The organism is Phytopseudomonas daroniae, from assembly GCF_004327275.1.
GTDB lineage: Bacteria > Pseudomonadota > Gammaproteobacteria > Pseudomonadales > Pseudomonadaceae > Aquipseudomonas > Aquipseudomonas daroniae.
In genome coordinates, this window is the sequence record NZ_QJUJ01000013.1 from 1 (window position 1) to 166,869 (window position 166,869).

Below are 166,869 nucleotides of genomic sequence, written 5' to 3' on the forward strand. Positions count from 1 at the left end.
ACAATCGTCCAACCGCCGAGGTAGAACCGTAGGGTGGACAACGCTTTTTTTGTCCACCATCCCAGCACCACCATGGTGGATGGATAAAGCGACATCCACCCTACGCAGCTGATCAAGCGAAGCGGCGCTTTGCCGGGGGCAATGGCGGGCACCAGCCAACACAATCGCCCAGCCGCCGAGGTAGAACCGTAGGGTGGACAACGCTTTTTTTGTCCACCATCCCAACACCGCCATGGTGGATGGATAAAGCGACATCCACCCTACGAAGCGGCACTTTGTCCGGGGCAATGGCAGGCACCAGCCAACACAATCGTCCAACCGCCGAGGTAGAACCGTAGGGTGGACAACGCTTTTTTTGTCCACCATCCCAGCACCACCATGGTGGATGGATAAAGCGACATCCACCCTACGCAGCTGATCAAGCGAAGCGGCGTGTCATTCGTTGGGAATGATGGAGATCTTGCCGTTCTTCTCGATGATGGCGAACTTGATCTGCTCCACGCGCTCCAGGCCCTGTTTCTCACGTGCCGATTCAAGGATGTCTTCGACCCTCATATGAGCCGCCCTCAGCCGCCCCTCCAGAGGCCGGCCATGCTCAACGACGATCACGGGCGAGCCCTCGAGCCAAAGATCCAGGCGCGGCCATCGCCACTTGATGCGCGACAGCGCGACGTCAATGGTCAGCAGGGTCACAATCACCAGCAGCGCATTGGTCACTGAAAAATCGTCGCCAAGCAATGCCTGCTGAGTCGCTTCGCCGATGATCAGCAACAGCACGAAATCGAATAGCGTCAACTCGCTAAGCGAGCGCCTGCCGGAGAATTTGAACAGGATCATCAGGGCGAAGTAGATCGCCGCCGCTCGCAATACCGCGTCCATCGTGTTGACCTCAGGGGTAGATGAATTGGCGAAGCGAAACCGTCTCACCGGCAATGCCGACTCTGGAGCGGAACATCCCGACGCCCTCGGCGCGCAATGACAAATAGAGACGCGCATGGCCTGTCGCGTCCGGCTGCACGGTGAATGACAGGCCATCGTGCAGGGATTCGCTGGTCAACGGCTGCGGGTAGAGACTTTCCAGAGTCGTGTTGTCGAACTGCTCCCCGGTGAGGGTGATCTGCACCGGCGCGTCACCGGCATGGTGGGCTTCGATCACCATCGAGGTGGTGGCGCCGTTACGTAAAAAACGCTCGTAATGCACCTGCAGATCGTTGCCTGGACTTGCGCCCACGGTGTCGCTGAGCAGCCCGTTGGAAAATACGCCAAGCAGGGTCAGCAGCACGATCGCTGGCAACAGCAGGCAACCCAGCTGTTCGATGAACCAGAAACATTGCTGAACCCGTATGTTCTCTTCTACGGGAACACGACGGCTTTGTGCCTCATCCGGATCGAGCTGCGAGCGGCTCATGCCAATGACCTCCTCGGGCCTGTACTTGAGTGACCGCCCCGCCAAGCGCTCGGTTCGAACAATCGGACACCCGAGCGAACAGGCATCTCATGGGAAGTACCTGTTTGCGCGGCGCGACACCTACTTGTTAGCGGTCAGTAGCTGGTCATCAGGTTACGGTAATCCGGATGTGGCGGGAGCGGACGTAGGATGGGTGAAACCCATCGGTATATTGATGGGTTTCACCCATCCTACGAGCTTGTTAGCGATCAGTAGCAGGTCATCAGGTTGCGGTAATCCGGGGTGTGGCGTTAGCGGACGTAGGGTGGATCGGGGCGCGTAGCTGACGCTCTTTTCATCCACCATTGCGATTGCAGAGCGGTGGACGGATCGGGCCGCGTAGGTAAAGCGTCGTCCCCCCGAACTGATCAAGCGAAACGGCACTTTGTCCGGGGCAATGGCGGGCACCAGCCAACACAATCGCCCAACCGCCGAGGTAGAACCGTAGGGTGGACAACGCTTTTTTTGTCCACCATCCCAGCACTGCCATGGTGGATGGATAAAGCGACATCCACCCTACGCCTAAGTCAGCGAAAAGCGCCGAGCAACTGAGCGATCACTTCAGTTTCCACGTCGGCATCCCTGGCATCTTTCTGAAACACCGCGCAACTCGCCGTACCACTGCTCGTGGCGCAACGGTAAACCGCAATCACACTGCCCGGCCCAACGCCGGTGTGACCGCTGAGAACGATGCCGCCCTCGATATCGCCCTGCATCAAACCCAGGGCATAACCTGGAACTGTCCATGGGCGCCCTGGAATCGGGCCACCCAGCACGCGTCGCGCTTGCATATCCTTCAACAGCGCTGCGGGCAGCAGGCTTCCACCCAGCAGCCGATCGAGCAGCAAGGCCGCGTCCGACAATCTGCCAATCAGCAGGCCGTGGTAGACCCAACCGGGATGGTAAGTTGCAGCACTGCCCATATCGACATCACGCAGGTCTGCGGGTGTCTTCACCAATCGAACGAGCGGCACGCCAAGTGGCTGCAGCACGCGCTGCCGTATGGCGTTTTCGAGGGCGGTGCCACTGAGTTGCTCTATCAGCCGAGTGACGTACAGATAGCCAACATTGGAATAACCCCAGCCAACGCCCGGCTGGTAACGCAGCCTTGCTGCATCGAGGCGCTCCAGCATGTCGTCGGCCGGCCAGGGCTTATCGCCACGGGCAACGGCGGCATGGTAGTCGGCAAGCTCGGAATAATCCGCCAGGCCGCTTTCATGCCTCAGCAGTTGGCGCAGGGTGAAAGGGCCGCCAAGCACGACATCGTCAAGCGACACCAGCCCATCACGCACCAGGGTCAGGGCAGTCGCAGCCAGCACGGTCTTGGTGAAACTCCACCAGGGTACGAGTGGTTCCTGGCGGTCAGCAGCCGAGAGCTGGCCATTCACCACGAACGAGCGTGCAAATGTCGACATCCGAGTCACCTCTGATAAATCCAAAGTACGCAAAAGAGTCAGGCAGGCATCCGCATCAACCCTCGACCTGACTCCACTGCTTGCTCAGGCGCTTGTCCGACACCGCCATCTTCGTTCCCAACTGCTGGGCGAACAGGGAGACGCGGTATTCCTCGAGCATCCAGCGGTAGAGCACCAGGTTGGCGTCGCGCTTGCCTTCCTGCAGGTGTTTGCCGAGGCGTGCCTGGTACTGTTCCCAGTAGCCGGCCAGCTCGCCACTCCACACGCGGTCACGCTGCAGTTGTGCGGCGATCTTGTCGAAGCGTTGTTCGATAGCCTTGAGGTAGCGCGGGACTTCCTTGAGCCATTCGGCGGGCGTTTCGCGGACGAAACCGGGATAGACCAGGTTGCCCAGCTGCGCCTTGATGTCGTTGAGGGCCACCGCCTGGGCCAGGTCGATCTTGCCCTTGAAGCGCTTCTGCAGGCCGTGCCACAGCTTGAGGATTTCCAGGGTCAAGCGGGCCAGCCGTTCGGCGTGATCGGCCCAGGCACCACGTTTTTTCTCCGCCAGGGCGGCCAGCGCAGCGCCGTCACGGGGCAGCGACTGCTCGCCTTCGAGAATGCAGCTGTCGAGGCTGGCCAGGAGGATGTCCTCGACCAGCGCATCGACCCGCCCCAGGTCGCGGTGCAGCAGGCCCAGTTCGGTCAGGCCCGGCAATTTGCCACGCAGGAACTTGGCTGGCTCGGCCAGCTGTTGCAGCAACAAGCGCTGCAGGGCACGACGGTGCTGGAACTCGGCTTCGGCCTGGGTCGGGAAGCGCCCTTCCTTGACCACGCCAGCCTCTTCCACCAGGGCCGGGAACACGGTCATGGAAAGTCCGGCAACCTTCTGCTGAGTCTTCTCGGCGACCTGAGCGAAGCCCTTGGCCTCCACCGGTTTCTGCACCTTGTCGGCCTGCGGGATGGCCAGTGCGGCCTGGCTGGCCTCGGCGAAGCGCGCCATCAGCTCGGCCAGATCACGGCCTTCGCCCAGGAATTTGCCGTGGGTATCGACCACCTCGATGTTCATCTTCAGGTGATGTTCGAGCTGGCGGGTCGCTTCGATCCACGCTTCGTCATTGATGCGCACGCCGGTCATGCGCTGCAGCTCACGGCCCAGGCTTTCCGGCAGGCTGCCCTGGCCGAAGGTGAGTTTGCTCAGGGCCGCGCCGACGAAGTCCGGCACCGGCACGAAGTTCTTGCGCAGCGCCTTGGGCAGGCCGCGCACCAGATCGATGGCCTTGGCCTCGATCAGCCCCGGCACCAGCCACTCCAGGCGCTCGCCCGGCAGTTGCGGCAACAGCGGTGCCGGCACGCGCAGGGTCACGCCATCTCGCGGGTGATTGGGCTCGAAGTGATAGCTCAGCGGCAACTGCAATTCGCCGACGTGCAGGGTATCGGGATACTGGGCGGCGGTGACTTCCAGCGCCTCGCGGGCCAGCACGTCTTCCTCGCGCATCATCAGCAGCTGCGGCTCGATGGCGCTCTCGCGCTTGTACCAGCTCTCGAAGGTCGCGGTCTGATAGATGTCCTGGGGAATGCGCGCCTCGTAATAGGCGAACAGGGTTTCCTCGTCGGCGAGGATGTCGCGGCGGCGCGCCTTGGCTTCCAGTTCGTCGAGCTTTTCCAGCAGCAGACGGTTGGCATTCAGGCACTTGGTACGGCTGTTGATTTCGCCACGCACCAGCCCTTCACGGATAAACAGCTCACGCGACGCCTGCGGGTCGATGGGCCCGTAATGCACGGGGCGGCGACCAACCACGATCAGGCCGTACAGGGTGACCTGCTCAAAAGCCACCACCTGGCCGCGCTTCTTCTCCCAGTGCGGCTCGAAGTGGTTCTTCTTGATCAGGTGACCGGCCAGGGGCTCGATCCAGTCCGGCTCGATCTTGGCGACCTGGCGGGCGAACAGCTTGGTGGTCTCGACCAGTTCCGCGGCCATGATCCAGTTGGGTTTCTTGCGGCCGATCACCGACGACGGATGTACCCAGAAACGCCGCTGACGGGCACCGAGGAAGTCGCCCTCCTCGGCCTTCTGGCCGATCTGGCTGAGCAGGCCGCTGAGGATCGCCTTGTGCACGGCGGCGTAACTCTTGGCGCGCTGCGCGGCTTCGCTGGCCTCGGCCTGCTCGCGGAGGATCACGTTGACCTTGGTGTCGGTGGTGGGCTGCAGCTCGCTCTTGTAGGAGCCCGCTTGCGGGCGATCAACAAGCCGGGAGTCAGGATCGCCCGCAAGCGGGCTCCTACGGGAAGCGTTATCGCCCAGTTGCAGATCCCTGGCCAGCAGCACCAGTTGGCGATGGGAATCACGCCACTCGCGCAGGCGCATGTAGTTGAGGAAGTTCTTCTTGCACCAGCTGCGCAGCGGGTTGGAGCCGAGCTCCTGGCGTTTTTCCTCGAAACCGCGCCAGAGGTTGATCAACGCGGCGAAATCCGAATCGACATCCTTCCACTGCGCATGGGCCTGGTCGGCGGCCTGCTGGCGATCCATGGGTCGCTCGCGCGGATCCTGCACCGACAGCGCGCTGGCGACGATCAACAGCTCCTGCAGGCTGCCCAGCTTGGCGGCCTCCAGCACCATGCGGCCGAGGCGCGGGTCGATGGGCAGGCGCGCCAGCTGACGCCCCAGCGGAGTCAGTTGCCCTTCGCGGTTGACCGCCGAGAGCTCCTGCAAGAGGTTGAAACCATTGCTGATGGCCTTGCCATCCGGCGGCTCGATAAAGGGGAAATCCTCGATGCTGCCCAGGCGCAGGTGCAGCATCTGCAGGATCACCGCCGCCAGGTTGGTACGCAGAATTTCCGGATCGGTGAATTCGGGCCGCCCGAGGAAATCCTCCTCGCTGTACAGGCGCACGCAGATGCCCGGCTCGACCCGCCCGCAACGGCCCTTGCGCTGGTTGGCGCTGGCCTGGGAAACGGCCTCGATGGGCAAGCGCTGCACCTTGGCGCGGTAGCTGTAACGACTGATCCGCGCCGTGCCGCTGTCGATCACGTAGCGAATACCCGGCACCGTCAGCGAGGTTTCGGCGACGTTGGTGGCCAGCACGATCTTGCGCCCGGCCATGGGCGCGAAGATCTTCTGCTGCTCGGCCGGCGTCAGCCGCGCGTACAGCGGCAGCACCTCGGTAAAGCGCAGGTTGGCCTTGCGCAGCACTTCCGCGGCATCGCGAATCTCGCGTTCGCCAGGCAGGAAAATCAGCACGTCGCCCGGGCGCTTGCCCTCGGCATTCTCATGGGCGGCAATCTCGTCCAGCGCGGCGAGAATGCCCTGATCGACGGTGAGATCGTCGAGCAGACGCTCGCCCTCCTCGTCCACCTCGGCGGCCAGCGGCCGGTACCAGGTTTCCACCGGATAGGTACGGCCGGAGACTTCGACGATGGGTGCATCATTAAAATGCTTGCTGAAGCGTTCCAGATCGATGGTCGCCGAGGTGATGATCACCTTGAGGTCAGGCCGACGCGGCAGCAGAGTCTTCAGGTAACCAAGCAGGAAGTCGATGTTGAGGCTGCGTTCGTGAGCCTCGTCGACGATCAGCGTGTCGTACTTTTCCAGGTAACGATCATGCTGGGTTTCGGCGAGCAGAATGCCGTCGGTCATCAGCTTGATCAGCGAACTGTCCTTGCTCTGATCCTCGAAGCGCACCTGATAGCCGACCAGCTCGCCCAGCGGCGTGCCGATCTCCTCGGCGACCCGCGTCGCCACACTGCGCGCAGCCAGGCGCCGCGGCTGGGTATGGCCGATCAGGCCGTGCTGGCCACGTCCGATCTCCAGGCAGATCTTCGGCAACTGGGTGGTCTTCCCCGAACCGGTCTCGCCGGCGATCACCAGCACCTGGTGCTTGGCCAGCGCGGCCTTGATCTCGTCGCGCTTGGCAGCGATCGGCAGCGCATCGTCGTAACGCATCACCGGCACGCTCAAACGCCGCGCCTCGACCTTCGCGCAGGACGCCTGGAAGCGCTCCAGCCATTGCGCCTGTTTGGCTTCGTCGGGCTTCTTCTGCAACTCGTGCAACTGCCGACGCAGACGATGGCGATCGGCGATCATGGCGTGGTCGAGGTTGTTCTGCAGGGCAGCGAAATCGAAGGGGACGTCGGTCATCAGGCTCGGGGGGTCGCGGAAAAAGGTGGGATTGTCGCAGATTCCACGCCAAGGCGTGCAGGATGGGGCCGTCGATAGACGGCGTCTGGCGACCCCGTCGGCAGCAACCCTCGGATTGCATGCCGACGGGCGGTTGACTCTCTCATTGACATATCGGTAAATCTCGATACTATCAGGCTCATGGAATTGATCGAAATATTCAAAGCCCTCTCAAACCGTACGCGCCTTGAAATCCTCAAGGGGTTGAAGAATCCGGTGAAGAACTTCCCTCCACAGGATGAAGGGGACGTTCATACGGTGGGCGTCTGCGTCAGTAGCATTCAAGAAGGCGTCGGCCTGTCGCAGTCGACGGTGTCCGATTACCTTGCGACGCTGCAACGAGTGGGCCTGGTCGAAGTCCGGCGCATCGGGCAGTGGACCTACTACAAGCGCAATGAAGCAAACATCAGTGCTCTTGCCGAGATCATAGGTAAGGAGCTGTAATTTTTTACCCTTAAATATCGACAAATCCCGATATCCGATTTTGTCGAAGCGAGGACTCACAATGAACTGAGATCATAGGAAAAACCCGTAAATTTTTTTGCCTTTTTATATCGAAAAATACCGATATCCCTTTTTACCGAAACGAGGATCTACTAATGAAAGCGATGATACTTAAATCATTTGGCGGGCCGGAATCGTTCGAGTTGCGCGACGTGCCCAAACCAGTGCCGGGTGCGGGACAAGTCCTGGTGCGGGTACACGCAACCTCCATCAACCCCTTGGATTATCAGGTTCGACGTGGCGACTATGCCGACCTGGTGCCACTGCCGGCCATTACCGGACACGACGTATCGGGCGTTGTCGAAGCAGTTGGGCCGGGTGTGACGACCTTCGCTCCGGGAGACGAAGTCTGGTACACCCCGCAAATATTCGACGGGCCAGGAAGTTATGCCGAGTACCACGTTGCGGCCGAAAGCATTATCGGGAAGAAGCCGCCATCACTGAGCCATCTTGAGGCGGCAAGTCTGACCCTGGTTGGCGGGACGGTGTGGGAAGCACTGACCGTGCGAGCGGCGCTCAGAGTGGGGGAAAGCATTCTGATCCACGGCGGCGCGGGAGGCGTCGGTCATGTCGCGATCCAGGTGGCAAAAGCCATTGGAGCGCGGGTCTTCACGACCGTGCGCGAAGCCAACTTTGAGTTCGCACGCAGCATGGGTGCCGATGTGCTCATCGACTACGAGAAAGAGGATTACGTCGACGCCATCCTGCGGGAAACCGGTGGCCACGGCGTCGATGTGGTGTTCGACACCATCGGCGGCAACACATTGTCGCGTAGCGCCGACGCACTCGCACAACTTGGCCGCGTGGTCTCGATTGTGGACATTGCCCAGCCACAAAACCTCGTGCAGGCCTGGGGTAAGAACGCCAGTTATCACTTCGTTTTCACCAGGCAGAACCGCGGCAAGCTCGATGAGCTGAGCGCATTGGTAGAGCGCGGTCAGCTGCGCCCACACGTTGGCGCGGTCTATTCGCTTGCCGACCTTGCGCTCGCCCATGCCCGGCTGGAGAGCCCCAACAACGGCCTCCAGGGAAAAATCGCGATTGCAGTCGAGCCATCGCCCATCTCGTAAGTGCGTACTTTTAACGGTTCAAGTCATTTTGGAGAAACACCATGATTTATGAGATCGCTCTGCTCCCCGTTCACAAAGAACGCACTGAAGCGTTCAGACGTGCATTCGCCGAAGTTGCGCCTTTGCTCACCCGCGCAAAGGGTTACGGCGGCCACATGCTAGCGCAAGGGATTGAAACCCCCGAGCAATTCAACCTGATAGTGCGCTGGGCTTCACTCGAGGATCACACGCCGGGCTTCGAAGCGAGTGAAGACCATCGGATATTCATGCTGGGCCTGGAGGAATATTTTTCGGAAGAACCGAAGGTCTACCATATCGAGGGGGCGGCTTTTACTACTGGAGAGCATGATGATCAGAACAGCGCCTTTGGCATGGTAATGCCAGAATAATATCCCCCGGTTGTTAACAGTAGGTCGAAATACGCACGGTTTGACACTCTCAGTCTGCTCGGCGTGTCCACGACGACCATGCACCAAACCAGTCTTCGCGAGGGGCAGCTATTGGCCGTATCGCTGCCGACCGCGGGGCTGCTTTCGGCCAAAAGCGGACTGTTGTAGTCACGCATATTTTCTGGGCGGGTTCTCTTAACTATCCAATAAAAGCACTCGGCTATCTAGAGCCTTACTGCAAAAAAACAGAAAGTAGGGGGGGGGGGAATCTAATCACCTGCATCCATATGCGCCTTCAGATCTTTGGCGATCATTTGTACTTGGCTTCCAACATGCATGGCGACATCTAAAGCAAAATGGACGCTTTCCTTGATATCTTCCGTAGCACCAGCTTTGTACAGGAAATTTAATGCATATTTAAACCGTTCCTCATGCGATGGATGCGACTCGCTAGGTGTGGGTGGCTCATCGATTAATATGGACTTTACTTGCTCGCAAATGCGTAGTGCGTAGAACAAAAGTAGAGGGCCAATTAGCTGAAATGCAAAGGAGTTACCATTGCGAACGCCATACGCAGTTGAGATCGCAAGTCCAACGGCATCACATTCGAGTTCGTGTGTCTTGGAGTCTTGTTCTGGAGAAATGCCGGACGCATCAGGATAGGCTTCGTGAGCTAGGAAGTGGCCAATCTCATGTCCGATCGCAAATATCTCCATCGCACTGACCAACATGACGCGAGGGCCAAAAAGTTCGCGCGGCTGCTCCACTCGACCAAATCCCAGCACTGAATTGAAGAGTGCATAGCGCAGCGCAAGTCGTGCTGCGTCGACGAGGATGTGACCCTCTCGCAGCTTTTGAATTACAGCCTCGGAAGAGGAGCGCTCTTCAGTCGGTAGTTCACTGATCTCAGCGATAGCTGAGGAAAATATCTTCGACCAGTAGTTGCAGAAGGCAGATGTTCCTTGCCCAGCGAAGATAAGGTGCTCACCTGATGATGGCAATGCTGTAGGCGAAGGATCAAGCCCAGGAGAATTAACAAACTTAACCGGATTTTTGAGAGCTATTCCGTTTGCCTCACAGATTTCAAGTGCTTCTTTGACAAGTGGTTCGAAGATTTGCTTAGCAAAGAAATCATCGTACTCACCTTGGTCCTCGTGTGCTAACAGGGCCTCTGCGAGCACTTGCAACCTTTCTCCAGGCTTTTCGCTGAACGATAAGTAGCTTTCAGCAATCTTGAACCGATTCGTGTCAAACCAGGCCTTCTGTCCTTGCCAAAAGCTCTCTGCCCCTCAGACACGAGTTGGCGCTGGAAGTATTCGATATAACGCTGAAGCTCTATATGATCCATGCGGGAATTTTAGTTTCTATCTTTCAACTGATATGTTTTGTCTAAGTAGCTCTTCGCCGACGTTTGGTTTGGGTCGGGAGCAGCCCTATTGAATGGCCACTTCTGGCCTAAAGTAACCTGTCGCCGGCGCCCACTAGGCACGCCGACCCAAGATCAATCAACTCAGAATGGGGTATCCGGATCAGAATCATCCGTCCCTAACGAGAATGGCTTGGGGGCCTGCGCGACCACAGCCATCACCGCAGATGCAGGAGTGCTCAATGACTCGATGGCATCGTCATTACCAGGCGCACCAGCAACAATGATAAATGCGTCTGCTCCGACTGCAGCATCGCCAACATTGCCTATCAAGTCTTCATCTTCCGGTTCATCCTCAACTGGATCTAAATCGATAAAATTCCGGCCCATCATCATTTTATAATGAGGCATATGATCCATAACCTTGAAGACTTTGAAGAAAACTCTCATGTAGTTGTGCGCCATGCCATCGCTTATCGCGACATACAGCTCATCTGGCGAATAGTGAGACCCATCGTTCACCCAGCTGATCAAGGATTGGCACTGAACCTTCTCCTGCCCTTCGAACTTCCCAATGATGACACTCGTATCTATACCTCCCAAAATCTTGAAGTAATTTTCCAGGATTCTGCGCATGGTGTTTTGAATAGTAAGTGCGGGCAATGGATTTCTCGTCAACTCTGCCCACAAAAGCTGGTAGGAGGTTTTAATTGGGTTGTTCTCAAACCCTTCAATTCTCGAGAAATAATCGGGCTTTCGCACTATCCAGAATGTCTCATCCTTAATAGGGTCATCACCATTTCGCTGAGGATTAAAGGTGATTTCTTTATGGAAGTGCACATTATGGGTCAGGACAAATACCTGCTTGATGTTATTCGCCCTCTGACGAACCTCGTGAAAGAGTTTTTTGATCAAGCTACTCACGATGAACAGTACATCGCTATCCAAGCTTGAAACCGGGTCATCAATGACGACAATTCGATCAGTACTGATGCCCGAGGTTGTGATGCTTCCCCTGAGCAAGTGATAGAAGTACAGGAAGGTAACGAAGGTCTTTTCGCCTTCACTGAGCGTTGCCTTAGCATCAGTTCCATCGCTTCTGATCAGGCGATATGAATTGTCGGTACACGCAGTGTCCAGGGAGAAACTTCGAAACCCGAAATCTTTAAGGATTTTGTTGATCGCAATGACAGTAGGCCTCACACTTGTCAGCGAGGTTTCAATTTTTGCAACTTCTGCGTCAGCCATGGATATATCTAACGTTGCCTTATCCAGGCTTGCGCTGATGCCAGCAATTGCTTTGCTGATACGATCAATATCGTTGGTATAATCAGCAAGAGTGTCTTTAAGCTCAACATCAAGAAGATACCGCCACACCGAACCTGTTAACTTCTTCTGCTCAACGGAGAAGCCCGAAACTAGGCGATTATGCTCAGAGACCTTGAGGTTGGCTGAATTGATCAGCTCAGAGATTCTCAGCGAGATGTCAGCAAGACCTTCCAACGCCACATCAATACTGGGGCTGGCCACTTTTTGGCCAATGCGCTCACTATTGACTAATATAATTGCATTCAAGGCCTGCAATTCAACTTCGAGCTTCTCTTTATCTAAATGAGTGCAGTCCGTGGACAAGAGTGTCTGAGCCTGGGCTAACAGACCATCTGCTACCGACTTATAAGTATCGCGAAACTGCGATAGAGCTTTAGTATCAGCCTCGAATGTTTCATCGAAGTAATCTTCAAGGCTTTTCTCAAAATCATGTGGCAGCTTTTGCTGGCAGAAAGGGCAATCATCGTCGGTATGGCCCAAGTACTTCATACCTTGCCTAATCCAGTCACTGTTCCCCAAGTGCTGGATCATCGCAGATACATTGACATCCTCTTTACCGACCACTTTCTTGCTGAGTACAGGGTTTTGCTCAAACGTGACCAAGCGAGATAGGTCAAGACCAGGGACAGCATTCATGGGCGATGGTGCATCACCATAAAGAACGTCTGCGCGTTTGCGCAGGTCTTCAATATCAACCAGCTGCGAGGTATTATCTTTGCTCTCCTGCAAGACCCTGTTCTTGAAGGCCTCCTTGTTATTTCTCAGGCCTGTAAAAGCTCCTTGAAACTCATTGTCGTGCTTCTGTTTTTGCTCCCAACACCTCGTTACCAGTTTTGCTTCCAAGGCGTTTTTTTCGCCGATCTTCCCGCTGACGCCGTCGGGGCCTTTCAGGTTTTCTTGCGCTCTGGTTTTGACCTGCTCGTGACCGCGTCTTTCCTTCTGAAGCTCTTCTAAACGATCAAGCTGCGCCTTCTCGGTTTGTCCCAGCGTGAACACACCCTTGAACTGCTTCGAATCAGTGAAATTCGCAGCGATAAAGTCGTTGTTGTAGACCATGGCTGGGATTGGATTGCCCTTTGCCCACGTGACCCTGGAGGCAGCTGATAGTGCTGGGTTGTTTATCAGCCTGCTGATGGTTGTCTTGCCGGCTCCGTTTGCACCGTAGAAGTAGTTCACGGCCTTCAGGTTTTGAATCTTTTCGGGAGTTACGGGGCTGTAGGTGGCGACGCCGGAAAGGGTGATTGATTCAATCATGTCTCGCATCCGTGGAGAGGGGGAATTAGGGAACAAGCCAAGGGGTGGCCCTAGATATGACGCATGCCCCCCGAATCTAGAGCAGGAAATGGCATTTTGCCATCCCAGCATAGACCACTACACCAGCTTGTGAAGTCGGTAGCACTCGAGAATTACCATTGCGAGCCCGGAGTAGTGATCTACCCCTGTTTGTTCATCGCTCTAGGGAGTGGTTAAGCGCGCCCTACTACCTCGACTACAGCTAGCCACTGTGCATCTCCTCAAGTTGCGCATCATCGAAAAGGGAACAGATTTATTTTTCTATGGTTGTCCGCTTCTGGCCGCTAGCAGCCCCTCGGCAACACCCCAGCCCCTCAAACCTTGCCCATTCCCTCCCCCCACGCTAAAGTCCTCCCGTCACGGTAAATCCCGTGACCGGGTGTAGGAACCCGATCCCACGAAGGCGCGGTAGCGCCATAGCCGAGAGCAGGCGCTTTTTTTATGCCTGCTGTTTTCTCGCGCATTTATGGCGGGCCGTGTGAGGCAGGCCTCGGCCTGGCCGGCGTCCTTCGTGGCCGGTATTCCTACCCTTGCACGGTCCGCCACCCAAACCCGTAGGAAGGTTGGTTGGCGGCTCCTTAAATTCACGAAGGAGCATAAGGAAAATGCACTATCCCCCTTTTACCCAAGGGCACCGCCCTGGGCTACCGACTGTCGTGTCGACTTCCCTCCTGGAGGTGCCGCATGAGCCGTCCTGAATCCGTCGTTGTCCCCCTCCCGACGCCGCCGAACCCGTTGCAGAGCCATGTGGCCGATGAGTGCTGGGTTCAGGCTGCATTCGAGTATCGGGCGGCGCTGCTGGCCAAGCTGCTCAGGCGTATGCCGCAGCAGGAGCTGGCGGATACCACCAGTGCACTGCTCAGCGAGCTGATCGTGCTTTACCGCCAGGCCATCAACCAGGCGCACGGGAGGGCCGAGCATGATTGAGCGGCAGTGTTACTTCACTCATCTGCCGGCACATGATGGGCAACCAGCCGCGGCCTGCGGCTGGGGCGAGAACCGCCAGGCGAGCCTCACCCATGGCGCGCAGCAGACACAGACCCGGCTGGTCGATGCCGACAGTGGCTGGCTGTGGGCCAACCTGCTGATCGAGCGCCAGCCGTTCCCGCCGGGTGCTCAGCGCCATGCCTTCGAGCTGGGCCTTCTCAGCCGCATTCACCAGCGCCGGTGTTCGCCCTTGGGTGGCGGGCATCTGGCACGGCCCACGGAGTCGCGGTTGTAGGCAGGCAAGCGGTGGGCTGCGTTACGCGGCCCGCCGCTCGGTATCACGGCTGCGCTGGCACACACCGACAGACGCTGTGCCAGATTCCTGCGGGCAGCACGCGCCCTGCTCTCGCCAGCGTCACACCACCGCAGCCGCAACCGCCCTGGAACGCCACGCAAACCCCAACACCATCAACAGCCCCAGCGCCGCCATCGCCGCCCCCGCCAGTGAAATCGCCGGGTAGCCCAACCCCGCGTTGATCACCGCGCCGCCCAGCGCCGCGCCAATCGCATTGCCGAAGTTGAAGGCGCCGATATTCACCGCCGAGGCCAGGTTGGGCGCGTCCTTGGCGGCTTCCATTACGCGCATCTGCAACGGCGGCACCAGGGCGAAGCTGGCGATACCCCAGATCAGGATGGCCACGGCGGCTGGCAGCGGCCAGCGCATCAGTACGGTGAACGCCAGCAAGACGATAATCAGCACGCTCAGCGAAACGATCAGGGTGCGGTCTATCGAGCGATCGGCGGCCTTGCCGCCCCACATGTTGCCCAGCGTGAGGCCCACGCCGTACAGCACCAGCATGGCGGTGATGAAGGCGGTGGACGCATGGGTCTCGCTGCTGAGGATCGGCGCGATATAGGTGAATACGGTGAACATCGCACTCGAGCCAACCACGGTCAGGGCCAACGCCCCCAGCACCGGGCCACGGCCCAGCGCGCGAATTTCGGCCATTACACCGACGCTTTTCGGCGCCGGCAGGTTGGGCAAGGCGAACCACAACGCGGCCATGGCCACCACGCCGAGGCCGGTAATACCCCAGAATGCGGTGCGCCAACCGAGCACTTCACCAAACCAGGCAGCCAGCGGTACACCGCCGATGGTCGCCAGGGTCAGGCCCATGAACATGGCCGCCACCGCCCCGGCACGTTTTTCCGGGGCGACCACGCTGGCGGCGACGATGGAGCCGACGCCAAAGAACGCGCCGTGGTTCAGTGAGGTCACCACCCTGGCGAACATAAGGCTGTAGTAATCGGTCGCCAGGGCCGACATCAGGTTACCCAGGGTGAAAATCGCCATGAGGCCGATCAGCAGATAGCGCCGGGGAATCCTGCCGGTGGTCAGGGTCATCAGCGGCGCGCCGAGCAGTACGCCCAGGGCGTAAGCACTGACCAACAGGCCTGCGGCGGGAATGGAAACGCCGAGATCCGCAGCGATGCCCGGCAACATGCCCATGGGGGCGAACTCGGTAACGCCGATGCCAAAGGCACCAATGGCGAGTGCTACAAGGGGTGGATTGATACGCATGGAAGGCTCCTTATCTATGCCGCGAATGATAGGATCCAGCCTTTTCAGGCGGTAGATAGCTTTTCTGGAAAGCACCTTTGCGTACGGAGCACAAATGGACGTCAACGGCAGGTCAGGTGAAATGGGCGTATTCACCACGGTGGCGCAGGAAGGCAGCCTGTCGGCCGCCGCGCGGGCACTGGGGCTGACACCCTCGGCGGTCAGCCGGATCATCGCGCGTACCGAACAACGTCTCGGCACCCGCCTGCTGTTGCGCACCACCCGGGCGATCACCTTCACCGCCGAGGGCGAGGCTTACCTGCGCGGCGCCCGGCGTATCCTGGCCGACATGGCCGAGGTCGAAGAAGCCATCGCCGACCAGGGCGTACCCAGGGGCCGATTGCGGGTAAGCGCCGCCCTCGGCCATGGGCGGCTGGCCATCGTTCCCCTGGTGGCCGCCTTCAGCGCCCGTTACCCGAACATCGTCGTCGATCTCACCCTCGGCGACGAAGTGGTCGACATTCTCGGCGGCCAGGCCGACGTGGCGGTACGCTTCGGCCATCTGCCCGACAGCCCGCTGACCGCACGCAAGATCGGCGACACCGGCCAGGTAGTGGTGGCTTCGCCCGAATACCTGCAACGCCATGGCACACCCCAGGAACCGGAAGACCTACTAAGGCACAACTGCTTGCGCTTCAACTTCCGCCGTGCCGAACCCAATTGGCCGTTCATCCGCGACGACAAAGAGTTTTCCCTGAAGGTCAGCGGCAATATCGAATGCAGCAGTGGTGAGGCACTGGCACAACTCGCACGGGTAGGTGCCGGCATCGCGCGTATCGGCGAATTCAGCGTGGCAGAGGATCTGCAGCGCGGCGACCTGGTGCCGCTGCTGCAAGCCTGGAACCCCGGCGACCGGGAACCGATTCATGCAGTGTTCGTTGGCGGTTCGGCAATGCCGGCGCGGGTACGGGTGTTCGTGGATTTTCTGATCGAGCATCACCGGCTGTAAGCGCCAGTTGAAGACCCTCGAAGTTGGCAGGCCCCTGTAGATCAGCGGCAACAGGGCAATAGCAGCCGTTATCAACGTGGACGACGCTTCACCTACGCGGCCCGACCCGTCCACCATTCGGCAATCGCGACGGTGGACAAGAAAAGCGTTGTCCACCCTACGACCTAGCCCAGATAACGCCCTGCCCGCTCAGTGATTCACGCAGAGCAGAAACAGCAGATACAGCCCGAATCCCACGACCGGCAGCAAATGCCACAGGTTGGACAACCAAGGCGCCGAGTTCAGGTAGCCGACGATCAGCAGGCCCGCGGTGAATATCGAGATGGCCGGTAGCAGCAACATCAGGCTCGACAGCAGGCGATCCTGGAACGGCGTCAGCTCGCTGTGGTTGGCGAGAGCAGCACCGGAAAACACAACGAGCAGGCCCTGCAGGCCTGCGAAAAACAACTGGCCAATCACTCCAATGATCAATGCCGTGAGAGACATGGGCTCGCTTCCTTTCATTCACCCGGTTGTAGATTGGCCAGCAGCTTGCCGGTGAGTGCATGCAACTGCTGTTTTTCCTCGTCACTGAGGGCAGCCAGAAGGCGTTGCAGGTTATCAACGTGGGCACTGAGCATGCTGTCGATCAGTTCATACCCCACCGGCGTCAGCGCCACCAGGATGCCGCGGCGGTCGGTCGGGTGCCTGCGTCGCTCGATCAGTCCGGCTTTTTCCAGGCGGTCGATACGGCTGGTCATGCCGCCCGAGGAAATCATCGCGCTCTCATACAACGCCGTGGGCATCAGCGCGTAGGGCTCGCCTGAACGGCGCAAGGTAGCGAGCAGGTCGAATTCACCGGCCTGCAGGCCGTGCGCGGCGAAGAACGGCAGCAGGTGATCGCGGCTGATGACATGGGACAGTTCGCCCAGGCGACCGATCACCGCCATGGCGAATCCGTCCAGATCCGGGCGTTGCTGTTGCCACTGCTCGGTGGCCAGTTGTGCACGATCCCGCATGCCGCCCTCGATTTATCTTGCCATCAAGATACTTATCAAAAAGAATGTTGCCATCTTAGCGTATTCATCGGATGAGGCCAGCCATGTCACCTGCCAATTCACGCCCGCTCCTGGCGCTTCTGCTGTTGCTCGGCATCGGTGCCCTGATGGGGTTGACCAGCAATCTGGTGAAACTGGCTGCCAGCACGGGCTGGTCACCCGTGGCCTATCTGCTGTGGAGCCTGCTCGGCGGCGGCCTGCTGTTGCTCCTGTTCACCCGCATCCGCGGCGAAACGCCCGGCCTGGCGCCCCGTCTGCAACGCTACTATCTGGTCTCCGGCCTGCTCGGCATCGCCCTGCCCAATGGCCTGTTGTTCAGCGCCATCCCCCATGTCGGTGCCGGCTTCGCTTCCCTGTGCCTGGCGTTTCCGCCGCTGATCACCTACCTGCTGGCCCTGGCCTTGCGCATGGAGCCCATGAGCCGCGTGCGCCTGCTCGGTATCTGCATCGGCCTGGGCGGCAGCCTGCTGCTGGCGCTGGACAAGCTGCACAGCGGCGACAGCCCGCTGCCGTGGGTCATCGCCGCGCTGGCCGTGCCGCTGTTCCTGGCCCTGGGCAATATCTACCGTTCGCGCTGCTGGCCACCCGGTGCCAGCCCGCTGTCGCTGGCCCCCGGCATGCTGCTGGGTGGCGCCCTGCTCCTGCTGCCTCTGGCACTGTTCGAGGTAAGGCTCGCCCCCACCCTGGACAGCGGGCTGGCGATCGCCCTGCTGCTGGCGCAGATGGCCCTGTTCGCCATCGTCTACGCCCTGTATTTCGTGCTGCAGAAACTGGCTGGCGCGGTGTTCCTCAGCCAGATCGGCTCGGTGGCGGCGATGCTCGGTGCGGCCATGGCCATCGGCCTGCTGGACGAGCGCGGCAGCCTGGCGATGCTGCTGGCGGCGCTGTGCATCGTCGGCGGCGTGCTGCTGGTCGCCTGGCGTGGCGCGCAGGAGAACACGCGATGAAACATCAGCCCCTGCTGTTGGTCGCCATCGTCCTGCTCGGCCTGAACCTGCGCCCGGTGCTGGCGGCGGTCGGCCCGCTGCTCGACCGCATCCAGCTCGACACCGGCCTGGGTCATGTCGGCGCCAGCCTGCTGACCAGCCTGCCCATCGTGATCATGGGCCTGGGCGTCCTGGCTGCCGGTGTGTTGCGCCAGTACACCGACGACCTGCGGCTGAGCTGGCTGGCCATGGCCGTAGCCACCCTGGCGCTGATGGCCATGGCCGCGCGTTTCAAGCCGGGCAGCGGGCACTTTCACACGCGAACCGGCTGATGCCCTCAGGCGCGGCGCTCACGCAGGTAGGCGATGACCGCCGCTTCATCGCCGGCGAACTCGATTCGCTCGGCCTTGCTGTCGCGCTGATAGGCGTACATCGGGTCGTAGTACTCACGCAGCAGACCTTCGATCCAACCACGGTGCAGCTCTACCGTACCGCTGCGCCGCTGCTCGTCCAGGGCAGCCTGCATGATGGCCAGCAGGCGCTGATGGCGCTCACCGCCCAGGCGTTTGTGGATATTGTTCAGGCTCTGCAGCAGCCGCTCGGCGAACAGTCCGAAGCCGCTGTCTTCACCCTGCACGCCGATGAACTCGGCGCACAGATTGACCACGTAGTCGCGCAGGATCCGTTCGACACGGTTGTCGAAACTGTCCTCCAGCCAGACCAGCGGATAGCGCTGCATACCCTGGTACAGCGCCAGCGGCACGTTGCAGCTACCGACGATACGCCCCTCGTCTTCCACCACGAACTGCTCGATGCCCGCCGCACGCTTCTTGAGGATGTCGATGGCCAGGCTGTTCTCGAAGTCGATCTGTGCCGGCTGGCCGGTGGCGCGTTTGCCAAAGCTGGAGCCGCGATGATTGGCATGGCCTTCCAGATCCAGGGCATTGGGCAGTTGCGCCAGCACATCGGTCTTGCCGGTACCGGTCATGCCGCCGACGACCACGAACCGACACTGCTCCACCGCCTGTTCGAGGGTCTCCAGCAGGAAGGTACGCATGGCCTTGTAGCCACCGACCACCCGCGGGTAGTCGATGCCGGCCTCCTTGAGCCATTGCTGGACGATCTGCGAACGCAACCCGCCGCGGAAGCAGTACAGATAGCCCTGGGGATTGGCCTCGGCGAAGGCCACCCAGGCTTCGACCCGTTGCGCCTTGGTCTGGCCGCCGACCAGTTGGTGGCCCAGCTCGATGGCGGCTGCCTGGCCGTGCTGCTTGTAGCAGGTGCCGACTTTCTGCCGCTCCAGGTCGTTCATCAGCGGCAAGTTGACGACGCCAGGGAAGGCACCTTTGACGAACTCCACCGGTGCACGGGTATCCATCATCGGTACATCGGTGAGAAACAGCTCGCGGTAGTTGTGGGCGTCGTCGCGCATCAGAACACCTCTACCGCGTGACGCTGTCGTTCGACCAGCACACCGATGGGCGCCAGTTCCAGCCCCAGTTCGGCGGCGAGCGCAAGGAACTCGGCCTCGCCCTGCTCGCTGACGGCGATCAACAGACCGCCGCTGGTCTGCGGATCACAGAGCAGGTCGCGCTGCTCGTCACTGAGCGCCTCGATGCGCTCGCCGTAGCTGTCGAAATTGCGCAGCGTGCCACCCGGTACGCAACCCTCGGCGAGGTAGTGCTCGACGCCCGGCAGGCGCGGCACGGCGGCATAGTCCAGGCGCGCGCTGAGCCGCGCGCCGTCGGCCATTTCCACCAGGTGCCCGAGCAGGCCAAAGCCGGTGACGTCGGTCATCGCCGTGACCCCACCGAGTTTGCCGAAGCGGCTGCCCGGCTTGTTCAGGGTGCACATCCAGTCACGGGCCAGGCCGACGTCTTCGGCACGCAGCCTGGCTTTTTTCTCAGCGGTGGTGAGAATGCCGATACCCAGCGGCTTGGTCAGGTACAGCGTGTCGCCGACCTGGGCGGTGTCATTGCGTTTCATGTGTTTCTTCTGCACCACGCCGGTTACCGCCAGGCCGAAGATCGGCTCCGGCGCGTCGATGGAATGCCCGCCGGCCAGCGGAATACCGGCGGCATCGCAGACTGCGCGGCCACCCCGAATCACCTCGCGTGCGACTTCCGGCGGCAACAGATTGACCGGCCAGCCGAGAATGGCGATGGCCATCAGCGGGTCGCCGCCCATGGCGTAGATGTCGCTGATCGCATTAGTAGCCGCGATGCGACCGAAGTCGAAGGGGTCGTCGACGATGGGCATGAAGAAGTCGGTGGTCGAGACCACGCCGCGCTCCTCGTCGAGGGCGTACACGGCGGCATCGTCCCGGGAGGCATTGCCCACCCAGAGATTCGGGTCGAGATTCTGTGCGCCGCTGCCTGCGAGGATTACCTCCAGCACCTTGGGGGAAATCTTGCAGCCGCAACCGGCACCATGGCTGTACTGGGTCAGGCGGATCGGCTCACTCATGGCAATGCTCTCGGCAACTGGGAAACAGGGCGCGGATTCTAGCAAAGCTGGTCTTTCTCGCGGCGCCTCCTATAATCGCCGCGCTCTCTAACGAATCCTTTGCAGCGCCTGTCTTGGCGCTGCTATCCGTTTTTTCCGCTATTGAACCGGAGAACTCCCATGCTCAAGCGCACCCTGGCGCTCGCCGCCGGCCTCGCCCTGTCGGTTTCCGCCCTGACTGCCCACGCCGCCGAAACCCTGCGCGTGTCGGCCATTCCCGACGAGGCGCCGACCGAACTGCTGCGCAAGTTCAAGCCGCTGGGTGCCTACCTTGAGCAGCAATTGGGCATGAAGGTCGAGTTCGTCCCGGTGGCGGACTACCCGGCAGTGGTCGAGGCGCTGGCCACCGATCGCCTCGACATGGCCTGGCTGGGCGGTTTCACCTTCGTGCAAGTGCATCTGAAGACGGGCAACGCCATTCCCCTGGTGCAGCGCGAACAGGATGCCGAGTTCACCAGCACGTTCATCACCGCCGACCCGAACGTGAAGTCGCTGGCCGACCTGAAGGGCAAGACCTTCGCCTTCGGCTCGGTGTCGTCCACCTCGGGCAGCCTGATGCCGCGCTACTTCATGCTGCAGGACGGTATCAAGCCGGAAACCTTCTTCAGCCGCGTGGCCTACTCCGGTGCCCATGACGCCACCGCCGCCTGGGTGCAGGCTGGCAAGGTCGATGCCGGCGTGCTCAACGCCAGCGTATGGGACAAGCTGGTCAACACCGGCAAGGTCGATACCGACAAGGTCAAGGTGTTCGCCACCACACCGACTTACTTCGATTACAACTGGACGGTACGCGGCACCCTCGACCCGGCGCTGGCCGAGAAGATCAAGCAGGCCTTCCTGACCCTCGACCCGGCCAATCCGGAGCACAAGGCGATCCTCGATCTGCAGGCGGCGAGCCGCTTCATCGACACCAAGCCCGAGAACTACAAGGGCATCGAAGAGGCTGCCCGTGCTGCCGACCTGCTGAAATGACCCTGCGCCTGTCCGGCATCGGCCTCAGGCACGGCAACGGCGTTCAGGCACTCGAGGATCTGCACCTGAGCATCGCTCGCGGCGAGCGGGTGGCGATCATCGGCCCGTCCGGCGCCGGCAAGTCGAGCCTGCTCAATCTGCTGGCCACGGCGCTGGCACCGAGCACTGGCGAGCTTGAGGTGCTTGGTGAAAGCCCCTGGCAACTGTCGAGCCGCCAACGTCAGCGGCTGCGCGCGCGCATCGGCCTGATTCATCAGGCGCCGCCGCTGCCTGCGCGGCAGCGGGTGATCACTGCGGTGCTGGCCGGCAAGCTCGGCCAGTGGAGCCTGGGCAAGAGCCTGCTGAACCTGCTGCACCCACTGGACATTCCCGGCGCACGCGCCGAGCTGGCGCAGCTGGATCTGGCCGACAAGCTGTTCGCCCGCTGCGGCCAGTTGTCTGGCGGTCAGTTGCAACGGGTCGGCATTGCCCGGGCCCTGTATCAGGCGCCAGAGCTGCTGCTCGCCGACGAACCGGTCTCGGCGATGGATCCGCGCCTGGCCGAGCACACGCTGTCGCTACTCTGCCGCCATGCAGAGGCCAATCAGGTGACCTTGGTCGCCAGCCTGCATACGGTGGAACTTGCCCTGGCGCATTTCCCGCGCATCATCGGCATCCGCGATGGGCAGGTCGTCTTCGACCTGAACGCCAGCGAAGTCGACCGGCAGCGCCTGGATGCCTTGTATGCCAACGAGCAACTGAGCCCGGCACCCCACAGCGAGGCGTCCGCCAGCCTTTGGGCACCGCGATGCTGAGAAGCGACCGGCGCGATCCCGCGGCCGCTCCACGTCTGCTCCTGAGCCTGCTGGCCCTTGCCCTGCTATGGCCGGGTATCCGGCTGGCCGAGCTGGATCTGACGGTACTGCTGCAGCCGGACAGCAGCCAGTCGATGGGCAGCTTCCTCAAGGACTTCTGGCCGCCGGCTCAGGATGCCGACTTCCTTGCCCTGCTGCTGGACGCCACCCTGCAGACCCTGGCCATCGCCACCGCGGGCATGGCCCTGGCTTTGCTGCTGGCGGTGCCGGCAAGCCTGCTGGCCAGCCGCGCGCTGTCCTTGTCGGCGGCGTCCCGCGGCGGGCGCCCCAGCCTGCTCGGTCAATGTCTGCGCTGGCCGGTGCGCGGGTTGCTGATCATCCTGCGCAGCGTGCCGGAAATCGTCTGGGCACTGCTGTTCGTGCGTGCCGTCGGCCTCGGCCCTACCGCGGGCGTGCTGGCCATCGCCATCACCTACGCGGGGATGCTCGGCAAGGTCTATGCGGAAATCTTCGAATCGGTGGATCAACGTCCGGTGCACGCCCTGCTGCAATCGGGCAGCGGACGCCTGGCGGCATTCGCCTACGGTGTGTTGCCCAATGCGGCGGCGGAACTGACCTCTTACACGGTGTACCGCTGGGAATGCGCGGTACGCGCCTCGGTGGTGATGGGTTTCGTCGGCGCTGGAGGCCTGGGTCAACAGATCGACCTGTCCATGCGCATGTTCGCCGGTGCCGAGGTAGCGAGCATGTTACTGACCTTCCTGGTGCTGGTGCTACTGGCCGACCAGCTCAGCCGCCTGCTGCGCGGGAGGTTCGCATGAAGCGCCTGGGTAACGGCTTGCTGGTGCTGGCTATCACCGCCGCGGTGATCGGCTCCTTCCTTTACCTCGGCCTGGATCTGCTCAGCCTGGTCAGCGGTGACAGCCTCGGGCAGATGGGCAGCTACGCGCTGCGCTTCATGAGCCCGGATTTCAGCAGCGAGCACCTGCAGGCCACTGCTCGGGGTGCCATGGAAACCCTGGCCATGTCGGCGCTGGGCACCCTGCTCGCCGCCCTGCTGGGCCTGTTCCTCGCCCTGCCTGCGGCTGGTCGCCTGGGCTGGCCGCTGCAAAGCGTCACGCGTTTGCTGCTCAATGCCCTACGCGCCATCCCCGAGCTGGTCTGGGCGGTGCTGATGGTACTGGCCGCCGGCCTCGGCCCCAACGCCGGCACCCTGGCCCTGGCACTGCACACCGCCGGAGTGCTTGGCCGGCTGTTCGCCGAAGCGCTGGAAAACACACCACAGGAGCCGGCCGCGGCCATTCGCTTGCAGGGTGGCGGAGCGTGGATGGCCTTCTGTTACGGCACCCTGCCTTCCCTGTGGCCACAGCTGCTGGCCTACACCCTCTATCGCTGGGAAAACAATATCCGCATGGCGGCGATCATGGGCTTCGTCGGTGCAGGCGGGTTGGGCCAGATGCTGTACGTGAGCCTCAGCCTGTTTCAGGAAGCCCAGGCCAGCACGGTAATCCTTGCCATGTTGCTGCTGGTGCTCGCGGTGGATGCCTTCAGCGGCTGGACGCGGCAGCGCTGGGTGCGCAATTAATCCCGGACAGGCTTCGCCTGCTGGCGAGAAGATCAAACGGCACATCGCGCCTCCGTCAGGGCTCGATCGACCCTGCCAGCCGCCACCCAGGGCTCTGTACAGCGCCACCAGGGCCAGCGAGGTGGCCTGGCTGCTGTCCACCAGTTCCTCCTCGTTGACCAGCAAGGCGTGCTGCACCGATAGCACGTTGAGGTAGTCCACCGTGCCCTGGGCGTATTGCTGCTCTTCACGGCTTTGCGCCACGGCCTCTTGCAGATGATCGTGACGGCGTTGCTGGACCTGGTAGGCGGCCATGGCGTCGTCCACTTCATGCCAGGCGCCGAGTACGGTGCGCTGGTAAGCGCGTACCAACGAACCGCGGTACTGAAGTGCAATGAAAAAGGCCCTGCAGTGCAGGGCCTCCGGTACAGCATGCGGCGGGCTATTTGCTGCCGAGCTTCTTCAACTCTTCGTCACGCAGCTCGCGGCGCAGGATCTTGCCGACATTGGTGGTCGGCAGGCTCTCGCGGAACTCGACCTGCTTGGGCCGCTTGTAGCCGGTGAGGTTGTCGTGCATGTGCTGCAGGACTTGCTCCTTGGTCAGGGTCATGCCCGGCTTGACCACCACGAACACCTTGATCGACTCCCCGGAGCGCTCGTCCGGCACACCGATGGCGGCGCACTGCAGCACGCCCGGCAGGGTCACCAGCACGTCTTCCAGCTCGTTCGGGTAGACGTTGAAGCCGGACACCAGAATCATGTCCTTCTTGCGGTCGACGATACGAATGTAGCCATCTGGCTGGATGATGCCGATGTCGCCGGTCTTGAACCAGCCGTTGGCATCGATCACTTCGTCGGTGGCTTCCTGGCGCTGCCAGTAGCCCTTCATCACCTGCGGGCCCTTGATGCACAGCTCGCCGGTTTCGCCCAGCGCCAGGTCGTTGCCCTGGTCGTCGATCACTTTGAACTCAGTGGACGGCACCGGAATACCGATGGTGCCCATCTGGATATTGGTGATGGGGTTGACCGAGGCCACGGGGCTGGTTTCCGTCAGGCCGTAGCCTTCGCAGATGGCGCAGCCGGTCACCTGTTTCCAGCGCTCGGCCGCCGCTTGCTGCAGCGCCATGCCACCGGACAGGGTGACCTTGAGCTTGGAAAAATCGAGCTTCTGGAAGCCGTCGTTGTTGCTCAGCGCCACGAACAGGGTATTGAGGCCAACGAAACCACTGAACTGGAACTTGGACAGATCCTTGACCATGGTCGGCAGATCACGCGGATTGGTGATCAGCACGTTGTGGTTGCCGCAGTGCATCATCGCCATGCAGTGAAAGGTGAAGGCGTAGATGTGGTACAGCGGCAAAGGTGCGACCAGGATCTCGCTGCCTTCGTTGAGGTTGGAACCCATCAACTCGCGGCATTGCAGCATGTTGGCGATCAGGTTGCGGTGGGTCAGCATCGCGCCCTTGGCCACACCGGTGGTACCGCCGGTGTATTGCAGCACGGCGACCTCGTGAGCAGCGGGGCTGGCCTCGCTCACCGCCTTGCCACGGCCTTGGCTCAGGGCATCGGTGAGTTTGATGGCGGCTGGCAGGTTGTAGGCCGGCACCATCTTCTTCACATACTTGACCACGGCGTTGACCAGCAGGCGCTTGAGCGGCGACAGCATGTCGCCGACCTCGGTGACGATCACCGTCGTCACGCCGGTCTTGGGCACCACCTGCTCGGCCAGGTGGGCCATGTTGGCCAGGCAGACCAGCGCCTTGGCACCGGAATCCTTGAACTGGTGTTCCATTTCCCGGGCGGTGTACAGCGGGTTGGTGTTGACCACCACCAGCCCGGCACGCAGAGCACCGAAAACCACCACCGGATATTGCAGAACGTTGGGCAGTTGCACGGCGATGCGGTCGCCGGGCTGCAGATCCGTGTGCTGCTGCAGGTAGGCAGCGAAATGACCGGACAGCTCGAACAGCTGACCGTAGGTGAGGGTCTTGCCCAGATTGGTGAACGCGGGCTTGTCGGCGAACCGCTGGCAGGACTGCTTCAGCACCGCCTGAACGTTGGGGTACTGGTCGGGATCGATCTCGGCCGCGATCCCCTCGGGATACTTGTCCGTCCAGAAGTTTTCGGTCATGGACACCCACTCCTAAGCAACAGCTTGTCTTCACCGCGTATGCGGTTGTTTGTTGTATGTATGCCTACTGTTCGGCCCCTATGAGGCGAAAGCGGGCCGAGAGTAGCAGAGTTGCCAGATACCGACCAGAGCTCGAAACGGCCAGCCAGTATCGAAAGTGACCAAAAAAAATTAATAGTCACAAAGCTTTTTCAACCGCGATTGATCTGCAGAAGTCATCGGACGGCAGGCAAGGCCCATGATAGACGCCTGCAACTTTTTCTGCCGGGCGAGATTGGCAATAGAGAGAAGGGATCGAAAGAGCTATAGAGCAGCGACGACGGCGGCTACGTCCAACCTCGGTCGAGTAGCGTGGGTCGAGCGCAGTCGTAGGATGGGTGAAACCCATCAATTGCCGATGGGTTTCACCTACGCGGCCCGACCCATCCTACGGACTAGAAGCGCGATCCGCGGGACAGCTTGAGCCGCGCAGGCGCCACTCGACGGCGAGTGAGGGGTTGGCAACCATCCGGCCGGCGCCTCTAACTTGCCGCTTGAAGCTTGCGGCTTGTAGCTCTAATCACGCAGCTCACGCCGCAGGATCTTGCCTACCGGTGTCATTGGCAACGAATCCCGGAAGACGATGTGCCGCGGTACCTTGTAGCCCGTGAAGTTGTCCTTGCAGTAAGCCTTCAGCTCTTCGGCCGTGAGGCTGCTGTCGCGCTTGACCACGAACAGCTTGACCGCCTCCCCGGACTTTTCATCGGGTACGCCGATGGCCGCGCAACTGGCCACCTTGCTATGGGCCATCACCACATCCTCGATCTCATTGGGGTACACGTTGAAGCCGGAGACGATGATCATGTCCTTCTTGCGGTCGACGATGTGCACGAAGCCATCCTCGTCGATCACCGCGATATCGCCGGACTTGAACCAGCCTTCGGCATCCAGCACCTCGGCGGTGGCGTCCGCTCGATTCCAGTAGCCCTTCATCACCTGCGGGCCTTTGATGCATAGCTCGCCCCGCTCGCCCAGCGGCAGTTCGTTGCCGTCGTCATCGATGATCTTGAAGGCGGTTGCCGGCACCGGAATGCCCACAGTGCCCAGCCGCGCATACTCGCCGTAGGGGTTGGCGCTGGCTATCGGCGAGGTCTCGGTGAGGCCGTAGCCTTCGACCACCGTACAACCCGTCAGGCTCTGCCAGCGTTCGGCAGTGGCCTTGACCAGGGCGGTGCCGCCCGAATTGGTGACCTTGAGGTGGCTGAAGTCGAGTTTCCTGAAGTCCGGATGATCCATCAACGCCACGAACAGAGTGTTGAGCCCCAACAGCGCGGAGAACTCCCATTTACCCAGTTCCTTGATGAAACCGGGAATATCGCGCGGGTTGGTGATCAGCACGTTGTGGTTGCCGTTGACCATCATGCACATGCAATTCACGGTGAAGGCATAGATGTGATAGAGCGGCAGCGGCGCGATCATCACCTCCTGGCCGCGCTTCATCAGCGGGACGCCGTCAGGGCCGTGCTGGGACATGCAGGCGTCGGCCTGCAGCATGTTGGCGATCAGGTTGCCGTGGGTGAGCATGGTGCCCTTGGCTACGCCGGTGGTGCCGCCGGTGTATTGCAGCACGGCAATATCGTCCTGCACGGCGGTGACCGGCCGGGCCGACAGGCTGGCGCCTTCGCGCAGCACCTGCTTGAACGACAGCGCCTGGGGCAGATGGTAGTCGGGCACCATCTTCTTGACCTTCTTCACCAGGGTATTGACCAGCCAGCCCTTGAGCGTGGGCAGCATGTCACCCATGCGCGCTTCGATCAGGTAGTCGATATCGCTGTCGGGCAGCACTTCCTGCACCAGCTTGCCGAACATGTTCAGGTACACCAGCGCGCGCACCCCGGCGTCCTTGAACTGGTGACGCATCTCGCGGGCGGTATACAGCGGGTTGGTGTTGACCACGATCAGGCCGGCGCGCAGCGCACCGAACACCGCGATGGGGTACTGCAGTACGTTGGGCATCTGCACGGCGATGCGGTCGCCGGGTTTGAGATCGGTGTGCTGCTGCAGGTAGGCGGCGAACGCGCCGGAAAGCTCATCCAGCTCTCCGTAGCTCAGCGTTCTGCCCAGGTTGCTGAAGGCGGGCCGATCCGCAAAGGTCTTGCAGGAGCGTTCGAACACTTCGACCACCGACTGGTAGGCGCTCATGTCGATATCGTTGGGCACGCCAGCGGCGCGTTTGTCGTTCCAGAAATCAGGTTGCATTGTTGTTGTCCTCATTTCCCTGAATATCCGTTGAGCCTCAAGGCTCCAGTGAACTTAGCAGCCGACCACCTGCTCGCAAACCTACAATCAATACCGTGAATTTCAGCCCCTGCGCGGTCTACAATGCGCGGCATACGCAGGCTCAAGGAATTGCCATGCAGCACCGCACCTTTTGGCTCGACAGCAGTGATGACGTCCCCCTGTACGTCAACCACTGGCATGCCGAGCGCGCCCCCAGGGCGGTGCTGATGCTCGCTCACGGCATGGCCGAGCACAGCGGCCGCTACGCCCGCCTGGCCGAAGCCTTGGTAGCGGCTGGTTTCGACCTCTACGCTCACGATCAACGCGGCCATGGGCAGACGGCGCAGCACGGCAGCCTTGGCCATTACGCTGATCGGGATGGTTGGGCACGGGTGGTAGGCGATCTCTCGACGCTCAATCACCACATCCGTCAGCAATGGCCACAGGCACCGATCTTTCTGTTCGGCCACAGCATGGGTAGCTTCATCACCATGGCCTACCTGATGCGCCACAGCAGCAGCGTGCAGGGCGCGGTTCTGTCCGGCTCCAACTATCAGCCATTGCGGGTTTACCAGGCTGCCACGCTGATCGCCCGCTTCGAGCGCTGGCGCCAGGGTGCGAATGGCCGCAGTGGGCTGATCGACTGGCTGTCGTTCGGCACCTTCAACAAGGCCTTCAAACCTGCCCGTACCGCTTTCGACTGGCTCAGCCGTGACGCGACAGAGGTCGACCGCTACATCGCCGACCCACTGTGCGGATTTCGCTGCAGCAACCAGTTATGGCTCGATTTGCTCGAAGGCCTGCAACAGATCACCCCGACCGCCCACCTGAAGCAGATCGATCCGTACTTGCCCGTGCTGATCATCGGGGGCGACCATGACCCGGTGAGCCAGGGCCAGCGCCTGCAACACCTGGCCGACGCCCTGAACCGCTCAGGGCATACCCGCACGACACTCAAACGTTACCCCCAGGCCCGCCACGAACTGCTCAACGAGCTGAACCGTGACGAGGTCACCCGCGACCTGATCGACTGGCTGGAACAGGCACTGGAGCAGCCCCGCCAGCGACCATCACTTCCTCAGGAACCCAATCCATGACACAAAGCAGCAACACGCCCTACGACAGTCTCGAAGTCGGCCAGACCGCCACCTACAGCAAAACCGTGGAAGAACGCGACATCCTGCTGTTCGCCGCCGTCTCCGGCGACCATAACCCGGTGCATCTGGACGCCGAGTATGCGGCCACCACCATGTTCCGCGAGCGCATTGCCCACGGCATGTTCAGCGGCGCGCTGATCAGTGCGGCGGTGGCCTGCACCCTCCCCGGCCCAGGCACCATCTACGTGGGCCAGCAGATGAGCTTCCAGAAACCGGTCAAACTCGGTGACACGCTCACCGTACGCCTGGAAATCCTCGAGAAACTGCCGAAATTCCGCGTGCGCATCGCCACCCGTGTGTTCAACCAGAACGACGAGCTGGTGGTAGACGGCGAAGCGGAAATCATCGCGCCGCGCAAGGCGCTGACTGTCGAACTGGCTACCCTGCCGCCGATCAGCATCGGCTGATGCCCTCGCGAGCGCAGGCCTCCAGGTCTGCGCCCCTCTCCCCTGACTCCCCCTGGAGCACCCCATGTCCCTGTCCATGTACAACATCTCGATTCCGGTCTTCACTCGCCAGTTGAACAATCTGTCGACCATCCTCGGCATCGCTGCGGCCAACGCCGAAACCCGCAAGATCGAGCAGAGCGTCTTTCTCAACGCACGTCTGGCAGCGGACATGTTCCCGCTCAGCCGCCAGGTGCAGATCGCTTGCGATACCGCGAAAACCGGCGCCGCCCTGCTGGCAGGCATCGAAGCACCGAGCTACGCCGATGACGAGACCAGCATCGCCGAATTGCAGGCGCGCATCGCCAAGACCCTGAGCTTCCTGCAGGGCATCAGCACCGCGCAGCTCGATGGCAGTGAAGATCGCACCGTGACGCTCAAGCGTCGTGACAAGGAAACCCACTTCCTGGGGCTGGCCTTTCTGCTCGATCACGTATTGCCGAACTTCTATTTCCACCTGACGACCACCTACGCCATCCTGCGCCACAATGGTGTCGGGATCGGCAAGCGCGACTTCCTCGGCACCCGCTGAGAACCTGCTCGAGATTTTTGTAAGGGCATTGATGGACTGCTGCTGGCCGTCCCACCCGTAGGGTGGATCGGGGCGCGTAGCTGACGCTCTTTTCATCCGCCACTCTAGTCCGCCATGGTGGACAAAAAGAGCGTTGTCCACCCTACGTCCGCTCCCGCCACCTTGCAGGCAAAAACGTCTTGAGTCGCCCGTGACCTGTTGGTGCATGCCCAGAAGGCATCGCACCAAGACAGGTCAAATCTGGTTATCTTCAACAAAGATAATCGGCAGAAGCGCTGAAAATCCGCATTTCATTGTGCGCATTGCACAACCCGCACTGTACGACCTGCCAAACCCATCACTTGGCACGTCACCTGCTATAGCCATGCCTTCCCTCACCCCCGTGGAGCTAGGCCATGACGCATCCCACCACCGACAGCGACTACCCCCTGAGCGAGGTTCCGGCAGGCGCCCGCAAGGGTCTGTTCTCCACCTCGATCATGTTGTTCTCCTTCACTTTCTTCACCGCCACCATGTTCGCGGGCGGCAAGATCGGCATGGCCTTCGACTTCACCACCCTGATCTGGGCGGCCGTCATCGGCAACCTGCTGCTCGGCCTGTATGCCGCGGTACTGGGTTTGATCGCCTGCCGCAGCGGCCTGAACTCGGTGCTGATGGGTCGTTTCTGCTTTGGCGAGGCCGGCAGCAAGCTGTCAGACATACTGCTGGGCTTTACCCAGATCGGCTGGTACGCCTGGGGCACGGCGACCGTCGCCATCGTGCTGGTGAAAATCCTCGGCCTGCCGGAAGGCCTGACCACTGCGCTGATGGTGCTGTTCGGCTTCGCTTTCTGCATCACCGCGTTCATCGGCTACAAGGGCCTGGACATCCTTTCGCGGATTTCCGTACCGGCCATGCTCGCCCTGCTGATCTGCTCGCTGTGGATCGCCACCGACGACATTGGCGGCCTCAGCGCGCTGCTGGCCATCGAACCGACCCAGAGCATGACCCTCAGCGTCGCCATCACCATGGTCTTCGGTACCTTCGTCAGCGGCGCCACCCAGGCCACCAACTGGACACGCTTCGCCCGCACCGGCCGTATCGCGATGATCGCCAGCATGGTCGGATTCTTTCTCGGTAACGGCCTGATGATCGTTGCCGGTGCCTATGGCGCTATCGTCTACCAACAGCCGGATGTCGTCGAAGTGCTGGTGCTGCAGGGCCTGTCCATGGCGGCGGTGATTATGCTGTTCCTCAACCTGTGGACGACTCAGGACAACACCATCTACAACTTCGCCGCAGCCGGCTGCAACCTGCTGCGCACCGGGCGCCGCAAGACGGTCACCGTGGTTGGCGCCGGCATCGGCACCCTGCTGGCCATCGGCGGCATGTACGAGCTGCTGATCCCCTTCCTGATCCTGCTCGGCTCGATCATCCCGCCGATTGGCGGGGTGATCATGGCGGACTACTTCTACGGTCATAAGGGCCGCTACCCGCTGCTCGCCGACACGCGCCTGCCCGCCTTCAACTGGGTCGGCCTGGGTGCCTATACCGTCGGTGCGCTGTGCGCCTACTTCTCGCCCTGGGTCGCGCCCCTGGTCGGTATCGCCGTCGCTGGACTGGTGTACGTCAGCCTGTTCGAAGCGAAGAAAGTGTTCGCCGCTCGCGGCCTGGTCGCCGACGCATGAGCCTGAGCGTCGCCGATGTACTGGCCCTGCCCGGCCTGCATGACCTGCGCCTGCGCGCGGGTCAGGCGGCGCTGGGCAACCCGGTGCGCTGGCCATACGTGGCCGAGAATGCAGATATCGCCGATTGGGTGATGGGTGGCGAACTGGTCTTCGTCACCGGGATCAACCACCCCCGTGATGAAGCCAACCTGCTGCTTCTGGTGCGCCAGGCGGTCGAACGCGCCACTGCCGGCCTGGTGATTCTCACCGGTGCCGAGTACATCCAGAGCATCCCGGCAACGGTGCTGGCCGAAGCGGAGCGCCTCGGCCTGCCGCTGCTGGAGCAGCCCTATCAGTTGAAGATGGTGGTGGTGACCCAGGCCATCGGTACCGCCCTGGTACAGCAACAGATGCTCGGCAGTTCGCGCCAGCATGTGCTGGAGCAGTTGCTGGAAGGCGATTACCAGTCGCTCGACATCCTCCTGCAGCGTGCCGCCAGCCTCGACCTGCCCCTCGACGTACCGCGCCAGATCGCTCTGCTGCGCCTGCAGAACAGCGAGCGACTGTTCGACGGTGAGGCGGCCAACAGCGGCGAACGCCTGCTGCGCGACAACCGTCAGTGCCTGCAGCAACGCCTCGAACAGTGCCTGCAGCAACTCGGCGACGCCCTGCCGCTGATCAGCCAGGGCGAGCACTGGATCGCCCTGCTGCCGTGCACGAACAATCAGGACGAACAACGCAACCGCCGGCTGCTGATGGCGCTACTCGGCGAACTGGACGAGCGTCTGCAGCCCCAGCGCCTGGTGCTCGGTCTCAGTACCGGCAATCATTATCCGGAGCGCCTGGCCCGCGCCCTGGGCCAGGCCCGCCAGGCGCTGGTTGCCGCACAGGCCTTTCCCGAGCGGCTGGGGCTGTGCAGCTTCAACGAACTGGGAGTGATCGAACTGCTCGCCGCCATCCGTGATCGCAGCCTGCTCGAACGTTTCGTCGAACGCACGCTGGGCCCGTTGATCGGCGATGACTCGCGTCATGAACCAGTGCTCATGCCCACCCTGGAAGCCTGGTTCTTTGAGAACGCCAACCTGGCCCTGGCCGCGCAACGCCTGGGCGTGCACCGCAATACCCTGAGCTACCGTGTACAGCGTATCGAAGCGCTGACCGGCTGCTCCTTCGATGATCCTCACGACCGGCTCAATATCAGCATTGCCCTGCTGATCCGCCGCCTGTCGTCTCATAGCCTGCCAAGGAGTACCCCATGAACATCGTCAACGCCCGCCTGCGTGGCCGCGAAGGCCTTTACCGTATCGTCCTGGACGGCCCGAAGATCGCCGCCATCGCTGCACAGCCGGACACCCTCAGCGCCAGCACAGGTGATCTGGACGCCGCCGGCAACCTGGTGGTGCCGCCCTTCGTCGAGCCGCACATCCACCTCGACGCCACGCTGACCGCCGGCGAGCCGGCCTGGAACATGAGTGGCACGCTGTTCGAAGGCATCGAACGCTGGGCCGAGCGCAAGGCTCTGGTTACCCACGAGGACACCAAGACCCGTGCCCGCAAGACCATCGACATGCTGGTCGACCACGGTATCCAGCACGTGCGTACCCATGTCGACATCACCGACCCGACCCTGGCCGCGCTGAAGGCGATGCTCGAAGTCCGTGAAGAAACCCGCCACCTGATCGACCTGCAGATCGTCGCCTTTCCCCAGGAGGGCATCGAGTCCTACGCCAATGGTCGCGCGCTCATGGAGCGGGCCGTGGAACTGGGCGCCGATGTGGTCGGCGGCATTCCGCACTTCGAGAACACCCGCGATCAGGGCGTCAGCTCGATCAAGTTCCTGATGGATCTGGCCGAACGCAGCGGCTGCCTGGTCGACGTGCACTGCGATGAAACCGATGACCCGCAGTCGCGCTTTCTCGAAGTGCTGGCCGAAGAAGCCCGCGTACGCGGCATGGGCGAACGCGTCACCGCCAGCCATACCGTGGCCATGGGTTCCTACGACAACGCATATTGTTCGAAGCTGTTCCGTTTGCTGAAGATGTCGAAGATCAACTTCGTCTCCTGCCCCACCGAGAGCATCCACCTGCAGGGGCGCTTCGACAGCTACCCGAAACGCCGCGGCCTGACCCGTGTGGCGGAAATCGATCGTGCCGGCATGAACATCTGCTTCGGCCAGGATTCCATCGTCGATCCGTGGTACCCGCTGGGTAACGGCAACATCCTGCGCATCCTCGAAGCCGGCCTGCATATCTGCCACATGCTCGGCTACAGCGACCTGCAACGCAGCCTGGATCTGATCACCGACAACAGCGCACGCACCCTCAACCTGGGCGAACGTTATGGCCTGGAAGTGAACCGCCCGGCCAATCTGTTGATTCTCTCGGCGCCCGACGACTACGAGATGATCCGCACCCAGGGTTACGCGCTGGTATCGGTTCGTCACGGCGAAGTGCTGATGCGCAGAACCCCGGCGAGCGTGCAGCGCGGCTGATCGGCCTGCAGTTCACACCGGGAGCCCGCGTCTGCCTGCCGGCAGCTAGCGAACGACAATCGCCAGATACCACATTTGTAGGAGCCCCGCCCCGGGGCGAATCGTGGGCACATCGCGATATCGGTGTTGCCTGAGCCATTCGCCGCAAGGCCGCGGCTCCTGCAGATTGAACGGCCTTGAACGCTTTACTCCACCCGTACGCTGGCGGTCATGCCGGCGCTCAGTTGAACGTTTTCCGGCACTGCATCGAGCTTGATGCGCACCGGAATACGCTGGGCCAGGCGTACCCAGTTGAAGGTCGGCTCGACATTGGCCAGCAATTGGCCGTCCGGGCTGGCGTTGCGGTCGGTGATGCCGCGGCTGATGCTTTCCACCTCGCCACGAATCTCCTGCTCGCCACCCATCAGCCAGACCTCGACCGGTGCGCCGACCTGAATACGCGGCAGCTTGGTCTCCTCGAAATACGCCTGCACGTAGAACGATCCGGTATCGACCAGCGCCATCACCGACTGGCCGGCCGTCACGTAGTTGCCCTGGGCCAACACCAGGTTGGTGACCTGGCCATCACGCGGCGCCCGCACTTCGCTGCGCGCCAGGTTGAGCTGGGCGATACGCAGGTCGGCCTGGGCCTCGCGGAATTCGCTGCGCGCCATCTCGGCGCTGATCTGTGCATTCTCGCGCAGCTCGGCGCTGATAGCCTGCGAGCCAAGGCGGGCACGCCGGGAGGCTTCGTGCTCGCGCAGGCTGAGTTGCTGCTTGCGGATGTCCACCACGGCCTGGGCCTTTTCCACCGCGGCCTGGTAACGGTCGCGGTCGATGGTCATCAGCAGGTCGCCAGCCTCCACCTGCTGGTTATCGCGCACCTTGAGCTCGACCACCCAGCCCGATACGTCCGGCGCGATGGTCACCACGTCGGCCCGCACCCGGGCGTCGCGGGTCCAGGGCGAATACATGTAGTGCTGCCAGATCCAGGAGCCGGCGAGAATCGCCGCAACCACCATGGCCAGGGTAATGCCGACGCGAATCGTCGAACGCATGTTCTATCTCCTCAACGTGCCAGCACGGCAATCACCACCGCCAGAACACAGACATACAGGGCGCAATCGAACAAGGCTTCGTGCCAGATCCAACGTGCCAATCCAACGCGCTGCAGCCCCAGGCGCAATACGCCGGTCAGCAGCAGCGCCAATACCGCGTAGGCCGCCATGGGGCTCAGCAATACGCCGCCCAGCGACCACTCATGCAAGCCCATGGGCCTCTCCTCTCAGGTGGCACCAATGGCGCCAACCGGTTTGCAATTGCAACAGTGCAGCCTCGGCCAGACGCCGGTCGACACTGGGCGCACCGACGCGCAGGGCGTCCTGCAAGTCAGCCACCGGGCCATTCAAATCGTCCTCGCGGCCAGGCGCAGGACCGCGCTCCAGCACTTCGTCCAGACGCCGCAGGAAACGTCGCTGAGAACGGGCCAGATCGGTATCGGCATTGGCCAGGCAGGCCCGCAGGTGCAACAGCTCATCGCCCAGATCGAGGCCGGCAACGCCGTCGTCCCAGCGGCTGCGCGCCTGATCCGGACGTGCCGGATAATGGCGGGCGAGTTGCAACAAACGATCCGCCATACGCCCACCGAACCAGTTTTCCGCACGGCTCAGTTCCCGCCGGGTCAGTCGGCCGAGATCCACCAGAATCGCATGCATCAACCGGCGGCCATGCCACACCGGATTGCGCAGCACCACCAGGCGGAACGCCAACACGGCGAAGCCGACCCCCATGAGCATGCCCGGCGCTTCGTTGAGAAAGAATTCGACGTTGTAGCCAACCCCTGGGGCGGGCAGACAGAGCACGATGAAATGCAGGCAGAAGGAGGTCGAGGTGGCGGCCAGCGGCGGTTTGGCCATACCCAGCACGCCAAAGAACAGCGGTACGCCCAGCACCATGCAGAGCATGACGAAACCGTCGATCTGCGGCATCAGTATCTGCCCGACGAAGAACGCCACCGGCAGCGCATAGAAAATGCCGCGCAGGAACATCATGCCGATCTGTGGCGCCGCCTCGAGTCGGGCGAACAGGCTGCAGACCACGCAGGCCAGCAGCAGCGCGCCGGTGGCGTGCGTCCAGGCCGTGGCCAGCCAGAAAGTGGCCAGGGTCAGGAACGCCAGGGCGCTGCGAGCACCGTACACCAGTGCACTCTGCCAATCGTAATGCCAGGACAGCGCTCGCGGCGCGTCGGCCGGCGCCCTGCCCTGCTCGACCGCGAGCAAAGCCCGGCTCGCATCCTCGATACGCAGCAGCAACACCGCCATGCGCTCCAGGCACAGCTGCTGACCGCTATTCAGCTCATCGTCCCGAGCAGCCTGGCGCAGACGCTCGATCAGCTCCGGCAGATCACCCTGATCCTCCTGTAATCGCTCATCCACCTCCTGCAACCAGGGAGCAACGGCTTCGGCCTCGCTGCTGCTCAGCTGCCGCCACTGCCGCGCCACACCGCGGGCCAGACGCAACACGCCGAGCAGATCGCGGCTAAGGACGCGCAGCGCAATGGCGCGCTGGCGGCCCCGCTCACCCTCGAACCAGGCGTGCTCGCGCTGGGCATCCACGGCGACGATGCGGGCCAGCGCTTCCAGCAACCCCTGACGTGCTTCGACCTCACCGGTCAGCGCCTGGCGCGCCGCCTTGACGCCGGTCTGCCAGGCAGCCCTGGCCTGTTGCGCCAACTGCCGCTCTACCCGTTGCGGCCAGAGCAAGGCACTGCTGAGCGTGGCACAGACGATACCCAGGCATATCTCGGTAGAACGGGCGATGGCCTCGTCGAAGATCACCAAGGGTTTGCCAATGGCCGGCAGACCAATGATCGCCACGGTGTAGCCGGCCAGTACGAAAGAGTACGACCAGGCGCTACGCAGCATGGTCGAGGCCGCCGTACACAGCGCCAGCCACAAGGCGAACGCCAGCAGGAACAACAGGGGCGTCTGGGCGAACAGCGCCATCATCACCACGGCCATAAAGGTGCCGATCAGCGTACCGAGCAGGCGCGCCAGGCCCTTCTGCACCACCATGCCGGAAAGCGGCTGGGCGACGATAAAGGCCGTCATCAGAGCCCATTGCGGCTGTTCCAAACCCAGACGCAGCGCGAGCCAAAGTGCCAGACCACCGCCGAGCAGGGTCTTGGTGGCGAACTGGATGGCTTGGGAGCTTGGCGCAACGAACGCCAGCAGGGAATCACGCACGATGGTTACCTAAAAGAATCTCAGCTCTGAACATAGCTGTAGCGAAACGATTCCGCCTCCATGCGGAGTGCCAATTATTAGCTAGCTAACTATATGCTGTCCAGAGGGCTTTTCCGCACTCACACCTTGCCTGCGTCAAAAAATGGCCGGGAGCCATTTTTGACGTCGCCTGCGACGGCCCGAAGGGTGGCCCGCCAGGGATGGCAGGCCACAAAAAGCGCGGACGAAAAAAAGGGCGACCGAAGTCGCCCCAATGCCTTGCGTGCTCGTGAATCCGGTTTTCAGTGCGGCTTTTTCTTGCGCGCATCTCTCCAGATGAAATAAGCGAACCCGGTGCAGAACAGCAGCATCAGCCCCACGGTGCCGATACCGGCTAGAACCACCACATCGACGAACATGCTGCCTCCTGCATCCGTTGTTCGGGTATGGCGCTACGTTAGCAGCGCCGCGCCGGGCGCCATTGATCCAGATCAAGTACCACCCGCGGCCAATAGCGAACAGCCGGCAGGAAGTGACCTGGATCAACGGAAAAGGACTGGAAGTCGAAGCGCGCATCCACGGACGGGATGCGCAGAGGGTGTCACGGCAGCAAGGCGAGCGATAGCAGCGTGACGCGGCGAAACCTGTCAGCGCTTCTTCGGTTTGCTCTTGGACTTCTTCTTGCCCTTGGGCATCGGCAAGGCCTGTTCGAAGGCATTGCGCATTTCCTCGAGTTTCTTGTCGCGCAGGTCATGAATGCGCTTGTCGCGCTCGGCGTTGAAGTCGATCAGTTTCACATCGTTGCTCATAGCGGCGCCCGGATCAGACGAAACGTAAGGTTCAGGCGCGGCGCACAAGGCTTGCGCGTTTTCGCCACCTGATGCTGCCAATGATGCTGTGTCTGGCCGCCCATGACCAGTAGCGAGCCGTGCTCCAGCATAAGCGAATGTTCGATGCGGCTATGGCCCTTGCGCCGCAGATCGAAGCGTCGCGCCCCACCCAGGCTCAGAGAGACCACTAGCGGGGCATCTCCCAGTTCCCGCTCGTCATCGCTGTGCCAGCCCATGGAATCCTGGCCGTCGCGGTAATAGTTGAGCAGCGCGCCATTGAGTGGCCGCCCCAGCGCATTGACCACGCGCTGGCGAATCTCGACGAGCAGCGGCGTCCAGGGCAAGGGTTGATGAGTCATGCCGGAATAGCGATAGCTCGCCTCGGCATCACCGTACCAGGCAAGTAGCCGGGGCACCGGATGGCGACGGCCGAACAGCATCACTTCGGGTTGTTGCCAGGGTGTTTCGCTGACCAGTTGCTCAAGCCAGCGATCCGCCGTGGCGTTGTCGAGCCAGGCGGGCAGATAAGTGAGGTCAGCACCGGGCAGGCTCAAATCAGAAGCATCGAACAAACCGGCCTGGCCAGGGGCAGCGGAATCGGTGGTGCTCACACTTCGACATCCACCCACAGCCCCTGGCGGGGCAGTTGCTCGATGGCTGGCTCATCAACCTCGGCCACATCGCCCTCTGCCAGTTCGGCCGGCGTGTAACCGCGACGCCGACGGCGACGCTGCTCCTCGCGCAAGCGCTCCTCGACCTCCTGCGGATGACGTTTATCCAGGCTCACCCCACTCTCCTGGGCAGCCTCGGACACCGGCGTGACCGGAGGGACATCGGGCCTGGGCTTGACTACGTCCTGCTGGGCAGTGACCGGAACCAGACTGTGAGGGATGGGTGGCAACATGGATCGATGCTCCGTCTGAGCCGGTAATTGAACAGGCTCCTGAAGGCTTGTCGGCCTCGAAACGAGCGACTTTAGCCTCGCCTCGCTACACTTACGACCGGGCATCCGTCAGTAAGTGCCAAATCGGGCGTCATGCACCTTTGGCTGAGGCCCGGCGTTCCGTTACCATAGCCGGCTTTTTCACAGGGGAGACAGGCATGGCGGAGTATCAACCGGGGCAACGCTGGATCAGCGACAGCGAAGCGGAACTGGGCTTGGGAACCATCCTCATGCAGGACGGCCGCATGCTCACCGTGCTCTACCCGGCCACGGGCGAAACCCGCCAGTACGCGACCCGCAATGCGCCGCTGACCCGCGTGCGTTTTTCCCCGGGCGACGAGATCACCCATTTCGAAGGCTGGAAGCTGACCGTACGCGAAGTCGACGATGTCGATGGCCTGCTGGTCTACCACGGCCTCGACGCGCAGAACCACAACGTTACCCTGCCGGAAACCCAGCTTTCCAACTTCATCCAGTTCCGCCTCGCCAGCGACCGCCTGTTCGCCGGGCAGATCGACCCGCTGCCCTGGTTCTCGCTGCGCTACCGCACGCTGGAATTCACCAGCCGCCAGGTGCAATCCTCGCTGTGGGGCCTGGGCGGCGTGCGTGCGCAACCCATCGCCCACCAGTTGCACATCGCCCGTGAAGTCGCCGACCGCATCGCGCCACGCGTGCTGCTGGCCGACGAAGTGGGTCTGGGCAAGACCATCGAGGCCGGCCTGGTGATCCATCGCCAACTGCTTTCCGGGCGCGCCAACCGCGTACTGATCCTGGTACCGGAAAACCTGCAGCACCAGTGGCTGGTGGAAATGCGCCGGCGCTTCAACCTGGAAGTGGCGCTGTTCGACGCCGAACGCTTCATCGAAAGCGATGCCAGCAATCCGTTCGAAGACGCGCAACTGGCACTGGTCGCTCTCGAATGGCTGTGTGAGGACGAAAAGGCCCAGGACGCCCTGTTCGCCGCCGGCTGGGATCTGATGGTGGTCGACGAAGCCCACCACCTGGTCTGGCACCCGGAAAACGCCAGCCGCGAATACAGCCTGGTCGAACAACTGGCCGAAGTGATTCCTGGCGTACTGCTGCTCACCGCTACTCCCGAACAGCTTGGCCAGGACAGTCACTTCGCGCGCCTGCGCCTGCTCGACCCGAACCGCTTCCATGACCTGGCGGCGTTCCGCGCCGAAAGTGCCAACTACCAGCCGGTCGCCGAGGCCGTGCAGGAGCTGCTCGACAAGGGTCGCCTGTCCGCCGAAGCGCACAAGACCATCCAGGGCTTCCTGGGAGCCGAGGGCGAGGCCCTGCTCGCTGCGGTCGCTGACGGCGATAGCGAAGCCAGCGCCCGCCTGACCCGCGAGCTGCTCGACCGCCACGGCACCGGCCGCCTGCTGTTCCGCAACACCCGCGCCGCGGTGCAGGGTTTCCCCGAGCGTGAACTGCACGCCTATGCGCTGCCGAGCCCCGACGAGTACATGGAGCTGCCGCTGGGCGAGCATGCCGAGCTGTACCCGGAAGTCAGCTACCAGGGCCAGTCCGACATCGAGGAAGAGCAGCGCTGGTGGCGCTTCGACCCGCGTGTCGAATGGCTGATCGATACCTTGAAGATGCTCAAGAAATTCAAGGTGCTGGTCATCTGCGCCCACGCCGAAACCGCCATGGATCTGGAAGATGCCCTGCGCGTGCGCTCCGGCATCCCGGCCACGGTGTTCCACGAAGGCATGAGCATCCTCGAGCGCGACCGCGCCGCCGCCTACTTCGCCGACGAAGAATTCGGCGCCCAGGTGCTGATCTGTTCGGAAATCGGCAGTGAAGGCCGCAACTTCCAGTTCGCTCATCATCTGGTGCTGTTCGATCTGCCGGCGCATCCGGATCTGCTCGAGCAGCGCATCGGTCGCCTCGACCGTATCGGCCAGAAGCACAAGATTCAGCTACACGTGCCGTACATGGAAAACAGCCCGCAGGAGCGTCTGTTCCAGTGGTATCACCAGGCGCTGAACGCCTTCCTGGCCACCTGCCCGACCGGCAACGCCCTGCAGCACCAGTTCGGTAGCCGCCTGCTGCCGATGCTGGAAAACGCCGACGACGGTCAGTGGCAAACACTGATCGACGAAGCCACCGCCGAGCGCCAGCGCCTGGAAAGCGAACTGCACGCCGGTCGCGACCGTCTGCTGGAGCTCAACTCAGGCGGTGCCGGTGAAGGCGAAGCGCTGGTCGAGGCGATCCTTGAGCAGGACGACCAATTCGCCCTGCCGATGTACATGGAGCAATTGTTCGACGCCTTCGGCATCGACAGCGAGGATCACTCGGACAACGCCCTGATCCTGCGCCCCAGCGAGAAGATGCTCGATGCCAGCTTCCCGCTCGGCGATGACGAAGGCGTGACCATCACCTACGACCGCGACCTGGCGCTGTCGCGCGAAGACATGCAGTTCCTCACCTGGGAACACCCCATGGTGCAGGGCGGCATGGATCTGGTGCGCTCCGGCTCGATGGGCAACACCTCGGTGGCGCTGATCAAGAACAAGGCTCTCAAGCCCGGCACCGTGCTGCTGGAGCTGCTCTACGTCAGTGAAGTGGTCGCGCCGCGCAGTCTGCAACTGGGCCGCTACCTGCCGCCGGCCGCACTGCGCTGCCTGCTCGATGGCAATGGCAACGATCTGGCCAGCAAGGTTTCCTTCGAAACCCTCAACGATCAGCTGGAAAGCGTGCCACGGGCCAGCGCCAACAAGTTCGTGCAGGCCCAGCGCGACGCGCTCAACCCGCAGATCGCCGCCGGTGAAGCGAAGATCCTGCCACGCCATGTCGAGCGAGTGGGCGAAGCCAAACGTCGTCTGGCCGCCGAGCTGGACGAAGAACTCGCGCGCCTGACCGCGCTGCAGGCGGTCAACCCGAGCGTGCGTGACAGCGAGCTGGTCGCCTTGCGTGAGCAACGCGAACAGGGCCTGGCGATGCTCGACAAAGCCGCCCTGCGCCTGGAAGCCATCCGAGTGCTGGTCGCCGGCTGAAAGCCCTCCCGCCCGCTCTGCGCAGAGAGTGAGGCGGCAGGTTTACAGCGGGAGCGGACGCAGGGTGGACAACGCTCTTTTTGTCCACCATTGCGATCGCGAGTGGTGGACGGGTCGGGCCGCGTAGGCAAGCGTCGGCTACGCGCCCCGATCCACCCTACGGCTCGCTTTTGCTTCTGGCTTGAAGCTTGAAGCTTATGGCTGCTCCTAAACCATCTGCAACCGCTGCTTGCGCCCCGGCGCAGGATAGGCGCTGTCGATCATCTGCAAATCGGCCTCGCTGAGCTGCAATTCGGCCGCTGCTGCATTCTCCGCCAGGTGCCGCGGGTCGCCCGCCTTGGGAATCACCAACACACCCGGCTGCCGCAATGCCCAGGCCAGCGCGACCTGCGCCGCACTCACCCCATGCCCTTCAGCGACCTGGCGCAACGCCCGGTTGGCCAGTAATGCACCGCCCTGCCCCAACGGACAATAAGCCATCAACGGCATGCCCTGGCGCTGTTGCCAGGGCAACAGGTCGAACTCCACGCCGCGCTCTTGCGGGTTGTAGAGCACCTGATTGGTGGCGCAGCCCGGTTGGCCGAGCTCTTCCAGGTCGTCCAGATCGAAGTTGGATACGCCCCAGCGGCCGATCTTGCCCTGCTCGCGCAAGCGCTCGAAGGCCTCGACCGTTTCCTCCAGCGGGTATTGCCCACGCCAGTGCAGCAGGTACAGATCGAGATGATCGGTGCCCAGGCGCTTCAGGCTGCGCTCGCAAGCAGCCGCAACCCCGGCGCGGCTGGCGTTGTGCGGGTAGACCTTGCTGACCAGAAATACCTGATCACGCCTGCCAGCGATGGCCTCACCGACCACCTCCTCCGCACCACCCTCGCCATACATCTCGGCACTATCGATCAGGCGCAGACCGCGCTCGATACCTTCACGTAGCGCCGCCACCTCCGCACGCCGCTGACTGGGCTTCTCGCCCATACGCCAAGTTCCCTGGCCGATCACCGGGACTCGAACGCCGGCCAATTCAAGTGTTCGCATCATGGATTCCTCCTGCCGATTGCATCCTGACCCGCTCGCTACGCATGGGTTCAGCCTTTGCGCCATCAGATCACGCCCCCGCCGTAGAGCGTCTACAGCGGGATCCCCGTTCATGTCCCGACACGAGTTTTTTGCTCGCTGGGCAGAGCACGACGCCGCTTAACGACTACGCTAGAGATAAAGGACAAGCCAGGGCCACTTCACGATGGGCGCACTATGGCGATCCGATTCAGCACCGCCTGTCAGCGTGCACAAAGCCGCTACCGCGGTGCATCTCGAACCTCGACGGCCCTCCCATCGCGTGCGCTGGGCAGTTGGCGTCATCCTGATGTTCCTGCTGGTAATCGGCTCAGCGCTGCTGATCGTTGAGCTACGCACCGCCTACTTCCAGTCCACCGAACTGAGCCGCTATGCCGCCCAACTGACTTATCAGGTCGAAAACGGCCCCAGCGACGCCATTGTCTACCCAGGAGCTGGCCCTTTCGATCGGCGCCTGGGCTACAGCCGCCTGCCAATCTTCATCGAGCGCCTGCAAGGCAGAGGTTTCGAAGTACTGCAGCAGAGCCACTTTTCCCCAGCCTTGATGGATTACAGCGGGCGCGGCTTCTTCACGCCCTTCGCCGAAAAGACCCAGACCGGGGTCAACATCGAGGACTGCCGCGGCACCCCGTTCTACACGGTACGCAATCCCCGTCAGCGTTACCCCAGCTTCGGCGCCATTCCGCCGCTGGTGGTCGGCAGCCTGCTGTTCATCGAGGATCGCAAACTGCTGGCCAGCGAGCCTGCCGAAGCCAATCCGGCAGTGGACTGGCCGCGATTCAGCAAAGCCGCGCTGTCCCAGGTTGGCAAGTATGTCGGCATGCAGGATCAGTCTGCCGGCGGCAGTACACTGGCCACGCAACTGGAGAAATACCGGCACTCGCCGGACGGCATCACCCATGCGCCAGCGGAGAAACTGCGGCAGATGGTATCGGCAAGCGTGCGCGCCTATCAGGGCGGCCCGCAGACACTCGAAGCCCGGCAGAACGTCGTGCGCGACTACCTCAACAGCGTACCGCTGTCGGCAGCGCCAGGGCACGGCGAGGTGCACGGCCTGGCTGACGGTCTGCGCATCTGGTACGGCGCCGATTTCAGCACCACCAACCGTCTGCTCGACCCACAGCGCTCTGCCGATGCCAGCCTGGCTGAACGGGGCTTGGCGCTGCGCCAGGTGCTGTCGCTGATGATCGCCCAGCGTCGGCCTTCGTATTACCTGTCCCAGGGTCGCGACGAGCTGGCCGAGCTGACCGATAGCCACCTGCGTTTGCTGGCCAGTGGCGGCGTACTGGATAACGAATTGCGCGATGCAGCCCTGGCACAACAGGTGACCTACCGCGACTGGCAGGCTGATCCCAACCTGCAACGCGTCGACAGTGACAAAGGCATCAGTATGGCCCGGGCACGGCTGGCCGGCCTGCTCAACCTGTCCTACTACGAGCTCGATCGTCTCGATCTGGACGCGCGCTCCAGCCTCAATTCGGATCTGCAGCAGCAGGTCAGCCACTACCTCGAACAACTCGCCGACCCGGCATTCGCCGAAACCGTCGGCCTGTTCGGCGACCGCCTGCTTTCACCGAGCAAGACCGCCGACGTACGCTACAGCTTCACCCTGTTCGAACGCACGCCCAACGGTAACCAGGTAAGGGTGCAAACCGACAACACCCATCAGCCGTTCGACATCAACGAAGGCAGCAAACTGGAGCTGGGCTCTACGGCCAAGTTACGGGTCATGGCTACCTACCTGGAGATGATCGCCGAACTGCACCAACGCCATGCCGGACAGACGCCCGCCCAGTTACGTGCCGTGGAGGTCGCCGACCTGGATCTGCTCAGCCGCTGGGCCATCGATTATCTGCTGCGCAACCCAGGCGCCGACCTCACCGGCATGCTCGACGCGGCGCTGGAGCGGCGCTATTCGGCCAGCCCTGCAGAACGCTTCTTTACTGGCGGCGGCCTGCACACCTTCGGCAACTTCCGTCGCGAGGACAACGGCCGGCGCCCGACCCTGCGTGAATCCCTGCGCGAATCGATCAACCTGCCGTTCATCCGCCTGATGCGCGATCTGGTGCGTTACAGCACCTACCAGGCACCGGGCAACAGCGCCGAGCTGCTCAAGGACGACAAGGATCCACGACGGCAGGAGTACCTGAGCCGCTTCGCCGACCGCGAGGGCACCACCTTTCTGCTGCGTTTCTGGCGCAAGTACCAGGGCCAGTCCGCCCAGGAACGCCTGGACACCTTTATCGGCGGCCTGCGTCTCACCGATACACGCCTGGCCGCCGTGCACCGCTACCTGATGCCGGATGTCGATCAGGCCACTTTCGGCAGTTTCATCAAGGCTCACCTGCCGGGTAACCCGCCGAGCGACAAACGCATCGGCGATCTCTACATGCGCTACGGGCCGGGGGCTTTCAGCCTGCCGGATCAGGGCTATATCGCTCGGGTGCACCCGCTCGAACTGTGGCTGCTCGCCTACCTGATCGATCATCCTCAGGCTCGCTTCGACGACGCCGTGGCAGCTAGCCGCGACGAGCGCCAGGAGGTCTACGGCTGGCTGTTCAAGAGCCGACACAAGAGCGCCAGGGACAGCCGTATCCGCATCATGCTGGAAGTCGAAGCCTTCCTCGACATCCACCAGCGCTGGCAGAACCTGGGCTATCCCTTCGAGTACCTGGTGCCCTCCCTGGCCACTGCCATCGGCAGCTCCGGCGACCGCCCGGCTGCGCTGGCCGAGCTGATCGGCATCATCCAGAACGATGGGCTGCGCCTGCCAACCGTGCGCATCGACAGCCTGCACTTCGCCGCCGATACGCCCTACGAAACACGGCTGGGTCACGTCCTGGAGCCTGGCCGACGGGTAATGGCTCCAGAAGTCGCTGCTGCGTTGCGTGGGGTACTTTCCCAGGTGGTGGATGGCGGTACGGCGCGGCGCCTGCAAGGCACCTTCACCCTGACCGATGGCAGCCCGCTGATCCTCGGAGGCAAGACCGGCACCGGCGACAACCGTTTGACCAGCGTGGGCCGCGGCGGTCAGGTGATCAGCTCACGGGTACAGAATCGCACGGCCACCTTCGTGTTCTTTCTCGGCCCGGATCACTTCGGCACCCTCACCGCCTTCGTACCGGGTCGCGCCGCGGAGAACTTCCGTTTCACGTCGGCGCTGCCCGTGCAGGTGCTCAAGGGCATGCAGCCGATTCTCGCCCCCTACCTGCAAACCGCCGCCCGCACCCTGTGCGCGCCACCACCACAGCAGCAGACGGCGCACGCTAGAGGAAGGCCGCCTAATCCGTGGGAGGGGCTTTAGCCGAGAGATCTACGCCTGGCCAGTCGTAGGGTGGATGACGCTTTTTTCATCCACCATTGCGATCCCATGATGGTGGACGGGTGAAGCGTCGTCCACCCTACCAACGGCCACTTTTGCCTTGTTCGCGTCTTTCGCTATCGCCAACGAAACCTAGCGCTTCTGCTTCAAATACAACGCCTCGACCTTCTCTCGCGCCCAGGGCGTCTTGCGCAGGAAGGTGAGGCTCGACTTGATGCTCGGGTCGCTCTTGAAGCAGCGGATATCGATGCGCTGGGCCAGGCCGTCCCAACCCAACTGCTCGACCAGTTCGGCAAGAATGGCCTGCAATGTGATGCCGTGCAGCGGATCTTTGGACGTACTCATATCGGGCTCCTGATTCCTGGCCCGCCAGCTTACCAGCAGGCAGCAACGAAAAGGCCCGGACGAGAGTCCGGGCCTTTGCTTGAACAAGCTACAGAAACGCGATCAGAGATGCGCGTCCTGGTACTCCTTCTCGGCCTCGTCGAAACGCTTGACCATAGTCGGCGAAGCCGGGCGACCGATCTTGCTGAAGATGAAAATGGCCAGGGTAGCGAAGATGAACCCCGGAATGATCTCGTAGAGACCCAGACCAACGAAGTTCTTCCACAGCACCACGGTCACTGCACCGACCACCATACCGGCCAGCGCGCCATTGCGGGTCATGCCTTTCCATATCAGGGAAAGGATCACCACCGGGCCGAAGGCGGCACCAAAACCGGCCCAGGCGTAGGAAACCAGGCCCAGAACCTTGCTTTCCGGATTCGACGCGATGGCTATAGCGACTACCGCAATCAGCAACACCATGCCACGGCCGACCCACACCAGTTCGGTCTGGCTGGCGCCCTTGCGCAGAAAGGCCTTGTAGAAGTCTTCGGTCAGGGCACTGGACGATACCAGCAGTTGGCAGCTCAGGGTGCTCATCACCGCTGCCAGAATGGCGGAGAGGATCAGCCCCGCGATCCAGGGATTGAACAGGATCTTGGTCAGCTCGATGAACACGCGCTCGCCATTCTCGCTGACCGGGCCCGCCAGTGCAGGATTGTTGGCGAAATAGGCGATACCGAAGAAACCCACCGCCACGGCACCGCCCAGGCAGAGGATCATCCAGGTCATGCCGATGCGACGCGCAGCCGGGATCGACTTGACCGAGTCAGCTGCCATGAAGCGCACCAGGATGTGCGGCTGGCCGAAATAGCCCAGGCCCCAGGCAAGCAGGGAGACGATGGCGACGAAGGACAGACCGCGGAACATGTCGAAGTTGGCCGGGTTGGCCTGCTCGATGGTGGCCATGGCCGCATCGAAATCGCCCAGGGCAAGAATCACGAATACCGGAGTGATCAGCAGAGCGAAGATCATCAGGGTGGCCTGTACGGTATCGGTCCAGCTCACCGCGAGGAAGCCACCGACGAACACATAGAGGATGGTCGCTGCCGCACCGACCCACAGGGCGGTGTCATAGGACATGCCGAAGGTCGACTCGAACAGGCGAGCACCGGCCACCACGCCTGAAGCGCAGTAGATGGTGAAGAACACCAGGATCACCAGCGCCGAGAACACGCGCAGCAGCTTGCTGTTGTCCTCGAAACGGTGGGTGAAAAAGTCCGGCAGAGTCAGGGCGTTGTGATTGTGCTCGGTGTGCACACGCAGACGACCGGCGACGAACAGCCAGTTCAGCCAGGCACCGAGGATCAGGCCGATGGCGATCCAGCTTTCCGAGATACCGGCGACGAAGATCGCGCCCGGCAAACCCATCAGCAGCCAGCCGCTCATGTCGGAGGCGCCAGCGGACAGCGCGGTAACGAAACTGCCGAGGCTACGGCCGCCGAGGATGTAGTCGGAGAAGTTCTTGGTCGCACGATAGGCGATGAACCCGATCAACACCATGGCCAGGATATAGACCACGAAGGTGACCAGCATGGGAGTACTTGCAGTCATTGGGGAATGCCCCTCTCGTTTGTTTTTATTCAGGCCGGGGGATGATCCCGTACCCAGTTGGCATATCACGACCATCGGTCACGGTCGTGCTCCAGGCATGCCACTCTGCTGGTGGCATTACCGATTCGGGGCAACTGCCCCCAATAGCAAAACGGGTGAAAACCTCATCGATTCCCACCCGTCGTCTTTACTCGTCGCCCAGCGACAGCAGTGAAGCGTTGCCGCCCACCGCCGTGGTATTCACCGAGGTGGTGCGCTCGTTGACGAAGCGCAGCAGGTAGCTAGGGCCGCCGGCTTTCGGGCCGGTGCCGGACAGGCCGCAGCCGCCGAATGGCTGTACGCCGACCACCGCACCGATCTGGTTGCGGTTGACGTACAGGTTGCCGACCCGCGCCAGGGCTTCAATGCGGGCGGCAGTTTCCTCGTTTCGGCTGTGGATGCCAAGGGTCAATCCATAGCCGGTGGCGTTGATTGCCGCGACCACCTTCTCCAGATCGCCCGCCTCGAAGCGCACCACGTGCAGAACCGGACCGAACTGCTCTTTCTTCAGCTCGTGGATGCCGCCGATTTCGAAGGCCACCGGCGCAATGAAATGCCCGTTCAGACCAGTCGACAGCGTCGCTTCGGCGATCAGCTTGCCCTCGCCCTTGAGCTGCTCGATGTGCGCCAGCAGACCTTCGCGGGCCTCGGCGTCGATCACCGGGCCGATGTCGTTCTCGCGCAGGTGGGTCGGGCCGATCTTCAGTTCGGCCATGGCGCCCTTGAGCAGGTCGATCACCCGCTCGGCAATATCGCTCTGCACGTACAGCACGCGCAGTGCCGAGCAACGCTGGCCGGCGCTGGTGAAGGCGGAACCGACGGCATCCTTGACCACCTGCTCGGGCAGCGCGGTAGAGTCGACGATCATCGCGTTCTGGCCGCCGGTTTCGGCGATCAGGGTGGCGATCATGCCGTCCTTCTCGGCCAACTGGCGGTTGATGATCCGTGCCGTGTCGGTGGAACCGGTGAAGCACACGCCGGCGACACGCGGATCACGGCAGAACACGCCACCCAGGGTGGCGCCGTCGCCCGGCAGGAAGGCGATCACATCCTTGGGCAGACCGGCTTCGAACATCAGTTCCAGCGCGCGGGCGGCGATCAGGCTGGTCTGCTCGGCCGGCTTGGCCAGCACCACGTTGCCTGCCACCAGGGCGGCACTGATCTGGCCGAGGTAGATGGCCAGCGGGAAGTTCCACGGGCTTACGCAGACGAAAATGCCACGGCCCTCGTGGAACAGCTCGTTGCGCTCGCCAGTCGGGCCCTTGAGTTCTTCGCGGCCCAGCTTGAGGCGCGCCTGCTGCGCGTAGTAACGGCAGAAGTCCACCGCTTCGCGTACTTCGTCGATGCCGTCCTGCATGGACTTGCCGGCTTCCACGGTGCACAGCGCCATCAGCTCGGCGCGATTGCTTTCCAGCAGATCGGCGAGGCGTTCGAGAATGCTCGCACGTTCGTCGATGGAGACCGCATTCCAGCGCGGCCAGGCGGCGCTCAGGCCATCCAGCGCCTGGGCTGCCTGGGCGGCGGTGGCGAATTGAGCGCTGCCGACCACCTTGTTCAGATCGAAGGGGCAACGAACTTCCTGGGCAGTACCGCTCAGGCTCTGGCCGTTGATTACGGGCGCAGCCTGCCATTGACGGTCGAGTTGCGGCTTATAGGCGTTTTCGAGCTCGGTCAGGGATGTCTGGATGTTCATGTTGATGCCTTGGGAGTTTTTCCGTGTGGCCCCGTACAACGCTGGCGGGAGTGGGATTTTGTCGTTACCGATGCTCTTGAACTGGCGTAGCTGAGTGACCGGGTGATCGATCAGCGATTCGACCGGCACGCTCGGGTCGACCAACTGGTGCACGAACGACGAGTTGGCACCGTTCTCCAGCAGGCGGCGCACCAGGTACGGCAGCAGATCCTTGTGGGCACCGACCGGCGCGTAGATGCGTACGTTCTTGCCCTGTTTCTCCAGCACCGTGTCGTACAGCGCATCGCCCATGCCGTGCAGGCGTTGGAACTCGAACTCGCGCGGCGACGTCTGCTCGGCGGCCATGGCCAGGATGCAGCTGACGGTATGCGCGTTATGGCTGGCGAACTGCGGGTAGATGACGCCGCGGGTGAACTCGCTGAGCAGATAGCGGGCGCAGGCCAGATAGGAGGTATCGGTGCCTTCCTTGCGGGTAAATACCGGGTAGCCATCGAGCCCCCACACCTGGCACTGCTTGATCTCGCTGTCCCAGTAGGCGCCCTTGACCAGGCGCAGCGGCATCTTCTCGCCGAGCTCCTTGCCCAGCAGGGTCAGCCATACCAGCACCGGCAGACAGCGCTTGGAGTAGGCCTGAATCACCAGACCGAACTCGCCCCAGCCGGCAACGGCCGGATCACGCAGCAGCTTCTCGTAGAGTTCCAGGGACAGTTCCAGGCGATCCGCCTCTTCGGCGTCCACGGAAATACCGACGTTCAGCTTGCGCGCACGGATCACCAGCTCGCGCACGTTGGCGAACAGCTCACTGAGCACGCGCTCGCGCTGGGCCACTTCGTAGCGCGGGTGCAGCGCCGACAGCTTGATCGAGATCGACGGCTTCGGCCCTGGGCCGACCTGCGGCTCGGCACCGACGGTATCGATGGCCTTGCGGTAGTCGGCCATGTATTTCTCGGCGTCTGCAGCGGTCAGCGCCGCCTCGCCAAGCATGTCGAAGGAATAGGTGTAGCCCTTCTGGCGCTCCGGGCGACCGTTCTTCAGCGCTTCGCTGATGGTGCGGCCAAGCACGAACTGCTTGCCCATGAGCTTCATGGCCTGGTTCATGGCTGCGCGGATCACCGGCTCGCCGGAGCGCTGGATCAAACGACCGAGCACCTTCTTCGGACGGCCATCGCTGGTTTGCGGGTCGACCACCTTGCCGGTCATCACCAGGCCCCAGGCAGCGAAGTTGACCAGCACGCTGTCGCTCTTGCCCAGGTGGCGTTCCCACTCGGCGGCATTGAGCTTGTCGCGGATCAGGGCATCGGCGGTAGCAGAGTCCGGCACGCGCAGCAGCGCTTCGGCCAGGCACATGAGCATCAGGCCTTCCTGGGTATCGAGGCTGTACTGGCGCAGCAGGGCGTCGAGAGTGTCGACCGCGTTGTCGCGGCTGCGCACGTTCTGGATCAGGGTGCGCGCCTGCTGAGCGATAGCCTCGATGCCCGAGGCACCGGGATCGGCCAGTTGCAGCAGTTCGCCAAGATAGGCTGCCTCGTCAACGCTGTAGTTGGCGCTGATGACGGGGAAAAAATCGGCGGCCTTGGCAGCGGAGATCCGGTCAAGGAACTCCTGATGCAAGACGTGACTGGCTTTGAACATCACGCCCATCCTCTTGTTATGGAGATAATCTGTGAGATACCCCTGCTTTGGGTCTAGCTCAGATACGGGTATCTGGCGATTCCATGACGCAGAAGTGGATGGCGGAATTTAGTGGCAGAGTGATGACGGCTTCTTGCGGAAACCTCTGGAGTTTTTGCAGAAAGCTCCGAACTGCGGAACTTCCGCCTTGGCGAGCGCGCCAGACGGCGACCCGTGCACAGCCATGGTGCAGAAACACGAACGCCGCCGCCCATTGCTGGGCCGGCGGCGTCTGAAGACTTTCCGAAGGGCTCAGGAAGTCAGGCGGGTCAGCGCTTCGCGGTACTTGTCGGCGGTCTTCTGCGCGACGTCGGCCGGCACTGCAGGTGCTGGCGGCTCCTTGTTCCAGCCGGTGGATTCCAGCCAGTTGCGCACGAACTGCTTGTCGAAACTCGGCGGATTGGTGCCTTCGACATAGCTGTCGGCTGGCCAGAAGCGGCTGGAGTCGGGGGTCAGCACTTCGTCCATCAGGGTCAGGGTGCCGTCTTCATCCAGGCCGAATTCGAACTTGGTGTCGGCGATGATGATGCCGCGGGTGGCCGCGTATTCCACCGCTGCGACGTACAGGGCGATGGAAGTGTCGCGCACCTTGGCGGCCAGCTCGGCGCCGATGATCGCTTCGCACTGTTCGAAGCTGATGTTCTCGTCATGGTCGCCCACGGCGGCCTTGGTCGACGGAGTGAAGATCGGCTGCGGCAGCTTGGCGGCTTCCTTCAGACCGGCGGGCAGCTGAATGCCGCACACGGTGCCGCTCTTCTGGTATTCCTTCCAGCCAGAACCGACGATGTAACCGCGCACGATGGCTTCCACGGCAACCGGCTTGAGGCGCTTGGCGACCACGGCGCGGCCCTCGACCAGCGGCAGCTCGGCAGCCGGCACCACATCTTCGACGCGATCACCGGTGAAGTGGTTGGGCACCACGTGGGCGAGCTTGTCGAACCAGAAGTTGGAGATGGCGGTGAGGATCTTGCCCTTCTCCGGGATCGGCTGCTCGAGGATCACGTCGAAGGCCGACAGGCGATCGGTCGCGACCATCAGCATGCGCTTGTCGTCGATCTCGTAGAGGTCGCGGACTTTGCCCGAATAGATCTTCTTCAGGCTCAGGGAAGGTGTGGTCATATCGAGATTCCGCCTTATCGCGTGAAAGTCGCGCCGCTCTTCGTCAAGGGTGACGACCTACGGCCTGGTAGATGCCGGCAACGCCAGAAAGGCCTGCCTGTGAAAACAAAAGGCGAAACCCCTGGGGGTTTCGCCTATCGCCAACCACTCGCCAAGGTTCTTAGCCGAGGTTTTCCTGAATCATGCCCAGCACCCGCCGCGCGACATCGGCCGGCGCAACGGTGTTGAGGTCTTTCTCTACCGTCACCTGCACAGTGTCGCCAACAGCGGTCAGGCGTACCTGATAGCGCTCGGCGCGGGCTTCGATTTCCTCCTTGCTGTCCGAACCACCAAACAGGCGGCTGAAGAAGCCAGGCTTCTCGTTGGCACGCTGCGGGCCTTCGGCCAGATTGACGTAGTAGACGCCCAGGGTACGGTTGATATCGTCGACGCGCAGTTCGGCCATGCGCAGCGAGCGGCCAACGCCGGACCAGGCGCGGTCGAAGTCGGTGCTCAGGTTCAGCACCGGGTTGCTGTTGCCGTCTTCGGACAGGCTCACGCGGCTCGGTGCGTCGAAGTCACGACCGGCCAGCAGCGATACCGAACCGCCCTGTTCAACGCTACGCGTCAGGTTGACCTGCAGCTCGTCGAGCAGCGCGGCGTCCAACGCCTTGTTGACGCTACGCTCAGTGAACGGTACGTCGACGGTGCTGCCGGCAGGACGCTGCGCGGTCACCACGAAGATCTCGCTGGTGTTGCGCTGTACGCCAGGCTCGAGACGCACGTGCACACGGGTTTCGGTGTTGCTGTCGAGGCCGGCGACACGGCCGCCCAGACGACTCTGCATGCCGCTGGACAGCGCGTCGAAACGCTGCCAGTCGGTGCTGAACTCGCCCGTTTGCGGACGTTCGTCGACGATGCGGAAGCCGCCATCCTCGAAGAACTGACGGGCACCCGGCCAGACTTCAGCCGGAACACGCTGGGCTACCAGCCAGCTGGAGTCGCCACTGTTCTGCAGGCTGAACTCGCTGACGTCTGCACTCACGGCCAGGGCCTGCGGGCGCGGTACTTCGTATTCGCCCTGCACTTCGCTGTCGCGAATCTGCTGCGGAATCGGCAGCAGCGGGTCGAGGCGCTTGGCTTCGACGTCTGCCGGCAACTGCATCGGCGCAGTCTGCCGTGCGGTCAGGTAATCACTGCCGCGATCGCGGAAGTAGCCATTTTCGCCCCAGACCCAGCCACAGCCACTGGTGCTGGTGATGATCAGAGCAAGTGCGGAAAGTCCGGCCAGTCGCTTCATGCGTCGTAGTTCCTCGATTAGACCAATACACCGGACTGGCGCAGGGCCTGACGCAGCGGTTCGTGACAACGGGGGCTCAGCCAGGTCAGCGGCAAGCGAATGCCGTCGGCCATCATGCCCATTTCGTTCAGGGCCCACTTCACCGGAATCGGGTTGGCTTCGATGAACAGGTTCTTGTGCAGGGGCATCAGCCGGTCGTTGATCGCACGGGCAATCGCTGCTTCACCGCGCATGGCCGCCGAGCACATGTCGCTCATCGCCCGCGGCGCCACGTTGGCGGTCACCGAGATGTTGCCCTTGCCGCCCAGCAGCATCAGCTCGACCGCAGTCGCGTCGTCGCCGGAGTAGAGCAGGAAGTTCGAGCTGACACGATCGAGGATATCGCGGGCACGCTGCAGGTCGCCGGTGGCTTCCTTGATGCCGATGATGTTGTCGACATTAGACAGGCGCTCGACGGTTTCCGGCAGCATGTCGCAGGCGGTACGCCCCGGCACGTTGTAGAGAATCTGTGGAATGGCCACTGCTTCGGCGATATGGCGGAAGTGCAGGTACAGGCCTTCCTGGGTCGGCTTGTTGTAGTACGGGGTGACCAGCAGGCAGGCATCGGCGCCAGCGCTCTTGGCGTTCTGGGTCAGCTCGACCGCTTCGCGGGTGGAGTTGGCACCCGTGCCGGCGATCACCGGGATGCGCCCACCGACTTGATCGACCACACGACGGATGACCTCGATGTGCTCGTTGACGTCGAGTGTCGCCGACTCACCTGTGGTGCCGACCGCGACGATGGCATTGGTGCCCTCTTGCAGGTGGAAATCCACCAGTTTGCTCAAGGCATCCCAATCGAGATTACCCTGTGCATCCATGGGCGTGACCAGTGCCACCATACTGCCCGCAATCATGCAACCGCTCCTGCCGAAAAAGAGAGCCGTAATGGTACTGGCGCCACCAGCCTTGCACAAGCGAAGTAGCAGGCGGCGTGAACGGCTGTGATTTCCGGCATTGGCCGCCGCTATCCGCTTGGCGATAGCGGTATCTGGTCATTCCCCTGGCGGGCGCTTTTCGCTACCCTGCGAGTTTGTTTGGCACTGTCTTATAGAGCCGAGCGCTCAACGTTTAGGAAGGCTGCATGTCCACCCCCTCAGTTCGCGAACAATTCCTCGTCATCAGTGCACTCGGCACCAACGCCATGGAGCTGACCAACGTCCTGTGCCGATCCAGCCATGAAAATCGCTGCGCGGTCGTCAGCACGCGCCTGAGCCGCCACGGAGAGTTCAGCGCACTGGTGCTGCAGGTATCTGGCAACTGGGATGCCCTGGCGCGCTTGGAAGCGGGCCTGCCGGCGCTGTCCAAGAAACATGAGTTCACCGCCAACGTGATCCGCAGCGCCGCCTCGGAAGTTCGTCCCCAGGCACTGCCTTACGTCGCCTATGTCAGTTCGGTGTACCGTCCGGACATCCTCAACGAACTGTGCCAGTTCTTCATCGACCACCGCGTCGAGCTGGAAAGCCTGACCTGTGATACCTACCAGGCTCCGCAGACCGGCGGCACCATGCTCAACGCCACGCTGACCGTCACCCTGCCCGCCGGCACCCAGATCAGTTGGTTGCGCGATCAGTTCCTCGACTTCGCCGACGCACTGAACCTGGATGCATTGATCGAACCCTGGCGTCCCCAGAATCCTTAAAGGAGCGTTTCATGGCCATCGCTATCGACTCCCCGATCCCCGATTTCAGCGCCCCCGCCACGGGCGGCGACTTCAACCTGGCCGCTTACAAGGGTAAGCAACTGGTGATCTATTTCTACCCGAAGGACAACACCCCGGGCTGCACCACCCAGGGCCAGGGTTTTCGTGACGGACACGACGCGTTCAGCGCGGCCAATACGGTCGTCATCGGCGTATCGCGCGACAGCCTGAAGACCCATGAGAACTTCAAGGCCAAGCAGGGTTTCACCTTCGAACTGATTTCGGACAAGGACGAAAGCGTCTGCCAGCTGTTCGACGTGATCAAACTGAAGAAGCTCTACGGCAAGGAATACCTGGGCATCGACCGCAGTACCTTCCTGATCGACAAGAACGGCGTTCTGCGCCAGGAGTGGCGAGGCGTCAAGGTACCCGGCCATGTGGATGAAGTATTGGCCGCCGCCCAGGCCCTCAACAAAGCCTGATACATATAAAAATGCCGCTCTCGAGCGGCATTTTTCATTTCTGCGCATTCAGCCTGGCATCACGCCTTGCGTAGCCAATAGCGGAACACTTCGCCCTCGGTTTCCTCACGAAGCAGCTCGTGGCCAGCCAGGCGAGCGAACGCCCGAAAGTCGCGCTGCGACCCGGCATCCGTGGCCAGCACCTTGAGCACGTCGCCACTGCTCAGGCCGTTGAGGGCCATCTTGGCCTTGAGCAAAGGCAGTGGGCAATTCAAGCCACACGCATCCAGCTCGGCCTGATGCTCGCCCTCCCACACCGGTACATCACTCATAACGCCCTCCGTTTTTTCCAGCCCGACAGCATAACCCAAGGCCCGCCGACGCTGGTCAGGCAAGTGCCTCCCGGCTACAGTACGGCACTGATCCGACAAGAGCTCCATGCATGAATTTTTTGCGCCCCATTACTCTGCTGACGCTCGCCTGCCTGCTGGCGCAACCGGCGACGGCCAACGACCTGCCGTCACTCGGCGACGCCAGCTCTGCCCTGGTTTCCCCGCAACAGGAATACCAGTTGGGCCGTGCCTGGCTGAGTATCGTCCGTGGCCAGGTCAGCCAGCTGTCGGATCCCCAGCTCAAGGACTTCGTCGAAAGCAGCGTCTACCGCCTGGCCGAAACCAGCCAGGTACAGGATCGGCGTCTCGAATTCGTCCTGCTCAACAGCCCGCAGATCAACGCCTTCGCGGCGCCAGGCGGGATCATCGGCGTCAACGGCGGACTGTTCCTCTATGCGCAGACCGAAGGCGAATATGCTTCGGTGCTGGCCCACGAACTCGCTCACTTGTCGCAACGCCACTTCGCCCGCGGCCTGGAAGCCCAGCAACGCATGCAACTGCCGGTCATGGCGGCGATGCTCGCCGGTATCGTCGCAGCCGCAGCGGGTGCCGGTGACGCCGGTATCGCCGCCATTGCCTCGACCCAGGCAGCGGCCATTCAGGAACAACGACGCTTCTCCCGGCAGAACGAGCAGGAGGCGGATCGTATCGGCCTGGTCAACCTGGAAAAGGCCGGCTACGACCCACGCTCGATGCCGAGCATGTTCGAGCGCCTGATGCGCCAATATCGCTACGACCGCATGCCGCCGGAGTTCCTCCTGACCCACCCGGTCTCCGAATCGCGCATCGCCGATACCCGCAACCGCGCCGAGCAGTACCAGGCTGGCGGCACCGAGGACAGCCTGCGCTACCAGCTGATGCGCGCCCGCGTACAGCTCACCTACGAAGAAACCCCGGGCATCGCTGCCAAACGCTTCCGTGCCCAGCTCGATGAAAACCCCAACATGGATGCTGCGCGCTACGGCCTGACCATCGCCCTGATCAAAGGCAGCCAGTTCGACGAAGCGCGCGACACGCTTGCGCCCTTGCTGCAAAAGGCCCCGGACGATGTCACCTACAACCTGGCGCAGATCAGTCTGGACTCGGCGGCCAACCGCCTCTCGGACGCCGAGCAGCGCATCAAGCGCCTGCTCGATCTGTACCCTGGCAATTATCCGCTGAACCAGGCCCGTATCGATCTGCTACTCAAGCAGCGCAGCATCCCTGAGGCCGAGCGGGCACTGAATGACCTGCTCAAGCGCCGCGTAAAGGATCCGGACGTCTGGTATCAGGTGGCGGAAGTGCGCGGCCTCAGTGGCAATACCATCGGCCTGCATCAGGCACGCGCCGAGTTCTTTGCGCTGGTGGGGGATTTCAACCAGGCCATCGAGCAGCTCGATTTCGCCAAACGCCGGGCCAGCAACAACTTCCAGCTGGCCTCACGTATCGACGCCCGCCAGAAAGAGCTGATCGAAGAAAAGCGCATGACGGAAGAAATGCTGCGCGGCTAAGCAAGGGCGCTACAAGCCATCCGTAGATACCGTCTTGACCCCAAGTCGGCAAGAGGCCGTTCGGAGCCAGGGCCCACTTGTAGGAGCGTCGACCCTGGCGCGAATCGATGGCGGCCTTATCGCAATATCTGGCGTTGTGCCTATTGGTGGCGCCGTGCAGAACCGTAGGATGGGTGAAACCCATCAATTGCCGGTGGGTTTCATCACATTGCCGCCAGCAGACGACTCACAGCAGATTACAAACAAGCCTCAGGCATTACCTGCCAGCTTCAGCCGCGCCGCCTGGGTAAAGTCCAGCATGCGCTTGAGCGGCTTGATCGCCCGCGGGATCAGTGCCGGATCGACGAATACTTCGTTACTGCCCTCACGCAGGCACTGCAGCGTGCGCTGCAAGGTATTCATCGCCATCCAGGGGCAGTTGGCGCAACTGCGGCAAGCGGCGCCATTGCCGGCGGTCGGCGCCGCGACGAATTCCTTGTCCGGACACAACTGCTGCATCTTGTAGAAGATGCCGCGGTCGGTGGCGACGATGAAGGTCTTGTTCGGCATGCGCTGCGCAGCGGCGATCAACTGACTGGTCGAGCCCACCGCATCGGCCAGGTCGATCACCGCCGTAGGCGACTCCGGGTGCACCAGCACTGCCGCGTCCGGATACAGCGCTTTCATCTCTTCAAGCTGACGGGCCTTGAACTCCTCGTGGACGATGCAGGCACCATCCCAGAGCAGCATGTCGGCACCGGTCTTGTTCTGGATGAAACGCCCCAGGTGCTGATCCGGCGCCCAGATGATGCTCTCGCCGTTGTCCATCAGGTGCTCGACGATCTCCACGGCGCAACTGGAAGTCACCACCCAGTCGGCACGCGCTTTCACCGCCGCGGAGGTATTGGCGTAAACCACCACGGTGCGCTGCGGATGCTGGTCGCAGAAGGCGGCGAACTCGTCGACCGGGCAACCCAGATCCAGCGAGCAAGTCGCCTCCAGCGTCGGCATCAGCACACGCTTCTCAGGGTTGAGGATCTTCGCCGTCTCACCCATGAACTTGACACCGGCGACCAGCACGGTCTGCGCCGAATGCTGATTACCGAAGCGCGCCATCTCCAGGGAATCGGACACACAGCCGCCGGTTTCTTCGGCAAGCGCCTGCAGCAACGGGTCGCAGTAATAGTGAGCGACCAGCACGGCATTCTGTCGCGTCAGTTCTTTTGCAATTTCATCACGGTAAAACGCTTCCTGCTCCGCCGTCAGCGTCTCTGGCTGTTTGGCATCAAGATGAGCTTGGACAAGAAGTCGTTCGGCAATCTGCGTCATGTCGTCAGGCCCTGTTGAGGTCTATCAGCACGGAACGTGGAGTATACCGCCAGACACACTGGGCTGGTCGGAACACGCAGAGGGGCTTCGCACAGGGTACAACGGCGGGCGCCGGCCTTGCGCGGGCGCGCATGTTAAGTGCATTGCGAGGCCTTTTTCAATCACGCAATCAGCCTACTATCGATCCACCGGTTGATCGCCACGATAAACCGCCGCATCATCAGCACAAGAACGCGACTGCTTGAGCGACACCCGCCAAGCTGGAACGTGAAGCCACTGAATCGGGAGAAGCCCTCCCGAGCGCCTGCCAGGCGCAATGGCTACACGTGGCCGACCAAGTTCAGTACCGCAGAGGCCGAGTACGACCTCTGAATGGATCATAGTTACCACCACTTCTGGAAAACACTGGCCACGCGCGCGCCCCGCAGTGGTCGTTCAGCGATTGAGGATGTCATGGCTTACGAAAGCATCGAATGGGACAAGCTGGGTTTCGACTACATCAAGACCGACCAGCGTTATCTGTCGCACTGGCGCGACGGCGAGTGGGATCAGGGTACCCTGACTGAAGACAACGTCCTGCACATCAGCGAAGGCTCCACCGCCCTGCACTATGGCCAACAGTGCTTCGAAGGCCTCAAGGCCTACCGCTGCAAGGATGGCTCGATCAATCTGTTCCGCCCGGATCAGAACGCCCAGCGCATGCAGCGCAGCTGCGCCCGCCTGCTGATGCCGGCACCGTCGAACGAGCAGTTCATCGAGGCCTGCAAGCAGGTCGTACGCGCCAACGAGCGCTTCATCCCGCCGTACGGCTCCGGCGGCGCGCTGTACCTGCGCCCCTTCGTGATCGGCGTTGGCGACAACATCGGCGTGCGTACCGCGCCCGAGTTCATCTTCTCGGTGTTCTGCATCCCGGTCGGCCCTTACTTCAAGGGCGGCATGAAGCCGAACAACTTCGTCATATCGAGCTATGACCGCGCGGCCCCCCAGGGCACTGGCGCTGCCAAGGTCGGTGGTAACTATGCAGCCAGCCTGATGCCGGGCTCGCAAGCGAAGAAGAACAACTTCGCCGACTGCATCTACCTCGATCCGCAGACTCACACCAAGATCGAAGAAGTGGGCTCGGCGAACTTCTTCGCCATCACCCACAACGACGAGTTCGTTACACCGAAATCGCCATCGGTACTGCCGGGTATCACCCGCCTGTCGCTGATCGAACTGGCACAGAGCCGTCTGGGCCTGAAGGTCATCGAAGGTGACGTATTCATCGACCGTCTGAGCGATTTCAAGGAAGCCGGCGCCTGCGGTACTGCGGCGGTGATCACCCCGATCGGCGGTATCGAGTACGAGGGCAAGCTCCACGTCTTCTACAGCGAGAAAGAGGTCGGACCGATCATCAGCCGTCTGTACAGCGAGCTGACCGGCGTGCAGTCCGGTGATGTCGAAGCGCCACAAGGCTGGATCGTCAAAGTCTGATGCGACGTGCTGGCGGGCCTCAATGGCTCGCCAGCGCAAGCAGGCTGGACGCATGTACCCAAAACGAAAAAAGCCCGGATATCTTCACGATATCCGGGCTTTTTTGTGCGCCTTCACCGGGAAGGCTTGAAATGGTGGGTCGTGTAGGATTCGAACCTACGACCAATTGGTTAAAAGCCAACTGCTCTACCAACTGAGCTAACGACCCGTGGTGCGAGCGGCATGATACTGATTTAACTCAGGAATTCAACACCCACCAGAAAATAATTTATTGATAGCGAGTAGGATCGACCACACCAGCGGCGGCGAAGCCGGCCGAGCGCAAACGACAGCTATCGCATTTCCCGCAGGCACGGCCGTCGTCATCGGCCAGATAGCAGGAAACGGTCAGGCCGTAATCCACACCCAGGCGCGAACCAGCCTGGACGATTTCAGCCTTGCTCATCATCTGCAACGGCGCCTGGATACGGATGCTCTGCCCTTCTACGCCCATTTTGGTCGCCAGGTTGGCCACCCGCTCGAAGGCTTCGACGAACTCCGGCCGGCAATCCGGGTAACCGGAATAATCCACCGCGTTGACGCCGATGAAGATGTCCTGCGCCTCCAGCACTTCGGCCCAACCCAAAGCCAGGGCCAGAAACACGGTATTGCGCGCGGGCACGTAGGTGACCGGGATACCCGTGGTCGGGCTCTGCGGTACATCGATGCTCGAATCGGTCAGCGCCGAGCCACCGATACCACCGAGGTTCATGCCGATCACCTTGTGCTCGACCACACCCAGTTGCCGCGCGACACGCTCGGCGGCCTGCAGCTCGGAGCGATGCCGCTGGCCATAGTCGAAGCTCATGCTGTAGCAGCTGTAACCCTGCTCTTTGGCCATGGCTACCACGGTCGCGGAGTCGAGGCCGCCGGACAGAAGGATGACCGCTTTCTTTTCACTCATGTCAGTGCCCCGGCTCGTCGTTCCAAAGAATCTTGTGAAGCTGCAGTTGCATGCGCACCGGCAGGTTGTCGGCAATCACCCATTCGGCCAGCTCTCGGCCACTCACCTGCTGGTGGCTGGGTGAAAACAACAACTCACCGGCGCGCTCGGCCAGGCCGTACTGAATGATCTTGCTCACCGACCAGTCATAGTCCTCACGCGAACAGATGACGAACTTGACCTGATCCCGTGGCTGCAGGTACTCGATGTTTTCATAGCGATTGCGCGCTACCTCGGCGGATCCTGGCGTTTTCAGGTCAATGACCTTGCTGACCCGCGTATCGACCGCGGAAACGTCCAGGGCGCCACTGGTCTCCAGGGACACGTCATAACCGGCGTCGCACAAGCGCTCGAGCAAGGGAATGCAGTTGGGCTGTGTCAGCGGCTCACCACCGGTTACACAGACATAACGCGGTCGATAGCTCGCGACTTGCTCGAGGATGGCGTCCAGCGTGAGGACTTCACCACCACTGAAGGCATAGGCGGTATCGCAGTACTGACAACGCAGGGGGCAGCCGGTCAGGCGTACGAATACCGTCGGCAAGCCGGCAGTACGCGTCTCCCCCTGCAACGAGAAAAAGATCTCGGTGATGCGCAGGGTATCTTTCATAAGGGCCACGGGCGTGACGGCGAAACAGGCCATCCGCCTCCGTTGCGAAAAAGGACGGCGATTCTAAACGAAAAAAATGGCCGGGAGTCATTTTTGACGTCGCTTGCGACGGCCCAAAGGGTGGCCGCCAAGAATGACAGGCCATAAAAAACCCGCGACAGGCGCGGGTTTCGCTCGGAAGCCTGGATCTACTGGATTCTCTGCAAGTCACGCTGCGCCAGTTGCGCAGCCGAAGTACCCGGGTATTGCGCGATAACCTGCTGCAGGATGCCCTTGGCCTTGTCGTTGTTGCCCAGGCGAATTTCCACATCGGCCAACTTGAACAGCGAATCAGGCACCTTGGAATGCTGCGGGTAGGCCTGACTGACTTTGGCGAAGGCTTGACCTGCGCCCTGCAGATCACCCTTGGCGAGGTTCACCTCACCCAACCAGTATTGAGCGTTGCCTGCGTACTGACTGTCCGGATAACGACGCAGGAACGCGGCGAAGGCCTGGCTGGCCTTGTCGAAATCCTTGGCCTTGATCAGGTCGAAGGCAGCGTCGTAAAACAGCTTTTCCTTGGCGGGATCTGCCGGCTCGCCGGAGGCTTGCGCCTGCCCTGCGCCACCAGCAGGAGAACCGTCGGCACCATTGCTGGCGCCAGCGGCTGGAGAATTCTGTGTGGTTGCAGCACCGGCTGCGGCACCACTGCTCAGACGTTTATCAAGATCCTGGTAACGCTCCAGGCCTTCCTGCTTCAAACGCTGAATGTCGTTCTGCTGCTCTTCAAGCATGCCTCGCAGTTGCGCAATTTCCTGCTGCATCTGCTGTAGCTGATTGAACAACATGCCCTGCGCCGAAGATGGGGTTTCCACCCCACCTCCAGCGTAGGCGCCAGACGTGCCGTAACCGGCATTCGGATTACCACCACCGTTACCGGTACTGCCATCCTGTACGGGAATCTGAGCCCAGGCCGCAAGCGGCAGGCTCAGCGCCATTACGGTTACTACACGTCGGCACATTCGCATATCGAATTACTTACGCAGTTCGACGCGACGGTTCTGAGCCCAGGATTGCTCGTCGTTGCCAGTGGCAACCGGACGCTCTTCACCGTAGGAAACCAGTTCCAGCTGAGCTGGGGAAACGCCCTGCAGTACCAGGTAACGCTGAACGGCCTTGGCACGACGCTCGCCCAGAGCCATGTTGTATTCGCGGGTACCGCGCTCGTCAGCGTGGCCTTCCAGGACGACGCGAGCGCCGTTGCCTTTCAGATCCTTGGCATGAACGTCCAGAGCACGCATGGCTTCCGGCTTCAGGTCAGAGCTGTCGTATTCGAAGTAGAAAGTGGTGATAGCGCGCAGAGCGGCTTCTTCACTCAGGCTGCCGTCGACAGCGTCGGTGCTTGCACCGTAGCCAGCGTTCGGGTCTACAGCACCTTCGCCAGCGGTGTCACCGCCTTTGGAGGAACAGCCAACAGCCACGGCGAGAGCCAGGCTCAGTGCAGCAAACTTGCCAAATTTCAGCATTTCCATGTGTAACTCCTAATGAACCCCAGTGTGTTAAGCATACAAACAGGTGAAGCACCGCGCATCAGTTCAGGAAGGGGGACCAGGATGGCTCTCGAACTTCGCCTTGAGCGGTAGGTAGAGGGAGCCTAACGCGGCCATTAATGGACGCTAACATCAGGACTCCCCGCCCCTGCTGGCGGGTAGCGTAGATTAGCATGGTGCCATTGGGCGCAACAGTAGGCGACTCATCCAAACTTGTATCTGAAAGAATGCGCAGATTGCCACGCTCAAGATCCTGTGCTGCTACCTTGAACACGGTGTAACCATCCTGGCGATGAATCATTACCAGGGTCTTTTCGTCGGCAGACAATTTTGGGTTGGCATTGTAATTGCCGACGAAGGTCACTCGTTCGACCGCACCAGTATTGATGTTGGTCTTGTAAATCTGTGGCCTGCCAGAACGGTCAGAGGTGAAATAGATCGTCTGACCATCTTTGCCCCAGAAGGGCTCGGTATCGATAGCGTAGTGATTGGTGACACGGCGCAAGTTCCGGGAGGCCATGTCCATGACATAGATTTCCGGGTTGCCGTCTTTCGACAGGGTGAACGCCAGCTTGCTGCCATCCGGCGACCAGGCCGGCGCACCGTTGAGGCCTTCGAAATTGGTAACCTGCTCACGACGACCGGTATCGATGTGCTGGACGAAGATACGCGGACGCTTCTGCTCGAAGGAAACGTAAGCGATACGCTTGCCATCGGAAGCGAAGGACGGCGACAGGATCGGCTCGCGCGACTGCAGCAGAGTGACCGCACGGGCACCGTCATAGTCCGAACGCTGCAGGGTATAGCGGGTATTGTTGACACCGAAGCGCTCCGCCGTGACGTACAGCATTCGGGTGGAGAATGCACCCTTGACGCCTGTCAGCTTCTCGAACGACTGATCGGCGATATGGTGAGCCATGTCGCGCAGTTGATCGGTGCTGCCACCCACGTTGCCGGTCAGCACCTGCTGCTCGGTGGCGACGTTGAACAGGGCGAACTGCACCTGCAGACGCGCACCGTTCGGCACGATATTGCCGACCAGCACGTACTGGGCGCCCAGCGCTTTCCAGTCGCGGTAGATGACTTCGCTGCCCTGGGTCGGCAGGCTGATCATGTTCTGCCGCGGGATCGGCTCGAACACGCCGGAGTTGCGCAGATCATTGCCTACGATGGTGGCGATGTCTTCGGGCAGCACATTGCCGCCCTGCCAGCCGAACGGCACCACGGCGATCGGGGTGGCCCGATCAGTGCCGGTGCTGATCACCAGTGGATCAGCCGCCTGCACGGTACCGACCAGCATGGCCAGCCCCAGCACAACGATTCGCATCAGGGTATTCACAGACCTAAATCCTCCGGTTTGAAGACGGCACGACGCTGCCGGTAAAGCCGATCGAACGTGGCGCGATCAAGTTGCTGCATTTCTGCAATGCGCCCCACGTTGCGCACTGCCTGTACTGCTGAACTGTCGAACGGTGAGTCGCCGCTGGAGCGGCTGATGCTGGCATTGGTGATGGTGCCGTCGGGCAACATCTCGATCAGCACTTCCACACTCATGCCATTGCGCGCCGAAGGCGGACGCCGCCACTGCTCGCTTACCAGCTTGACGATCAGATCATCGAGGTTGCCCGCCACCTGATCGCCCTGCGTCTCGGCCAGCGCCTGTTGCCGCTCGGTGTCATCGGACAGCAGCTCGGCCAGAGCCGCTGCTTTCTTGTCCTCGACCGCCTTGCGCTCGGCTGCCTGGGCATTGGCTTTTTTCTTGGCATCTTCAGCAGCCTTTTTCTTCGCTGCATCAGCTGCCGCTTTCTTCTTCGCCTCTTCGGCTGCCTTTTTCTTGGCATCCTCGGCGGCTTTCTTCTTCGCAGCTTCGTCAGCGGCCTTTTTCTTGTCGGCCTCTTCCGCCGCCTTTACCTTGGCGGCGTCAGCCAGCTTCTTCTGCTCGGCGGCTTTCGCCGCAGCATCGGCCTCTGCCTTTTTCGCTGCATCGGCCTTTCGAGCTTCTTCGACTTTCTTTTGTTCCGCTGCTTTAGCGGCCTGCTGCTGTGCCTCCGCCTGAGCCTGCTTTTCCTGCTCGGCCTTTTTCTGTTCGAGCTGTTCGGTCTCGAACTGCGGCGCAGCGGTTTTCTTGGCTTCGCCTGCGATCTTCTGGTTGGTCTGGGTCGTAGCCTGGCTCTGCGATTTCAATTGGTACAGGGTAGCCTGCACGATCGGTTTTGCCGGTGGCAGATCGGGCGCGAAGGCAAAACTGACGAACAGCATGCCGAACATCAGCGCATGCAGCCCTACAGCCCAGACCACCGGCCAGAACAGGCTTTCCGAAGGTGAGCGTTCACGCTGCCGCATCAGGGTGCCTCGGTAATCAGGCCGACGTTACCCACGCCAGCCTGTTGCAAGCCACCCATGGCGGACATCACGGTGCCGTAATCGACCGCCTTGTCGCCACGCACGAACACCTGCACCTGCTTACCCTGGCTGCGGGTCTGATTGATGATCGCGGTAACCGCGCGAGTCATCTCGTCCAGGGTCAGGGCGCGATCCTGCACGGTATCGGTATCCACTTCCGAGCCCATGTTCCAGTAGTAGGACTTGTCGGACTTGATGGAAATGGTCAATACCTGAGAATCGTTGTCCTGAGGCAGCACTTCGCTGCTGACCTGAGGCAGGTCGACCTTGACTCCCTGATTGAGCATCGGCGCCGTAACCATGAAGATGACCAGCAGCACCAACATCACATCGATGTAAGGCACTACGTTCATCTCGGAGACGGGCTTGCGTCTGTTGCGAATTCTGGCCATGGCTCTGAAAACCTATCTATGAATGCCTAAGGCTTAGTCTTCACTACTGTGCACTTTACGGTGCAGGATCGCCTGGAACTCGTCGGCGAAGGTGTAGTAACGCGAGATCAGCATTTCACCGCGGGCAGCGAAGCGGTTGTAGGCGATAACGGCTGGAATCGCAGCGAACAGGCCGATAGCAGTAGCGATCAGTGCCTCGGCGATGCCGGGCGCGACGGTCGCCAGGGTGGCCTGCTGCACTTGAGCCAGGCCGCGGAAAGAGTTCATGATCCCCCAGACGGTACCGAACAGGCCGATATAGGGGCTGGTGGAACCGACGGTAGCGAGAAACGGCAGGCTCTGTTCGAGCTTCTCTTCTTCACGGGAAATGGCCACGCGCATGGAGCGAGCGACACCATCCATGACCGCGTCCGGATCCATGCCAGGCTGCTGGCGAAGGCGGGAAAACTCCTTGAAGCCGGCACGGAAAATTTGCTCCAGCCCCGAATCGGGATCCGGATTGCTACCCGCCTGACGATACAGCTTGGACAGATCGATACCGGACCAAAAGCGCTCCTCGAAGTTGTCCAGCGCACGCTTGGCACCGCGCAGCATGCTGCTGCGCTGGAAGATGATGACCCACGAAGTGACCGATGCGGCCACCAGGGTCAACATCACCAACTGCACCACCAGACTGGCGTTGCTGATCAGACTCCACATCGACATGTGGTCAACGGCGTTGGCTTCCACGCTTACTCTCCTGCAGTAGATGTACCGGCACCATCCTCTCCGGCGAACGCAGTTCGCAGAGACAGAGGCATGGCCCGGGGTTTGAAATTATCGGCGCGCACACAGGCCACCAGGAACTGCCCCTCACAGAGCAGCACGTTATCCGTCACCCGCCTCACCTGTTGACGAAAGCGCAGGCTGGCACGGTTCAATTCAGTTACTTCGGCACTGACCAGCAATTCGTCGTCCAGCCGCGCCGGTGCGTGATAACGCGCCTCGCTGGAGTGCACGACGAACAACAGGCCCTCACCTGCCAGCGTCGACTGGGCGAAACCCAGTTCGCGCAGCCGCTCGGTGCGAGCCCGCTCCATGAATTTGAGGTAGTTGACGTAATAGACGACTCCACCGGCATCAGTGTCTTCGTAGTAAACACGACAGCGATGGGCGAACGGCTGACCGGCGTATTGCGCGCGCATACTCTAGTGCCAGCCCCGAGTCTTGCCAATCGGCCCGACAAGTATTTTTTTCATTGCCCTTCTCCATCAATGAACAAGTCGAGGGTTGGCCGTTCATCCATGCGCTTCGGCGTGTTCAAGCCAAAGTGCAAGTAAGCATGTCGGGTCACGACTCGCCCTCTCGGCGTGCGCATGATGTAACCCTGCTGGATCAGATACGGCTCCAGCACGTCCTCGATGGTATGCCGCTCCTCGCTAATCGCTGCCGCCAGGCTATCGACACCGACCGGACCGCCATCGAACTTCTCGATCATGGTCAGCAGCAAACGTCGATCCTGATGATCGAACCCCCGCTCATCCACATCCAACAGGTTCAATGCCAGGTCGGCGATCTGCCGGGTGATGTCGCCCTGCCCGCGGACTTCGGCGAAGTCTCGCACGCGGCGTAGCAACCGATTGGCAATACGCGGCGTCCCCCGAGCGCGGCGGGCGATCTCGAACGCCCCCTTTGCCTCAATGGGCAAACCGAGAATTCCCGCCGCCCGGGTGATGATGGTCGCCAGATCCTCGGTACCGTAGAACTCGAGACGCTGCACGATACCGAACCGGTCACGCAACGGATTGGTCAGCATGCCAGCCCGAGTGGTGGCGCCAACCAGGGTGAATGGCGGCAGATCCAGCTTGATCGAGCGTGCGGCAGGCCCCTCACCGATCATGATGTCGAGCTGAAAGTCTTCCATCGCCGGGTACAGCACTTCCTCGACAATAGGCGACAAGCGGTGAATCTCGTCGATGAACAGCACATCGCCCGGCTCAAGATTGGTCAACAGCGCCGCCAGATCGCCGGGGCGCTCGAGCACAGGACCCGAGGTGCTTTTGATGGAAACATTCATTTCCTGGGCGATGATGTTCGCCAGGGTGGTCTTGCCCAAACCCGGCGGGCCGAAGATCAACGTGTGATCGAGTGATTCCTTGCGACCTCGGGCCGCCTGGATAAACAGTTCCATCTGCTCGCGAACGACGGGCTGCCCAATGTACTCGGCCAGCGTCAGCGGGCGAATGGCGCGGTCGACCTGCTCATCGCGGTCGCGGCTGCCTGCCGTAACCAGCCTGTCTGCTTCGAGCATCTACAGCATTCCCTTCAACGCACGACGAATCATGTCTTCACTACTCAACCCATCTTCTTTGACCGCCGAAACGGCGCGACTGGCTTCCTGCGGTTTGTAGCCCAGGGAGATAAGCGCACTGACCGCATCATTCTCCGCGCTTGTGACTGCGCTACCGGCACGAGGTTCAACCACCAGATTGGCCATGCCGGGCACGGTCTCCCAGGCCTTGAAGCGATCCTTGAGCTCGACCAGCAGGCGCTCGGCGGTTTTCTTGCCGACGCCGGGAATCTTCACCAGCGCAGCCGTGTCCTGAGCCTGTACGCAACGCACCAGTTCATCGACCTCGAGCCCCGACATCAACGCCAGCGCCAGCTTCGGGCCGACGCCATTGAGGCGGATCAGCTCACGGAACAGCTCGCGCTCGCGTTTCTCGAAAAAGCCATAAAGCAGATGCGCATCCTCACGCACCACCAGGTGGGTGTGCAGCGTCAGCGGCTCACCCACCGGGGGCAAACGGTACAACGTGGTCATGGGGACTTCCAGCTCATAGCCCAGACCATTCACATCCAGAATCAAATGCGGCGGCTGCTTTTCCGCCAGGGTGCCGCGTAAACGCCCGATCATCGCGCCGTCCTTCTATAGAGTCGAATCATCAAAAGTCCATCCACAACCGCCACCATTACAAACGCAGACGCCCGCCACGCCGCTTGGCACCCACCAGCCCGTGAGGAATCAGGCTCTGCCGGTGATGGGCATGACACAAGGCGATGGCCAGAGCATCGGACGCATCGATCTGCGGCTTCTGCACCAGCTTGAGAAGGTGCATGACCATCATCTGTACTTGTTCCTTGCCAGCACCACCGCTTCCGGCGATGGCCTGCTTGACCTGGGTAGCGGTGTATTCGGAGATATCCAGCCCTGCCTCGATGCCTGCGACGATGGCCACACCGCGGGCCTGGCCAAGCTTGAGCGCGGAGTCCGGATTGCGCGCCATAAACACCTGCTCGATACCCATGGTCACCGGCCCATAAGTGCTGATGACTTCACTGACGCCACGAAAGACCACCTGCAATCGCTCCGGCATGCTGCCAGTGCCGGTGCGGATGCACCCGGAGGCGACATACTCGCAGCTGCGGCCGGTATCACGCACCACACCGTAACCGGTGATACGCGAACCAGGGTCGATTCCCAGAATCAGGGTCATGCCTTTCATCCACCCGTGGCATTGATTGCCACACTGTCTATTTATCCAGGAAGCGAGTATAGGGTCGTCCATGGGCCGCCGTCATCCCAAGGATCCACGGCCTCTCGGGCATAAATGCCTGAAAGCACGTTTTTGCCGTGAACGGCCGAACTGGCGCAAGGTGATCGATCATCGAGGAAGGTGCCGGTGATCCGCTCTCACGCTGCGGGCTCAAGGCTTCGCTGCCCATGAACCGCCCGCAGGGAGCCGGCTTACCGACGATTGCGGTGGCAAAATTCACGCGGGTGTCGCGACTGTGATCGCTTCGCTGGCAAGCCAGCTCCTACACGACTTTCGTGTTCCTGAAAGGCATCGTTCGGCAGCACGAACCATGTAGGAGCTGCGGGGGCGCCTAGCCTTGCCGTCGATGGCGGTGACGAAATTCAGGCGGGCGTCGCGATCGAGATCGCTCCGTTGGCGAGCCAGCGCCTACACGACCCTGGTAAGCCTGCAGAGCTTTGGTGTAAAGCCGGAATCGCCAACAGCGACTTCCGGCTTTCAACGAACCGTAGGATCAGCCGAGCTGCTCCATGATCTCGTCGGAAACTTCGGCGTTGTGGTAGACGTTCTGCACGTCGTCCAGGTCTTCGAGCATATCGATCAGCTTGAACACCTTCTGCGCAGTCTCCAGATCAGTGATCGGCGCACTGATCGACGGGATCATGGCGATATCCGCCTCCTCCCCTCTGAAACCAGCCGCATTCAACGCCTCGTTCACCGCATGGAACTCGGTGAAGCTGGTCGATACCAATGCAGCACCGTCCTCGCCCATTTCCACGTCGTCGGCGCCGGCCTCCAGCGCTGCTTCCATCAGGACATCTTCGTCGATACCCGGCGCGAAGCTGATCTGCCCCTTGCGATCGAACATGTAAGCCACCGAACCATCGGTACCCAGGTTGCCACCGCATTTGGTAAATGCATGACGCACTTCGGCAGCGGTACGGTTGCGGTTGTCGGTCATCACTTCGACGATGATCGCCACACCGCTCGGTGCGTAGCCTTCGTAGCTGAACTCGACGACGTTGTCGGCTTCGTTGTTACCGGCACCTCGCGCGATGGCACGGTCGATCACGTCGCGCGACATGTTGTTGGTCAGCGCCTTGTCGACGGCCAGGCGCAGACGCGGATTGTCCGCAGGAATCGGCCCGCCGTGCTTGGCAGCGACGGTCAGCTCACGGATGAGCTTGGTGAAAATCTTGCCGCGCTTGGCGTCCTGGCGTCCCTTGCGGTGCTTGATGTTGGCCCATTTGGAATGACCGGCCATATTCCACTCCAGATTTTTCAGATTTCACAATGAACGAGCCCAGGTTTCCCTGGGCCCGGTATACTGCTTGGCGCTTACTCCGCCTTGGGTTGCTCGCGAAGGCGAATGTGCAGTTCGCGAAGCGACTTGCCATCCACCACGCCCGGTGCCTGAGTCATGACGCAGGCAGCGCTCTGGGTTTTCGGGAAGGCAATGACTTCGCGAATCGAGCTGGCACCGGTCATCAGCATAACCAGACGGTCGAGGCCGAAGGCCAGACCACCATGGGGCGGCGCACCGTACTTCAGGGCATCGAGCAGGAAGCCGAACTTCTCCTGCTGCTCGTCTTCACTGATGCCCAGTACGCGGAACACGGTCTGCTGCATGGCCTTGTCATGGATACGGATCGAACCGCCACCCAGTTCGGTGCCGTTAAGCACCAGGTCGTAGGCACGCGACAGTGCGGCGGCCGGATTGGCCTCCAGCTCTTCGGCCGAGCACTTCGGCGAAGTGAACGGGTGGTGCATGGCGGTCAGGCTGCCATCGTCGTTCTCTTCGAACATCGGGAAGTCGACGACCCACAGCGGCGCCCACTCGGCGGTCAGCAGGTTGAGGTCATGACCAAGCTTGATGCGCAACGCGCCCAGGGCATCGCAGACCACCTTGGCCTTGTCGGCACCGAAGAACACGATGTCGCCGTCGACAGCGCCAACGCGATCGAGGATCACGTTGAGATTCGGCTCGGCGATGTTCTTGACGATCGGCGACTGCAGACCCTCGACGCCCTTGGCGCGCTCGTTGACCTTGATATAGGCCAGGCCCCTGGCACCGTAGTTGCCAACGAACTTGGTGTAGTCGTCGATCTGCTTGCGCGGCATGCTCGCCCCGCCTGGAACGCGCAACGCGGCAACACGGCCTTTCGGGTCGTTGGCCGGGCCTGCGAACACCTTGAAATCGACATCCTTGAGTTGATCGGCAACGTCGACCAGCTCCATCGGGATACGCAGATCCGGCTTGTCCGAACCGAAACGACGCATGGCTTCGGCCAGAGTCATGTGCGGCAGCTCGCCAAATTCGACGTCCAGCACTTCCTTGAACAGGTTGCGGATCATGGTCTCGGTGATGTCCATGATGTCGCTTTCATCGAGGAAGCTGGTCTCGATATCGATCTGGGTGAATTCCGGCTGGCGATCAGCCCGCAGGTCTTCATCGCGGAAGCACTTGGCGATCTGGTAGTAGCGGTCGAAGCCGGCGACCATCAACAGTTGCTTGAACAGCTGTGGCGACTGCGGCAGGGCGAAGAAGCTGCCAGCGTGGGTACGGCTCGGCACCAGATAATCGCGGGCGCCTTCCGGGGTGGCGCGGGTCAGGATCGGCGTTTCCACGTCGAGGAAACCGTTGTCGTCCAGGTAGCGGCGAATGCTGCTGGTGATACGCGAGCGCAGCTTGAGCTTCTCGGCCATTTCCGGGCGACGCAGGTCGATGAAGCGATAGCGCAGGCGGGTTTCTTCACCGACATCGGAGTATTCGTTGAGCGGGAACGGCGGCGTTTCGGCTTCATTCAGCACTTCCAGCTCATAGCCGAGCACTTCGATGGCGCCCGACGCCATGTTCGGATTGACCGCACCAGCCGGACGCAGACGCACCTTACCGGTGATCTTGACCACGTATTCGCTGCGCACTCGGTCGGCCTTGGCGAAGGTGTCAGCACGATCCGGGTCGAATACCACCTGAGCCAGGCCTTCACGGTCACGGATGTCGAGGAAGATCACGCCACCGTGGTCACGACGACGGTGAACCCATCCGCAGAGGGTGATTTCCTGGCCGTCCAGGCTTTCGTTCAACTGGCCGCAATAGTGGCTGCGCATCATGGTGGTAATCGCTTCTCTTGAGTCTGAAATTCATTGAACCGCGAGCCGGCGCTTTTCGTCCGAGCCAGCAAACGCACTGCAGGGATTCGCACGGACAAGCCAGACGGTCTGTCGCTGCAGCAAAGCGAGCGATTATATATGGTTAAGCAGCACTGCGCAGCCGAGCAAGTTACCGGCGGCGCCACGCATAGTTTTCCGTGATCGGCGCCATTGATACAAAGCACATAGCGTCCTTTACCCACCGTGATAGTCTCTGCCCATTCGCAGGGCTACACAGCCTATCCCCACCGACAGGAGAAAAATCCATGGAAATCAACATCGGAATCGCTGAACAGGATCGCGCCTCCATCGCCGAAGGCCTGTCGCGCCTGCTGGCCGACACCTACACCCTGTACCTGAAAACCCATAACTTTCACTGGAACGTTACCGGGCCGATGTTCAACACCCTGCACCTGATGTTCGAAGGTCAGTACACCGAACTGGCGCTGGCCGTCGACGCCATTGCCGAGCGTATCCGCGCCCTGGGCTTTCCGGCTCCCGGCACCTATGCAGCGTACGCACGCCTGTCCTCGATCAAGGAAGAGGAAGGTGTGCCGACCGCCGACGAAATGATCAAGCTGCTGGTACAGGGCCAGGAAGCTGTGGTACGCACAGCCCGCGGCATCTTCCCGCTGCTGGATAAGGTCAGTGACGAGCCCACCGCCGACCTGCTGACTCAGCGCATGCAGGTTCACGAAAAAACCGCGTGGATGCTGCGCAGTCTGCTGGCTTCCTGATCAGGCCTTTCGCGATGGCCGCCCCTTCGGCGGCCATCGTTCCTTCATCTGTATCCTTATCTCCCCACTGCAACAGCACCGCTGATTTGAGAAGCCCCCTCCTTTGCTGTTAAATACGCCCCGTGCCGTCCTCCCGAGCCTTCGGAAAGACGCATAGGCTGGCCCTCTCGTATATTCCATCGCCCTTACGTCACGGCAAATCGCGTGGAGCCAGCTCTTCCTGGTGATCCTTTATCAAGTGAGTGCGTTAAATATGTTGAAAATCGTCCACCTACTGGTGGGGCTGTCTGCCCTGCTGTTATCTACTATCCCCAGCCTGAGCGATCACGCCCAGCCGTTCCTGCAACATCCGGACGCCCTGTGCCTGGCTCTCTTCGGCGTTCTCAACCTGCTACTGGCCACCCAGTTCCCGCTCTGGCACAACAACCTGCGTCAACAACTGCAAAACCTGGTATGCGCCCTGCTGATTCTCGGTACGCTGCTGCAAGCGCTGATTCTGCTCGCGCCACTGCCGCTGATCGCCGAGCAACCAGCTCTGCTGTTCAGCCTGCTGATCATCGCCATTGCAGTTGCCCTGCATCTGGCGACCAACCTGCGCTTCGACCGACAGAAGACGTCCGTGCCGCAGGATCTGGGTGATCGCGAGACCGGTACGGTCAAGTGGTTCAATACCTCCAAAGGCTTTGGCTTTATCTCCCGCGATGTGGGCGAGGATATCTTCGTGCACTTCCGCGCCATCCGCGGCGAAGGCCACCGCGTTCTGGTAGAAGGCCAGCGCGTGGAATTTTCCGTGATGCAACGCGACAAAGGCCTGCAGGCCGAAGACGTGATCGCAGCGCTGCCAACCCGGCGCTGAACACTGCATAACGAAAAAGCCCGCATCGATGCGGGCTTTTTTGTTGCCTTCCCTGGCGGCAACCCTACGGGCCGTCGCGGAGCGACGGCAAAAACGGCTCCCGGCAATTTTTTGTTCCGGGGCCAGGCACTCAATAATGAGGTGGCGGCGCATCATCCTGAGCGATACCAAAGGCGCTCGTCTCCTCCTGCCGCTTGGCCAGCGATTGCAATTGTCGCTGCAGGCGCTCGATGAGCTTCTGCTGCTCCACGAGGGCATCGTTGAGTGACTGGATGGTGTCGTCCTGAAAGGCCTGGCGGCTCTCCAGCTCGACGATGCGATCTTCGAGCACCTTCATTTATAGATCCCCGAAACGAAACGGTTCCGGTATCACCGAACGCAGCCTGTCCCGCAGGGCGGACACTTGCTCCGGCTCATAGGGTTTGGCCGGGTGACGCCCCCACACGGGAGCTGGCCAGGCAGCATCGTCGCGGTAACGCACGATCACATGCATATGCAGCTGGCTCACCACGTTGCCCAGGGTGGCGATATTGATCTTGTCCGCCTTGAACGCCTCTTTCAGCACTTCGGCCAACAGAGCCGTTTCCGCCCACAACGCACGCTGATCCTCCGCATCGAGCTGAAACACCTCACTGACGTCCTCTCGACGTGGCACCAGGATGAACCACGGATAGCGGGCATCGTTGCTGAGCAGTAGACGGCTCAAGGGAAACTCCCCCAATACAAAGGTGTCCTGCTGCAGACGGGTATCCAGAACGAACATTCAATTCACCACTCGACTTAATGTGACCGCCAGAGGAAAGAGGCGACCGAATGTAGGCAGGCAGCATACCGGGCCCGTCCTGAAAAATTAACCCCGCCGACAGCGCACCAAGAAGCAGCACAAACGCTACGAGCGCAATTTTTCGCGCACCATTTTGTTTCGCAAAGTAAACATTAGAGGATTATCGACGCACTCAATTAAAACTCATTATCAGAAAACCCACCAAAAAGATTCCCTCCTATTAATAAGCACCCTAACCACAAGACTGAAAATGAAAAATTTAGGTCGGGAATATGTATTTTTAGCTAACGAAACGGGCTTAAACGCACCTGGAGCCTCACTTATTTCACGACTTTGGCATTTTGAGCACGAGTCTTGCTTTAGAGCCTATAACGCTCCTCTTCAGGGCAACGTGGTAACGTAACCACGCCCGATCAAGAGCCGAAAGAACGGTTGGCAGGTACTGCACGAGTGGAAATCTACGAAATTGCGACATGTCCGATTCTGTTTACGACCAGACTGTGGGCACGACCAATGGATAGATCGAAACTATCGCCAATAAAAGCGCCGTGCTATAAATTACCGCCGACACAAAAAGAAATAGAGCTGCTCTCCATAACAACCAATTGAGCAGTGGAAGTATTCTTCTAAACCAAAGGAGCAAATCACGATGCGAGTGATGAAGTGGAGCGTAATCGCCCTGGCAGTAGCCGCGGGTACTTCTCAAATGGCAGTGGCGTCCAGCCAGTCCGAGTCCAACGGCTTTATCGAAGACAGCAGCTTCAATATTTTCAATCGCGCGTTGTACTTCAACCGTGATTTCCGTAATGCCGCACCTGGCTCCCAGAGCTACACCGAAGAAACCGGCCTCGGTATTCGCCTGCTGTACGAATCCGGCTTCACTCAAGGTACCGTTGGTTTCGGTTTCGACGCTCACAGCCTAAGCAGCATCAAAATCGACAGCGGCCGTGGCCGCCACAGCACCGGCCAGTTCGGCACCACCAGCGACGGCCGCGGTGAAGACACCCAGAGCGAAGTCGGTGGCGCTATCAAACTGCGTCTGTCCGATACCGTTCTGAAATACGGCAGCCAGTTCACTTCGAGCCCGGTATTCGCCACCGACGACAGCCGCATTCTGCCGGAAGTCGCCACTGGTACTCTGCTCACCAGCAATGAAATCGAAGGTCTCGAGCTGACCGCTGGTCGATTCACCGCAATGAGCAGCCAAGTAGGCAGCGGCCGTGATGGCATCAACGGCAAGGGCGAGCAAGGCCTGACCTCCGCCAACATCGTGGGTGCAAGCTACAGCTTCACTGACAACTTCAGCGGCGCGATCCACCACTCCGACGTCGAAGACTTCTTCAAGAAGACCTATGTCAACTTGAACTACAACCTGCCGCTGAGCGACGAGCAAGCGCTGAACTTCGACTTCAACGCCTATAAAACCAGCGGTGACGGCGAAGAGCGCTACGGCGAAGTCGACAACAAGATCTGGAGTTTGGCAGCAGCCTATAGCCTCAGCGCCCACACCTTCACCGTTGCCCACCAGCGCTCCAGCGGTGATGCTGGCTATGCTTACGGCGTTGATGGTGGCGGCACCGTCTTCCTGGCCAACTCCGTGCAGATGCGTGACTTCAACGGTAAAGACGAGAAGTCCTGGCAGGCCCGCTACGACCTGGATCTGGCGACTTTCGGCGTACCAGGCCTGAGCTTCATGGCTCGCTACATCACCGGTAGTGACATCGATGTAGGCCCTGGCAGCGACCTGAGCCGCTGGGAACGCAACATCGAAGCCAAATACGTCGTACAGGACGGCGCGGCCAAGGATCTGTCGTTCCGCGTTCGCCAAGCAACCTACCGTGCTGATGCCGGCTATGAAGGTGGCAAGCTGGACGAAGTTCGTCTGATCGTCGAATACCCGCTGAGCGTTCTGTAAATACAGGCACTACGCGGCGACAAATGAAAAACCCGGCTTGATGCCGGGTTTTTCATTTCAAAAGGCCGCGCATACAGCCCTCTGCCCCATCTGCGCAGATGCCTCATGCATCCGCACCACGCCCCTCGACCTACCTCCCCAAATCGATATCAGCCTTCTGCGCCCCGCACCGGCATCCTGTACGCAACAGGACAGGCACCGTACAATGCCGGGTCATAAAAATCCTTTGCAACCGACAGAACGGCCCCCCATGCGCACCAGTCAGTTCCTGCTCTCGACCCTCAAAGAAACGCCTTCCGACGCTGTCGTCGTCAGCCACCAGCTGATGCTGCGTGCCGGGATGATCCGCAAAGTCGCCTCCGGCCTCTATACCTGGCTACCCATGGGCCTGCGCACGTTGCGCAAGGTAGAGAAGGTGGTACGCGAAGAGATGGATGCCGCCGGCGCTCTGGAAGTGCTGATGCCCGCCATTCAGCCTGCGGAATTGTGGCAGGAGTCCGGTCGCTGGGTGCAATACGGCCCGGAACTGCTGCGTGTGAAGGATCGCCATGACCGTGAGTTCTGCGTCGGCCCGACCCATGAGGAAGTCATCACCGACCTGGCGCGCAACGAGCTGAACAGCTACAAGCAGCTGCCGCTGAACATGTACCAGATCCAGACCAAATTCCGCGACGAGATCCGCCCGCGCTTCGGCTTGATGCGTGGCCGCGAGTTCATCATGAAGGACGCCTACTCCTTCCATGCCAGCCAGGCTTCCCTGCAGGAAACCTATGACCGCATGCACCAGGCTTACTGCAATATCTTTACCCGCCTGGGCCTGAATTTCCGCCCGGTGGTGGCCGACAACGGCTCGATCGGTGGCGCCGGTTCCCACGAGTTCCATGTACTGGCCGAATCCGGCGAAGATGACATCGTGTTCAGCAATGTCTCCGACTACGCGGCCAACATCGAGAAGGCCGAAGCGATTCCTCGCGAAACCGCTCGCCCGGCAGCCACTGAAGAACTGCGCCTGATCGACACACCGAACGCGAAAACCATCCAGCAACTGGTGGATGGTTTCGATCTGCCGATCGAGCGCACCATCAAGACGCTGATCGTGCACGCCGAAGAAGAAGGCAAGCTGATCGCCCTGATCGTCCGCGGTGATCACGAGCTGAACGAGATCAAGGCCGGCAATCAACCAGGCGTCGCCAGCCCGCTGGTGATGGCCTCGGACGCCGAGCTGCGTACAGCCATAGGCGCAGGTGCTGGCTCCCTGGGCCCGCTGAATCTTCCCCTGCCGATCATCATCGACCGCTCGGTAGAACTGATGAGCGACTTCGCCATCGGCGCCAACGTCGACGACAAGCACTATTTCGGCGTCAACTGGGAACGCGACCTTCCCGTACCGACCGTTGCCGATCTGCGCAACGTAGTGGCCGGCGACCCGAGCCCGGACGGCCAGGGCACGCTGGAAATCAAGCGTGGCATCGAAGTCGGGCATATTTTCCAGCTTGGCACCAAATACAGCGAATCGATGAACTGCCAGGTGCTGGGTGAAAACGGCAAGCCGGTCACCCTGAGCATGGGCTGCTACGGCATCGGCGTATCCCGCGTGGTGGCGGCGGCCATCGAGCAGAACTCCGATGAGCGCGGCATCATCTGGAACGATGCCCTGGCGCCCTTCCATATCGCCCTGGTGCCCCTGCGCTACGAGACCGAGGCCGTGCGCGAAGCGACCGACAAGCTGTATGCGCAACTGACCGCTGCGGGCTTTGAAGTGCTGCTCGATGACCGTGACAAAAAGACCAGTCCGGGCATCAAATTCGCGGACATGGAATTGATCGGCATCCCGCATCGTATCGTGGTCAGCGACCGCGGTCTCGCCGAAGGCAACCTGGAATACAAGAGCCGCGTGGAAACCGAGGCTCAACCAGTTGCCGTTGCCGATGTCCTGTCGTTCATCCAGAACCGTATCCGCCGCTGACCCGCCAAAGAGTCGTCATGTTCAAGCGAAGCACCTTACGCCTCGTCGGCGCCACAACCTGTGGCGCCCTGCTTCTCACTGGCTGTGCCAATCATTTGCCACAGCGCAGCGAACACGAGGAACGCATCGAGCGCAAACTGTTGAGCCACAGTCTGCAGATCGACGTGGGGCAACCTCAGGTATTGGAGCTGCCGCAGCGACGCGTACGCGTGCACGAACAGAAAGTCTTCGAGGTGACGCCTTTCGAAGTCACCCGCCACTATGATCGCTACACGCCTTACCAGCCCTGGCGCGAGCTCTACGAGATTCCGCTGGGCACGGTGGCTATCGTCGGTGGTGTTGGCGCCAACGTGCTCAACGTGGTGACACTGGGTCGGCTGCCGGATGCAGCGACCAAGGGCTGGATCAGCTACGGAGTGGCGGGCATCAATCCGTTCATGAACGTCGAGTCCAATGGCCGCTCGCAACAGAACCTGGCCAGTATCGAGGAAAAGCGCCAGGAAACCCGTACCGAATACTCCAGCCTGCCCTGGGCCGAACGACCAGTGCAGGTCAAAGCCGGCGAGCAAACCCACGAACTGCTCACCGACCGCCACGGGGTGCTGCGACTGAATCTGCTTGATGACCCCTTTGTCGACCAGGACATAGCCCGTATTGGCACGCTACTACTGAGGGTTACCGACGATCAGGATTCGACCAGCGCCGAAGCGACATTGCTGGTTAGCCGTACCCTGCGCGGTAAACTGCGCGAAGCCCATGATCTGATTTATGACGATCTGGAAGGCGCGGAAGTCGAGCAATGGGTGCATCGCGTCAAGCGCCTGTCAGAACTGGGGCTTGAAGAGGAAGCCAGCGAACTTGAGCAGAGCCTGATCGAGCTGACCCGTCATGATCCGGAATTGCAGGCGGCGTTTCTCAAATCACTGACCGATAACGCAGGACGATTGGTCGCCGATCCAGGCGAAGACTAAGCTCTCAACGCCGCACGGCGAAATCCTTCACTCCCTGCAAGGGCCGCTCCTGCAATGCCAGCGAAGTCACTCTCGCCTGAGGCGGCCCGTTTTCCAGCCAGCTCGCCAAGACGCGCACCGCGGCGGTGTCACCTTCGAACAATACCTCCACCCGGCCATCGCTCAGGTTGCGCACCCAGCCTGACAGACCCAGTCGCACTGCCTCGGCTGCCGTACTTTGGCGAAAACCGACGCCCTGAACACGGCCGCTGACATAGCCGTGCAGGCATAGATTGGCCATAGCATTATCCCTCTCGCCGCAACGCACTCAGGCGCGCTTTCAAACCCTCTGCATTCTGCTCGCCGAGCAGGCGTTCGCGCACTTTGCCTTTATCATCGACGATATAGGTCACTGGCAGGGCATCGCTGGGCGGTAACCCGTAGTGCTCGGCGGGATCTTGAGCCAGCACGGTGAACTCGATGCCCAGCGCCTGCGCAGCCCGGGCGAGGTCATCGCCCTGCAAGCCATCGAAGTTCACGCCAAACACGCCGATCGACTGTTTCTCCAACTCCGGAGCCAGCGCATTCAACTCGGGGATCTCGGAACGGCATGGGCCGCACCATTCAGCCCAATAATTGATAACCAGCCACTGGCCATCAAGCCGCTCAGCCGCTACCTTTTGCCCATGCTGGTCGACGCCGAAGTCATTCCCGCACCCCGCCAGCGCCAACCCGGCGACGAGCACCGTCACGATCCGAATGACTGCCTGGAGTCGCTTTACCATGGAAACGGTCCTCATACCGGTAGGGTTGCTATGACACTGGATGCCTCGCAGCTCGACGTGCCCGAAGCCCTGCAGAGCAATTCGATAACCCGGGCCGAACTCGGCGAGCGACTCAGCACGGCTCGCCAGCAGCCCGCAGAAGCTGGATTGCAGGAGGCACTCGCCCTGCTTTCGCGCCTCAACCGCAGTACGATGACCTTACTCGAAAGGCAGCGCACGCTGCAAAATTTCAGCGATGAGTATCATCACTACAACGCGGGCGGACACAGTGCACCGCCAGTGCAGCTGTTGATCCTGCTGTGCTGCGAACTGGCCATCGGCTTCAAGCGCCTGCTGCTGCAGATACTCCAGGGACACAAGCCCTCGCGCCCTCATCTCGCCTGGTGCCTGTACATGGCCCAGCATTTCATCGCGCAAACGCTGCTGCGCCACTACCAGCAGTACCGGGAACCGCCCCCCGAGCTGTGGCGCGACAGCCATCTGCTGTACTGGCTGGGCGAACAGCAGGATTGCCTCGACGAACCCGTGGCAGCGGCCTTTTCGCCAACGCCTGCCGATACACTGCGCGGCCTTTACCAGCAGATACTTTTGCTGGCTCTCAGCAATCCACCTCACCTGCATCCCGAAGAAAGCGAACGGTTATTCACCGCCCTGGCACCACTGGCGGCTACCGCACGCTTACTACCCTGGGATGTGGAAGACAAATCCGAAGGGGCACTGGTCGATCTGGAGGGAGCTCAACCCTGCCTGACCTATTCACAGCGCCCGGATGCAGGCTCCGACACGCTGCGCCGCCTGGAACTCGGTGCGCTGCTGGTCGCCCTAAGCGAACCGGCACCGCTGCAGAGCGTCGCCGCGCGTGAGCTGCTCGAGCGTGTGCAGCAACACTGGCTAGGAAATAATCAGCGCCGCCACTCTCGCACACTGAAACAAAGCGATTGCCGACTGGCCATCGGCGTACCGGCGATTCACGCTCAACTGCTGGAACAACGCCCCCAATGCACGGAAGGAAAAATTCTCGATATCGGCCCTGGCGGCGCACGTTTACTGTGCGCGGCACAAGCCGCAAGCACGCTGCCCATCGGCCAATTGGTGCTGTTGATGGCCGACAGCGACGTCCTGGCACTGATCTGCTGGCGGCACCTCAATACCGAAGGGCTTCATCTCGGCCTACGTTATCTCAAGGGCCTGGCGCAACCGACCTGGATCAGGCGTACACCCAGCAGCCAGTCGCACCTGGGCATCCTGCAGAGCACACCAAAACCACGAAATGGCTGGCACCACGGTTTGTGGTTACCGCGCAATCAATTCGCCGACGAGGAAAACCTCTGGCTGCAATTGCCCAACGCGGTCAGCCAGAATCAGTTGCAGTTGCCGCCATGCAATCTGCTCAGTGCAATGGTGAGCCGCCACCCTCTCGAACTGCCATAAATGAGAGTCGAATCACGCCAAACATCGGCATAGCGCACAGTCTGGAAGCAGGTGGCCTCTTTATAATTCTTCGCTGACGTCCTTTTGCAGCCAGGGAAAGTCCCATGCCCAACGCTCATGACACGCTGATCGGCCAGGTACCCGCTCACCTTATCGAAAGCGCTCACCTGCAACTCACCACCTATGACGGGCGTGTGGCCGAATTCAACATCGCCGCCTGGCTCCACTTGCCCGGCCAGGCCAACAGCCTGGTATCGCTGCAGGTCAGCTATCGCGACGGTGGCCAGCTGCGCTCGGTGAATCTGGATCACGCCAAGGTCAGTGCCCAGGACAGAATCCTGCTATCCGGCATCGCGCGGCTGCCGGTCGCACAGCGGATCGAGGATATGCAGATACGCCTACGCTCGGCACTGCCCCGAGTCGAGGTGAAGGTGGAAGAACTCTTCGTACAAGCCGTCGAACCCGCATTCGCTCAAACGGAAGTAAATCAGGCAAACGCCTGACCGAAAGGCGCCGGTGCGCCTGACTCACCGAGGCCTGGCCGGGCGTTCGCTTGCGCCTCTTTCTGCGCGGGCGAAACAAGAGATTCTGGCCAGCGGCTGAAGCGAAGCCCGGTAATGCGATTCAGGTTCTCCAGCGCGGCGCTGCTGTCACGCGGGCGAAGCATGACGACGTTATCCGAAGCGTTGTTCATCGCATGCACTCCTCGGCGCTGATACGAAAGATCTACTAAGCAGGCACTTTGCCAGAATCATGCCATTTTGATGGCGCCAACAGACCGTCACAAAAACCACGGCTCCGAAAGGTCTGCAGTAACAGCCTCATCTCAGTATCAGGCGCATCTGACGCGCAATCTGTCATTTTTTGTCACTCCCTTCCCCTTCCAACCAATGCGCCAGGCTATCGCCGAACAGCAGCGCCTGCTCCTCATGCAAGCGCTGCAAAGCCTGATGCAAGGCGGGATACCACGGCTCCTCCAGCTCTGTCGGTAGCTGATCGAGACGGGGCAACGACCACGGGCTGTGCTCCAACAACTGCCGCAACGAGTAATGTCCAAGGTCGCGACTGAGCATCCAGCTGTCTCCGCCCGTGCAGGCCACCAGCCGCTGACTCTCGAGAAAGCTCAGCACCTCTTCCCACTCATGTTCCGGCAATAACCAGCCTTGGCGCTGCACGTCACGATGACGCACCTTCAGACCGGAACGTTGCCGGGTCTGGAAAATCCGCAGAACGCCCAGCAACACCAGCACTCTTGGCATCGCCTGCTTGCGCCAGCGATGGGAAACACCCAGGTTACATACCAGCTCGGCGCCAATAAGCACGATCAGCCACGACATAAAGATCCACAGCAGGAACAGAGGCACCGTGGCGAATGCACCGTAGATCAGCTGGTAGCCCGGAAACAGGCGCACGTAGATACCGAACAGCGCCTTGGCCAACTCCAGCAGCACTGCCGTGAAGACGCCGCCCAACAAGGCATGCCGCAGCGGCACACGGGCATTGGGAACCGCCGCATAGAGCAATGTGAAGGCAGCCACACTGAGCAGCAGTGGTGTGAAACGCAGCAGCGTCTTGGCGCCGACCACGGCATCCGGCCCACTGAGCAGCGACAACGAAGCGATGTAGGTACTGACGGCAAAACCAGCGCCCAGCAGCATCGGGCCAAGGCTGAGAATCGCCCAGTACAGCAGGAACGTGGAGATCCCCCGGCGCGGCTGACGCACCCGCCAGATGGTATTGAAGGTGCGCTCGATGGTCACCAGCATCCAGAACGCGGTAACCGCCAGAACCGCGACGCCGACCCAGGTCAGCTGGCGTGCCTGGGTGGTGAAATCGCGCAAATACTCCTGCAATGCTTCACCCGCAGAGGGTACGAAGTTATGGAAGATGAATGCCTGGATCTGCTCGCCAGTAACCTGAAAAACCGGAACGGCGGAAAGCATGGCAAAGGTGACGGTCATCATTGGCACCACGGCGAACAACGTGGTGTAGGTCAGCGCAGCCGCATTGTCAGCGCCGCGGTTGGCGAAAAACCGATGCCAGAGAAATCGCCAGAACTCCAGCCAATCGCGCAAACGTTGCTGCATATCTACCTCTCAGAGCCTCGAGCAGAACGTAGCCTGGATTAGCCGCAGGCGTAATCCGGGGCCGAAGGCCTGGCCATGGTTCGACGCGGGTCACTGTAAACGCAACGGAACCGACGCATAACAGACGCTGAGTCGGCACTTAGGTTCGCATCCATTGCCGCACCCAGTTCAGCGCAAGGCGCCGACGTGGTTAGAATAGCCGTCACCTGCCGCCAGAAGCGACGACCTCATGACCGACCTGACGCTCTACCACAACCCACGCTGCTCCAAATCTCGCAGTGCCTTGCAACTGCTCGAAGATCGGGGCTTGCAACCGACCTTGGTACGCTACCTGGAAGTCCCACCAACCGCCGCTCAACTGCGTGACCTGCTGGCCAAGCTGGGCATTCCCGCGCGGCAATTGCTGCGTACAGGCGAAGACGAGTACCGCGAGCTGAACCTGGCGAACACAGACCTCAACGAGGCTCAACTGATCGACGCGATGGCTGCTCACCCACGCCTGATCGAACGCCCAATCCTGATCGCGGGCGACCGCGCCGTGATCGGTCGCCCACCCGAGAACGTTCTGGATCTACTGTCATGAGTAACGATTACATCCTCGTGCTGTATTACAGCCGACATGGCGCTACCGCCGAAATGGCCCGCCATATCGCCCGCGGCGTGGAGATGCAGGGCCTGGAAGCGCGCCTGCGCAGCGTGCCGGCGGTGTCGGCCGAGTGCGAAGCGGTAAGCGATACGATTCCTGCCGAAGGCGCACCTTACGTCAGCCTGGAAGATCTGAAGAACTGCGCTGGCCTGGCCCTTGGCAGCCCAACACGCTTCGGCAACATGGCCGCGCCACTGAAGTATTTCCTCGACGGCACCAGTAACCTGTGGCTCACCGGCAGCCTGGTCGGCAAACCCGCCAGTGTATTCACCTCCACCGCCAGCCTGCATGGCGGCCAGGAAAGTACCCTGCTGTCGATGTTGCTGCCACTCTTGCACCACGGCATGCTGGTCGCCGGCCTGCCCTACAGCGAATCCGCGCTGGTAGAAACCCGCGGCGGCGGCACGCCCTACGGCGCCAGCCATCATGCAGGCGTAGACGGCAAGCGCGCCCTGGATGAGCATGAAACAACCCTGTGCCGCGCCCTCGGCCAACGCCTGGCGACTATTGCACTCAAACTGGGAAATGACCGTGGGCAGAACCGCTAAACCGCTTCCCGGCCTGGACTGGCTGCTGCCACGCCTGCGCTTTTGCCGCTACCTGAGCCTGGCAAGTTTTCTAGCGCTGGCAGCATTATTGCTGATCTGGAACCTGGGTTATGCAGCGGTACCCAGCTCGCTGTTATGGGCGGTGCTGGCCTTCCAGATGCTGCCTCTTCTGCTGCTCGCCCCCGGCATTATCGGCGGACATCCGCGAGCCCATTCCTGGGCCTGCTTCGTGGTCAACCTGTATTTCATCCAGGGCGTGCTGGCGGCATTCGATCCGTCCAAGCAGTTGTTCGGCTGGCTGGAAATCCTGCTCAGCCTGAGTCTGTTCACCAGTGCCCTGCTCTACACCCGCTGGTGTGCGCTGTACCAGCGCATCGACAGCAACAGCGGCAGTACAGAGGAATAGGCGCTGCTGCGGGTTCGACCCTGGAATACCGAAGGATCGCCCGCAAGGCTAGGCGCCCCGTGGCTCCTACGAACAACGCGAGAGCGCCTGGGAATGCTCGTCCCGTAGGGTGGATCAGGCGGCGATCCGCTTCAGGCCGCCGGATGATCCGGAGCCGAACCGCCGACTACCAGCCCAGCGTCTCTTTCAAAAAGGGAATGGTCAGCTTGCGCTGGGCCTGCAACGAGGCCTGATCGAGGCGTTCGAGCAGTTCGAACAGGGCGCTCATGCTGCGCTCGCCGCGGGTGAGAATAAAACGTCCGACGTCATCACTCATATGCAGCCCGCGACGCGAGGCACGCAATTGCAGCGCGCGCAGCTTGTCTTCGTCGGACAGCGACTGCAGTTGGAATACCAGCGCCAGGGTCAGGCGTGACTTCAGGTCGGGGAGCTTGATCGGCAACTCGCGGGGCGAGGCGTTGGCCGCCAGCAGCAGGCGGCGACCGCTATCACGCAGTCGATTGAACAGATGGAACAGCGCTTCTTCCCAGATACGCTGCCCGGCAGCAGCCTCGAGGTCGTCCAGGCAAATCAGCTCGAACTGCTCCAGATTGTCGAGAATCTCCGGGCCGTATTGCACCACCTCGGCCAGCGGCAGGTAAACGGCACGCTCACCGATCTGCTCGAAGCGCAGGCAGGCGGCCTGCAGCAGGTGGCTGCGACCGACACCCTCACCGCCCCACAGATAAATCAGGCTCTCCGTCCAACCAGCATCTGCTTCGCACAGGCGCTCGACATACCCCAGAGCAGCGGCATTGGCGCCCGGGTAGTAATTGGCGAAGGTGGCGTCGTCACGCAGACGCACACCCAAGGGCAACTGAATCGGCTTCATGCTGGGGGAAGGCTCGTCGGAGCCAGATCGAGGCTCTGGATAAAGGTGGCAAAGTCTATACCCTTCGCGGCGCCCTGTCATCGCCGTACTTTCCAAGGCAATACAAGGGTTTACGCGCTCAGATCCGAGCCGCGCGGGTTGCCAGCAAGGTATAGACACCCCGCACTCTCAGGCAGCGGGTTTCTGCCCGCTATAAGCATCCGACTGTTTGTATAGCTCGTGCACATGACGCAGCAGCACCATGATTACCGCGGCCACCGGCAGCGCCAGCAGAATGCCGGTGAAGCCGAACAACTGACCACCTGCCATGATGGCGAAGATCACCGCCACCGGATGCAGGCCAATACGATCACCGACCAGCAGCGGCGTCAGCAGCATGCCCTCGAGCATCTGACCGACCACGAACACGCCGGCGATAGCCAGCAGCGGATAGGGATCGCCACCGAACTGGAACAAACCGGCCAGCAGCGCTGCGCCAATACCGACCACCACGCCAAGATAGGGCACGATACTCGCCAGGCCAGCCAGCAGACCAATCAACAGACCCAGCTCCAGCCCGATGGACATCAGGCCGACCGCGTACATCACACCCAGGGCGAACATCACCAGCAGTTGCCCACGCAGGAACGCGCCCAGCACCTCATGGCATTCAGTGAACAACTTGACAGTCAACCCTTCATTGTCGCGCGGCACCAGGCTGCGCAGCTTCGCGACCAGCAGATCCCAATCGCGCATCAGGTAGAAGCTGACCACCGGAATCAACAGCAGGTTGGCTACCCAGGCCATCAGCGCCAGGCTCGACGCCGTTACCTGGGAAAGAATCAGCCCGGCGATATCGCTGGTCTGGCCCAGGTGCCCGGAAATCGCTGCTTTCAGCTGGTCGAAGCGCCAGAACCCTTCGTTCAGCCCAAACTTGACCTGAATCCACGGCAGCGCCTGATTCTGCGCCCAGTCGAGCATCTGCGGGAGCAGTTCGTAGAGGCGTGCCAACTGCTTGCCCAGCATTGGGATGAGTACCAGCAGCGCCAGGGCGATCAACAGTGTGAACAAGGTAAACACCACGATCACACCCCAGGTGCGCGATAGCTTCAGGCGCTCCAGACGATCCACCAGCGGATCGCCGAGATAGGCAATCAGGATGCCGACAAGAAACGGTGAAAGAATCGGATGCAGCGCATACAAGAAGCCACCCAACACCAGCAATACAGCAATCCATAGCCAGCGAGACGAAAGGGGCATGCTCAATCCTCGAGAGGGAAATGACGGATCAGGGCGCACTCGACGGCGGCCGGGGCAAACAGCAGCCAGCCCGGTACAAGCGCTTCAACTCAGGTGGCTGGCAGTCTACCAGCGAAAACGCAGCACATCGTCACGCGGCACGATGGTAGGCGTCTCGGGCTCGACCTGCGGTTCGACAGGCATCTGACCGGCATCCACGGGGACTGGCTCTTCGGCTACGGCTGGCGCTTCGGCAGCCAGCTCAGCGGCGGAGACTTCGCGCAGTTGCACCAGGGCAAGCTGGGTACGCAACTGCTCGGCGCTGGCGCTGACCTTGTAGATCAAGCGATCGGCCTGCACCGATTGCAACTGTGCACCAAAGGGTTCGAGCACACGCTGCAACTCGGCATAGCGCGACAGATCCGCGCCGATGATTTCTACGGTCTGGGTCGTGGCCGCTCCCGGAGCGACCACGAAACGCGGCGCCAGGCGCTCGCTCACGGCCAACAGCACGGCATCGGCCAGAGCAGCCTGATCGGCACCTTCGGCCTTGCCCTGCTCGCGCTTCTCGCCCAGCCACAACTGCCAGTTGGCTTGCCACTTGCCGTCGCTCTCGCTGGCGCGAACCGCCAACAGCGCGTCGGCGCCGTAGCGCTCCGAGGCCGAGCGCAAGGAATCCGGATCCTGCGCGCTCAGGTTTTCGTCGGTCGCCAGCAATTGCTCGCTGAGATCCGCCAGCGGCAAGCGCAACGGCAAGCCACGGTGCTGCGCGGCCAAACGCAGGGGTTCGGCACTGGCCTGACCATCACCGACCATGTTCGAACCATCCGCCGTATCGTTCAGCCACCAGGCCAGGATGGCCGGGCGATTGACACCCCACAGCGCAAAGCCTGCCTGGCGCAGTGAACGGTCAGTGGACACGGCATCGAAATCGACCACCAGATGATCGCCTTCGTAACCGTACTGGCTGATGATCTGCTGAGGATCCTTGCGCAGCTCCACCAGTGCGCCGTCCTCGGCCGCTTCCGGCTTGCCGGTCAGGCGCAGCACCAGCGTATCCACCGCGCGTTGCAAGGCCGCGTCACGCTCCTCGGGCTGCTGGCTGGCGACCGGTTCCCGTACCTGATAAAGGTCACTGACCGTAGCCGCCAGGGTCGGCAGGCTGAGTAGCGACAGGCAGAGAAGCAACGGGCGGAAGGTCGGGCGCATGAATTGGGACTCTCGACGGAAAGAAGACGGCGCGCGGCAGAAGCCGGGGCGTTATACCTTAGGGGCTGTTCCCGTTTCAGCGCAAGCCGCGAGGCGCTGGCGCCCTTGTCCGTTTGTGACCTGCACCCAAGGGATGGGTTTCATTCCTGCCGTCTCGGAACCTACGGATCAGCCTCCGCCCGGCGCTGTGGCTGGCCGCTGCCGGGCAAGCCTGATAAAATCGCGCGCCTTCGCAGAACGGCCCCGAGGGGCCGGTGCTATTCCGACTTTTCCCCTTCCAAAGGCCTGGATCTATGAGCAAGCAACCCTCCATCAGCTACAAGGACGCAGGTGTAGATATCGACGCGGGTGAGGCCCTGGTCGAGCGCATCAAGGGCGTAGCCAAGCGCACCGCCCGTCCTGAAGTCATGGGTGGCCTGGGTGGCTTCGGCGCCCTGTGCGAGATCCCGGCCGGCTACAAACAACCTGTGCTGGTATCCGGCACCGATGGCGTGGGCACCAAGCTGCGCCTGGCACTGAACCTGAACAAGCACGACAGCATCGGCCAGGATCTGGTGGCCATGTGCGTGAACGACCTGGTGGTCTGCGGTGCCGAGCCGCTGTTCTTCCTCGACTACTACGCCACCGGCAAGCTCAACGTCGACGTCGCGGCCACCGTGGTCACCGGCATTGGCGCCGGTTGCGAGCTGGCCGGCTGCTCGCTGGTTGGCGGCGAAACCGCTGAAATGCCCGGCATGTATGAAGGCGAAGACTACGATCTGGCCGGCTTCTGCGTTGGCGTCGTGGAAAAGGCAGAAATCATCGACGGCTCCAAGGTCGCCACTGGCGACGCGCTGATCGCGCTGCCCTCCTCCGGTCCGCATTCCAATGGCTACTCGCTGATCCGCAAGATCCTCGAAGTGTCCGCTACCGACATCGAGAATACTCAGCTCGATGGCAAGCCGCTGGCCGACCTGCTGATGGCACCGACGCGTATCTACGTCAAACCGCTGCTCAAGCTGATCAAGGACACCGGCGCGGTCAAGGCCATGGCCCACATCACCGGCGGCGGCCTGCTCGACAACATCCCACGCGTGCTGCCGGACAACGCCCAGGCAGTGATCGATGTGGCCAGCTGGCAGCGTCCGCTGGTATTCGACTTCCTTCAGGAAAAAGGTAATGTCGACGAACACGAAATGCACCGCGTGCTGAATTGCGGCGTGGGCATGGTCATCTGCGTGGCCCAGGAACAGGTTGAAGTCGCACTGCAGGCACTGCGTGCCGCTGGCGAGCAACCCTGGGTCATCGGCCAGATCGCCGCAGCCGCCGAGGGCGCCGAGCGCGTCGTGTTGAACAACCTGAAAAGCCACTGATGCCGCAACCCTGCAACGTTGTGGTGCTGCTGTCCGGCACCGGTAGCAATCTTCAGGCGCTGATCGACAGTACCGGCGATGGCACTGGCGATGGCAAAAGCCCGGTGCACGTCGCCGCGGTGATCGCCAATCGCAGCGACGCCTACGGCTTGCAACGAGCGCGAGATGCAGGCATCGCCACCTGCGTTCTCGAACATGCCGATTACGACGGGCGCGAGGCCTTCGATCAGGCGCTGATACGGGCCATCGACACCTTCGCGCCGCAGCTGGTGGTATTGGCTGGCTTCATGCGCATCCTCACGCCTGCTTTCGTGCGCCACTACCACGGACGCCTGCTGAACATTCATCCATCACTGCTGCCCCGTCACAAAGGCCTGCACACCCATCAGCGCGCGCTGGAAGGCGGAGACGCCGAGCATGGCTGTAGCGTGCACTTCGTGACGGAGGAACTCGATGGTGGCCCTCTGGTCGTACAGGCAGTAATCCCGGTACAGTCGCAAGACACTGCCGCCAGTCTGGCGCAGCGGGTTCACGTGCAGGAGCACCAGATCTATCCGCTCGCCATCCGCTGGTTTGCCGAAGGCCGTTTGCGCCTCGGCGACTCGGGCCCGCTGCTCGACGGTAATCCACTGCCGGCTACCGGCTACCTCATCAACAGCAAGGAGACTCCATGCGCCGCGCCCTAATGTTAGCCCTGGCGTTGTTCAGCCTGCCTGCCCTCGCCGAAGAGCCGAAGCCCTTCTCCGCCAGCTATACCGCCGACTGGAAACAGGTACCGGTCAGCGGCTCGGCCGAACGCAACCTGCAGAAGCTCGATGACGGGCGCTGGCAGTTGGTCTTCAAAGCCTCCATGCTGGTCGCCGGCCTGACCGAGCAGAGCACCTTCACGGTCGAGGGCGATGCCTTCCTGCCGCAAAGCTACAAGTTCGAGCGCAGCGGCCTGGGCAAGAGCAAGGATGTCGAATTCGATTTCGACTGGTCGCAGAAACAGGTGATCGGCAGCGACCGCGGCGATCCCGTGCGCTTCCCCCTCAACCGCGGCATGCAGGACAAGTCGACCTACCAGCTCGCCCTGCAGCACGACGTCGCGGCTGGCGAGAAAAGCATGAGCTATCAGGTGGTCGACGGAGACGAAATCGAAACCTACGACTTCCGCGTTCTGGGCGAGGAAGTGGTACGCACCAAGGCCGGCCTGATCGACTCGATCAAGGTCGAGCGCGTACGCGATCCGACTCAGAGCAACCGCAAGACCATCCTTTGGTTCGCCAAGGACTGGGATCACCTTCTGGTACGTCTGCACCAGGTAGAGAAGGACGGCAAGGAATACCAGATCATGCTCAAGTCGGGCACGGTCGATGGCAAAACAGTCGAAGGTCGCCGCGATTGACCGTCTGACCAGCCTCCGCCACCAGTAAGCCGGGCATGCCCGGCTTTTTCTTGCCCGCAGAATCAGGGCAGCAAGAAGGGGAAGCGGCCCGCCCCATCCACCGCTCCGCAATCGCAATCGCAATCGCAATGAATGGTGGATGAAAAGAGCGTCAGCTACGCGCCCCGATCCACCCTACGGATGCTATCGCCTCGTAGCCGTCATCTCGGGCATTTATCGGCACGTGCCTTGGGTTCGTGCCCATGCTTGCAACTGGCCGCATTGTCCCTCTTGCGGAACTTGTAACTAATTACTACAGTGATAGCCGTCGTTGCTTAGCAGGCTAAGCACGAACTCAAACACCTTGCGCCGCATTTATCCGGCAAAACTGGAGAAATAAGAATGAGCGTAGTAGTAGTGACCGAGCGTGACGAACACCATATGTCCCATGAGGCCCAGGCCGAGGGCAAGCGGATCTGGGACGTACACCAGAACGACCAGTTGGTCGGCATATTCCCCTCCAAGGAAGAAGCCATCGCCTACCAGGCGGAGCTGACAGCCACCGATGTAGCCCACTCGCAATAATCGGAATCGAAAGAAAAAGCCCGCTGATCGCGGGCTTTTTATTGAATAACGCGCTGTTTACCACATCAGGTCGTCAGGCACCTGATAGGCCGCATACGGATCATCCTCATCCGCCGCTTCGGTTGGCGTGTTGAGCAGCAGAATGCGCTGGGGATCGCGCTCCTGAATCTTCAGCGCAGCCTCGCGGGGAATCACTTCATAACCGCCGCCATGGCGCACGATGGCCAGGGAACCACGGCTGAGCTTGTCGCGCATCAGCGTATTGACCGACAGGCGCTTGACCTTCTTGTCGTCGACGAAGTTGTAGTAGTCCTCGGTGGTCAGCTTGGGCAACCGGGAAATCTCGATCAATTGCTTGACCTGCGCAGCGCGGGCTTTCTGCTCCGCCTTTTCCTGCTGCTGGCGGTTCAGCTCCTGGTCGCGGATGGCTTTTTCGGCCTTGGCCTGCTGAGCGGCCAACTGCCCGGAATTGTCCTCTTCGGCCTGACCTTTTTTTACCAGACGCTGCTGCTTCTGCTGTTGCTTGCTGGCCTGCTTGACCTGCTTCTCGTTGACCAGTCCGGCCTTGAGCAGCTGGTCACGTAATGAAATCGCCATAACCTACCTATCCGCAGACAATTTAATGGGATGGGGCACGCCCATCGTGATCAATCCAGGGCGCCTGTGCCGCCCTGGCTCAGCAGCCTCGCTGCTTCTCGTGTTTCTTGGCCTCGCCCCACAGGGCGTCAAGCTCGTCCAGTGTGCAATTCTCGATGGGGCGCCCCACTTCGCGCAATGCCTGCTCGATAAAACGAAAGCGCCGCTCGAATTTGCCATTGGCCGCCCGCAACGCCGCTTCCGGGTCAACCTTCAGGTGCCGTGCCAGATTGGTGGCACTGAACAGCAGGTCGCCAATTTCCTCGGCGATGGCTTGCGGATCGTTCTCGCTGATCGCTTCGAGCACTTCATCCAGCTCTTCGCGCACCTTGTCCAACACCGGCAGCGCATCCGGCCAGTCGAAGCCGACCCGCGCGGCACGGCCTTGCAGCTTTTTGGCACGGCTCAGGGCTGGCAGCACGTTCGGCACATCGTCGAGCAATGACAATTGCTGCGGCGCCGCTGAACGCTCAGCCCGCTCCTCGGCCTTGATCGCCTCCCAACGCTGCTTGACCTCGACCTCGCTCAGCCGCGACTGATCCAGCGGGCCGTACAGATCGCCATCGGGAAATACATGGGGATGACGGCGTACCAGTTTGCGGGTGATGCCATCGACCACATTGGCGAAATCGAAGCGCCCTTCTTCCTTGGCCAACTGGCTGTAGTAAATCACCTGAAACAGCAGGTCGCCGAGCTCACCGGGTAGTTCGGCGAATGCCTCACGCTCGATGGCGTCCGCCACTTCGTAGGCTTCTTCGAGGGTGTGCGGCACGATGCTCGCGTAGGACTGCTGCAAATCCCAGGGGCAGCCATACTGCGGGTCGCGCAAGCGGGCCATCAGGTTTAGCAGATCGTTGAGTTGGTACATGGAATGTTCCCGTCGATGCAGGCGTGAGACACGGATGCGCCTCACGCCTGTCTAGCGGTTCAAGGCGCCCGGTGGCGACGCGCCTCGATGATGTTGGGCAACTGCGACAGGCGCCCGAGCAGACGACCAAGTGCGTCCAACCCCGGAATTTCCACGGTCAGCGACATCGACGCCGTATTGTCTTCCTTGTTCGAATGGGTGTTGACCGCCAGCACGTTGAGCTTCTCGTTGAGCAGCATCTGGGTCACGTCGCGCAGCAGACCGGAGCGGTCGTAGGCGCGAATGATGATGTCCACCGGATAGGTCTGTACCGGCACCGGCCCCCAACTGACCTGAATGATCCGTTCCGGCTCGCGTGCTCCCAATTGCAACACCGCCGCGCAGTCCTGACGGTGGATGCTGACGCCACGCCCCAGGGTGATGTAACCGACGATGGGATCGCCCGGCAGCGGCTGGCAGCAGCCGGCCATCTGCGTCAGCAGGTTGCCGACGCCCTGAATCTGGATATCGCCGCGCTTGCCCGGTTTGAAACCTTGCGCCTTGCGTGGAATCAGCTCGAGCTGCTCGTTTCCGCGCTCGGGCTCGACCAGTTGCTGCGCCAGGTTGATCAGTTGCGCCAGGCGCAAGTCGCCGGCACCGAGGGACGCGAACATATCCTCGGCGGTGCGCAGATTGGCCTTCTCGGCGAGCTTGTCGAAATCCACCGGCGGCAATGCCACCCGCGCCAGTTCCCGTTCGAGCATCGCCTTGCCGGCCGCGACGTTCTGGTCGCGATCCTGCAGCTTGAACCAGTGAACGATCTTCGCCCGCGCCCGCGAGGTGGTGATGTAACCCAGGTTGGAGTTCAGCCAGTCGCGACTCGGCGTGCCCTGTTTGCTGGTGATGATCTCCACCTGCTCGCCGGTTTGCAGACTGTAGGTAAGCGGCACGATGCGGCCGTTGATCTTGGCGCCACGGCAGTTATGGCCAATCTCGGTGTGCACGCGATAGGCGAAATCCAGCGGAGTGGCACCCTTGGGCAGGTCGATGGCATGACCGTCGGGCGTGAAGACATAGACCCTATCCGGTTCGATATCGACGCGCAGCTGCTCGGCCAGCCCACCGATATCGCCCAATTCCTCGTGCCATTCCAGCACCTGACGCAGCCAGGAAATCTTTTCTTCGTAATGGCTGGAGCCGGATTTGACGTCGGTTCCCTTGTAGCGCCAGTGGGCGCAGACGCCGAGTTCGGCCTCTTCGTGCATGTTGGAAGTACGAATCTGTACCTCCAGTACCTTGCCTTCAGGCCCCAATACGGCTGTATGCAGGGAGCGGTAGCCGTTTTCCTTGGGGTTGGCGATGTAGTCGTCGAATTCCTTGGGAATGTGCCGCCACAGCGTGTGCACGATACCCAGCGCGGTGTAGCAATCGCGCACCGCCGGCACCAGCACACGTACCGCGCGCACGTCATAGATCTGGCTGAACTGCAGGCCTTTGCGCTGCATCTTGCGCCAGATCGAATAGATATGTTTCGCCCGGCCGCTGATATCGGCCTTGATGCCGGTGGCTTCCAGCTCCTCGCGCAGTTGCTCCATCACTTCATTGATGTAGTGCTCGCGATCCAGCCGGCGCTCGTGCAACAGGTTGGCAATCTGCTTGTATTGCTCGGGCTCGAGGTAGCGGAAGGACAGATCCTCCAGTTCCCATTTGATATGCCCGATGCCCAGACGGTGGGCCAGAGGCGCGTAAATGTCGAAGACTTCGCGGGCGACGCGCTGGCGACGTTCCTCGTCTGTGTCCTTCACCGCGCGGATCGCGCAGGTACGCTCGGCCAGCTTGATCAGCGCGACACGCACATCGTCGACCATGGCGACCAGCATCTTGCGCAGGTTGTCGACCTGGGCCTGGGAGCCAAGCACCATGGACTCGCCACGCGGATTCAGGCTGGCGCTGATGGCGGCCATGCGCAGCACACCTTCGATCAGCTTGGCTACGACCGGGCCGAAACGCTGACGGACGTCAGCCAGAGGAATCTTGCCTTCACGTACGCCGCGGTAGATGACCGCGGCGACCAGGGAATCCTGATCGAGCTTGAGGTCGGCGAGGATCTCGGCGATCTCGAGCCCGGCACTGAAACTGGATGCACCTTCAGTCCACAGATTCTGCGCCGCGTTGGCCTGCTGTTCGGCCGCTCGGGCGAATTCGCAGGCGTCGCGCAGGGCATCGTGATCGAGTGCGGGGTCGACACTCGTTACGTGCTCCAGCCAGGCCTCGAGATTGATACTGCCATCATCGTTGATGGGCTGGTGCACTCTAACCTGAACCATCTTGCTTACCTTCCCTACCGCGGGGCGTGCCCCGCTGAATGTCGCCAGACTTCTGCGAGCCGGTCGGTTTGACCACATCGGCGCAATCCCTATGCACCACTGCACTTATTATCCATCTACATCCTGGAACCTGGCGAGCCGGCCGATGTGGCAATGCTCAGCAGACTCCGAACAGGATCTTAACGTTCGAACAGCGCCATCGCTTCGACATGCGCCGTTTGCGGAAACATGTCCAGAATACCGGCTTTTTTCAATCGATAACCCTGTTGCAACAATTCGCCACTGTCCCGCGCCAGGGTCGTCGGATTGCACGATACATAGACCAGGCGATTGGCCCCGAGACTGGCTATCTGTTGAACCACCTGCAGCGCACCATCGCGCGGCGGATCGAGCACAATGGCATCGAAACCACCCACGGCCCAGCCTGCCTCAGCCAGCGGCTTGGACAGGTCAGCCTGATAAAAGTGCGCATTGGCCAGGTCGTTGTCCCGCGCATTGCCTGCCGCGCGCTCGACCATGGCTTGCACACCTTCCACGGCGATCACTTCACGTGCTTGCCGGGCCAGCGGCAACGCGAAGTTGCCCAGGCCGCAGAACAGATCGAGCACCCGCTCGTCGCTACGCGGCGCCAACCACTGCAAGGCCTGGGCCACCATCGACTCGTTGACGGCGGCATTCACCTGCACGAAGTCGCCAGGTCGATAGGCCAACTGCAGATTCCAGGTGTCCAGGCGGTAGCCCAGCTGCTGCGCGGCGCCTACCGGTTGCGGTTCACCCTCGCCCTGCAGCCACAGCTGAGCGCGCTGCACCGAGCAGAATGCCTGCAAGCGAGCCAGATCCACTTCGCCCAAGGTTTCGGTGTGACGCACCAGCACGGCGCTGGCAGTGCCCTGGAACAGCTCGACATGGCCAATCGCACGTGGCGCCTGCAGGCCACTCAGCAGCGCCGGCAAGGCGCGCAGGATCGGCTGCAGCGGCTCGACCAGCACAGGGCAATCACTAATGGCGACGATGTCCTGACTGGCCGCGGCGCGAAAGCCGACTTCCAGACGCTTGTTGCGCATATCCCAGCGCACGGCGATGCGGGCGCGGCGGCGATAGGCGAACTCGGGGCTGGTCAGCGGCTCGGCCCAGGCGTCGGGCTGCAACCCGGCCAGGCGCTCGAGTTGGTCGGCGAGCATCCGCTGTTTCAAAGCGAGTTGCTCACCGTGCGGCATGTGCTGCACGCTGCAGCCACCACAGACGCGGGCGTGCACGCATGGCTCGTCACGTCTGCCGGGGCTGGCCTGGAACACACGTTCGGTACGCGCTTCCACCACCTGACTACGGGCGCCGAGCACGCGGGCTTCGACCTCCTCGCCGGGCAGCGCGCCGCTGACGAACCAGGTACGGCCTTCGATGAAGGAGATGCCACGGCCATCGTTGGCCAGGCGCTCGACCTTCAGGCGCTGCTTCTTGCCCACCGGCACCTGAGCCGCACGCGTGCCGCCGCTGGGCTGGAAGCACAAGCCGCCGTTCTTACGGGCCATCAGTTCTCCGTGGCGTCGTACACGCCAGTGGACAGATAGCGGTCGCCGCGATCACAGATGATGGCGACCAGCACCGCATTTTCCAACTCCTGGGACAGGCGCAGCATGGCCGCGACAGCGCCGCCGGAGGACACGCCACAGAAGATGCCTTCTTCGCGCGCCATACGCCGCATCACGTCCTCGGCCTCGGTCTGCGCCATGTCGACGATGCGATCGACGCGCTCGGCTTCGAAGATCTTGGGCAGGTATTCTTCCGGCCAGCGACGAATACCGGGAATCGCCGAACCTTCCATCGGTTGCAGGCCGATGATCTGCACGCCGGGATTCTGCTCCTTGAGGTAACGCGACACACCCATGATGGTGCCGGTGGTACCCATGGAACTGATGAAATGGGTGATCTGCCCGTCCGTCTGGCGCCAGATTTCCGGGCCGGTGCTGGTGTAGTGGGCAACCGGATTGTCGCCGTTGGCGAACTGGTCGAGTACTTTGCCACGCCCCTCGGCCTGCATGGCCAGGGCCAGATCACGGGCACCCTCCATGCCCTCCTCCTTGCTCACCAGGATCAGCTCGGCACCGTAGGCGGTCATCGCTGCCTTGCGCTCGGCACTGGAGTTGTCCGGCATGATGAGGATCATCTTGTAACCCTTGATCGCCGCAGCCATCGCCAGGGCGATACCGGTGTTGCCCGAGGTCGCCTCGATCAGCGTGTCGCCGGGCGCGATATCACCGCGCAGTTCGGCACGGGCGATCATCGACAGCGCCGGACGATCCTTCACCGAACCGGCCGGGTTGTTGCCTTCGAGCTTTACCAGCAAGGTATTGCTGGTCGCGCCAGGCAAGCGTTGCAGGCGAACCAGGGGCGTGTTGCCGACGCATTCGGCGATCGTAGGGTATTGCGGGGTCATAGCGTCGATCGAGTCCAGACGGCTGCAGGGGGCGGCCATGATACCGGCAAAACGGCGCGAGCCCTACTACCGACTGCACGAGTTCACGTTCTGCCCAGGCGCCTCATCAGCCGTCGCGGAGCCCTTGCTACCAGCTTTCCAGCGTCAGCAAGCTAGGCCTGCGAACAAGCCGATCTAAGCTGATAACGGATTGATCTAGGGCCTGTTAACGCCGTGTGACACCGGCAATCACCGGAGTGCCACTGACCGGGTCACGCATCAGCGTGCAACGCACGTCATACAGCTCCTCGACCAGCGCCGGCGTGACGATATCGGCCGGGGCGCCCTCGGCGACGATACCCCCCGCCTTCATCGCCACCAGGTGATCAGCGTAGCGGCAGGCGCTGGACAGGTCATGCACCACCATGATCACGGTCTTGCCGACCGAGGCCAGATCGCGAATCAGCTCGAAGACCTCGATCTGGTGGCCGAGATCCAGGGCCGAGGTCGGCTCGTCGAGCAGCAACAGCGGCGTCTGCTGGGCCACCGCCATGGCGATCCAGGCACGCTGGCGCTGACCGCCGGACATCGATTCCAGCGGGCGCTCGGCCAGTGACTGCAGATCGGCCACGCGCAACGCTTCTTCGACGATGGCCTGATCTTCTGCCGACCACTGGCGCAGCAGGCTCTGATGCGGCTGCCGGCCGAAGCGGATCAGTTCGGATACGGTCAGGCCGTCGGGTGCGGTGGCATCCTGGGGCAGCAGCGCCAGTTGCCGTGCCACTTGCTTGGACGGCAGGCTGCCGATGGCCCGGCCATTGAGCAGCACCGCACCCGCGGTCGGTTTGTGCAGGCGCGACAGCCCGGCCAGCAGGGTCGACTTGCCGCAACCATTGGGGCCGACGATAGCAGTGACCTGCCCAGGCGGAATGCGCAGCGACAACCCTTCGATAATCGCCGCATGGGGATAACCCAGGCTCAGGTTCTCGGCGTGCAGGGTGACCTCGGCCTCGGGCCGGGTGGCGAACAGGTTGGAGGTGGTCATCGGCTCATATCCACAGCGGCCGCCAGGTTCGGGCGGCCTTTCATGTCAGTCTGCGCGACGGCTGGCGCAACAGGATCCACAGCAAGTAGGGTCCGCCGACCACGGCGGTGATCACCCCGACGGGAATTTCGATGGGTGCCAGCCAGGTACGCCCGACCCAGTCGGCGCTGGTCATCAGCAGCGCGCCAGCGAGGGCCGAACACAGCACGGGTACGCCACGATGGCCGCTCAGATAACGGGCCATCTCCGGTGCGGCGAGCGCGACCAGGCCTACCGGGCCGGCCACCGCCACGGCAAGCGCGGTAAGCAGTACCGTGGTGATCAGGGTCAGCAGACGCATGGCCTTGAGTCGCACACCGAGGCCTACGGCCACGCTGTCGGAAAAGCGCATCAGTTCCAGGCGCTGAGCCAGGTACTTGACCAGCGGCAGGCACAGGATCAAGCCGATGCCCAACAGCCAGATGGCCAGCGCCGGCCGCGCGTTGAGGCTGCCGACCGTCCAGGGATAGGCCACGTTGGCGGCATCGATATCGGCGCGCGCCAGCATCAGGTTGGTCAGCGCGCCGAACACCGCGCCAACGGCGATACCGACAACGATGAAACGATAGCCGCGGGCACCGGCACCGGCACTCAAGCCGAAAGCCAGCACGGCCGCGGTGGTTGCACCGGTCAGCGCCAGCGCGGAAGGCGCCAGGGTCGTGGGCACCGCAACGATGGAAGCCACGGCGAAGGCGGTAGCGCCGTCGTCGATACCGATCACTCCCGGTGTGGCCAGGCGGTTACGCGCCAGGGTCTGCAGCAGGCAGCCACCAATGCCGAACGCCGCACCGGTGAGCAGTCCGGCGATCAGACGCTGCAGGCGCAACTCCTGCACCAGAAACACATGCATCGGCTCGCCCTGCCCGAAAGCAGCCGCCAGCGCCGTCCACGGGGACAAGCCGGCAGCACCGGATGCCAGGCTGATGCCGACAATGATCAAGATTGCGCCCGACAGCCCCAGCGCAGCAAAAACACCGCGCCGATTCAGCAACACGCGCAACGAACCGAACGCCAGCAGCCAATAACCGTTCGGTGCCTTAGGCAGCGAGGAAGCCGGGCTATTCATAGGGTCGGCAGCCTGTGGCTGCGCACCACGGCGATCAGCACCGGTGCGCCGATCAGTGCGGTCACCACGCCAATCGGCAGTTCATAGGGGCTGACCAGCAGGCGCGAAAGGATGTCGGCGAACAGGATGATGCTTGGCCCGAGCAGCAACGACAGGCCGATGGTACGGCGAATGTCCGGCCCCACCAGGCGCCGGGCCACGAACGGCACCACCAGGCCGACGAAGGCGATCGGCCCCGCCGCCGCCGTTGCCGTGCCGACCAGCACGGCGACCCCGAGCAGCGCACCGAGGCGCGTGAGCGCCGGGTGATGGCCCAGCCCGGTGGCCATTTTCTCGCCCAGGGCCAGGGCCGACAGCGGCCGGATCAGCGGCAGCAGGATCGCCAGACCGAGCAGCAGGCCCGGCGTACTCCAGGTCAGCACGTCCTGTGGCCTGCCGGCCAGCGCGCCGATGATCCAGAAGCGGATTTCGTCGGCGCTGCGCTGATCGTGCAGCAGGATCAGCGTGCTGATGGCGGTGAGAATCCCGGAGAACGCCGCGCCGGCCAGCACCAGGCGCACCGGATCGTCACCGACACCGCGCACCTGGGTGACCAGCAACACCAGCAGGCAACCGACCATGGCGCCGCCGATAGCCACGCCGAGATTCAGGGTCGCCGCACTGGCGCCGAGGCTGATCGCCAGCACCACGGCAAAGGATGCTCCGGCACTGACACCGAGCAGGCCCGGCTCGGCCAGCGGGTTGCGCGTGGCCGACTGCAGCACCACCCCCGCCGCGCCCAGGGCCACACCCGCCAGCACGCCCAGCAGGGTACGTGGCAGGCGCAGTTCGAAGAGCACGAAACGGGCCTCGCCATCGGCCGTCGCAAACAGCGCCTGCGCACTGCGCAGGACACCGACCTCGCCCGCACCGATCAGCAGGCTGGCCAGGCACAGGGCCGACAGCAGGCCGACACAGAGCGCCAATGCCCGCGACAGCGACAGGCGCGCGCCCTTCCCCACTGCAATCATTGACCGGACAAGGCCTTCTCCACGTCATCGAGGATGACCTGCGCGGCCAACGGGCCGCTGCCGCTGCTCCAGATCTGCCCGTCGACGCTGACGGCATGGCCACTGCTGACCGCGTTCAGGCGCGCGAAGGCCGGTTGCTGACGGGCCTGCTCCAGCGCCTTGGCGCCATCGGGGTTGAGGGTGGCGAGGAACAGCCAGTCGCCATCGATGCGCGACAGGTTCTCCAGGCTCAGGGCATCGCTATGGGGTTTCGTGGTCAACGCCTCGGCCATCGCCGTGCTCTTGAAACCGAGCTGCGCCAGCAACTGGCCGACGAACAGGTGGCTGGACATCACGCCCGGGCCCTGGGGATTCCAGCGCACCACCGACGCCACCTGGCCCGGCTCGACCTTGTCCTTGAGGGCGTCGATGCGCTGGTCGATGGCGGCAATCGCGGCCTTGGCCTCGGCGCCCTTGCCCAGGGCCTGGCCATAGAGCTCGACGTTGACACGCCAGTCCTGGAACGAATTGCCCTTGGGCACGATGGTCGGCGCCATCAGGCTGAGTTTCTGGTACTGATCCTTGTCCAGCTCCGGCGACGCCAGGATCAGATCGGGTTGCAGGGCGAACACCGACTCCAGGTTGGTTTCACGGGCGGTACCGACCACTCGAATGGCCCCGGCCTTGTCCTTGAGATAGGCGGACACGTCATTGCCGCCCCGGGTGGCGACGCTGCCCAGCGGCTGCACGCCGAGGGACAGGGCGACGTCCAGCGGATTCTCGCCCAGGGTGATCACCCGCTGCGGCGTCCCCTGCAGCTCGACCTCGCCAAAGGCGGTATCGATCATGCGCGACTCGGCGACGGCCAGCCCCAACGGCGCCAGGCTGATCAGACCGGCAACGGCCAGCGTGCGCGCCAGGCGGCGGGTGCAAGTGGAAATCGTGAAATTCATGAGCATATCCTTCTCTACCTATGAGCAAATGCCGGCCAACAAACCGGCGCAATCAGCTCCGCCCCATCGCCCACGGGCTGAGTGGCCCTGTCACGACAAAAGCGGATTTTCGCATGTTCCCCATCAGGGCTGCACGCTCGTCATTTGTTACCGGACACTGCGATCACAGCAGCAGCGCCAGGCCCAGCGGCACGGGCAGCCCCGCCAGGTTCAACGCCAGACGCGGTCGGTAGGGCAGCAGCAAGGCGACCAGCAGGCCGCCCAGCGAGGCCAGGCCGCACCAGGCCACCGATCCCATCGCCCAGCCCCAGGCCTGCGCGCTGGCGCAGAAACCGAGCGCCAGCGCCAGCCATCCGCCAATGCGCAAGGCGCGCAGCAAATGTGCCGGCGGCGCCTTGGCCCCGATCTGTTTGTAATGACGGGCCAGGCCCAGGCACAGCAGCGCCATGCCGCTATAGTTCAGGGTCAGCGCCAGGGCGAGCATGATCATCCGTTCACCTGCGCCACGCGCGGGGTTTCCAGCCCCCTCTGCCGGCTCTCGCCAGCCGAACGCGACACGCGCCAGGCGCAACCGGCCAGGGCCGCGCCCAGGCCGAGCACCGCGAGGTCGAGCCAGAAACGCATGCCATCGCCGGCCAGCAGATCCAGCCAGGGCGAAGCGCCGAACGCATCCAGCAGCGGCAGGGCGGCGCACAACAGCGCCGCCGCGATCAGTTGCTCACGCCAGGCCTGTAGCGGCGCTCGCCACAATGCATGGGGCAAGCTCAGCAGCCATACGGCGAAGAACACCCGCACCTCCCAATCGGCACGACCGATCAGCTCGGCCGGTACCAGGCGATTGGCCCACAGCAGGGCCACGCAAGCCAGGCCCAGACCCGCCACACAGGATACATTCAGCGCCTCGATCAACCGGTAGGTCGCCGGGCTCAGTTCCTGCTGCCGACGCCGGCGCTTGACGGTGAAAAGCACCAGCCCGGTGGCGATCATCGCGCAACTGGCCAGCCCGCAGAGGAAATACAGCCAGCGCATCGGGTAGCCGCCGAACTGGGCGAAATGCAGGCCGGCCATGACCCGCTGGGTCAGCACGCTGGCACGCGAAGGGGGTGGCGCCTGTATCAACTCGCCGGTCACGCCATTGAACAGCATGCGTTCGCCCTTGGTCAGCTCGATACGATTGCCCAGCACCGGGCTGACCGCCACCTGGGCATCGGCTCGGCCAGGATTGCTGATACTCAGCGAACCCAGCGCGCCCTTGCCGTAATGAGCCTCGCCCGCGGCGATGAAGTGCCCAATGGGCAGCATCGGCACGGCAGTCGCCGGAGCACGCTCGGCGCCGCCCTCGCCCCGGCCACGCCCTTCGCCCCTGGCCTCGCCACGCTGCTGGAAGCCCATATCGGCGAACAGCGCCTGGCGGTCGTCCTGGTAGAGCGCCTGTACCCCGGCCGGCATATAGACGAGGTAGAAGATCGCCAGGCCGGTGTAGGTGATCATCAGGTGGAAGGGCAGCACCAGCACGGCACTGGCGTTGTGCGCATCGAGCCAGGAGCGGGCGCCCTTGGCCGGGCGGAAGGTGAAGAACTCCTTGAAGAACTTCTTGTGGATGACGATGCCGCTGACGAGGGTCGCCAACATCGCCATGGCCGCCAGCCCGACCACCCAGATCCCCAGGTTGCGCGGCATGTTGAGGGTGAAGTGGAAGCGGAAGAAGAAGTTGCCCCCCGCCGTCTCGCGCGGCTGCAAGGTTTCGCCGGTAAGCGGGTCGAGCACCTGTCCGCCACCCCGTCGCCCCTCGCCACTGGATACCTGCAGGCCCGGCGAACGCACACTGGGCAGGCCGATGTTCCAGGTTCGCGCCTGCGGCGCCGTCTCGCCCAGGTAGGCCAGCGCGACTTGCGCCGCCTGCGCCTGATCGACCCCGGCGGCACGCCGCTCGGGTTGCATCCAGTAGCCGATTTCCTTGTCGAACACCGCCAGGGTTCCGGTGAGGAAAATGGCGAACAGCAGCCAGCCGAAGATCAGCCCGGCCCAGGTGTGCAGCCAGGCCATCGATTGGGTAAGGGTCTGCGCTTTCATCCGTTCAGGCTCCAGCCCATGGCCAGAAGCCGATAGCCGCCAACGGCAACGCCACGCCCATGCCCGCCCAGGCGCGCCAGGCACTGGCCGCGCAGAAAGCCCAGAGGATGGCCAGGGTATAGATGGCGAACGACAGCAGGCTGGCGACGATCAGCGCATCGACCTTGGCCAGCGGCAACAGCCGCGCCAGCGCAGCGGTGAAGGCATAGGCCACGGCATAACCACCAAGGATCGCAGCCAGCACCCGCGACACCACGCCCCGCCATGCACCGCTCTGGCGGGCGGACTTTCCAGCGGCCATCATTGGCCTCCTTTGTCGTTCTGTACGGCACCAGCCGCCATGCGTAGCGCTTCGATCAGCGAAGCGGGCAACATCGGGCCATGGCCGAGATCGGCAAACTCGCGGTAACTCACTTGCATGGCGGGGTAGGCAGCCAGGCGTTCGGCCATCCGTGCCGCAGCATCGGGCGGCACGGCAGCCGCTGCCTGCTGACGGGCGCGAACCACCGCGGACGTCGCGTCCCCATTATCGCGCTGACGCTCGGCCATCCCTCTCATCAGCATCAGTCGTACGGGAGAGCTCGGGCCTTTGAAGGCTTTCTCTTCCTCGAGAATGAAACCGTTCTGCCACCAGATCGAAGGATCGGCAGCGATATAGGTCTGGAAGCTTTTCGGGCGTGTGAGCAAAGTATGCAGCGCAAAAAGCCCCGCATAGGAATGGCCCCAGAGAATCTGCCGCTGCGGATCGACACTGATCCGTGTCTCGACCTGCGGCTTGATCTTTTGCTCGAGCAGATCGAGGAAAACATCCGCACCACCACCCTTACGCTCGCGCGCAATATCGTCGATCACGGGCTTACCGCCGGGCAAAGGCGGCGTGTAGTCATAGGCACGGGCAGTCGTATCGAAACGCAGGTCGGTGGCATAACCGACCGCCACTATCACCGGCGGCTCGTGGCCATCCAGCTCCGCCAGCAGAGGCTCATCCAGAGTCGCCAGTGCAGCATTGCCATCAAGCAGATAGATCACCGGGCGACCGCCAGCAGACGCGGCACGCTTCGGCTCGGCGATCCATATACGGTAATGGCGCTGACTATCGGCCGAGTCCAGTTCGAAGCGGGAAAACCGGTAATAGGCAGAACCACTATCGGCCAGGGTAGGCCCCACGGGTTGCGAAAGATCAGGTCGGGCCATTGCTATACCTGTCATGCTCATCAAAACGATGACGATAATCCCCCACCGCTTCACATTGAATGTGATCAAGGCCTTAGCCACCATGCCAAGCCCTCCCCCTTTCAGTGAATGCAGTTCCGCACTCGGGCACCAAATCTAAATCTATGTTGTTTGCGCATAGCCACTGCTTGAGATTATCGGTGCAAGGTGCCTCTTGTTGCTCTGGGCGCAATGGATGCACATTGCCCCGCCACATGAGCATCTGTAACGCTTGCAACAATATACCCGGCTCTCCCGTGAACGCTGGCTGCTGACGAAGTTCAGAGAATGACGCTGCTCCTTTGGCCAAGACCTGAAGCAGAGGATCAAAAACTGCCGCAGGTCCCTCAATCACTCCTATTGGGGTAGAAAACCTAACTCCCCCTGAGCGCGGAGCAGCCGGCAGTAACTGAAACCGTATGCAATCCAAGTGTTCGAGATGCTCTTGTGGAGATAAGGATCGTGCGCCTCGCTGATATATATCTTTACGTTGGTGCTGGCCTCTCGCCAGATCTTTTACCATCTCCTGCATCGCAGGCGAAGGCAGCGTTGTTAGAAGTGGCTGAACGCCGCCCGGAATTGATAATGCATCTTGGTTTTCATAAGGGTCAGCACTCCCCAAATAGCTCACACCGGCCTGCGCCACCAGTTTATGTACGTCAACTGAATGCTGTGGCCTCCAATAATCTGTTAAAAAATCATGAGCGAGATAGGCAGCATTCTTTTTTCTTAGAACTTGTAAATGGGCCTTCAACTTCGGCTGATCTGCAAACACCCCAACCTCATCCAGGGCACTTAGCAAATCAAGCCCTGCTTGGACACTCTGCTCAGAGCCACTTACCAAGCAATGCGACAAATCATTTATAAGCTTCTGCGCAGATATCAGATGCGTCGCACCAGGATGACACATATAATGAAGATAAAAAATACCATTCGGAGCCAATGACTTTGCCACTATTTGCAAAACACTTTTCTGATATTTGGGTGCCACCCACGACCAAACACCATGAAGCACAACAAAATCAAAAAGCATATTATTTTGCCGTGCAAAAGACTCAAAATCAGCCTGTATAAAACGAACATTTTTCAGTTCAAGCACATTCGCAGCATTTCTTGCCAAGCGCAGATGTTCTTCATTGAAATCCACACCTACGAATTTCCCCTTGGGATTTGTAGCTGCAGCAACAAGCAAATCAATACCGACACCACAGCCCAACTCACAATATGAATAAGGCATTTGAATATCAGGGGCAACCGAACCCAAAAAATTAGCAACACTGGCCAACCATACGGGTTGTATTTCTTTATTAAAATGAGCTGGATACGCAACGTCCATTACATACCCATCCTTACGAACCATACATCAACCTCGACCAATCTAAGACAAGGAAAGCCTGTCTATCACGCAAAAAGCTTCCCCTGCACCCAGGCAGGGGAAGCTCATTTATGCATAGAGCCTAAAAACGCTGGGTCAATGCAAAAATCATCCTGCGGCCATCGAGAACCGACGAGTAGTCTTCCTCATTGGTGACTTCCTTATTGGCCACATTATACAAGCCAGCTTTTAACGTTAAATCCCTGGTCGCTTTATAAGCCACACCTATATCAACAAAGGTGTAAGAAGGATACTTAATACCATTAGTACCAGAACCACTTGTGCCCGTCTGCCAACGGCCCGAGGTTTCACCACGATAGTTCAACTGCGTCCACAGCAGGAGCTTATCGGTCGCGTCCCAATCCAAGGAAACGTTGAACATATGCTTGGCAACATCGTTCAAGGGCTCACCTGCATAGGTGCCTGTCTTTTGTTCCGTACTGGTGTAGGTATAACTGTGGCGATATTTCAAATTATCTAAAATCAGGTAATCGAGTGTAAATTCGATCCCCTTCAATTCAGCTTCATCAACGTTTTCATAGGCCGTGTAGCCATACATATGAGCTGGGTATGTTGTGCCATTATAAACACACTCTACGTTCGCCTCACATACGCGCCCAGTGCGGTTGATCTTGTCTTTATAATCCGTGACATAAGCAGTCAGACTGGTATTCAGACCCAGATCAAAATTTTCATAGGCAATACCAATCTCACGGTTGAGGCTGGTTTCCGGTTCCAATGCAGGGTTGCCGATCACAACCCCACCCATGGAAGTCGCGCCATAGTCGGTTGCGCTTTGGCGCAACGTAGGAGCTTTATAGCCAGATGTGATACCACCTTTTACTGTAAAATTATTATTCAGGTGATATACAGCATAAACCTTCGGACTGAAATGACCGCCGTAGGCTTGATTATCATCGTAACGGCCGCTGAGGGTGAGTTTCAGATCATCAGTCAAACTCCAGTCATCTTCTAAATAAATCGAATTCTGATAACGATTCATTTCGACGACCGCATTAGCATCAGGAACTACCGGTTCTCTCAAGCCGTTAGAGGCACCATCACGTAGCTCTTCATACTTGTAGGTAAGCCCACCAGTAACAGTGTGATTATCAAAGAAATAGCTGGCTTGGCTATTAGCCGTAACAACATCATACTCAAGGCCATTACCGGTTGTTGCGTTGACACGCGTCGGATTTTCCGACCGATCATAATTCAGGTATGAATTCAACAGCAGATTATCAAAATTTCCCTCATGGGTTAGATAATAATTTTTCTTGATGGAGCGATTGTAGCTAGCACTATCGCTTTCAGCCAAGCTTCTACCCGGATTATGCCAGCGCTGTTGATTGGTCTCAGTATACCCCAGAGTAATCACGTTATCATCGTTGAGATTCCATCCCAGTTTAGCGCCCGCATTTTTCTTTCTATACTTCGGCTCTGAAGCCGCACTGTCACCGCCGCCAACAAACTCACTTTCATTTTGATGCTGAAAAGCCCCTGTCACCTGCAGTGACAGAACATCCTTTATTAACGGAGCATTCACATACGCGCTAGTTTGGTAGCCACTTTCATTTACATCATTGGACTTGTGAGGCGTCATGTATTCAACGGTGACACTACCGCCAAACTCATTATGAACCTTTTTTGTAATAATATTGATTACACCGCCCATGGCATCGGAGCCATACAATGACGATGCCGGCCCCCGTATTACCTCGATACGCTCAATAGCCTCAATCGGTGGTAGGAAATTAACAGGATTTCCCGCCTGCGCACCATTCAAAGCAAAGGCGTCGTTAGACTGTGCAGGACGACCATCGATCAGAAATAAAGTATAGTCCGAGGTCATGCCGCGAATCATGATGGACTGTTCAACGCCCCCCCCAGAAATTTGTACACCTGCAACATTCTTAAGGGCGTCGGTAACATCAGTATAGGATTTTTTCTTTAATTCTTCTGCGGTGATTACGGAAATCGTAGCAGGTGCGTCTTTAATGCTCTGTTCAAAGCCAGTAGCAGACACTACCACCGGCCCAATATCCACCCCGTCATCCGCTACTGCAGAAATGGCAATGGAAGCCATGGCAACTGCCAAGAGTGTTTTATTAAACTGTGGTTGCGAACTTGCTGTAACCTGACGAGCATTGCGAGACATGTTTCCGATCTCCATATAAAAACTGTCGATTTGGATGTTCAGGACGTCAATACAAAAATACCAAAGCGGCAAGTTACCCAGACACTACATCCGAACAACCCAACCCAATTATCAAGCAATTTTATTAATGGAAGCCCAAGAACGGCCACTTACCCCTACAGAAGAAAATCTGCAGCTTGATTATTTCAACGTAAGCGAACCTGTACCTAGGTAATTAGTTAACCACCCAAGTTTAATATCACTCAATACTTTGCGCAGGAGCAGCAAAATTACTATCTAATTTTGGCATAAAGCTTAATCACCTAACGCTTGTATTCGTCATCAGGTAACTTGCATCCAATACGCCGGATAAAAATATGGAGCAACAGGCAACCACTAAATAAAACCGCTCTGAGAACAGGCTTTCCACCCATACCGCGCTTCGCAGCAGGTGGGAATGGTACATCAATGCAAATAAGAGTAAATCTCATTTACATTCTATACATACTTGTCCTGACAAACTGGCAGCCGGTAGCAGCAGATGCATTTGCAGACCGCTCCCGGGCGGGCTTTGCGCCCACAGACGGCCGCCCTGCAAGGCGATGGCGCTACGGGCTATGCTCAAGCCGAGACCAAAACCGCCATCGCCGGGGCGAGCACTGTCCAGACGCGCGAAGGGTTCGAAGATGGTCTCCAGGTAGCGGGCATCGATGCCCGGCCCGTCATCGACCAGGCGAAGGTGCCAGTTTTCCCCTTCCAGCTCTCCCAGCAAACGTACGCTGCCGTCGGCTGGTGAATGGCGGATGGCGTTGCGCAACAGGTTCTCCAGGGCCTGGGCGAGGCTGGTCAGGTTGGCGGCAACCAGGCAGCTTTCATCCACCTGGAACAGCAACTGGTCGCTCGACCAGCCCGTCTCGAAACAGGCGTCCTCGACCAGCATGTCCCAGAGCTGCACCAGGCGGATCGGTTCGCGGGCGAACTGTGGGCGCTCGGAATCCAGCCAGGCCAGCTCCAGGGAGTTTTCCACCAAGCGCTGCATGATGGTGATTTCCCGATCCAGGCGCTGGCGCAACGCTTGCGGATCGCTTTCCCCGTCAGCGGCGACTCGCAGGCGGCTCAGCGGGGTGCGCAGTTCGTGGGACAGGTCGCGCAGCAGGCGTCGCTGGTAGGCAACGGTACCCTGCAAACGTTCGGCCATATGGTCGAAAGCGCGCCCCAGTTCGCCGAGCTCATCCTTGCGCGCAGCCACTGGTGGGCCGACACGGGCGCTCAGGTCTCCTGCGCTCAGGGTGTTGGCCTGGCGACGCAGAATCACCAGGGGTGCGATGAACAGGCGGTACAGCAGAACACCAAGCAAAAAGGCGAGTGAAGCGGGGAGCACCTTCTGCAGGAAAAACTCCCAAACCGGCTTGTAGTAACGCGGATCCAGCCGCGGTGGCAGCTCCATCACCAGGCGAATGTGGCTGTCGCTGAATGGCACATAGAAGGTCGGCCGCCCACCTGGCCGCCCGACCTTCCAGTCGAGGCTGCGCACGAAATCCAGGCGCAGCCCCTCCGCTGCGGTCAGGGGCTGGGAAGACAGCGACTGATGATGGTCGTTGACCACCACGGCCCAGACCTGCTCGCGTTCACGCAGTTGCAGAAGGAAATCATCCAGCCCCGCCGTGCCTCGCTCCTTCCAGGCGACCTCAGCCTCCCGGGCGAACTCGGTGAGCGCGCGCCGGCCGGATTCGGACAAGGTGGACATCGAGTCGTAAACACGCTTGTCCAGATCCACGTGCAGGCTGACGATCAGCAGGCAGAACAGCGCCAGCCCGACGACCAGCTTCCAGAACAGCGAATGCCGGCCCGGCACCTCAGGATTCCCGGCCGGTGAGTACGTAGCCTTTGCCCCAGACCGACTCCAGGCGCGTGCTGGCGTAAGCGATGTTCTTCAGTTTGCGGCGCACATTGCTGACGTGCATGTCCAGGCTGCGATCATGCTGGGCATAACCACGGTGCAACACGTGCTGATAAAGGAAGGCCTTGCTCAGCACCTCTTCGGCATGCCGGGAAAAGGTTTCCAGCAGGCGGTACTCGGTAGGGGTCAGCAAGGCCCAGTGGCCGTCATGACAGACGTCGGAACGATCTTCGTCAAAGGTCAACGTACCCTCCTGCAAGGGTGGTTGCTCACGCCGCTCGTACGCCACGCGGCGCAGGATCGCCTCGATACGCACACTGAGTTCACCGAGGCTGAACGGCTTGGGCAGGTAATCATCGGCGCCCTTGCTGAACCCGGCGATGCGATCCTGCTCGGCGCCCAGCGCAGACATCAGGATCACCGGCACGCGGCGTCGCTCACGCAGACGCTGCAATACATCCAGGCCATTGCTGCCGGGCAGCAGGATGTCCATCAGAATCAGGTCGAAATCCTGTTCCTGAGCCAGGCGTAGCCCTTCACTGCCATCGCGGCTGACGGTGACGTCGAAACCACAACCCTGCAGATGGGCATGCAGATGGGACGCGAGAGCCGGGTCGTCTTCGACCGCGAGAATACGAATGGCGCTGTTGGCTGGGGACGACATAACAAGCGGACTCTGAAAGCAAATGTGAACGATTCTACCTATTAGTGGCATGTCCGGTAAGCAGCCAAACGCCAGACAAGCGTCTGCGCAGCGGAATCGCTACACTGCCTGGCATCGTTGAAAGGGGACGTCGCGTGTTCAAGGATATCGGCATCAAGGGCCGGGTACTGATGCTTACCCTGCTGCCTACCAGCCTGCTGGCGCTGGTACTGGGTGGCTACTTCATCTGGATGCAACTCTCCGGGCTGCAGGCGCAACTGTTGCAGCGTGGCCACATGATCGCCGAGCAACTGGCCCCCCTGGCGGCGCCTGCCCTGCTGCACGGTAACAAGTCGCTGCTGCAGCGCATCGCCACCGAAGCTCTGGAACAGCCGGATGTACGCGCAGTGAGTTTTCTCGCCATGCAGAACGACCGCCTTGCTCATGCCGGCCCAAGCATGCTCAACGAACGGCCGGCCATCGATAGCGACACCGTGGATGTCGCCCAGCACAGCAGCCAGGACGCGACCCGTTTTCTGCTGCCGGTAATGGCCCAGCACCTGACCTTGAGCGAAGAAGAACAGTCCAGCTCGGGCACCGGCCCGATCGGCTGGGTGGAGCTGGAGCTGTCGCACCACAACACGCTGCTCAGCGGCTACCGCAGTTTGCTGACCAGTCTGCTATTGGTGGTGACCGGGCTGATCATCACCGGGTTGCTGGCCTTGCGCATGAGCCGCAGCATCAACGACCCGCTGCTGCGCATCAAGCACGGTGTCGCCCTGCTCAAGGACGGCCACCTGGAAACCCGTCTGCCACCGCTGGGCAGCCATGAGCTGGACGAACTCGCCTCGGGCATCAACCGCATGGCCGAGTCATTGCAGAACGCCCAGGAAGAAATGCAGCACAGCATCGATCAGGTCACCGAGGATCTGCGGCAGAATCTGGAGACCATCGAGATCCAGAACATCGAACTGGATTTCGCCCGCAAGGAAGCCCTGGAAGCGAGCCGCATCAAGTCGGAGTTCCTCGCCAACATGAGCCACGAGATTCGCACCCCGCTCAACGGCATTCTCGGGTTCACCAACCTGCTGCAGAAAAGCGAGCTGAGCCCGCGCCAGCAGGATTACCTGGGCACCATCGAAAAATCCGCCGACAGTCTGCTGGGCATCATCAACGAGGTACTCGACTTCTCCAAGATCGAGGCCGGCAAGCTGGTGCTGGAGAACATTCCGTTCAACCTGCGTGACGTACTTCAGGACACCCTGACCATCCTTGCGCCCTCTGCCCACGAAAAGCATCTGGAGCTGCTCTCGCTGGTCTACCGCGATACGCCGGTGTCGCTATCGGGCGACCCGCTGCGTCTCAAGCAGGTGCTCACCAACCTGGTCAGCAATGCGATCAAGTTCACCCGCGAAGGCAGCATCGTCATCCGCGCCATGCTCGAGGAAGAGACGGCGGATCGCGCCCAGTTGCGCATCAGCGTTCGCGACACAGGCATAGGCCTGGCCGAAGAAGACCTGCGCGCACTGTTCCAGGCATTCAGCCAGGCCGACAATTCGATGTCCCGCCAGGCCGGCGGCACCGGCCTTGGCCTGGTAATTTCCAAGCGCCTGATCGAGCAGATGGGCGGCGAAATCGGCGTGGACAGCACGCCGGGCGAAGGCTCCGAATTCTGGGTCAGCCTGAGCCTGCCCAAGGCCCGCAGCGATGCTGAAGATCAGCCCCGCGCGCTCTCGGGGCGTCGGGCCGCGATTCTCGAAGCCCATGAACTGGCCTGCCAGGCGCTGCAGCATCAGTTGGAAGACTGCGGACTGCAGGTCAGCGTATTCAGCGACCTGAACGCATTGTGCGAAGCCGCCAGCACGGCCAGTCGCTCTGCGCAGCCATTCAACTGCGCCGTGCTCGGTGTAACGGCCAGCCATCTACCACCAGAGCAACTCGGCAAGCGCATCTGGGATCTCGAACACCTGGGCTGCAAAACCGTGGTGCTCTGCCCGACCACCGAGCAAGCGCAATACCAGGACTGCGTGCCCGACTGGCATAGCCAGCTGCAGGCCAAGCCCGCCTGCACGCGCAAGCTGCAACGCACACTGACCGAGCTGATCGTTCCAAAGCAGATACGCCAGCAGGTGCGACACAGTACAACGCGCTCGCCGGCCATCCTGTGCGTTGACGACAATGCCGCCAACCTGCTGCTGGTGCAAACCCTGCTCGACGGCATGGGTGCCCAGGTCACGATCGCCAGCAGCGGCTTCGACGCCCTGGCGATCACCCGGGAGCAGGATTTCGATCTGGTGTTCATGGATGTGCAGATGCCGGGTATGGATGGCCGGCAGACCACCGAAGCCATCCGCCAGTGGGAACACGACAGCGCCCGCACACCAATGCCCATCGTCGCCCTGACCGCCCACGCCCTGGCCAACGAAAAACGTACTTTGCTGCAGAGCGGCATGGACGACTACCTGACCAAACCGATCAGCGAACGGCAGCTGGCCCAAGTCGTACTCAAATGGACAGGCCTGGCGCTGCAAGGCGCCAATCAGGATCACCCGACCAGCACAGAACCGCCCACCGCCGTATTGGATAACGAGGAAGGCCTGCGTCTGGCAGCCGGCAAGGCCGACCTGGCCGCCGACATGCTGAGCATGCTGCTGGCCGGATTGCCCAGTGACCTCCAGGCAGTCCGCCAGGCACGCACCGATGGCGACCGCAATGCCCTGATCGAGCGCATCCACCGCCTGCATGGCGCTACCCGCTACTGTGGCGTGCCGCAACTGCGCGCCGCTTGCCAGCACAGCGAGACTCAGCTCAAGCAGGATCAGCCAATCCACAGCAGCGGGCTCGATGAACTCGAACAGGCGATAGAGCGCCTGGATCAGTTGGCACGCAGTGGGCCGGCACACACGATGGGCTAGGGTCTGTTGACGTTTCAGCGCAAGCCGCGTTGCCGCGCCTGCCTGGTTCACCTGAGCCAGGTACCAGCGCTGGCACTGCGGCTGCTACAGCAAACAGTGCCGGGCTGCAAAGGGAACAACCCTAATGTCTGACAACCTGTGCCCGCATGTGCCTGATGCGAAAAGAGGCGCTTGTCGGCGGGCGCATGCCATGCCGCTCGACCAGTTCGGCCGCCATGCCGTGGCCAACGAACACCATCTCCTGCAGCTCCGAAAAATGGCTACTGCGCTTGAGGTAGCCCAGCAAACCATCAAGAACCGCGAACGCGGAAAGGCCAACCGCCCCTTCGCTGGAAAGCTCACCGCCAGTCCAGGCCTGTTCGCCGTGCCATGCAGGCAGATCCATCGGCATCGGACGACCATCGATAACCTGAAACTGCGGCACGAGTACGAGCGTTCCGTCACTCGCCTCCAGGGACGACTCACTGGAGAACACGTCATCCTCGATGCAAACGACAACACGTCGTAAACCTTGCGGCAGGTTGTACAGATCGGCGTTGGCCGCTACCAGGATGGTGAAGGTACTGGTGCCATCATGCAGACGCAGCAACTGCATTGCTCTGTCAGTGCTGCTGGAGGTTTCGGGTCTGCCTGCCGTGCCGTCACCGAGTACCAGGCCGACCAATGCAGCCGAGCAGAACAGCAGGAGAAAACAGCGGGTGCAGGTCATGTTCACGATCCTGACGGAAACGAGCGGCGACCCGACCCGGCATCGGGCCGCCTCTCGAATTTACCTGGCGGCCGACACCAGCCGGCCGAAAGCCTTGTCCAGATTGGCATCGGCCTTGATCAGGCGCTGACGCCATTCTCCCACCTGGTTCTCGTCCGCCCCCAGGCGCTTCTGGGCCTGTGCCAGCATGCGCTTGACCTCGCTCGGCTGCGGCCCACCCGTCCCCTTGCGGGTCTGCACCATGGTGCGTGGCGACAAGGTCGCACGGAACGCGGTCTCGCTCAGAGGCAGACGCTGCTCCTTCCATTGGTACTTCTGTGCAGCCTTGGTATAGAGCGCTTGCGCATCGGCGTAAGGGAAGTTCTTGGGCAGTAGCCCCTGCTCGCGGGCTTGGCCGACGATCAGCGAGGCGAAACTGTGGCCGATGCGGAACGGTACCTTGTGTTCACGCTCGAGGGTGTCGGCCAGCTCCATCGAGGTCGTCCAGTCGGCATCCAGTTCCTCCATGGCGCGCTCAGGATTGATCACCAGGGCATCCAGCACCATATCCAGGCGCTCGAACATATCGATGGCGGACTTGAACAGCCCCAAATCATCGAAGGCCGCCTTGTAGTCGGTCATGCCGGTGGTGACGTTATGCGCGCGGATGGTGGTGGCGCCAGCCAGGCCGACCACATCGGAAGCCGATTCGCGGGTACGCATCAACAGTCCGGGGTTACGTTTCTGCGGCATGGCGCTGCTGGTATAGGTCGACCCTTCGTCAAGCAGCAGCCAGGGGCGTGTCTGGTGGTATTGAGTATGGATGTCGCCGATCAGGGCACCGACACGAATAGCCGAAGACGAGGCGATACCAGCAGCCTCCAGCGGGATGTCGTAGGTCGATACCTGGCTGGCATCCAGTGAGTTCTCGCGTACGCCATCGAATCCCAGCAGCGCGGCCAATCGCTCGCGGTTGAGCGGCCAGCCGGAGTTGGCCAGCACCGCCGTCCCCATCGGGCTGAGATTGAGGCGCGCATAGAGTTCACGAATACGTTGGGCATCGCGCTCGAAGGCGGCCTCGAAAGCCAGCAGGTAATGGGCATAGCTGATCGGCATGGCCTGCACGCCATTGGTATAAGCCGGGATCAGGGTGTCGACATTGTCCCCGGCAATCTTCAGCAGGCGAGCGCGGGAAGCGTTCAGCGCATCGCCATAGTCCAGCACCTGGGCACGCAGGACAGCCAGGCGGTAGGTTGCATACATGTCCTGGCGACTGCGCCCGGAATGGATCAGCGAGGCCTCCGGGCCGATCTTGTCGATCATGATCTGTTCGAGTTGCAGCACGTCGCTCGGGCGCTTGCCATCGGGTTGGCCAGCCTGGTCGATCACGTGCTGTACCCCGCCAGCGATACGCCGGCCCTGCTGCGCGGAAACGATGCCTTCCTCGCTGAGCATGACGATGGACGCCTTGTTGATGCGGTTCAACCAGGAAAACTGGCTTTCGTAGGCACCGCCCTTGAGTGCGGATTTGTCCACCGTAGCCCCGATCTTGCGGGCCTGCTCCGCGCACTCTGCAGTCGTCCGACAAGGTACCTCGGCAGTATTGGCCGCCTGTGCGCCATAGGAGATGAACAGGGCATAGGCAACGGCCAGGTGAAGCAGTGTCTTTCTTGTTCTCATTGTTTTTCAGTTCCGCTCGAAATCGTGGGTGGCTCGACCGTTCGAGAACGGACGTGACCACTGGATGCTAGCGGCAACTCAAAGAGATATGAAATATATTAAAAATATCCAATCGATACATTAAAAGTACCAACAGGATAAGTGCTCACACTGATTTATCGAGCGCCGCCACACTCACCATGCCCGACCAGGGCATTACTGATGGCCGGATCCAACGCCCTCAACACCATACTTTAAAAATATTGAATTTCTATTTTCAAGATATTTTATCTAAGCAAAAACGGCTGATAGGATCGTCCCCATAAATCCAATCAATCAGGCCGACTCACGCTTCCTGCAAAGGTGGGTACGGCTAGTAGCGCGACATCCGTCGAATTACCTGGATGCCGCTCTGCGCTCTCTGCCGAGGTGGGATATGCCGTACTACGTTTTCTGGCCCCTGGGTTCCTCTATCAACTGGCCCGACTTCCGCAGAGTGGCAATCTTTGCCAGCGTCCTGCTCGCCACCCTCTTCCACACGACACTCGCCACGGCTACCCAGCAGACGCTACGTCTGGGGCAAGCAAAACCTTATGACTTCGTCACCTTTGCCAATGCCGATCTGCAGCAAGCAGTGCCGGCCACGCGAGCAGTGGTGCTGATCCACGGGGTACGCCGCAATGCCGACGACTACTACCAGAACGGCCTGAATCTGCTGAAAAAGGCTGGCCTGACCTCGACCGACACCCTGCTGCTGTCTCTCAACTTCCTCACCGATACCGACCCGCGCGCGGGGGCGGACATGCCCTTGTGGGCACGTGACAAATGGATGCACGGCATCGATTCGGAGAAAGGTCGACCTGGTATCGCCGGCTTCTCGGTGCTCGACGACCTGCTCATCCACCTGGCCGACCGCAAGCGCTTTCCCGGCATGCAGGAAATCGTCCTGATCGGCCACTCCGCTGGCGGCCAGCTCATGCAACGCTACAGCATCCTCGGCGATGGCGACGAGCGCCTGGCCGGCAGCGGCATCAGCGTCCGCTACGTCGTGTCCAGCCCGTCGTCCTATGTCTATTTCGAGAACAGCCGCCTGCAGGACGGAACCTTCCAGCCGGTGCGCACTATCATGTGCCCGAGCTTCAGCCGCTATCGCTACGGCCTGGACAGGGCGCCCTTCTACCTGACGCGCCAGGGCCTCGACACCGAGCAGCTGTTTCGCCGTTATGCCGCACGCGACGTGACCTACATGGTCGGCGAACGGGATAACAACCCGCGTGATCGCATCATGGATCGTACCTGTGGCGCCAGCATGCAGGGCTCTAACCGGGTCGAGCGCCAACTCAATTACCTGCGCTACGAAGCCTTCCTGTCCAGCAAATGGGGGGTGCCTATCCATCATCGGCAATTTCAGGTCGCCGGCATCGGCCACAACGTTGCCCGTTTGTTCGCCACAGAAACCGCCGCCAACGGGATATTCCCGACGCACTGATACACCGTCTGCCCACTCACAAAAATAAAAATGAGCTTGCCATGACTCGGATATCTCTCAACGCCCCCGCGCGTCGGGTGCTGCACCCATGCAACCTGACCTTGCTGGCCGCCGCCATATTCACCGTCCAGGCCCAGGCCGAAACCCTGCCCTCCGCCGGCTCGCTGTTCGACAACAACCGCGACAGCCTGCGCCCGGCAGAAAGGCCCCAGGACATGCCACGCGGCAGCGTGCGTATCGAACCCCAGGACGACCGCCCCCAGGTGACACCAGGCGCAGCCGAACAGACGGCCAGGTTCAGGGTCACCGCCTTCAAACTGACCGGTAACCGCGAGATCAGCGAGTCCCGTCTGCTGCAGGAACTGCAGGGGCACACCGGCCGCGAGCTGAACCTGGCCGAACTGCGCGAGGCGGCGGCACGTATCACCGAGCTGTACCGCAGCCGCGGCTATCTGGTGGCCCGTGCCTACCTGCCGCCCCAGGAAATCAATGAAGGCGTGGTCACCATCGGCGTGCAGGAAGGCAAGGTCGGCACGGTGCGCGCCGAACCCGAACCCGGCGTGCGCCTGCGGCCCGGCATGCAGCAGCGTTTCGTCGATGCCATCCCGAGCGGCAGCATAATCCGCGAAGCCGATCTGGAACGCGTGCTGCTGCGCCTGTCGGATATCGCCGGTGTCTCGGTTCGTGCCGTGCTGCAACCGTCACGCGAACCGGGCGCGGCCGACATCGTCCTCAAACTCAGCGAGATAACCGCCTGGACCGGTCGCGTCAGCTTCGACAACCACGGCAACTACTACACCGGCACCAACCGGGTCACCAACAACATCAGCCTCAACGATGCCCTCGGTTTCGGCGAAAGCCTGTTCTTCAACGGCCAGAACAGCTTCGAGGGACTGGAAATCCGTGGCCTGGGCTATCGCCAACCGCTGGGCGCCAGCGGCGTCACGCTGGGTGCCAGCTATGCGGAGATGGAATATGCAATCGGCAAGAGCCTGAAGACCGCCGATGCCAGCGGCACCGCCATCGTCTCCTCGGTGTTTCTCGACAGTTCGCTGCTACGTAGCCGCGACGCCAACATTTCGTTCAACCTGGCCGAGGAGCACCGCCACTTCGAGGATGAGGCAGGCGCCTTTGCGGTGAAGAAATCGGCGGTGTTTCGCGGCGCCACTCTTTATGGCGACTGGCGCGACGACTGGGCCGGCAGCAACCGCTGGAGCCTCGCCTACGGCATCGGCAAGCTGAACAAGGACACACCGATCGATGCCGCCCTCGACCAACTGACGGCCAATGCCGCCGGCACCTATCGTAAGGCCTCGGTATCGTTCAGCCGCCTGCAGGAACTGGGCGGCGGCTACTCGCTGTTCGCTTCGTTGAACGGCCAGTGGGCCAATAAAAATCTCGATGCCTCGGAAAAATTCAGCCTGGGCGGCCCCAACGGCGTACGAGCCTACCCGGTCGGCGAAGCCGCCGGCGACGAAGGCCTGCTCGGGCGCCTGGAACTGCGCAAATACCTGGGCCATTACCACGGTGCCATCGCCGAAGGCACCTTGTTCGCCGACGGTGGCCGGGTACGGGTGAACAAGAATCCCTGGGACGCCAGCGAGAACCATCTGACCCGCTACGGCTATGGCGCCGGCCTCAATGTCTATCACCGCGACCTGGTGATGAATGCCAGCCTGGCCTTCTCCCAGGGCGACGACCCGACCAGTGACGAGCGCGACTCCAAGCGTTTCTGGCTATCGGTCACCGGCTCGCCGCAGGCCTTCGCCGGCTTGGCCAAGGATCTCGGTACGCGCGAGGACTTCCGCGACAAGACTACCGAACTGACCCTCTATGGATCGCTCGGCCTGGTGCCCGAGTACATCGACCGCCGCGACTCCACCCGCGCATCCCCGGCCGACCAGAGCAAGCTGGCCACCGCCAACGGACGCAACATGTCCAGCTACTGGCGTGCGCGCGATAACGTCTCCTACGTCGGCGCGCGTGCGGGCATTCCCATCAACGACGCCACACGTGTGCTGTGGCAGTTGGAATACGGCATCTCGGTAAACTACACCCTGGGCGGCGACGAAAGCGCACCGCTATCGATCTCGCCCAACACCCGCCTGCGCAACTCGGCGGTCGCCCTGGACGACGACCGCTACGGCACCCTGCTCTATGGCGTGTGGGACATGCCGCTCAAGGAAAGCACCACCAGCCTCGACCCCTTCTTCGGCAAGACCAGTGCGGCCTACTACAACATCATCGGCTCGCCGGGCTTCAACAGCAGCCTGGCCAGTACCGTGTCCGGCCCGGCCAGCACTGCCGACAGCAGCGTAGGCTCGGACGGCGCATTCAACCGCCGTCAGTCCGGCGTCGTCGCCTGGTGGTCACCGCAGTGGTACGGGCTGAGCGTCAAGCTGGCCTACTCCAACAACGGCATGAAAGCCGCTGAAGACGTCGACACCGGCTACATCTACGGCGGGAGCGTCAATTACCAAAATGGTGGCTTCACCGCCGTCGCCGCAGCCGAACGTCACGTCAACTACTTCGGCATCGCCAACCTCGGCCGCAACGCCCGCGGCGTGGGCAGCAACACCCACGTCACCGATGGCACCTCGTCGAACGACTACAGCTTCCGTCTGGGCCTGGGCTACCGTTTCGGCAATACCCAGCTGTCGCTGATCGCCGACGAGCTCTATTACTCCGAGGACGACGTGATCAACAACAGCGTCAGCTTCAGCGACCTTTCCGAATATCGCCGCCGCGCCTACATGCTCGGCGTCAGCCACCGCATCGGTGCCTGGCGCCTGCGTGCCAGCTACGCCCGTGCTCTGCCCGGCGAGTGCTCGATGATTTCCGCCAGCGGTATCGAATGCGACACAAGCGGCATGGGCGCCCGCCAGTACGCCCTCGGCGTCGGCTACCGCTTCAACCGTAACACCGAGGTCTTCGCCCATTACGTTCTGCTCAAGAACGAGTCGTTGGCCAACTATAACTTCGCCGTGGCTGGCGCCTACGCCGCCAGCGGTTTCGCCCCGGGTGTCGGTACCACCATCAACGCCATCGGTACTGGTTTCAACTATTCGTTCTGAGGAGATGACCGTGAACAGCAGCCAATCCCGTCGCGGCCGTCGCCCGCAACTACCTTCCCTCAAACCCCTGAGCTATGCGGTGCTGTGCGTGATGCACGGCCTGATGCCGATCCAGGCCATGGCGCTGGGCAACGATGTCCTGCCCAGCAACGGCCAGATCAGCGCCGGCAGCGGCAGCATCAGCCAGTCCGGCAACGTCCTGGACGTGACCCAGAACAGCCAGAAGCTGATCGCCACCTGGGACACCTTCAATATCGGTCGCGATGCCAAAGTGAATTTCCACCAGCCGGGCACCTCGGCGGTGGCGCTGAACCGGGTCATGTCCAGCGATGCGTCGCAGATCCTGGGTCAGCTCAATGCCAACGGCCAGGTGTATCTGATCAACCCTTCCGGCGTGCTGTTCGGCAGCAGCACCGCGGTCAATGTCGGCGGTCTGGTAGCCAGCACGCTGGAGATTGCCGATGACGACTTCATGGCCGGGCGGATGCGCTTCCATGGAGGCAGCAGCGCCGGCGCGGTGATCAACCAGGGCGCCCTGCGTGCGGCGGACGGCGGCAGCGTCGCCCTGCTCGGATCCCAGGTGCGCAACGAAGGCAGCGTGGTCGCGAAAATGGGCTCGGTGGTGCTCGGCGGCGGCGAGAAAATCACCCTCGACTACCACGGCGATGGCCTGATCAACCTGCAGGTCGACGAAGCCGTCATCGACGCCAGCGTGGTCAACCAGGGTCTGCTGCAAGCCAATGGCGGCACGGTGATCATGAGTGCACGGGCCAGCAACGCCATGCTCAACCAGGTGGTGAACAACGAAGGCGTGATCGAGGCGACCAGCCTGCAGCAACGCGGCGGGCGCATCGTACTCGACGGCGGCGACAGCGGCGTGGTGGCCAGCAGCGGCGTGCTCGACGTATCCGGCCGCAATGCCGGCGAACGCGGTGGAGAAGTGACCATGACCGGCGAATACGTCGGCCTGTTCGACGACGCGCGCATCGATGCATCCGGCGATGCAGGTGGCGGCACCGTACTGCTCGGTGGCGACTATCAGGGCAGCGGCCCATTGCACCAGGCCAGCGCCACCCATATGGGCCAGAATGCGCGGATCGAGGCCGATGCCCTGAACAGCGGCGACGGCGGCAAGGTCATTCTCTGGGCCACCGACAGTACCCAGTTCCACGGCAACATCAGCGTGATCGGCGGCGGCGAAAGCGGCAAGGGCGGCCTGGTGGAAACCTCCGGCCATGTCCTGGATGCCACCGGTCGCGTCGACCTCAGCGCCGCGTCGGGCCAGGGCGGTACCTGGTTGCTCGATCCCTACAATATCAACATCACCAGTGGTGCGAACAACGGCACGTCCAGCAGCAGCCCGTTCACACCGGATGCCGGCCGCAGTTCCAACCTCAGCTCGGCCACGCTCAATGCGTCGCTCAGCGAAGGCGCCAACATCATCGTGCAGACCTCGTCCGGGCCAGGCACCTCCGGCGACATCAACGTGCTGGACAACGTCCAGGCCCAGGGCAATGCCAGCCTGACGCTGACCGCCCACCGCAATATCAACATGAACGGCACCAGCATCAGCCATGCCGACGGCAAGTCGCTGAATGTGTCGATGCAGGCCAACTTCAACAACAGCGGCAACGGCTCGGTGGCGCTGAACAACGCCACCATTCGTACCAACGGTGGCAATCTGACCATCGGTGGCGCCGTCGATCCGTCCAGCTCCTACGCCAGCACCAACGTCAGCAACGGTACCGGCGTGTCGATCCGCGGCGGCAGCCTGATCGACACCCGTGGCGGCGACGTGACCATTCGCGGCGCCACCTCCGCTACCCTTGCCGCCGGCGCCAGCGCCAACGCGGTGAACATCTCCGCCAGCACCATCGATGCTGGCGGCGGCAACATCAGCATCACCGCCCGGCAAGACAGCACCACTGGCAGTGGCGACGCCTTCATCCTGCATGGCGGCAGCAGCCTGCTGACCGAGGGCGCTGGCGCCATCGACATCAGCGCCGACAACCTCGGCAGCGGCAATGGCACGCGCATCTTCAGCACCACCAATACCATTGCCGCCAGCGGCTCCGGTAATGTCACCCTCAGCGGCAAGGCCGCCTCCGGCTTCGGCGTACTGATCTGCTCCACCGCCAGCGGCTCGACCCAGAATATCGGCGTGGGCGGCGGCACCCTCACGATCAACGGCGCCAGCGACAGTGGTCGCGGCCTGTACCTGGCCGCAGCCGGCAATGGCGCGATTAACCTCACTGGCGGCAGCGGCAATATCCTGCTCACCGGCGACAGCGGTGGCAGCTACGGTACGATCCTCAACGTCACCGGTTCCACTGCGTCGATCAACCTGCTGAGCGACGGCGACATCAGCGTCGCAGGCAACGGCTCGGGCGGCAGCACGCCAGCGTTGGGGCTGATCGCCTCGGGCTCCGGCAGCGCCGGCACACCGGGCGCACAGATCAACATCGCCAGCACAGCGGGCGATGTTCGCCTGGCAGCCAGCAACTCGGTCATCAACACCGGCAGCGGCTCCTTCCGCGCGCTGTATCTGGATGCCAGCGGCGATAATTCCGCCATTCGTGTCGGCAGCCAGAGCGGCAACCTGACCCTGGAGGGCAACAGCGTCTCCGGACGCGGCGTGGATCTTGCCCCATCCGGCGAGGGCGCCGCCATCGAGCTGTCGACCACCAGCGGCGACGTGCTGATCAATGGCAACAGCACCGCCAGCTTCGGTGGCTACGGCATCCTTCTCAATTCCACCGGCAGCTCGCAGGGCGTCAGCATCACCACGCAGAGTGGCGACATCACCCTGCGCGGCGACTCGGTCGGTACCTCCGACGCCATCGCCCTCGGCGGCAGCGGCACGACCTCGACCAACCGCATCGTCTCGCAGGGCGGCAATATCCTGCTCGACGGCCATTTCCACTCGCCGGATACCAGCGAGCTGGATCACGGCATCGCCCTGCTCGGCGTGACCAACGTCATCCAGACCACCGGCAACGGCAACGTTACCCTGGTCGGTCGCTCGACCGGTGCTGGCGACGGCATCGATTTCTACGGCAGCGGCAACAACCTGATCAGCGTCGAGAACGGCCACCTCGGCCTCACCGGCCATGCCGCCGATGCCAATGGCATCAGCATGCTGACCGGGCAGACCGAACTGCGCGCCACTGGCAGCGGCTCGATCACGCTGGACGGCTATTCGAAGACGGCCAACGGCATTCACTTCTACCCGTCCAATAGCGCCAGCTCGGTGACCATCGCCACCAACAGCGGCAACCTGTCCCTGAACGGGCGCAGCGACGGCGGTACGGATGCCAGCGGCGTGTTCGTGCGCAGCGGGCCCAATGGAGTCACCTTGCAATCGAGCAGCGCCGACATTCTGCTCAGCGGCCGCGGCGACAACGGTGCCAGCGGTATCACCTTCAACGGCTCCAGCAACGGCACCAACAGCCTGGTTACTGGCGGCAACGGCAACCTCACGCTCGCCGCGTACAGCCACGGCGGTACGGCGCTGAACTTCGTCAGTGGCAACAACCTGCTCAGGGTGCAGGACGGCACCTTGTTGATCGACGCTGACGCGCCGGGTGGCACCTATATCGCCCATGGCAGCGACAACACCAGCATTGGCGCCAGCGGCAGCGGCGCCGTGGTCTATCGCCTGGGCGGGCTGGTCAACAGCAGCATCCTGGGCAGCGCCAGCGAAGCGCCACGTGCCTACCTGCAACAGCAGATCACCGGCAACGCCTGGAGCCAGGTTTTATATCCCGACTACCGGCAGACACCACTGGCTCCGCAAATCGACCGGGTCGCTCTGGATCTTTCCCAGTGGCAGGCTGCCGGAGAAAACTAAAGCGTTGCGGGGCGGAGTCGTAAGACCCCGCCCTTGTCGGCAAATACATGGAGCAAGGCATACCGATGACCGAAGAACCGTTTTCCCTCGAACGCTTCGAGCAACTCTGCTACTCACGCCAGCATGAAAGCGCCGCCCGTGAGCTGATCCGCCTGCTGCTGATCATCGACCGCAACTACGGCAAGCTGTCCGGTCAATTCGCGCTTTCGGTGTCACCTGCAATTTCTGCCACGGAACTGGAGGCACATGTACTGACGCGCCTGACCAGCGCCATTACCACCCTGTTTTCCGACCCAGGCTTCCAGATCAGCCCGACGGGCTTCGACCAACTGATCAACTTCCAGCGCTGGCTGTCTTCCCTGTTCGCGGCCAGCGCCTTCGTCAACGCCGACCATATCCTGCAAGCTCTCAACCTGCATGGCAGCGAGGCTGGCCGTTTCGAGATCGCGCCAGCGGATCTGGTCAAATTCTGCGTGCTTTACTCAGCCGAGTCGCAACTGCCATTGGATGTCGATCTACTCTGGCAGCAGAACCGCAACCTGACGGTAGCCTTGTCCATGGCCCTGTTGTCGCCGCGCTTCCTCGGCACACCCGCCGCTCACTCCAAACGCGAAGCGTTGCTCGCCTGGCTGCCGGAACGGCTGGACACCCTGGACACTCTGGATCAGTTGCCGGTGGCGATCATCCACGACGTCTACATGCATTGCAGCTATGCCGATCTGCCACAGCGCCACCGCATCAAGCGTTCCATCTGCCGCCTGATCGAACGCAAGCTGGCGGACAACGGCATCGACTCGCTTGCCATGGAGCGAGAACCAGAGGCCAGCGCAAAGCCGATCATGCTGGTCGTGCTGGAGTGGTTCTCCGGCGGCCACTCCATCTATCGCACCCATTCAAGAACCCTGGAGGCCGCCCGTCAGTACTTCGAACTACGGGCCGTGGGCTACGCCAACAATGTCGATGCATTGGGCCGACAGGTGTTCGACGACTTCGTCGAGCTCGAGGTACCGAACGACCTGCTGGCCTGCGTGCGCCAGGTACGCCAGCTGGCCGCCGAGCTGCAGCCGCAGGTGCTGTACATGCCCAGCGTCGGCATGTTTCCGCTCACCCTGTTCGTCGCCAACCTGCGCTTGGCGCCGCTGCAGGTGGCAGCCCTGGGGCACCCGGCGACGACGGGTTCGCGGCATATCGACTACATCAGCGTGGAAGAGGATTTCGTCGGCGATCCGGCCTGCTTCGACGAGAAGCTGCTCCTGCTGCCCAGCGATGGACAACCCTATCGCCCCTCGGCGATCCCGGTGGACATTCCCCGGCGAGAACGCGGCGACACCGACGAAGTGGCCATCGCCATCGCAGCCACCACCATGAAGTTCAACCCGCGCTTCCTCCAGGCCTGCCAGCAGATCGCCCTGCTGACACAACAACGATATGCAAGACAGGTACGCTTCCATTTCCTCATCGGCCAGGCCCAGGGCTTGCTTTACCCGCAACTGCTGCGCCTGATCCATCGTTACCTGCCGGGTGCCCAGGTCTACCCACACCAGCCCTACCCGGAATACCTGGCCACCTTCAACCGCTGCGATCTGTTTCTCAGCCCATTCCCGTTCGGCAACACCAACGGCATTATCGATGCCCTGACCGTCGGCCTGCCCGGCGTGTGCAAGACAGGCCCGGAAGTGCTCGAACACATCGACGAGGGCCTGTTCCGCCGCGTCGGCCTTCCCGACTGGACCGTTGCCACGAGTATCGACGACTATATACAGGCCGCTGCGCGCCTTGCCGGCAGCCCTAGCGAACGCCTGTCGTTGTACGACTACCTGGCCAATGAACGGCCACTGCAGCGGCTATTCGAGGGACGCCCGGAGGTGTTCGGCGAACGTTTGCTTGAATGTCTGGCCCGCAACTCACAAACGATGGGCTGATTGAACAGCCATACATCGAAACGGTACGCACCAATCCGGCAGGCCTGAAACCAGCGTCGTGTCTACCCGTATCCACGCCGTATGGGGCACGCTGCACTTTCAAGGAAGTCCAGCATGAGAAGGCCATGTAGAATGCCCTCCTCACCCGGAGGAACCATGGCCGAACACGATTTCCGCTACAACCTGCTCAACCCCGAACACACCCTGATCGAATGCCGCGCCCTGGCTCCTGGCCGTTATCAGGTCACCGGCAACGGCGGCTCGATCAAGAGCAACGACACCCTGGTGGTCAGCCTCAAGGGCAGCCGCGATCTGAGCATGCGCCTGCAAGTCGACAAGGTTCGTCACCTGATCAATCCGCCCGGCCAATGGGTCGCCGTCGCGCACGGGCCGGCTTTTACCGAGCTGTCGATCTTCAACTGGCAGGTCGCCTGTGACGGTTGCGGCAAGCAACTCGACTTCGAGTTCGCGGTCGATAGTGCTCTGGGCAAGAAAGCCCAGGCGCCAGCCGCCGATGCACGCATCGCAGAACTCGGCTGGCGCAAACAGGAGGGCAGACACCTGTGCCCCACGTGCCTGAAAAAGGAGATTTGATGAAACCGCTTCTCGTCCTGGGCTTGCTGACTGCAACCCTGGCTGGCTGCGCTGGCAAGCCGGTGCAACTGGAAACCGAACGCGTTTACCGCGTTGAATGGATTGGCGAACGCCCGCTGATCGACAGCAGCCACCTGACCATCACGCTTGGCGAAGATGGCCGTGCTTACGGCAACGCCGGCTGCAATCACTGGTTCGCAAGCTATACACGCGATGATGACAAGCTGACCTTCAGCGAAGCCGGAAGCACCCGCAAACTGTGCGCCCCGGCGCTGATGGAACAGGAAAGTCGCTTCCTGCAAAGCCTGAATACCATCGAACGCTGGGATATCTCGCCGATAGAGCAACTGCGCCTATGGCCGGCCAGTGGCAAACCGATCCGGCTGTGGCCTGACGAGTAACGGCAGGGATCGAATTCGCGACTGCAGGAGCAAGTGTCTTTATCCAGCCGATTGCACTATGTACCTGACAATGCGCCTAGCCTTGCGGGCGATGCGAACAGTGTTCATCCATCGTGATCGGCAGGGAAACCACCAATCGCCCGCAAGCGGGCTCCTACAAAATGCATCACCTGGCAATTTCGCTCCCGAACCATCACCTCGTAGGAGCCGGCTTGCCGGCGATGCGGTAGCGGCCTTCCAGCGTAACCGGCGGCAAACCACCCATCGCCCGCAACACTGCCGCCGATATCACCTGATTACGTCTGGCGCCGCTTTACTACTTATGGCTCACGCGGCGTGAACAAGTCCAACTGCTCATGCTTGCCACGCAAATCCTGCAAGCGCACACCCACGCCCAGCAACCGCACAGGTCGATTACCGCGTGAATGGGCGTTGGTCATCAGGATCCGGTAGCTTTCCAGATCACGGGCCGCGCCGGTCTGCTCCAGGGTTGTCTGGGTAAAGTCGTGGAACTTGACCTTGACGAAGGGTTTGCCTGCCCGATAACTACCGTCCAGACGAGTCATGCGCCGTTCCAGCTCCTCCAACAGGGCCGGCAATTGCGCCAGGCAGGCCTCTAGATCCGGCAGATCCTGATCGTAGGTGTTTTCCACGCTCATCGACTGACGTCGGCTGTCCGTCTGCACCACACGCTCATCGATACCATGGGCCAGGCTCCACAACCGTTCGCCGAAACTGCCGAACTCGCGTACCAGCCGCAGCTTGTTCCATTCGCGCAAATCGCTGCAGGTGCGCACGCCGAGGCGCGCCAGCTTGTCCGCAGTCACCTTGCCCACACCGTGCAGCTTGCTGACGGGCAGCGCGGCGACGAAGTCCGCGACCTGATCCGGAGTGATCACGAACAGTCCATTGGGCTTGCGCCAGTCACTGGCGATCTTGGCCAGGAACTTGTTCGGTGCCACGCCAGCCGACACGGTGATATGCAGGTCGCTGGATACGCGCCGGCGAATGTCCTGCGCGATACGCGTGGCGCTGCCGCCGAAGTGGTTGCAGGCGGAAACGTCGAGAAAGGCCTCATCCAGGGACAATGGCTCGATCTGATCGGTGTAATCGCGAAAGATCGTGTGAATGTCCCGGGAGACGGCACGGTACACATCGAAGCGCGGTTTGACGATCAACAGATCCGGGCACAACTTGAGCGCATGCCCCGAGGCCATGGCCGAGCGCACCCCATAGGCGCGCGCCTCGTAGTTGCAGGTGGCGATCACCCCACGACGATCCGCCGCCCCACCCACCGCCATAGGCCTGTCGGCCAGGGCCGGGTTGTCGCGTATTTCGACAGAGGCGTAGAAGGCGTCACAGTCGATATGGATGATCTTTCGCTGCGCCATAAACCTGAAACGAGAGAGCTGCCCGATCGCGGATGCGGTCGAGCAAGGATAGGACAGGCACCTTACTGTATATAAGAACAGGCTTCCAGCCCGGCTCTCCACGTTTATCGCTCATGAAGGCCGTTCGCCCTGACGCCATAAACCGCCTGAAAGGCCCGCATGGCAGGGGCTGGCTCGTCAAAGGCGCTCATCGACCGATGCTAACTATCTGAACGGAAAACAGTTTTTTCCAATATAAGCGTTGACAGCATGCCTCAGATGAATAGAATGGCGACCGCGGGATGGAGCAGTCTGGTAGCTCGTCGGGCTCATAACCCGAAGGTCGTCGGTTCAAATCCGGCTCCCGCAACCAGATACTCAAAAAGGCCACTCAATCGAGTGGCCTTTTTGTTTTTCTCGGTCTGTCGATTTAACTAATTGATTGAAAAGCATAAATCGATTGACAGAGGTTCGTTTTTATATAGAATTGCCGGCGCGGGATGGAGCAGTCTGGTAGCTCGTCGGGCTCATAACCCGAAGGTCGTCGGTTCAAATCCGGCTCCCGCAACCACCTTCGAAACGAAAGCCCTGACAGCTTAGCTGTCGGGGCTTTCGTTTTATGGGCGTCTGAAAAGGCCGGCGCGCTCCCGGCGCACCGAGCCTGACGCCCTATCATCTCCTTCATGGCGTCAAGCACAGGCACCTTGAAGCAGCTCGCCTGCACCCATACATTATTTGTCACATAAAGGAACTTGGCTTCCGCACTCCAATCTGAGCCGCACTACCCAAGAGGTATCCGATGCGCGCCAGCTCCGACGCTCCTGTCACACCGTCTCTGCCTAACTCCCGCCTCCTGCAATGGCGACAGCGCCTGGATCGTTACCGCCAGCCATTGGGGCTGAGTGCGGCCTTGCTGTTGTTCGTCATTGCGCTGCTCGCCTGTCGGCATCTGCTCGATGAACTCGATCCCAGCACCCTGCATGAATCCCTGCTGGCAGTACCAACTGCGAATCTGTTCGGCGCCATTGGCCTGACTGTTCTGGGGTTCATCGCCCTGCTCGGTTATGAGTGGTCGGCCAGCCGCTACGCAGCCGTCAGCCTGCCGGCACGCACACTGGCCACCGGCGGTTTCTGCGCCTTCGCCATCGGCAATGCGGTCGGCCTGTCGATGCTTTCCGGCGGTTCGATCCGCTATCGCCTCTATGCTCGCCACGGCATCGGTGCCGGCGAGGTGGCGCGCATGACGCTGTTCGCCAGCCTATCCCTGGGCTGCGCCCTCCCCCTGCTCGCCGCACTTGCCGCCCTGGCGGATCCGAGCGCGGCAGCCGCCGCTCTGCGCCTGCCGCAACCGATATTGGTCGCCCTCTGCCTGGTGCTTCTGGCACTCGGCAGCGCGCTGCTTCTGGCCCTGCAGCGAGCCCGCCTCGCGGAACGGCCGGCACCGGATTGCGTGACAGTACGCCTGCACAAATACTTGCTGCGTTTGCCCGATACACGCCTGACGCTGCTTCAGGTACTGATCACCCTGGTGGATGTCAGCGCCGCTGCCGGAGTGTTGTACCTGCTGCTTCCCGAAGCGCCGCCCTTCACCACCTTTCTACTCGTCTACCTGCTGGCCCTGGCTGCCGGCGTACTCAGCCACGTGCCAGGCGGCGTGGGCGTATTCGAGGCCGTCATGCTGGCTGCCTTCGCCAACGGGCTTGGTGCAGCGCCCTTGGCGGCGGCGCTACTGCTCTATCGCCTCATCTATATCGTGCTGCCGTTGCTGGTGGCGTGCCTGCTGTTACTGGCCATCGAGTTGCGCCGGCTGGTCGATGCACGCCAGGCCATCCGTGCAGCCAGCGGTCTGGCCGCGCCGGTTCTGGCCCTGCTGGTGTTCATCTCCGGCATGGTGTTGCTGTTCTCCGGCGCCACACCAAGCCTGGACGAGCGCCTGGAAATTCTCGACTTCCTCATTCCGCACCGGCTGATCGATGCCTCGCATTTCGGCGCCAGCCTGATCGGCCTGCTCTGCCTGCTACTCGCCCAAGGGTTGCGCCGCCGTCTCTCCGCCGCCTGGGCGTTGACCCTGGGGCTGCTGATCACCGGCGCAGTGCTGTCGCTGCTCAAGGGTTTCGACTGGGAAGAAGCGCTGCTGCTGAGTATCACCGCTGGCTTGCTGGCCTTGTTCCGCCCTTACTTCTACCGTCCCAGCCGGATCATGGAACTGCCCTTCTCGCCCTGGCACCTGGCGGCCAGCGCCTGCGTGCTCGGTGCATCCATCTGGCTGCTTCTTTTCGCCTATCAGGATGTGCCCTACGAACATCAGCTCTGGTGGCAGTTCGCGGTGAACGCCGATGCGCCGCGTGGTTTACGCGCCGCGCTCGGCTGCGTGCTACTGCTTGGCCTGGCGTTTCTCGCCTGGCTGCTGCGCGCCGCCCCACCGGCCGTGACCCTGCCGGATCGCGAAGAGCTGGATCGCGCCGCGCGTATCGTCAAGGCATCCGATCAGGCCGATGGCGGCCTGGCACTGACCGGCGACAAAGCGCTGCTGGTGCACCCGGAGGGCGATGCCTTTCTGATGTACTCACGCCGTGCCCGTAGCATGGTCGCCCTGTTCGACCCGATCGGTACGTCGCAGCGGCGTGCCGAACTGGTCTGGCAGTTTCGCGACCTGTGCGACCGCCACCACACCCGCCCGGTGTTCTATCAGGTACGCGCCGAGAACCTGCCGCTGTATATGGATATCGGCCTGACCGCCATCAAGCTGGGCGAGGAGGCCCGAGTCGACCTGAAGCGCTTCGACCTGGAAAGCACCGGCAAGACCATGAAGGATCTGCGCTACACCTGGAACCGCGGGCAGCGCGATGGCCTGGCGCTGGAGTTCTTCGAGCCCGGCGCAGCGCCTCTCGACGAATTGCGCGGCATCTCCGACGCCTGGCTGAACGGCAAGCAGATGCGCGAGAAAGGCTTTTCCCTCGGTCGTTTCGACCCCTCCTACCTGCGCCACTTCCGAATCGTCGTCGCACGAGTCGAAGGTCGTGCAGTGGCCTTCGCCAACCTGCTGGAAACCGACAACCGCGACCTCGCCACACTCGACCTGATGCGCGTACTGCCGGATGCGCCAAAGCTGACCATGGAATTTCTCATGCTCGGCCTGATCCTGCATTTCAAGGCAGCCGGCTTCGCCCGCTTCAGCCTTGGCATGGTGCCGCTCTCCGGCCTGCAGCCACGTCGCGGCGCGCCGCTGGCCCAGCGTCTTGGCGCCCTGGTGTTCCAGCGCGGCGAGGCGTTCTACAACTTCCAGGGCCTGCGTCGCTTCAAGGACAAGTTCCAGCCGGACTGGGAACCCCGCTACATGGCCGTACCGGCTGGGCTCGACCCGCTGGTGGCGCTTACCGATACCGCCGCGCTGATCGCCGGTGGTTTTACCGGACTGGTGAAACGCTGATGACCCGCACTGCCAAACGCCTGTTACCGATCCTGACCCTATTGCTTCTGCTGCTCGCTGGCGGCCTCTACTACTCGCTGCGGCCGCCAGCCGAAGCCAGCCTGACGCGCCATCCATTACCCTCCGGCGGTGACCTGATGCTCGCTACACCGGGCGATACGGCGCAGCGTCGCGTGCTCCTGGCCCTGCCCACCGACCAGCAACTAAGCGATGCCGAGCTGTTGGAGCTGGCGCAATCCAATCACGCCATGATCGGTCAGTACCAAGCCACACCGCAGAGCTGTGAGGCCCAGGCCAAACGTCTGGAAGAAGCCACTGCACAGATGGACGGCCCGCTGAACCTGCTCGCTGGCAGCGACAACACCGCCATGCTCGCCTGGCGCTGGCTCGCCGCTCAGAACGATGACAAGGCCCAGGCCCTGTCGATCGGTTTCTCTCTCACCAGGCCCGATTGCGAGACCCCTCCCCCGGCGAGCAGTGCTCACGGTCACTGGCTGACCGTGTGGAACGACAATCCGGATGACGCCAGCGCTCGCTTCGTACGCCAGCAGGCCAACGCCAATACTCTGATCGGCGACTACCAGACCGCGCCCAAGGCTCTGCTGATCACCCAGTTGCGACGCCTACTGCAAGGCACCGGCGATGCGCTGCCAGTAGTCGAAGTACCGGCTGCCCAGTCAGGCGATACAGTGAGCCTGTTCTACTCCGGCGATGGCGGCTGGCGTGACCTGGATCGGGCAGTGGCCGAACAGATGGCCGAGCGCGGCTACCCGGTAGTCGGCGTCGACACTCTGCGTTACTTCTGGCAGCGCAAGAGCCCGGAGCAAGCTGCCAGCGATCTCTCCGAGCTGATGCGCGAGTACCGCGAGAAATGGCACGCCAAACGCTTCGTGCTGATCGGCTACTCCTTCGGCGCCGACGTGATGCCGGCGCTCTACAACCGTCTGCCGGACAGCGACAAAAACCAGGTCGACGCCGTGTTGCTGCTGGCCCTGGCACGCAGCGGCACCTTCGAGATCCGCGTCCAGGGCTGGCTCGGCAAAGACGCCAGCGAAATGGCCACCGGCCCCGAACTGGCCCAGTTACCGGCTGACAAGGTGCTGTGCGTCTACGGCACGGAAGAAGCGCCCGAAAGCGGCTGCACCCAGGCCGAAGCCATCGGTGAAAACCTGAAACTACCTGGTGGGCACCACTACGACAAGGATTACCCGGCGCTGGCCCAGCGGCTCATCGCAGCGATCCAGAAACGCCAGAAGGCTGCGCAGTGAGGCTCCTGCAGCCGGTTCAATCCGGCTGCAGTTCCCGCACTCAGACCAGAAAATAGAACGCTCCAGCGATCACCACACCCGAATAGAGCAGCATGATCAGGCAGTAACCCATGATGTCCCGCGCGCCCAACCCGGCGATGGCCAGCAGCGGCAAGGCCCAGAACGGCTGAATCATGTTCGTCCAGGCATCGCCCCAGGCGATGGCCATAGCGGTGATTTCCGGTGCCACGCCAAGCACTTCGCCCGCTGGCAGCATGATCGGCCCCTGCACCGCCCACTGGCCGCCGCCGGAGGGAATGAACATGTTCAGCAGCCCGGCACTGAGAAAAGTGAACAACGGAAAGGTCTCCGGCGATGACCAGTCGATGAACAGATCGCTGATCAGCTTGCCCAACGGTTCCCCTCCGGCGTTGGCACCGACCATCATCCCCATGATCCCGGCATAGAACGGAAACTGGATGATGATCCCGCTGATGCCACCCACGCTTTCCTGAACAGCGCGCCCGTAGCGCTCCGGCGAGCCGTGCAACAGCAGGCCGGCGAACAGGAACATGCCGATCACCAGGTTCAGGGTCAGGCCAAAACCGTTGGTGGCGAAGTGGTAGACGAAATAGATGGCCGCCAGCGCTACGATCAACAGCCCGAGAATGCGACTGTCGTCCAGCCGCTGAGCGCCGGTCTCGCGAGGGATGACCGGTGGCGGCGGATCGATGAGCAGCTCCGGCGCAGCCACCGTTGGCGTGCTGGGCATCATCGCGCGATTGAGCAGCGGTGCGCCGATCACCAGCAAGGCGATGATGGTCAGGTTGAGCGTGGTGAACAGCGTGTGTTCAACACCGATGGCTGCTGTCAGAACGCCCCCGCTGATGCGCTCCAGATCGGCACCACCGGTCGCCAGCGACAGCGGGATGGAACCCGACAACCCGCCATGCCAGACCAGAAAACCGGAATAGGCCGCCGCCACCAGCAGTGGGTAATGCACGCCCTGAACCTGGCGCGCCAGCGCCCGGGCGAATACCGCCCCGACCACCAGCCCGAAGCCCCAGTTGATCCAGGAAGCCGCCATCGCCACCAGGGTCACGAAGACGATGGCCTGCCCTGGCGAGTTGGGAATACTGGCCAGCCGATCCAGCAGTCGACTGACTGGCGGCGCATTGGCCAATGCATGGCCTGTCACCAGCACCAGAGCCATCTGCATGGTGAAGGTCAGCAGATTCCAGAAACCGCTCCCCCAGTGCTGGGCCATCTGCGGCAGACTCTGGCCCGTGGCGAAGATGCCAAGCACCAGTACGATAAGGGTCAGCAGCATGGCGAAAACGAAGGGTGAAGGCAGGTAGCGCTGCACCAGATTGACGCAGAGCGAAGTGATCTTGGCGAACAAGGGGTGTCCCTCTTTTTATACTTTTATTATGGGTGCACAGCAGGTTAGCAAAGGCCCCAGACCTATGCCATATACGCCAAGACGGCAACGTTTCGCATCTGCACGGCACCGAACGAGCGCTGTGCCGTAGTGCCTTATTGAGGCTCGCCCGTAACCGCCAGCCGCCTCCATGAGAACCCGATCCCCTCCACGATAGCCAAGCAGGCTTTATGACCCCCGGCATCATTGGCCATGGCAAAGAAGCGCCCTGCGGGCGAAGCCTGAATGCATGGAAGTTGATGCGGATCGCCCCACTGAACGATCCGCATCAGAGCCTGTATCTAGAAGCTCAAGCGCACGCCCAGCGTCAAATTGCGCCCGGGCAACAGCACGTCATCCTTGATGAACGAGCTGTGGTTGCGTGCCCGCTCGTCGAGCAGGTTGTTGCCCTTGACGAACAGCTGATAGTCCGTAGCGTCCAGCGAGCCACGGTAGCTGAGGCCCGCACCGAGCATGTTGTAGCCCGAGGTGTCGGTTTCGTAGGCAGCGATGTCGCCCTGGCGCTGCACGCGATACAACTCCAGCTGCCCACTGAGCGCCTCGCTGAAGGCCTGATCCAGGCGCACGCCCAGGCGATCCGCCGGGATGCGTGGCAGATCGCCGCCCCGCTTCAGCTTGCCGCGTACGTGATCACCGAACAGCGTCACATCGGTAGTGGTACTGAGCGCGTAGGTCAACGAACCCTCGGCGCCGGTCAGCACGGCGTCCTGCTGGCGGTACTCGATCTCGCGGAAACCGCCGCCCACGTCATGACCGGTATCCGCGGCATAGATGAAATCATCCACCTGGTTGCGGAACAGGCTGAAGGTGAAGGTGGTACGCCCGGCGAATTTGCGCAGGGTCAGCTCGGCGTTGTGCGACGTTTCCTCGTCGAGGTCGACGTTACCCAACTCCACGGTGCGAGTGGCCGCATGAGGGCCGTTGGCATAGAGTTCCTCGGCTGTCGGCAGACGCTGGGAACGCGACAGGGAGAAACCCAGCGAGTAGTCGGCAGCGAATGTCCAGACCGCGCCGGCGGACACCGAGGTGCCGCGATGGCGGGTGTTCTTCTCGCCTTGCGCATCGATGTCCTGCCACTCGTGGCGCAAGCCCAGTTCATAGCGCCAGTCGCCCAGGTTGTATTCCTCGAGCAGGAACAGCGCGTGGTTGCGGGTCAGGGTCGGTGGTACGTAGGCCTCCTCGCCCGATGCTTCGAAGTCACGACGCGAGGTCTGCCCACCCACCACGCCGCGCCAGCCGAACAGCGGTTCGTGGGTCAGTTCGAGGCGCGCATCGGTGGCATCGTTCTTGAACGAAGTGCCCACTTCGCTGCCTTCGATCTCGTCATGGGTATAGTTGCTGTGGCCGACACGCAGCTTGGCCAGCTCGAAGCCCGGCAACGGCTCGTTGAGCTCGCCACGCAGATCCCAGCGCTTCTGCTTCATCTTGATGTAGGGGACGCCGGCATGATCATGGTCGTGCTCATCATCGTGATCATGATCGTCATGATCGTCGTCGTCATCGTGATCGTCATGCTCATGACTGCTGCAGTGCCAATCCCTGGGGCCATGGGTATGGCAGTCGGCGTGCTCGTGGCCGAGCAGCCCGTAGCGCAGATTCTGCTCACTGTAAGCCACGCCCAGGAAGCCACGCTCACCGATGAAGCTGGCGCCCAAGCTGTAGCTGTCGGTGTCGTTGTACGACCCCTCCTGCCTGCCGGGCGAGCCGGGAATCCGGTACTCGTCATCCTGGCGCTTGCTACCTTCGGCGCGCAGGGCGAAGTTGCCCGTACCGGCGGTAATGCCGAACATCCCGGCGCCCTGGTTGGCCACCGTGTTGGCACGCAGCTCGAGATCCCCCTCGTAGCCCTTCTCCGGCACCTGGGTAGGGATCTTCTTGTCCAGCACATTGACCACACCGCCGATCGCGCCGCCCCCATACAGCAGCGTCGCCGGCCCCTTGAGCACCTCGATGCGCTCGGCGAACAGCGGATCGCTGGTCACCGCATGATCCGGGCTGATGGTCGAAGCATCGAGAGTTTCCACGCCATCGCTGAGCACCTTCACCCGGGCACCGTCCAGGCCGCGAATCACAGGGCGGCTGGCGCCAGCACCAAAACTACTGGAATGCACGCCCGGCAAGCCGTTGAGCGTTTCTCCCAGGGTCGAATCGCGGCGCTGGATCAGTTCCTCCCCCTGAAGTACCTCGGCGGGGTTGATCATTTCGTTCTGAGTGCTGTTCAAGGCACTGGCACTGACGACGGACGTGCCGAGTTGCACTGTTTGCTTACCCTCGGCGGCAAGCAGCGGCCCACCGGGCAGCAGGGCCACGGCAACGGCCCAAGCGAGTGGGTGACGATGGATCATGAAGACCTCCATGTTGATTCGGTTGTTGGGCAGGCGAGTCGATGTGCAAGAGCCGGCGTAGGTGCCCCGGCACATACACGCGACGAAGACAGCGGATCAGCGCGCCGACGTGTATGAAAGCGAGGTGGATCTGTACGGGAAACGCGCGGAACCTCCCCTGGCGTTACGTACAGCTCCGAGCAGCAGACAGCCGATTCATATCGAACCGAATTGATACATTATAACATTAGTAATATTTTAGAAATGGCCCTGACCAAAAGCGCTTGCCAGCGAAGCAATGGCTGGACGCGATGGCCAACCATGCGGCAATTGCGCTCATGCGAGCTCGGCCCCACGAGCGGCCCACCAGGCCGGTACGCCACTCATCACAACAACGGCGAAAAAGCTGCCTGCCTCTGCGTCGGCAATGCTGGAAAAGTCGCGCACACGCCGCTAGAATTGCGCACTTTTTGATCAGAGGCGCCCAAGCGCCCGCATCATCCCAGCCTGAGGTTCGCCCGCATGACCACCACCGCCACCCCGAAAGTAGGGTTTGTCTCCCTTGGCTGCCCGAAAGCCTTGGTGGATTCCGAACGCATCCTCACCCAGTTGCGCATGGAAGGTTATGAAGTGGTGCCGACCTACCAGGACGCCGACGTGGTGGTGGTCAACACCTGCGGCTTCATCGACAGCGCCAAGGCCGAGTCGCTGGACGTGATCGGTGAAGCGATCAAGGAGAACGGCAAGGTCATCGTCACCGGCTGCATGGGCGTCGAGGAAGGCAGCATCCGTGATGTGCACCCCAGCGTGCTGTCGGTCACCGGCCCGCAGCAATACGAGCAGGTGGTCAACGCCGTTCACGAAGTGGTGCCGCCGCGCCAGGATCACAATCCGTTGATCGACCTGGTACCGCCACAGGGCATCAAACTCACCCCGCGCCACTATGCCTACCTGAAGATTTCCGAAGGCTGTAACCACAGCTGCAGCTTCTGCATCATTCCGTCGATGCGCGGCAAACTGGTCAGCCGCCCGGTGGGCGACGTGCTGGGCGAGGCCGAGCGCCTGGTCAAGGCCGGCGTCAAGGAGCTGCTGGTGATCAGCCAGGACACCAGCGCCTACGGTGTCGACCTCAAGTACAAGACCGACTTCTGGAACGGCCAACCGGTCAAGACGCGCATGAAAGAGCTCTGCGAAGCGCTTTCCAGCATGGGCGTGTGGGTGCGCCTGCACTACGTGTACCCGTACCCCAATGTCGACGACATCATCCCGCTGATGGCGGCCGGCAAGATTCTTCCCTACCTGGACATCCCCTTCCAGCACGCCAGCCCGCGCGTACTCAAATTGATGAAGCGCCCGGCCTTCGAAGATCGCACCCTGGCGCGCATCAAATCCTGGCGCGAGCAGTGCCCGGATCTGACCATCCGCTCAACCTTCATCGTCGGCTTCCCCGGCGAAACCGAAGAAGACTTCCAGTACCTGCTCGACTGGCTGAGCGAGGCCCAGCTCGACCGCGTCGGCTGCTTCCAGTACTCGCCGGTGGAAGGCGCGCCGGCCAACGATCTGGACGTGGACATCGTTCCGGATGACGTCAAACAGGATCGCTGGGATCGCTTCATGGCCCACCAGCAGGCCATCAGCACCGCGCGCCTGCAGATGAAGATCGGTCGCGAAATGGACGTACTGATCGATGAAGTCGACGACCAGGGCGCCGTGGCTCGCTCCTGGGCCGATGCCCCGGAAATCGACGGCAGCGTATTTATCGAAGGCACCGACTTCCAGCCGGGCGACAAAGTGCGCGTGCGTATCGTCGATGCCGATGAATACGATATGTGGGCTGAGCGGGTTTAAGTCCCTTTCTTCACGAAGGTCGCCCATTGGATCGGGAGTGACGCGTCGCGTCAGCCCGGTTCAATGGGCGTTTTTGTATCAGCCCCCTGGCCTCAAGGCAGGTAGACCATGAATCGCCGCAAGAAGATAAAACAGCTGTTAGAGGCCCACACCAAAAAAGCCAATGCCAAACTGGCGCCGAAGAACAAGCCCAAATACATCTGCAAGGCTGACAGACTGAAACTTGCCAATGAGGCGGCTGAGGCGCCAACCGTTTTGCCTGAGAGCTGACTACTCGCAGGATGGGTTGGCGAAGCGTAATCCCTCGTTCAACAGGAACGGAGGGTTACGCCTGTGGCTAATGCGTCATACTGCTTCCCGGGACGGGCTAAAGCCCACCAAACGTTAGGGACAGCTTCAGGGTACTGCCATGAGCAAGATGTCTGCATACCGCAATTTCAAACGGCGTGAGCGCGCGACGAAACTGGCAGCGGAAAATAACATTACCTTTGAGGAGGCTTTAGCTCAAATAGAAGCTCGCGAGAAAAAGGCAAGTGAGACTCTATCTAAAATTGCGAAATCTAGAAGTAAAGAAAGAAACACAAAAAAAGAAAAAAGCACGATCAGAAAAAACATGACGAATTTGAAAAATTTAAAGAAACAGTATCACCGGGAAAAATGCCCGTTCAGGGCGGGGCACCTAGCCTCGGAAAAAGGTAGTGCACATTTCGTGTGCGAGTTGCTCCCTAACTAGTGGTTCAAGTCGCTCGCTGGGAGGGGCTAAAGCCCGCCCCTTAACCAAACGTTAGGCTCGCAAAGGGAAATTGAGGAATGACGAAGCTTTTTGAAAGAAGATTCTCCGAGCTAGAGTCGCAAGTCATATCAATTGAAGCAACAAAGCAGCGCAGGCATAGCGAATACTCTGGAAGCTACGACCATATTGATGACAATCTCATTCTGAACTGGCAGGTCAAAGTTAAGAACCTACTATCAAATCTTTGCGGAGAAGACTCCCAACACTTCACGGCCTTTATAGAGGCAGGCAAAGCTAGCTCCTTTACTAGCAGCCACACCATATTGCAGCAAATGAAAGCTGTTTTTATGGCCGCCAAAGAAGATTTCGAAGGGGGCTATTTGAACTCAGTTAGAAATCTGGTTCTGGCGGAAGTATTTGATAATGAGCTAGATCAAGCAAAGGAGCTTTTAAGCTCAGGGTATGCAGCAGCGGCTGCGGTCATTGCTGGAATGGTTCTAGAAACAACACTCAGAAACATGTGCAGCGACAATGGCTTACCTTTCGGCAAGCTCGACAAAATGAACGCAGACCTCACAAAACAAGGCGTATATAATAACCTTATCCAAAAGCGGATAACTGCCTTAGCCGGTATACGCAATAGTGCCGCACACGGAAAAACAGAGGAATTCAACAAGGACGACGTGCACTCAATGATTAATGAAATCGAAAGATTTGTTGCATCAACATTGTCGTAAGCAAGCCTAACAACTGGTTCAAAGCCGTTCGCTTCGCTCACTCGGGACGGGCTAAAGCCCGCCCCTTAAACAAACGTTAGGCAAATACAAAGACATGGAATCCAAAGTCACCTTTCGACCCGTCGACATAGCCCCTCAGCTTATTGCGTATGGCAAACCTGAAGCGGCTGAAAAGCTCATGCAGCTTGACGACTCTTCGCTTCACAAAATTGGAGCCCTCGCATTTGATAATTATCTTGTGCCAAAAACAATTCTATACAAAGCCGTCTGTTTGGCAGTCGTCGAGCACCTTGAAGGCACAAAAAGAGAATTGCGTAGAAAAAAACGAGTACTCCCAAAAACAAGTAGCCCGGATGTGTAGGGTGGACAACGCGAAGCTTGTCCACCATTGTTTCAAACACCGCAAGCCAGACAAGGGTTTTCGAAAGCGAGTATCGCAATGGTGGATGGAAACGGCGTCATCCACCCTACTCGCTCAAGATCGGGTGCCAGACATTGTGAGAGGCAAGAAGAAGGCGTTAGTGCCCAGTCGTAGGATGGGTAAAACCCATCGGCAATTGATGGGTTTCACCCATCCTACAAGCCCAAAATGCAGGCATCCGATTTTGCAATCGGGTACAGGAGTTGGCCGGTGAGAGGCAGGAAGGTGGCGGGAGCAGACGTAGGGTGGACAACGCTCTTTTTATCCACCATTACGATGGTAGAGCGGTGGACGGGTCGGGCCGCGTAGATGAAGCGTCGTCCACCCTAAGACAGGCCGCTTATGCCTTCTTGTTACCACCCACGCATAGCGTAGCGACTCTACCTCCCGGCAAGCGCCACCTCGGAGCCCTCTTTCACTCCAGGTGTCGCGCGCTTGCTCAGCTCGTCGGCCTGCCTACCCAGGTACCAGCCGAGTGCTCCCCAGACCAATGCGCAGACGGCCCCTGTCAGCGCCACCAGCACCGCGCCCTGGCCGAGCATGTCCAGACCACTCTTCACCCAGCCGCTGATCGCATCGCCGGCCCGATAGACGACCGTGTCGATAAAGCCCTTCGCCTTGTATTTGCTCTCAGCGTCCAGCGGCGCGAAGAGCATTTCCCGTCCAGGCCTGACAAAGGCGTACTCACCAATGCGCCTGACGATCATCAGCGCCGCCAGCATGGCGAACGTCGGTGCCAGGGCGAGACCGATAAAGCCCACGCAGACCAGCACCGGCACGATCGCCAGCAGCATGCGCACGCCCATCTTCTGCGCGATACGTCCGGTGATGAACAACTGCGACAGCAAGGCGCCGGCCTGCACGATCACATCGATGATGCCGAACACCCTGATCTGTGACTCGCGATCAGGAAAGCGCTCGGCCACCAGGCGTGCCTGCTCGAAGTACAGAAAGGTCGTCACGGTCGCGAGCAGCACGACGAACCCGGCGATCGCCAACAGGTAAGGGGATTGCATGACCCGAGTCAGGCCGCTGAACGGGTTGCCTGTCACGGGCTTGCGGGTGCTCTCCGTCGGTGCGGCGCCTGGTCTGCCGGCGCCACCGACTTCCCGCCAGCGCATCAGCGGTGCCTTGAGCGCCAGGGCGATGCCCAGTAGCACAGCCGCCAACAGCATCAGCCCGGACTGGCCGACCATCCCGACCAGCAGCGCACTCATCGCCGGTCCGACCAGGCCGCCGACACTGGCGCCGGCGGCGATGAACGCGAACAGCCGCTTGGCCTGACGCCCGTCGAACACATCGGCCATCAGGCTCCAGGCCACCGAGACCACGAACAGGTTGTAGACCGAGATCCACACGTAGAACACTCGCGCCAGCCAGACGTTTTCATCGCTGAGCTGAAACAGCCCGGCGAATGCCAACAGGTTCAGGCAGAAGAACCCGTAGACCCAGTCGACGAAGTGAATACGTGGCACCCGCGAGCTGAGCCAGGCGAACAACGGCACGGCCACCAGCATGACCACGAAGGTGGCGGTGAACAGCCATTGCAGGTTCTCGATACCGGCCATGATGCCCATCGACTCGCGAATGGGCCGTAACATGAAATAGCCGGAGAACAGGCAGAAAAACAGGGCGAACCCCGCAAGCGCGGGACTCAGCTCGTGGCGTTCGGCGTTGATGGCGACGCCGAGGCGCCGCACCAGGGTTGCTGACAGCATGATGACGCTCCTGCCGCGAGGCTCAGGGGTAGCTGACACCGGTCAACTGCTCGGCAACCGTCCACAGGCGAGCCGCTGCCGCTGCGTCCTGCGCCGCGGCAGGCACGCTGGCCAGCCCCAGCGGCCCGCGCTTTTCTTCCTCGCCGATCGGCCCGTAGTAGGCACCGCCCTGCGCGTCGGGAGCAGTGGCTGCGTACAGGGTCGGCAATGCCCCTTGGGCAGCGGAATGGTAGCGTTCGCGATCCTTGGCCCAGTTACGTCCGAAGTCGCTGTCCAGTCCTGGGCCGCGCTCGATCAGTTCGGTCACGGCAACACCAGGGTGCGCGGCAATGCTCTGGATCCCCCAACCTTGCGCCTCGCTGCGGCGTTGCAGCTCGAAGGCCCACATCAGGCCGGCCAGCTTGGACTGGGCATAGGACGAGTAAGGGTTGTAGGCCTGCTCGGATTGCAGATCCGCGAAGTTGATGCTGCCGCGCGCGACCGCGATGCTGGCCAGCGTCACCACCCGAGCGGAGTCGCTCTTGCGCAGCAGCGGCAACACATGGCCGGTCAGGGCAAAGTGTCCCAGGTAATTGGTGGCCAGTTGCAGCTCGAAGCCATCTGCCGAGGTGGCACGTTCTGGCGGTGCCATGACCGCCGCGTTGTTGATCAGGCCATCGAGGCGCGGCAAGGTTGCGTTGAGACGTTCGCCCAGCGCCTTGACCGATGCCAGGTCGGCCAGATCGACCGCCTCGAACTGCACTTGGGCACCACGAACTTCCTGTTTGATGCGGGCAATGGCTTCCTTGCCGCGCTCTGGATTGCGTGCGGCAATCACCACCTCGGCGCCGGCCGCCGCCAGGGCCTTGGCATCTTCATAGCCCATGCCGCTGGTGCCGCCGGTGACCAGGAAGATACGCCCACTCTGCGAAGGCATATCCGTCAGGCTCCAGTCCGGCTTGGGCAGGCTTTGCGCCACGGCGCTTCCGGCTTCGAGCACACAGCTCAATGCCAGGCCAAGCGTAGCCAGCGCATTGCGCCACGCCGAGCGGGTGGCAGGTATGGGTTGCATCGGTAGGGTATTAATCATTGGTGGATCCTCACGCGGGTAGTGACCTGACGAACCGCTGCAAAGCGGTACGCCGACGTGAGGCATTGTTCACCCTTGGATTACCGCCGATAAGCCGTATTGAAATGGACGCTGTGTACGCCCAGTCGTACAATCTGCTTTTCCTCCCAGGAGCACGGCCATGCGCCAGCCCAACCTGACGGATGTCGCACTGTTTGCAGCGGTCGTGGAGGCCGGCGGCTTCCGGGTGGCGGCGCAGAAGCGTGGCATGTCCGCCTCATCCATCAGCGATTGCGTGCGCCGACTGGAAAGCGACCTGGGCATCAGGCTGCTCAACCGCACGACCCGTAGCGTGTTTCCGACGGAAGTAGGCGCTCGCCTGCTGGAACGGCTGCGCCCTGCCCTCGAGGAAATAGGCGCGGCCTTCAACGACCTCGATGACAACGCGCTACGCCCGGTTGGCACCCTGCGCCTCAACGTACCGGTTCCAGTCGCGCGCTTCGTACTGCCTCACCTGATCCCCACTTTCCTCGAGCGCTATCCCGGAGTGAGTGTCGAAGTGGCGATGGACAACACCTTCATCGATGTCATCGCTGCCGGCTACGACGCAGGGGTGCGCTACGAGGAAAGTGTCGCCAAGGACATGATCGCGGTGCCCATCGGCCCTCGTCGACAGCGCTTCGTGGCAGTGGCATCGTCCGGTTATCTGGAGAAAAACGGCACGCCGCTGCATCCTCGCGACCTGCTCAACCATCGCCTGATCGGTCATCGTTTCGAGAGCGGTAAGCTGGGCGTGTGGGAATTCGAAAAAGACGGCGCCATCGTGCGCGTTCCGCCGCAGGGGCCGCTCATCACGTCCTCTACCGATCTGAAAATGCAAGCTGCGGTCGAAGGCGTGGGGATCGTCTACACCTTCGAGGAATATCTCAGGCCACTGATTGACCAGGGAGCGCTGTTGCCGGTATTGGAAGACTGGTGGCAGGCATTCGATGGCCCTTACCTGTATTACAACGACCGCCGGCACGTGCCTTCGCCGCTCAGGGCATTCGTGGATTTTCTCAAGGCTGAAACCCAGGCTACGGCATCGTAGACGTAGGATGGGTCGGGCCACGCAGGTTAGCGGCGCCTCGCATGGCAGGTACGGGCACTTCCTCTCTTGGAGCACCGTGTAACCCATCAGACGATATTCGGCGTTGCGACGATGATGGGTTACAGCGCAGCTACTAACCGGTCGATGCTCAGCTACTCGGTAGTGCCTAACCCATCCTGCGGGCTGCGTTCGCCCATACAGTCTTGCTCCTCCACATAGCGGTGAGCAGACGACGCGTTTTCCAGCCAGTTTTGGATAAGCATGCTTGGGTGCATAACACGACGATTACGCGCCCCCGATCCCCCACCCCATCAGCCACCATCGGCCGGCAAACGGATCACCGCGCACAGGCCTGCTGGCGGCAGCTACAGCGGCGTCGTAGAGCGTATCTGCTTCATTTCATGACGCACGGTTTCAGCCACCCGCGCCTCGGCTTATCATGCCGTCCATGATCAAAGACCCGTTCCAACGCCTGAACCTCGACCGCGAGGTGCTCAGCGTCAGCCAGCTCAACAACCGCGCTCGCCTGCTGCTCGAAGATGTCTTCGGCGGCATCTGGGTCGAAGGCGAGATTTCCAACCTCGCGCGCCCTGCCTCCGGGCATGTCTATTTCACCCTCAAGGACAGCCAGGCCCAGGTGCGCTGCGCCCTGTTCCGGCAGAATGCCGCGCGGGTACGTCAGGCACTGCGTGACGGCCTGGCGGTCAAGGTGCGCGGCAAGGTCTCGCTGTTCGAGGGCCGTGGCGACTACCAGTTGATTCTCGACTCCGTGGAGCCGGCTGGCGATGGCGCCCTGCGCCTGGCCTTCGAGGCCTTGAAGGAGAAGCTCGGCGCCGAAGGCCTGTTCGCGGCCGAACGCAAGAGCCCCCTGCCCGCTCACCCGCGGCGCATCGGCATCGTCAGCTCGCCGACCGGCGCGGTGATCCGCGACATCATCAGTGTGTTCCGCCGCCGTGCTCCGCAGGTCGAGCTGACCCTGATCCCCACCGCCGTGCAGGGCCGCGAGGCCACGGCGCAGATCGTCCGCGCCCTGAAGCTGGCCGACGCCCAGGGCTTCGATGCGCTGATCCTTGCCCGCGGCGGCGGTTCGCTGGAAGACCTCTGGTGTTTCAACGAAGAGGCCGTCGCACGCGCCGTGGATGCCTGCGTCACACCCATCGTCAGCGCGGTCGGCCATGAAACCGATGTGTCGATCAGCGATTTCGTCGCGGACGTGCGCGCCCCTACGCCATCGGCCGCCGCCGAACTGCTGGCGCCCCATAGCGATGACCTGGCACAGCGGGTCACGGTGTTGCAGCGCCGCCTTACTCTGGCCATCAATAGCCGTCTGGCCCGCGAGCGCATGCGCCTCGACGGCCTCACCCGGCGCATGCGCCACCCCGGCGAACGGCTGCGTCAGCAGGCCCAGCGCCTCGACGATCTCGACATGCGCCTGCGCCGCGCGTATGCGCAGCAGGTCAATCAGCGCGCCCACAAGCTCGCGCAGTTGCAGGCGCGCCTGGCCGGACAGCATCCGGGCCGCCACCTGAAGCTGCTGCGCCAGCGCCTCGACAGCCTCGCCGAGCGTCTGCCAAGGGCCATGAAGGAAGGCCTCAAGGCGCGTCGCCTGCTGTTGCAGAGCCAGATGCAGACGCTGCACGTGGTCAGCCCTCTGGCGACCCTCGGGCGTGGCTACAGCATCCTGCTCGACGACCGTGGCCGGGCCATTCGCAGTGCCGCCGCCACCCAACCGGGGCAACGCCTCAAGGCACGCCTGGGTGAAGGCGAACTGGACGTACGCGTCGAAGACAATCACGTCGCGCCTGTCACGCTTTCGCTGCTGGACTGAGGAACATGATCACCCTCGCATCGCCCGCAAGCGGGTTCCTACACGAGGCAGAGAACTCACACGACCCCCTAGGAGCCTAGCCCTTGCCGGCGATTGGTAGCCGTACCGTGGTTTCGCAAAATGCCCACCCTCGCCCTGACAGAGTTTTTCTAAGTCTCGATAAAAAGGAAAATCAATGCGCCCCCTGCTGTTGCTGATTACTCTCTGCCTCGCTCTGCCCGCCCACGCCGAAGGATTCATCAGCCGCCTGCTGAACAAGCCAGTACCTGGCGGCGTTGCCGTGGTCGACCTCGGTGCCTCGGCCAGTGCACCCAGCGCAACCTACCAGGGCAAACCGGTATTGGTGATCCACGAAGACCAACAACGCTGGATCGCCATCGTCGGCATTCCCCTGAGCGTGAAACCCGGCACCCAGCAGATCGAGTCGGCCGGCCAGCGTTTGAGTTTCCAGGTGGGCAGCAAGACATACGTCGAGCAGCGCATCACCATCAAGAACCAGCAACAGGTCAATCCCAACGCCGCCAACCTCAAGCGCATCGAGCGGGAACTGGCCGAGCAGACCCGCGCCTACCAGCAGTTCAGCCCCCGCCAGCCGAGCAACCTGCTGTTCGACAAACCGGTCAACGGCCCGCTGTCGAGCCCCTTCGGCCTGCGCCGTTTCTTCAATGGCGAGGAACGCAACCCGCACTCCGGGCTGGATTTCGCCGCCAACCGTGGCACGCCGATCAAGGCCCCTGCGGCTGGCAAGGTGATCCTGGTGGGCGATTATTTCTTCAACGGCAAGACCGTTTTCGTCGACCACGGCCAGGGGCTGATCAGCATGTTCTGCCACCTGTCCGAGATCGGCGTGAAGGTCGGCGACGAACTGCCACGTGGTGGCGTACTCGGCAAGGTCGGCGCCACCGGCCGCGCCACTGGGCCGCACCTGCACTGGAACGTAAGCCTCAATGACGCCCGGGTCGACCCGGCGATCTTCATCGGCCAGTTCAAGCCCTGATGCCTTGACTCTAGGGTCTGCTCCCGTTTCGGCGCGGCCGTGAGTGAAACGGCAACAGCCCCTGGCCAATACAGACTCAACTCATGCGTTCTAGACTGGTCGATATGTCGTGCCCACCCGGTTCGAGGTGAAGAGCGGCATCAATAGCAGCGGGAGCATGCAATGGATTTCAAGGATTACTACGCCGTACTCGGTGTTGCCGAGGATGCCGACGAGAAAGCCATCAAGACGGCCTATCGCAAACTGGCGCGCCAGTACCATCCCGATGTCAGCAAGGAAAGCAACGCCGAAGACAAATTCAAGGAAGTGGCCGAAGCCTACGAGGTACTGCGCAGCCCGGAGAAGCGGGCCGAGTACGACCAGTTGAAACGCTACGGGCAAAGCGGCCAGCCCTTCGAAGCGCCGCCAGGCTGGCAGCCTCGCGGCAATCCGGGGGGCGCTGGCGAACACTTCGACGGCGACTTCTCCGAATTCTTCGAATCCCTGTTCGGCGCCCGGCGCCAGGGCGGCGGCGCGCGCCAGGCGCAGCGGGGCCAGGATGTGGAAATGGAACTGCCGCTGTTCCTCGAGGAGATCCTCGGCGAGCAGAACAAGAGCATCCGCTACACGCTCCCCGAATACGATGAATTCGGCCGGCGTGTCGGCAGCCAGGACAAGAGCCTGAACGTCAGGATTCCCGCCGGTGTCGCCAACGGCGAGCGGATCCGCCTCAAGGGGCAAGGCACTCCGGGCCTTGGCGGTGCGGCGAACGGCGACCTGTACCTGCAGGTACGCCTGGTGCCGCATCCGCTGTTCGATGTCGAAGGCCGGGATCTGCTGCTCACCGTACCGCTGGCGCCCTGGGAAGCAGCGCTCGGTGCCAAGGTGGAAATACCCACTCTGGGCGGACGTCTCAACCTGAGCATTCCGGCCAATAGCCAGACCGGGCAGCGCCTGCGCCTCAAGGGCAAGGGCCTGCCGGAGAAACAGGCCACCGGCGACCTCTACGCGGTGCTCAAGGTGGTCATGCCGAAATCGGCCGATGCGACCACCCAGGCGTTGTGGAAGCAACTGGCCGACGCCGATTCCTTCGATCCACGGGCCGACTGGAGCAAACGCGCATGAACGACGTCCTGATCGTACAGTTGAGCCTGGAAGAATGCTGCCAGGCCACTCATCTTTCCGTGGAGACCCTGATCGAACTGGTCGAACACGGCATCGTCGAGCCCCAGGGGCCCGAGCCCCGCCACTGGCGCTTCGACAGCGAGGCACTGAGTGTGCTGCGGCATGCCGCCCGCCTGCGTCGCGAACTGGAGCTGGACTGGGCGGCGATCGCCCTGGCCCTGGATCTGCTCGCCGAGGTGAAGACGTTGCGCGCGGAAAACCAGCGATTGCGGCGCCGGCTCGAGCGCTTTACCGACTGAAAACAGCCGCTCGATCGCTGTGCACCTACGAGCAACGGGACTTCGCCCTGCCGCGCGTCCCGCTCCCCCATTGCGCCTCCGCGCTGCCGCGCGGGGGCGTTCTTCACGGTGCACACCCGGCATCACTTGCCCGGCTTGGGCACCTTCTCCAGGCGATGCAGTTCGCCGATCAGACAATGCTCGGGAAAGCCGCTGCCGTCGCGCGAGACGATGCGATCCAGACGCGTCAGCGAGCCCACGGTGGTGCTGAAGCCCAGGTTATTGCTGAAGCTCAGGTTGCGGCAGGGCCGGGAAAAGGTCACCAGATGGGCACGCCCGGGGCCGTCGTCGAGAATGATGTGAGTCTTGTCCAGGTACTGCCAGCCGTCGATCCGGTAACTCTGGATGGAGTCCACCGGCTCGCCCTCGCGGTACCCCAGTTTGGCCAGGCGCTCCGGCAACGGCAGGCTCTCGTCGCGCACGGGTGATTGTGAGCAGGCGGCCAGCGCCAGTCCGGCGAACAGTACGGCGGCGTATTCAAACCTTTTCATCTTCCTGCCTCTCCAGCGAAGCGATTCTCTATACAGACCCGAATGTAACCAATGGTTCGCATACGATCATCGGCAGGCTGCGTTTGCTATCGTACGCGCCTGCCGCACTCTGGCCTGCGCGGCAAGCTGCCATGAAACAAGCGAGGAACGCGATGAAAGAGCAATACCAAGCCACATTGGAGTGGCTACAGAATTACCCCGAACTGCATACGCTGATCAGCCTGAGCCTGCTGATCCTCGGCGCCTGGATCGCCAACTGGATCGTCAAACGCATCCTGGTGCGTGGCCTGTACCGTGCACTGAGATCGACCAGCATCGGCCAGGACAAGGTGCTGGCCGATGCCCATGTAGTCAAGCGCCTGGCCAATATCGTTCCGGCGCTGATCCTGGCCAGCGGTATCAAGGTGGTTCCGCACCTGCCGGCTGCGGTGGTCACGGTGGTGGACAACGTCTGCAGCGCGTTCATCATCCTCACCATCGCCCTGGCGATCGGCGGTGCGCTGAACCTGATCAACACGCTCTACCAGCGCCGTCCCAATGCCCATCTGAAGCCGATCAAGGGCTATGTCCAGGTCGTCACCATCGTCATCTATGTGCTCGCGGCGATTCTCATGGTCGCCGCGCTGATCGACCGCTCGCCGCTGATCCTGCTCTCCGGCCTCGGCGCCATGGCTGCGGTACTGATGTTGATCTTCCAGGACACCCTGCTGTCGTTGGTGGCCAGCGTGCAGATCTCTTCCAGCGATATCGTCCGCGTCGGCGACTGGATCGAGATGCCGCAACTGAATGCCGATGGCGACGTGATCGATATCGCCCTGCACACCGTCAAGGTGCAGAACTGGGACAAGACCATCACCACCATCCCGACCAAACGCTTCATCAGCGACCCGTTCAAGAACTGGCGAGGCATGCAGGAGTCCGGTGGTCGCCGGATCAAACGTGCCTTGTACCTGGATCAAACCAGCGTGCGTTTTCTCAGCCCGGACGAAATCGCCCACCTGCAGCGCTTCCTGCTACTCGGCCAATACCTGAGCAACAAGCAGAGCGAATTGCTCAGTTGGAACGCCGAACTGGCCGAGGCCGCCCAGGAACCGGCCAACACGCGCCGGGTGACCAACCTCGGCACCTTCCGTGCCTACGTGGAGCACTACCTGCGCCAGCATCCGGGCATCAACCAGAACATGACGCAGATCGTCCGCCAGCTGCAGCCCACCGCCGACGGCCTGCCGCTGGAGCTGTACTGCTTCACCAACACCGTGGCCTGGGTGCCGTACGAGGGCTATCAGTCGGATATCTTCGATCACCTGCTGGCGATCCTCCCGGAATTCGGCCTGCGGGTGTTCCAGCACCCGAGCGGTACCGATATGCGCGAGCTGCGTCCGACCCTGCACACCGGGAGCTGAATGGCAGAAACCGGGCGTGCCGGGATGCCAGGTCTTCCATCGCAATACAGCGACTTAAATAACGAAAATACCGCAATAAAAAACCACCAATGATTCATCATTGGTGGTTTTCACCAATTTTTCAGGCAGGCTTGCCAGCTTTCCCCTCACTGGGTAGGGTTAGCCACATGAACGTCTCGCAAACCCTCATCCTTCTCCGGCAACACGCCAATCTCTGCCTGGTCGCTCAGCGACTGCGTGGCTGAATCGAACGTCCTCATCCCCTTCTTCATCTTTTGTTTTCAGTACGGCCACCGCAGGCCCTCGCCCTCAGGATTTTTCAATGAGCATGCTCAAAGACCCGTCGCAGAAGTACCGTCCGTTCACTCAGATTCAGATTCCGGATCGCACCTGGCCGGACAAGATCATCGACCAGGCGCCGATCTGGCTGTCCACTGACCTGCGTGACGGCAACCAGTCGCTGATCGAGCCGATGGATGCCGAGAAGAAGATGCGCTTCTTCAAGTGTCTGGTGGACGTGGGCCTGAAGGAAATCGAAGTGGGCTTCCCGTCCGCCTCGCAGACCGATTTCGACTTCGTGCGCGAACTGATCGAAGGCGGCCACATTCCCGACGACGTCACCATTCAGGTGCTGACCCAGGCCCGTGACGATCTCATCGAGCGCACCTTCGAATCGCTCAAGGGCGCCAAGAAAGCCATCGTTCACTACTACAACGCCTGTGCGCCGAGCTTCCGCAAGATCGTCTTCAACCAGGACAAGGCGGGCGTCAAAGCCATCGCCGTGGCCGCCGGCACCACCATCAAGCGCCTGGCCGATGCCGCACCGGAAACCGCGTGGGGCTTCGAATATTCGCCTGAAGTGTTCAGCTCCACCGAAATCGACTTCGCCGTCGAGGTGTGCAACGCGGTGATCGAGGTGTTCCAGCCGACTCAGGCGAACAAACTGATCCTCAACCTGCCCGCCACCATCGAGTGCGCTACGCCGAACAACTATGCCGACCAGATCGAATGGTTCGGCCGTCATATCGACAAGCGCGACAGCGTGCTGATCAGCGTGCACACCCACAACGACCGCGGCACTGGCGTTGCAGCCTCGGAGCTGGCAGTGATGGCCGGCGCGGATCGCGTCGAAGGCTGCCTGTTCGGTAACGGCGAGCGTACCGGCAACGTCTGCCTGGTAACCCTGGCGCTGAACCTCTACACCCAGGGCGTCGACCCGCAGCTGAACTTCTCCGACATCGACACCGTGCGCAAGGTGGTCGAGGAATGCAACCAGTTGCCGGTGCACCCGCGTCACCCTTATGTCGGTGATCTGGTGCACACCGCGTTCTCCGGCTCGCACCAGGACGCCATCCGCAAGGGCTTCGCCCAGCAGAAGGAAGGCCAGGTGTGGGAAGTGCCGTACCTGCCGATCGATCCGGCCGATATCGGCCGCGATTACGAGGCGGTGATCCGCGTCAACAGTCAGTCCGGCAAGGGCGGCATCACCTTCCTGCTCGAACAGGAATACGGCATCAACCTGCCGCGTCGCATGCAGATCGAGTTCAGCCAGGTCGTTCAGGGCGAGACCGATCGCCTGGGCCTGGAAATGACTGCCGGGCAGATTCATGGCCTGCTCGAACGCGAATACCTGCAAGCCAAGGCGCCTTATGAGCTGAAAGGCCACCGCCTGCAGGAAGAGAACGGCGACAGCAACGTCGAGGTGCAAGTGCAGGTGGACGGCACAGTGCAGCGCTGGAATGGCGCAGGCAAGGGAGCGCTGGAAGCCCTGGTGTCGAGCGTACCGTTACCGGTGGAAATCATGGATTACCACGAGCACGCGATTGGCGGTGGCGCCAACGCCAAAGCGGCCTGCTACATCGAGATCCGTCTCGACGGCCAACGCCCGCTGCACGGCATCGGTATCGACGAGAACATCACCACCGCGAGCTTCCGCGCCCTGTTCAGCGCCCTCAACCGCGCCGTTCGCCAGGCCGACGGGAAAACCCAGGCAGCCTGACGGTCAGCCTATAACCGACAAAGGGACGCCGCGGCGTCCCTTTGTCGTTTCTGCAATCTATGAATCGCAGGCAAGACGCGCTCCTCCAGACACTGAACCGCGAAGGTGAACGTGATCTCGCTCGTTAGTGGCAAGCCAATCTCGGTTGAAGCATTGACCGTCTAGCGTCGCTTGCGTCTGGCACTTCGGCTGCCAGCAAGGCTACAACCGTCAATCTTGTCGAAGCGCCTGAAGGTAGGCACAGAACATGTTGGCCATCGCATCGGCATAGGCTTTGATTTCGGCCTTGGTTCGCCGAGTTTGGGAAAAGCTGTTACCCACGCTGCTGAGCGTCGTGAAAATGAGATCGCCCGCCAGATCGCGGGATGCAGCGGACGCCTTCGGCAAGGCTTCCATCATGAAGGCATCGATCATCTGATCGCCTTCGGCCCGGGCCTGGCGCGCCTCCGGGCTGTCGCGATAGAGCGGAGCCGCATCATTGAGCGCACCGCGAAGCTCGGCTTCTTCGCACTCGGAGCGAAGGAAGGCATGCACGAGGGTACGCAGGCGCTCCAAGTGCGGCGTACCGGCATCTTCGAGGATGTTTCGCAGCATCTTGGCCGTCTGCATCCACTCATCGACCTGGAGACGGAACAGGATCGATGCCTTGTTGGGAAAATACTGATAGATCGACCCGACGCTGACGCCGGCCTTCTCGGCGACGCGCGCCGTGGTGAATCGGGTGACGCCTTCCTGGGCCAGAATCTGGGCGGCGGCTTCCAGGATGGCTGTGACCAGTTCGGTCGAACGCGCCTGCTGGGGTTGCTTGCGCGAGGATATCTGCGGACGGCTGCGGGTGGTCATGGTGGTGTGGCGCAAGTCTCGGTGCACGGAAATCCGATCGGGTTACCGCATCCTTAAATGCGATTAATTATTCGCATAGTAGCGCAGCATGGATCATCGCCTCAATCCTTGATCGGCCGTTGTGGTCGCCGGAGCACACGCACACTGGCGGCTCCCTGATACCTCCCTGGGGGCGCCCCTCTCAAGGCGCGTCCCCATCATGCGTTGCAACGAAGCCCCCCGCTTTCCTGACGAAAAACCTGAGTCTTCGGCATCTCTCCGGTCTCGGTGGACACGACTTGATCATCTCAACCACCGTGTTTTCAGGGGATACCCAGTGATTCGCACCTCGGTTCGGGATGGAAGAAAACGCGAACTCCAATGCGAATTTCTAACCTGAAGGGTTCGTCATATTATTTCCCTAATGCGAATTATTAATCGCATTTCAGGTGACTCCCCCAAAGCCCTTCCTCCCCCCAACCTGGATAGGACAACTCCATGACCTCAACACTGACCAACGCACCGCTGGCGCCCTTGCTGGATCGCCTGTTCAAGCAAGCCGAGCAGGCGACCAGTCCTGCACTGGCTGGCATCTCCCGCGAGGAGCGCGAGCTCCTGATGAGCAGCAAGACCGAATACCTCGACTTCTATAGCCGCGCCAAGGACTTGTGGCTGCCCGTTTCGCGCGAGACCGGGGTGCTGCTGTACCAACTGGCACGCAGCACGAACGCGCACAACATCGTCGAGTTCGGCACCTCGTTCGGACTCTCGACCCTGTACCTGGCGGCGGCGCTGCGCGACAACGGCGGCGGTCGCCTGATCGGTAGCGAGTTCGAGCCATCGAAGGTCGCCAAAGCTCGCCAGCATCTTGTCGAAGGCAGAGTGGACGACCTGGTCGAAATCCGCGAAGGCGATGCCCTGAAAACGCTGGCCACCGGCCTTCCCGAGTCCATCGACCTGCTACTGCTCGATGGCGCCAAGTCGATCTATTGCGAAATTCTCGATCTGCTCGAAAACCGCCTGCGGCCCGGCGCTCTGATCGTTGCCGACAACGCCGACTACAGCCCGGAGTACCTGGCGCGTGTGCGCTCCCCGGAAAACGGCTACCTGTCCGTACCGTTCGGCGAGGACGTGGAACTGTCGATCCGGCTGGCCTGAATCGACATCCAAACAGGAGATTTCGCAATGCACGTATTTGTCACGGGTACCACGGGTTGGGTCGGCTCTGCCGTGGTCGAGGATTTGCTCGCTGCCGGCCACCAGGTCACGGGCTTGGCCCGTTCCGCCGCCAAGGCGGACTCGCTCACTGCGACGGGCGCGAAGATCGTCCATGCCACGCTCGTCGATCTGGATCAGCCCGGCTACTGCGTCGGCTGACCCGCAATATTGGCTTTCCAGGTAATCCCATGTCCCCAAATCAAACTCGACCTTCGCCGACTCCGGCGATGACATCTTCTTCCAGTGCCAATGTCTTCGTGACGTTGCTGCCCATTACGCTGGCGGTCTTCATCGCCTTTCTCACCATCGGGTTGCAGATGCCGGTACTGCCGCTGCACCTGCACGAAACCCTCGGCGTGGGCACGCTGGTGATCGGCCTGGTCATCGGCTTGCAGTTCGTCGTGGCTCTACTGTCCCGCCCGTGGGCGGGCAATCTTGCTGACCTGCGCGGCGCCAAGCGCGCGGTGATCATCGGCTGCCTGTTTACAGCCGGTTCTGGCTTGGCCTATCTGGCCTCACTGGTCTTCGCGGCGGCACCGGCCACGTCGGTATGGATCGTGGTACTGGGCCGCATCCTGCTGGCTCTGGGCGAAAGCCTCATTGTCACCGGAGCGCTGGGCTGGTCCCTCGGATTGGTCGGGTCGCAGAATGCGGGCAAGGTAATGGCTTGGGTCGGCATTGCGATTTATGCCGCCTATGCACTGGGTGCCCCCCTCGGTGTCGCGATAAACGCTCGGTGGGACTTTATCGGCATTGCGGTGTCCGTGATGGCGCTGCCTGTTCTGGCTGCGGCCTTGGCGTCGGGCGTGCGCGCAGTCGCGCCTTCGGCAACCCGTAGAACACCGTTCTACAAGGTGCTGGGCGCGGTGTTCTGGCCTGGGATGGGACTGGCGCTGTCCAGCGTGGGTTTCGGCCTGATCACGGCTTTCATTGCCCTCCTGTTTGCGGCCAAGCAGTGGGGTGACTCATCGCTGGCATTCACTGCCTTTGGATTGGCCTTCATTGGCGCACGCCTTTTCTTCGGCCATCTGCCGGACAAATTGGGGGGCGCGAAGGTGGCGCTGGTGAGTGTCGCCATCGAGGCGGTCGGGCAGTTGTTCATCTGGGGCAGCGATACAGCATCTATCGCTTATCTGGGTGCGGCGCTGACTGGATTCGGATACTCGCTCGCCTTTCCTGGCTTTGGCGTGGAAGCCGTGCGCCGCGCGCCGCCGCAGACCCGCAGCCTGGCGATGGGTGCTTATGTGGCGTTCCTGGACATCGCGCTGGGCATCACGAGCCCACTGGCCGGCGCATTGGCCAGTGCACAGGGGGTTGCCTCGGTCTATCTGGCGGGAGCCATCACCGTCGCGTTGGCACTGATCATCGCCTTCCGACTGCTTTCCGATAGGCCGGCAACGACAGGACAGGCTGACAACGGGAGAGCACCATGAAATTACTTTCCATCCTCGACAAGCCAGTTACTGGATCACGCGCCGAGCCTGTTCGACGGTCAACTCCCAGACACGAGCTTGCGGCGTTCGCCCGCGTTGGCGCGATACTGGGACATGAACACCTTGCGCTCGGCAGGTGTAATTTTGCAAAGGAAACCGGGCGCTGGGGTATCGCGCAACTCGACGGCCTACGCCTGGAGCCAGTGTTGAAGTCATCATGAAATTGAAAGGTGCGCGGCATCATCGACAGTGCAGCCGAGACTTGACGTTCGCCCTCAAATGAAACATCGTAAGTTACATAAGAGTCAGAACCAGCGTTTCTCTGATTATGCGTACTTCGCGACAGATTATCGGGAAGCCCGACATGCCTCTGCGCCGAGGCAATTTCATCGCACCATGGCACGTCAGATGGAGCCATCCAATGAATCCGTTTTCCGATTCAACGCTCGTATCCACCTATGCCGAAAGAACGGCGAAGATCGTACCCGGCCTGCACGATCTGCATGCAATGGCGAGCATATTGCTGGCCGAATACGCACCTACTGACGCACATATCCTGGTTCTCGGCGCTGGTGGAGGGCTGGAGTTGAAGGCCTTTGCCGAGCGGCAGCCGGACTGGCGTTTCGACGGAGTGGATCCGTCTGCAGAAATGCTGCAATTGGCTGACAAGATCCTTGGCCCGCTCGCGTCGCGCGTACGCTTGCACGAAGGCTATATCGACACGGCTCCTGTGGGGCCTTTCGATGCCGCAACCTGCCTGCTGACCCTACATTTTCTACCGCAAGCCGAACGTCTCGAGACACTGCAGGCCATCCACCAGCGGCTGAAACCCGGTGCCCCACTCGTCGTTGCTCACCACAGTTTCCCCAACGAAGGCAGCGATAAGGACAAATGGCTTTCGCGCTACATGGCGTTCGCGAACGCTGCCGGAGGGCTCAAGGAACCTGCGCAAAGCAGTGTTGCCTCGATCAGGAACCGGCTTCCCGCGCTCTCACCGGAACAGGATGTGGATCTGCTCCGTGAGGCGGGATTCAGGCAGGTCGAGATGTTCTACTGCGCGTTCACATTCAAGGGTTGGGTGGCTTATAAAACGTGAATGCGGCATTGGCATGCAATGAGCCAACCCTTATCGCGTGTCCGCCCTTCCCTCGCCGGCTTCGAAGACGCTTAGCGCGCTTGACGCTGCTCGGCATACGCCTGGCATGCATCGCGGAACGCCTGGAACAGCTTCAGCGACTCCGGGTTTTCGGCAAAACGCCACTCCGGGTGCCACTGCACGCCGATCAGGAAACCGGGCGAATCCGGCACCGACACCGCCTCCACCAGGCCATCGGGCGCCCGGGCCTCGATACGCAGGCTGTCGGCCAGACGATCGATACCCTGGCTGTGCAGGGAGTTGACCTGAAACTGCGACGGCAGGCCGATACGCTCGAACGCCCCGCCCGGCTGTACGGTGACCGTGTGCTGCGGCGCGTACTGCTCGGCGACCGACTCGCTTTGCGGCTCACGATGATCCAGATAGCCCGGCAGTTCCTGGACACGCTGGTGCAGGGTGCCGCCGAGGGTCACGTTGAGTTCCTGGAAACCGCGGCAGATGCAGAACACCGGCACGCCCTTCTCGATGGCCAGGCGCAGCAGCGGCAAGGTATTGGCGTCGCGACGCGGGTCGTGTTGAGTGCCTTCGATGCTGGGCGTGCCCTGGTAATGACGTGGCTCGACATTGGAGGGCGAACCGGTGAACAGGATGCCATCCAGTTGATCGAGCAGTTGATGCGGATCGCTCGGCGTGCTGCGCGCCGGCAGTACCAGCGGCAGGCCAGCGTAAGCCGCCGCCTCGACGTATTTGTCGCCGACGGTGTGCGAATCGTACTTGCCAAGTTGCTGCCGGCAGGCAGTAACGCCGATCAGGGGCATACGGGTCATGTTGACTCTCCGCAATGTGACTTGAAACCTGTTCACGAATCTTTATCTGCTCGTGAAGCACGGGATAGAACGACAAATTGGGCGCTACGTAGGGTGGGCCGGGCCGCGCAGGTGAAGCGTCGTCCACCCTACGAAAGCTGCTCCCATCATCAACAGGCTAAATCCCCAGGCGATCACGCAACTGGTAGTAAACGGCGCCCAGGGCCGTGAACGGCACACGCAGTAACTGCCCGCCAGGGAACGGGTAATGCGGCAGGCCGGCGAAGGCGTCGAAACGCTCGGCCTGGCCGCGCAGGGCTTCGGCCAGCACCTTGCCGGCCAGGTGCGTGTAGGTCACACCATGACCACTGCAGCCCTGGGAGTAGTAGATGTTGTCGCCGATGCGGCCGACCTGGGGCAGGCGCGACAGGGTCAGCAGGAAGTTGCCCGTCCAGGTGTAATCGATCTTCACGTCCTTGAGCTGCGGGAAGGTCTTGAGCAGCTTGGGTCGGATGATCGCTTCGATGTCCGCCGGGTCGCGGGCACCGTAGACCACGCCGCCGCCGTAGATCAGGCGCTTGTCGGCGCTGAGGCGGTAGTAGTCGAGCAGGTAGTTGCAGTCTTCCACGCAGTAATCCTGCGGCAGCAGGCTATGGGCAAGCTCGTCCGACAGCGGCTCGGTGGCGAGTACCTGGGTACCGCAGGGCATCGATTTGGCCGCCAGCTCCGGCATCAGACCGCCAAGGTAGGCGTTGCCTGCCACCACCACGAACTTGGCCTTCACCTGACCGTTCGGCGTGTGCACGACGGGCTGCGGGCCACGGTCGATGCGGGTGGCCGGGCTCTGCTCGTAGATCGCGCCCCCCAGGGACGCCACTGCAGCGGCTTCCCCCAGGGCCAGGTTGAGCGGGTGGATATGGCCGCCGCTCATGTCCAGCATGCCACCGACATAACGGTCGGTGCCGACCACTTCGCGGATGCGGCGCTCGTCCATCAGCTCCAGTTGGGTATGGCCGTAGCGCTCCCAAAGCTTCTTCTGAGACTCGAGGTGGCCCATCTGCTTGGCGGTGATGGCAGCGAACACGCCACCATCCTTCAGGTCGCACTGGATGCCGTACTTGGCGACCCGCTCACGGATGATGCGCCCGCCTTCGAAGGCCATCTCGCCAAGTAGTTGTGCCTGGCGCGCGCCGACCTGACGCTCGATGACGTCGATGTCGCGACTGTAGCTGTTGACGATCTGCCCACCGTTACGCCCCGAGGCACCGAAGCCGACCTTGGCGGCCTCCAGAACGGTGACGCGAAAGCCATGCTCGAGCAGGAACAGCGCCGTGGACAGGCCCGTGTAACCGGCGCCGATGATGCAGACATCCGTCTCGACGGATTCGCCGAGCGTGGGGTAGTCGACCCGCGGGTTGCGCGAGGCGGCGTAGTAACTGTCGATGTGTTGAGTCATGTGAAACTCCCTAAAAACTCCAAAGTTTCCGCTCTGGATATGAACCCTATCGAGACATCGCGAGCCAGAGCCAGGCAAGGCGCTACGTTAGTGACAGCCTCCGGGCGGTCAAGGCAGGCAAGGAAGCGGGCTGGTCGCATGCACCCGCCTCGACATCCAGGCTGCAGTGGCGCTGCTCCCAGTCCTGGCGGGTGATGTCTGTCATGCTCGCCGCTCCGTCAGACCGTGTGCAGGTACCAGTTGTACTCAAGATCGGAAATGGTCGTCTCGAACTCGTGCATTTCCGCTTCCTTGCAGGCGACGAAGATGTCGATGTACTCCGGGCGGATGTACTTGTTCATCACTTCGCTGTCGTCCAGTTCGCGCAAGGCATCGCGCAGGTTGTTCGGCAGGCTCTGCTCCAGCTGCTCGTAGGAGTTGCCCGCGATCGGCTCGCCCGGCTCCAGCTGGTTGGTCAGGCCGTGGTGAATACCGGCGAGGATCGACGCCATCATCAGGTACGGGTTGGCATCGGCGCCGGCTACGCGGTGCTCGATACGAATGGCATCGCTGCTGCCGGTGGGTACGCGTACCGCCACGGTGCGGTTATCCAGGCCCCAACTCGGCGCGTTCGGCACGTAGAACTGGGCGCCGAAACGGCGGTACGAGTTGACGTTAGGGCACAAGAACGCCATCGAAGCAGGCATGGTTTCCAGGATGCCGGCGATGGCATGGCGCAGCGGTGCGTGCTGCTCCGGGTCATCGGTGGCGAAGATGTTCTCGCCGGTTTTCTTGTCGAGCAGCGAGATGTGCACGTGCAGGCCGTTGCCCGCCTGACCCGGGTAGGGCTTGGCCATGAAGGTCGAGTCCATCTCATGGTCGTAGGCGATGTTCTTGATCAGGCGCTTGAGCAACACGGCGTAGTCGCAGGCCTTGATCGCGTCCTCGACGTGGTGCAGGTTGACCTCGAACTGCGCCGGGGCGCTTTCCTTGACGATGGCGTCGGCCGGCAGATCCTGCTCCTTGGCGGCTTCGAGCATGTCCTGCAGGCAATCGACGTATTCGTCGAGATCGTCGATCAGGTAGACCTGAGTGGAAATCGGGCGCTTGCCGGAAATGGGCGAACGCGGCGGTTGCGGACGGCCGTTCACGTTCTCCTGGTCGATCAGGTAGAACTCCAGCTCGAAGGCTGCGCAAATGATCAGGCCGAGTTCGTCGAACTTCTCCACTATCTGACGCAAGACCTCGCGGGGATCAGCGAAGAACGGCTTGCCGTCCAGCTCGTGCATGGTCATCAGCAACTGTGCGGTCGGGCGCTTCTGCCAGGGCTCCTTGCACAGCGTGTCGGGAATCGGGTAGCAGATGCGGTCGGAGTCGCCGATATCCAGGCCGAGACCAGTGCTTTCCACGGTCGAACCGTTGATATCCAGGGCGAACAGCGACGCAGGCAGATTGACGCCCTTTTCATAGACCTTGTACAGGCTGGCGCGCTCGACACGCTTGCCGCGCACGATGCCGTTCATGTCGGTGATCAGCAGATCGACGTACTGAATCTCCGGGTGATCCTTGAGAAAGGTGTTCGCCTCGTTGAGTTGGACGACACGGGGGATAACCGAAGTCATGGAAAATCATTCCTTTTGGCTCGGCGCGCCCGAGGAAGACATCTCACGAGCCTGGCGCCTCTTATTCTGGGTATTTGATTCTAGGCAACGCCCTGAGTATAAGTGGGCGCATACGCAACCGATACTGGCATTTAGACAATTCATGATTGCATCGACGCAATACCAGATCAGCCATGCCGACCTCGCCCTGGTACTCGCTCTGGTGCGCGGGCGCTCTCTGGCGCGGGCCGCAGAACAACTGCATGTGGACGTTTCCACGGTGTTCCGTGCCATCCGCAAACTGGAGGCCAGTCTCGGCGTCGCGTTGTTCGAGAAAAGCCGCCGCGGCTACATGCCGACCCAGAGCGCCCAGGCCCTGGCCGAACAGGCCGAACGTGCGGAGCAGGCCCTGGATGCCGCGCGCATTGCCCTGCAGCATGGCGAGAAAGTCATCAGCGGCACCGTGCGCCTGACCTGCACCGACGCCGTGCTGCAAAACCTGCTGCTGCCCAGCCTGGCCGAACTGATGCCGCGTTACCCGGCGTTGTCTCTGGAGTTGGCGACCACCAATACCTTCGCCAACCTCAGCCGTCGCGACGCCGATATCGCCCTGCGTCTGTCCAACGCACCGCCCGAGCACCTGGTTGGCCGGCAACTGGGGCACACCGCCTATTACATCTGCGGCCGCCCCGAACACCGCGAGCTTTTCCTGCAGGCCCCCACCTCGGTGCCATGGATCGCTCCGGACGACTCCATGCCCGATCACATCACCGTGACCTGGCGGCATCAGGTATACCCCAGCCTGGTGCCCCGCTACCGCTGCAGCAGCATGTCGGCGGTAGCTACGCTGGTGCAGGCGGGTCTTGGTATCGCTGCCCTGCCCGACTTCATGGCCCGTAGCCTGGATGGCGTGCAGCGCCTGAGCGAGGCGCTGGTCGACTGCGATACCGATCTTTGGCTGCTGACACGCCCCGATTGCCTGGCCCTGCGCTCGGTACAGACCCTGTTCGATCAGCTCACGCCGCTGCTTCGGGCGCGGCTGAATACGCGCTAGGGCCTGCTCAGGAGAAGGTACAAACACCATCGCGGCCTACCGCAGGAGCGGGGGCTCCTACGCAAGGTAAACAGGACGTTCATTCTGATCGTTAACGCTCGAGGCGCCATGAGCGCGATGGAGGATCAGGACAGAGCGCAGCAGGATTGTGCAATCTACCTGCAACCATCCTGAACTACGCTTATCCATCCCCCCGCGGCCATAACCGCCGCCTTGCGGCCCGGTTTCGCCCTCGCGAACCGGGCCGGTGTCGTTTCTGCGGCATGCGCGCGCGGCCAAGGCGTTTACCAGGCGAACCTCGCAAGCCGTCAGGCGGTCACAAGCTGACGCCCCATCAACTCGAGGAGCATTCGATGTCCAAACGCACTCTCGGTCAGTCCGGCCTGCAGGTCTCGCCCATCGCCTTCGGTGGCAACGTATTCGGCTGGACGCTGGACGAAGCGCAATCCTTCGCCATGCTCGACGCCATCGTCGACAACGGCCTCAACTTCATCGACACCGCCGACATGTACTCGGCCTGGGCCCCCGGCCACCAGGGCGGCGAGTCGGAAAGCATCATCGGCAAATGGCTGAAACGCAGCGGCAAGCGCGAGCGCATCGTGCTGGCGACCAAGGTCGGAATGGAAATGGGCCACGGCGGCAAAGGCCTCAAGGCAGACTACATCCAGAAAGCCGTGGAGGACTCGCTCAAGCGCCTGCAGACCGACTACATCGATCTGTATCAGGCCCATCAGGACGACATGGACACACCACTGGAAGAAACCCTGGGCGCCTTCTCCCGCCTGATCGTACAGGGCAAGGTGCGGGTGATCGGTGCATCCAACTACAGCGCCGAGCGCCTGCGCGAAGCGCACCAGGTGGCGCAGCGTCTCGGCGTGCCGAGCTACCAGAGCCTGCAGCCGCACTACAACCTGCACGCACGCAAAACCTATGAAGAAGAACTGGAACCGGTAGTGCAGGAACTCGGCATCGGCGTGATCAGCTACTTCTCCCTGGCCAGCGGCTTTCTCACCGGCAAGTACCGTACCCGCGAAGATATCACCGGTGCCCGCGCCGAGATGGTCAAGGGCTATATGGACGAACGCGGTGTGACCATCCTCTCGGCGCTGGACGAAGTCGCCGTAGCCCGTGACGCGACATCTGCCCAGGTCGCCCTGGCCTGGCTGATCGCCCGCCCGAGCATCACCGCGCCCATCGCCAGTGCCACCTCGAGCAAGCAGTTGGCCGACCTGGTCGCCTCCACTCGCCTGCAATTGAGCGAGGACGAGGTAACCATGCTCAACCAGGCCAGCGCGTACCAGGGATAGCTAGAAGGCGGAAGCGGACGGTTGTAGATACCGTCTTAACCTTCACCTCGCAATAGCGAGTTGCGGGTTAAAGGGTTGGCCGGATTTGAGCACCCCGTAAGCGATGCATAGCAGCTTGCGCATGGCCGCGCAGACGATCTGTTTGCCGG

146 protein-coding genes, 3 tRNA genes and 3 pseudogenes are annotated in these 166,869 nt (G+C 61.5%); 66 read left to right on the top strand and 86 right to left on the bottom strand.

The window, feature by feature from the left end; translation table 11 throughout:
• The 5 genes from DNK10_RS26050 to hrpA all read right to left on the bottom strand — a co-directional run.
• Window positions 1–255 (bottom strand): hypothetical protein (locus DNK10_RS26050; RefSeq protein ID WP_208738861.1); only part of this gene is annotated, 255 nt, incomplete at its 3' end.
• A 180-nt stretch (window positions 256–435) separates the two neighbouring features.
• A complete protein-coding gene (locus DNK10_RS23135) occupies window positions 436–879 on the bottom strand; it encodes a DUF421 domain-containing protein (RefSeq protein ID WP_131181346.1) in 444 nt (147 codons plus the stop codon).
• A gap of 10 nt (window positions 880–889) precedes the next feature.
• Complete coding sequence (locus DNK10_RS23140) at window positions 890–1,408, bottom strand: hypothetical protein (protein WP_131193171.1); 519 nt, start codon at window positions 1,406–1,408, stop codon at window positions 890–892.
• 566 nt (window positions 1,409–1,974) lie between these two features.
• Window positions 1,975–2,862, bottom strand: coding sequence for a serine hydrolase domain-containing protein (locus DNK10_RS23145; protein WP_131193172.1), 888 nt, complete (start codon window positions 2,860–2,862; stop codon window positions 1,975–1,977).
• 55 nt (window positions 2,863–2,917) lie between these two features.
• Window positions 2,918–6,979, bottom strand: coding sequence for an ATP-dependent RNA helicase HrpA (gene hrpA, locus DNK10_RS23150; RefSeq protein ID WP_131193173.1), 4,062 nt, complete (start codon window positions 6,977–6,979; stop codon window positions 2,918–2,920).
• Between the two features lie 180 nt (window positions 6,980–7,159).
• On the opposite strand from hrpA, the gene DNK10_RS23155 reads away from it, so the two are divergent.
• From DNK10_RS23155 to DNK10_RS23165, 3 genes are all read left to right on the top strand, one after another.
• The gene (locus DNK10_RS23155; protein WP_131193174.1) at window positions 7,160–7,462 is read left to right on the top strand and encodes an ArsR/SmtB family transcription factor; all 303 of its coding nucleotides are present in this window, start codon (window positions 7,160–7,162) and stop codon (window positions 7,460–7,462) included.
• 155 nt (window positions 7,463–7,617) lie between these two features.
• A complete protein-coding gene (locus DNK10_RS23160) occupies window positions 7,618–8,592 on the top strand; it encodes a zinc-dependent alcohol dehydrogenase family protein (protein ID WP_131193175.1) in 975 nt (324 codons plus the stop codon).
• Between the two features lie 41 nt (window positions 8,593–8,633).
• The gene (locus DNK10_RS23165; protein WP_131193176.1) at window positions 8,634–8,981 is read left to right on the top strand and encodes an antibiotic biosynthesis monooxygenase family protein; all 348 of its coding nucleotides are present in this window, start codon (window positions 8,634–8,636) and stop codon (window positions 8,979–8,981) included.
• Between the two features lie 269 nt (window positions 8,982–9,250).
• Here the strand turns inward: DNK10_RS23165 and DNK10_RS23170 are convergent, their stop codons facing one another.
• Complete coding sequence (locus DNK10_RS23170; protein ID WP_131193177.1) at window positions 9,251–10,168, bottom strand: M48 family metalloprotease; 918 nt, start codon at window positions 10,166–10,168, stop codon at window positions 9,251–9,253.
• Between the two features lie 323 nt (window positions 10,169–10,491).
• Window positions 10,492–12,930, bottom strand: a complete 2,439-nt coding sequence (locus DNK10_RS23175; protein WP_131193178.1) for an AAA family ATPase — start codon at window positions 12,928–12,930, stop codon at window positions 10,492–10,494.
• Between the two features lie 723 nt (window positions 12,931–13,653).
• Between DNK10_RS23175 and DNK10_RS23180 the strand changes: the two genes are divergently transcribed.
• Both DNK10_RS23180 and DNK10_RS23185 read left to right on the top strand, forming a co-directional pair.
• Entirely contained in the window at window positions 13,654–13,896 is a 243-nt protein-coding gene (locus DNK10_RS23180) for a hypothetical protein (protein WP_131193179.1), read from the top strand.
• Window positions 13,889–14,191: a LasR-specific antiactivator QslA gene (locus DNK10_RS23185; protein ID WP_131193180.1), complete on the top strand. Its 303-nt coding sequence runs from the start codon at window positions 13,889–13,891 to the stop codon at window positions 14,189–14,191. The genes DNK10_RS23180 and DNK10_RS23185 overlap by 8 nt, the downstream gene beginning before the upstream one ends.
• Before the next feature lie 120 nt (window positions 14,192–14,311).
• On the opposite strand, the gene DNK10_RS23190 is transcribed toward DNK10_RS23185, so the two are convergent.
• Window positions 14,312–15,478 carry an MFS transporter gene (locus DNK10_RS23190; protein ID WP_131193181.1) on the bottom strand — a complete coding sequence of 389 codons (1,167 nt, stop codon included), beginning with the start codon at window positions 15,476–15,478 and terminating at the stop codon, window positions 14,312–14,314.
• Between the two features lie 94 nt (window positions 15,479–15,572).
• Between DNK10_RS23190 and DNK10_RS23195 the strand changes: the two genes are divergently transcribed.
• Window positions 15,573–16,466 (top strand): LysR family transcriptional regulator, encoded by an 894-nt coding sequence (locus DNK10_RS23195; protein WP_131193182.1) that lies wholly within the window; start codon window positions 15,573–15,575, stop codon window positions 16,464–16,466.
• Window positions 16,467–16,655: 189 nt separating this feature from the next.
• Here DNK10_RS23195 and DNK10_RS23200 read toward each other — a convergent pair whose 3' ends face one another.
• Together DNK10_RS23200 and DNK10_RS23205 are read right to left on the bottom strand one after the other, a co-directional pair.
• Entirely contained in the window at window positions 16,656–16,952 is a 297-nt protein-coding gene (locus tag DNK10_RS23200) for a hypothetical protein (protein WP_131193183.1), read from the bottom strand.
• Between the two features lie 14 nt (window positions 16,953–16,966).
• Window positions 16,967–17,464 carry a MarR family winged helix-turn-helix transcriptional regulator gene (locus DNK10_RS23205; RefSeq protein ID WP_131193184.1) on the bottom strand — a complete coding sequence of 166 codons (498 nt, stop codon included), beginning with the start codon at window positions 17,462–17,464 and terminating at the stop codon, window positions 16,967–16,969.
• Between the two features lie 83 nt (window positions 17,465–17,547).
• Here DNK10_RS23205 and DNK10_RS23210 point away from each other — a divergent pair, with 83 nt between their 5' ends.
• The gene (locus tag DNK10_RS23210; RefSeq protein ID WP_131193185.1) at window positions 17,548–18,450 is read left to right on the top strand and encodes a DMT family transporter; all 903 of its coding nucleotides are present in this window, start codon (window positions 17,548–17,550) and stop codon (window positions 18,448–18,450) included.
• Window positions 18,447–18,761: a hypothetical protein gene (locus DNK10_RS26220; RefSeq protein ID WP_244216306.1), complete on the top strand. Its 315-nt coding sequence runs from the start codon at window positions 18,447–18,449 to the stop codon at window positions 18,759–18,761. The genes DNK10_RS23210 and DNK10_RS26220 overlap by 4 nt, the downstream gene beginning before the upstream one ends.
• Before the next feature lie 5 nt (window positions 18,762–18,766).
• Here the strand turns inward: DNK10_RS26220 and mnmH are convergent, their stop codons facing one another.
• Both mnmH and selD read right to left on the bottom strand, forming a co-directional pair.
• Entirely contained in the window at window positions 18,767–19,861 is a 1,095-nt protein-coding gene (mnmH, locus tag DNK10_RS23220; RefSeq protein ID WP_131193186.1) for a tRNA 2-selenouridine(34) synthase MnmH, read from the bottom strand.
• Entirely contained in the window at window positions 19,861–20,895 is a 1,035-nt protein-coding gene (gene selD, locus DNK10_RS23225; RefSeq protein ID WP_131177721.1) for a selenide, water dikinase SelD, read from the bottom strand. Before selD ends, mnmH begins: the two co-directional genes overlap by 1 nt.
• A 159-nt stretch (window positions 20,896–21,054) precedes the next feature.
• On the opposite strand from selD, the gene DNK10_RS23230 reads away from it, so the two are divergent.
• Genes DNK10_RS23230 through phnE form a run of 4 tightly spaced genes read left to right on the top strand, consistent with a single transcriptional unit; the run spans window position 21,055 to window position 24,285 of the window.
• Window positions 21,055–21,906 (top strand): putative selenate ABC transporter substrate-binding protein, encoded by an 852-nt coding sequence (locus tag DNK10_RS23230; RefSeq protein ID WP_131193187.1) that lies wholly within the window; start codon window positions 21,055–21,057, stop codon window positions 21,904–21,906.
• Window positions 21,903–22,700: a phosphonate ABC transporter ATP-binding protein gene (locus DNK10_RS23235; RefSeq protein ID WP_131193188.1), complete on the top strand. Its 798-nt coding sequence runs from the start codon at window positions 21,903–21,905 to the stop codon at window positions 22,698–22,700. Before DNK10_RS23230 ends, DNK10_RS23235 begins: the two co-directional genes overlap by 4 nt.
• Window positions 22,694–23,521 carry a PhnE/PtxC family ABC transporter permease gene (locus DNK10_RS23240; RefSeq protein ID WP_131193189.1) on the top strand — a complete coding sequence of 276 codons (828 nt, stop codon included), beginning with the start codon at window positions 22,694–22,696 and terminating at the stop codon, window positions 23,519–23,521. The genes DNK10_RS23235 and DNK10_RS23240 overlap by 7 nt, the downstream gene beginning before the upstream one ends.
• Window positions 23,518–24,285, top strand: a complete 768-nt coding sequence (phnE, locus tag DNK10_RS23245; RefSeq protein WP_131193190.1) for a phosphonate ABC transporter, permease protein PhnE — start codon at window positions 23,518–23,520, stop codon at window positions 24,283–24,285. The genes DNK10_RS23240 and phnE overlap by 4 nt, the downstream gene beginning before the upstream one ends.
• A gap of 72 nt (window positions 24,286–24,357) precedes the next feature.
• Here phnE and DNK10_RS26225 read toward each other — a convergent pair.
• From DNK10_RS26225 to fadD2, 3 genes and pseudogenes are all read right to left on the bottom strand, one after another.
• Window positions 24,358–24,624: pseudogene (locus tag DNK10_RS26225) on the bottom strand (efflux transporter outer membrane subunit); the annotation flags it as partial.
• A gap of 82 nt (window positions 24,625–24,706) precedes the next feature.
• On the bottom strand, window positions 24,707–26,395 hold the full coding sequence (gene fadD1, locus DNK10_RS23250) for a long-chain-fatty-acid--CoA ligase FadD1 (RefSeq protein WP_131193191.1): 1,689 nt from the start codon (window positions 26,393–26,395) through the stop codon (window positions 24,707–24,709).
• 555 nt (window positions 26,396–26,950) lie between these two features.
• Entirely contained in the window at window positions 26,951–28,633 is a 1,683-nt protein-coding gene (fadD2, locus tag DNK10_RS23255; protein ID WP_131193192.1) for a long-chain-fatty-acid--CoA ligase FadD2, read from the bottom strand.
• A 155-nt stretch (window positions 28,634–28,788) separates the two neighbouring features.
• On the opposite strand from fadD2, the gene DNK10_RS23260 reads away from it, so the two are divergent.
• From DNK10_RS23260 to codA, 6 genes are all read left to right on the top strand, one after another.
• Window positions 28,789–29,751: an alpha/beta hydrolase gene (locus DNK10_RS23260; protein ID WP_131193193.1), complete on the top strand. Its 963-nt coding sequence runs from the start codon at window positions 28,789–28,791 to the stop codon at window positions 29,749–29,751.
• Complete coding sequence (locus DNK10_RS23265) at window positions 29,748–30,218, top strand: MaoC family dehydratase (protein ID WP_131193194.1); 471 nt, start codon at window positions 29,748–29,750, stop codon at window positions 30,216–30,218. The genes DNK10_RS23260 and DNK10_RS23265 overlap by 4 nt, the downstream gene beginning before the upstream one ends.
• Window positions 30,219–30,282: 64 nt before the next feature.
• On the top strand, window positions 30,283–30,789 hold the full coding sequence (locus DNK10_RS23270; protein ID WP_131193195.1) for a DUF1993 domain-containing protein: 507 nt from the start codon (window positions 30,283–30,285) through the stop codon (window positions 30,787–30,789).
• 395 nt (window positions 30,790–31,184) lie between these two features.
• The gene (gene codB / locus DNK10_RS23275; RefSeq protein ID WP_131181077.1) at window positions 31,185–32,456 is read left to right on the top strand and encodes a cytosine permease; all 1,272 of its coding nucleotides are present in this window, start codon (window positions 31,185–31,187) and stop codon (window positions 32,454–32,456) included.
• Window positions 32,453–33,694 (top strand): PucR family transcriptional regulator, encoded by a 1,242-nt coding sequence (locus DNK10_RS23280; protein WP_131193196.1) that lies wholly within the window; start codon window positions 32,453–32,455, stop codon window positions 33,692–33,694. Before codB ends, DNK10_RS23280 begins: the two co-directional genes overlap by 4 nt.
• The gene (codA, locus tag DNK10_RS23285) at window positions 33,691–34,926 is read left to right on the top strand and encodes a cytosine deaminase (protein ID WP_131193197.1); all 1,236 of its coding nucleotides are present in this window, start codon (window positions 33,691–33,693) and stop codon (window positions 34,924–34,926) included. Before DNK10_RS23280 ends, codA begins: the two co-directional genes overlap by 4 nt.
• Window positions 34,927–35,111: 185 nt before the next feature.
• Here the strand turns inward: codA and DNK10_RS23290 are convergent, their stop codons facing one another.
• From DNK10_RS23290 to DNK10_RS23310, 7 genes are all read right to left on the bottom strand, one after another.
• On the bottom strand, window positions 35,112–35,963 hold the full coding sequence (locus tag DNK10_RS23290) for an efflux RND transporter periplasmic adaptor subunit (protein WP_131193198.1): 852 nt from the start codon (window positions 35,961–35,963) through the stop codon (window positions 35,112–35,114).
• Between the two features lie 11 nt (window positions 35,964–35,974).
• Window positions 35,975–36,178 carry a DUF1656 domain-containing protein gene (locus tag DNK10_RS23295; RefSeq protein WP_131181081.1) on the bottom strand — a complete coding sequence of 68 codons (204 nt, stop codon included), beginning with the start codon at window positions 36,176–36,178 and terminating at the stop codon, window positions 35,975–35,977.
• Entirely contained in the window at window positions 36,165–38,150 is a 1,986-nt protein-coding gene (locus DNK10_RS23300; RefSeq protein ID WP_131193199.1) for an FUSC family protein, read from the bottom strand. Before DNK10_RS23300 ends, DNK10_RS23295 begins: the two co-directional genes overlap by 14 nt.
• A 281-nt stretch (window positions 38,151–38,431) precedes the next feature.
• Window positions 38,432–38,548 (bottom strand): cytochrome c oxidase subunit CcoM, encoded by a 117-nt coding sequence (gene ccoM, locus DNK10_RS26330; RefSeq protein WP_278248836.1) that lies wholly within the window; start codon window positions 38,546–38,548, stop codon window positions 38,432–38,434.
• Between the two features lie 228 nt (window positions 38,549–38,776).
• Window positions 38,777–38,938 carry a hypothetical protein gene (locus DNK10_RS25920; protein ID WP_165493654.1) on the bottom strand — a complete coding sequence of 54 codons (162 nt, stop codon included), beginning with the start codon at window positions 38,936–38,938 and terminating at the stop codon, window positions 38,777–38,779.
• Entirely contained in the window at window positions 38,935–39,570 is a 636-nt protein-coding gene (locus tag DNK10_RS23305; protein WP_244216307.1) for an alpha-ketoglutarate-dependent dioxygenase AlkB family protein, read from the bottom strand. Before DNK10_RS23305 ends, DNK10_RS25920 begins: the two co-directional genes overlap by 4 nt.
• Window positions 39,567–39,863, bottom strand: a complete 297-nt coding sequence (locus DNK10_RS23310; RefSeq protein WP_131181083.1) for an aspartate-semialdehyde dehydrogenase — start codon at window positions 39,861–39,863, stop codon at window positions 39,567–39,569. The genes DNK10_RS23305 and DNK10_RS23310 overlap by 4 nt, the downstream gene beginning before the upstream one ends.
• 197 nt (window positions 39,864–40,060) lie before the next feature.
• On the opposite strand from DNK10_RS23310, the gene rapA reads away from it, so the two are divergent.
• Entirely contained in the window at window positions 40,061–42,904 is a 2,844-nt protein-coding gene (gene rapA, locus DNK10_RS23315) for an RNA polymerase-associated protein RapA (protein ID WP_131193200.1), read from the top strand.
• A gap of 207 nt (window positions 42,905–43,111) precedes the next feature.
• Here rapA and DNK10_RS23320 read toward each other — a convergent pair whose 3' ends face one another.
• On the bottom strand, window positions 43,112–43,933 hold the full coding sequence (locus DNK10_RS23320) for an aldo/keto reductase (RefSeq protein ID WP_131193267.1): 822 nt from the start codon (window positions 43,931–43,933) through the stop codon (window positions 43,112–43,114).
• A 205-nt stretch (window positions 43,934–44,138) separates the two neighbouring features.
• Here DNK10_RS23320 and DNK10_RS23325 point away from each other — a divergent pair, with 205 nt between their 5' ends.
• A complete protein-coding gene (locus tag DNK10_RS23325) occupies window positions 44,139–47,276 on the top strand; it encodes a transglycosylase domain-containing protein (RefSeq protein ID WP_131193201.1) in 3,138 nt (1,045 codons plus the stop codon).
• A 150-nt stretch (window positions 47,277–47,426) separates the two neighbouring features.
• On the opposite strand, the gene DNK10_RS23330 is transcribed toward DNK10_RS23325, so the two are convergent.
• The 6 genes from DNK10_RS23330 to dapA form a co-directional block, all read right to left on the bottom strand.
• A complete protein-coding gene (locus DNK10_RS23330; RefSeq protein WP_131181086.1) occupies window positions 47,427–47,639 on the bottom strand; it encodes a VF530 family protein in 213 nt (70 codons plus the stop codon).
• Between the two features lie 102 nt (window positions 47,640–47,741).
• On the bottom strand, window positions 47,742–49,232 hold the full coding sequence (gene putP, locus DNK10_RS23335) for a sodium/proline symporter PutP (RefSeq protein ID WP_131181087.1): 1,491 nt from the start codon (window positions 49,230–49,232) through the stop codon (window positions 47,742–47,744).
• 187 nt (window positions 49,233–49,419) lie between these two features.
• The gene (gene putA / locus DNK10_RS23340; RefSeq protein WP_131193202.1) at window positions 49,420–52,596 is read right to left on the bottom strand and encodes a bifunctional proline dehydrogenase/L-glutamate gamma-semialdehyde dehydrogenase PutA; all 3,177 of its coding nucleotides are present in this window, start codon (window positions 52,594–52,596) and stop codon (window positions 49,420–49,422) included.
• A gap of 291 nt (window positions 52,597–52,887) precedes the next feature.
• The gene (locus DNK10_RS23345) at window positions 52,888–53,754 is read right to left on the bottom strand and encodes a phosphoribosylaminoimidazolesuccinocarboxamide synthase (protein WP_131193203.1); all 867 of its coding nucleotides are present in this window, start codon (window positions 53,752–53,754) and stop codon (window positions 52,888–52,890) included.
• Between the two features lie 160 nt (window positions 53,755–53,914).
• Entirely contained in the window at window positions 53,915–55,033 is a 1,119-nt protein-coding gene (gene bamC / locus DNK10_RS23350) for an outer membrane protein assembly factor BamC (RefSeq protein WP_131181090.1), read from the bottom strand.
• Between the two features lie 17 nt (window positions 55,034–55,050).
• Complete coding sequence (gene dapA / locus DNK10_RS23355) at window positions 55,051–55,929, bottom strand: 4-hydroxy-tetrahydrodipicolinate synthase (protein ID WP_131181091.1); 879 nt, start codon at window positions 55,927–55,929, stop codon at window positions 55,051–55,053.
• Window positions 55,930–56,156: 227 nt separating this feature from the next.
• On the opposite strand from dapA, the gene DNK10_RS23360 reads away from it, so the two are divergent.
• Together DNK10_RS23360 and DNK10_RS23365 are read left to right on the top strand one after the other, a co-directional pair.
• A complete protein-coding gene (locus tag DNK10_RS23360; RefSeq protein ID WP_131181092.1) occupies window positions 56,157–56,714 on the top strand; it encodes a glycine cleavage system transcriptional repressor in 558 nt (185 codons plus the stop codon).
• 11 nt (window positions 56,715–56,725) lie between these two features.
• Window positions 56,726–57,196, top strand: a complete 471-nt coding sequence (locus DNK10_RS23365) for a peroxiredoxin (RefSeq protein ID WP_131181093.1) — start codon at window positions 56,726–56,728, stop codon at window positions 57,194–57,196.
• A 59-nt stretch (window positions 57,197–57,255) separates the two neighbouring features.
• Here the strand turns inward: DNK10_RS23365 and DNK10_RS23370 are convergent, their stop codons facing one another.
• Entirely contained in the window at window positions 57,256–57,507 is a 252-nt protein-coding gene (locus DNK10_RS23370; RefSeq protein WP_131181094.1) for a sulfurtransferase TusA family protein, read from the bottom strand.
• 110 nt (window positions 57,508–57,617) lie between these two features.
• On the opposite strand from DNK10_RS23370, the gene DNK10_RS23375 reads away from it, so the two are divergent.
• On the top strand, window positions 57,618–59,057 hold the full coding sequence (locus DNK10_RS23375) for a M48 family metalloprotease (protein ID WP_131181095.1): 1,440 nt from the start codon (window positions 57,618–57,620) through the stop codon (window positions 59,055–59,057).
• Window positions 59,058–59,306: 249 nt separating this feature from the next.
• Here DNK10_RS23375 and nadA read toward each other — a convergent pair whose 3' ends face one another.
• The gene (gene nadA / locus DNK10_RS23380) at window positions 59,307–60,365 is read right to left on the bottom strand and encodes a quinolinate synthase NadA (RefSeq protein WP_131193204.1); all 1,059 of its coding nucleotides are present in this window, start codon (window positions 60,363–60,365) and stop codon (window positions 59,307–59,309) included.
• Between the two features lie 453 nt (window positions 60,366–60,818).
• On the opposite strand from nadA, the gene DNK10_RS23385 reads away from it, so the two are divergent.
• Window positions 60,819–61,838 carry a branched-chain amino acid aminotransferase gene (locus DNK10_RS23385; protein WP_131193205.1) on the top strand — a complete coding sequence of 340 codons (1,020 nt, stop codon included), beginning with the start codon at window positions 60,819–60,821 and terminating at the stop codon, window positions 61,836–61,838.
• Between the two features lie 132 nt (window positions 61,839–61,970).
• On the opposite strand, the gene DNK10_RS23390 is transcribed toward DNK10_RS23385, so the two are convergent.
• The 15 genes from DNK10_RS23390 to aspS all read right to left on the bottom strand — a co-directional run bounded on the left by DNK10_RS23390 (window position 61,971) and on the right by aspS (window position 74,383).
• Window positions 61,971–62,046: transfer RNA gene (locus DNK10_RS23390), tRNA-Lys, on the bottom strand.
• A gap of 60 nt (window positions 62,047–62,106) precedes the next feature.
• The gene (gene queC, locus DNK10_RS23395) at window positions 62,107–62,781 is read right to left on the bottom strand and encodes a 7-cyano-7-deazaguanine synthase QueC (RefSeq protein ID WP_131181098.1); all 675 of its coding nucleotides are present in this window, start codon (window positions 62,779–62,781) and stop codon (window positions 62,107–62,109) included.
• A gap of 1 nt (window position 62,782) precedes the next feature.
• Window positions 62,783–63,430 carry a 7-carboxy-7-deazaguanine synthase QueE gene (gene queE / locus DNK10_RS23400; protein WP_131193206.1) on the bottom strand — a complete coding sequence of 216 codons (648 nt, stop codon included), beginning with the start codon at window positions 63,428–63,430 and terminating at the stop codon, window positions 62,783–62,785.
• A 188-nt stretch (window positions 63,431–63,618) separates the two neighbouring features.
• A complete protein-coding gene (ybgF, locus tag DNK10_RS23405) occupies window positions 63,619–64,437 on the bottom strand; it encodes a tol-pal system protein YbgF (protein ID WP_131181100.1) in 819 nt (272 codons plus the stop codon).
• A 6-nt stretch (window positions 64,438–64,443) separates the two neighbouring features.
• A complete protein-coding gene (gene pal, locus DNK10_RS23410) occupies window positions 64,444–64,941 on the bottom strand; it encodes a peptidoglycan-associated lipoprotein Pal (protein ID WP_131181101.1) in 498 nt (165 codons plus the stop codon).
• Window positions 64,942–64,999: 58 nt separating this feature from the next.
• Entirely contained in the window at window positions 65,000–66,298 is a 1,299-nt protein-coding gene (gene tolB / locus DNK10_RS23415; protein WP_131181102.1) for a Tol-Pal system beta propeller repeat protein TolB, read from the bottom strand.
• Window positions 66,295–67,305 carry a cell envelope integrity protein TolA gene (tolA, locus tag DNK10_RS23420; RefSeq protein ID WP_131181103.1) on the bottom strand — a complete coding sequence of 337 codons (1,011 nt, stop codon included), beginning with the start codon at window positions 67,303–67,305 and terminating at the stop codon, window positions 66,295–66,297. Before tolA ends, tolB begins: the two co-directional genes overlap by 4 nt.
• Window positions 67,302–67,754 carry a protein TolR gene (gene tolR, locus DNK10_RS23425; protein WP_131181104.1) on the bottom strand — a complete coding sequence of 151 codons (453 nt, stop codon included), beginning with the start codon at window positions 67,752–67,754 and terminating at the stop codon, window positions 67,302–67,304. The genes tolA and tolR overlap by 4 nt, the downstream gene beginning before the upstream one ends.
• Window positions 67,755–67,787: 33 nt before the next feature.
• Entirely contained in the window at window positions 67,788–68,483 is a 696-nt protein-coding gene (gene tolQ / locus DNK10_RS23430; protein ID WP_131181105.1) for a protein TolQ, read from the bottom strand.
• A 2-nt stretch (window positions 68,484–68,485) separates the two neighbouring features.
• Window positions 68,486–68,938 carry a tol-pal system-associated acyl-CoA thioesterase gene (gene ybgC / locus DNK10_RS23435; protein ID WP_131193207.1) on the bottom strand — a complete coding sequence of 151 codons (453 nt, stop codon included), beginning with the start codon at window positions 68,936–68,938 and terminating at the stop codon, window positions 68,486–68,488.
• Between the two features lie 50 nt (window positions 68,939–68,988).
• Entirely contained in the window at window positions 68,989–70,044 is a 1,056-nt protein-coding gene (gene ruvB / locus DNK10_RS23440) for a Holliday junction branch migration DNA helicase RuvB (RefSeq protein ID WP_131181107.1), read from the bottom strand.
• Complete coding sequence (gene ruvA, locus DNK10_RS23445; RefSeq protein ID WP_131181108.1) at window positions 70,045–70,650, bottom strand: Holliday junction branch migration protein RuvA; 606 nt, start codon at window positions 70,648–70,650, stop codon at window positions 70,045–70,047.
• 55 nt (window positions 70,651–70,705) lie between these two features.
• Window positions 70,706–71,230 carry a crossover junction endodeoxyribonuclease RuvC gene (ruvC, locus tag DNK10_RS23450; RefSeq protein ID WP_131181109.1) on the bottom strand — a complete coding sequence of 175 codons (525 nt, stop codon included), beginning with the start codon at window positions 71,228–71,230 and terminating at the stop codon, window positions 70,706–70,708.
• Between the two features lie 553 nt (window positions 71,231–71,783).
• Window positions 71,784–72,533, bottom strand: coding sequence for a YebC/PmpR family DNA-binding transcriptional regulator (locus DNK10_RS23455; RefSeq protein WP_131181110.1), 750 nt, complete (start codon window positions 72,531–72,533; stop codon window positions 71,784–71,786).
• A gap of 74 nt (window positions 72,534–72,607) precedes the next feature.
• Window positions 72,608–74,383 (bottom strand): aspartate--tRNA ligase, encoded by a 1,776-nt coding sequence (gene aspS, locus DNK10_RS23460; protein WP_131181111.1) that lies wholly within the window; start codon window positions 74,381–74,383, stop codon window positions 72,608–72,610.
• 305 nt (window positions 74,384–74,688) lie between these two features.
• Here aspS and DNK10_RS23465 point away from each other — a divergent pair, with 305 nt between their 5' ends.
• Together DNK10_RS23465 and DNK10_RS26425 are read left to right on the top strand one after the other, a co-directional pair.
• The gene (locus DNK10_RS23465) at window positions 74,689–75,159 is read left to right on the top strand and encodes a Dps family protein (protein WP_131181112.1); all 471 of its coding nucleotides are present in this window, start codon (window positions 74,689–74,691) and stop codon (window positions 75,157–75,159) included.
• 253 nt (window positions 75,160–75,412) lie between these two features.
• On the top strand, window positions 75,413–76,015 hold the full coding sequence (locus tag DNK10_RS26425) for a cold-shock protein (protein WP_131193208.1): 603 nt from the start codon (window positions 75,413–75,415) through the stop codon (window positions 76,013–76,015).
• Between the two features lie 130 nt (window positions 76,016–76,145).
• Here the strand turns inward: DNK10_RS26425 and DNK10_RS23475 are convergent, their stop codons facing one another.
• On the bottom strand, window positions 76,146–76,352 hold the full coding sequence (locus DNK10_RS23475) for a SlyX family protein (protein WP_131193209.1): 207 nt from the start codon (window positions 76,350–76,352) through the stop codon (window positions 76,146–76,148).
• Window positions 76,353–76,778 carry an HIT family protein gene (locus tag DNK10_RS23480; RefSeq protein WP_131193210.1) on the bottom strand — a complete coding sequence of 142 codons (426 nt, stop codon included), beginning with the start codon at window positions 76,776–76,778 and terminating at the stop codon, window positions 76,353–76,355.
• 670 nt (window positions 76,779–77,448) lie between these two features.
• Here DNK10_RS23480 and DNK10_RS23485 point away from each other — a divergent pair.
• The 3 genes from DNK10_RS23485 (at window position 77,449) to DNK10_RS23495 (ending at window position 81,651) form a co-directional block, all read left to right on the top strand.
• Window positions 77,449–78,714 (top strand): OprD family porin, encoded by a 1,266-nt coding sequence (locus DNK10_RS23485; RefSeq protein WP_131181116.1) that lies wholly within the window; start codon window positions 77,449–77,451, stop codon window positions 78,712–78,714.
• Between the two features lie 250 nt (window positions 78,715–78,964).
• Window positions 78,965–80,680: a proline--tRNA ligase gene (locus DNK10_RS23490; RefSeq protein ID WP_131193211.1), complete on the top strand. Its 1,716-nt coding sequence runs from the start codon at window positions 78,965–78,967 to the stop codon at window positions 80,678–80,680.
• A gap of 17 nt (window positions 80,681–80,697) precedes the next feature.
• Entirely contained in the window at window positions 80,698–81,651 is a 954-nt protein-coding gene (locus tag DNK10_RS23495; RefSeq protein WP_131193212.1) for a hypothetical protein, read from the top strand.
• A 4-nt stretch (window positions 81,652–81,655) separates the two neighbouring features.
• Here the strand turns inward: DNK10_RS23495 and DNK10_RS23500 are convergent, their stop codons facing one another.
• Together DNK10_RS23500 and DNK10_RS23505 are read right to left on the bottom strand one after the other, a co-directional pair.
• A complete protein-coding gene (locus DNK10_RS23500; protein ID WP_131193213.1) occupies window positions 81,656–81,931 on the bottom strand; it encodes an acylphosphatase in 276 nt (91 codons plus the stop codon).
• A 4-nt stretch (window positions 81,932–81,935) separates the two neighbouring features.
• Window positions 81,936–82,415, bottom strand: coding sequence for a TlpA disulfide reductase family protein (locus tag DNK10_RS23505; RefSeq protein WP_131181120.1), 480 nt, complete (start codon window positions 82,413–82,415; stop codon window positions 81,936–81,938).
• 30 nt (window positions 82,416–82,445) lie between these two features.
• Here DNK10_RS23505 and DNK10_RS23510 point away from each other — a divergent pair, with 30 nt between their 5' ends.
• The gene (locus tag DNK10_RS23510; RefSeq protein WP_131193214.1) at window positions 82,446–83,846 is read left to right on the top strand and encodes a PilZ domain-containing protein; all 1,401 of its coding nucleotides are present in this window, start codon (window positions 82,446–82,448) and stop codon (window positions 83,844–83,846) included.
• Between the two features lie 104 nt (window positions 83,847–83,950).
• A complete protein-coding gene (locus tag DNK10_RS23515; protein WP_131181122.1) occupies window positions 83,951–84,349 on the top strand; it encodes a hypothetical protein in 399 nt (132 codons plus the stop codon).
• Here DNK10_RS23515 and DNK10_RS23520 read toward each other — a convergent pair.
• Together DNK10_RS23520 and DNK10_RS23525 are read right to left on the bottom strand one after the other, a co-directional pair.
• Window positions 84,334–84,540, bottom strand: a complete 207-nt coding sequence (locus DNK10_RS23520) for a hypothetical protein (RefSeq protein ID WP_131193215.1) — start codon at window positions 84,538–84,540, stop codon at window positions 84,334–84,336. The two genes, DNK10_RS23515 and DNK10_RS23520, sit on opposite strands and share 16 nt — an antisense overlap.
• A 163-nt stretch (window positions 84,541–84,703) precedes the next feature.
• Complete coding sequence (locus DNK10_RS23525; protein WP_131181124.1) at window positions 84,704–85,933, bottom strand: YihY family inner membrane protein; 1,230 nt, start codon at window positions 85,931–85,933, stop codon at window positions 84,704–84,706.
• Between the two features lie 229 nt (window positions 85,934–86,162).
• Here DNK10_RS23525 and arsC point away from each other — a divergent pair, with 229 nt between their 5' ends.
• From arsC to DNK10_RS23540, 3 genes are read left to right on the top strand one after another with little or no spacing between them, the layout of a single operon-like run.
• Window positions 86,163–86,516 (top strand): arsenate reductase (glutaredoxin), encoded by a 354-nt coding sequence (gene arsC, locus DNK10_RS23530; RefSeq protein WP_131193216.1) that lies wholly within the window; start codon window positions 86,163–86,165, stop codon window positions 86,514–86,516.
• A complete protein-coding gene (wrbA, locus tag DNK10_RS23535; RefSeq protein WP_131193217.1) occupies window positions 86,513–87,127 on the top strand; it encodes an NAD(P)H:quinone oxidoreductase in 615 nt (204 codons plus the stop codon). Before arsC ends, wrbA begins: the two co-directional genes overlap by 4 nt.
• Window positions 87,111–87,533: a DUF2069 domain-containing protein gene (locus DNK10_RS23540; protein ID WP_131181127.1), complete on the top strand. Its 423-nt coding sequence runs from the start codon at window positions 87,111–87,113 to the stop codon at window positions 87,531–87,533. The genes wrbA and DNK10_RS23540 overlap by 17 nt, the downstream gene beginning before the upstream one ends.
• A 166-nt stretch (window positions 87,534–87,699) precedes the next feature.
• On the opposite strand, the gene hda is transcribed toward DNK10_RS23540, so the two are convergent.
• The 3 genes from hda to DNK10_RS23555 form a co-directional block, all read right to left on the bottom strand.
• Entirely contained in the window at window positions 87,700–88,404 is a 705-nt protein-coding gene (hda, locus tag DNK10_RS23545) for a DnaA regulatory inactivator Hda (RefSeq protein ID WP_131181128.1), read from the bottom strand.
• A 168-nt stretch (window positions 88,405–88,572) separates the two neighbouring features.
• Window positions 88,573–89,643 carry an AI-2E family transporter gene (locus DNK10_RS23550; protein WP_131181129.1) on the bottom strand — a complete coding sequence of 357 codons (1,071 nt, stop codon included), beginning with the start codon at window positions 89,641–89,643 and terminating at the stop codon, window positions 88,573–88,575.
• Window positions 89,644–89,748: 105 nt separating this feature from the next.
• Entirely contained in the window at window positions 89,749–90,831 is a 1,083-nt protein-coding gene (locus DNK10_RS23555) for a DUF2066 domain-containing protein (protein WP_131193218.1), read from the bottom strand.
• A gap of 293 nt (window positions 90,832–91,124) precedes the next feature.
• On the opposite strand from DNK10_RS23555, the gene purM reads away from it, so the two are divergent.
• From purM to DNK10_RS23575, 4 genes are all read left to right on the top strand, one after another.
• Window positions 91,125–92,183, top strand: coding sequence for a phosphoribosylformylglycinamidine cyclo-ligase (purM, locus tag DNK10_RS23560; protein WP_131181131.1), 1,059 nt, complete (start codon window positions 91,125–91,127; stop codon window positions 92,181–92,183).
• Window positions 92,183–92,869: a phosphoribosylglycinamide formyltransferase gene (gene purN / locus DNK10_RS23565; protein ID WP_131193219.1), complete on the top strand. Its 687-nt coding sequence runs from the start codon at window positions 92,183–92,185 to the stop codon at window positions 92,867–92,869. The genes purM and purN overlap by 1 nt, the downstream gene beginning before the upstream one ends.
• Window positions 92,854–93,570 carry a DUF3108 domain-containing protein gene (locus DNK10_RS23570; RefSeq protein ID WP_131181133.1) on the top strand — a complete coding sequence of 239 codons (717 nt, stop codon included), beginning with the start codon at window positions 92,854–92,856 and terminating at the stop codon, window positions 93,568–93,570. Before purN ends, DNK10_RS23570 begins: the two co-directional genes overlap by 16 nt.
• Before the next feature lie 381 nt (window positions 93,571–93,951).
• Window positions 93,952–94,134, top strand: coding sequence for a hypothetical protein (locus DNK10_RS23575; RefSeq protein ID WP_131193220.1), 183 nt, complete (start codon window positions 93,952–93,954; stop codon window positions 94,132–94,134).
• 57 nt (window positions 94,135–94,191) lie between these two features.
• On the opposite strand, the gene DNK10_RS23580 is transcribed toward DNK10_RS23575, so the two are convergent.
• From DNK10_RS23580 to DNK10_RS23660, 17 genes are all read right to left on the bottom strand, one after another.
• Complete coding sequence (locus DNK10_RS23580) at window positions 94,192–94,731, bottom strand: DUF2058 domain-containing protein (protein ID WP_131181135.1); 540 nt, start codon at window positions 94,729–94,731, stop codon at window positions 94,192–94,194.
• Window positions 94,732–94,810: 79 nt separating this feature from the next.
• Entirely contained in the window at window positions 94,811–95,638 is an 828-nt protein-coding gene (mazG, locus tag DNK10_RS23585; protein ID WP_131193221.1) for a nucleoside triphosphate pyrophosphohydrolase, read from the bottom strand.
• A gap of 59 nt (window positions 95,639–95,697) precedes the next feature.
• A complete protein-coding gene (relA, locus tag DNK10_RS23590) occupies window positions 95,698–97,944 on the bottom strand; it encodes a GTP diphosphokinase (RefSeq protein WP_131193222.1) in 2,247 nt (748 codons plus the stop codon).
• A gap of 179 nt (window positions 97,945–98,123) precedes the next feature.
• Window positions 98,124–99,473 (bottom strand): 23S rRNA (uracil(1939)-C(5))-methyltransferase RlmD, encoded by a 1,350-nt coding sequence (rlmD, locus tag DNK10_RS23595; RefSeq protein ID WP_131193223.1) that lies wholly within the window; start codon window positions 99,471–99,473, stop codon window positions 98,124–98,126.
• Window positions 99,473–100,378, bottom strand: a complete 906-nt coding sequence (cysM, locus tag DNK10_RS23600; RefSeq protein ID WP_165496027.1) for a cysteine synthase CysM — start codon at window positions 100,376–100,378, stop codon at window positions 99,473–99,475. The genes rlmD and cysM overlap by 1 nt, the downstream gene beginning before the upstream one ends.
• A 205-nt stretch (window positions 100,379–100,583) precedes the next feature.
• Window positions 100,584–101,402, bottom strand: coding sequence for an ABC transporter ATP-binding protein (locus DNK10_RS23605; RefSeq protein WP_131193225.1), 819 nt, complete (start codon window positions 101,400–101,402; stop codon window positions 100,584–100,586).
• A 40-nt stretch (window positions 101,403–101,442) separates the two neighbouring features.
• Window positions 101,443–102,507, bottom strand: a complete 1,065-nt coding sequence (locus tag DNK10_RS23610) for a FecCD family ABC transporter permease (protein WP_131193226.1) — start codon at window positions 102,505–102,507, stop codon at window positions 101,443–101,445.
• A complete protein-coding gene (locus DNK10_RS23615; protein WP_131193227.1) occupies window positions 102,504–103,517 on the bottom strand; it encodes a FecCD family ABC transporter permease in 1,014 nt (337 codons plus the stop codon). The genes DNK10_RS23610 and DNK10_RS23615 overlap by 4 nt, the downstream gene beginning before the upstream one ends.
• Entirely contained in the window at window positions 103,514–104,449 is a 936-nt protein-coding gene (locus tag DNK10_RS23620; protein ID WP_131193228.1) for an ABC transporter substrate-binding protein, read from the bottom strand. The genes DNK10_RS23615 and DNK10_RS23620 overlap by 4 nt, the downstream gene beginning before the upstream one ends.
• A gap of 163 nt (window positions 104,450–104,612) precedes the next feature.
• On the bottom strand, window positions 104,613–104,939 hold the full coding sequence (locus DNK10_RS23625; RefSeq protein WP_242675211.1) for a DUF3325 domain-containing protein: 327 nt from the start codon (window positions 104,937–104,939) through the stop codon (window positions 104,613–104,615).
• Window positions 104,936–106,522 carry a PepSY-associated TM helix domain-containing protein gene (locus DNK10_RS23630; RefSeq protein WP_131193229.1) on the bottom strand — a complete coding sequence of 529 codons (1,587 nt, stop codon included), beginning with the start codon at window positions 106,520–106,522 and terminating at the stop codon, window positions 104,936–104,938. The genes DNK10_RS23625 and DNK10_RS23630 overlap by 4 nt, the downstream gene beginning before the upstream one ends.
• Before the next feature lie 4 nt (window positions 106,523–106,526).
• Complete coding sequence (locus tag DNK10_RS23635; RefSeq protein WP_131193230.1) at window positions 106,527–106,823, bottom strand: DUF3649 domain-containing protein; 297 nt, start codon at window positions 106,821–106,823, stop codon at window positions 106,527–106,529.
• A complete protein-coding gene (locus tag DNK10_RS23640) occupies window positions 106,823–107,716 on the bottom strand; it encodes an alpha/beta hydrolase (RefSeq protein ID WP_208738862.1) in 894 nt (297 codons plus the stop codon). The genes DNK10_RS23635 and DNK10_RS23640 overlap by 1 nt, the downstream gene beginning before the upstream one ends.
• Before the next feature lie 73 nt (window positions 107,717–107,789).
• Window positions 107,790–109,070 carry a class I SAM-dependent methyltransferase gene (locus DNK10_RS23645; protein WP_244216309.1) on the bottom strand — a complete coding sequence of 427 codons (1,281 nt, stop codon included), beginning with the start codon at window positions 109,068–109,070 and terminating at the stop codon, window positions 107,790–107,792.
• 121 nt (window positions 109,071–109,191) lie between these two features.
• The gene (locus tag DNK10_RS23650) at window positions 109,192–111,267 is read right to left on the bottom strand and encodes a TonB-dependent receptor domain-containing protein (protein ID WP_131193233.1); all 2,076 of its coding nucleotides are present in this window, start codon (window positions 111,265–111,267) and stop codon (window positions 109,192–109,194) included.
• 466 nt (window positions 111,268–111,733) lie between these two features.
• A complete protein-coding gene (locus DNK10_RS23655; RefSeq protein ID WP_131193234.1) occupies window positions 111,734–113,101 on the bottom strand; it encodes a sensor histidine kinase in 1,368 nt (455 codons plus the stop codon).
• A 1-nt stretch (window position 113,102) separates the two neighbouring features.
• Window positions 113,103–113,810, bottom strand: a complete 708-nt coding sequence (locus DNK10_RS23660; protein ID WP_131193235.1) for a response regulator transcription factor — start codon at window positions 113,808–113,810, stop codon at window positions 113,103–113,105.
• 134 nt (window positions 113,811–113,944) lie between these two features.
• On the opposite strand from DNK10_RS23660, the gene DNK10_RS23665 reads away from it, so the two are divergent.
• A complete protein-coding gene (locus DNK10_RS23665) occupies window positions 113,945–116,704 on the top strand; it encodes an ATP-binding protein (protein WP_131193236.1) in 2,760 nt (919 codons plus the stop codon).
• 121 nt (window positions 116,705–116,825) lie between these two features.
• Here the strand turns inward: DNK10_RS23665 and DNK10_RS23670 are convergent, their stop codons facing one another.
• Together DNK10_RS23670 and DNK10_RS23675 are read right to left on the bottom strand one after the other, a co-directional pair.
• Window positions 116,826–117,299, bottom strand: a complete 474-nt coding sequence (locus DNK10_RS23670) for a hypothetical protein (RefSeq protein ID WP_131193237.1) — start codon at window positions 117,297–117,299, stop codon at window positions 116,826–116,828.
• 174 nt (window positions 117,300–117,473) lie between these two features.
• Window positions 117,474–119,072: an argininosuccinate lyase gene (locus DNK10_RS23675; RefSeq protein ID WP_131193238.1), complete on the bottom strand. Its 1,599-nt coding sequence runs from the start codon at window positions 119,070–119,072 to the stop codon at window positions 117,474–117,476.
• Between the two features lie 415 nt (window positions 119,073–119,487).
• On the opposite strand from DNK10_RS23675, the gene DNK10_RS23680 reads away from it, so the two are divergent.
• The 6 genes from DNK10_RS23680 (at window position 119,488) to DNK10_RS23705 (ending at window position 130,381) form a co-directional block, all read left to right on the top strand.
• Window positions 119,488–120,540: an alpha/beta fold hydrolase gene (locus tag DNK10_RS23680; protein WP_244216310.1), complete on the top strand. Its 1,053-nt coding sequence runs from the start codon at window positions 119,488–119,490 to the stop codon at window positions 120,538–120,540.
• 41 nt (window positions 120,541–120,581) lie between these two features.
• Window positions 120,582–123,614, top strand: coding sequence for a ShlB/FhaC/HecB family hemolysin secretion/activation protein (locus DNK10_RS23685; RefSeq protein WP_131193239.1), 3,033 nt, complete (start codon window positions 120,582–120,584; stop codon window positions 123,612–123,614).
• A gap of 10 nt (window positions 123,615–123,624) precedes the next feature.
• Window positions 123,625–127,464, top strand: a complete 3,840-nt coding sequence (locus tag DNK10_RS23690; RefSeq protein WP_244216311.1) for a beta strand repeat-containing protein — start codon at window positions 123,625–123,627, stop codon at window positions 127,462–127,464.
• A gap of 65 nt (window positions 127,465–127,529) precedes the next feature.
• Complete coding sequence (locus DNK10_RS23695; RefSeq protein ID WP_131193241.1) at window positions 127,530–129,386, top strand: peptide transporter; 1,857 nt, start codon at window positions 127,530–127,532, stop codon at window positions 129,384–129,386.
• 156 nt (window positions 129,387–129,542) lie between these two features.
• The gene (locus DNK10_RS23700) at window positions 129,543–129,980 is read left to right on the top strand and encodes a hypothetical protein (protein WP_131181155.1); all 438 of its coding nucleotides are present in this window, start codon (window positions 129,543–129,545) and stop codon (window positions 129,978–129,980) included.
• A complete protein-coding gene (locus tag DNK10_RS23705) occupies window positions 129,980–130,381 on the top strand; it encodes an META domain-containing protein (RefSeq protein WP_131193242.1) in 402 nt (133 codons plus the stop codon). Before DNK10_RS23700 ends, DNK10_RS23705 begins: the two co-directional genes overlap by 1 nt.
• Window positions 130,382–130,701: 320 nt before the next feature.
• On the opposite strand, the gene dinB is transcribed toward DNK10_RS23705, so the two are convergent.
• Window positions 130,702–131,772 (bottom strand): DNA polymerase IV, encoded by a 1,071-nt coding sequence (gene dinB, locus DNK10_RS23710; RefSeq protein WP_131193243.1) that lies wholly within the window; start codon window positions 131,770–131,772, stop codon window positions 130,702–130,704.
• Window positions 131,773–132,047: 275 nt separating this feature from the next.
• Between dinB and DNK10_RS23715 the strand changes: the two genes are divergently transcribed.
• From DNK10_RS23715 to DNK10_RS23730, 4 genes are all read left to right on the top strand, one after another.
• A tRNA-Met gene (locus DNK10_RS23715) sits at window positions 132,048–132,124 on the top strand.
• A 121-nt stretch (window positions 132,125–132,245) separates the two neighbouring features.
• A tRNA-Met gene (locus DNK10_RS23720) sits at window positions 132,246–132,322 on the top strand.
• Between the two features lie 228 nt (window positions 132,323–132,550).
• Window positions 132,551–135,181, top strand: a complete 2,631-nt coding sequence (mprF, locus tag DNK10_RS23725) for a bifunctional lysylphosphatidylglycerol flippase/synthetase MprF (RefSeq protein WP_131193244.1) — start codon at window positions 132,551–132,553, stop codon at window positions 135,179–135,181.
• Window positions 135,181–136,449 (top strand): virulence factor family protein, encoded by a 1,269-nt coding sequence (locus DNK10_RS23730; RefSeq protein WP_131193245.1) that lies wholly within the window; start codon window positions 135,181–135,183, stop codon window positions 136,447–136,449. The genes mprF and DNK10_RS23730 overlap by 1 nt, the downstream gene beginning before the upstream one ends.
• A gap of 40 nt (window positions 136,450–136,489) precedes the next feature.
• Here the strand turns inward: DNK10_RS23730 and DNK10_RS23735 are convergent, their stop codons facing one another.
• On the bottom strand, window positions 136,490–137,830 hold the full coding sequence (locus DNK10_RS23735) for a short-chain fatty acid transporter (protein WP_131181158.1): 1,341 nt from the start codon (window positions 137,828–137,830) through the stop codon (window positions 136,490–136,492).
• A 320-nt stretch (window positions 137,831–138,150) separates the two neighbouring features.
• Entirely contained in the window at window positions 138,151–140,214 is a 2,064-nt protein-coding gene (locus DNK10_RS23740) for a TonB-dependent receptor (protein ID WP_131193246.1), read from the bottom strand.
• A 501-nt stretch (window positions 140,215–140,715) separates the two neighbouring features.
• Between DNK10_RS23740 and rimO the strand changes: the two genes are divergently transcribed.
• From rimO to DNK10_RS23760, 4 genes are all read left to right on the top strand, one after another.
• On the top strand, window positions 140,716–142,041 hold the full coding sequence (gene rimO, locus DNK10_RS23745; protein ID WP_131193247.1) for a 30S ribosomal protein S12 methylthiotransferase RimO: 1,326 nt from the start codon (window positions 140,716–140,718) through the stop codon (window positions 142,039–142,041).
• Window positions 142,042–142,149: 108 nt separating this feature from the next.
• A complete protein-coding gene (locus tag DNK10_RS23750) occupies window positions 142,150–142,311 on the top strand; it encodes a DUF2986 domain-containing protein (protein WP_131193248.1) in 162 nt (53 codons plus the stop codon).
• A 139-nt stretch (window positions 142,312–142,450) separates the two neighbouring features.
• The gene (locus DNK10_RS23755; protein WP_131193249.1) at window positions 142,451–142,774 is read left to right on the top strand and encodes a hypothetical protein; all 324 of its coding nucleotides are present in this window, start codon (window positions 142,451–142,453) and stop codon (window positions 142,772–142,774) included.
• A 77-nt stretch (window positions 142,775–142,851) separates the two neighbouring features.
• Entirely contained in the window at window positions 142,852–143,511 is a 660-nt protein-coding gene (locus tag DNK10_RS23760) for a DUF4145 domain-containing protein (protein ID WP_131193250.1), read from the top strand.
• 801 nt (window positions 143,512–144,312) lie between these two features.
• On the opposite strand, the gene DNK10_RS23765 is transcribed toward DNK10_RS23760, so the two are convergent.
• Complete coding sequence (locus DNK10_RS23765) at window positions 144,313–145,650, bottom strand: NTP/NDP exchange transporter (protein WP_131181167.1); 1,338 nt, start codon at window positions 145,648–145,650, stop codon at window positions 144,313–144,315.
• A 22-nt stretch (window positions 145,651–145,672) separates the two neighbouring features.
• Window positions 145,673–146,701: an SDR family oxidoreductase gene (locus tag DNK10_RS23770; RefSeq protein ID WP_244216312.1), complete on the bottom strand. Its 1,029-nt coding sequence runs from the start codon at window positions 146,699–146,701 to the stop codon at window positions 145,673–145,675.
• 178 nt (window positions 146,702–146,879) lie between these two features.
• On the opposite strand from DNK10_RS23770, the gene DNK10_RS23775 reads away from it, so the two are divergent.
• The 5 genes from DNK10_RS23775 (at window position 146,880) to DNK10_RS23795 (ending at window position 152,016) form a co-directional block, all read left to right on the top strand.
• Complete coding sequence (locus tag DNK10_RS23775; RefSeq protein ID WP_131193252.1) at window positions 146,880–147,788, top strand: LysR family transcriptional regulator; 909 nt, start codon at window positions 146,880–146,882, stop codon at window positions 147,786–147,788.
• Between the two features lie 448 nt (window positions 147,789–148,236).
• On the top strand, window positions 148,237–149,616 hold the full coding sequence (gene xseA / locus DNK10_RS23780; protein WP_131193253.1) for an exodeoxyribonuclease VII large subunit: 1,380 nt from the start codon (window positions 148,237–148,239) through the stop codon (window positions 149,614–149,616).
• 175 nt (window positions 149,617–149,791) lie between these two features.
• Window positions 149,792–150,613 (top strand): peptidoglycan DD-metalloendopeptidase family protein, encoded by an 822-nt coding sequence (locus DNK10_RS23785; protein WP_131193254.1) that lies wholly within the window; start codon window positions 149,792–149,794, stop codon window positions 150,611–150,613.
• Window positions 150,614–150,775: 162 nt separating this feature from the next.
• Window positions 150,776–151,717 carry a curved DNA-binding protein gene (gene cbpA, locus DNK10_RS23790; RefSeq protein ID WP_131193255.1) on the top strand — a complete coding sequence of 314 codons (942 nt, stop codon included), beginning with the start codon at window positions 150,776–150,778 and terminating at the stop codon, window positions 151,715–151,717.
• Complete coding sequence (locus DNK10_RS23795; protein ID WP_131181173.1) at window positions 151,714–152,016, top strand: chaperone modulator CbpM; 303 nt, start codon at window positions 151,714–151,716, stop codon at window positions 152,014–152,016. Before cbpA ends, DNK10_RS23795 begins: the two co-directional genes overlap by 4 nt.
• Before the next feature lie 122 nt (window positions 152,017–152,138).
• Here the strand turns inward: DNK10_RS23795 and DNK10_RS23800 are convergent, their stop codons facing one another.
• Window positions 152,139–152,546, bottom strand: coding sequence for a DUF6491 family protein (locus tag DNK10_RS23800; protein WP_131181174.1), 408 nt, complete (start codon window positions 152,544–152,546; stop codon window positions 152,139–152,141).
• Window positions 152,547–152,698: 152 nt separating this feature from the next.
• On the opposite strand from DNK10_RS23800, the gene DNK10_RS23805 reads away from it, so the two are divergent.
• Together DNK10_RS23805 and leuA are read left to right on the top strand one after the other, a co-directional pair.
• Window positions 152,699–153,949 carry a mechanosensitive ion channel family protein gene (locus DNK10_RS23805; protein ID WP_131193256.1) on the top strand — a complete coding sequence of 417 codons (1,251 nt, stop codon included), beginning with the start codon at window positions 152,699–152,701 and terminating at the stop codon, window positions 153,947–153,949.
• A 322-nt stretch (window positions 153,950–154,271) separates the two neighbouring features.
• The gene (gene leuA / locus DNK10_RS23810) at window positions 154,272–155,948 is read left to right on the top strand and encodes a 2-isopropylmalate synthase (RefSeq protein WP_131193257.1); all 1,677 of its coding nucleotides are present in this window, start codon (window positions 154,272–154,274) and stop codon (window positions 155,946–155,948) included.
• 210 nt (window positions 155,949–156,158) lie between these two features.
• Here the strand turns inward: leuA and DNK10_RS23815 are convergent, their stop codons facing one another.
• Window positions 156,159–156,791 (bottom strand): TetR/AcrR family transcriptional regulator, encoded by a 633-nt coding sequence (locus tag DNK10_RS23815; RefSeq protein ID WP_131181177.1) that lies wholly within the window; start codon window positions 156,789–156,791, stop codon window positions 156,159–156,161.
• A gap of 477 nt (window positions 156,792–157,268) precedes the next feature.
• Between DNK10_RS23815 and DNK10_RS23820 the strand changes: the two genes are divergently transcribed.
• The 3 genes from DNK10_RS23820 to DNK10_RS23830 all read left to right on the top strand — a co-directional run bounded on the left by DNK10_RS23820 (window position 157,269) and on the right by DNK10_RS23830 (window position 159,421).
• The gene (locus DNK10_RS23820; RefSeq protein WP_131181178.1) at window positions 157,269–157,928 is read left to right on the top strand and encodes an O-methyltransferase; all 660 of its coding nucleotides are present in this window, start codon (window positions 157,269–157,271) and stop codon (window positions 157,926–157,928) included.
• A gap of 27 nt (window positions 157,929–157,955) precedes the next feature.
• A complete protein-coding gene (locus DNK10_RS23825; RefSeq protein ID WP_131193258.1) occupies window positions 157,956–158,147 on the top strand; it encodes an NAD(P)H-binding protein in 192 nt (63 codons plus the stop codon).
• 68 nt (window positions 158,148–158,215) lie between these two features.
• Window positions 158,216–159,421 carry an arabinose transporter gene (locus DNK10_RS23830; RefSeq protein WP_208738864.1) on the top strand — a complete coding sequence of 402 codons (1,206 nt, stop codon included), beginning with the start codon at window positions 158,216–158,218 and terminating at the stop codon, window positions 159,419–159,421.
• Window positions 159,422–159,451: 30 nt separating this feature from the next.
• On the opposite strand, the pseudogene DNK10_RS26230 reads toward DNK10_RS23830, so the two are convergent.
• Window positions 159,452–159,606: pseudogene (locus DNK10_RS26230) on the bottom strand (integrase); the annotation flags it as partial.
• Between the two features lie 236 nt (window positions 159,607–159,842).
• On the opposite strand from DNK10_RS26230, the gene DNK10_RS23840 reads away from it, so the two are divergent.
• On the top strand, window positions 159,843–160,517 hold the full coding sequence (locus DNK10_RS23840) for a class I SAM-dependent methyltransferase (protein ID WP_131193260.1): 675 nt from the start codon (window positions 159,843–159,845) through the stop codon (window positions 160,515–160,517).
• A 71-nt stretch (window positions 160,518–160,588) separates the two neighbouring features.
• On the opposite strand, the gene DNK10_RS23845 is transcribed toward DNK10_RS23840, so the two are convergent.
• The 3 genes from DNK10_RS23845 to DNK10_RS23855 all read right to left on the bottom strand — a co-directional run bounded on the left by DNK10_RS23845 (window position 160,589) and on the right by DNK10_RS23855 (window position 164,380).
• Window positions 160,589–161,344 carry a gamma-glutamyl-gamma-aminobutyrate hydrolase family protein gene (locus DNK10_RS23845; RefSeq protein ID WP_131193261.1) on the bottom strand — a complete coding sequence of 252 codons (756 nt, stop codon included), beginning with the start codon at window positions 161,342–161,344 and terminating at the stop codon, window positions 160,589–160,591.
• A 157-nt stretch (window positions 161,345–161,501) separates the two neighbouring features.
• Window positions 161,502–162,779, bottom strand: coding sequence for an NAD(P)/FAD-dependent oxidoreductase (locus tag DNK10_RS23850; RefSeq protein ID WP_131193262.1), 1,278 nt, complete (start codon window positions 162,777–162,779; stop codon window positions 161,502–161,504).
• 218 nt (window positions 162,780–162,997) lie between these two features.
• Complete coding sequence (locus DNK10_RS23855) at window positions 162,998–164,380, bottom strand: glutamine synthetase family protein (protein WP_131193263.1); 1,383 nt, start codon at window positions 164,378–164,380, stop codon at window positions 162,998–163,000.
• Window positions 164,381–164,522: 142 nt separating this feature from the next.
• Between DNK10_RS23855 and DNK10_RS23860 the strand changes: the two genes are divergently transcribed.
• Together DNK10_RS23860 and DNK10_RS23865 are read left to right on the top strand one after the other, a co-directional pair.
• A complete protein-coding gene (locus tag DNK10_RS23860) occupies window positions 164,523–165,413 on the top strand; it encodes a LysR family transcriptional regulator (protein ID WP_131193264.1) in 891 nt (296 codons plus the stop codon).
• A 353-nt stretch (window positions 165,414–165,766) separates the two neighbouring features.
• Entirely contained in the window at window positions 165,767–166,720 is a 954-nt protein-coding gene (locus DNK10_RS23865; protein ID WP_131193265.1) for an aldo/keto reductase, read from the top strand.
• 42 nt (window positions 166,721–166,762) lie between these two features.
• Here the strand turns inward: DNK10_RS23865 and DNK10_RS26235 are convergent.
• Window positions 166,763–166,869, bottom strand: a pseudogene (locus DNK10_RS26235) (IS110 family transposase); the annotation flags it as partial.

Bases quoted from the DNA above. Each gene is read 5' to 3' on its own strand.
- DNK10_RS23610 (WP_131193226.1), bottom strand. From the start codon at position 102,507: ATGAATAGCCCGGCTTCCTCGCTGCCTAAGGCACCGAACGGTTATTGG.
- DNK10_RS23650 (WP_131193233.1), bottom strand. From the start codon at position 111,267: ATGTCTCGCAATGCTCGTCAGGTTACAGCAAGTTCGCAACCACAGTTT.
- dapA (WP_131181091.1), bottom strand. From the start codon at position 55,929: ATGATTGCGGGCAGTATGGTGGCACTGGTCACGCCCATGGATGCACAG.
- DNK10_RS23550 (WP_131181129.1), bottom strand. From the start codon at position 89,643: ATGCCCCTTTCGTCTCGCTGGCTATGGATTGCTGTATTGCTGGTGTTG.
- DNK10_RS23240 (WP_131193189.1), top strand. From the start codon at position 22,694: ATGCTGAGAAGCGACCGGCGCGATCCCGCGGCCGCTCCACGTCTGCTC.
- DNK10_RS23575 (WP_131193220.1), top strand. From the start codon at position 93,952: ATGAGCGTAGTAGTAGTGACCGAGCGTGACGAACACCATATGTCCCAT.
- purN (WP_131193219.1), top strand. From the start codon at position 92,183: ATGCCGCAACCCTGCAACGTTGTGGTGCTGCTGTCCGGCACCGGTAGC.
- xseA (WP_131193253.1), top strand. From the start codon at position 148,237: ATGATCAAAGACCCGTTCCAACGCCTGAACCTCGACCGCGAGGTGCTC.
- relA (WP_131193222.1), bottom strand. From the start codon at position 97,944: ATGGTTCAGGTTAGAGTGCACCAGCCCATCAACGATGATGGCAGTATC.
- DNK10_RS23360 (WP_131181092.1), top strand. From the start codon at position 56,157: ATGTCCACCCCCTCAGTTCGCGAACAATTCCTCGTCATCAGTGCACTC.
- DNK10_RS23840 (WP_131193260.1), top strand. From the start codon at position 159,843: ATGAATCCGTTTTCCGATTCAACGCTCGTATCCACCTATGCCGAAAGA.
- hda (WP_131181128.1), bottom strand. From the start codon at position 88,404: ATGAAGCCGATTCAGTTGCCCTTGGGTGTGCGTCTGCGTGACGACGCC.
- ruvB (WP_131181107.1), bottom strand. From the start codon at position 70,044: ATGCTCGAAGCAGACAGGCTGGTTACGGCAGGCAGCCGCGACCGCGAT.
- rapA (WP_131193200.1), top strand. From the start codon at position 40,061: ATGGCGGAGTATCAACCGGGGCAACGCTGGATCAGCGACAGCGAAGCG.
- putP (WP_131181087.1), bottom strand. From the start codon at position 49,232: ATGACTGCAAGTACTCCCATGCTGGTCACCTTCGTGGTCTATATCCTG.
- phnE (WP_131193190.1), top strand. From the start codon at position 23,518: ATGAAGCGCCTGGGTAACGGCTTGCTGGTGCTGGCTATCACCGCCGCG.
- DNK10_RS23200 (WP_131193183.1), bottom strand. From the start codon at position 16,952: ATGTCTCTCACGGCATTGATCATTGGAGTGATTGGCCAGTTGTTTTTC.
- DNK10_RS23775 (WP_131193252.1), top strand. From the start codon at position 146,880: ATGCGCCAGCCCAACCTGACGGATGTCGCACTGTTTGCAGCGGTCGTG.
- DNK10_RS23190 (WP_131193181.1), bottom strand. From the start codon at position 15,478: ATGCGTATCAATCCACCCCTTGTAGCACTCGCCATTGGTGCCTTTGGC.
- ybgF (WP_131181100.1), bottom strand. From the start codon at position 64,437: ATGCGAATGTGCCGACGTGTAGTAACCGTAATGGCGCTGAGCCTGCCG.
- DNK10_RS23475 (WP_131193209.1), bottom strand. From the start codon at position 76,352: ATGAAGGTGCTCGAAGATCGCATCGTCGAGCTGGAGAGCCGCCAGGCC.
- DNK10_RS23805 (WP_131193256.1), top strand. From the start codon at position 152,699: ATGAAAGAGCAATACCAAGCCACATTGGAGTGGCTACAGAATTACCCC.
- DNK10_RS23330 (WP_131181086.1), bottom strand. From the start codon at position 47,639: ATGAGTACGTCCAAAGATCCGCTGCACGGCATCACATTGCAGGCCATT.
- wrbA (WP_131193217.1), top strand. From the start codon at position 86,513: ATGAGTAACGATTACATCCTCGTGCTGTATTACAGCCGACATGGCGCT.
- DNK10_RS23830 (WP_208738864.1), top strand. From the start codon at position 158,216: ATGACATCTTCTTCCAGTGCCAATGTCTTCGTGACGTTGCTGCCCATT.
- DNK10_RS23605 (WP_131193225.1), bottom strand. From the start codon at position 101,402: ATGACCACCTCCAACCTGTTCGCCACCCGGCCCGAGGCCGAGGTCACC.
- DNK10_RS23145 (WP_131193172.1), bottom strand. From the start codon at position 2,862: ATGTCGACATTTGCACGCTCGTTCGTGGTGAATGGCCAGCTCTCGGCT.
- DNK10_RS23500 (WP_131193213.1), bottom strand. From the start codon at position 81,931: ATGGCCAATCTATGCCTGCACGGCTATGTCAGCGGCCGTGTTCAGGGC.
- DNK10_RS23850 (WP_131193262.1), bottom strand. From the start codon at position 162,779: ATGACTCAACACATCGACAGTTACTACGCCGCCTCGCGCAACCCGCGG.
- pal (WP_131181101.1), bottom strand. From the start codon at position 64,941: ATGGAAATGCTGAAATTTGGCAAGTTTGCTGCACTGAGCCTGGCTCTC.
- mprF (WP_131193244.1), top strand. From the start codon at position 132,551: ATGCGCGCCAGCTCCGACGCTCCTGTCACACCGTCTCTGCCTAACTCC.
- DNK10_RS23555 (WP_131193218.1), bottom strand. From the start codon at position 90,831: ATGCGCCCGACCTTCCGCCCGTTGCTTCTCTGCCTGTCGCTACTCAGC.
- DNK10_RS23325 (WP_131193201.1), top strand. From the start codon at position 44,139: ATGGGCGCACTATGGCGATCCGATTCAGCACCGCCTGTCAGCGTGCAC.
- DNK10_RS23630 (WP_131193229.1), bottom strand. From the start codon at position 106,522: ATGAAAGCGCAGACCCTTACCCAATCGATGGCCTGGCTGCACACCTGG.
- DNK10_RS23695 (WP_131193241.1), top strand. From the start codon at position 127,530: ATGACCGAAGAACCGTTTTCCCTCGAACGCTTCGAGCAACTCTGCTAC.
- DNK10_RS23845 (WP_131193261.1), bottom strand. From the start codon at position 161,344: ATGACCCGTATGCCCCTGATCGGCGTTACTGCCTGCCGGCAGCAACTT.
- DNK10_RS23165 (WP_131193176.1), top strand. From the start codon at position 8,634: ATGATTTATGAGATCGCTCTGCTCCCCGTTCACAAAGAACGCACTGAA.
- nadA (WP_131193204.1), bottom strand. From the start codon at position 60,365: ATGACGCAGATTGCCGAACGACTTCTTGTCCAAGCTCATCTTGATGCC.
- DNK10_RS23485 (WP_131181116.1), top strand. From the start codon at position 77,449: ATGCGAGTGATGAAGTGGAGCGTAATCGCCCTGGCAGTAGCCGCGGGT.
- DNK10_RS23385 (WP_131193205.1), top strand. From the start codon at position 60,819: ATGGCTTACGAAAGCATCGAATGGGACAAGCTGGGTTTCGACTACATC.
- DNK10_RS23800 (WP_131181174.1), bottom strand. From the start codon at position 152,546: ATGAAAAGGTTTGAATACGCCGCCGTACTGTTCGCCGGACTGGCGCTG.
- DNK10_RS23365 (WP_131181093.1), top strand. From the start codon at position 56,726: ATGGCCATCGCTATCGACTCCCCGATCCCCGATTTCAGCGCCCCCGCC.
- DNK10_RS23370 (WP_131181094.1), bottom strand. From the start codon at position 57,507: ATGAGTGATGTACCGGTGTGGGAGGGCGAGCATCAGGCCGAGCTGGAT.
- DNK10_RS23140 (WP_131193171.1), bottom strand. From the start codon at position 1,408: ATGAGCCGCTCGCAGCTCGATCCGGATGAGGCACAAAGCCGTCGTGTT.
- fadD2 (WP_131193192.1), bottom strand. From the start codon at position 28,633: ATGCAACCTGATTTCTGGAACGACAAACGCGCCGCTGGCGTGCCCAAC.
- DNK10_RS23730 (WP_131193245.1), top strand. From the start codon at position 135,181: ATGACCCGCACTGCCAAACGCCTGTTACCGATCCTGACCCTATTGCTT.
- ccoM (WP_278248836.1), bottom strand. From the start codon at position 38,548: ATGTTCGTCGATGTGGTGGTTCTAGCCGGTATCGGCACCGTGGGGCTG.
- cbpA (WP_131193255.1), top strand. From the start codon at position 150,776: ATGGATTTCAAGGATTACTACGCCGTACTCGGTGTTGCCGAGGATGCC.
- DNK10_RS23755 (WP_131193249.1), top strand. From the start codon at position 142,451: ATGAGCAAGATGTCTGCATACCGCAATTTCAAACGGCGTGAGCGCGCG.
- DNK10_RS23455 (WP_131181110.1), bottom strand. From the start codon at position 72,533: ATGGCCGGTCATTCCAAATGGGCCAACATCAAGCACCGCAAGGGACGC.
- DNK10_RS23175 (WP_131193178.1), bottom strand. From the start codon at position 12,930: ATGATTGAATCAATCACCCTTTCCGGCGTCGCCACCTACAGCCCCGTA.
- DNK10_RS23825 (WP_131193258.1), top strand. From the start codon at position 157,956: ATGCACGTATTTGTCACGGGTACCACGGGTTGGGTCGGCTCTGCCGTG.
- DNK10_RS23515 (WP_131181122.1), top strand. From the start codon at position 83,951: ATGCCCAACGCTCATGACACGCTGATCGGCCAGGTACCCGCTCACCTT.
- DNK10_RS23295 (WP_131181081.1), bottom strand. From the start codon at position 36,178: ATGGGCTTGCATGAGTGGTCGCTGGGCGGCGTATTGCTGAGCCCCATG.
- DNK10_RS23270 (WP_131193195.1), top strand. From the start codon at position 30,283: ATGTCCCTGTCCATGTACAACATCTCGATTCCGGTCTTCACTCGCCAG.
- DNK10_RS23670 (WP_131193237.1), bottom strand. From the start codon at position 117,299: ATGCAGTTGCTGCGTCTGCATGATGGCACCAGTACCTTCACCATCCTG.
- DNK10_RS23520 (WP_131193215.1), bottom strand. From the start codon at position 84,540: ATGAACAACGCTTCGGATAACGTCGTCATGCTTCGCCCGCGTGACAGC.
- ruvA (WP_131181108.1), bottom strand. From the start codon at position 70,650: ATGATCGGGCGTTTACGCGGCACCCTGGCGGAAAAGCAGCCGCCGCAT.
- DNK10_RS23205 (WP_131193184.1), bottom strand. From the start codon at position 17,464: ATGCGGGATCGTGCACAACTGGCCACCGAGCAGTGGCAACAGCAACGC.
- DNK10_RS23760 (WP_131193250.1), top strand. From the start codon at position 142,852: ATGACGAAGCTTTTTGAAAGAAGATTCTCCGAGCTAGAGTCGCAAGTC.
- tolR (WP_131181104.1), bottom strand. From the start codon at position 67,754: ATGGCCAGAATTCGCAACAGACGCAAGCCCGTCTCCGAGATGAACGTA.
- DNK10_RS23705 (WP_131193242.1), top strand. From the start codon at position 129,980: ATGAAACCGCTTCTCGTCCTGGGCTTGCTGACTGCAACCCTGGCTGGC.
- DNK10_RS23495 (WP_131193212.1), top strand. From the start codon at position 80,698: ATGTTCAAGCGAAGCACCTTACGCCTCGTCGGCGCCACAACCTGTGGC.
- DNK10_RS23160 (WP_131193175.1), top strand. From the start codon at position 7,618: ATGAAAGCGATGATACTTAAATCATTTGGCGGGCCGGAATCGTTCGAG.
- DNK10_RS23570 (WP_131181133.1), top strand. From the start codon at position 92,854: ATGCGCCGCGCCCTAATGTTAGCCCTGGCGTTGTTCAGCCTGCCTGCC.
- purM (WP_131181131.1), top strand. From the start codon at position 91,125: ATGAGCAAGCAACCCTCCATCAGCTACAAGGACGCAGGTGTAGATATC.
- leuA (WP_131193257.1), top strand. From the start codon at position 154,272: ATGAGCATGCTCAAAGACCCGTCGCAGAAGTACCGTCCGTTCACTCAG.
- rlmD (WP_131193223.1), bottom strand. From the start codon at position 99,473: ATGGCCCGTAAGAACGGCGGCTTGTGCTTCCAGCCCAGCGGCGGCACG.
- DNK10_RS23815 (WP_131181177.1), bottom strand. From the start codon at position 156,791: ATGACCACCCGCAGCCGTCCGCAGATATCCTCGCGCAAGCAACCCCAG.
- DNK10_RS23180 (WP_131193179.1), top strand. From the start codon at position 13,654: ATGAGCCGTCCTGAATCCGTCGTTGTCCCCCTCCCGACGCCGCCGAAC.
- DNK10_RS23320 (WP_131193267.1), bottom strand. From the start codon at position 43,933: ATGCGAACACTTGAATTGGCCGGCGTTCGAGTCCCGGTGATCGGCCAG.
- DNK10_RS23750 (WP_131193248.1), top strand. From the start codon at position 142,150: ATGAATCGCCGCAAGAAGATAAAACAGCTGTTAGAGGCCCACACCAAA.
- DNK10_RS23785 (WP_131193254.1), top strand. From the start codon at position 149,792: ATGCGCCCCCTGCTGTTGCTGATTACTCTCTGCCTCGCTCTGCCCGCC.
- DNK10_RS23265 (WP_131193194.1), top strand. From the start codon at position 29,748: ATGACACAAAGCAGCAACACGCCCTACGACAGTCTCGAAGTCGGCCAG.
- DNK10_RS23865 (WP_131193265.1), top strand. From the start codon at position 165,767: ATGTCCAAACGCACTCTCGGTCAGTCCGGCCTGCAGGTCTCGCCCATC.
- DNK10_RS23505 (WP_131181120.1), bottom strand. From the start codon at position 82,415: ATGGTAAAGCGACTCCAGGCAGTCATTCGGATCGTGACGGTGCTCGTC.
- dinB (WP_131193243.1), bottom strand. From the start codon at position 131,772: ATGGCGCAGCGAAAGATCATCCATATCGACTGTGACGCCTTCTACGCC.
- codB (WP_131181077.1), top strand. From the start codon at position 31,185: ATGACGCATCCCACCACCGACAGCGACTACCCCCTGAGCGAGGTTCCG.
- DNK10_RS23185 (WP_131193180.1), top strand. From the start codon at position 13,889: ATGATTGAGCGGCAGTGTTACTTCACTCATCTGCCGGCACATGATGGG.
- DNK10_RS23615 (WP_131193227.1), bottom strand. From the start codon at position 103,517: ATGATTGCAGTGGGGAAGGGCGCGCGCCTGTCGCTGTCGCGGGCATTG.
- aspS (WP_131181111.1), bottom strand. From the start codon at position 74,383: ATGATGCGCAGCCACTATTGCGGCCAGTTGAACGAAAGCCTGGACGGC.
- DNK10_RS23230 (WP_131193187.1), top strand. From the start codon at position 21,055: ATGCTCAAGCGCACCCTGGCGCTCGCCGCCGGCCTCGCCCTGTCGGTT.
- DNK10_RS23855 (WP_131193263.1), bottom strand. From the start codon at position 164,380: ATGACTTCGGTTATCCCCCGTGTCGTCCAACTCAACGAGGCGAACACC.
- DNK10_RS23620 (WP_131193228.1), bottom strand. From the start codon at position 104,449: ATGAATTTCACGATTTCCACTTGCACCCGCCGCCTGGCGCGCACGCTG.
- DNK10_RS23685 (WP_131193239.1), top strand. From the start codon at position 120,582: ATGACTCGGATATCTCTCAACGCCCCCGCGCGTCGGGTGCTGCACCCA.
- DNK10_RS23580 (WP_131181135.1), bottom strand. From the start codon at position 94,731: ATGGCGATTTCATTACGTGACCAGCTGCTCAAGGCCGGACTGGTCAAC.
- hrpA (WP_131193173.1), bottom strand. From the start codon at position 6,979: ATGACCGACGTCCCCTTCGATTTCGCTGCCCTGCAGAACAACCTCGAC.
- rimO (WP_131193247.1), top strand. From the start codon at position 140,716: ATGACCACCACCGCCACCCCGAAAGTAGGGTTTGTCTCCCTTGGCTGC.
- DNK10_RS23765 (WP_131181167.1), bottom strand. From the start codon at position 145,650: ATGCTGTCAGCAACCCTGGTGCGGCGCCTCGGCGTCGCCATCAACGCC.
- DNK10_RS23820 (WP_131181178.1), top strand. From the start codon at position 157,269: ATGACCTCAACACTGACCAACGCACCGCTGGCGCCCTTGCTGGATCGC.
- DNK10_RS23195 (WP_131193182.1), top strand. From the start codon at position 15,573: ATGGACGTCAACGGCAGGTCAGGTGAAATGGGCGTATTCACCACGGTG.
- DNK10_RS23860 (WP_131193264.1), top strand. From the start codon at position 164,523: ATGATTGCATCGACGCAATACCAGATCAGCCATGCCGACCTCGCCCTG.
- DNK10_RS23660 (WP_131193235.1), bottom strand. From the start codon at position 113,810: ATGTCGTCCCCAGCCAACAGCGCCATTCGTATTCTCGCGGTCGAAGAC.
- DNK10_RS23510 (WP_131193214.1), top strand. From the start codon at position 82,446: ATGACACTGGATGCCTCGCAGCTCGACGTGCCCGAAGCCCTGCAGAGC.
- DNK10_RS23795 (WP_131181173.1), top strand. From the start codon at position 151,714: ATGAACGACGTCCTGATCGTACAGTTGAGCCTGGAAGAATGCTGCCAG.
- DNK10_RS23635 (WP_131193230.1), bottom strand. From the start codon at position 106,823: ATGGCCGCTGGAAAGTCCGCCCGCCAGAGCGGTGCATGGCGGGGCGTG.
- ybgC (WP_131193207.1), bottom strand. From the start codon at position 68,938: ATGCGCGCGCAATACGCCGGTCAGCCGTTCGCCCATCGCTGTCGTGTT.
- fadD1 (WP_131193191.1), bottom strand. From the start codon at position 26,395: ATGACCGAAAACTTCTGGACGGACAAGTATCCCGAGGGGATCGCGGCC.
- DNK10_RS23260 (WP_131193193.1), top strand. From the start codon at position 28,789: ATGCAGCACCGCACCTTTTGGCTCGACAGCAGTGATGACGTCCCCCTG.
- mazG (WP_131193221.1), bottom strand. From the start codon at position 95,638: ATGTACCAACTCAACGATCTGCTAAACCTGATGGCCCGCTTGCGCGAC.
- DNK10_RS23375 (WP_131181095.1), top strand. From the start codon at position 57,618: ATGAATTTTTTGCGCCCCATTACTCTGCTGACGCTCGCCTGCCTGCTG.
- mnmH (WP_131193186.1), bottom strand. From the start codon at position 19,861: ATGCGCGACGACGCCCACAACTACCGCGAGCTGTTTCTCACCGATGTA.
- DNK10_RS23700 (WP_131181155.1), top strand. From the start codon at position 129,543: ATGGCCGAACACGATTTCCGCTACAACCTGCTCAACCCCGAACACACC.
- arsC (WP_131193216.1), top strand. From the start codon at position 86,163: ATGACCGACCTGACGCTCTACCACAACCCACGCTGCTCCAAATCTCGC.
- DNK10_RS23770 (WP_244216312.1), bottom strand. From the start codon at position 146,701: ATGCAACCCATACCTGCCACCCGCTCGGCGTGGCGCAATGCGCTGGCT.
- DNK10_RS23345 (WP_131193203.1), bottom strand. From the start codon at position 53,754: ATGACCACACCTTCCCTGAGCCTGAAGAAGATCTATTCGGGCAAAGTC.
- DNK10_RS23680 (WP_244216310.1), top strand. From the start codon at position 119,488: ATGCCGTACTACGTTTTCTGGCCCCTGGGTTCCTCTATCAACTGGCCC.
- DNK10_RS26220 (WP_244216306.1), top strand. From the start codon at position 18,447: ATGAAACATCAGCCCCTGCTGTTGGTCGCCATCGTCCTGCTCGGCCTG.
- bamC (WP_131181090.1), bottom strand. From the start codon at position 55,033: ATGAAGCGACTGGCCGGACTTTCCGCACTTGCTCTGATCATCACCAGC.
- DNK10_RS23490 (WP_131193211.1), top strand. From the start codon at position 78,965: ATGCGCACCAGTCAGTTCCTGCTCTCGACCCTCAAAGAAACGCCTTCC.
- queE (WP_131193206.1), bottom strand. From the start codon at position 63,430: ATGAAAGATACCCTGCGCATCACCGAGATCTTTTTCTCGTTGCAGGGG.
- ruvC (WP_131181109.1), bottom strand. From the start codon at position 71,230: ATGACCCTGATTCTGGGAATCGACCCTGGTTCGCGTATCACCGGTTAC.
- DNK10_RS23625 (WP_242675211.1), bottom strand. From the start codon at position 104,939: ATGATCATGCTCGCCCTGGCGCTGACCCTGAACTATAGCGGCATGGCG.
- DNK10_RS23480 (WP_131193210.1), bottom strand. From the start codon at position 76,778: ATGTTCGTTCTGGATACCCGTCTGCAGCAGGACACCTTTGTATTGGGG.
- DNK10_RS23290 (WP_131193198.1), bottom strand. From the start codon at position 35,963: ATGCGTTCGACGATTCGCGTCGGCATTACCCTGGCCATGGTGGTTGCG.
- DNK10_RS23235 (WP_131193188.1), top strand. From the start codon at position 21,903: ATGACCCTGCGCCTGTCCGGCATCGGCCTCAGGCACGGCAACGGCGTT.
- cysM (WP_165496027.1), bottom strand. From the start codon at position 100,378: ATGACCCCGCAATACCCTACGATCGCCGAATGCGTCGGCAACACGCCC.
- DNK10_RS25920 (WP_165493654.1), bottom strand. From the start codon at position 38,938: ATGAGCAACGATGTGAAACTGATCGACTTCAACGCCGAGCGCGACAAG.
- DNK10_RS23135 (WP_131181346.1), bottom strand. From the start codon at position 879: ATGGACGCGGTATTGCGAGCGGCGGCGATCTACTTCGCCCTGATGATC.
- DNK10_RS26425 (WP_131193208.1), top strand. From the start codon at position 75,413: ATGTTGAAAATCGTCCACCTACTGGTGGGGCTGTCTGCCCTGCTGTTA.
- DNK10_RS23310 (WP_131181083.1), bottom strand. From the start codon at position 39,863: ATGTTGCCACCCATCCCTCACAGTCTGGTTCCGGTCACTGCCCAGCAG.
- selD (WP_131177721.1), bottom strand. From the start codon at position 20,895: ATGAGTGAGCCGATCCGCCTGACCCAGTACAGCCATGGTGCCGGTTGC.
- DNK10_RS23525 (WP_131181124.1), bottom strand. From the start codon at position 85,933: ATGCAGCAACGTTTGCGCGATTGGCTGGAGTTCTGGCGATTTCTCTGG.
- queC (WP_131181098.1), bottom strand. From the start codon at position 62,781: ATGAGTGAAAAGAAAGCGGTCATCCTTCTGTCCGGCGGCCTCGACTCC.
- DNK10_RS23740 (WP_131193246.1), bottom strand. From the start codon at position 140,214: ATGATCCATCGTCACCCACTCGCTTGGGCCGTTGCCGTGGCCCTGCTG.
- DNK10_RS23210 (WP_131193185.1), top strand. From the start codon at position 17,548: ATGTCACCTGCCAATTCACGCCCGCTCCTGGCGCTTCTGCTGTTGCTC.
- DNK10_RS23675 (WP_131193238.1), bottom strand. From the start codon at position 119,072: ATGAGAACAAGAAAGACACTGCTTCACCTGGCCGTTGCCTATGCCCTG.
- codA (WP_131193197.1), top strand. From the start codon at position 33,691: ATGAACATCGTCAACGCCCGCCTGCGTGGCCGCGAAGGCCTTTACCGT.
- DNK10_RS23645 (WP_244216309.1), bottom strand. From the start codon at position 109,070: ATGGACGTTGCGTATCCAGCTCATTTTAATAAAGAAATACAACCCGTA.
- DNK10_RS23155 (WP_131193174.1), top strand. From the start codon at position 7,160: ATGGAATTGATCGAAATATTCAAAGCCCTCTCAAACCGTACGCGCCTT.
- DNK10_RS23640 (WP_208738862.1), bottom strand. From the start codon at position 107,716: ATGGCCCGACCTGATCTTTCGCAACCCGTGGGGCCTACCCTGGCCGAT.
- DNK10_RS23465 (WP_131181112.1), top strand. From the start codon at position 74,689: ATGGAAATCAACATCGGAATCGCTGAACAGGATCGCGCCTCCATCGCC.
- putA (WP_131193202.1), bottom strand. From the start codon at position 52,596: ATGTTCAAAGCCAGTCACGTCTTGCATCAGGAGTTCCTTGACCGGATC.
- DNK10_RS23280 (WP_131193196.1), top strand. From the start codon at position 32,453: ATGAGCCTGAGCGTCGCCGATGTACTGGCCCTGCCCGGCCTGCATGAC.